This window comes from Spongiactinospora sp. 9N601, assembly GCF_044326295.1.
In the GTDB taxonomy this organism is placed as follows: domain Bacteria; phylum Actinomycetota; class Actinomycetes; order Streptosporangiales; family Streptosporangiaceae; genus Spongiactinospora; species Spongiactinospora gelatinilytica.
This window is the reverse complement of sequence record NZ_JBIRBB010000006.1, coordinates 53969-279669: the sequence shown is the minus strand read 5'-3', so window position 1 is coordinate 279669 and position 225701 is coordinate 53969. Positions and strand designations below refer to the sequence as shown.

Below are 225701 nucleotides of genomic sequence, written 5' to 3'. Positions count from 1 at the left end.
ACATCAACTTCCGTGCCTCGGTGCTGCTCGGGGCGGTCGGCGCGGGCGGGATCGGGATGGACCTGCGCACCGCGTTCGGGTTCACCGACTACCGGGAGGCGCTCGGCATCTCGTGCGTGGTGGTGGCGGTGGTGTTCCTGGTCGAGGCGGTCTCGCTGGGGCTGCGCTCGCTGCTGATCGGCGGCGGCCGGGCGAGCGGGCTGCCCCCGGTGCGCGGCACCCGGGTGCCGTGGACGGCCGGCCGTACCGTCACGCACGTCGCGGTCTGGGGCGGCCTGCTCGTCGCGGCGGTGGCCTGCTGGCGCTCGGGGGCGACGCCGGACGCGGCCCCGGCGACCGCCGCGGGCTCGCTGCGGGCGCTCACCGAGTTCTTCCCGCCGGACTTCGCGCCGGTGCTGGACATCCTCGGCCCCGGCCTGGCCGAGGTCTGCGCGATCGCGATGGCCGCCACGTTCCTGGGCGTGCTCGGCGGGCTGGTGCTGGGCCTGCTGGCCGCGCGTACCGTGGCGCCGCATCCGGCGGTGCGCGCGGCGGCCCGGGCCGCGCTGGCCTTCCTGCGCTCGATCCCGGACCTGCTGCTGGTGCTGCTGTTCGTGGCCGCCTTTGGGATCGCCGAGGGCGCGGTGGCGGGCACCTGCGCGCTCTCGCTGTTCACCGCCTCTTTCGTGGGCAAGCTGGTCGCCGACACCGCCGAGGAGATCCGCCCCGGTCCCAAGGAGGCGATCCTCTCGACCGGGGCGGGCCGGGTGCAGGAGCTTCTGTACACGGTGCTGGGCCAGCTCACCCCGCGCCTCACCGGCCACTCCCTGTACGCCCTGGACGTCAACCTGCGCTCCTTCCTGGTGCTCGGCATCGTGGGCGCGGGCGAGATCGGCTTCGCGCTCAGCCGGCACATCCGCTCGCTGGACTACGACGTGGTGACCGCGATCGTGCTGCCGATCTTCGCGATCGTGCTGGTCGTGGAGCTGGTGTCGGCGTCGCTGCGAGGGGCGTTGCGGTGACGGTGACCGCCCGGCAGGTGCCGATTCACCCGCCGGGCCCCTCCGGTTCACCATCGGCGGCCAACCTGCTTGTCATGACAAGCTCCCACCGCTATTTGGAGATGGCAGAAGAGCTGGAGTCAGAACTGCAGCACGTGCCCGTGGGCTCACGGGTGCCGAGCGAGCACGCCCTGGCCAGCCGGTTCGGCGTCAGCCGGCCCACCGCCCGGGCGGCGCTGCAGGAGCTGGAACGCCGCCTGCTGGTCCACCGGGTGCAAGGCCGTGGAACGTTCCGAAGGGGCCGGCTGGACTATGTCATCAGCCCCGCGTGGCCGCCCTCGTTCAGCGAGACACTGCGCCGCGCGGGCGGCGTGCCGGGGGTGCGGCTGATCTCGGTCGCCGTACGGCGGGCCGTGGAGCAGGAGTGCCGCCAGCTCGCCCTGCCCGCCGCCAGCGCCGTGTGGTCGGTGGAGCGCGTCTTCACCGTGAACGGGGAGGTGGCGGCGTACGCGACCAGCGTGCTCCCGCACCGCGCGCTGCCCGGCCTGGACGCCGCGCTGACCGGCGAGGCGTCCCTGGCCACCGCGCTGCGCAGGCGCTACGGCATCGCCGTGCAGCGGCTGCGCTACCGGATCAGCCTGGCCAGCCCGCCGCAGGTGATCGCCGACCACCTCACCGTGGACCGGACGCCGACCTGGCTGGCCGAGAGCGTCAACCGCACCTCGCACGGAACGCCCATCGAGAGCGCCCGCACGTACATGCGCGCGGACGTGCTCAACATCAGCTTCGAGATGGAGGAACGAACACCGTGACCGCGAAGCTCACGACCGAGCACCGCGCCGAACTGCTGTCCGCGGCCACCCGCGACGAACTCGTCGCGCTGGCCGAACGCCTGCTCGCCCAGGGCGCGCTCGGCGAACCGGCCGTCCTGGTCCCGCCGGAGGTGGGGATGGTGATGCTCCAGGTGCGCGAACCCATCGCCGAGGAGCGCTTCTACCTCGGGGAGGTGCTCGTGACCCGCTGCGGAGCGGAGGTCGCGGGCGTCGCCGGCTGGTCGATGCGCGGCGACGACGACCGCATCGCCGCGCTGGCCGCCGCCCTGCTGGACGCGGTCTGCGCCGCCGGGCTGCCGGAGTCCGCCGAGGTGGAGGAACTGTGCGCGGCCGTCGAGCGGCGCAGGCGGCGCGAGATCGACGAGGAATGGGCGCGGATCGCCCCGACCTTGGTGACCTTCGAGGAACTGCCATGACCGCGAGCACGAGCCTGGCGGATGTGCGAGGGGTGCGGCGCGACCCGCGCGCCTCCCAGCGCGACTTCCGGGTGCTGCTGGACGTGCTGTCCCGGCCGGGGCGGATCGGCCACCTGGCGGTGACCCCGGGGACGCCCGCCGCGACCATTCCGGTGGCCGGGCTGGCGGACGTGGAGGTCCCGCTGGCCGTACTGGCCGACGGCGGGCGGCGGGAATGGGCGCGGGCCCTGCGCGTGGCGACCGGCGCGCCCGCCGCCGACCCGGACGCGGCCCGCCTGGTGCTGGCGCTGCGCCCGCTCACGCCCGCCGAGATCGGCGCGCTGCCGCGCGGCGACGCGCTGCACCCCGAGCTGGGCGCGCGCCTGGTACAGGCGGTGGACGCGCTGCTCCCCGGCGCGCAGGCCGCGCCGGGCGACACGGCGCTGACGCTCACCGGGCCCGGGATCGACGGGCGGGCCGTCCTCGCGGTGCGGGGATTCGGCGCGGACGCCGCCAGGGCGCTGGCCGCGGCCAACGCCGGCTTCCCCGCCGGGATCGACACCTTCCTGGTCGCGCCGGACGGCGCGGTGGCCGGCCTGCCGCGCAGCACGCGGATCACGCTCGAAGGAGAGGACTGATGGGATTTTCCAACGCGCGCGGCGGCACCGAGGCGATCCTCGCGGCCGAGCGGCTGGTACGGCGCAGCGGCGAGGAGGCCGGCAGCGACCGGATCGGCCTCGCCCAGCTCATCGAGCGGATGGGCCTCGCCGTGGACCGGGTGATGGGCGAGGGCGGGCTGTGGTCGCCGGAGCTGGCCGCGCGGGCACTGCGCCAGGCCGAGGGCGACGTGATGGAGGCCGCCCAGTTGCTGCGCGCCCACCGTTCCTCGATCCCCCGCCTGGCCTACTCCGAGGTGGCCTCCACCGACGAGCTGCGGGTGATCCGGCGCATCTCCTCGGCCTTCCGCAACCCGCCGGGCCGCCAGCTCCTCGGCCGTACCACCGACTACGTGGGCCGGCTGCTGGACCTGATGCCCGAGGACGCCGACGCGGCCGAGGACGCGCCGCACGACCACGCCCATGAGCACGGGCACGGACACGGCCACGACGAGCCGGTCACCACCGAGGACCAGGACCTCCGGCATCCGCCGCGGCTGATCGGCCTGCTGCGCGAGATGGACATGGTCGTGGAACGGCGGCCCGGCGCGGATGCCGGGGACCCGGAGCCGTTCGACATCACCCGGGTCCCGGTGCGGCCGGGTGCGCCGCGCTCGGCCGTACTGGCCGCGCTGGCGCGCGCCGAGACCGGCGCGCTGGTGAACCTCTGGTACGCCTACACCTTCAGCACCGTCAAGCACGGCCACGAGATCCCCGGCGAGGTACGGCACGGCTGGCTGCCGGTCAAGGTGGCCCACCCCGTCACCGGCCGCCCGGTCACGGTCACCGAGATCCGGGTCACCGAGGTCGAGACCATCGACGACCTGGACCGGCCCGAGGAGGACCGCAGCAGGCTGGACCTCGGCTACGGGCTGTGCTTCGGCCACAACGAGCGCAAGGCCATCGCCATGGCCGGGCTGGACCTGCTGGTCCACCGCGACGGCGGCCGTACCGAGCTGGAGCAGCGGGTGCTGATCACCCTCGACGGGATCGAGGCGTGCGGCTTCCTTGAGCACCTCAAGCTCCCCCACTACGTCGACTTCCGCTCGCTCCTGGACCGCAAGCGCGCGGTCAGGGGCTCGTCCGCCGATGGAGGCGCCCGATGACCACCACCCTGCGCCCGGGTACGGCCCTGCGCGGCCTGGCCGGGGACGCGGAGACCACCGGGATCTTCGACGAGCTGTCCCGGCGCGAGGTGCGCAGAGCCGTCCTCACGGCCGTGGCCGTACCGGGCTACCAGGTGCCGTTCGGCTCCAGGGAGATGCCGGTCGCCCGCGGCTGGGGCTCGGGCGGGCTGCAGGTGACGCTGGCCCTGGTCGGCCCCGAGGACCGGCTCAAGGTCATCGACCAGGGCGAGGACGCCGGGGTCAACGCCGCCAACCTGCGCAGGCTGGTGTGCGGGCAGGCCGGCTGCGACGAGGTCACCGACACCCGTGAGGCCACCCTCGTGCAGTCGCGGCACCGCATCCCCGAGACGCCGATGACCGAGGAGCAGGTGCTGGTCCTGCAGGTGCCGGTGCCCGAGCCGCTGCGCGGCGTGGTGTCGGACATGCGCGAGCAGCGGCGGATGCACGCCGAGGCCGACTACGCCAAGATGTGGGTCAGCCTGTACGAGGACATCGTGCGCAACGGCGTGGTCACCCGTTCGGCGGGCTACCCGTGCCTGGTGAACGGCCGCTACGTGATCTCCCCCACCCCGATCCCGCGCTTCGACGTGCCCAAGCTGGACCACTCGGCGCACCTGACCCTGTTCGGCGCGGGACGCGAGAAGCGCATCTACGCCGTACCGCCGCACACCCTGGTCGAACCGCTGACCTTCGAGGACGTGCCGTTCGAGGTCGAGCACACGCCGGGGGCGGCCTGCCGCCACTGCGGCTCGGCCGGCACCTACCTGGTGGAGGAGCCCACCCGGGACGGAACGGTCCACTGGGTGTGCAGCGACACCGACCACTGCGCCCGCAACCGCATGGAGGAGGACCGATGAGCGCCCTGAAGGTCGAGGGGCTCGGCAAGATCTACGGAGATCCGGGCCCGGCGTCGCTGGCCGGCACCGGCCCCGAGCACGGCACCGCCCTTTCGCCCGCCACCGGCGCGATGATCGCCTGCTGGGACGTGTCCTTCGAGGTCGAGCCGGGCGAGGCGCTCGGCCTGGTGGGCGAGAGCGGTTCGGGCAAGTCCACCGTGCTGCGCTGCATCGCCGGGGACGAGCGGGCCACCGCGGGCGACGTGCGGATCGCCGGGATGCCGGATGCGAACCTGCTCGACCTGGACGACTCCGCCCGCCGGGCACTGCGGGTGGACCGGATCTCCGTGGTGTACCAGGACCCGGCCGCCGGGCTGGACCTGCGGGTCAGCGCGGGCGGCAACATCGCCGACCGGCTCACCGCGGCGGGCTGGCGGCACTTCGGGAACATCAGCGCCAGGGCCGCGGAGCTGCTGGAGCGCACCGAGGTACCGCTGTCCCGGATGAACCACGTGGTGGACACCTTCTCCGGCGGCATGCGCCAGCGGGTGCAGATCGCCAAGGCGCTGGCCAACCGGCCCGCGATCCTGCTCCTGGACGAGCCCACCACCGGCCTGGACGCGTCGGTCGCGGCCGGGGTCTTGGACCTGCTGCGCGGCCTGCTGGAGGAACTGGGCGTGGCCGCCGTGGTCGTGTCGCACGACTTCGCCGTCATCGAGGCGCTGACCCGCAGGGTCGTGGTCATGCAGCACGGCCGGATCGTGGAGGCCGGGCTCACCGACCAGTTGCTCGAAGATCCGCAGGACGCCTACAGCCAGCGGCTCGTCTCGGCCGCGAGGGGATGAGGCCCATGCTCTCCATCAGGAACCTCACCAAATCGTTCACCCTGCACACCGTGGACGGCCGCGTGGTCCCCGCCCTGGCGGGCGTGGACCTGGACGTCTGCGCGGGCGAGCACGTGGCGCTGGCCGGGACCTCCGGCGCGGGCAAGTCCTCGCTGCTGCGCTGCGTGTACCGCACCTACGTGCCGGGCTCCGGCGAGATCCGGTTCACCACGGCCACCGGCGCGGTGGTCGACCTGGTGGCGCTGTCCGACCCGGAGGTCGCCGACCTGCGCGGCCGGGAGATCGGCTACGTCTCGCAGTTCCTGCGCGGAGAACCCCGCCGGGGCGTGCTCGACCTGGTGGCCCGCGCCGGAGTACGGCGGGGCATGGACGCCGCGACCGCCCGCGACGCCGCCGCGGTGGCGCTGCGCGGGCTCGGCATCGAAGAACGCCTGTGGGCCATGCACACCACCGTGCTGTCCGGCGGGCAGAAGCAGCGGGTCAACCTGGCCGCCGGGACCATCTCCCCGCCCCGGCTGCTGCTGCTCGACGAGCCGGTCTCCGCGCTGGACCCGGTCAACCGGGAGGCGGTGCTCGGCATGATCGCCGGCCTGGGCGGCGGCGGCACGGCCGTGCTGTCGGTGTTCCACGACCTTGAGGCGATCGAACGGCTGGCCACCCGCGTGGTGGTCCTTGAGGGCGGGCGGATCGCCCGCCAGGGCGATCCTTCGCAAACCCTTCGCCACGGCACCCTGGAGGTGGCCAGATGATCAATATCTTCGCGCACGCGACAGCCGTACTACCGGACCGGGTGATCGAGGACGCGCTGGTCGCGGCCGAGGACGGGGTGATCACCGAGGTGACCGCCGCGCGTCCCGGCGCGGTCCCCGCCGAGGCGGTGGACCTGCGCGGCGCGCTGCTGCTGCCCGGCCTGGTGGACACCCACAGCGACGGCCTGGAAAAGGAGCTGAACCCGCGCCCCAACGCCGAGTTCGACGTGGACTTCGCGGTGGCGAGCTTCGAGGGCCGCGTGCGGGCCGCCGGGGTCACCACGATCTTCCACGGCATCGGCTACCAGACCGCCCCGCGCAAGGGCCGCAACCTGGACCAGGCCGTGGCGATCACCGAGGCCGTCGCGCGGCGGGCGGGCGGCGACCCGATGGTGGACCACCGGTACCTGTTCCGCCTCGACGCCCGCGACCCGGCCGCGCTGGCCGCGCTGGAGCCACGGCTGGCCGCCCTGGACACCGATGTGCCGCCGCTGGTGTCCTACGAGGACCACACTCCCGGCCAGGGGCAGTACCGGGACGCCGTCTACTACCGCAAGTGGCTGGAGGGCAGCCAGGGGATCTCCGCCGAGCAGGCCCAGACGATGATGGACGCCCTGGTGGCCGAACGGGACACCCGCGCCTGGCACCGCCCGGTCGCGCTGAACTGGCTGAGCGAGCAGGCCAGGACGGGCCGGGCCCGGGTGCTCGCGCACGACCCGGTGACCGCCGAGGAGGTCGCGCTCGCGCACGAGAGGGGGGTGCGGGTGGCGGAGTTCCCGACGACCGTCGGGGCCGCCCGCGCGGCGCGCGAACTGGGCCTGGACATCGTCGCGGGCGCGCCCAACGTACTGCGCGGAGGCTCGCACTCGGGCAACGTGGCCGCCAGGGAGCTGATCGCGGCCGGGCTGGCCGACGCGCTGTCCAGCGACTACCTGCCGGCCGCGATGCTGGCTGCGGCGATGCGGCTGGCCGCGGACGGCCTGGTCCCGCTGCACCGGGCGGTCGCCCTGGTCACCTCCGGCCCGGCCAGGGTGGCGGGGCTGACCGACCGGGGTCGCCTGGTGCCCGGCGCGCGCGCCGACCTGGTCGCGGTCACGGTCACCGGCGGCTGGCCGACGGTACGGCTGTCGCACTGCGCCGCCGACCGCATCCCCGAGGCCAGGCCCCTGGAGCTGTCGTGGTGACGCCGGAGGCGCATCCGGTGCTGCGCACGGCGGCCGAGGCGGCCCTGACCGCCTACCACGACGCCCGCGCCGCGTACGACAGGGCGGCCCTGGCCGAGTACGTGGCCGACGGCGCGGACGGCACCCCCACCATGCGGATCGACGTGCTGGTGGAGTCGGCCATCCTGGCGGCGATCGAGGGCACCGCCGCCAACGCGCTGAGCGAGGAGACCGGGTTCGTCGATCGGGGTTCGCCGGTCACGCTGGTGATGGACCCGCTGGACGGCTCGGCCAACGCCGCGGCGGGCGTCCCGCTGACCGCGTTCGCCGGGGCCATCGCGGTGGACGGCGAGTTCACCGAGGGCCTGGTCGTCTGGCTGGACACCGGGCGATCCTGGTGGGCGGCGCGGGGGCGGCCCACCGGGCTGCGCACCTCGGGCCGTACCGCGCTGGACGGCGCCGCCGTCTCACTGCTGCGGCCCAGGTTCGACGTCCCCGGCGCGGCCGGGGCGTGGCGCGCGGTCGCCGAGCGGGCCGGGCGGGTCCGCATCCTGTCCACCTCGTGCCTGGAGGCGGCCCTGGTCGCCGAGGGCTCCACCGACGCCTTCGCCGACGCCGCCAGCGACACCCATCGCCTGGTGGACATCGCCGCCTCGGTCGTGCTGGCCGAGGCGGCGGGCGGCGCGGTACGGGACGTTCGGGGGCGGCCGATCGAGTGCGACACCGACCTCACCCGCAGGTGGAGCGGCATCGTGGCGGCCACCCCCGCCCTGGCGGATGAGATCGCCGAGACGCTGCGCGCGGCGGCCGGGGAGCCGGTCACGCCGTGGCGCTGAGCGGCCGGGCGATCGCCTCCAGGCCCTTGCCCTCGGCCCTGACCCCGAGGAACAGCTCGACCACCCCCGCGAGGATCATCAGCACCGCGCCGATCGCGAAGGCCAGCGCGGTGTCGCCGGGCACGCCGCTCTCCACCAGCCCGGCGAAGATCAGCGGGCCGGAGATGCCGCCGACCGCGGTGCCGATCGCGTAGAAGAACGCGATGGCCATCGCCCGGGTCTCCATCGGGAACACCTCGCTGACGGTGAGGTACGCCGAACTCGCGCCCGCCGAGGCCACGAAGAGCACCAGGCACCAGCAGGCGGTGAGGGTCACCGCGGTGAGCGCGCCCTGGGCGAACAGCCAGGCGGTGATGAGCAGCAGCACTCCGGAGCCGATGTAGGTGGCGGAGATCATCTGGACCCTGCCGACGCTGTCGAACAGGTGGCCGAGCAGCAGCGGGCCGAGGAAGTTGCCGATGGCGATCACCGCGAAGTAGTAGCCGGTGTGCGTCTCGATCTGGAAGAAGGTGGCCAGGATGTTGGCGTAGCCGAAGGTGATCGCGTTGTAGAGGAACGCCTGGCCGATGAACAGCGACAAGCCGAGGACGGTGCGCCTGGGGTAGGCCCGGATCAGGGTGTGGGCGACGGTGCCGAAGCCGGTGGATCTGCGCTGGCGGATGGTGATCGCCTCGTCCGGTTCGGCCAGGCGCGCGCCCGTCTCCCGCTCGACCTCCCGCTCGATGCCGCCGACCAGGCGTTCGGCCTCCTCGCCCCGGCCGTGGATGAACAGCCAGCGCGGGCTTTCCGGCACGTGCCGCCGTACCAGCAGGATGGCCAGGCCGAGCACCACGCCCATGCCGAAGGCGACCCGCCAGCCGATGTTCACCGGCAGGTCGTTGAGCAGCGGCACGGTGAGCAGCGCGCCGCCCGCCGCGCCCAACCAGTAGCTGCCGTTGATGATGATGTCGATCTTGCCGCGGTGCCGGCTCGGGATCAGCTCGTCGATGGCCGAGTTGATCGCCGCGTACTCCCCGCCGATGCCGAACCCCGTCATGAACCTGAACAGGAAGAACCACCACACCTGGAAGGAGAAGGCGGTGAGCGCGGTGGCGGCCAGGTAGACCAGCAGGGTGATCATGAACAGCTTCTTGCGGCCGAACCGGTCGGTCAGCCAGCCGAAGAACAGCGCCCCCGTGCACGCGCCCGCCACGTACAGCGCCCCGGCCACGCCGGCGACCTGCGTCTGGGTGATGTCCAGGCCGCTGCCCGGCCTGGCCAGCTGGGCGGTCAGGTTGCCGACGATGGTGACTTCCAGGCCGTCCAGGATCCACACGGTGCCAAGGCCGACCACGATCATCCAGTGCCAGCGCGACCAGGGCAGCCGGTCGAGCCGGGCCGGCACCTTCGTGGTCACGGTGCCGAGTCGCACGATGCTCATACCGGTCACCTGTTACCCGGATCCCCCAACGAAAATCTCCCTGCCCGGAACGGAGTCGCCCCGGATCGCGGGCCCGAGCGGCACGGCGTAGCCTGCCCTGGTGCACCCGGCGACAAGGGACTGGCCGCGGACCGCCGCCGAGGCCGAGGCGATCCAGCGGCGGCTTGCGCCGCTGACCGACCTGACCGGCCCCGGGCCCGCCGTGGTACGGCACGTCGCGGGGCTGGACGTCGGCTACCCCACCGCGGGCGACGAGGTGACCGGGGCGGTGGCCGTGCTGGACGCGGGCACGCTCACGGTGGTGGACCAGGCCGTGGTCCGCGAACCGGCCCGCTTTCCCTACGTGCCCGGCCTGTTCGCGTTCCGGGAGCTGCCGCCCCTGCTGGCCGCCCTGGACCGGCTCACGATCACGCCGGACCTGCTCGTCTGCGACGGATACGGCCTCGCCCACCCGCGCCGCTTCGGCCTGGCCTGTCATCTGGGCGTGCTGACCGGCCTGCCGGTCATCGGCGTCGCCAAGACGCCCTTCGCCGGACGGCACGACCCACCGGCCCCCGAGCGGGGCTCCTGGACGCCGATCGTGCTGGACGGCGAGGTGGTCGGGCGGGCCCTGCGGACCCGCGACGGCGTCAAGCCGGTCTACGTGTCGCAGGGCCATCGCGTCGGCCTGGACGAGGCCTGCGGGCACGTACTGCGGCTGGCCCCGGCCTACCGCATCCCCGAGCCGATCCGCCGGGCCGACCGGCTCTCCCGGGGGCGCTGAGTCATCCCGGGGCGCCGGTAAGGACTGCGCGCGCCTCCATCAGCGCGAAACCGAGCAGGTTACGCCCGGCCCACTCCTGCGGCCGCTCGGCACGGACATCGCTCGCGGTCATCCCGATGCCCCAGATCCGGTCGGTGGGGCTGGCCTCGACCAGCACCCGCTCGCCGGTGCCGAGCAGATAGGCGCGCAGATCGGGGTGCGCGCCGAACTTGGCCACGTTGCCCCGTACGGCGATGCCGAAGCGGTGCGCGGCCCAGGTCTCCTCGTCGAAGCCGCGCACCCGGCGGCCGATCAGCTTGACGTCTCGCGGATGCCCGGCCGCGACGATCTCGGCGGCGGCCTCCTCGTCGCCGAACAACCGTGCCTTGGCCGCCATCAGGTAGTGCTCGGCCGTGGCGTAGCCGACGCCGTCCACCTCGAAGCGGGCGGCCCACCACTGCGACAGGCAGCCGGGGCCGGTCCCGCCGCCGCGCGGCGGCCGGTGTCCCCAGAAGAACAGGTACCTGACCCTGCCGCCCGCCCGCACGGCCTGGACCAGGCCGGCTACGTCTCGGGCGCGCGCGGATTCGATCATGGGCACGACCTCCGTCAGCCGCCGGCGAGCAGCGTCTCGCAAAGGCGCGGGACGGCGCCGCCGATCGGCGTGCCGATCACCTGCTCGGCCAGGTGATCATAAGGGGTCGGCTCGGCGTTGACGATGATCACCCGGGCGCCGGACTCGGCGGCCACCCGGACCAGCGAGGCCGCCGGCTGGACCTGGAGCGAGGTGCCGATGGCCAGGAAGATCTCACAGCTCTGGGCGGCCTCGGCCGCCGCGCTCAGCACGGCCGCGTCGAGCGCCTCGCCGAACATCACGGTGGCGGTCTTGAGCACGCCGCCGCAGGCGTGGCAGGCCGGGTCGGGGTCGCCGGCGAGCACCCGGTCGATCGCCTCGCGGGTGGTGCCGGTCCGCCCGCAGGAGGTGCACACGGCGCGGAACATGTTGCCGTGCAGCTCCAGGACGCGCTCGGCGGGGGAACCGGCCCGCTGGTGCAGCCCGTCGACGTTCTGGGTGATGATCCAGGCGTCGGGGAGGGCGGCGAGGGCGCGGTGCGCGGCGTTGGGCTCGGCCGTCCAGGCCGGGCTGTCCCCGCGGAACAGCCACGAGCGGCGGCGGATGTCCGGGTCGGACATGTAGATGGAGTAGGTGACGAGCTTTTCGTAATCGGGATCCTTGTTCCACAGCCCGGCGGGACCCCGGTAGTCGGGGATGCCGGAGTCGGTGGACATGCCTGCGCCGGTGAGCGCCGTTACCTTGGGCATGGCGCCGATCGTAGGGCCAGGCGGCGACAATGGCATCTCATGGACACCAGGCAGGCCGCCCTGCGGTTCACCGGCACGTGGCGGCGCGGATGGGCGGAGCACGACGTCGAGGCGATCATCGCGCTGTACGCGCAGGACGCGGTGCACCGCAGCATGCCGTTCCGCCCCGAGCATCGGGGCAGGGCCGCGATCGAGGAGTACATCCGGTGGTCGTTCGCGGATGAGACGCCGGTGAGCGTGGAGTTCGGGACACCACTGGTGGACGGCGACACCGCCGTCGCGGAGTTCAAGGTGCGCTCACTGGACGACGGCGAGCCCGTCACGCTGGCCGGGTGCGTGTTCGCCCGGTTCGGCGCGGACGGCCTCGCCGTGGAGACCCGCGACTACTGGCACACCACGCAGGGGCACCGGTGAGGCGGCGGTGGATCAGGATGGCACCCGCGTGGTGTAGACGGGCGGGGCGGCGTTCTGCCGCTGCGGGTGCGGCTGTGGCGCCGGCTGGTGCTGGGCCGCTCCCGCGATCTGCTGCCGCACGGGCGGCGGCGGCGCCGGCTCGGCGCATCCGCCATCGCAGTAACCGTTGGAGACGATCAGCCGTCCCCTTGCCGCAGTGTAGGCGTCCGGGCCGGATGCGGGTAGCACCCCCGTGCACACAGGGCACTGAATCAAGTCCATCCCCACGTGTCCTTCCTTTCCCGCGCTGTAGGCCGAGGGCCAGCGTAAGGCGACACGTTCCAGCCGATTGGGCATTTCAACAATGTGTCAAGTTCGCAGTCATTCGTCGTCATCCGCCGTCTACCACACTAGATGCACCGCTTCGGGGTGACGTACGTCATGAACCGGCCGGTAACTTACCGGCTCGGCGAGCCGTAGTCCGGGCAGTTCCGAAGTGAGCGTCTCCAGCGTGATCCGCAGTTGCATGCGCGCGAGTCCTGCGCCGACGCAGAAATGGACGCCACGGCCGAAGGCGAGGTGCCGGTTGCGCCGCCGCTCGATGTCGAACTCCGCGGCGTGCTGGAATCTGCCGGGATCGCGGTTGGCGGCGTTGTAGCGGAGCAGCACCCGCGATCCGGCGGGCAGGGTCACGCCGCCGAGTTCGGTGGGCGCGGTCACCTCGCGGTAGAGGCCGCTGGCGGGCGTGCCGTACCGGAGGATCTCCTCCACCGCGCCGGGGATCAGGGCGGGGTCGGCGCACAGCCGTTCCCACTGCTCACGGTGGCCGAGCAGCAGTGCCATCGCCATGCCGCCGAGCGGCACGGTCGTGATGTGCCCGGCGATCACGAGCTGGAACAGGTTGGCCACGACCTGCGCCTCGTCCTCATAGGACAGCGGCCCCTCACCGGGGACGCTGGCCGCGACCACCTCACTGATCGCGTCCTCACCCGGCTTGGCCCTGCGCTCGCGGACCAGGGAGCCGATCAGTTCCTGCAACCGTACGAACCCGCGGGCCCCGGTCAGTTCCTCTTCCTCGGTGAGACGGGCCGAGCGCAGGATGATGAAGGCGTCCAGCCACTCGTAGGCCAGGCGCGCCTGGTCGGCGGAAAGACCGCACAGCCGGCCGATCGTCCGGCAGGGCAGCGGCACGGCGTACTGCGTCATGAACTCCACGCGCCCGGCCCCCGCGAACGAGGCGACCAGGTCGGCCGCCTGCTCACGGACGAACGGCTCCAGCGCGGCCACCCGGTCCGGCTTCAGCACATCGGCGATCGGCGCACGCAGCCTGGCGTGCGTCTCGCCATCGGACTGGATCAGGTCCGGCTGCGGCGGATAGCCCTTGCCCAGCTCGGCCAGCGTCGCCTCGCGCAGCGGGAACGCGTCGGTGAACGGGGCGGAGGAGGAGTAAAGGACGGGGTCGCGCAGCACGGTCACCACGTCGTCGTAGCGCGTGACCACCCACGCCCCCATGACCGGCGAATAGAACACCGGCTCCTCTTGCCGTGCCCGGTCGTACACCGGATAGGGATCGCGCAGATGCGCGCCGAGCGGGTCGTAAGTCTCCCCGACCGTCATGATCCTCCCTCGGGTAAGCGCCGGGGTTGAGTATCACACGCTAAGACCGTTTCGCCCAGATCCGTCTCACTCCTTGATCCTTTTCCTCCCACCGGCAACCCCACCCCCGCCCCCACCAGGCACGCGCAGCCGCACACCCGAAGTACGTCGGCCCTCGGCCACTCGGACGCTTCCCGCGTGCCGCATGTCCCGGTCACGACCGGAGTACGGCAAGCCCCCCGCCCGCCGCCCATGATCATGCCCGCGGCCCTGGCGGCCGGCTCCCGCAGGCGAGTGTCCATACCCGCCGTCGCAGCACCGGCCACACCGCCCACGCACCCGAAGTACCCGGCCCTCGCTGTCGCTCGGACGCTTTTCCTGGGTCGGGCTTCGCCCGACGTCCGGGTTGCTCGTGTGCCGTGTGTCCCGGCCTCGGCTCGTGGGCGCGAAGACCCCACGCATCGGCGTGCGGATACGCTTCAGGACACGGCCCCTGCGCCAATGCCACAGTCCACGGAGACCCACGCGAAGTCGGCGGACACCTTTCGCGGCATGGACCACCCGGACACCCGCACATTCCACGGACTTCACTAGAAGACCCCCCGCACAACCGGCGATCGTGTCGGTGAAACTTTCCGCGGCCGGAGTGGCCGACCTGCGCGATGTCCGATTTGAACGTTCCCATTCACACCGCTCGGCGGGACACCGTCCGACCGGCGGCGGGCGCCGGGGGTGGGCGGTGTTCCCGGCGTGGGCTGAGGGTGGGTTCCGTGGGGTGGGTTTCGGTCCATCCGCATCCGTGGCGGGTTTGCCGACGGGTGGTGTGGCCCGGGAGGATGGGCTACGGGTCGCAGGCAAGCGAGCGCCCGGACCGCCGATGACGCCGGTACGCCCGGTCGGCGGCGACACGCCCCAGCAGTAAGGAGTCCACTCCTCCGGTGGCGGCGACGTGCCATGCCGTGCCCATCGGGGGTCCGAGGAGATGAGCCCACCGTGCCGAAGGAAGATCGGTTGGCGACGACCTTCGTCGCCCTGGCCGACACTCTCACCGCGGACTTCGATGTCGGCGGATATCTGCAGATGCTGACCGAGAGGTGCGCGGAGGTCCTGGACGTGGAGCAGGCCGGGCTGATCGCCGCGGCCCCGCCCGGCGGCCTTGAGGTGGTGGCCGCCTCCTCCGAGCGGGTGCGCCTGCTGGAGGTGCTGCAACTGGAGAGCGGCGAGGGTCCTTGTCTGGACGCCTACGACGGCGGGCGGCGGATCGCGTGCGCCGACCTGAGCCAGGCCCGCGAGCGCTGGCCGAGGTTCGCCCCGGCCGCGCTGGCGGCGGGCTTCTGCTCCGTGCTGGCGATCCCCATGCGGCGCGGTGACCAGGTGCTCGGCGCGGTCGGCCTGTTCGCCCGCCGTACTGGCGAGCCGTCCGAGCCGCAGGCACTGCTCGGCCAGGCCCTGGTGGACGTCGCCACCATCGGGCTGCTCAACCAGCGGACCATCGCGGAGCGAGAGGTGCTGGTCGGGCAGTTGCAGACGGCACTGACCAGCCGCATCCTCATCGAGCAGGCCAAGGGCGTGATCGCGGAACGCTCGGGGACCGGCATGGAGGAGGCCTTCCGCATCCTGCGCGGCTACGCCCGCTCCCGCCGCCGGAAACTCGCCGAGGTGGCCCAGGACGTCATCGACCGCTCCCCCTGCGTCACCGACCTGTTCCCCGACCCCACCTGACCGCCTTCACCGTCAGCGCCGCCACGAGCCGCGATTCCGGCAACGGCGGGCGTCCGGGGAGAAGCATCGGCACAGGAGGACGCCCTGGAGCGGACCGGCCGCCGGGCGCGACCCCGCCGACCCGCCGACCAGAGGCGACCGGTCCATCCAGCGGCCCCGGCCGACCACGCCGCTCACCGATCCGATCCGTGTCGGCAGGGTCCGATCCGGCAAGAACCGGGCGGCCTGCTCATCGGCCACGATCGGCCGATCCACACCGGCCGAGGCCGTCATGGGGGGTAAGAGCCCGGGTGGATGTCGGGGAAGACGGTGTCGAGGCCGACGACCTTCAGGGTGGAGCGTAGGCGGGGGCGGATGCCGACGACATGGAGGGCGACGCTCGACCGCTCGGCCATGGAGCGGGCCGCGACCAGAATGGAGATGCCGCGTGCGTCCATGAAGGTGGTGGCGCTCAGGTCGAGCACCACGGCCGCGCCCGGGGCGGCGAAGACCTCCTCCAGGCAGGCGCGCACGATCGACTCCGCCCCCATGTCGAGCTCACCGGCGACCGATATGACCGCGCAGCCGTCCGTCCACGAGGTGTCAACGGCAAACCCCATCACGGCCACCCGGGATCCCATCATTTCCAGACTTCAGGAGGGCGCCGCAGTGGTCTGGGCGGCCGAGTCGGCTACTAGCCGTAGCCACTCGGTAGCGTACAGGATAATACGGTGGTTCCGCACGGTGATTCCGGGCGGTACGGGGATCGCCGCCGGCACCGCGCGGCACCCTGCGGGCGTCTTCCGTGGCGGGCACGTTACGGTCTTCGGGAGATCGTGGCGGGGCGGGGGCCGCTGGCCACCTTTCGCACATGGAGGTGCGTTGTATGGACCTCGGGCTGACCGGCCGGGTCGCGCTGGTCTGCGCGTCCACGGGAGGGCTGGGCGAGGCCACCGCCCGCGCGCTGGCCGCGGAGGGCGCCCGCGTCGTCGTGTCCGGCCGGCGCGGCGAGCGCGCCCGTGAGATCGCCGCCGAGTTGCCCGGGGCGATCGGCGTGCAGGCCGACCTGCTGGCCGAGGACGGCCCCGAACGGCTGCACGCGGCGGCCACCGAGGCGTTCGGCCCGGTCGAGGTCCTCGTCCTGAACGGCCCCGGCCCCAAGCCGGGCGGCGCCGCCGGGATGTCCTCGAACGACGTACGCCAGGCCGTGGACGCGCTGGTGCTGCCCCAGCAGCGGCTCGTCTCGCTCGCCCTGCCCGGGATGCGCGCCCGCGGCTGGGGACGCGTCCTGGCCATCGGCTCGACCGGCGTCGCCGCCCCGCTGGCCAACCTCGCCCTGTCCAACCTCGGACGGGCCGCCCTCGCCGCCTACCTCAAGACGCTGGCCGCCGAGGTGGCCGCGGACGGCGTCACGGTCAACCTGCTGCTGCCCGGCCGGATCTCCACCGACCGGGTGGCCGAGCTGGACGCGGCGGCGGCCGGCCGTACCGGGATGACGCCGGAGGAGATCGAGACCCGGGCCCGGCAGGGCATCCCCATCGGCCGGTACGGCAGACCGGAGGAATTCGGCGTGGTCGCCGCGTTCCTGTGCGGCGTCCCGGCCTCCTACGTCACCGGCACCGCCCTGCGCTGCGACGGCGGGTTGGTCCGCACGCTCTGACGGGCACTACTACGCGCGGATCGTCTAGAGTTGCGGCCACGTAGAGCACAGGGACGGCTTCAGATGACCAGCACCGCATACGAGCGCGCACAGCGGATCGGCCAGAACGCGGTCAGAACCGCTATCTTGGACCAGGCGATCACGTTGCTGACCCGCGAGGGGCACGCGGCGCTCACCGTACGGCGGATCGCGACCGAGGCCGGCTGCTCCACCAAAGTGATCTACACCCTGTTCGGCGGCAAGGACGGGCTCGCCGAGGCGCTGTGGCGGGAGGGGTTCGCCCGGTTCCGGCGGGCGCTGGAAGACGTGCGGCCCGGCCCCGGCCCGACCGCCCACCTGCTGGCCCTGGCCGCGGCCTACCGGGCGTACGCGCTCGCGGAGCCGTACTACTACCGGATCATGTTCGAGAAGGTGATCCCGGAGTTCTCCCCCAGCGCGGACGACGGGCGCGAGGCCAGGCAGGCGTTCCGCCTGCTGAAGTCCGCGTGCGAGGCGGCCGTGGCCGCGGGCGAGCTGGCCGGCGACCCCCAGGAGATCGCCGACCAGATGTGGATGGCCATGCACGGCGCGGTCAGCCTGGAGGTGTCCGGTTTCTTCGAGCGGGACCATGCCGACACGCTGTTCCCCGCGCTGTGCGCCGCGATCCTGCGGTCGTTCACCGCGCCGCCGGGGGCCGCCGGCTAGCGCCGGGGCCCCTCGGCGTCGGCGGTCAGGTCGCGGTGCAGCTGACAGCGGACGGCAGGCCGTTGGAGCCGGACCACGTGGCGTTGAAGCCCACGGTGATCGTGCCGTCGGGGGCGAGCGCGCCGTTCCAGGGTTCGTTCCGGATCGTCACATCCGCGCCGGACTGGGTGTGCCGGCCGTTCCATGCCTGGTTGATCCGCTGGCCGTTGGGGAAGGCGAAGCCGACCGTCCACGATGACGTCCGCTGGCCGATGTTACGCACGACCACCTCCCCCTGGAAGGCGCCGCCCCACTCGCTCACCACCCGGTAGGTGGCCGAGCAGGCGAGGCCGCCCGTGGGCGTCACGGTGGGCGTCACGGTGGGGGTGACGGTCGGAGTCACCGTCGGAGTCACCGTCGGGGTGACCGTGGGTGTCACGGTCGGGGTCACCGTGGGGGTCACGGTCGGGGTGGGGCCGCCCTGCGGGGGCACGCGGATGATCCGGTCGTCGTCGGCCGACGGCGTGCCTCTGCCGTCGCGGTTGTTGTTGGCCACCCACAGCCAGCCGTCCGGCCCGACGGCGACGGTGCGCAGCCGGCCGTACGTCCGCTGGAACTCCGCGACCGGCGTGCCCGCGCTTCCGTCGGCGTTCACCGGCACCGTCCACAGCCGGGTGCCGCGCGTCGCCGCCACGAACAACGTGTCGTTGGCGTACGCGATGCCGCTCGGCGACGCCTCCGACGTCCGCCAGGTGACGATCGGGTTGCGGTAGGAGGGGTTGCTGCAGGTGCCCTCGCAGGTGGGCCAGCCGTAGTTGCCGCCCGCCACGATCAGGTTGACCTCGTCGTAGGCGTTGTTGCCGAACTCGCTGGCGAACAGCCGGCCGCGGTGGTCCCAGGTCAGGCCCTGCACGTTGCGGTGGCCATAGCTGTAGACCAGGGAGTTGAACGGGTTGCCCGGCGGCACGCCGCCCGTGGCGGTCATCCGCAGGATCTTGCCGGCCGGGGTGCCGAGGTCCTGTGCGTTGGCCATGACGCCCGCGTCGCCGGTGGCGACATAGAGCAGGCCGTCGGGCCCGAAGGCGATCCTGCCGCCGTCGTGGTAGGTGTTCCTCGGCACTCCGGACAGCAGTACCTCCTGCGTCTGCGGCGCGCTGAGCTTGAACCGGACGAGCCGGTTGTCAGAGGTGGTGGTGAAGTAGGCGTAGACCCACTGGTCCTGCGCGTACGTCGGGGACACGGCGAGCCCGAGCAGGCCGCTCTCCCCTCGCGCCGACACACCGGGCACGGTGGCCACCGGGACCGGCGTGGCCCCCGGGCGCACCTGCATGATCCTGGCGGTGTTGCGTTCGGCGACCAGGGCGCTGCCGTCGGGCAGGAACGCGAGCCCCCAGGGGACCTGCAGGCCGGTGACCGACACCTGGGCGCGTCCGAAATCGAAGCCCCCGATGACCTGGGCACCGGCGGCGGCCGACGGGTTGAGTACGGCGATCACCGCCGCCATCGCCACCGCGCATGCGGTGGCCACGAGGACGGGAACCGAGCGTCTGGGCATGGCGCACTCCTGTGCGGGAGGAATCGCTCCGGCGCCCCGAAACGTACGCCCGTGTCCACAACCGGTCAACATAACGTGCAAACCACACATCCGTATGACCCCTCTCCGGATCGGGAGAAGGGAACGGTATGGCCTCCCCAGAGATCGGACGGGGCCGGCGGTCAGCCGACGATCTCGTCGTCCGCGTGCGCCCCGAACTGCGCGGAGCGGACCTCCGCGACCCGCTCGTAACGGCGGATCCGGTCCTCCCAGTCCGCCTCGACGCCGAACGCCACCTTGGCGAACCCCACCGCCTTGATCGCCTCGGGCAGCGCGGGGTCGCCGGGCGCGTACAGCCCGCCCGGGACGGCGATCATGTTCGGTGGCACGAAGAACTCGTCCGCCAGCACCGTGGTGGCGTGGACGGACGCGCCGATCGCGACGACCGCACCCGCCCCGACCACCGCCTCCTGCAACACGGTCGCCCCGGTCGCCAGATAGGCGCACCGGCCAACACGGCAGCCCAGCAGTGTGGCGTGCGGCCCGGCGAACACGTGGTCGCCGAGTGACACGTCGCCGCGCAGCACCGCGTTCTCGCAGATGATCGAGCACTCGCCGACCTCGATCACGCCGTCCTCGGCGTCGAGTACCGCGCCGTACATCACCCGCGCCCGCGGGCCGACGCGCACCCGCCCGGCCAGGGTCGCGTTGGGCGCGACGTACGCGGACGGATCGACGACCGGCTCGTGACCGCGGTGACGGATCAGCATGCCCCCATCATCGCCCGGCACCGGACGCCCACCGGGAAGCGCCGGGCGCGAGGCCCGAAAACCGCGACCACGAGGACTCGCGAGAAGTGATCGACACGTCGCCGTCCGCTCGCCAGACTTGACCCCAGATGTCCCCGAGGAGCGGAGGACGAGCACGTGCACATCTGGCTCAGGCTCGGCGCGCGCCTGCCCTGGGGCGACGGGGCCCGCCGCCGTCTCGCCGCACTCGCCGAGCGGGGCGACCGGGCCGCGCTGACGGCCATGATCGGGCTCGCCCGGCGCGGGCACGCCCGCGAGTGGCTGGCCGACCGGTGGGTGGCGACGCGCGACGAGCGGTTGCGCGCCGCCGTACTGGAGACCGGGGCGGTCGCCTCGCACGGCCGGGCCCGCCAGATCACCCTGGCCCTGCACGGGCGGCTCGCCGCGCAGGCCGGCTACCAGGCCGCGCTCAATGTGGCGGCCTGCGCGGAGGACGCGGACGAGACGGTACGCGGCAACGCCCACGCGATCTGCGCCACCGCCACCGGGCCCCTGCTGGACCTGCTCTGGCGGGCCGCCGCCACGGGCCGTCCCATGCTGGGCGAGGCGCTGCTCGCCAATCCGGCGAAGTTGTCCGGCGACGCGCTGATGTGGGCCTGGCGGGCGTGGCTGGACCAGCCCGCGCAGCGGCTCTGGGACCGGCTGGCAGGGCAGGGCGAGCCCGCCCCCGCCGGGCCGTGGCCCACCGATCCGCACGGCCGGGAGCGCGCACGGGTCCACGCGCACAGCATGGTGGCACTCGGGCTGGCCGCCGATGACCGGCTCTGTTCCGCGGCGGTGTCACCCGACGTCCCGGAGCAGGTACGGCTGCGCGCCGAGCAGATCTGCATGGAGCGCGGGCTGGTACCGGACCAGCCGGTGGAACGGGCGCTGTTCCACCTGCTCACCGGCGCGACCGAACGGTACCGCGCGCTCGACCCCGACGGCTCGCTGCTGGCCGCCGGGCGGGCGCGGCTGCGCGGCGGCCTGCGGGACCGGCTTTCGCGGCTGATGACGCGGGCGGGCGACGAGAGCCCGGCGCACATCGTGACGGACGGCGAGCCGAAGCCCGGCGACCGGCGCGAGGCCGAGCGGCTGGCCCGCGGGCTGCTGGATTCGGAGGCGTGGGCGGAACTGTGGCGGCTCTTTCCCACGCTGCCCTTCGAGGACGGGCTGGCCGCGATCCGGCGGATCCGGGGGTGGCGTCCGCCGGACGCCAGGGAGGCCGGGCTGTTCGACCTGCTGACCCGGCCGTTGCCGGCCCCCGCGCCGCTGGTCATCGGCGTCGGCCAGGCCGCGGTCCAGGTGGCGTTCACCGCGGGCGGGGCCCGGCTGTACATCGCCGACGCCGCCAAGGACGTGCGGGCGGGCATCAACGCCGAGATCTACTCCATGTGGCGGCGCGAGCGGGTCCGTTCGGCGGTGTGGCACGGAGCACGGCGGCCGGGCCGGATCATCGCGATGGCCGCCAGCGGCGCCGGATTCGCCGCGCTCAGCTCGCGGGGCCACCTGTTGTTCGGGCACAAGGGGCTGCGCGAGGTCGCGCTGGGGCCGCTCACCGGCGACCGCGGGTTCGCCGCGCTGGCCGCGCACCGGCGTACCGGGCGGCTGGCCGTACTCGGACGGCGCCTGACGGTCCTCGACCGCGACGCGGGCCGGGTCGTCGCGGCCGGGGAGCAGGACCTCGGAGGAAACGAGGCCACCAAGGTCGCGTTCCTGCACGCCCAGCGCATGGTGCTGGCCAAGCGGGACGGCATCGCGGCCATGAACACGGGCGACCCGCGCGCGCACGACGTGTGGGCGCCGTTCATCGCGCCGGACGGGCCGCCCCTGACCGGGCTGGCGGCCTACGACGGCGGGACCAGGCTCGCCATGATCATCGACGGGGCCGTCGTGTTCGCCGCGCTCGACTTCGTCACCGGCAACTGCACGGAGATCGACGAGCCGCGCTTCCGCCGGCCCGGCGAGCGGGTCACGGATCTGTGGAGCTCTCCCGGCGGCGAGTACCTGGCGGTCCGCGCGGGAGCGGCGCTGGAGGTCCACGGCCCCTTCATCGACGGCGGCGAGGCGCTGCTGAAGCGTCCGCTGGCCGAGTTGTCCCGCGTCCACCTGGCCGAGGCGGCCAGGCTGCGCGCCCGCTTCGGCGACGACTCCCTGACCGGCCGCCGGTACGGCCTGCTGCACGCCTGCCTGGCCCACAAGTACGACGCTTGAACCCCTGACCTCCCGGCCCGTCAGCGGGCGCTACGGGGTTCGAGCACGCTGCCGATCGCGCTGGTGAACGCCTGCCAGGCGGAGCGTTCGCCGGCCAGCGCCTTGCGTCCCGCGCCGGTCAGCCGGTAGGTCCTGCGCTTGCGCCCGCCGACCGTCGCCCACTCGCCCGCCAGGTATCCCGCGCGCTCAAGCCGGCGCAGGGCCGGGTAGAGCGTCCCGGTCGGCACCGACAACGCCCCGCCACTGCGCTCCTGCAGGGCCTCGATGATGGCGTAACCGTGTAGCGGCTCGTGTTCCAGCACGGACAGCAGGAGGGCGTCCATGTGCCCGCGCAGCGCGTCGGTGTTCACGCCGTAACTCTATCCCGATTCGTCATGTAGCCAGTCTACATGTAGGCTCTCTATATGTAGACAGACACAACGACGGAGTTGGCAGCGATGGACGTGCTCGACCTCGCCCGGACTCAGTTCGCCGTGACGGGAAGCCTGCACTTCCTGTTCGTCGTGCTCACCCTGGGCCTGGCCCCCCTCGTGGCGATCATGCAGACCCGGCATGCCCTGTCCGGCAAGCCGGTGTTCGAGCGGATGACGCGTTTCTGGGGCCAGATTTACGTGATCAACTATGCGCTCGGCGTGTTCACCGGGCTCGTGATGGAGTTTCAGTTCGGGCTGAGCTGGAGCGGGCTGTCCCACTACGCGGGCGACGTGTTCGGCGCGCCGCTGGCCATCGAGACACTGGTGGCGTTCTTCCTGGAGTCCACCTTCCTGGCCCTGTGGATCTTCGGCTGGCACCGGCTGCCCCGCTGGCTGCACCTCGCCTGCATCTGGCTGGTCACCCTGACCGCCTACGCCTCGGCGTTCTGGATCATGGTCGCCAACGCGTTCCTGCAGAACCCGGCGGGCTCGCAGGTGCGCGGCGACCGGCTGGCGCTGACCGATCCGGGCGCGCTGCTGTCCAACCCCTCGTTCGTTTACGCCTTCCCGCACGTGATCGGGGCGGGCCTGCTCGCCGGCGGGCTGGTGGTGGCCGGGGCCAGCGCGTTCCAGCTCAGCCGCCGCCACCCGGAGGCGGAGTTCTTCACCCGCTCGATGCGCCTGGGCACGGTGGTGGCCTCCATCGGCGTCTTCCTGGCGGTCGGCTCCGGGTTCGCGCAGTTCGGCCCGATCGGCGGCCTCCAGCCGGGCAAGTTCGACTCCAACCCGCTCAGCGGCCTGTCCCTGGGGTTGATGATCATGCTGGGCGAGCTGCTCATGTTGCTGTTCATGTTCCTGCTGCTCCCGCTGATCTGGTGGCTGCCGAAGTGGCGCTGGACGCACCCGATCGTGATCCTGGCCACCCCGGTGCCGTTCGTGGCCGCGATCCTCGGCTGGCTGGCCCGCGAGGTCGGCCGCCAGCCCTGGATGATCAACGGCAGGCTGACCGTGGCGGACGCCATGTCCCCCGGCCTGACCCCCGGCATGGTCGGCGCGTCGTTCGCCGCCTTCGCGGGGCTGCTCGGGCTGCTCGCGGTCGTCGACTACGTGCTGATCGCGCGTACCGTGCTGCGCGGCCCCGCCGCCACCTTCCTCGGCGCGCCGGAGGAATCGCACGCATCCGACCGTCCCTCCCCCGCGCTGACCTACTAGGAGGCAGGCATGGAGATCGTCTGGTTCGGCGCGCTGGCACTGCTGCTCGCCGGATATTTCGCCCTTGAGGGCTTCGACATCGGCGTCGGCATGTTGCTGCCCGTGCTCGGCCGCGACCAGGCCGCGCGCGACCGGCTGGTCGGGGCCATCGCCCCCTTCGTACTCGCGAACGAGGTCTGGCTGGTGGCCGGGGTGGGCGTGCTGTTCGGCGCGTTCCCCACGCTGGAGGGCGACGTCTTGTTCGCGCTCTACCCGCTGGTGGTGGCGCTGCTGGTGTCGTGGATCGTGCGCGACGCCGGGCTTTGGTTCCGCCGCCGCGTGGACGGTCCGCGCTGGCGGGCGTTCTGGGACGGCGCGCTCTGCGCGGGATCATGGGGGCTCGCGCTCACCTGGGGCTTCGCCCTGGCGCGGGTGGCGACCGGGCTCGACGGCCTGCCCGCGCTGCTGCTCGGCGTGGTGCTCGCCGCCGTGGTGGCCGCCGTGTTCGCCTTCCACGGCCGCACGTTCGCCGCGTGGCGGCTGGCCGGCGAGGGCCGCCCGCGCGGCGGGCGCGCGCTGCTCGGCTCGGCCCTGCTCGCCGCCTCCCCCGCGCTCGCCGGGCTGGCGCTGACCGCCTCCACTGTGGTCGGCCACGCCGCCCCGGCAGGGACACTGAACATGCTCGGACTTATGGTGGTTCCGTTCGCGCCGCTCATGGTGGGGGCGCAGATATGGGTATGGCGGACGTTCGGACCGCGCAGGCCGGCGGGCTCGCGCGTGCCGTCGTTCTTCTAGCCCACAGATCATCCGAAACGGGGTTCCAGCGGGGCTGGAAGGATCGATCGTAAAAGATCGTAAAAGGGAGTCATGCACAAGGACCTCCTGCGACTGGCCCGCACGGAACGGGCCGTCGGCCGGCACCTGGCGGTGTGCCTGGCCGCCGCGGTGCTGGCCGGGCTGCTGGTGATCGCCCAGGCCGAACTGCTCGCGGGGGTCCTGTCCGGGCGGTTCGCGATCATCGCGCTGTGGGGCCTGGTCGCGGTGGTCGCGGTGCGCGCGCTGCTCGGGTGGGTCCAGGGTCTCGCGGCCGGCCGTACGGCGGGCGCGGTCAAGTCCACGATCCGCCACCGGCTGCTGGCCCGGCTCCAGGAACTCGGGCCGGCGAGGATCACCGCGCACCGATCCGGTGAGCTGGTCACGCTGACCGGCAGGGGCCTGGACGCGCTCGACCCCTACCTGACCGGATACCTGCCGGCCGTCGCGGTCGCCGGATTCGTACCGATCGCCGTGCTCGTCCGGCTGTTCGCCGCGGACTGGGCCAGCGCGGTCATCGTCCTGGTCACCCTCCCGCTCATCCCGATCTTCGGCGCGCTGGTCGGCCGGCACACCAAGGCGGTCACCGAACGCCAGTGGCGGGCGCTCGCCCGGCTCGGCGGGCACTTCCTGGACGTGGTGCGCGGCCTGCCCACGCTGCGGGCGTTCGGCAGGGCCCGGCACCAGGCGAACGTGATCCGGGAGGTGGCCGGCGCGCATCGCGCGGCCACCATGCGCACGCTGCGGGTGGCGTTCCTGTCGTCGCTGGTCCTGGAGCTTGCCGCCTCGCTGTCGCTGGCACTGGTGGCGGTCCCGATCGGGCTGCGGCTGCTGTCCGGCTCGATGGACCTGCACGTCGCGCTGCTGGTACTGCTGCTCGCCCCGGAGGCGTACCTGCCGCTGCGGGCGATGGGCACCAAGTTCCACGCCTCGATGGAGGGCGTGGCCGCCGCCGACCAGGCGTTCGCCGTACTGGACACCGACGCGGTCGACGGACCCGGCCCCGCGGGCGACGCGCGGACCGGCCCGGACGTCCCCGAGATCCGCCTGGAGAACGTGACCGTCCGCTACCCGGGCCGCGACGACGCCGCCCTGGACGACGTCTCCCTGGCGATCGCGCCCGGCGAACGGGTGGCCGTGATCGGGGAGAGCGGCGCGGGCAAGAGCACGCTGCTGCATCTGCTGCTGGGGTTCGTGACCCCGGAGCGCGGCAGGGTCACCGTCGGCGGGGTGGACCTGAACCGGCTCGACCTGGACGCCTGGCGCGCCCGGCTGGCCTTCGTGCCGCAGCGCGCCCACCTGTTCGCCGCGTCGGTGACCGACAACATCCTGCTCGCCGACGCCGGCCAGACTCCGGCGGTGGACGTGCGCGCCGCGGCGGCGGCGGCGCGGGCCGCCGAGTTCGTCGAGGCGCTGCCCCAGGGGTACGACACCGTGCTCGGCGAGCGCGGCGCGGACCTGTCGGCGGGCCAGCGCCAGCGCATCGCCCTGGCCCGCGCCTTCTGCCGCCCCGGCGCCGCCGTCCTCCTCCTGGACGAGCCCACCGCCCGGCTCGACGGGCGCAGCGAGGCCGCGATCGTGTCCGCGACCCGGGCCCTGGCCGACGGCCGCACCGCCGTCATCGTGGCCCACCGGCCCGCCATGATCGACCTGGCCGACCGGGTGATCCGCATCACCGACGGCCGCGTGGTCTCCGACGAACCCGCCCGCCCCGCCGCCATCGGAGACATCCCATGACCGGCCTCCACCCCAGAGCAGCCGACCCGAACCACCCGCCCCGCACCACCGCCAGGCGCGCCACCCGGACGACCGAAGCGGACACACGCGTCCGCCCGGTTCGGGTCGCTCGGGTGCCGCGCCCGATGTGGGCCGTCACTGCCGGAGCGGGGTTGTGAGCGGGCGCGGGGGCGGGGTGATCGGGTGGGGCGGCCGGCGGCGGTTGGTGGTCGCCGCCGCTGCCGGGGCCGCGGCGGACCTGGCCGGGCTCGGCCTGATCGCGTCGGCGGCGTGGCTGATCACCAGGGCCGCGCAGCAGCCCTCGCTGGCCGCGCTGAGCGTGGCGATCGTGGCCGTCCGGGCGTTCGCCACCACCCGTGGCGTCTTCCGGTACGCCGAGCGCCTGTCCGGGCATGACGTCGCGCTGCGGGCCCAGGCCACGACCAGGGAACGGCTGTACGACGCGCTGGTCCCGGCCCGCCCGCTCGCGCACGGCGGCGCGGACCTGCTCAGCCGCATGGTGGACGACACCGACGCGGTCCAGGACCTGCTGGTGCGCTGCCTGCTCCCGGCGATCGCCGCGCTGATCACCGGCGCGGCGGCCGTCGTGCTGGCGGGGTTCCTGCTGCCCGCGGCGGCCCTGATCCTGCTCGCCGGGCTGCTCGTCGCCGGGGTACTGCTGCCCGCCGGTACGGCGGGCGCGGCCCGGCGCTGGTCGGCCACGATCGCTCCGGCCCGCGCCGAGCTGGCCGCCCGGGTGGCCGACCTGGTCCACGGCGCCGCCGACCTCGCCGCCTACGGCGCGAACGGCAGGGCCCTGGCCGCCACGGACGCCGCCGACGGCCGGCTGGCCGCCCTGGAGCGGCGGCAGTCCAGGACGAACGCCGCGGCGCTGGCCGCGGGCGTGCTGACCCAGGGCCTCACCGTGGCGGGCGTGGTGCTCGCCGCGCAGGCCGCGGGCGCCGGGCAGGTGGCCACCGCGGTGCTCGCGCTCAGCGCGCTGGTCGCCTTCGAGCCGGTGCTGCCGCTCGCGGCGGCCGGGGAACGGCTGGCCGGGATCACCGCCGCGCTGCGCCGGCTGCGCGAGGTGCGGGCCACCCCGCCCGCCGTGGCCGAGCCCGCCGCGCCTGCCGAGCCGCCCGCCGGTCCGCTCACCGTCGAGGTACGCGACCTGGTGGTACGGCACGGCGAGGGCCGCGCCCCCGCGCTCGATGGTGTCGGCCTCACCCTCACCCCGGGCAAGCGGACCGCCCTGGTCGGCCCGAGCGGCGCGGGCAAGAGCACACTGCTGGCCGTGCTGATGCGCCTTGTGGACCCGGAGTCCGGTGGCATCCGGCTCACCGGCCCGGGCGGTTCGGCCGATATCCGCGACCTGACCCCCGAGGCGGTACGCGAGCGGATCACCGGCCTGACCCAGGACCCCTACATCTTCCAGGCGACGCTGCGCGACAACCTCCGGCTGGCCGGGCCGGACGCGGACGACGAGGAACTGCGCTCGGCCGTACGCCGGGCGAGGCTGGACCGCTGGGTCGAGCGGACCGGCTGGGACGCCCAGCTCGGCGAGGACGCCCGCACCGTCTCCGGCGGCCAGCTCCAGCGCCTGGCGCTGGCCCGCGCCCTGCTGTACGACCCGGAGATCCTGCTGCTCGACGAGCCCGCCGAAGCCCTGGACGAGACGACCGCCGACGCGCTGATGAGCGACCTGCTGGACGCCACGCACGGCCGTACCACCCTGATCGTCACCCACCGGCTGCGCGGCCTGGACCGGGTGGACGAGATCGTCGTCCTTGAGGAGGGCCGCGTCACCCAGCTCGGAACCCACGCCGAACTCCTCGCCGTCCCCGGCTACTACCGCGACCTCTGGCAGTCCGAGGCCCTCACCTCCCGCCCCTGACCAGCACGCCCCCACGACCCACCCCCGGCGACCGCCCGGCCCCCGATCACCACCGCCCCGTCATGGCACACCGCGTCCGGCCGCTTGCCGCGATGGCGCGTACGCGGGCCGGGCCGTAGTCGCCAGGCCGGGGACCGGCCCGCGGGCACCGCCACCTCGTCGTCCTGCGCGTCCTGGACCTCCTGTACAGCGGGGTCCCGCCCGCCGGCCGCACCTGGCTCGTGGCCCGGGGCGGCGGGCCGCGGGCCTTCGTATGACGGCGGCGCCCCCGGCCTGTGGGCCGGGGGCGCGTTCTTTCGGCGAATGGGGATCCGCGTCTACTCGGTCTTCTCCGCGAGGGTGACCTTGGTGGTGTGGGTCTGGCCGTCGCGGACGTAGGTGATGGTGATCTGCTGGCCGGGGCCGAATCCGCGGATCATGCCGACCAGGGTGTCGGAGGCGTCGATCGGCCGGTCGTCGATCTTGGTGATCAGGTCGCCCTGCCGCAGGCCCGCCTTGGCGGCGGCGCTGCCCTCGGCGACCGAGCCGACCAGTGCCCCTGCCGTGCCGCCCGTGGAGTCCTGGACGGTCACGCCGAGCTGGGCGTGCCGTACGTCGCCGTTCTTGATGAGCTGGTCGGCGACCTTCTTGGCGGTGTTGATCGGGATCGCGAAGCCCACGCCGATGTTGCCCTCGCTGCCCGCCGTGGCGATCGCCGTGTTGATGCCCACGACCTGCCCGCTCGCGTTGACCAGCGCGCCGCCGGAGTTGCCGTGGTTGATCGCGGCGTCGGTCTGGATCGCGCCGCCGATGGTCGTCGGCTCGCTCGGCTGCTCCTGGCGCCGCTCGCGTCCCCAGCCGGGCGGGAACTGCTGACCGGGCGGCTCCTCGCCGCCGACGTTGACCGTGCGGTTCAGCGCGCTGACGATGCCCGCCGTCACCGAGCCCGCCAGGCCCAGCGGGCTGCCGATGGCCAGTACCGAGTCACCGACCTTGAGCCGGTCGCTGTCGCCCAGCGACGCCGCGGTCAGCCCGGACACGCCGCTCGCCTGGAGCACGGCGAGGTCGGTGGCCGGGTCGGTGCCCTTGACCGTCGCCTTGGCGGTCCGGCCGTCGTTGAACCTGACGGTGAGCTCGGCGCCGCCACCGGCCAGCGCGGCGACGTGGTTGTTGGTGAGGATCAGGCCGTCCGCGCTGAGGACCACGCCGGAGCCGCCGCCGTTCCCGGCCTGGATGGACACCACCGAGGGCTGTACGGCCTGCGCCACGCCGGCCACGGTCCCCGCGCCGGAGTCGGCGACCGGGCTGAGCACCGGGCTGCTCACCACGGTGCGATCGCCGCCGAAGGCGGTGGCCGCGAAGGCCCCCGTGACCCCGCCCCCGAGGGCCACCGCCGCCAGTGCCAGGCCCGCCAGTGCCTTCTGCCGCCCGGAGAAGCCGCCCTTGGCCTTGCCCGGCACCACCGTCGTCTCCTGTTCGGGGCCGGGGCCCGGGGTGCCTGCGGAACCACCCGGCCCGGACGGCGACGCGAACACCGCCGTGTCCCCTCCGGGGGCGGCCTCGCCCGGCTCCTGCGGCGGTCGCGCGGGGGTCGCCCTGCCGGGGAACCCACCGGCGCGCGGCGGGACCTTCCCGAACTGGGTCCAGCCGTCCGGCCGCTCCTGCCCCTGCTCGTTCGGTTCGTTCGTGCTCATCAGGTTTCCCCCACTGTCGTGGCGACCGCCCTATGGGGCCGACCGGTACGTCTCAACAGTGACAAATCACCTGTAAAACCGCGCTAAGCTGCGGAAAGACAAGATCGAATCGCCCTGACACCCGCCTTATCTCCCATGCTCACGCCCCCTGCTCCGCCCGCCCGTACGCAGGCGGAAAGTTTTCGCGGGCGCCGAACACGGCCGCGCGGGCGGGAGGTCATCGTGTGGTGATGCGGGCCAGGGTGGCGCCGATGACCCGGATCAGGTCGCCGGGGTCGAGTTCGAGTTCCAGTCCGTGCCGGCCGCTGGAGACGTAGACGGCCCCGGGGCCGCCGACCGTCTCGTCGGCCACCACCGCCAGGTACGGCAGGGCCAGCGGGCTCACCACCTCGCTCGCCGTCGCCCAGCTCAGCCGGCTCACCTCGGCGGGCCCGGCCAGCCGCGCCGCGGCCCCGCCCGCCGCGCCGGCGAGCGCGGGCAGGTCGATGTCCAGCGAGGCCGGGGCGAGGGCCGCGACCGGCCGGTCGTCCACGCGGGCGATCACCGCCTTGAGCACCCGGGCGGCGGGCACTCCGAGTTCGGCCGCCAGATGCCGCCGGGATTTGGCCCTGCCCGGATCGTGCGTATATTGACGCGACTTAAATGGGACGCGGGATTTCCGCAGCAGTTTCATCGCCGGTGTCTCGCGAAGGGCCGCCCCAGCGCCGCGGACCGGCCCACGGCGTGCCCGAAATTCGGCATATCTCCGATTCACCACATATAAGTGATCCACTAACGCCGCCGCGAGAATGATCGCGTCTTCGGCGTCCCGCCTGGTCACCGGGGCCCCGCTGATGTGGGCGGCGGCGTTGCCGACCTCCCGCAGGTCCTCCGCCCACGCCGCCAGCCGTCCCTCCACCAGCCCCCGGGCGCGCAGTTCGCGCAGCCCCTGGTACAGGGTGCGCCCGCCCGCCCCGTGATCCGCGCACACCCCTTCGAGCAGCCGGCGCACGTTCACCAACGTCATCGTGTACGCCCCGGCGCTCAGGCAGGACTCGGCCTCGGCGAGTTCCCGGGCCAGCGCGGGCGGTACGGCGGCGCGCGCCCGGCCCGCCGCGACGGGCCACAGGACGCGCGCCCGGCGCGGCGGCAGCCCGTCCGGATCACGGTCCGGATCGACCTCGGCGGCCTCGGCCGCCAGGAAGAGCACCTGGCCGCACATCTGGCACACAGCCGTCGCGTACGGCGCCAGTTCCGGCGGCAGGAATGACCGATGCGGCCCATCGGGCTCACGCGCGAGAGAGCGATTCGCACACCCGGGGCAATCGATGCTGTATTTCGCCGCCCAGCGCCTCACAAAGGGACGATAAAGGATCACCAAATTGCCTACAAGAGCGTAATATCCAAACCTGGGTGGGAGGGGCGCATGAAGACGTGGCCGTTCGCGGGGCGTGACAAAGAACTCGAAACACTGATCCGTTTCGCCCGTGATCGGGCCGCGCGCGGCGTCGTGATCGTGGGCGCGGCCGGGGTGGGCAAGTCCCGGCTGGCCGCCGAGGTGCTACGCGGGCTGGCCGACGACCGCCACACCGTGCTGCGCATTCGCGCCACCAAGGCGACCAGCGGCATCCCCAACGGCGCGCTGGCCGATCTGCTGCCCGCGCGGGCGCCCGAGGGCAACACGCTGCGGTGGGCGGCCGAGGAGATCATCGCGCGAGCCGGCGGACGGCTGCCGGTGCTCGGCGTGGACGACGCGCACCTGCTGGACGGGCACTCGGCGGGAGTGATCCACTCACTGGTCGCCACCGGGCGCGCCCGGGTCGTCGCCACCCTGCGCAGCGGCGAGCCCGCCCCCGACACGGTGACCGCGCTGTGGCGCGACCACCTGGCCAGGCGGGCGGACATCGGGCCGCTGGGCGACGGCGACATCCGCCGGCTGCTGACCGCCGCGCTCGGCGGCCCGCCGGACGAGGCGACCGTGGTCCATCTGTGCCGGGTGACCGAGGGGAACGCGCTGTTCCTGCACGAGATCGTCGACTCGGCGCTGGCCGCGGGAACGCTCCAGCGGCTGCGCGGCATGTGGCACCTCGCCCGGGCTCCGCTGGCCGACGCGGCGCCCGGGGACACGCCGCTCGCCCCCCGGCTGGACGAACTCATCCGCGACCGCATCGGCACGCTGTCGGCCCCGCTCGCGGCGGTGCTGGAGTTCACCGCGTTCGCCGAGCCGATCGGGGCGCGCACGCTGAGCACGCTGGTCTCGGAGGAGGCCGTGCTGCTCGCCGAGGAACGCGGGCTGATCAGGGTGGCCATGGAGGACAGGCGGGAGGTCGCGCGGCTCGGCCATCCGCTCTACGGCGAGGTGGCCCGCGAGCGCTGCCCCGGGCTGCGCCGCCGGCGCCGCTACGCCGACCTGGTCCAGGTCGTGGCGGCCACCGGCATGCGGCGCAGAGAAGACGTGCTGCGCGGCACGGTATGGCGGCTGGAGAGCGGCCTGGGTGCCGACCCCGAGCCGCTGGTCGCCGCCTGCCGGCTGGCCTGGGCCGCGCACGACTATCCGCTCGCGGTCCGGCTGGCCGAGGCCGCGCTGTCGGCGGGCGGCGGCGTCGAGGCCGCCATCCTGCTGGCCAACCTGCTCGACCACGCCCAGCTTCCCGACCGCGCCCGCGCGGTGCTGGACGCGACGCCGGAGCCCGCCGACGAGTCCACCCGCGTCGAGCTGGCCCTGGCCAGGGCCAGCAATCTCGCGTGGGGGACGGACCGGCTGCCCGAGGCGATGGCGCTGCTGGCGCGTACCGAAGGCACCGTCACCGACCCCGCCAGGCGCGATGCGATCACCGTGCGCCGGGTCGGCCTGGCCGCCTCCGCCGCCGACCCGCGCTCCGCGCTGGCCTGGAGCGCTCCCTTACTGGAACGCCCGCTCAGCGCACCGGTGCGCGCGCAGGCGCTCAACGCCCACGCGCTCGCGCTGTGTTACGCGGGCCGTACGGCGGAGGCGCTGGCGGCCGTGTCCGAGGCCCTGGCCGGCATGGCGGGCTGGCGGGACACCATCCCCGCGCTGGTCTCCCCCCTGCACTCCACCTGGGCGCTGTGCGGGCTGTTCAGCGGTGACCTCGCGGTCGTGGGCGAGGCCACCGCCTCCATGACCGCGGCGGTGTCCGGGCAGCGCGGCTGGTCGCGGGGCGAGGGCAGCCTGGCCCTGTCCCGCGGGCACGCCGCCATCCTGCGCGGCGACCTCGACACCGCGCTCGCCGTACTCCACGCGCCGGCGCACCACGAGACCGCGGTCACCGTCGGCGGGTGCCTGGGCGCCTACGCGCTGGCGCAGGCGTTGTGCGGGGACGGCAGGGCGGCGCAGGAGACGCTGGAGGCGGCGCTGGCCCGCAACCGCACCACCTGGACCGCCTTCGGCCGGTGGGTGGCGCTCACCCGCGTCTGGATCGCCGCCGCGCTGGGCGAGACCAGCAGGGCGATCGACCTCGCGCTGGGCGCGGCGGCCGACTGCCGCGCCGCCGGGCTGCCCGGCTTCGAGCACATCGCGCTGCACGACGCGGTGCGCCTGGGCCGCGCCGCGCCGGTGCGGGCGCGGCTGGCCGAGCTGGCCGTGGTCCAGGACGGCGAGCGGGTACGACTGGCCGCCCGGCACGCCGCCGCGCTCGCCGACGGCGACGGCGGGGCACTGCTCGCGACGGCCACCGGGTTCGAGCGGCTCGGCCTGATGCTGCACGCGGCCGAGGCCGCCGCGCAGGCGACGGGCGCGCTGCGCCGGGCCGGCGACGAGCGGGGCGCCCGCAGGGCCGCCGCCGAGGCGTGGTCTTTGGCCGCGTCCTGCCCGCGGGCGGGCACTCCGGCGCTGCGCTGCCTGGCCGCGCCCGACCTGACCGTGCGCGAGCTGGAGGTCGCCCAGCTCGGCGCGGCCGGGCGCAGCCACCGGGAGGTCGCGGAACGCCTGCACATCTCCCTGCGTACCGCCCAGAACCACCGCAACCAGGCCTACCAGAAGCTCGGCGTGAACAGCGCCGCGGAGCTGGCCGGGATCTTCGCCAGGTTCAACGGCGGGGCGCACACCGGCATGGCACGCGCCGAGGCCGCCGCCCCCGGCCTCAGGGAGCGGCGGCCTCGGCGTCGTCTGGCGGACCGGGCCTCAGATGGCCCCTGACGGCCCCGGTCCGCGCGGCGGATGTCAGGACGCGCTGTAGATCTCGTGCCAGCCGCCGGAGCCGCCCTTGGGCGAGTGCCCGTTGCCGCGGCTCACCTTGACCGAGATGCGCTCGGCGTTCTTGCCATCGAAGCTGTGGCGCTCGGGGTACCTGCCGCAGTTGTCGAAGGACCGGTGGTACGACGAGCCGTCGAAGGTCTCGACCTTGAAGGTCTCCCATGCGCAGCGGTACCGGCGGTCGCCCCACCGCTTGTGGTTGCTGAGCTTGCTGTCCACGGTGAAGTGGTTGCCGCGCACCCACTTGGAGTGCTTGGTCCACCAGACCTTCTTGACCGGCTTGCACTTCTTGGTGCCCTTGTGCCACCAGCAGTGTTTGACCCACTTGGTGTGCTTCTTCTTGTAGTAGATCTTGTGGTTCCTGCGCTCGACGCCGACCTCGCCGCTCGCCTTGGCCTTGTGGTCGGAGGAGTAGTACGGGCCCCACTGGGTCGTTCCGGTGGCGGCGGTGCCGGCAGTGGCGCCGGCGGCGGGAACGACGGTCGCGTTGGCGGCGACCGGGGCGGCCACCGCAATCGCCGTCGCGGCGCCTATGCCGATGAGGATTCGGCTGACGAATCGCACGTTCGGTCCTCTCGGGAGATAAGGGTGTCTGACCGACCAAGACTCCCAGCCCGAGATTGACAAACACTTACAAAGCACTTGAAAGCCCGACAAATCCGGACTATTCGCAAGATCGTTATCTCCCACACGACTCCAGGGGGCCCAAAACAGGAATTTATTCCCACCACAGGAGTAACATAAATCACAATTCTCGAATACCGCCGCACGCCAAAGGGCCGGACACCCGCGCCGGCGTCCGGCCCTTGCTGCACGGCCCCTGGCGGGCCGTGCCCGGCGAGCGACCCGCCCTCAGGCGGCGGCCGGTTGGGTGACGTGGGCCGGGGAGAGGGCGATGTCGAGCACCTCGCGTACGTCGCTCACCGCGTGGACGGTCAGCTCCGCGCGCACCTCCTCCGGCACGTCGTCGAGGTCGGGCTCGTTGCGCGCCGGGATGAGCACCGTGGTGATGCCCGCCCGGTGGGCCGCGAGCAGCTTCTGCTTGACCCCGCCGATCGGCAGAACCCGGCCGGTGAGGGAGACCTCACCGGTCATCGCCACGTCGCCGCGCACGGGCCGGCCGGACAGCAGCGACGCCAGCGCGGTGGTCATGGTGACCCCGGCCGACGGGCCGTCCTTGGGGATCGCGCCCGCGGGGACGTGCACGTGCACCGAGCGGTCCTTCAGCGACCCGACCGGCAGCTCCAGCTCCACGCCGCGCGAGCGCAGGTAGGACAGCGCGATCTGCGCCGACTCCTTCATCACGTCGCCGAGCTGGCCGGTCAGCGTGACCCCGGTCGAGCCGGTCTCCGGGTCGGCGAGGGACGCCTCGACGTACAGCACGTCGCCGCCCGCGCCGGTCACCGCCAGACCGGTGGCCACGCCCGGCACCGAGGTGCGCTGGCGGGCCTCCGGCAGTGAGGACTCCGGCACGTGCCTGGGCCTGCCGAGGTATTCCACCAGGTCATCGGCCCCGGCCCGGATCGGCAGCTCGGCCTTGCCGAGGGCCAGCGACGCGGTGATCTTGCGCAGGATCCGGGCGATCGACCGTTCGAGCGACCGGACGCCGGCCTCCCTGGTGTACTCGGCGGCCAGCCTGCGCAGCGCCCCCTCCTCCAGGGTCACCTCGTCCGCGCCGAGCCCGGCCTTCTCCAGCTGGCGGGGCAGCAGGTGGTCGCGGGCGATGGCCACCTTCTCGTCCTCGGTGTAGCCGTCGAGGGTGACCACCTCCATGCGGTCCAGCAGCGGGCCGGGGATGGCCTCCAGGACGTTGGCGGTGGCCAGGAACAGCACGTCGGACAGGTCGAGCTCGACCTCCAGGTAGTGGTCGCGGAAGGTGTGGTTCTGGGCGGGGTCCAGCACCTCCAGCAGCGCGGCGGTCGGGTCGCCCCGGTAGTCGGCGCCCAGCTTGTCCACCTCGTCCAGCAGCACGACGGGGTTCATGCTGCCCGCCTCGCGGATCGCGCGGACCACGCGGCCGGGCAGCGCCCCCACGTACGTCCTGCGGTGCCCGCGGATCTCCGCCTCGTCGCGGACGCCGCCCAGGGCCACCCGGACGAACTTACGGCCCATCGCCCGTGCGACGGACTCACCGAGGGAGGTCTTGCCGACCCCGGGAGGACCGGCCAGCGCCAGCACGGCGCCGCTGCGCCTGCCGCCGATCACGCCGAGGCCCTGGTCGTGGCGGCGCTTGCGGACCGCCAGGTACTCGATGATGCGGTCCTTGACGTCGGTGAGCCCGGTGTGGTCGGCGTCCAGCACCTCGCGCGCCGCGGAGATGTCGTAGGAGTCTTCGGTGCGGACGTTCCACGGGATGTCCAGGACCGTGTCCAGCCAGGTGCGGATCCAGCCGGTCTCCGGCGACTGGTCGGAGGTCCGCTCCAGCTTGTCGACCTCCTTGAGCGCGGCCTCGCGCACCTTCTCCGGCAGGTCGGCGGCCTCGATCTTGGCGCGGTAGTCGTCCTCCTCGTCGGCCGGGTCGCCGTTGAGGTCGGCCAGTTCCTTGCGGACGGCGGCGAGCTGCTGGCGCAGCAGGAACTCCCGCTGCTGCTTCTCCATGCCCTCCTGGACGTCCTTGCGGATGGTCTCGGCGACGTCCAGTTCGGCCAGGTGCTCGCGGGCCAGCTCGACCAGCCGGGCCAGGCGCTCGGCCGGGTCGGGCTCGCCCAGCAGCTCGATCTTGTGCTGGGTGCTCAGCCAGGGGGCGTAGCCGGAGCTGTCGGCCAGGACGGCCGGGTCGTCTATCTGGTTGATGGCGTCGACGACCTGCCAGCCGCCGCGCTTCTGCATGATCGTGGTGGCCAGCGCCTTGTACTCGGCGGCCAGCTCGTTCGCGCGCTCCCCGGCGGGGACGGCCTCCATCGCGGTGGCCTGCACCCAAAGGGCCGCGCCCGGCCCGGTGGTGCCGGTGCCGACTCGCACCCGGTCCAGGCCGCGCACCACGGCGGCGGGCTCGCCGCCCGGCAGCCGGCCGACCTGCTCGACCAGTGCGACCACGCCCACCGGGCCGTACTTCCCGTCCACCCGCGGGACCAGCAGCACGTGTGCGTCCTTGCGGTCCGAGGTGCCCGCCCTGGCCGCGTCGATCGCGGCGCGAACCTCGGGGTCCGACAGGTCCAGCGGGACGACCATGCCGGGCAGCACGACCGCGTCGTCCAGCGGGAGGACCGGAAGGATCAAGCTCTCACTCATGCGATCTCCAAAGGTTGAGTTATACCGACTCAAGTATTGAGAGCCCCGGATTGTTCCCGAGCTTGAGCCTGTTCGCTCACAGCGATCGTAAGTATGTAAGCAGTACGGGAGTGTGACATCGGATCACCCCCTGGTATGACGCCCTTCCCGTCCGGCCCGGTCTAGTGTGGGCGGGTGCTCAGGCGGCTCCGATCGACCAAGGACCGGCTTCCCGCGCTGGCGGCCCCCATCCTGGCGGCCTTGGTCACCGGCGTCGCCGGCCCGGCGCCTCCCGACACCCCCCGCCTGGACCGCCTCGTGCTGCGGATACCCAAGCCCCTCAGGCGGTTCGTGCCGCACGATGTGGCGAAGGTCGCGCTCGTCGCCGAGCAGGCGTTCGTCCTGGTGCTGTTCTGGTTCGCCCAGGACCAGGTCCAGACCGTCAACCGGTTCTTCATCAGCGACCCGGACGCCGACCGGCCCTATCTCGACCCTCTCGCCACCCTCTTCATCGCGGCGGTCTGGTCGCTGCCGCTCGCGCTGCGCCGCACCCGGCCCCTGGCGGCCTGGCGGGTGATGGTGGTCATGCTGCCCTTCGCCTCCCTCCTGGTCAGGCCGATCCTCGGCAACCCGCCGTACTCGATGGCCACCGCCATCACCTATCTGGCGTGCGTGTACACGGCGGCGGCACGTACCGACCGGGAGACCTCCATCGGCATCGGCGTGGTGTCGGCCATCGTCGCCTGGGGCATGGACCCCGGCTCGTTGATGCTCGTGGTACCTCTGGTCGCGATGGCCGCCACGCTCGGCAACAGCGCGCGGGTGCGGCGCAGCACGGCCTCACGCCTCGCCGTGCAGGAGCGGCGGGCCGACCGGGCCGACGCGGCCCGCGCGGTGCTGGCCGAGCGGTCCCGGATCGCGCGCGAACTGCACGACGTGGTGGCCCACCACATGTCGGTGATCGCCATCCAGGCCGAGGCGGTGCCGATGCAGGCGGCGGGCGACGCGCGGCGGCTGGAGGAGGGGCTGGCGCAGATCCGCGGGCTGTCCCTCACCGCCCTGGCCGAGATGCGCCGCGTCCTCGGCGTGCTGCGCGACGAGGACGGCAGGATCGACACGGCCCCGCAGCCGGGCCTGGACCGGCTGGAGGAGCTGATCACCACCGCCCGGGGAACGGGTCTCACCGTCTCGCTGTCGCTGGACGTCCCGGACGGGGACGTCCCCGCGGCGGTCGGCGTGTCGGCCTACCGGATCGTGCAGGAATCGCTGAGCAACGGCATGCGGCACGCCCCCGGCAGCGCGATGGTCGTGGACGTCCACCGCGCCGGGCGGGATCTGCGCCTGCGGGTGGTGAACGGTCCCGGGGTCAAGGACGCGGCTCCCCCCTCCCCCGACGGGCACGGGCTGATCGGCATGCGCGAACGCGCGACAATGCTGGGGGGCACGTTCGAGGCCGGTCCCATCACCGGTGGCGGATTCGCGGTGACGGTCACGCTGCCCATCGAGAAGGAGCATTGGCCATCCGCGTCCTGATCGCCGACGACCAGGGCATGGTGCGCACCGGGTTCACCGTCTTCCTCAGCGCGCAGCCGGACATCGAGGTGGTCGGCGAGGCGGCGGACGGCGCGCAGGCGGTCGCCCGCGCGGTGGAACTGCGCCCTGACGTGATCTTGATGGACGTCCGCATGCCGGGCATGGACGGGCTGGAGGCGACCCGCCGGATCGGCGCCGTCCCCGGCCTGCCGTCCAGGGTGCTGATCCTGACCACCTTCGACCTCGACGACTACGTGTACGCGGCGCTGCGCGCGGGCGCCAGCGGTTTCCTGCTGAAGGACGCCTCCGCCCAGCAGCTCGCCGAGGCGGTGCGCGTCGTCGCCGAGGGCGAGGCGCTGCTCGCGCCCACCGTGACCAGGCGGCTGATCGCGGAGTTCGCCCGGCTCGGCGGCCCGAGGGCGCCCGCCGTCAAGCGCCTCGCCGACCTGACCGAGCGGGAGACCGAGGTGTTGTCCCTGGTCGCCCAGGGCCTTTCCAACCAGGAGATCGCCGCCGAGCTGGTGGTCTCGGAGCAGACCGTGAAAACGCACGTCGGGCGGGTGCTCGCCAAGCTGTCGCTGCGCGACCGGGCCCAGGCCATCGTGCACGCCTACGAGACTGGGCTGGTGCGGCCCGGGGGTGACGGCGTCACCCGCGGGGGGTAGCGCGAGGTCCACCCCGTCGCGGGACGCGGATTACCCCGGCCCGTCCATAGCTTCCTGTCCTGATCATTCCCCAGGGAACAGGACAGGAGGCGCCGATGCTCCGGCGCGAACATGTCGTGCTGGCCGTCGCCGCGACCGCGGGGGCGGCGCTCGCCGGCCCCGTGTCCGCGCCCACGGCGGTGGCCCGGCCCGCCGTGCTCACCAAGGCGTACGGCGAGGCCCCCGGTACCGCGCGGAACGTGGCGGTGATCGTCCCGGGCGCGGACACCACCGCCCGCACCTTCGACGGCGGCAGGCGGGCGGTGTACAGCACGCCGGGGGGCGCGGCGCGGGCGCTGCTGGCCGAGGCGCGCACCCTCGCCCCGGAGGGCGGGCTGGCGGCGATCGCCTGGCTGGGCTACGCCTCCCCGCGGACCGTCAGCCTGGACGTGCTCACCGACACCGCGGCGAAGGCGGGCGTGGCGGCGCTGCGGCGCACGGTCGGCGAGGTGCGCGCCGCCAACCCGGCGGCCCGGATCGTGCTGCTGTGCCACAGCTACGGCTCGGTGCTGTGCGCGAAGGCCGTGCCCGGCCTGGGGGTGAGCGACCTGGTGGTGTACGGCAGCCCCGGGCTCGGCGCGGACTCGGCCGCCGATCTCGCGCTCGGCGGCACGCGCCTGTGGGCGGGGCTGGGCGGCGCGGACTGGATGCGCAACGTGCCCAAGTGCCGGCTCGGGCCGCTCGGCTTCGGCCCGGACCCGGCCGCGCCCGGCTTCGGCGCCACGGTGTTCGCGACCGGCCGGGCCACGCACAGCGAATACTTCAAGCCCGGCGGGGTCTCGCTGCGCAACCTGACGCTGATCGCGCTCGGGCGGACCGGCGAGGTGACCCATGCCTGACCGGATCGCCGGCTTCGCGGAAAAGATCGCCGCCGCCACCCCGGACACCCGCGACCGCGGCGTGGACGCGCTGCGCGCGCTCGCCATCGCGGGCGTGGTGCTCGGCCACTGGCTGGTCACCGCCTGGGCCACGGACCAGGCGGGCGCTCTGCGGATCGCCTCCCCGCTGACCGCCATGCCCGCGCTGGCCCCGATGTCGTGGGTGTTGCAGACGCTCGCGGTGTTCTTCTTCGTCGGCGGGTACTCGGCCGCGCGCGGCCTGCGGTCGGCCCGCGAGGGGTACCTGCCGTGGGCGCGCCGCCGCCTGGCCCGGCTGCTCGCGCCGGTGCTGCCGCTCGCGGTGTTCTGGGCGGTACTCGCCCTCGCGCTCACCTCGGCGGGGATCTCCCGGGGGACGCTGCGGTCCTTCGCGGTCTCGGCGCTGGGCCCGCTGTGGTTCCTCGCCGTGTTCACCGTGCTCACCCTGGCCACGCCGCTGCTCGCCCGGGTCCGGCCGGTCGCCGCGGCCGGGGGGATGGCCGGCGTGGTCGTGGCGGTGGACGTGGTCCGGTTCGGACTGGCGGGTCCCGCGTGGGCGGGGTGGGCGAACCTGGCCGCCGGATGGCTGGTGCCGTACCTGCTCGGGATGGCCTGGGCCGGGGGCGGGCTGGCCCGGCGCGGTACGGCGGTGGCCATGCTCACGGCCGGTGCGGCGGGCACGGCCCTGCTGATCGCCGCCTTCGGCTACCCCGCGAGCATGGTGGGCGTGACCGGGGCGGCGATCTCCAACCTGGGCCCGCCCTCGCTGGCCGGGGTGTGCTTCGGGATCGCCCAGACCGGGGCGGCACTGCTCGCCCACGGGCCGCTGACCCGGCTGGCGCGCCGGCCGCGCGTGTGGGCGGCGGTCGCGGTGGCGAACCTGTCGGCGATGCCGGTCTTCCTGTGGCATCAGACGGTGCTGGTCGTGGCCGCGGTGACGCTGCTGCCGTTCGGGCGGGCGGCCGGGCTGCTGGACGCGCCGGTCTCGGCGCAGTGGCTGCTGTGGCGCGCGGCGTGGCTGCCGTTGTTCGCCGCGGCGCTGGCGGCGGCCGTGCTGGCGCTGCGCGGACGGCGATTTTCATGACGTCGTGTCGTTTTCGTGTTGACGTGACGTCGCAATCATTGTGACACTGTGTCGGGAAAGGACCCGCACGATCGAGGAGCCACCCTGATGTCGTTCTATGCGGAGTTGCGCGAGGCCACGTGGGGCGAGCACGACGCGGTCGCGGGCCTGCCCTACATCAACGCCCTGCTCGACGGGCGGCTGCCCCGCGAGGCGTACGCGGCGATGGTCGCCCAGCACTACTTCGTCTACCAGGCCCTGGAGGGCGTCTCACAGGCGCTCGCCGACGACCCGATCGCGGCCCGCTTCGTCTTTCCCGAGCTGTACCGCCTCCAGGCCCTGACCCGTGACCTCACCGCGCTGCACGGCCCGGGCTGGCGCGACCTGATCGAGCCGGTCCCGGCCACCCGCGAGCTGGCCGGGCGGATCGAGCGGACCGCCGCCTGGCCGGGCGGCTACATCGCCCACCACTACACCCGCTACCTCGGCGACCTGTCGGGGGGGCAGGTCGTCAGGAGCAGGCTGCAGCGGATCTACGGCATCGAGCGCGGCGGCGGCGCCGACTTCTACATCTTCGACGAAATCCCCAGCCGCCCCCGGTTCAAGCAGGAGTACCGCCGCCGCCTGGACGCCCTGCCCATCGACGCCGGGGAGCGGGCGCGGATCATCGAGGAGACCCTGCTGGCCTACCGGCTCAACGGCGAACTGCTGGCAGGTCTCGGCCACCTCGCGCCCGCGGCCTGAGGCGTACCGACCGGCGCTGTGCGACGATTGTCAGATGCCCCGGATCTCGGCCGCCACGATCGGAGAACACCGCGCCCAGACGCGTGATCGCATCCTCGCGGCCGTCTCCCGGCTGACCAGGTCGCAGGGCATCGACGAGATCTCGATGACCGACGTCGCGGCCGAGGCCGGCATCACCCGCACCGCCCTGTACAACTACTTCCCCGACAAGGCGGCCCTGCTGCTGGCCTTCACCGAGCGGGTCACCGGCTACTTCATCGAGAGTTACGAGCGGGAGCTGCCGGCCGGGGCCTCGCCCGCCGAGCGGCTGCGCGCCTTCGTCCGGCTGCAACTCGACGGGCTGCTCGCCCACCCCCACCCCGGCCCCGCCGACCTGTCCGCGGCCCTGGGGCCCGACGCCTACCAGCGGCTGGCCGACCACGTGGCGCCGATGCAGGACATCCTGGTCGGCATCATCGAGAGCGGCACCGCCTCCGGCCACTTCCGCACCGGCCCCGCGCGGCAGACCGCCCGCATGATCCTCGCGCTGATCGGGGCCGAGCGGCTGCCGCTGCTCAGCGGCGAGGTGACCGTCGAGCAGGCCGAGGAGACGATCAGCGGGTTCGTGCTGCGGGCGCTCGCCACGCCCTGAGCCTCACCCGCCCGCCGCGCAGGTCACGGTGTGCGGCCAGCAGTACGCCCAGCGGCACCACCGTGGCCACCAGCCAGCGCTGGTGCACCGCGTCCCAGCTCGCCGCGCCGGGCAGCGGCCATGGCCACAGGTCGCCGGAGAGGAACAGCGAGGCGACGCCCAGCGCGCCGATCGTCGCCGCTCCCGCCAGCGCGGGGGGCCGGCCCCCGGCGTGCCGTACCGCGACCGCCGCCCCGGCAAGGCCGCACAGGGCGCACATCACCGCCTCGGCCGCCAGCCCGGCGACCGGGAGTGACGCGCCGTCCGCCAGCCGTACCGATGCCACCGCCACGACCACGCCCCAGCCGGCGGCCAGCACCGTGAGGATCAGCAGCGTGCGCAGCCACTGCCGCGCCCAGCGGGCCACCGGCACCGCGCCGGTGCTCGGCGTCATGGCGTCCACCAGCGCGAACCCGCCGGTGGAGGCGATCAGCAGCATGGCCGGGCGCAGTACGAGCACGGCGGTCGCCGGATCGAGGTCCCTGCCGGGATCGACCAGCGCGACGAGGGTCACCCCCAGCGGCACGGCCAGCGCGGGGGGCAGCCAGTCGATCGCGCGCACGAGCGGTCTCACCGCCTGGAACACGGTGCTCAGCCGCACGGCCGTCCCTCCGCTCGCGCGATGGGGAATTCCGCGCGCAGGCCGAGCACCGGCAGCGCCTCCTCCAGCGTCGTCCGAGGGTCCGTGAGCCTGTCCCATTCGGCCCAGATGCGCTGTTTGGCGTCCGGCACGGCGAGCAGCCGCCGGGCGTAGGACGACTCCGCCTCGCCGTAACGCACCCCGCCGAGCTGTGAGGCCGCGATCACGAGGCCCTCGCCGAGCGGGACGCGGACCTCCCCGGCGGGCAGCAACGGCTCCCGCTGACCGGCGAGCCACAGCGCCACGACGGTCCGGGCCTGGCCGTGGGCGGCGCACTCCCGGCCGGCCTCGGCGGCCCACCGTTCTCCCGGTGTCCCTTCGCGCAGCCCGGTGACGGTCGCCGCGATGAGCCCGGCCAGGTACGGCCGCGGCGTCTCGGCCGCGCCCGGGCGCGGCAGCATGCCCCAGACGCGCGCGGTGGGCCTCGCGTCGTCTCGGGTGTCCGGGCGGGCCGGCGTCTCCTGGCGGATCAGCGGGATCGCGTTCTTGGCCTGCGGCGGTACGGCCGCGGCGACCGGCTGGGCCACCTTCCGCCATTCCGGAATCCACGCCTGGTAGTCCGGGAAGGCGCACACGGTCACCGCGCCGCCCTCGCGGCACACCTGGGCGGCGTGGTCGTAACCGGGCGGGGCGGGCAGGTCCGGCGGGTACGTCTCCCACGGCGACGGAGGGGCGTCCCGCAGTACCACGCCCCCGGCGGCCACCGCGACCGCCAGCGCCGCCGTCCCGGCGACCACGGGGACCGGCCGCACCCCGTGCCGCAGCACGCCGAGGACGCCGATCACCACGACCACGGCGGCCAGGTAGACCGCGTGCGCCTGCGACGGGCGCTGCCCCCACTCCGGGCCGGGGACCGCGACCATCGGCGCGAGCCACCCGCCCTTCCAGAGGGCGATGTTGAAAAAGGACAGATAGCCCAGAACGGCGAGCGCCAGCGGTCCGGCGATCAGCGAGGGCACCCAGCGCCCGACCGCCACGCCCGCCACCGCGAACAGCGCGGTCGCGGCGATCCCGCCGAGCACCTCGTACACGTCGAACCGGCCCGCGACGGGCCGCGCGAGGATCGCCCTGGCCAGCAGATGGACCCCGAGGGTGAGCCCGGTGACCGCCGCGCCGGTCCCGGCGGCGGCGACGGTCACCGCCAGCGTCCGCTGCCGCGCCGTGCCGGGCAGCGCGCCCAGCGACTCCGGCAGCCCGCGCCTGCGGTCCCGCGTCGCGGCCAGGTTGGCCAGGATCAGCGTCGTGGCCGCGATGAGCAGGGCGGCGTAGGCGCTGTCGATCGTCTCCACCGACATGTCCGCCAGCCAGTTCCAGGTATTGAACGTGCGAAGGCCCAGTACGGCCAGCGCCGCCGCCCACAGCACCGGGCTGCGCAGCAGCCGCAGGGCCTCGAAGCGGAGCAGCGCCGCGAAGACCCCACCGGCCCGTACCGGCCCGCCCACGGCGGCGGGCACGCCCGCCTGTGCCACGGTCATCACGCCACCACTCCTGCACGTGCCCGGAGCACCGGCCTGGGCATCGCCCTCATGCGGCCACCTCCGCGGGTTCGCCGAGGAGCAGGAGGTACCCGTCCTCCACGGTGGGATCGGCGGGGACCGCGCCGGGCGGCGGATCGCCCAGTGAGCGGTAGCGGCCGTCGGCGGTGCGCCAGAACAGCCTGCTGCCGCCGCCGGGCGGCGTCTGCGACAGCCAGACCTGGCCCTTCGCCGCCGCGGCGATGTCCTGCGGGGCGCCCTGGAAGATCACCCGGCCGCGGTGCTGCACCACGACCAGTTCGCACAGCGCGGCGACGTCCTCGGTCTGGTGGGTGGACAGCAGCACCGTCCGGCCCTCCCCCAGCCGGGACACCAGGGCGCGAAAACGCATCCGCTGCTCGGGGTCGAGCCCGACCGTGGGCTCGTCCAGGATCAGTACGTCCGGGTCGCCGAGCAGCGCCTGGGCGAAGGCCAGGCGCTGGCGCATCCCGCCGGACAGCTTGCGGACCTTGACCTGGGAGCGGTCGCCGAGGTCCACCTCGGCCAGGACCCGCCGCACCTCCCGGTGACGGACCCTCCTGTCGGTGATCTCCTTCAGGATCGCCACGTAGTCCACCAGCTCGAAGGCGGTGAAGTGCGGGTAGTAGCCGGGGTCCTGCGGCAGGTACCCCAGGTGGCGGCGTATCTCGGTGCGCTGCACACGGTCGGCGGGGTCGTTGCCGAGCACCCGGATCTCGCCGCCGTCCGGGGCCAGGGTGGTCGCCAGGCAGCGCAGCAGGGTCGTCTTGCCCGCCCCGTTCGGACCGAGCAGGCCGGTGACACCCGGCCCGATGGCCAGGTCGATGCCCTCCAGCACCTTGCTCCTGCCGTACTCCTTGGTCAGAGCGCGTACGCTCACTGTCGCACCCAACTGATCTCTCCCGAACTCAGGCGGCGGTGCCGCGCGTAGCCGAATGCGAAAAGGACCGCGGCGATGCCGTACAGGGCCTGCGCCGCGGGGGTGAAGGGGAGGAAGCGGTCGCCGCCCGCGACCACCATCGGGACCACCGCGCCGAGCCAGAGCGCGCCGGGCAGCCCGGCGGCCAGTGCCGTCGGCAACCTGGCCGACAGCAGCAGGGTGGCGGCGCTCAGCGCCAGCGCGGGCAACAGCCAGGCGGTGGCCTGGCCGGGAGTGCCGGGGAGCAGCGGCGTCGCCGCGCCGGTCATCGCGACCGCGGTGACCAGCACCGCGCCCGCCCGGATGAACAGCAGCCTCGGGCCCGCCATCGGGGTGGCCGCCTGAAGCTCGTGGACCGGGTCGACGTGCCTGCCGTACGCCAGGGCGATCCCGGCGACCGGGACGACGGGGGCCGCCACCAGGAACACCAGCAGCACCGCAGGACCGGCGGGCTCGACCCTGCCCGCGGCGACGCCGAGCGCCAGCACGATCGCCACCGCGGTCAGCCACGCTCTGGACAGCGCCGGTGTGGCGGTGAGCAGCCTGGCCAGGTGCTCGGGTACGCCCACCGCGCCCAGCAGCCGCTCGGCCGCGCGCGGCCGGGGCCGGTCCACCTCGTCCAGCAGCCGGTCCCAGCCACCGGCCAGCCACTCCTCGTCGTACGGGACGCCCGCGCGGCAGTGGGCGCACCCGCCCATGTGGGCCTCCACCGACATCACCAGCGCCGGGTCCAGGCGGCCCGCGGCGTAGCGCTCCATCAGGTCCGGCGGTACGTGCCAGTCCGCGCCTGTCATGCGAGTTCCTCCCTCAGCCGGGCCTTGGCCCGCCGGACGCGGGTCTTGACGGTTCCCTCGGGCACCCCGAGCAGGCCGGCCGCCTCCCTGGTGGTGAGCCCGTCCAGCACGGTGGCCTGCAAGGCCGCCCGCAGTTCGGGCGACAGGCGGGCGATGGCGGCGCCGAGGTCCCCGTGCTCGATACCGAGCAGCACCACCTCCTCTGCGGAAGCGGCGGCCCGGTGGCCCTCGCCCGGTTCCTGGCCCGAGCCGATCCAGCGGTGCCCGCGCCCGCGCAGCACCGAGATCAGCCTGCGGATCGCGATGGTCCAGATCCACGCCGCCGCGTCGCCGCCCTCCCCGGCCGGGCGGTACCTGCCCGCAGCGCCCCGCCAGATGGCGACGAAGGTGTCCTGAAGGGCGTCGTCGACCACATCGGCGTCGGCGCAGCGGCGGGACAGGCGTACCCGGAGCCAGGGCGCGTGCCTGCGGTGCAGCACGCGCAGCGCCTCCATCTGCCCGGCGGCCACGGCCGCCAGCAGGTCGCCGTCGTCGCTGCCGGGGCCCACCGGGGGCGGCTCCCGCCGCCTGCGGAACATTCTCTGCACGTTCCGGTTATCGCACGGCGAGGCCGTCACGGTTTTCGGGAGGCGCGCGGAGGGCACAGGTTTCGGACGGACCCCCGTCTGGAATGCAGACGTGCCCCAAGAGCGATGATGGCGGTATGAGCGAGCGAGAGACGGGCGACGGACACCTTCGCCTGGGCACGGCCGCGGGCCGCTGGGTGCTGTTCACCACGGTCCTGGCCTCGGGGATGGCGCTGCTCGACGGCACGGTGGTCAACGTGGCGCTGCCCGCGCTCGGGCGGGCCCTCGGGGCCGACATGGCGGGCCTGCAGTGGACGGTCAACGCCTACACCCTCACCCTCGCCGGTCTCATCCTGCTCGGCGGCTCGCTCGGCGACCGGTACGGCAGGCGCAAGATCTTCCTCATCGGCGTCGTCTGGTTCGCGCTGGCCTCGGCCGCGTGCGGGATCGCCCCGAACATCGAGGTCCTGGTGCTCGCGCGGGCCCTGCAGGGCGTCGGCGGCGCGCTGCTCACGCCGGGGTCGCTGGCGATCATCCAGGCGTCCTTCGCCAGGGGCGACCGGCCGCGCGCGGTGGGCGCGTGGTCCGGGCTCGGCGGCGTGGCGGCGGCGGTGGGGCCGTTGCTCGGCGGCTGGCTGGTGGAGACGGCGGGCTGGCGCTGGGTGTTCCTGATCAACCTGCCGGTGGCGGCGGCCGTGCTCGTGGTGGCGGTACGGCATGTGCCCGAGACCCGCGACACCTCCGCCGACGGCCGCTTCGACGTGCTGGGCGCGGCGCTCGCCGCGCTGGCCCTGGCCGGGGTGACCTATGGGCTGATCGAGCCGGACACGGGCAGGCTCTCGCTGGTGGCCGGCGTGGCGCTGGGCGCGGCGTTCGTCTGGCTGGAGATCCGCCGCTCGCCGCGCGCGCTGGTGCCGGTGGGGATCTTCGCCTCCCGGGTGTTCACCTCGATCAACCTGGTGACGCTGGTGATGTACGCGGCGCTCAGCGTGGTGATGTTCCTGCTGGTGGTGCAGCTCCAGGTGTCCGCGGGGTTCTCCCCGATCGCCGCGGGCACCTCCATGTTGCCGCTGACCGTGCTGATGCTGCTGCTGTCCGCGCCCGCGGGCGAGCTGGCCAAGCGGATCGGGCCGCGCGCGCCGATGACCGCGGGCATCCTGGCCTGCGCCGGGGCGCTGGCGATGATGAGCACCATCGGGCCGGGGACGTCGTACTGGCGGGACGTGCTGCCCGCCGTCACGCTGTTCGGCCTCGGGCTGTCGGCCACGGTCGCGCCGCTGACCGCGACGGTGCTGGCCTCGGCCGAGGAGCGGTACGCGGGAGTGGCCAGCGGGATCAACAACGCGGTGGCGCGGACCGGCGGGCTGCTGGCCGTGGCCGCCCTCCCGCCCCTGGCCGGGCTCACCGGGGCCGCCTACACCGACCCCGCCCGGTTCACCGCGGGGTTCCACACGACCATGCTGGTCTCCGCCGGGCTGATGGCCGCCGCGGGCCTGATCACCTTCGTGGCGATCCGCGGCAACGTACTGGCCGATCCGGCGGCGCCCGAGCCCGAGCGGCACACGCACTGCGCGATCGACGCGCCGCCGCTGGAGGAGGAGTGCGAGTCGCGCCCAGCGGCTAGAAGGCGAACCCCTGGGACCTGACGCTGTTGTCGAAGTTGGACAGCAGCAGCTCGGGCTCGCCGGCCGCGCGCAGGCCGGGCAGGCGGGTCAGCAGCTCGCGGAACATCGTCCTGATCTCCTGCCTGGCCAGGTTGGCGCCCAGGCAGAAGTGCGGGCCGGGGCCGCCGAAGCCGACGTGCGGATTGGGCTTGCGGGTGATGTCGAACCGGTCGGGGTCGGGAAAGACGGTCTCGTCGCGGTTGGCCGAACCGTAGAAGAGCACGACCTTGTCGCCCGGCTTCAGGTGCAGGCCGCGCAGGTCGTAGTCCTGGGTCACGGTACGCCGGAACTGCATGATCGGGGACACGTGGCGGACCATCTCCTCGATGGCCCCGCCGATGCGGGCGTCGAAGTCGGCGGCCAGCAGCTCGCGCTGCTCAGGGTGGTCGGTGAGCAGCTTGATGCCGTGCGCCATGGTGTTGCGCGCGGTCTCGTTGCCCGCCACCAGCAGCAGCGCGAAGAAGGACCCCAGCTCCCGCCAGGTCAGCCGCTCGCCGTCGACGTTGGCCGTGACCAGGGCGGAGACCAGGTCGCCCGCGGGCGCGGCGGCGCGCTCCCGGCCCAGCCTGATCACCAGCCGTTGCAGCGCGAGCAGGGCGAACATGTTGCGCCCGGCCATCCGGGCCGAGCGCAGCAGGCTGGGGCGCACGCCGGTGTAGGCGGTGGAGACGTCCACGTGGTCGTGGACCTTGGCCCGCATGTCGCCGGGGATGCCCATCATGTCGCAGATGACGTGGATCGGGAGCCTGGCGGCGACCTGGGCGACGAAGTCACGCGGGCCCTCGGCGATGACGTCGTCCACGATGCGCGCGGCGGCCCGGTCGATGTCGCCTTGCAGGCCGGCGAGCATCTTCGGGCTGAACGCCCGTGAGACGATCCGCCGCAGCCGGGCGTGCCGGGGGTCGTCCATGTTCACCATGGACTCGCCGAAGACGTGTTTGACCCAGCCGGGCGGCTCGGGGTTGGTGACGGCGGGCTCGCTGGAGAACACCTTCGCGTTGCGCGACGCCTCGACCACGTCGCCGTGCCTGACCAGCGCGTAGAACCCCGCGCCGGAACGCAGCAGCGGCACCCGGCGCTCGGCGAAGAACACGGGGTGGTCCAGTTGCCGCAGCCGGGCGAACGCCTCGTGCCGGGCGGCGGGCGGCCTGCGCCAGAAGGCCAGATCGGCCAGATCGGCCGAGGGGGCAACCGCTGTCGTCATTGTCATATCCTGACACGTCAGCTCCGTGCCATGACACGACCCCGGACCGTCACGGGGATTTCATATGGCCGTGGGCCGGGTGTCCGGTTTCCCGGAAACCATCGTGGCATGAGCCTCCCGAGAGCCGCAGCGGCGGACGCAGGAGTACGGGCGGCCTCGCCCGCCCCACCGAAACGCCCCGGACGGCGGCGTCCCCTGGGCCGAGCGGCCCGGCCCGCGGCGAAGGCGACGATGACCGCCCTGCTGGCCTTCGCGGCGGCGGCCACCCTCGGCATCTCCCCCGCCACCTCGCATACGGCCGCCGCGGCGGCGTGCCGGCCGGGTGTGGGGCCGGGGGCGTCCGACTTCGATGGGGATGGGCGGGCCGACCTGGCAGTGGCCGCGCCGTACGCGGCGGCCGGCGGGAAGGCGCGGGCGGGTTCGGTACGGGTGCTGTACGGCATGCGCAGGCCCGCGGACCTCACCCAGGGCCCCGGCGAGGCCGAACTCGGCGACGCGTTCGGCTCGGCGCTCACCACCGGCGACTTCGACGGCGACTCCTGCACCGATCTGGCGGTGGGGGCGTCGGAGGAGTTCGCGGGCACCCGTCGTCCCGGCGCGGACGGCAACGGCGTCGTGCGGATCTACCACGGCTCCCCCGGCGGCCTGCGCCCCGGCGCGGAGATCGACATCACCGACCTGGGCGGCAGGCGCGGCAGCGACCGGTTCGGCGCCGCCCTGGCCGCGGGCGACCTGGACGGCGACGGCGACGACGAACTCGTCATCGGCGCGCCCGGGCACGGCACCGGCGGCGCGGCCGGGATCTACGGGATGAAGGGCCGCCGGCCGTACCTGTTCACCCAGAAGACCCGCTGGGTCGGCCAGCGGGCGCTGCCCACCGACCAGTTCGGCGCGGCCGTGGCCACCGGCGACTTCGACGGCGACGGCAAGGCCGAGGCGGTGGTCGGCGCGCCGGGCGACACCGTGCGCAAGGACGGCCAGGGCTCGGTCACCGTGGTCGACCCGCGGCGGCGGCGCGCCACCCTGCTCACCCAGAGCAGCCCCGGCATCGTCGGCGCGGCCGAGAAGTGGGACGGCTTCGGCGCCGCGCTCGCCGCCGCCGACTTCGACGCCGACGGCCGCGACGACCTCGCGATCGGGGTGCCCGGCGAGGGTCTGACCGGCAACCAGCGGGCGATGGACTACGGCGACGGGACCGTGCACACGGTCTACGGCTCGCCCTCCGGCCTGCGCACCGCGCGCTCGGAGTCGTGGTCGCAGAACACCCTCACGGGCAAGCCCCGCTACTACGACCGGTTCGGCGCGGCGCTCGCCGCCGCCGACCTCAACGGCGACGGAGACGCCGAGCTGGCGATCGGCGTCCCGGGCGAGAACGCCGTCCAGGTCCTGGCCGGCACCCGCTCCGGCGGCCTGACCAAGATCGGCAACGTGCTGATCCCCGGCCCCAAGGGCGGTTTCGGATCGGCGCTGGCCACCGTCCCGACCGGCGCACGGGTACGCGCGGCGTCCGCCCGGCACGTGCCGTACGACCTCGTGGTGGCCTCCCCGGGCACCGGGCGGCTCACCTTGGTCCGCGGCGGCCTCAAGTCGTCCGCGAGCGGGGCGGTCACCGGGGTGCGCCCCGGCCGGACCGGACGGCTGCCCGCCAGCGCCTCCCGCGACCTGTACGGCTACACGATGGCCGCGGGAGCGCAGCGCGGTCGCTAGGCTGAAGGCATGATGTCGGGATCGAAGCAGCGGATCGTCATTCTGGTGCTGATCGTCGCGCTGGTCGCGACGAGCGGCCTCAGCGTGGTCCTGTCCTGGCTGTCCGGCTGACCCCTGCCGCTCCCGCCAGGGCCGGGCCCCCGGCCTGGCCCGCGGGCACGGTCACGGTGTGCGTGGTCTTCGCCGGGGCGCCGCGCCGGGAGACGTACTCCAGGGTCCGGAAGTCCGCGCGCAGTTCGTCGGCCGCCAGGCGGCAGACGATGTAGCCGCGCCGCTGGTCCAGGTAGGAGATGTGCGGGTTCTCCGCCACGATCTCCTCCACCCGCGCCTGGTCGCGGTATCCGTCGCCGTCGCTGGTGACGCTGGAGGTGACCAGTTCCACGCCGACCTTGGGCGAGTCCGGGTCGTCGAGGTCGATCCGCAGGTCGGCGGCGTGGTGCATGTGGGCGTCGCCGGTGAGCACGACCGGGTTGCCCGCGCCGGAGTCGCGCAGCGCGGTGAGCAGCCGGGTGCGCTCGGCGGCGTAGCCGTCCCAGGAGTCCATGCTGACCTCGCGGCCGGGTCCCTGCCGCCAGTCGCGCTGCGCCATCAGGATCTGCTGGCCGATCAGGTTCCACCGGGCCGGGGAGCGGTGCAGGCCGTCCAGCAGCCAGTCCCGCTGGTCGGCGCCGAGCAGGGTACGACCGGCGTCCAGCCGTTCGTCGCAGCCGGACCGCAGGCCGTCGGCGCACGCCTGGTCGTCGCGGAACTGCCGGGTGTCCAGCAGGTGGAAACGGGCCGCGCGGCCCCAGTCCACCCGGCGGTGCACGCGGATCGACGCCCCGCCGGTGACGCTGGTACGTCGCAGCGGCATGTTCTCGTAGTACGCGCGGAACGCGGCGGCCTTGCGCCGGGCGAACACCGGATCGGCGGTGCTCGACACCTCGGCCGCCCAGTTGTTCTCAAGTTCGTGGTCGTCGAAGGCGACCAGCCAGGGCGCCACGGCGTGCGCCCGCTGCAGGTCGGGGTCGCTCTTGTACTGCGCGTGCCGCATCCGGTAGTCGGCCAGGGTGCGGCAGGTGCCCTCGGTGTGCCGGCGGACCCTGCCCTCGATCGCCTTGTAGCCGTCCGGCGCGTACTCGTACATGTAGTCGCCGAGGTGGACCACCAGGTCGGGGTCCTGCTCGGCGAGGCGGCGGTAGGCGGTGTAGTAGCCGTGCTCGTAGTGCGCGCACGCGGCCACCGCGAAGGTGAACGCCGTGGTCTCCCCCGCCGGGGAGGTCCTGGTACGGCCGGCCGGCGACGTGTGGCGGCCGGCCTTGAACCGGTAGAAGTACTCCCGGCCGGGCTCCAGCCCGGACAGTTCGACGTGGACGCTGTGCCCCCGGTCTGCGGCGGCGGTCTCGGCCCCCGAGCGCACCACCTTGGAAAACCGCTCGTCGGTGGCGACCTGCCAGGCCACCTCGACGTCACGGCCCGGCATCCCGCCGAGGCCGCCGCCGCCCAGCGGATCGAGGGCGAGCCGGGTCCACAGCACGAACCCGTCCTTGGCGGGGTCGCCGGAGGCGACGCCGAGTGTGAAGGGGTCGCCGGCAAGGGCGCGTGAGCGGGCCGCCGCGGGCGTGGCCACCGCGGCGGGGACCACCAGGCCGCCCGTCATGGCGGCGGTCGCGGTCATGAACACTCTGCGTGATGGGTTCGGCTCCACGCTCCCAGTGCAGAAGATCCGATTAGCCCCGTTGTGACCTGCGCTGCACACCAAAGTGAACAACCGTTGCACAAGCAAGCGGATTACCCAGGTGGCTGAACGCCGCGCCAACACCAGGCGGCGATCCGGCCGCTATCGGGCGACCTCCGGCTCATCGTCCTCGTCCTCGTCGCTGGGGTCGCGGTAGATGGACGCCAAGATCTCAGCGGCCTTCTCCGCGGCCTCGTGCGCGCCGATCGAACGGAATCCCGCGATGGCCTCCTTACAGCGTTCCCGGGCCAGGCCCGGCACGCCCAGCCAGTCCAGCGCCTCGGCCTCCGCACAGCCGATCCGGCAGGTCTCCCATACGACGTCGGGGTCGGCGGGGGGCAGGCCGGCCAGCGCGTCGCGGGCCGCGGCGAAGATCTCCATCGCCTCCTCCTCGCGGTCGAGCTTGTAGACGGCCGTTCCGTGGTGGCGCAGCAGCCGGGCGGTGCGCAGCGGGTCGCCGTCGTCGAGGCCGGCCGCCCTGGCGTAGGTGCCGGCCGCCTCCTCGTGCCTGGACAGCCGCATCAGCAGGTCACCGGCCGCCTCGGCGGCGGACGCCGCCTCCGCCCGGCGGCCGGTGGCCAGCAGCCCGGCCTCGACCTCCCGGTAGTCGGCCAGCACCGCCTCCAGGTCGCCCGGCTCGGCGAGGTCGCGCTGCGCGTCGGCGCGGACCCACCGGGCGGCGAGCCGTTCGTCGGCGAGCTGCTCCGGCAGCATGGCCAGCGCCTCCTCGGCGGCCTCGGCCGCGTCCAGCGGGCGGCCGGTGGCCAGATAGGCGCGGCACAGATCGACCCGCACCATCGCGGCCTGCTCGTTCGCGCCGACGGAGGTGAGCGAGGCCACGGCCTCGATCAGGTCGTCGGCGGCCTCGGCGGCACGGCCCAGCGCCAGCACCGCCTCCCCCCTGCCCGCGTACGCGAACGCGCGCAGCGCGGTATCGGCCCGGGGCGCGACCGCCAGCGCCTCCCCGTACGCCTGAACCACCTCGCCCAACGCCTCGTCTTCCCCTGTCTGTCCAAGGGCCCCGGCCTGGTCGCGCAGGAGGCGGGCGTGCAGGAGGCAGGCGGTGGCCAGGCGGATGCCGCCGGTGGCGCGCAGGGCGTTTCGGGCGCGGGCGGCGGTCGCCGTGGCGGTGTCCAGAGCGGTGGGGTCATCGGCCAGGATCTCGGCCAGCCGCAGCAACGGCCGGCCGGGGTCTTCGGACCGCTCGGCGGTGCTCTCCAGCAGCCGCACGGCGTCGTCCGGGCGGCCCGCCTCGTGGTAGGTCTGCGCCAGGCGGACGGCCGCCGCCGTGCGCTGCGCCGCGGTGCCGTGGGCGTCCAGGTACGCGGCGGACTCCTCGGCCGCGGCCACCCAGTCGCCCTCGTCGCCCAGCGTCGCCCGCAGCAGGGCCAGGCGGCTCAGCGCCGCCTGGCGGCGAAGCTCGTCACCGGCGCGGGCGTACCCCAGCACGGCCCGCTCCCACTCGGCGATCGTCTCCCGGGGCCGGTCCTTCCCCGCCGCGAAGCCGCGCCCCTCGTCCCGGCGCGCTCGCTGGACCTCCGAGAGCCCCGCGCCGCCCGCCTCGCCGTACAGCTCGTCGAATCGCGCCCAGGTGGCCAGCGCGGCGCGGAAGTCGGCGTGATCCCAGGAGCGTTCGGCCAGGTCGAGCAGGGTGTCCGGGGTGGTCTCCGCAGGCTCGGGGAACTTGGGCCGCACCGGCGCGGGGGCCGGGACGCGCCGCGCGTGCGGGGTGAGCGGCAGGTGCTCCACCAGCGGCTCGGCCGCCATGGTCTCCTCCACCCGCCGGGACTGCTCGTCCGTGCCGTTGCGCGCGTCGAACCTCGCGGCCAGCTCACGGGCGGTGGCCTCCATCCGCGGGCGCAGCGCGCTCGCGGTGGTCTCCTCGCCCGGCCGCCGGATCACCGTGTCGCCGTGCCCGATCTCCTCCAGCCTGCGCAGCAGCAGCCCCGCCGCCGAGGCGAACCGCATCGCCGCGCGCGGGCTGGCGGCCCGGTCCAGCAGCGGCGACTCGCGCTGCAGGATCTCCAGGCCGCGCGCCTCGTTGCCGGTCAGCGCGCAGAACTCGATGTGGTCGCCGAAGTCGTCCACGTAGTTGGCGTCGCCGGCCACGATCCGGTAGGCCCGCCGGTGCGCGCCCGCCGCCTCCCGCAACCGCCCGGTGCGCAGGTACGGCACCAGCAGCCTGGCCAAGATGCCCTGCGGCTGCACGTGGCAGGTCAGCTCGCCCGCGACGACGGGCGCGGCCAGCTCGACCGCCTCCTCGTCGCGTCCCAGCCACGCCAGGTGCCACACCTTGCCGCTCGGGTCGCACCCCTCGCAGTCGGACAGGGAGTCGCGCGGTGTCGTCCGCCACCGGTGGAACCACTCGTCGGCCGCCTCCTTGTCGCCCAGGTGCTGGGCCAGGTAGCAGCGCTGGGCGTACACGGCGTGCAGCCCGGCCCCCGCCTTCTGGTACCTGCTCTCCATCTCGGTGAGCGCGTCCTGGGCGCGCCGCAGCGGCACCTCCGGGAAGCGGATCATGGAACTGGTGATCCACTTGAACTGCCAGAGCAGGTAGTGGGTCTCCCACTCGCCGAACCTGCCGGGCTCGGCGTCGTACTCGGCCAGGCAGCGGGTGAAGGTCGCGAAGGACTTGGCGGGCTCGGCCCCGTGCTGGTAGGCGGACGTGAGGTCCAGCCGTACCTGAAGGGCGAGGTCGCGGTCGCGCAGCGCCTCGGCCAGCCCGAGCGCCCGCTCCAGCACCGCGGTCTTGGCCTGCCCGTACGGCGTGCCCGCGGCGCGCTGGATCAGTTCGTGAACCTCGTCGGCTCCGCCTGCCATCCTTGCCCCCTCTACTCCTTGCCCAGGACGGCCCAGTCGAGCAGGCCGAGGAACGATCGGTTGAGCGCGGCGGTGTCGGCCGCGCGCAGCGGGTGGTGGCCGTGCAGCAGCGCCATGCCGTACAGGGCCTCCACCGCGGTCCCGGCCAGCGCCGGGTCGGGCAGCGCGACGATCCGCCTGACCAGCGGGTTGCGGTGGTTGAGCACGAGGCGTGGGCGGTCCGTGGCGACCACGTTCTCGATCGCGCCGAGCACGTCCGCCCACAGCGCGTCGCTGTTCTCGCGGGCCTCGCGCAGCTCGGCCTGGTGCTGCGCGGCGCGGCTGGTGAGGTAGAGCGCGGGCAGCGAGGCCGGATCGAAGTCGCGCAGCACGACCTCGCAGCCGAGCCCGTCGAGCGCGTCCGCCGCCGCCATCAGGAACGGCCGGGCGGCCAGCTCGGCCTCGGGGTCGACCGGCGAGAGCCGGGTGGCCAGCTCGGCCGGGTCCAGCCGGTCCAGGCGGGCCTCGGGGTCGATCCGGGGCAGCCGCTCAAGGATGTCGGCGTCGTAGACGTATCCGGCGTTGATGAGCCCGATCCCCTGCGCGCCCGCCACGCCGGAGAGCTGCCGGAACTCGTCCACGCCCGAGGTGTAGCGCCCGTTCGGGTGGCGCAGCCGGAACTGGGCGAGCGTCATCGGGCCGTCGCTGGTCTCGAACTCCAGCCAGCGGTCCACGAGACGCAGCATGTCGTCGTCGTGCAGCGCCAGCGCCTTGACGCCCAGGTGGTGCAGGCGCAGGAAACCGCGCAGCCGCGCGGGGTCGGTCTCGGCCAGCGTGACCAGCCACTCGCGCAGCCGCGTACCGAGCACCGTGCGGGTGTGCTCCAGCAGGTCGTCCTCGTACAGCGCCTCGCGGCTGGCGGTGGGGCGGAGTTCGCCCGCGTCGACCACGCACCGGGCGAAGAACGCCCACTCGGGCAGCAGGCCCTCGGCGCTCTCGGCCAGCAGCATGCGCTTGAGGTAGACCCGGTGGGCGGCGCGGACGGTCGGGTTGGCCGGGCTGGGCAGGACGAACGCCACGCCGGTGAGCCCGGCCTCCGGCACGGAGAGGTCCACCACGTCGAAGGCGGTGAAGCCGAACAGCTCCCTGCCATGCTCGATGAGCGCGGCCCGCCGGGCGTCGGGGGTGGGGTGGGCGGCCTGCCAGGGCGGGCCGTCGCCGCTGATCCGGTGGCCGTTGACGCGGACCTCGACGGGCAGCAGCGAGCCGTACAGGGCGGCCAGCTCGGTGACGGTGCGCTCCGACACCCACTCGCCGGCGTCCGCGCGCGGCCTGAGGGTGACGGTGGTGCCGGGCTCGGCGCGCTCGGCGGCGGCCCGCTCGACCCGGTAGCGGCCGTCGGCGAGGCCGGTCCAGCGCACGGTGGGAGCGCCGGTGACCGAGCGGGTCTCGACCTCGATCTCGTCGGCGACCAGGAAGCCGGAAAGCAGCCCGATCCCGAACTGACCGAGGAACTCGTGCCGGGCGAAGCCCAGCTCGTCGCGCTTGGAGGAGCGGCCGATGGTGGCCAGGAGGGTGTGGACCTCCTGCTCGGTGAGCCCGATCCCGGTGTCGTGGATCTTGAGCAGGGCACCGCCGTCCTCCACGGTCAGCTCGACGCGGGCGGGGGCGACAGGGTCATCGACCCGCCGGGCGGTGATGGCGTCGACGGCGTTCTGGAGCAGCTCGCGGACGTAGACGCGCGGGCTTGAGTAGAGGTGCCTGCTGAGCAGGTCCACAACTCCACGCAGGTCTACCTGAAAGGCGCTTTCCACCCGATTCCCCCCGTTCAACGACGACGGGGAATCACCCTAGCGGCCAGGACCGACAGGGGCCGATCGGTTTAGAGGTACGGAGTCAAGAACGGGTTCAAAGCACCGGATCCGAGGTACCGCCGGACGCTGTGAAAGTCGATCCAGTCCAGGTTGACGAGCCCGTCGTGGTCGACTCCGTTGAAGCAGCCGCGCAGCGTGGGCGGGATGGCCGCGATGTCGTCCTTGTCGGCGATGTTCACCCACCGTTTCACGCCTTCCGGGCGAATGCCCCACCCTCCTGCGGGGGCCGGCATCAGCCGCTCGAAGACGACGTTGCGCATGCCGAGCGGGCTGCCGAGCGTGATCAGCAGGTCCACGTTCAGCTCGGGGTAGGCGTGCAGGGTCTCGTACGCCACGACGCTGCCGAGCGAGTGCGCGATGACCACCTGGGGGTTGTGCCTGCGGATGGCCTCGGCGACCGCCTCGCGGCACCGGACGCGGGCCGGGCTCCCGGTGCTCTCCAGGTAGGCCGCGACCTCGGGGCAGAACATGGTGGCGAACGACACCGCCCGCTCCTCCAGGCGTTCGAGCAGCCATTCGGTCGCCCGTCGCAGCGCCCCGGTGAGCGACTCCCCCGCGGCCTCCTTGATCCCTTCGAGCTGCGTCGCCCAGTGGAAGAAGACCCTTTGGGCCTCGGCGTCCATGGCCTGCTCCACCCGGCCGCCGCGCGCCGGAACGGCTCCGGGGCGGCCCGGTTCGCCGAGATGGTGGGCGTAGTAGGCCACGGCGGTGACGTAGTCCTCGCCGGAGCCGGCGGGGTGGCCGTTCGGGCTGTTCAGGCCGTTCAGGCCGGTGAGGCCGGTGAGGCCGCCGTGCAGATATCGGTTCCATTTCCCGCGAAGCGCCTCGGCCGCCGCCGAGGCCGACATTCCGGCTTCCTCGTAGTAGTGGTACTTCCCGATTCCATGCACGCCGACGATCGCCGTCACAACGCTTCCTCCGTGGAATCCCCGTCCCGGCCGGAAGCCGCGGGCGATCCGGCCGGGAAAGGCGGGAAGGCAGCGGCCGACGGGCCAGCGGATACGATGCACGACCCGCGTCCGCTCCCACAAGTGACGGAACTTAACCATTTGATCACCGTATGGGGGCGATGGGTAAACTGTATGCCGACAAACCGCCCGAAAGCCCAGAAAGGAGGGCGGATCATGCCCGGCCCGCTCGTCGTACGCGCCTCGGTCGTCATTCCCGAGGCCGAGCTGCGCTGGCGCTTCTCCCGCTCCTCCGGGCCAGGAGGGCAGGGCGTCAACACCACCGACAGCCGGGTCGAGCTCGGCTTCGACCTCGCCGCCACCACCGCGATCCCGCCGGAGCCGAAGGCCCGCGCGCTGGACCGCCTGGCGCCGCGGCTGTCCGGCGGGGTGCTCACGATCGCGGCCTCCGAGCACCGCTCCCAGCTCCGCAACCGGGAGGCCGCGGCGGCCCGGCTCGCCCAGGTGCTCCGCGAGGCGATGGCCCCGCCACCGGCCCGCCGCCGCCCCACCAAGCCCGGCCGCGCCTCGATCGAACGCCGGCTCACCACCAAGAAACACCGCGCCGACCTCAAACGCCTCCGCCAGTCCCCCCACTGACCCGACGCCCCACCACGACGGCACGACATCCGGCGGCAGGGGCTTCCCCGGCCGGCGGGAGGGCGGCATTCGGCGGCGGGGCCGAAGCTCCGCTGGCCGGGTGGGCGGGACGGTGTACGAGGGCGGGGGCTAGTTCGGGCGGGCGGGGGGCAGCATGTCGTCCAGGGGGAGGCCGGGGACGCGGTCGGCCAGGTGGCTTGCTGGGACGCCTGCCCAGCGCAGTAGGGTCGCGGTGGCTTCGGCGCGGTCCGGCTCGGCCAGGCCGGCGATGTTGGCCCCGTGGTTGGCGCCCGGCGCGACGTACAGCGCCGAGTCCCGTCCGCTGGGCCTGAAGCGCTCCGCGCCCCACGGGTCGTTCTCACCGTAGATGAACATCATCCGCTCCGAGCGGGTGCGCACCCAGTGGTCCACGTCGAGCATGGGCCACGGGTCGTGCCGGGAGCGCAGCTCGGCGGGGAGCACCGAGTTGGGCTGGTTGAGGTTCTTGTACCGCAGCAGCCCGCGCAGGTGCCGGTAGCTCATGGTGGCCCAGCCGAGCTGGCCGGCCGCCTGGTAGTAGTACGGCGTGTAGTACTCCTGGCCCTGGTCGGTGTAGAAGCCGAAGGACGCCACCGCGTCGATCCAGGCGTACAGCTCCTCGTCCGTGGCGGTCGCGGCGGGCACGGTGGCGCAGGCCGCGGTGGTGCGGTACTGCCAGAACGCCCACGCCGTGTCCAGGACGGTCATCTCGAAGGCCCGGTCGGCGGTGCCCAGGGTCTTGGCGAAGGTGTACCCCTTGCGCGCGGCCTCGGCCTCCAGCAGCGCCACCATCCGGTCCCGGCGCGAGAGGGCCTGCCGCTGGACCTCTTCCAGCGCCTTGCGGCAGGACGGCTCGCCCACCGTCTCGAAGAACCGGTCATAGGCGCGGTCGGCCGGATTGACGTGGTCGTTGGGCGCCACGTAGGCGACCACGGCGTCGATGTCGCGGGGATAGAACCGGCGGTGATAGACCGATGTCATGCCCCCCTTGCTGGCGCCCGTCTGGATCCACTTGCCGGAGTAGATCGGGTTGAGCGCCTGGACGATGCGGTGCTCGTCGGTGGCCGCCTGCCAGATCGTGAGGTTCCGCCAGTCGGCGGGTTCAGGGCGGGACGGGGTGAAGAAGCGGTGTTCGAGGGAGACCTGGTTGCCGCCGGTCAGCGCGGTGGGCTCGGTACGGCTGGCCCCGGGGTAGGGCGGCAGGCCGTAGCCGCCGGTGAACAGGACGGTCGGGGCGTCCTCGGCGCGGTGGAGGAGGGTGAGCCGCTGCTGGAAGGTGGCGCCGCGCGGCTTCCTGTGGTCGGCCGGCTGGGTGAAGCTGAGGATGAAGTACCGGTGACCGGGCACCGGCCGGCCTTCCGAGACCACCGTCAGCCCGGGGACGGCCTTGAGCCTTTCCAGGATGTCATCGCCGGTACCGGACGCCGACGCGGGCGCCGCCTGGACGGTGAACGCGACGGGCAGCACCATGGATAAGGCCGCGAGCATGGCCAAGAGCCGATTTCGCACGTTATGCGCCTCTCGACGGGGAGCTGTGGGGCCTCGACGCTATACCGCGATCACAAATCCGTTAATACCTGCTTCTCCCATAACGTGATGGCATATCACCGGGGCAGGTGGCTACCTTGGGCAGAGGGACCGGGCCACATGCGGGTGTGCGTCCGCCCTTGACGAAGGAGGCGCGCGGGTGAGCCCGAACACCGCGAGGATGGGGTTCGTCGGCGTGGACACGGCGAACTCCTCCATCCGCAGGGTCTTCCCCCTGTGGGCGCGTGAGCTGGCGCTGCCCACCGACGAGCTGGTGGGCCATGACCTGCCGCTGGACGCGCCCGACTCCGCTTACCGCGAGCTGGCGGCGGGCATGCGCGCCGACCCCGGATATCGCGGTGCGCTGATCACCACCCACAAGATCCGGATGTGGGAGGCGGCCGGCGACATGTTCGCCGAGCTGGACGAGTTCGCGCGGCTGTGCGGGGAGATCTCCTCGGTGAGCAAGCGCGGTGACCTGCTGATCGGCCATGCCAAGGACCCGCTCACGGCGGGCCTGGCGATGGTGGAGTTCCTGCCGCGCGGGCATTTCGCCCGTACCGGGGCCGAGGTGGTCTGCCTCGGTGCGGGCGGGGCGGGCAGCGCGATCACCTGGTGGCTGGCCCACCACGACGACCCCCCGCGCCGCATCGTGTGCGTGGACACCGACCCGGCGCGGATCGAGCGGCTGCGCGGCGTACACGCCAGGGGCGGCCTGCCGGCCGGGATGTTCGGCTACGAGGTGGCGGACGCGGCGGCCCTGGTCCGGCAGGCCCCGCCCGGCAGCCTGGTGATCAACGCCACCGGCATGGGCAAGGACCGCCCCGGCTCCCCGCTGCCCGCTGGTACGCCGTTCCCCGAGCACGCCCTGGTCTGGGAGCTGAACTACCGCGGCTCGCTGGAATTCCTCGCCCAGGCCCGCGCACAGCGCGAGGAGCGCGGCCTGACCGTGGAGGACGGCTGGTCCTACTTCATCCACGGGTGGAGTCAGGCGATCGCCGCGATCTTCGACCTGACGCTCACACCGGACCTGGTACACGAACTGGCCGAGATCGCCGAAGTGGTCCGCTGAAGCCCGTCACCCCACAAGGGGTACCGGACGATGCGCTCGTGGCCTACGTGCGACCGTTCAGCGGGTTTTGGGGCATACCGGAATGGCCCATGCCGGGAACTGGCCGGATGCGGACTTGATCTGAAGTCCGCTGGACGGGGCCGCCCCGGCCGTCGTGAGCGCATCGCGCCGGGTGGCGGCGGGGCACAGCGACGCAGCAAGGTGGGTGGCGGCGGGCCCCGCCCGTGCCACCGATGGCCCTGTACCGAGGGCGGAGATCCCCTGGTGATCGCGCCCTCGCGGCCCGCCCGCGGGCCGGAACGGCGATCCGGAAACCGGGATCACTATGCCCCAAAAGCAGATATAGGCCACTATCCCGTGTTATTACCGTCTTTATCACCAATACGCAAAAGATGGGGTAGCCCGGCAATGGCGATCTTTGATAGAAGTTTTCCCGCGCCGGCAATCGAATTCGCTGCCGTAGGCCCCTGTCAAATCGGTTATCCGTTAAGGGCGAATAGTGACTGCACTGATTCGGCCCCTTTCTCTCGGGGGACACCGGAGTTCGCTGCGGCGATCGCCGCACGTTCCGCGCGCCCCCGTGCGGGAGGCCGCGCGTGCTCGCTGACGACTTCTTCTTCATCGCCTGGGACACCACCAGGTCGGGCAGGGCGCGGCTGAACCAGCAGGCCACCGCGCTCGGCCTGGCCGGGGCACTGATCGGCGAACTCGTGCTGCAGAACCGGCTCGCCGTACGCGGCCCGCAGCTCCGGCCCACCGCCCGGCACCAGGCCGCCGACCTGCTCTCCGACCGCGTCCTGGCCGAGATCAGGAACGCGCCCCAGCACACGGACGTGCGGACCTGGCTGGCCTACCTGGCCAAGGACGCCATCACCTCGGTGGCCGAACGCCTCATCCGCGCCGGCCTGGTGGAACACGAACCGCCCAAGCTGCTGCGGCGCAGGCACAGCCGCTACTACTCGCGCGACTTCGGCAAGGCCACATGGCCGTCGATCCGGTTGCAGACGGCACTGGTGAAGGGACGGCAGATGACGCCGGCCGACATGGCCATGGCGGCGCTCGTCGACGCGTGCGGGCTGCTGGACCCCGTGGTCCCCGACCCTGCCGAACGGCCCACGGCCCGCCGCTACCTGGCCGCCGTGCTGGCCGCGATGCCGCCGCCGCTGACCGATCTGACCAGGCACGTACAGGCGGCGGTGGGCGACGCCGTGCTCGCCTACCGGACGTAGGGCGCACCTCCCCCTTCCGGTCGTCTCCTCCCCCTCCCGGAGACACGTATCCAGAGAGGAACGCGATGCTCATCGATCATCCCGGCTCCGGCACGGACACCATCGCCGGAGCCTTGGCCGCCGACCGCCTCGGGGCGCCGTCGGTCGTCTATTTCGTACTGTCGGCGGCGGCCCCCCTCACCGTCGTGGCAGGCGTGGTGACCACCGCGTACGCGGTGACCGGCATCACCGGCCTGCCGATCGCCTTCCTGGTGGTCGGCGCGGTGCTGGCGCTGTTCTCCGTCGGCTATGTGGCGATGGCCCGGCACATAGCCAACGCCGGGGCCTTCTACGCGTACGTCACCAACGGCCTGGGCCGCCCGGCGGGCGTGGGGGCCGCCTGGATCGCCCTGATCGCCTACAACGCACTGCAGGTCGGCCTGTACGGCGCGCTCGGCGCGACGGCGGCCCCGCTGATCGTGCAGTGGGCCGGAGTGGAGATCCCCTGGTGGCTGATCGCCCTGGCCGCCTGGCTGCTGGTGGCCGTGCTCGGCGTGATGCGCGTCGATGTGAACGGCAGGCTGCTGGCGGTGCTGCTGACCGCCGAGGTGGCGGTCATCCTGCTGTTCGACGTGGCCGACCTGCTCAATCCCGCGGCGGCCGGTGCGGCCTCCGCGCTGTCGCCCGCCGCGCTGTTCGCCCCCGGCGTGGGCGCGCTGCTGGTGATCGCCACCACCGGGTTCGTGGGGTTCGAGTCGTCCGTGGTCTTCTCCGAGGAGAGCCGCGACCCGCGCAGGACCGTGCCGATCGCGACCTACGCCTCCGTGGCCATCATCGCGGTCCTGTACGCGCTCTCGTCTTGGGCGATGACCGTGGCCACCGGCCCGGAAGGCATCGTGGCGGCCGCCCGCCGCGACGGCCCCGAAACGATCTTCCTACTGGCCACGGCGCACCTCGGCGACACCGTGGTGACGATCGCCAGGGTCCTCTTCCTGACCAGCCTGGTCGCCGCGATGATCTCCTTCCACAACACCACCGCGCGCTACTTCTTCGCGCTCGGCCGGGAGCGGGTGCTGCCCGCCGCGTTCGGGCGTACCGGACGGCGCACGGGAGCCCCCAAGATCGGGTCGCTGGCGCAGAGCACGCTCGGCCTCATCGCGATCGTCGTCTACGCGATGGCGGGCCTGGACCCGCTGGTGCACCTGTTCTTCTACACCGGCACCTTCGGCGGGTTCGGCGTACTGCTGCTGATCGCCGCCACCTCGGTCTCGGTGGTCGCGTTCTTCGCCAGGAATCCCACGGGCGAGAGCGTCTGGCGCCGCGTCGCCGCCCCGGTCCTCGCCACCGCCGCGCTCATCACGATGGTGTCGCTGGCGCTGGCGAACTTCGCCACGCTGCTCGGGGCCGAAGAGGACAGTCCGCTGCGGTGGGCGCTGCCGGCGATCTACGTGGTGGCCGCCGTCCTGGGCGTGGCCTGGGCGCTCGTCCTGCGGGCGGTCCAGCCGGGCGTCTACGCGCGCGTCGGCATGGGGGCCAAGGCCGTCACCGGAGGCGCCCCGTGACCGCCGTCGTACGACTCGCCACGGCCGCCGGGGCCGGCCCGGTCACCGAACTGATCGCCACCGCCTTCGCCCGGCTGGCCGCCGTCTCCTACCTGGTGCCCGCCGTCGCCGAGCGGCACCGGGTGATGGCGGACAACTTCCGGATCTTCGTTGACCACGCGGTGGAGCACGGGCGGATCGAGGTCGTCGGGGAGGACGCGGCCCCGGTGGCCGCCGCGGTCTGGTTCCCGCGTACCGTGCCGCTGCCCGAGCCGCCCGACTACGACCGCCGCCTGGTCGCCGCCTGCGGGGAGTGGACCGAGCGGTTCCGGGTGCTGGACACGCTGTTCGAGAAGCATCATCCGGCCGAGCCGCACCACCACCTGGCGTTCCTGGCCGTGCACCCGTCCCGGCAGAACGAGGGGCTCGGCAGCACACTGCTGCGGCACCACCACGCGGAACTCGGTCCGGACGTGCCGGCGTACCTGGAGGCGAGCAGCGCGCGCAGCCGCGCCCTGTACGCCCGGCACGGGTATCAGTCCCGCGACCCGTTCCACCTCCCGGACGGCACGCCGTTCTGGCCGATGTGGCGGCCGGCGGGCTCCCCCGTCTGACGCGCCGGGCGGCGCCGCCTTCCGCTATGGCCCTGCGGAGTGGGCGGCGCCGCCGGCGTGGCGTCCGCTACGCGCCGATGGAGTGGGAGACCACGCGGGTTCCCGGCTCGCAGAGCAGCAGGTTGCGGGTACCGGTGAACTCCCTGGTGATGTCCTCGGTCGTCCTGCTGTCGGGATGGGTCTTGCAGCGGATCCAGTGGACGTACGTGCCGTGCTCGCGGCACTCGACGAACGAGCCGCGGCCGTCCCTGACGGTCTGCAGCCGGCACTCGATCGGCGACTGCGCCCAGGACTCCGCCGACGACGCGGCGGCGGCCGGGCCGCCGGCGAGCAGCCCGGCGGCGACGAGCGCCGGGGCGGCGAGCGTGATGATCACGCGTTTCACCATGTGATCCTCCAGATTCGAGGTGCTGTGGGACAGAAACCGCCGCGACCGAGGGTGATCATGGCCGCGGCATGTACTCATGGTGGAGACGCCCGCCCCGCCCCGGCCGTCACGGCAGGCCAACGCAAGCCAAAGTCCTCCCAAATCTCGGCCACGGTGACCGGCGAACACCCGCGAACACCCCAAGTCCCCGGCAGATCCCGACAAAGCGGCTCTCCCACCGGATAACCCGACTTTCCCGGGTGATTCCCCCGGCGACCGGCCCGGCCGTTCACATCAGGTTCACAGCGGTCCCGCTAGCTTCCCCGCATGCGAAGGACACTGGCGGGCCTGGCGGCCCTGGCCCTCATCAGCGGCACGGGGGCGTGCGCAGGCGACCCCGGCGACCCGGCCGCCGGCCCCGGCACAAAGGAGCGGAGCGGCACAAGCGACGGGGGCGGCGCGACGGGTGGCCCCGGAGTCAAGGCCGGGGCGGGCGGGTGTGACGCGCGGACGGGCAGGGCGTTCGGGGCGTGGGCCGAGGCGGGGTTCAGCGGGTCGATCGCGGTCCTCACCGACGGGAAGCCCACCTGCCTGGCCGCCTACGGCCCGGCCGACGACCGGGGCAGGCCGAACACGCCCGGCACGGTGTTCGACATCGGCTCGATCACCAAGGCGTTCACCGCCGCGGCCGTGTTCCGCCTGATCGACAAGGGCAGGCTGGCGCTGGACGACCGGGCCGGCGACCTCCTGCCCGCGCTGCGCGGGCCGGTCGCCGCCGCCACGGTCCGGCAGCTCCTGCTGCACGAGAGCGGCCTGACCGGCACGCACGCCGCCGATGACGCAGTGGTCGGCAAGGCCGCCGCCATCGCCGCCATCGGCGACCTGGACGTCGCCTTCCGGCCGGGCACCGGCCACCAGTACTCCAACGCCGGATACACGCTGCTCGCCCTGATCGTGGACGAGGTGTCGGGCACGGGCTTCCGGGACCACCTGGCCGCCGAAGTCCTGCGGCTGCCCGGAGGCAAGGCCGTGGGCGGGTTCTGGAACGGCGAACCCGCCGCACCGGGGCCGCGCGCGCTCGGCGTCTTCGACAACGGCGCGACCGGCGACCCCGGCGGACCGGCAAAAGGCCCGCACTGGGCCATGGACGGCAACGGCGGCCTCGCCATGACCGCCGGGGACCTGGCGCAATGGACGCACACGCTGTTCACCGGCGGCCTGGTGACGCCGGCGTCGGCCAAGGCCATCGCCGCCCCCGGGCACGACCTGGGCGGGGGAAGGTCCGAGACGCCCGGCTGGGTGGCCGCGTCGGCGGAGGTCTTCGGCGAGCCGTTCCTGGCCGCGGCGGGCGGCGGCGGGGAGAGCGCCCACAACGCGATGGTCGCCTGGGTCCCCGGCCGGCGCATGGCCGTCGCCGTCCTGTCCAACAGGCCCGAGGTGACCGCGGAGGACCTGCTCACCACGGTGGGCCCGGCGCTGCTCACCGGACGCCCGCTGCCCGTGCCGAAGACCGCCGCCCGCCCGGCGAAGGGCGAGCAGGCCGCTATCGTCGGGACGTACCGGCTGCCCACGGGAGGGTCGTTCCAGGTGAGCGCGAACGCGCGCGGGCCCGCCGTGGCCGCCGTAGGGGCCGACGCGGTCGCGGCCCTGTTCCCGCCCGGCCCCGAGCCGGGCGCGGACGCCCTGCGCGCCCACGAACGGGCGGTGCTCGGCCTGCTCGCCGGGCGGACCAAGGAGGGGCGCAAGGAGCGTGCGGCGCTGCGCGGCACGCTCGGGCCGATCGGCGGCATCGTCCCGGCGGGCACCCTGCGCACCGGCGGCGAGCTGCGGACCTACGTCCGCATCACGGCGGGCGGGCGCCAGGTGACCGGCTGGTGGTCGGTCGGCGAGCGTGGCGGTGTATCGGCGGCCGAGGTCCCCTCCCGTCCACCGGTGCTGCGCCTCGTGCCCGCCGGGGACGGCTACCGCCCCGACGACCCGGCCGGCAACGGCCCCGAGGTGACCGTCAGGTTCGGTGGGGACCGCATGACCATCGCCCGCGGGCCGGGCGGCACATCCGTCGCGGAAAGGAGCGGCTGACCCGCCCCCATGCGCATTCTGCTGATCGAGGACGATCCCGACCTCGCCGGGATCGTCGCCCTCGGGCTCCGCAACGAGTCCTACGCGGTCGACCTGGCCGCGACGTACGCCGCCGCCGAGGAGTCGCTGCGGGCCACCGCCTACGACGTGGCCTGCCTCGATCTGACCCTGCCTGACGGCGACGGGCTGGACCTGCTGCGCCGGCTGGGGACCGACCCCGGCCTGCGCCGCCCGAGACGGACGCTGGCGCTCACCGCCCGCGACGCGGTGTCCGACCGGGTCGCGGGGCTCGACGCGGGCGCCGACGACTATCTGGTCAAGCCGTTCCACTTCGCCGAGCTGCTGGCCCGGCTGCGGGCGCTGGGCCGCCGGGCCGAGGAGCGGGGCGCGGTACTTCGGGCCGGCGGCCTGACGCTCGACCTCGCCGCGCACCGGGCCTGGCGGGGGGAGGCCGAGCTGGGGCTGACCTCCCGGGAGTTCTCGCTGCTGCGCTACTTCATGCACCACCCCGGCGAGGTGCTGTCCGCCGAGGAGCTGCTCGAACACGTCTGGGACGCCAACGCCGACCCCTTCACCGCGTCGGTGCGCGTGATCCTCAGCCGGCTGCGCAGGAAGCTGGGCGAGCCGCCGCTGATCCACACCGTCACCGGGGCCGGTTACCGGCTCCAGGGGCCCGTGCCGTGATCCGCCCGCTGCGCTCGCTGCGGGCCCGCCTGGCCGTCCTCGGGTTCCTGGCGATCTACCTGCCGCTGCTGCTGCTGTCCGGCGTGGTACTGGTGACCGAGACCGAGACGGCGACCGAGATCGTGAACGGCGCGGAACAGGTCGCCGACGTCACCTCGCACACCACCGTCTCGGTCACCTGGACGCTGGTCGCGCTCGGGCCCGCCGCCGCGGCGGCGGCCTGGTGGTGGGCGGGCCGGGCGGTGCGGCCGATCGAGCGGGTGCGGGCCGTCGCGGACGAGATCGGCGCGACCGACCTGAGCCGGCGCATCGGGTTGTCCCGCGGGCCGGTGGAGGTCACCGCCCTGGCGGCGAGCTTCGACGCCATGCTCGACCGGCTGGAACGCGCCGCGGCCACCCAGCGCCGGCTGATCGAGGAGACCAGCCACGAGCTGCGGATACCGCTGTCGGTGCTGCTCGCGAACGCGGACGTGCTGCTGGCCCATCCCGCGCCGACCCTGCGGGTCTACCGGGAGGGGCTGGAGCGTTCAAGGGCGGCGGCGGTACGGCTGCGGACGGTCATCGACGACCTGCTGGCCGAGGCCCGTGGCCGGGCCCGCGTGCTGGACCGGCGGCCGGCCGACCTGATGGCGCTCGTGCGGGACGTCGTGGCGGGCGCGGCCCCGCTGGCCGCCGGCAAGGACATCGACGTGTCCGTCGCCGGGCCGGACGAGGTGGAATGCGCCGTGGACGGGCCGACCGTGGGCCGGGCCGTCGCCAACCTGGTGGACAACGCCATCAGGTACGGCCCACCCGGCTCATCGGTGGAGATCGAGGTGGGGGCCTCGGGCCGGGAGGCCGTGGTGACCGTGACCGACCACGGCGCGGGCGTCCCCGCCGGCGAGCGGGAACGGATCTTCCAGCGGTTCTGGCGGGGCCGGCGCGACGTCCCCGGCACCGGTCTCGGCCTGCCGATCGCCAGACAGGTCGCGCGGGCCCACGGGGGCGACCTCACGGTCTGCTCTCCGGGGCCCGCGGGCGACGGCTGCGTGTTCCGGCTGACCCTGCGCCGGTGACGCGGGGGGGGGCGTCAGGCGGCCGGACGGCCGAGCGAGCGCAGCCGGTCCGGGGTCAGCGCGGAGACGTTCTGGTCGATGGGCGTGTCGGAGTACTGGTGGATGGCCCATGACTTCCAGTCGGCGGGCGTGGTGACCGCACCCTTGTCCTTGCCGTAGTGGGCCACCCACAGCGGGTACTCCGCGAGCCCGGCGCCGTAGGTGTCGGCGAAGTTCCAGCCGCTGTAGAACAGCGGGGCCGTGCCGGTCTTGGACTTCACGTGCGACAGCCAGGTCTTGGCCCAGGCGTTGACCTCGGCGGCGGACCTGCCGTCGGTGGTCTCCAGGTCCAGCACCAGCAGGTCGCCCTTGGCGGGCTGGGCGTTCACCACGGACAGGAAGTGCTCGGCCTCGGCCACCGGGTCGTTGCCGGGGTGGCCGTAGTGGTAGGCGCCGCGCACGATGCCCTTGGCGTCGAGCTGCTGCCAGTGCCGGGCGAAGGACCGGTCGGTGAAGGTCAGCCCCTCGGTCGCCTTGACGATGCCGAAGCCGGCCGGGCTGGCCGCCCAGTCGTGGTCGGCCTGGTAGCCGGAGACGTCCTGGCCGTAGGTCAGGGCGGCGGTGCGGCTCTGGGCGCTGTGCGCGGCCCTACCGTGGTCGGCGTGGGCGGGCGCGGCGGCGACGGTGAAGCCCGTCACGGCGGTGGCCGCGGCGAGCAGGCCGGCGACGGTGGTGGTGCGGATGTCACGCAGGAGACGTTCGGTCAAGATGCGGGGCATACTGCTACTCCAAGGGGAACGGGGGCGCGGGCGGCCGAGAGGGCTTACGCGCGCGGAGCCGTGACCCCCGGCCTGGGAGAGGTAGGCCGGTCGTCAGGAGGTGAAGGACTCACGCGCGCGGTGCCCGCGGGGTGCGTTCGGCCGGACTGGAGGAAGTGGCGCGGCCACGTCGGCGTGGCGGCGATCTCACCTCGGCGGAACGGAGGTGCTCCGGCCGTCGGGGAACGGGGCGGAAACGGATCTTTCATTTCGCTTCCCCGTCAACGCCTAAAAAGCTAGGCGGCGCTTTGAGACCGTGCAAGTGCCCGCCACGGCCCCTTAACGCATTCCCCTACCGGCACGGGGTTTCGCACGCCGAGATTTTACTTTCCGGCGAGCCGAACCACGTGGTCAGCGCGTGCCGCAGGGTGGCCGCCGGCCTGGGGTCGCGTCTGGTGGACACCCACGCGGTGTGGCCGTCCGGCCGGACCAGCAGTCCGGCGAGGCCGGGATCGTCCTCGCAGCGGGCGCTGAGCACGTCCACCCGGCCGCGCAGGCCCGCCGCCTCGGCGGCGAACGCCCCTCCCGCGCAGTCCACCAGGACGCCACGCCCCGCGCGCAGCAGCGCGGCCAGGCCGGTGGCCGCCCCGTCCGGCCCGGTCAGCTTCAGGTCGGGGGCCAGGCGGCCCAGCCACGGGTGGTCCTCGCCTTCGGGGTCTGCGGCTCGGCCGGGGGCGGGCGGCATGGCGTACCGGGTGCCGATGCCGGTCACGGCCTCGGCCAGGTAGCGGTTGACCGGCGCGAGCGCGGTCAGCTCCGTGACCAGTTCGCGCAGCGGGGCCAGCCGTTCCTCATCGCCGCCGAGCAGCGCCTGCGCCTGGGTGTACCGGAGCACCGCGGCCCCGGATGCGTGCCGTTCGGTGTGGTAGGAGGCGAGCAGCCCGGCGGGGGCGTGACCCTGGACGGTGGCGGCGAGCTTCCAGCCGAGGTTCACCGCGTCCGCCAGGGCGACGTTCACGCCGAGCGCGCCCGCGGGCGGGTGGATGTGCGCGGCGTCGCCGGCCAGTACCACCCGGCCTGCCACGAACCGGTCGGCCAGCCGGGCCGCGTCGCCGAACCTGCTCAGCCAGCGCGGCGGGCCGAGCGGGACGTGCCGGCCGAGCGTCTGGTCCAGGGCGGCCTGGAAGTACTCCGCCGTCACCGGCTCGTCGCGCTCCTCCGGCGGGGCGGGGTCCTTGACGACGATCCGGACGTACCCCGGCCTCGGGATGACCAGGACCGCGCCGCCGGGGCCCGTGGTGACCCCGAGGGAAAGGTCGCCCTCGACCATGGGTTCGGCGTCGGCGAGGATCGTGTACCGGGTCGCGGGCGTGCCGGGGAAGCCGATCCCGGCGAGCTTGCGCACGGCGCTGCGCGAGCCGTCGCAGCCGGCGACGTATCCGGCCCTGATCTTCCGCTCCCCCTCCGGGGTCCGCGCGGTCACCGTGACGCCGCCGGCGTCCTGCTCCAGCCCGGTGACCTCGTGTCCCCGCATGATCCGCACGCCCAGCTCCGCGGCCCATTCCGCCAGCAGCTCCTCCACCCGGGCCTGGGCGATGCCCAGCACATGGCGGTGCCCCGCGGCCATCGCGGTCAGGTCGAGCAGCAGCCTCGGGTCGGCGAACATCATGTGCGGCACGGTCGGCCCCTCGGCCAGGAACCGGCCGGCGATCCCGCGCCGGTCCAGCACCTCAAGGCTGTAGGGGTTGAGGTTGAAGCCCCTGCTGTGACCGGGGTGGCGGGGGTGCCGTTCCAGCACGGTCACCGGCACGCCGGCCAGTGCCAGTTCGGCGGCCGTCATCAGCCCGGCGGGCCCCGCGCCCACCACGAGCACCGGCGAGTCAGCCACGGACCTCACCGGCCTCGGCCGCCACAGCCTGCGGCCATTCCAGCGCGCCGGTCTCGATCTCGGTGATGATCTCCTCGACCCAGCCGAGTTCGGCCTCGTACATGCGCACCGCGTACTCGACCTCGATCACGAACAGCCGGGGGGCCAGGCCGCCGTCCACGACCCTGGCGTGGTCCCGCCGGGCGTCGTCGATCAGCGTGCGCAGCGCGGCCGACCGCGCGCGCAGGGCCGCCGCCGCGCCCTTCTTGCCGAGCGCGCCGAGGTAGGTCACGGCGGACAGGAACTTGGGGTACTCCGCCGCGGGGGTGCGCAGCAGTTCGTCCAGCCAGCGCAGGAACTCCTGGCGGCCGAGCGGCGTGTGCGCGTAGACCGTGCGCTCGGGCCGGTTGCCGCTGCGGGTGATCTCCACCGCGCTGATCCAGCCGGCCCGCAGCAGCGCGTTGACCGTGTCGTACAACGAGCCCGTGGTCAGTTTGAAGGCGTTGTCCAGGCCGCGCTCGCGGAAGGCCGCCGCCATCGCGTGCGGGTGCATGGGGCTCTCCTGGAGCAGCCCGAGCACCGCCAGGCCCAGCAGGTTCGACACCTTTCTTCGCGTGCTCATCAAATCCTCGCTTCCGATCGCTCGGATCCGAGTATATGGGCCTACGGATACCCGGCCGAGCCACCGGGGCATGATCAGGTGGTGGCGGCGCGGGTCTCGCTCGGGGTCTGGCCGAACTGCGCGCGGAACACCCGGGCGAAGTGGGCCTGGCTGGAAAAGCCCCAGCGGTAGGCGATGTCGGCGATCGTCAGGTCCCGGCAGGCGGGGTCGGCGAGCTGGTGGCGGGCCTTGAGCAGCCGCCGTTGCAGGATGTACCGCGAAGGGGTGGTCTTCGCGCACTCGAAGACCCGGCTGAGGTGGCGGGCCGAGATGCCCATCACCGAGGCGACCTGCCCGGCCGTCAGGCACGGGTCGTGCAGGTGGCGCTCGATGTAGTCCTCGGCGATGATCAACTGGCTGAGCAGCCCGGTCGCGCCCGCCCCGCCGCCCGCCCGGTCCAGGGCGAGCAGCCGGATCAGATCCAAGATCGCGTCCGCGCCGCCCTGGCGGGTGTCGCCGGAACCGGGGACCGGGGTGTGGCGCTGCGGGGCCAGCAGGCCGTCCAGCAGCGCCCGCAGCGCGGACAGCAGCGTGCCCTCACGGGCCGAGCCCCTCCCGAAGTGCATCGGCGCGGGCACGCTGCCGGCCAGGCAGGTCCGGGCGAACAGCTCGCGCGGGATGTCCACCAGGATCTGGCGCATGTTGGAGGAGAACCCGAACAGGTACGGCTGGCGGGTGTCGTAGAGCACCAGCTCGCCCGCGTTGACCGCCAGGCAGCCGCGTTCGTGCAGGAACACCGCCTCCCCCTTGACCAGCAGGGTGGCGAAGACCGAGTCCTTGGGCGCGGTCTTGGCGACCTTGGGGGTGCGCTCGACCACGTGGGCGTTGCCGGCGATCTCCGCCAGCCGTACGCCGTCCACCTGGAAGTTGGTCTGCCTGGCCAGCAGGCCGTGCTCGGAGTACGACGTGCAGGAGAGGCCGACCAGAGCCTTTCGGTTGTACTCCTCCCAAAATCCGATGCGCTCGTCCGGATCGACCGCCTCGGTGGTGGCGCGCGAGATCACGGCGACTGCCATCTCGGTCTCCTCCCTCGTCACAGGGCGGGGCATATGAGAGCGCAACATAACCCTTAAACAGCCAGATATCCACCATCAACCGGTATAACCGCGCCATTGATATAGGAAGCGGCCGGCGAACAGAGAAAGGCGATCACCGCCGCGATCTCCTCCGGCCGGCCGTACCTGTCGGCGGGAATCCGGGCCCGCACCGCGGCGGACGCCACCGGGTCGTCCATCAGGCCCCTGGCCAGCGGAGTGACCACGAACCCCGGGGCCACCGCGTTGACCCGGATGCCTTCCGGCGCGTACTCCGCGGCGAGCGAACGGGTGAGCTGTGACACCCCTCCCTTGCTGGCGCTGTAGGCGGGCCGGTCCCGGCTGCCGGTGAAGGCGAACATCGAGGAGACGTTCACGATCGCGCCGCCGCGCCGGGCGAGGCCGCCGCGCGCCGCCTGGCAGGCGACCAGCACGGCGGTGAGGTTCACCTCGATCACCCGCTGCCAGCGCTCGATGTCGTACTCCTGGCGGTCCAGGCTGATCCCCGCGCAGTTGACCAGGTGGTCCACGCCGGGCCCGGCGGCCTCCTCGGCCAGCAGCCGGGCCAGCGCCTCCCGGTCGGTGACGTCCTGCTCCACCACGCGCACCCGTTCGTGCGCGGGCGGGCCGCTCTCATCGCGCGCGGGCAGGCCGATGGCCAGGACCCGCGCGCCCAGGCCGGCCAGCAGGGTGGCCGTGGCCGCCCCGATGCCGGAGGTGCCGCCGGTGACGACGGCGTTCCGGCCGGTGAGCAGGTCCGGGCGGAAGACAGCGGTCACCGCGGCGCTCCCCGGCCCGAGCCCGGCCGTACCAGGATCTTGATCTCGTCGCCGCCGCCGTCCAGCAGCGCCTCGAAACCGCGCTCGACCACGTCGGCCAGCGGGATCGTGGCGGTGACCACCGCGGCGAGGTCCACGCCCTCCTCGGCGACCAGCCGGATCAGCTCGGGGTAGCAGTCCCGGTAGCCGACCGTGGTGATGATCGACTGCTCGTTGTTGACCAGCGCGAACGCGTCCAGGGTCACGGTCTCGGCGAGACCGACGAAGATCACCCGGCCGCCCCGCCTGGTCGCCGCCAGGCAGGTACGCAGGGTCTCCTCCTTGCCCACCACCTCGAAGGTCACATCGGCGCCCTCGCCGGTCGCGCCCGCCGCGACGCGCAGCGCCGCCGCGCCGGCCTCGCGCACGTCCACGATCTCGGTCGCGCCCAGCTTGCGGGCCAGCCGCAGCCGCGACGGGCGCACGTCCGCGGCCACGATCCGGCGCGCGACGCCGTACCGCGCCGCCAGCAGCACGATGAGCAGGCCGATCGGCCCCAGGCCGAGGACCGTCACGGTCTCGCCCTGGCGGATGCCGGCCCGGCGCAGCGCGTGCAGCGCCACCGCGGCGGGCTCGAACACCGCGGCCTGCTCCAGCGGCACGGTCTCGGGCAGCTTGTGCAGCATGTACGCGGGCAGCGTGGCCCATTCGGCCAGCCCGCCGTGCCCCATCAGCCCGGCGAACCCGAAGTGCCTGCACAGGTTGTACTCCCCCGCCGCGCAGCGCGGGCACATCCCGCACCGGTAGTGCGGCTCGACAGCGACCCGGTCGCCCGGCGACAGCCCCGGCACGGCCCGCCCCACGGCGGTCACCACGCCGCAGAACTCGTGGCCGAGGATCAGCGGCGCGGCCACCCCCGACTCCGGGTGCGGGGTGCCGACCGGGATGGCGTGCGGCCCGTCGGCGTACTCGTGCAGGTCACTGCCGCAGATCCCGCAGTAGGCCACCGCGATGGTGACCTCGCCGGGGCCGGGTGCGGGCACCTCGACGTCGAGGACCCGCACATCCCTGGCGCCGTGCCACACGGCCGCCCTCACATCGCCTCCTTGGCCACGGCCGCGGGCGCGCCGCGACGGCGGAGTACGGCGGGCGCGGTCTCGCGCAGCCCGAACGACAGCACGATCACCAGCGCCGCGCCGCCGGCCGCGATGAACATCGCGGTGGACAGCCCCCACTGGTCGGAGGCCCACCCGGCGATCACCGGCGCGAGGAACCCGCCGGCCAGCTCGCCCACGCCCATGATCAGGCCGAGCGCGGTGGCCAGCGCGCCGCGCGGCACCGTCTCGGCCGGGATGGTGGCCATGAACAGGGTGAAGCAGCCGAGCCCGGTGTAGGTGAGGATCATGAGCGCGCCGAGCAGTACCGGATCGTCCACGAACACCAGCGCGAACGGCGAGATCAGGGCCAGCACGCTGAACAGGATCAGCGCCGGCTTGCGGCCGATCCGGTCGGAGATGCCCGGGGTGAGGAACCCCCACAGCACCCACGCCACCCCGAGACAGGTCATGACACCGCTCATCGTGCCCGGGTCGTATCCCTTGACCGTCGTCAGGAAGGTCGGCGTGAAGGTGATCAGGATGATGAACCAGGTGAGGTAGCAGCAGGCGATCATCATGCACAGCACGATGTTGCGCAGCTTCAGGACCTCGCGCAGCGGCGGCTTGGGCAGCGCGGGCTCGTCCACCGCCGCGGTGTTCAGCCGGGACACCGGCGGGCGCTCGTGGACGGACTTGGCGATCCACACGGCGATCAGCAGCCCAGGGATGATCGTGACGAAGAACGCCGCCCGCCAGCCGATGGTCTCGGCCAGCCAGACCACCACGAGCGGGGCCAGAATGCCGCCCAGCAGGCCCGCGGACGAGCCCTGGACCAGGCCCATGTTCAGTCCGCGGCGGCTCTCCCTGGACGCCTCGGCCATCAGCGACTGCGCCATCGGCAGCACCGCGCCCTCCGCCACGCCCATCAGGGCGCGGGCGGCGAGCAGCCCGGCGAACGCGCCCATCAGCCCGGAGGCCGAGGAGAACAGCGAGAAGCACAGGACCGCGGCGATCAGGATGGGCTTGCGGCGGCCGAGGCGGTCGGAGAGCCGGCCCGCGATCATCCCGGCCAGCGCCCAGGTGAGGGCGAGCACGCCCGACAGGGTGCCGAGCTGGGCGTTGGTCAGGCCGATCTCGGCGTCGATGTAGGGGGCGAGGAAGGCGAGGGCCTGGCGGTCGAAGAAGACGAATCCGAAGGCCAGGAACAGGATGAGCAGCAGCCGGTTCTCATACCGGTCGGCCTGCCGGCCCGCGGCGTGGCCCGCGTCGTGAGTGGTCATGGCGCGGTCAGCGGAACAGGGAGTTGACGTAGGCGGAGCCGATGCCGACCTTGTCGTAGTGCTCGCGGCACATGGCGATGTAGTCGTGCACGTCGAAGTGGCCCTGCGGGTTGCCGTCCTCGTCCAGCCAGATGAGCGGGCCCTTGACGATGAAGAAGGTCTTCATCGGCTCGCCGCTGTCGTAGGCGACCAGGGTGTGCCCCTCGCCGGGGGCCTCGTAGATGAAGTCGCCGGCCGTGGCCGTCCAGGGCCGCTCCAGGTATCCCCACTTGCCGGAGATGGTGTAGGCGAACACCTCGTGCGGGTGGTAGTGACGGTTGACCAGCCCGGCTTCCTTGGCGCGCAGGATGTCGGCCCAGCTGTTGTCCTTGACGTTGATCCACAGCGGGCGGGATCCGACCGTGTCGGTGAACGGCACGTAGTAACGGTCGTCGTCCGTGGCCACCTGGGAGAGGTAGACCTCGGGCAGCGCGTCGGGCTTCTGGGAGTTCTGGATGGGCTTCAGGTCTTTCCAGAACTCGTTCGTAGCGTTTTCGGGCATTGTTAACGGTTCCTTTCACCGGTCGATGCCCGAGAGTGAACCCCGTCACGCCCACCCGTGTCTTTCCTCAGCCGGACACGGGGCTTGCCGGTTCAGGACCCCTGCGCGCTACCTCACGGCAGCCGGCCGACGTGCGCGAGCGCCTGCTTGAGCAGTACGCCCTGCCCGCCGGTCATCTCCTGCTGCACCACCGGGGATGCCGCCTCCTCCGGGGTGAACCAGATGAGGTCGAGCGCGTCCTGGCGGGGGCGGCAGTCGCCCGCGACGGGAACGATGTAGGCCAGGGACACGGCGTGCTGGCGGGGGTCGTGGTACGGAGAGACCCCCGCCGTCGGGAAGTACTCGGCGATGGTGAACGGCTGCGGCGAGGGCGGCACCTGAGGCAGCGCCACCGGGCCGAGATCCTTCTCCAGGTGGCGCATGAGCGCGTCGCGCACCCGCTCGTGCAGCAGCACCCGCCCGGACACCAGGGCACGGCTGACCGTCCCGTCCGATCCGATGCGCAGCAGCAGGCCGACGCGGGTCACCACACCGCAGTCGTCGAGCCGCACGGGGACGGCGTCGACGTAGAGGATCGGCATCCGCCCGCGGATCGACTCCAGTTCGCCGGGAGCGAGCCAGCCGGGCACGGTTTCGGTCATTTCGGTCACCAGGCAATCGTACTTGCCCGGCCGCTCCCGCACCGGTCACCGGCGAGACCCGCGTGCCGGTGTTGCGGGGACGCCTCAGGCGGGGACGCCGGAGATGTCCCGGTCGAAGTGCCTGTGGGCGGCGATGGCCGCGATGAACTCCTGCTCGAACGCTCCGCCGGTCGTGTCCGGCCCCACCACCCCCGGGCCGGGGGGCAGCGCCGCCGCCTCCAGCAGGGCGCGCCCGCCGGGAAGCGCGGCGACGGCCTTGCCGTGCTTGAACGCCTCGCGCACGAAGTGCACCGCGTACGCGTTCGCGGCCAGTCCCCCGCCGTCGGCGAGCAGCACCGCGTCGTACAGCACCGAAGAGGCCGTGGTGAGCTGCCGGTCCGCGGTCAGCCCGGCCACCGTCCCCTCGTGCGGGGCCAGGATCTCGCAGATCGCGCCCTGGCCGGTGAGCGCGCCGCGGACCGGTTCCACCTCGCTCGCGGCGGTGTCGCCGGAGACCAGGACGGCGATCTTGCGGGTGGCGATCGAGTCGCGCGGCGCGTTCGCCTGGCTCAGCGCGGGCGACATCTTGCCGTGGTTGGCGGTGCCGCCCGGTGGCACCTCCAGCCCCAGCCCCGCAGCGACGTCCCTGGCCAGCACCTGGTCGATGTGGATCAGGTGGGCGAGGACCTTCTCCTTGATGTACCGCCGCTCCACGTGGCCCAGCTCGAACAGGAAGGCCGCCACGATGTGCTGCTTCTCCCAGTGCGACATGCTGTTCCAGAACAGCGTGGCCTGGCTGTAGTGGTCCTCGAAGCTGGGGCTGCGCTTGCGGATCTTGTTGCCGTCCACCCGCTCCTGGTAGTGCCGGAAGACCCCGTCCCACTCCCCGCTCTTGGCCGCGGTGATCGGGCAGCCGCCGCTGATCGAGTTGACCGAGTAGCTGGTCCGGCTCTGGTGGATCATGTGCTGGTGGTAGCCGTCCCGCTGGTCGTTGTGCACCGGCGCGATCGGGCGGTTGACCGGGATCTGCGGGAAGTTCGGCCCGGCCAGCCGGATGAGCTGGGTGTCCAGGTAGGAGAAGTTGCGGCCCTGGAGCAGGGGGTCGTTGGTGAAGTCGATGCCGGGCACGATGTTGGCGGTGTGGAAGGCGACCTGCTCGGTCTCGGCGAAGAAGTTCTCGGGGTTGCGGTCGAGGACCATCTTGCCGACCGGCCGTACCGGGACCTCCTCCTCAGGAATGATCTTGGTGGCGTCGAGCAGGTCGAAGTCGAACTTGTGCTCGTCGGCCTCCGGCACGAGCTGCACGCCGAGCTCGTACTCCGGGTACGCGCCGCGCTCGATCGCCTCCCACAGGTCACGCCGGTTGAAGTCGGGGTCGTTGCCCTGGACGCGCAGCACCTCGTCCCACACCAGCGAGTGGGTACCGAGCACCGGCTTCCAGTGGAACTTCACGAACGTGCCCCGCCCCTCGGCGTTGACCAGCCGGAAGGTGTGCACGCCGAAGCCCTGCATCATGCGGAAGCTGCGCGGGATCGCCCGGTCCGACATCAGCCACATGATCATGTGCAGGCTCTCCGGCTGGAGTTGCACGAAGTCCCAGAACGTGTCGTGCGCCGACTGGGCCTGCGGGATCTCGTTGTGCGGCTCCGGCTTGACCGCGTGGACGAAGTCGGGGAACTTGATCCCGTCCTGGATGAAGAACACCGGCATGTTGTTGCCGACCAGGTCGTAGTTGCCCTGGTGGGTGTAGAACTTGGTGGCGAAGCCGCGCACGTCCCGCACGGTGTCCGCCGAGCCGCGCGAGCCCGCGACCGTGGAGAACCGCACGAAGGTGGGCGTGACCAGCGACGGGTCGCACAGGAACTGCGCCACCGTGTACTCCGCCAGCGAGTCGTCGTACGCCCGGAACTTGCCGTAGGCGCCCGCGCCGCGGGCGTGGACCACGCGCTCGGGGATCCGCTCGTGGTCGAACCTGGTGACCTTCTCCCGGAAGTGGAAGTCCTCCAGCAGGGTCGGCCCGCGCTCGCCCGCCGACAGGGAATTGTCGGTGTCATCGATCCGGACGCCCTGGTCCGTGGTCATTCGCGTGTCGTGGGAGTCGATTCGGTAATCGTCCAGTTGCCGCTGCTTGTCGTCACTTTCACCGGCCACAGGGTCCCCCCAGAGGATTGAGTGGAATTCATCCGTTTCGGGGGCCACCGCGGTCCATACCCACCACCACTGGAACGGGAAGCGCAAGTGCAGGTCAGCGGTATGGCGATCATCCGCGGCGGCCATGTCCGGGCCCGGCCGCCCGCCCGCCACGCCGGCCGCGCGGCACCCGGGAGATCAGGTCCGCCGCCCCCTCTGCCCACATCGGTCGCGATGAAAACAGGTTTTTTGTGGTCAGACCACTTATTAAGCTCTAGTGGTGCACAAACTCCCCCGTCCTGATCGGGCCACCGTGCGCGCCCGCATGGGCGTCTTCGGCTACTTCTTCCTACTCGGTATCACCGTGGGCATGTGGTCGGCCGGACTGCCCGCGCTCAACGAGCGACTCGACCTCGGCCCCGCCCGGCTGGGCACCGTGCTGCTGCTGGTCGCCGCGGGCGCGCTGGCCGCCATGCTGCTCGCCGGGCCGCTGGTGGACAGGTACTCCAGCAGGAGGGTGGCCTGGTTCACCGGGCCGCTGTCCGCCGTCCTGGTGATCGGCCCGGCCCTGGCCCCCGGCTTCCTGTGGCTCGCGGTGCTCGCGGTGGTCTTCGGCATCGGCCTCGGTACCGCGGAGGTGGCGATCAACTCCCACTCGGTGGAGGTCGAGCGGCGGTACGGGCGGCCGATCGTCTCGGCGTTCCACGGCGTGTGGAGCCTCGGCGGCGCGGCGGGCGGGGCGATGACGGCGGCCGGGCTGCAGGCGGGCCTCGACGGGCAGGTCCTGCTCATCGCGGCGGCCGTCGTGGTCCCGTTCGCCTACCTGCCGTGCGCCCGGCTGCTCGGCCCGGCGGTCGAACCCCCGCGCGCGGCCCAGGCGACGCTGCTCTCCGGTACGACCCGGTGGGGGATCGTCGCCGTGCTCGGCGTGGTGGCGTTCGCCGGGCACCTGTCGGAGGGCGCGGCGATGGACTGGGCGGCCCTGCACGCCCGCTGGGTGCTCGACGCCGATCCGGCGCTCGCGCCGCTGGCGTACACGATCTTCTCGGTGGCGATGACCACCGTGCGGCTGCTCGGCGACCCGCTGCGCGCCAGGCTCGGCGCGGCGCGCACGATCCGGCTGGCCGGCATCCTCGCCGCCTGCGGTTATGCGCTCGTGCTGGCCGCGGGCGCGGTCCCGGCGGGACTGTCGGTGGCATGCGCGTGGACCGGCTGGGGGCTGGCCGGCGTCGGGCTGGCCACGGTGATCCCGGTGATCTTCAGCGCGGTCGGCGCCTCCGGCGACTCGGTGGGCCGCGCCCTGGCCCTGGTCACCGCCTTCGGCTACACGGGCCTGCTGGCCGGGCCCGCCGCGCTGGGCTTCGTCGCGGAGTCCTTCTCACTGCCCGCCGCCCTGGTGATCCCCGCGGTGTTCGCCATCGTCGTCGCCGTGGCGGGCGGCCCCGGCATCCGCGCCATCCTGCCCACCGCCCACCCGGCCAAGGACGCCGTCCCGGCGCCCGCCGCCGACCACTGACCCCGGCGCGGCGGGTTCCGTCGCGGGGAAGGGCCGTGGGAACGTGGAACTCCCCCCTGTGAGGCGATGGTGGGGGGAGCACATGGGCCGCGTTCCGTGGCGCCGGGTCGTCGTCAGGGACGCGGCGGAGCGGCACCTGGTGGTGCGCCTTTCGATGGTGGTGGCCGGGCTGACGCTGAACGGCGTCGCGATCACCATGCTGATCCGGGCCGAGCTGGGTCTCGGCCCGTGGGACGTACTGCACCAGGGGCTGGCCGCCCGGACCGGCCTCGGCTTCGGCCTGGTCGTCATCCTGGTGGGGATCGCCGCGCTACTGCCCTGGTGGCCGCTGCGCGAGCGGCCGGGCGTGGGCACGGTGCTCAACGTGTTCGTCGCCGGGATCGTCATCGACCGGCTGCTGACCGTCACCGGGCCCGCCACGCAGTGGTGGTCGCGCGGCGCGCTGATGACCGGCGGGGTCGCCCTGTTCGCGCTCGGCCAGGGCATGTACCTCGCGCCCCGGCTGGGGGCCGGGCCGCGTGAGGGCCTGATGACCGGCGTCAACCGCAGGTTCGGCATCTCCATCCGCCTGACCAGGTTCCTGATCGAGGTCACGATCCTCGCCCTCGGGATCGCCCTCGGCGGCTCCGCCGGGCTCGGCACGATCGTGTTCACCCTGGCCATCGGCCCGCTGGTGCAGGCCGGGATGCGGCTTTGCGGATATCGGGACCGGGCCGCCCCCGAGGCCGCCGGGGCCTAGAGGTCGATGCCCGCGGCGAACTCGGTGCGGGCGATCGTCCTGGCCACCACGCGTCCGCGCCGCCACACGATACGGTCGGCGGGCGCGCGGGCCAGGGCGTCGCCGAGCGAGCCCGCGCGTACCGCGACCAGGTCGGCCACCGCGCCCGGTTCGGGACCGGCGGGCGGCAGCCCGAGCAGCGCGCGGGCGTTCGGGCCGACCATGGCGGCGGCCTCCGGCACCTCCTGGTGTCCCGCGGTGACCAGCAGCGAGGCGGTCTCCAGCGGATCGCAGCGGCCGGTCGGGTTGAACGGGTCCTGGACGTTGTCCGCGCCCGCGGCGACGGTGACGCCGTGCTCGCGCAGCGCGCCGATCGCGGTCAGCCCGCGCCGGCCGTCCTTTCGGCCCTGGAGGTAGAGGTTGGTCGCGGGCAGGGTGACCACGCCGACGCCGGCCGCGCCGGTCTGGGCGGCCACGTCCAGCGCCGCCGGCCCGGGCAGCGCGCCCAGCGCCACGCAGTGCGCCGCGGTGACCGGGAAGGGGTGGGCGGCGGCCAGCCGGGCGACGTCCGGCAGGGTCAGCCCTGTGGTGCCGGTGGTCTCGTCCACGTGCAGGTCGAGCCCGCATCCCAGCTCGGCGGCGACCTCGAAGCAGGTCTCCAGCGCGGCGCGCGGGTCGGCCTCGCTGAACGGGTTGCCGCCGATCAGGTCGGCGCCCTCGGCCACGGCCGCGCACAGCAGTTCGCGGTGCGCGGACGGCCCGCCCGGCGGTACGGCGGCGTGCGCCACGATCTGCAGGTCGATGACGGCGGCGACCTCCTCGCGCAGCGCGGCCATCGCCCGCACCGCGCTCACCCCGGAAAGCGGCCCGCAGCCCGTCTGGCAGCGCACGGCGGTGGTCCCCGCGGCCAGGAACAGCCGCAGCGCCGACCGCGCCCGGTCGCGGATGCCGGCGGGGTCGGGCGCGGCGGCCACGCCCGCGTAGCCCAGCATCGCCCCGGCGAGGTCGCCCGTGGCGTTGGCCGCCCGGTCCGCGGTGAACGCCTTGTCCAGGTGGACGTGCGGTTCGGCGAACGCGCCGAGCAGCAGCCATCCGTCAAGGTCGCCGGCCGCCTCCCCCGGGCGCGGGGTGAGCCGGCCGACCTCTTCGACCAGGCCGTCCGCCAGCCGTACGTCCGCGGTCTCCCCGCCGGGCAGCAGCGCGCCGCGCAGCAGCGTCACCCCTTCACCCCGCCGCCCGCGATCTGGGTGAGGTAGCGCTGCAGGAACGCGAAGATCAGCACCACCGGCAGCGTCATCAGCACGCCGCCGGCCAGGAGCTGGCCCCAGTCGGTGGTGTACTGACCGACCAGGGAGTCCAGGCCGACCGACAGCGTGCGCTTCTCGTCGCTGTTGACGAACGTGTTGGCGTACAGGAACTCGTCCCAGGCCAGGATGATGCTGAACGCGCCGGCCGCGGTGACCCCGGGCAGCGCGGGCGGCAGCAGTACCCGCCACAGCGCCCGGAAGTGCCCGCACCCGTCGATGAGCGCGGCCTCCTCGATCTCCTTGGGGACGGTGACGAAGTAGTTGCGCATCATCCAGATGCAGAACGGCAGCGCGAAGGTGACGTAGACCAGGATCAGCCCGCTGCGCGCGTCCAGCATGCCCAGGTTGCGCAGGATCTTGTACAGCGGGATCGCCATCAGCACCGCGGGGAACATCTGCATGGCCACCACCGCGAGCAGCAGCAGCCTGCGCCCGGTGAAGGGGAAGCGGGCCAGCGCGTACCCCGCCAGGATCGCCACGATCAGCGCGAGCACCGTGGTGAGCAGCGCGACCACGGCGCTGTTGACGAAGTAGAGCGGGAAGTTCCCGGTGGCGAACAGGCTTTCGTAGTTGCCGGTGTAAAGCGACTGCGGCAGGAACCCGTTGACGACCCCGTTCAGCTCCTGCGGCTGTTTGAAGCTGGACAGGACCATGAACACGAACGGCCCCGCGAACAGCACCACGGCCACCAGCGCGCCGGCGTACACCAGCGGCCTGCCCAAGGCCCTCATCGCTTCCGCCCCTCGACCAGATAGAAGTAGACAGTGCTCAGCAGGAACAGGAAGGCGAACAGGATCATCGCCACCGCTGCCGCCCGCCCGAAGTCGAACTGCGTGAACGCGTACTGGTAGGCGAGCGTGGTCAGGGTCTCGGTGGCCCCGGCCGGTCCGCCCCTGGTGAACATCCAGATGCCGTTGAAGTTGTTGACCGAGTAGCCCACGGTCAGCAGGCCGGCCAGCGCGATCGACGTGCGGATGCCCGGGATGATGACGTACCGCAGCCGCTGCGGGGCGCCCGCGCCGTCCAGCATCGCCGCCTCGTGCAGCTCCTTGGGGATGGTCTGCAGCCCGGCCAGGAGGATGACCGCCACGAGCGGCGTCCATTTCCAGGTGCTGAGCAGGATGAGCACCGGCATCGCGGTGGACTCGTCCGCCAGCCACTGCGGCGACTGGTCGACCAGGCCGAGGTTCAGCAGGAGCTGGTTCAGCGGCCCGGACGTCGGGTCGAGCAGGAACCGCCAGACCAGCGCCACCACCACGGACGGAACGATCCACGGGATGATCACCACGCTGCGGAAGAACGCCCGCCCGGCCAGTTTCTGGTGCATGAGCATGGCGAGCGCGAACCCGAGCACCAACTGGAGCACCAGGTTGGCCACACCCCAGAGCACCGTGTGCCAGGCCGCGGTCAGCAGCACCGGGTCGGTCAGCACGGCCACGTAGTTGGACAGCCCGGTGAACCGGTCGGCGCCCGGCTGGGTCAGGATGCTGTGGTTGAAGCTGGTCCACAGCCCGTCGAGCACCGGGTAGCCGAGTACGCCGCCCAGCAGGAGCACGGCGGGGGCCAGGTAGGCCCACGGCCGCCGGCCCCGCCGCCGCCGCGGGGCGGACGGGACGCGGGAGGCCGGGGCCGCCGCCGACTCCTTGAGGTGAGTCGTTGCCATCAAGGGCCTCTATCCCCGCGACAGTGCCTGGGTGGCGGCCGTCGCGGCTTCGTTGAGCGCCTGTTGCGGTGACTTCTTCTTCTGGATGACCGAGTCCCAGGCGTTGGCCATCACCTGCCACTCGATGTCGCCCCACGCGGTCACCGCCGGGCGCGGCCGGGCCGAGGCGGCCTGCTGGATGAAGATCTGATGGGCCTCGTCCAGACCGGCCATCGAGCCGTTGCCGACGTCGGTGCGCGCCGGGATCCGCTGGTAGCCGTCCCGCAGCACCTTCTCCTGGCCGGCCGAGGTCAGCCAGGACACGAACCCCCAGGCCGCGTCCACGTTCTTGCAGGCGCTGGTGATGCCGATCGCGTTGCCGCCGAGGACGGTGGCGCTCTCCTTGCCCTTGGGCAGCGAGGCCACGCCGTACTCCAGGCCGGGGTTGCCCTTGGCGATGGGCGCGAGCCCCCAGTCGCCGATGGCCAGCATCGCCACCTTCTCGGTGAGGAAGGGCTGGATGTACTGGTCCCAGGCCTGGGTGACGCCGAGGAAGGTCGGTGGGACCACGCCGTGGGTCAGGTGCAGGCCGGCGTAGAAGTTCCACGCCTCAAGCCCCTCGGGGCCGTTGAAGAGCGCCTTGGTCCCGGCGTCGTCCAGGATGCGCCCGCCGTTCTGCCACAGCCACGGCCAGAACAGGAACGATCCATAACCCTGCGCGCCCAGCATGTACCCGTGCCGCCCGCCGCCGGTCAGCTCCTTGGCCGAGGCCAGCAGCTCGTCCCAGGTGCCGGGCGGGCTTTGGATGCCGGCCTGCTGGAACAGCTTCTTGTTCCACAGCAGCGCCACGTTGGAGGTGTCGTACGGCACGGCGTAGACCGCGTCCTTGAAGCTGGCCGCGGCCACGTTGCCCGCGAAGAACTCCCCCTGGGCCGCCTTGAACCGGGCGGTCACGTCCACCAGCATCTTGGAGGCCGCGAACTGCGGGATCGAGGAGACGTCGGCCACGACGATGTCGGGACCGCCACCGCCGGCCAGCGCCGTGGTGATCTTCTTGGCCAGGTCGTTGGCCGGAAAGCCCTCGACGTTGATGGTGAGCCCCTGCTTGCCGCCGTACTCCTGCGCGGCGGTCCGCAGCGCCGCCTTGGCGTCGCCCGCGAACGCGGTGGAGGCCCACAGCGTCAGCGTGCCCTTCGCGCCGCCGCCGGAACCGCCGCCGTCGCCGCCGTCGCCACACGCGGCCAGCATGGCCGTGGCGGCGATGCCGCCGGTGGCGCGGAGCAGCCCGCGGCGGCTCATCCGCATGTTGGGGGTTTGACTCATGGCTGTCGCCTTTCCTGTTAAGGCATTTCCTGTGGGGCCGCCGGGCCCCACTGCCAGTCGGCCGCGTGCTCGCGGCCGGTCCGGCCGGCCAGATCGCGCGTGACCCGCCACGCGCGGTCGGCCAGCTCGGTTTCGCCGGCTCTGGTGAGCCGGCCGTCCCTCACCACGAACTCGCCGTCCACCAGCACGTCGGACACGTGCTGCCCGTGGGCGCGGTGGACGCATGACTGCACCGGGTCGGCCAGCGGGCGCATGGACGTCCCCGGGCGCAGCGTGATCAGGTCGGCGCGCTCACCCGCGCGCAGCCGCCCGGCGTCCGGCTCGCCGATGGCGGCCGTGCCCTCGCCGGTCGCCATCCGCAGCGCCGCGTCCGAACCGAGCACGCCGGGCCGGCCCGCGGCCTGTCCCTGCGCGTAGACGGCCTGGCGCATCTCGGTGAACAGGTCGTCCATGCCGTCGATGCCCAGCCCGACGCGTACGCCCGCCTCCCGCAGCGCGACCACGGGGGCGAACCCCTTGGCCAGGCGCAGGTGGTTGGACGGGCAGTAGGCGACCGCCACCTCGTTGTCGGCGAGCAGCCCGATCTCACGCTCCGACAGGTGGACGCAGTGCACCAGGACGGTGCCCGGGCGCAGGAACCCCGCCTGGTGCAGCAGTTCCACCGGCCGCACCCCGTGCTCGGCCAGGCACTTGTCCACCTCCTCGCGCGTCTCGGCGATGTGGGTGTAAAGGCGCAGGCCGGTGCGCTCGGCCGCGCGGGCGGCGGCCCGGTAGCCGTCGGCCGAGGTCTGGCGCAGCGAGACCGGCGCCAGGTACAGGCGGCCGGCGGGTACCTCGTCGTCGGCCGCGGCCACGGCCAGCCGGATCTGCTCCTCGTAGTCCTCGGTCAGCCCGTACGCCAGGTGCGCGCGCAGCCCGACGTCGGCGTGCCCGGCCGCGACGGCGGCGAGCATGCCGGGGCGGTGCAGCGGGTAGACGTGGTCCACCGCCGTGGTCACGCCGGACAGCACCATCCGGGCCGCCGCGAGCGCGGTGAGCGCCCGGTAGTCCTCCGGGGTCGCCGCGGCTCCGGCCAGCTTCCCCGCCTCGATCATCTGCGCCAGGCCGCTGGTGTCGGCGCGCCGGGTCATCGGCAGCAGCGAACGCAGGTGGTCGTGCGTGTTGACCAGGCCGGGCAGTACCAGCAGCCCGGTGGCGTCCAGGGTCTCGGCGCCGGGGAGCGGCGGGCCGTCGATCAGCCGTCCGTCCCTGACCAGCAGGTCGGCCGGGGCGGGGTCGGCGTAGCCGGTGACCGGCGTGCCGCCGCGAATCAGCAGGTCGCTCACCACCGGCCCTCCCGGGCGGCGGTCAGCAGCCCGTCCCTGCCGGCGCCGGCGAGGTCCAGGTCGGCCAGGGTGCGCCCGCCGGCCTGGAAGTCGGTGCCGGCGGCGACCGAGGCCAGGTGGATGAGGCTGTCGATGGTGGGGGTGGGGATGTCCAGTTCGTCGCCGATGGAGGCCATCAGGACCAGGGCGTACGGCACGTCCTCGGTCAGGTACCGGCTCTTGAGCGCGTCGGGGCCGCACGGGAAGGTGCTGGCGGCGAAGCTGGAGGACTGCAGGGTGGCGTGCAGCGTCGGTTCCCGGCGCGGCGCGAACCCCTGGGCGACCAGGTAGTCGGCGTAGCCGTCGGTGTTGGTCAGGCCGAGCGCGCCGCGCAGGGCGAGCAGTTCGGCGTCGATCCGCTCGATCATGCGCGAGACGGCGGGGCTGGCCCCCTCGCCCCACAGCAGGAACGACCCGGTCCGGCCCTCGATCGCGCCGAGGTTGCAGATGATCGGCGGGACGTGGTCGATCGCGTTGAAGTTGAGCAGCGTGGTCTCCCACACGTTCTGCGCGGGGCTCATCCACGGCCAGACCTGGCAGGCGATGGCGACCAGCGGGTTGTTCTCGGCCGGGAGGCCGGCGACCAGGGTGCCGCCGGACTTGCGGGAGGCGGTGATCAGGCCGGGGCCGCGGACCCGCGCGCCGTAGGGCAGGCTGTTGGTCTCGGCGATGTGCACCGCGGGCCGCCGTCCGGTGCGGCGCAGCGTCGCGGCCAGCGTCAGCGCGCCGCCGCCCTCGCCGACCCACAGCACCGACTGCCCGTCCTTCAGCTCGGCGGCCAGCAGGTCGGCCCACGCCTGGTGGCCGAAGGCGGGCACCGAGACGACGATCAACTCCTGGCCGTCGATGGCGGCGGCCGGGTCGGTGCTGGTGGCGGCGACCGGCGCGGCGGTCTCACCGTGCCAGGGGCAGCGCAGCCGGATCTCGCCCGCGGCGCCGACGGCGTTCACCCCGTCGGCGAAGCGCGGCAGGTCGGCCAGGGTGACCTTGAGCCCGGCCAGGGACAGTTCCACCGAACACGACAGCGCGCCCGCACCGGATCCCAGGACGACGACGGACTCGGGAAGGCTCATTCTCACAACACCGCTTTCGCTAGTTCGGTCAGATGTCCGGTGGAGGCGTCCAGATCGCCCCCGCCGACGGAAAGGATCACCTCGTCGACCCCGGCGGCGGCGAACTCCGCGAGCCGGTCCCTGAGGAGTTCTGGCGGCCCGGCGATGCCGAAGGCGTCCACCATCTGGTCGGTGACCAGCCGCCCGGCGGCGGCCCGGTCGCCCGAGCGCAGCGCCGCGCGCAGCGCGCCGATCTCGGCGGGGTCCAGGCCGTACACCTCGATCAGCTCGTCGGCGTAGGAGCCGCCGGCCATCGCCATGCAGCGCGGGCGCAGCGCGTCCAGGGCGCGCGCCCGGTCGCGGTCCACCTCGACGTCGAGCATCAGCACGACGGCGGCGCCGGGGCCGCCCAGCTTCTCCTTGACGTAGTCGATGTGCCGCGCGGACAGCCCGTGCGTGATCACGCCGTCGCCGATCTCCCCGGCCAGGGCGAGCATCTTGGGGCCGCGCCCGGCCAGGAAGACCGGGGTGGGGACGGGGGTGAACCGCAGTTCGCCGCGGGTGGTGAACGTGTCGCCGGTGACGTCGGCGCGGCCGGTGTACAGCTCGCGCACGATCCGCACCGCCTCGGCGGTCAGGCCGAGCGGGCGGCGCGGCGGGATGCCGAGTTCGGCGGCGAACTCGTACCCGCCCGCGCCGATGCCGAGCACGAACCGGCCGTCGCTGATCTCGTTGATCGTGGCGGCGGCGCTGGCCAGCAGCGCCGGGTGCCGCAGCAGCGGGCTGACCACGGCGGTGCCGAGCGTGACCCGCTCGGTGGCCGCCGCCATCAGCGCCAGCGCCCCCGTCGCGTCGCGGTGAAAGTAGTGGTCGGCCACCCAGACCCCGTCGAAGCCGAGATCCTCGGCCCGGCGGGCCAGCTCGGCCGCCTCGGTGATCGGGCGATCCAGCCGTACGGTGGCTGTGGTCTTCACGTGTTCCTCCTTGCGGGCGCTTCGGTGAGCGCCGGTGTGAGCGCTTCGGTGAGCGCTCCGGCCAGCGCGGCCCGCCGGTATCCGGCGGAGGCGCGCAGGTCGCTGATCGGGCTGATGTCGTGGCCGAGGGCCGCGACCGCCGCGGCCACCACGTCGGGCGTGGCGGCACGGCCTTCCAGCGCGGCCTCCGCGCCGGGGCAGCGGACGACCACGGGGGCCACCGCGCCGGCGGCCAGCCGTACGCCGGTCAGCGCGCCGCCGGGGCCGCGGTCCCAGGTCCAGGCCAGGCTGACGACGGAGATGGCGAGCGCCCGCCGCCCGGCGATCTTCCGGAAGCCCGCGCGGGCGGGCTGCGGCGGCACGTCGATGGTCTCGATCCACTCGCCGGGGGCCAGCCGGGTACGGCCGGGTCCGGTCGCGAACTCCGTCACCGGGATCTCCCTGCGGCCCGCGGGCCCGCGCAGCCGCAGTACCGCCTCGGCCGCCACCAGCGGCGGCACGCCGTCGGCGGCCGGGGAGGCGTTGGCCAGGTTGCCGCCGAGCGTGGCGCGGTTGCGGATCTGGCCGGAGGCGAAGCAGGCGATGGCCGCGCGCAGGCCGGGCAGTTCCCCGCCCAGTTCCCGGTCGATGACCGAGAGGGGGGCGAGCGCGGACAGCCGGACCCGGCCGTCCGGGAGGCGCCGCACCGGGGCAGGGGCATCGCGCAGCCGGGAGACGTCGGCCAGGGGGCCGCTCCGGTGCCCGGCGCGCCGCCGTACCAGCAGGTCGGTGCCTCCGGCGAGCAGCGCGCGCGCCGGATCGAGCCGGTCCACCTCGGCTGCGGTACGCGGGTGCGGGCTCATCGGGCCGCCTCGCGCACCGCGCGCACGATCGCGCCGTAGCCGGTGCAGCGGCACAGGTTGCCCTCCAGCCCGGCGCGGATCTGCTCGTCGGTGGGGTCGGGGTTCTCGGCCAGCAGGGCGGATGCCGAGACGACCATGCCGGCGATGCAGAACCCGCACTGCACGGCCTGGCCGGTGACGAACGCCTCCTGAAGGGCGGTGCGCCGCAGCCCCTCCACGGTGGTGACGTCGGCGTCCTCGGCCTGGCAGACCAGCACCAGGCAGGAGCAGACCGGCACGCCGTCCATGAGCACCGTGCAACTGCCGCACTCCCCCATCCCGCAGCCCTCTTTCGCCCCGATCAGGCCGAGGTCGTCGCGCAGGTAGTCGAGCAGCCTGGCGTCGGGGTCGGGGGGCGTGACGGGCACGCCGTTGACCTTCATCTGAGTCCCTCCAGCAGGCGTTCCGGGGTGATGGGCAGGCGGGCGGGGCGTACGCCGACCGCGTCGGCGACCGCCGCGGCGACCGCGGGGCCGGTCGGCACGATGACCACCTCGGACATGCCCTTGGCGCCCATCGGGCCGGTGGGCTCGTCGCCCTCCACCAGGAGGGTGCGGATCTCGGGGACGTCCCTGGCCGTGGGGATGAGGTAGTTCTCCAGGCTGGTGGTCAGCGGGCGACCGCCGTCGAGCCGGTGCTCCTCCATCAGCGCGAGGCCGAGCCCCTGCGCGACGCCGCCCTCGGCCTGGCCGATGACCGCGCCGGGGTTGATCGCCCGGCCGCAGTCGACGGCGCACACGACGCCCGCGACGCGGATCTCGCCGGTCAGCTCGTGCACCTCCAGGCGGACGACCTGGGCCGAGCAGCCGTAGACCAGGTGGGGGGCGTGGTCGCCGAGCCGTTCCGGGGGGATCAGGCCGGGGTCGGCCACGTCGGGCAGGTGGAAGGTGGCCTCGAACTCGGCCCGGCCGAGTTCGACCAGCCGGGCGGGGCCGCCGGCCTCGGCCAGGGCCGCCTTGTAGCGCTCGCAGACCGCGGCCACCGCGGACCCGCCCGCGTACATGCTGCGGGAGGCGGCCGTCGCGCCGGACTCCGGCACGAGCTGGCTGTCCCCGACCGTGACGGTGATCCGGGCGGGGTCCATACCGAGCACGTCGGCGGCGATCTGCCGGTAGGCCACGTCGATGGCCTGGCCGGTGTGGTTCGGTCCGGCCCAGATCCGGACGTGCCCGTTGATGTCGCAGATCAGCCGGGCGCGGGCGGCGTCGCCCCGCCCGCTGCCCAGTCCGACGCCCTTGACCGCCATGGCGATCCCGGTGCCGCGCCGCCATAGGCCCCGGGCCGCGCGCTGCCATTCCCGGCGGGAGACCCACCAGTCGTCGGCCGCCGCGGCGGCCAGCGTCTCGGCCGCGCGCAGTCCCGGGGTGACGGCGTGCCCGTACAGGCCGTGCCGGTCGCCGCCGCGCAGCAGGTTGCGCATGCGCAGTTCCACCGGGTCCATGCCGAGCCGGGCGGCGGCCTCGTCGATCGCGGTCTCCAGCGCGAACGCGACCTGCGGCACGCCGTACCCGCGAAAGGCCCCGGCGTTGGCGTTGTTGGTGTAGACGACCCGGCCGTCGAAGCGGGCGACCGGCATCCGGTAGGGCCCGACCGACATCTCGGCGGAGGTCTTGAGCACGTTGGGGCCGGAGGTGACGTACGGGCCGGTGTCGGCGAGCGCGGTCATGTCGCTCGCGGCGAGGTCGCCGTCCCTGGTGAACCCGACGCGCACCGTGGTGTGGAACGGGTGCCGCTTGGGCCCCGCCGCCATCACCTCCTCGCGGGTCATCCGCATGTGCACGGGCGCGCCCGCGGCCTTGGCGAGCACGGCCAGAAAGACCGGCATCGGATCGTCGTTGCGGGCGCCGAAGGCCCCGCCGACCGGCCCGGCGACCAGCCGCACGTCATCGATTTCGACGTTCAGCGCCCGCGCCACCTTGCGGCGGTGCAGGCCGGGGTTCTGCGAACCGCACCAGATCGTCACCTGGCCCGCCTCCCACAGGGCGACGCCGCCCGGTGGCTCGATCGCCACGTGTTCCTGCGCCCCGGTGCCGACCGTGCGCTCGACCACGACGTCGGCCGCCGCCAGGGCGGCCTCCACGTCGCCGGAGGCGAAGCCGATCCGCCCGGCCAGGTTGCCGCCCTCGTGCAGTTTCGGGACCTCCGGCGACAGGGCGGTACGAGGGTCGGCCACGACCGTCAGCGGCTCCACGGTGACCACGACGGCCTCGGCCGCGCGCCTGGCGGTGCCCTCGTCCACGGCGGCGATCAGGGCGATGGCCTCGCCGACCTGGCGTACCCGCTGGTCGGCGAGCACCGGGCCGTCCACGTCGGCCGGGCCGAGCCGGTTGCACGGCACGTCCGCGCCGGTGAGCACGGCCCGCACGCCCGGCATGGCGGCGGCCTTCGTGGTGTCGATCGCGACGATCCGGCCGTGCGGGATCGCCGAGCGGGTCACCGCGCCGTGCAGCATTCCGGGAAACCGCAGGTCGGTGACGTATTCAAGGGTGCCGACGACGATTTCGCGCGCCTGCTCGGCGGGCACGGAACGGCCTACCTGAGCCTGTTCCGGGTTACGGACGGGGTTTCGTACACGATACGGTGCAGCCTCATCGGAGTTACGTTCATTTATCTGACAAATCTGCGGGATTGCACGATGAGAATCACCGACGTCCGCTGCGTCGAGTACACCGGCTCGCTGCGCCTGCCCGGCCCGCTCTGGGACGAGCGGCTGCGGCGCCCCACCGACATCTACCCCGAGCGCGCCGCCGACGGGCCGCTCCAGCCGCCGCTCCGCGACGACGGCGGCGTCGAGGTCCGCTCGATCTTCCTGCACGTCGACACCGACGAGGGGATCACCGGTACCACCGCCGTGCTGTCCGAGCAGCAGGCGCACACCGTCTTGACCGTGCTGCGCCCGCAGTTGCTCGGTGCCGACCCGCTGGCCGCCGAGCGGATCTGGGACCTCGGGTACCGCTCGATGATCCACGGCCGGGCGGGGACGGGCATGCTCGCCCTCTCGGCGGTGGACTGCGCGCTGTGGGACGTCCGCGGGCAGTACTTCGGCGTTCCCGCGCACGTGCTGCTCGGCGGCCCCACTCGCCAGGAGGCGCCCGCGTACGTCTCCACGCTGGGCGACTCGCTGGCCGTCGAGGACGTCGCCCGGCGTACCCGTGAGCTGGTCGCGGCGGGGTTCGGCGGAATCAAGTGGTTCCCCCGCTGGGGTCCGGGAGACGGACACCGGGGGGTCGCGCGGGTGGTCGAGCTGGTCGCCACGGTACGGGAGGCCGGAGGTCCGGACCTGGACATCATGCTGGACGCCTGGAGCTCCTGGGACATCCCGTTCACCGTGGACGTCGCCCGCGAGTGCGCGCCGCTGCGGCTGCGCTGGATCGAGGAGCCGCTGCCCGCCGACGACACCGCGGGGTACGCCGCACTCCGCCGCGACCTCGGCGGCCTGGTCCGGATCAGCGGCGGCGAGCACGAGTACACCCGCTGGGGCATCGCCCGCCTGCTCCGCGAGGACCTGCTGGACCTCTACCAGGCCGACCCGCACTGGGGCGGCGGCATCAGCGAGATGGTCAAGATCTCCGCGCTCGTCTCGGCGGCCGGACGGCAGTTCATCCCGCACGGGCAGTCCCTGCAGTGCAACGCCGCCCTCACCTTCGCCGCGAGCCCGGCGGTGATCCCCGAGATGGAGTACCTGGCCCGGCTCGGCCCGCTCTACCAGCACTTCCTCACCGATCCGATCGCCCCCGTCAACGGCCGTGTCGCCGCGCCCGGGACGCCCGGGCTGGGCATGCGCCTGGCCGAGGACCGCGTGCTCGACGCACGCCCGCTCTGACCTTCGCCGAGGAGAAACATGATCATCACCTGCCTGTCGGACTACGACGAGGAGCTGGTCCGCCGGCTCGCGGGCAGCGGCGACGCCGAGATCCGGATCGCGCCTCGCACCGGTGGCCAGGCCGACGTGGCCGGGCTGGTCGCCGACGCGGACATCGTGATCGCCGACGCGGCCCGCCACTACGTGCTGGACGCCGCGGCCATCGACGCCATGCGGCGCTGCCGGTTCATCCAGCAGCCCGCGGTCGGCTACGACACCGTGGACGTCGCCAGGGCCGCCGAGCGGGGCATCCCGGTGGCCAACGCCCCCGGCTACAACGCCGCCGCCGTCGCGGACTGGACGATCATGGCGATGCTCGTCGTGCTGCGCGGCGGCCTGGCCGCCGACGCGTCCCTGCGCGGCGCCGGCTGGGCCGCCCGCCCGCTCGGCGAGGAGCTGGGGGCGCGGACCGTCGGCCTGGTCGGCATGGGCGCGGTGGCCGGGGCCGTCGCGGCGCGGCTGCGCGGGTTCGGCGCGGCCGTGGTCTTCACCGCGCGCACCCCGCGCGAGGTCGAGGGGGCGCGGCAGGTGGACTTCGGCGACCTGCTCGCCACCGCGGACGTCATCAGCCTGCACCTGCCGATCACCGCGCAGACCCGCGGCCTGATCGGCCGCGCCGAGCTGGCCGCGATGCGCGAGGGCGCGATCCTGGTCAACTCCGCGCGCGGCGGGCTGATCGACCACGACGCGCTGGCCGAGGGACTGCGCGCGGGCCGGCCGGCGGCCGCCGCGCTGGACGTCTTCGACCCCGAGCCGCTGCCCGATGACTCCCCGCTGCGCGGGCTGGGCAACGTCTACCTCTCCCCGCACATCGCCGCGGGCACCTGGCAGGCCAGGTCCCGGGTGCGCGCCATGGTCGGGGAGAACCTGCGCAGGGTCATCGCAGGCGAGCGGCCGTTGCACGTCGTGAACGCTCATGACCAGGCCATCCAGTCCAGCGCCGCGGCGGCCGTCCAGGACTGAGCCCGGCTGCCGAGCGCCTGCCCGGACAGCGGGTCGTAGTACTCGGCGAAGCTGAGGTCGCCGAGCTGGCGCAGGGCCTCCTCGCGGAGCCGCCCGGCCAGCTCGGCGTCACCGTGCCGCCGGGCCGCCCAGCTGAACAGCCAGGTCATCACCGGCCACTGCGGGCCGCGCCAGTACCGCCTGCGGTCGAACTGCGCCGCCGCCGGCGACGTGCTCGGCGGTACGGCGTGCCGCAGCGCCCGGTGGCCGCACCAGTCGGGCCCGAGCAGGAGTTCCCGCTGGCGGGCCAGGACGTCCGCCTCCGCGCCGCTGATCAGCGGCGCGAATCCGCTCAGCGCGGCGGAGTGCAGCAGGCGGCCGGACCGCAGGTCGCGGTCGGTGGCCAGCCCGGTCTCCGGGTCCACGGCCGCGGCGACCCCGGCGCGGAACCGGGCGGCCACCTCGCTCATCTCGGCGGCGTCGGCGCGGCGGCCGAACTCCTCGGCCAGCTCGCCGATGATCTCGGCGGCCAGCGCGAGCAGCGCGGAGAAGAAGACGTCGGCGACGTGGAAATCGATCGTCTTCCTGATCGCCTCCTCGTCGTAGCGGACGGCCACCATCTGGTCCACGAGCCAGATGTAGCGGCGGTACTCCTCGTCGGTGGGGCGCTGCCGTACCTCGCCCACATGCCGGGTGTCGGTACGCGTGAACGGCTCCATCTCGCCCGGCGTCACCCGGGAGTAGGGGAAGTCCCAGCGCGGCGAGTTGTCCATGCCGGACTCCCAGCTGTGGTGGATCTCCACCAGCCCGTGGCCCTCGGGGTCCCGGCTCGCGGCCAGCCAGCGGTGCCAGGCCAGCCAGCCGGGCAGGGTGCCGGCCACGAAGTCCTCCGCCGTGCGCCGGTCGGACCCGCCGCGCCTGCGTCCTTCCTGGAGGATGCACGCCAGCGCCAGGCTATGTACGGGCGGCTGACAAATTCCCGATGTCCGTAATGCCGGCGGCTCGATCGCCAGCTCGCTCCGCCAGCGCTCCGGGCCGGGGAAGTAGGCCGAGGGGCGATCGAACACGATGTGCGGGATCATCCCGCTCGGCCACTGCGCGGCCAGCAGCGACGTCATCTCCGCGACGGCCCGCGGCACCGAGACCCGGGAGATCCCGACCGCGACGAACGCGGTGTCCCAGCTCCACTGATGCGGATAGAGGTCGGGGGAGGCGACGGTGAGATGGCCGAGATCGTTGCCGCGCAGCACGGCCGCGGCGGCGTCCGCCAGAGCGGCCGTCATGGTCTGCCGTCGGTGTCGCGCGGACCAGGCGTGGGGAAAGTTACGGCGGGGGCGGGCAAGAAATCTCCCTTTTGATGCCAAGATTCTGTATGGTCGTCGAACATAATGAGGTCGATCTCGCCGGTCAAGAGCATGGCCGCACCACATGAAGGAGAATGTGGGTCCGTGACGGTCTTTCGGCACCCCGACCCCCCGGCCGCTCCACCAGGACCGGCCGCGAGCGGACCGGCCTCCCCCGGTCACCTGCTCGAACTCATCCGCACCCGCCCGGGGTGGACCCGCCAGCAGTTGCTCAGCGCCACCGGCATGTCCCGGACCACCCTGTTCGAGCGGCTGGACCAGCTCTTCCGGGCGGGCCTGGTGTACGAGTCCGGCGCCACCGGGTCGTCGGTGGGCCGCCCGGCCCAGCGGCTCAGGTTCGACGACCGCAACCGGGTCGCGCTCGTCCTGGACCTCGGCCAGGCGCACGGGCGCATCGCGATCGCCGACCTGTTCGGCCGTACGCTGCGGATGGAGACGCTGCACCTGGACATCTCCCGGCCGCCCGGCGAACTGCTGCCCAAACTCCTGGACCGCGCCGACAAGCTGCTGCGCGTGGACGAGGAGGCGCAGGTCGTCGGGATCGGCATGGGCATCCCCGGCCCGGTGGACGTGAGCACCGGGCGGCTCGGCGCCAGCACCACCATGCCGGGCTGGGAGGGCTACGCGATCGAGGAGACGGTCCGCGCCCGCTGGGACGTGCCCCTGCTGATCGAGAACGACGCCCGTGCCTTCGCCCTCGGCGAGGCGTCGGCGAGCGGCGAGCGGGGGGTGCTGCTCGCCGTGAAGTACGCCACCGGGATCGGCGCCGGGATAGTCGTGGACGACCGGGTGATCGGCGGCGCGGACGGCGCGGCGGGCGACATCGGGCACATCAGGGTCACCGACGACGGCCCGCGCTGCCGCTGCGGGCGGCGCGGCTGCCTGGCCGCCTGGGCCTCCGGCAGGGCGCTGCTCGACCAGCTCGCCGTCCACGGCGTGCACACGCTGGAGGACATCGTGCTGAGCGCGAACGCCCAGCACCCCGACGTGATCGCCGCCCTGCGGGAGGGCGCGCGGCGGCTGGGCCGGGTGCTGGCGACGCTGGCCGCCACGCTCAACCCGAGCACGCTGGTGCTCGGCGGCATCATCGGGCAGTTGCCGATCGTCGCCGACGAGGTCGGCCGCCGGGTCAGGGCCGACGCGATGGAACGGGCCACCCGGCGGTTACGCGTCGTCCCCGCCAGGAACGGCGACGAGAGCGCCACGCTCGGGCTCACCCTGATGGTCGCCAAGCACGTCTTCTCCCCCGAGGCCATCGACACCATGCTGGGGGTCTGAGCTCAGCGCGATGCGGCGGCCAGGCCTGCCCCCAGGCGCGCGGCCAGGCCGGTGTTCCTGCGCCCGCCGAGCCGCCGCGCCGCCGACTCCAGGGCCTCCCGGCCGCCGACCAGCACCACCCAGGACCGCGCCCTGGTCACCAGCGTGTAGAGCAGCCTGCGGCGCAGCATCGCCGAACCGGCCTCGCCCACGATCGGGGCCACCACGAAGGGGTACTCGCCGCCCTGGGAACGGTGCACGGTGATCGCGTAGGCGTGGGTGAGGTCGTCCAGCTCGCCGAAGGCGTACTCGACGTCCCGCCCGTCGTCGGTACGGATCTTCACCACGCGCTCGGGGACGTCGACCTCGGTGACCGTGGCGGTCTCGCCGTTGAAGACGCCCTTGTCGTAGTTGTTGCGGATCGGCATGACGCGGTCGCCCGCCCGGAACACCGCGGGCCCGGCCCAGTGCTCCGGCACGCCGTCCCGCGCCGGGTTGAGCCGTTCCTGCAGCCTGCGGCCGATCTCGACGCTGCCCGCCGCGCCCTTGCGGGTCGGGCACAGCACCTGGACCTGCCCCGGATCGACGCCCTGCTTGCGGGGGATCGCCTCGGTGGCCAGGTGGACCACCCGCCGGGCGACCGCGTCGGGGTCGTCCAGCTCCTCGAACCAGAACCCGCCGCCGCCCGGCGGCCTCGGCAGCTCCCCCGCCCGGATCAGGTGGGCGGCCGAGATGATGCCGCTGCCGCTCGCCTGGCGGAAGACGTGCGTCAGCCGGACGCGCGGGACCTCCGGCACCCGCAGCACGTCGTCCAGCACGTTGCCGGGGCCGATGCTGGGAAGCTGGTCGGCGTCGCCGACCAGCAGCAGGTGGCTGCCCGCCGGGACCGCCGAGGTCAGCCGGGTGGCCAGGTGCAGGTCCAGCATCGACGCCTCGTCCACCACGACCAGGTCGGCCCGGGCGGGCGAGTCCTGGAACAGGGTGCCCTCCTCCGGTTCGCCGCGGCGGGCGAGCATCCGGTGCACGGTCATCGCGGGCAGCCCGGTGGCCTCCGACAGGCGTTTGGCCGCCATGCCGGTCGGCGCGGTCAGGGTCACCGTACCGCCCATCGCCCGCACGGTCGCCGCGATCACCCGCACCGTGTGGCTCTTGCCGCAGCCCGGCCCGCCGGTGAGCACGGAGACCGTGCTGGTCAGCGCCAGGTTGACGGCCGCGCGCTGGTCGTCGTGCAGGGTCTCGTCCTCCGCGTAGGGGCGCATGGGCAGGGTGGAGCGGGCCCGGCACAGCCGGGCGAGCTGCGCGGCCAGTGCGCTCTCCCTGGCGTGCTGCTCCTTGATGTAGACCACGGCCTGCCCGGGGACGACGGGCGAGGGCTCCACGACGATCCGCTTCTCCGCGGTCAGCGCGTCGATCGCCGCGCGGACCAGGTCCTCGTCCTGTTCGACGAGCCGGGCGGCGGCGGCCAGCAGGACGGGCATCGGCATGAAACAGTGCCCGTCACGGGCCGCCGCGGCCTCCAGCCGGTCCAGCACCCCGGCCCGGATCCGGCGGCCGTCGCGCTCGGACACCCCCGAGCGCAGCGCGATCCGGTCGGCGGTGTGGAAGGCGATCCCCCTGACCTGGCCGATCAGCCGGTAGGGGTCGCCGGTGAGGATCTGCGCCGACTCCTCGCCGTAGACCTGGTAGATCTTGGCCGCGAGCAGCGGGCTGATGCCGAGCCCCTGCAGGACGACCATCAGCGCGGCGATGGCCTTCTGCTCCGCCCAGGCGGCCACGATCTGCGCCTGCCGGGTCGCGCCGATGTTGATCACCTCGCGCAGCCGGGCCGGCTCAGTGTCGATGATCTTCAGGGTGTGCTCGCCGAAGTGGCTGACGATGGCGTGCGCCAGCCTCGGGCCGATCCCGCGGACCAGGCCGGAGCCGAGGTACAGCGTGATGGCCCGGACGGTGGAGGGCACCACCCGCTCGCACTCCTTGACCACGAGCCGGTCGCCGTGCCGCTGGTGGCGCTCCCACTCGCCCGCCAGCCGCAACGTCTCCCCGGGCTGCACTCCGGCCAGCGGCCGGCCGGAGGCCACGAACCCGGGCCGGTCGTCGGCGGTCATCCGCGCGACCGTGTATTCGTCGTCGGCCACGAACACCAGCCGCTCGACCGTCGCCTGCACAGCCGTCAGCACGGCCCACCCCGGTTTCCCGACATCACGCGTCACTCCACCGCCGGACAATACCCAAGCCGCCCGACACTCCGATTCGGCGCTCGTAGACCACGTAAGGGCTATAGGCTAGGTTTAGCAGTTACCGGATCGAGGAAAGGAGTGGCGTGCGGATCTCCATCCGCGACTATGCGGCTGCCGCCGCGGTGGCGACCGAGCTGGTCAACGGGTCGCCGTCGGTGCGGGGCGCGGCCGGTGACGCGCTGCCCGACCCGGGGGCGCTGGCGGAGTTCCTGGCCGGGCACGACGTACCGCTCGACGCCCCGGGGGCGCGCAATCCCACCGCGACGGACCTGCACCAGGTGCGCCTGCTGCGCCGCGACGTGCGCGCCGTCCTCGCGGCGGCGACCGAGGACGACGCGGTGGCGGCGGCGGGCGTGCTGGCCGGCTGGGCCGGGCTGGCCCCGGTGCTGGGACGCGACACGGATGGCGGGTGGCGGTGGGAGGTGCCGACCCGGGCGGGCGCCCCGCTGGTGGCCGAGCTGGCCGCGTTCGTCGGCATCGGGCTGCTGGGCGTCATGCGGGCACTGGGGCACGACCGTTTCCGCGCCTGCGCCGCCCCGGGCTGCCGGGGCGTGTTCGCCGACACCAGCAGGGCCGGCCGCCGCCGCTACTGCACCCCCGACGCCTGCGGCAACCGGGTCAACGTGGCCAACCACCGCGCCAGACGTACCACCGAGATCAAGGAAGGCTCCCCCCGATGAACACCCCAATGAAATCCTCACCGAACGACCCGCCCAGCGGGCCGCCACAGCCAGGCGCAACCAGACCGCCGAACGACTCCCGGACTCAAAACTCACCCCAAATGAACACCCCACCGAACCCCACGAACGCCTCCCCGAACCACTCACCGAGCGGGCCGCCGCTGCCGGGCGCGATCAGGCTGCCGGACGGCTCCTGGGTTCGGGGTCGTGGCCTGCGCCGGCCAACGCCGGGCGGCCCCGCGCCCGATGCCGGTCTCTATCTCGGCTCACGCCGGCTCCGCCGCCGCCACGACGACGCGCTGCGCTGGCCGCACGAGTGGCTCGACTGGCCCGACTTCCTGCTCCCCCGCGACCCTGCCGAGGCCGTCCGGCACATCCGCGCACTGCACGCCCAGGCACGCGCGGGCGCGGCGGTCGAGGTGGCCTGCGGCGGCGGAGTCGGCCGTACCGGAACCGTCATCGCCTGCCTGGCCGTCCTGTCCGGCCTGAATCCCACCGACGCCGTCACCTGGACCCGCGAACACCACCACCCTCGCGCCATCGAAACACCATGGCAACGCCGCTGGGTACACCGCTTCCCCCACCGGCACGCCATGCCGTGACACGGCATTCGGCCCCACGGCCACCCATGCGATCGAGACACCATGACGTCCCGCAGCCCAGCCGAGGTACCGCGCCGCGACACGAGCAACGCCCCGACGACCGTGCACGATCGCGCCGCCGCACCAACAACACGCCACGACCATCACCCACGCGACCACCGGCGCAGTCGAGACACCATGCCGCCGCAGCCCAGCCGAGGTGCCGCCCCGCGACACGAGCAACGCCCCCACGGCCGTCCACGATCGCGCCGCCACACCAACCACACGCCACGACATGCCACGGCATTCGCCCCACGGCCACCCGCGCAGTCGAGACGCCATCCCGGCGCCGCAGCCCAGCCGAGGTACCGCCCCGCGACGCGAGCAACGCCCGACGACCGTCCACGATCGCGCCGCCGCACCAACAACACGCCACGACATGCCACGACCATCACCCACGCGACCACCGGCGCAGTCGAGACACCATGCCGCCGCCGCAGCCCAGCCGAGGTACCGCCCCGCGACGCGGGTAACGCCCCGGCGGCCGTCACGATCAAGACACTGCGACAGCACGGCTCTCCGGTGCCGGCCCCGCGCGGTCAAGGCCCCGTGACAGCGCCGCTCCCCGGGGCTGGTCCCGACCGGCACGTTGGGATGTTGCGGTGTCGGTCGGGGCCGTGGGGTGTCAGCCGCCGCGGGAACCTGCGGTGATGGGTACGGCGCGCATGTGGACGTTTCTGACGAACAGGGTTTCCACCGCGGCGAGCGCCCAGCGCATCCGCTGGACCGCGGTGTCCGGATAATCGCCATAGACCGCGGCGACCTCTCCGGCGCATCCCCTGGTGCCCCCGTGCGCGCGCACCGCCGTACGGATGGCCTGGGTCGCCTCCTCCGCGCTGGGCAGGCCGGACGCGGAGAGCGGGCTGACGAACAGAGCCTCGGCCCGCGCGGCGTGGAGCAGGTCGGTTACATGAGACATGGCCGGCACTTCCCTTCCTCTCTCGGTCGCGCCGCGAAGTGCGCGCACTTTTACAGAGCCAGGACAGGTGAGTCCTGATACAGAGAAAAGGGACCGGGTCCCAGCCGATGTACGGCGGGGATCAGGTCGCCGGGCAGAGTTCCGCCGCGAGCGCGCCGAGGGTCGGGCCGAGGGGGGCGTCGAGGGTGACCATGGCCTGGGCGTCGCCGCGCGTGGGACCTTGGTTGACGATCGCGATGGGGATGGCGAGCTCGGCGGCGTGCCGGACGAATCGGTACCCGGACATCACGGTCAGGGACGACCCGAGGACCAGGAGCAGGGCAGCGCGCTCGGTCATCGCGTAGCACTCCTGCACGCGTACGCGCGGCACGTTCTCGCCGAAGAAGATGACGTCGGGTTTGAGCACGCCGCCGCAGCCGCCGCAGTCCACGATCGTGAACGACTCGATCAGGTCGTCATCGAGGTCGGCGTCGCCGTCGGGGTTGATCTCGCCCGCCGCGGTGTCCCAGCCGGGGTTGGCGGCGGCGAGCCGCCGGTGCAGCACATGCCGCGGACTGCGCTCGCCGCAGGACAGGCAGCGGACGCGGTCCAGGCCGCCGTGCAGCTCGACGACGTCGCTCGCGCCCGCGGCCTGGTGCAGGCCGTCCACGTTCTGGGTGATGATCCCGGCCACCAGCCCGCGGCGTTGCAGCTCGGCGACCGCCCGGTGACCGGTGTTGGGCAGGGCCCCGGTGATGTGCCGCCAGCCCAGGTGGCTGCGCGCCCAGTACCGCCTGCGGGCCGCCGCGCTGCCCACGAACGTCTGATAGGTCATCGGCCGAGCCTGCCGCTTCCGGCCGCTTTCACCGCGATAGTCGGGTATGCCGGACTCGGTGGACAGCCCGGCTCCACTCAGGACCACGACCCCGCCGTCGGCCACCAGGTCCGTCAGGAGCCCGAACGTCGAGCCTGTTTCCGCCGCCGTCTGAATCACACCTCCATGGTGCCCGATCGCCGGGCGGGCGAACTGTCGGGGATCTCTGCTGAAATGGTCGCGGAGATCATCCGCAGGAAGGGAGCACCACATGGACCGCCCAGGCTGGAAGCCGTTCTTACGGCGCTGGAGCGAGGAGTGGCTGTCGTCGCGCGAGCCCGGGCCGCCGCGTCCGTTCGAGGAGCCGATCACCGCCCCCCGGCTCGGCTACCCGCCCGCCACCGAGGATGAGGTGGCCGCGGCGGAGGTGCGGCTGGGCTGCTCGCTGCCGCCATCCTTACGGGAGTTCCTGCTGGTCAGCAACGGATGGCAGGACCTGGGCGACTATGTCCGCAGCCTGCGCGCCGCCGATGAGCTGGGCTGGGTGCGCGACCTCGAACCCTACTGGATCGAGGCTTACGAGGACGAAGTGGCGGACGAAGAGGAGGAGGACGGCCATGTGCCCGACAGCCGGTTGATCGAGCGGTCGCTGCTGGTCTCCCTGGAGGCCGACTCGGCCATCGTCTTCCTCGACCCGATGGACGTGGACGAGCGAGGGGAATGGGCCGCTTACCGGCTGGCGTCGTGGTCCGGAAGCGGCCCCGAGCGGCACGGCTCGTTCGCCGAGCTGATGTACGACCTGTACGCGCGCTTCCACGCCCTGCGCCGCCCGCCGGGCGCCACGGCCGACGAGTGGGACGCCAGAACGGAGAGAGCCCGGCTGGCCGCCCTGGCGGGCGAGGTCGAAGGGCCGCTCGCCGAGCTGGCCGAAGCCGCGAGGTTCGGCCGCGACCGGGCGCGCCTGCTGCGGTTCCAGATGCTCGTCATGCTCCGCCGGCCGGACGCGCCCATGGAGATTCAGGTCCCGCTGTCGCACGCCGGCGCGCCCACCTGGTCCCTGGACGCCACCTTGCTGATGGCCGAGATCCTGCCGGTGCTGCACGCCGCGGACGAGCGCACCCCGATGGGCACGCTGTCCATGCTGTCGTTTCTCACCGACTACGGTTCGGACCAGGTCAGGCGGCTGATCATGGACTATCGTGCGCGGGCCGCCGAGCCCGGCTTCCGGCCGCGCCTCGGCCCGCCACACTTCGAGTCGGCAGTGCGCGCCGCCGTCACCGCCCCGGACCCATGGCCGGCCCTGCACGAAGCCCTTGAGTCGTGGCGCCCGCTGAACGATGACCACATCGCCCCGATCAGCCTGCTGGCCGACCCTCAGATCGCCCCATTGATCACCCCGGACCTCGGCCGGCGGATCCTCGCCACCCCACGTGGAAAGGACAGAAAGCCGACTTCCGATTAAACGGGGGTGGACGTCCGCGGAGTCGCCGTCTCCACCGCGATCACGTCTTGCACCAGCTCCACCGCGAGCCGGGCGTTCTCGTCCGTGCTCAGCGTGGAGCCCGAGGTGAAGAGGCCGTTGATGATCAGCAGGATGCGGTCGGCGAGGCGCTGCGGATCGGCCGCCGTGGTGCGCCGGGCCAGCGTGCAGATCTGCTCGCGTACCGCGCTGAAGTGCTCCAGCGCCGTACGGTGCACCGGATGCCCCTCCTCGGGGAACTCCGCGTAGGTGTTGCGGATCGGACAACCGCGAGGGCCGGGAACGCTCCTGCCGACCACCCGGACCAGCTCGACCAGTTGTTCCTCCGGCCGCTCGCCCACCTCGACCGCGGCGGCGAAGCTCCGCTCCCAACTGCCCTCGCACCGGTGCAGGTAGGCGGTCACCAGCTCATCCTTGCTGCCGAACTCCCGGTAGAGCAGTTGCTTTCCGCAACCGGCCGCGTCGATGATGCGCTGCATCCCGACGGCGTGTACGCCATAACGGTCGAACAAGTCGGTCGCGGCGTCGAGAATGCGCTCACGCACGCTGGCGGACGGTTGCCGTGCCATAAAGCGATAATAGCAGACCAATCAGTCCGGGCAGCTGCGGAGGGCCGGACGAGGCCGCCTGGCCAGGCACGCCGGAATCCCGTGGCCGCCCGTAGTTTAGCCGCCGCCGCATGGCCCGCGGCCGGACACCGGCCTAGCATCGATTCCGAATATCGCCCCGCGAGATCCACCAGGCGGCGGCCGGCGAACCGGCGAGTGGACGGAGTACCCGGAATGGCCCAGCAAGAGCGGACTTTCTCCCAGGCGGATTATGATTTCGACGCGCTGTACGCCGGGCGCGCGACATTCGAGGGCTCTGAACCGGGCGCGGGGTTCATTCCCTGGGACATCGGCGAACCCCAGCCCGTGATCGTGGAGCTGGCCCGGGCGGGCGGATTCCGGGGCAAGGTGCTCGACGCGGGCTGCGGCCTGGGCGAGAACGCGATCATGCTCGCGTCCGCCGGCCTGGAGGTGACCGGTGTGGACGGCTCGCCGAGCGCGATCGAGCAGGCCCGCCGGCGGGCCGCCGAGCACGGCGTCCGGGCGCTGTTCAAGGTGGCCGACGCGACGGAGCTGCGCGACATCGGGACCGGTTTCGAAACGGCGCTCGACAGCGGCCTCTACCACTGCCTGAACGGCGAGCAGCGCTCGGCGTACGCCGCCGCCCTGCACCGGGTGTGCCGGCCGGACGCCACGCTGCACCTGTTCTGCTTCGCCGAGTCCGTCCCCGCTGGGACGCCGATCGCCCAGGAGGTCCTGGTCAGCGCGGACGACCTGCACGCCCACCTGGACCGGCACTGGCGGATCGAGGAGATCACCGAGACCGCGTTCGCCACCGGGTTCACCCGCGAACTGCTCGCCGAGATGTGGAAGGCGGGCGCGCCGGACGTCGTGGCCGCGCCGGACCCGGACGGCCTGCGGGTGGACGAGCGCGGGCGGGTGCTGACGCCGATGTCGCACGTGCGCGCGCGGCGCAGGTGACCCACGGTCACAGGGCCCCGGCCTCGTACGCGGTGTAGACGGTGGGATAGATCGGCCGGAAACCCAGCTCGCGGCGGATCTTCGAGGTGTCGACGATGCCTTCCCAGGGATCGGCGGGCCCCTGGTCCACCGTCAGGTCGGCGGCCGTTTCGCCGTTGAGCTCCCGGAGTTCCAGGTGGGTGACGGGCGCGTCGTCGGCCACGTTGTACGTCCGCCCGTCCACCCCCTCGGCCCGCACGGCCCGTAGGAGAGCCTGACCGACGTCGGCGTGGTGGACCAGGTGCAGCCGCTTGTGCGCCGGCCAGTCCCGGGCCCAGGCCAGCGATTCGGCCAGGTGCGGATCGCCCTCGCCGTACACGAACGCCAGTCGCACGATGCGCACCGGCAGCCCCTCCGTCCGATGGAGCCGCAGCAGCGCCTCCTCCGCGGCCACCTTGCTCGTCGTGTAGGCCCAGGCGGGCGGCGCCGGTTCGTCGGCCTCCCGGGCGGGCCGGCCGCGGCCGGGACCGTACACGAGGGTGGTGCCGGCGCTGACGAAACGCGACACGCCCGCGCGAAGGGCGGCCTCGGCCAGCTCGATGGTCGCGGTGCGGTTGACCGCGACCGCCTCCTCGTCACCGACCTCGCGGAACGCCGCGCCGAGATGGACGACCGCGGCCACCCCCTTGAGCGCGCCGGCCAGCGCGCCGCCGTCGCGCAGGTCGCCGATGACGACCTCGGCGCCGAGCCGGGCGAGCGGCTCGGCGCGCACCGGGTCGCGGGCCAGGACGCGGACCGGCTCGGCCCGCCGGAGCAGGCGGGGAACGAACCGGCTGCCGACACGACCGGTCGCGCCGGTCACCAGGATGGTCATGGGGAACTCCTGAAACGGGGCCACTTTTCAATGGGCCGGCCATCCGGTCCGCCGCGGTCGGAAAATGCTTCAGAGCGCTACCAGGGCCAGTGCCAGCCGTCGTTGTCGGGAACCACCCAATAATGGTCGAGCACGACCTTCGCAAAGTACCAGCGATCGCCTCTGCGGACGTACTCGTCGGAAAACTGGCCGATACTGCTGAACGCCATGCTGTCCTTGTTGAACCTGATCTGCTCTTCAAAGAAGCACACGCCTGTGGCGGTCTCCCCGTCAAGCACGCGAACCTGGTGCCCGTGGACGAAGTTCTTCAGCGCGATGGCGGTGGCGTTGCGCATGTCCCGGATCTGCTCCAGCAGCCGGCCATAGTAGTCCCTGACCTCCTTGCTTCCGTGGGCCTGGCCGTATTCGCCATAGTCGAGGTGCGCCTCGTCGGTGAACAGCGCGGCAAGGGCGTCCCATTCTTTGTTGTTGAGACAGCGATGGAACTCAGCTCGCAGGCTGGTGAGATCGCGGACGGCCTCCAGTTCCGCAACGCGTTTCGTGAGCTGCTTCAGTGTGCCGGCCGTATCCACATCGTCTAACATCCTGCTACCTTTCGGATCAATGCCGCCCGGCGATGGACGGACGCGATCGCGGCGCGCGCGTGGCGCGGCGGGTGACATGCCAACGGTCGCAAGCGGGTGTGGTGGCCGCAAGGGTTCCCGCCCTGTTCTGTGGTACAGCCGAAGGGCCGGCCGCCGCCCTCGCGGTCAGGTGCCGACGGCGCGGGCGGCGGTCTCCAGGGCAGATTCCCGTGCATTTCGGATGCCAGGCCCGAAACCTCGGACCGATCCGTCCCAAGCGGCCACTTCGCCTTGACACGCCTTCGCAACCGTACGGATAATTCGACTGCGGACCGATCGGTCCAGGGCCGTACGAGCCAGCCGAGATGCCAGCGGAAGTCGCTGCGGCGGTCCGCGCCGCCCATCCCTTCTCTCGTTCCCGGCCGACCAGGAGTGCCGTGTGACTACAGAAACGACATCCGCCCAGCCCGATTCCGAAGTGGTGTATCCACGCCGCTGGGCCGCGCTGGTCGTCCTCCTTGTGGCCTTCATGCTGGATTTGCTGAGCGTCACCATCGTCAATGTCGGCCTGTCCGCGATCCAGCGCGATCTCGGCGCCAGTCCGACCGATTTGGAGTGGATATCCGCCGCCTACCTGCTCTCCTTCGCCGTCGCATTGATCACCGCCGCCAGGCTGGGTGACCTGCGCGGCCGGAAGCTGGTTTTCATACTCGGAATCGTCGCCTTCGCGGTGGTCAGCGTATGGTGCGGAATCGCGCGCAGCCCGGGCGAGCTGATCGCCGCGCGGGTGCTTCAGGGATTGGCCGCCGCCGCGATCGCCCCTCAGGTGATGAGCATTCTCTACACGATTTTCACCGGCCGGGAGCGCGCCACGGTTTTCGGGACCTTCGGTCTGGTCTCCGGGGTCACGCAGGCCGGTGGGCTGATCCTCGGCGGGGTACTGATCACCGCGGACGTCGCCGGGCTCGGCTGGCGCATGATCTTCCTGGTCACCGTGCCGGTGGCGGTCGTGCTGATCCCCCTTGCGATCTGGCTGGTCCCGGAGAGCCGCGCGGCCGGCGGCGCCCGGCCCAGATGGGGCGCCACGGGCGTGCTCGTCGTCGGGCTCGTCGCGATCGTGTTCCCGCTGCTGGAAGGCCGTACCTACGGCTGGCCCGCGTGGATCTGGCTGCTGCTCGCCGCCGGTGTCCTGGCGGTGGTGGGGCTGGCGATCGTCGAGCAGCGCGATCCGCGGCGGCGGGCGGGCGCGCTGCTGCCCGTGGCCCTGTTCCGCAACCGGACCGGCGCCGGCGGGCTGCTCGTGCTGCTGCTGTCGTTCTCGGGTTTCAGCGGCATCATGATGATCATCCCGCTGTGGTTGCAGGACGGGCAGCGCTACTCGGCGCTGAGCGCGGGCCTGGTCTCGATCGCGTTCGCCGCAGGCGGGCTGGTCATGGCGATGCCGACCGGGCGGCTCACGGTACGGTTCGGGCGGTTCATCGTGCTCGCCGGGTGCCTGCTGTCGGTGGTGGGCGGGCTCATGCTGCTCGTCGCCGTGCAGGCCGGCTCGCCGGTCAACGCCTGGTCGCTGGTGCCGGGCCTGTTCGCGCTCGGCGTCGGGATGACCCTGGTCATGCCGCCGCTGACCACCCTGTTCCTGTCGGCCGTGCCGCCCGAGTACGCCGGATCGGCCTCGGGTGTCTGGACCACCGGCCAGCAGTTCGGCAGCGCGCTCGGCGTCGCGGCGTTCAGCACGCTGTTCTTCACCGTCCTTGAGGGTGCCCGGGACTACCAGGGGGCGTTCACCACGAGCATGATCGCGGTGATGGCGGCCCTGGTGGTCAGCGCGGGACTGTGCTTCACCCTCGCGCCGAACAGGCGGCACGCCCAGTAGCCGCTTCCCCGTGATCCGGCGCGAGGACGGGTGCCTGGCTCAGGTCGTATCCGAGTTCGACCGGGCCAGGCATTCGTCCGCGAACGCGAGCACGCCGAGGTGGTAGTCGCGGGCGGCGTAGCCGAGGCTGATGTTGTGCCCGGCGCCGGCCAGGTGCTCGGTACGCACGACGGGAGCGGCCAGCCAGGCCGTCATGGCCTCGACGGTCGCCGGGTCGCAGCGCCACCAGCGTTCGTGCTCGGCGAAGGTGAACCGCACCGGAACCCGGACCTCACGGGCCACCTCCGGATACCGGCGCGGCCACTCCGGTATCTCCGCCGCCTCCCGGGGCGGGACCGGCGCGGCGAGCCGCAGCGCGTGCTGGAAGGTCCCCGGCGGGTACAGGCGCAGCGGACCCCAGCTCAGGGACCGGGTGCGCCGCCCGTTCACCTCGCCGCGCAGCTCACGGTCCACGGCCCAGCGGTCACTGATCCCGGAGACGTCCACGCCCAGCAGCGCCGCCTCGCCGCTCCAGCCCGCCGCGACCGCGAGCGCGACCTTGCCGCCCAGGGAGTGACCGACGATGACGAAACCCGCTCCGATGGGGTCGCGGCCGTGGTAACCGGTGAGGGCCTGCCGGACGTGGCTCGCCTGTTCGGCCAGTTCCAGCCCGTCGGGCACGGTGGCCGCGGAAAGGCCGTATCCCGGCCGGTCCAGCGCGAGCGCGGCGTAACCGCGCGACGCCGCGAGGGTGAGCAGCGAGGCGGCCGGGTCGGCGGCGCCGTGGAAGTACCCCGCGCGCATACCGGCGCCGTGCAGGGCGACGATCACGGCCCTCGGCGGGCCGGGCGGCAGCGCCAGCAGCCCGGAGAGCCGCAGCCCGGCCGCGTCCACCTCCACGGGACGGACCTGCGCGCCGGATGGGACGCCCCGCGCCTGCGGGGACGAAGAAGACAGCGTCATGACGTCCTAGTCGTTGATCCGGCAGATGACGGCGCCGGCGGAGACGGCCACGCCGACCGCGGCGGACAGGCCGCTGACGGTGCCGGAGCGGTGCGCGTTGATGGGCTGTTCCATCTTCATCGCCTCCAGGACCACGACGGGCTGCCCGGCCTGCACCGGTTCTCCGTCCGCCACGGCGACCTTGACGATCGTGCCCTGCATGGGGGCGAGCAGAGCGTCGCCGGACAGCGCCGACCGGGCCCTCTTCACCGCCCTGGGCCTGCCGCGCACACCATCGTCGCCGATGGACGTGGCGGGCTCGCCGCCCAGCGCGGGCAGCGAGATCTCCACCCGTCTGCCGCCGACCTCGACGACCACGATCTCGCGTTCGGCCGGCTGCTCCCGGCCGAAGGCGTCCGGCTCCTCGTAGGGGGCGATCCGGTTGTCGAACTCCGTCTCGATCCAGCGGGTGTGCACGCTGAACGGCGTGACGTCGTCGGCGGGCACGAAGGCGGAGTCCTCCAGCACCGCCCGGTGGAAGGGCAGCACCGTGGGCATCCCGCCCACCTCGAACTCCGCCAGCGCGCGGCGGGCCCGGTCGATGGCCTGGCGGCGGGTCGCCCCGGTCACGACCAGCTTGGCGATCATCGAGTCGAACGCCTGCGGAATGGTCTGGCCCTGCGCGCATCCGGCGTCCACGCGCACCCCCGGCCCGGAGGGGGGCTGCCAGCGGGTGAGGGTGCCGACCTGGGGCAGGAAGTCCCGCCCCGGGTCCTCGGCGTTGATCCGGAATTCGAGCGAGTGCCCGCGCGGCACCGGGTCCCCGTAGCCCAGGGCCTGTCCGTCGGCGATGCGGAACTGCTCGCGGACCAGGTCGATCCCGGTCACCTCCTCGGTGACCGGATGCTCGACCTGCAACCGCGTGTTGACCTCCAAGAACGAGATCGTGCCGTCCCGGCCGACCAGGAACTCGCACGTCCCCGCCCCGACGTACCCGGCCTCGGCCAAGATCGCCTTGGAGGAGGAGTGGAGCAGCTCCAGTTGAGGCTCGGTCAGGTACGGGGCGGGGGCCTCCTCGATCAGCTTCTGGTGCCTGCGCTGGAGGGAGCAGTCGCGGGTGGACACCACCACGACGTTGCCGTGGGCGTCGGCCAGGCACTGCGTCTCCACGTGCCGGGGCCGGTCCAGGTACCGCTCGACGAAGCACTCGCCCCGCCCGAAGGAGGCGACCGCCTCGCGCACCGCCGACTCGAACAGATCGGGCACCTCCGCGAAGGTCCGGGCGACCTTCAGCCCGCGACCGCCGCCGCCGAACGCCGCCTTGATCGCGATCGGCAGGCCGTGCTCGCGGGCGAAGGCCACCACTTCGTCGGCCGAGGTGACCGGGTCGGCGGTCCCGGCCACCAGGGGCGCGCCGACCTTCTGCGCGATGTGCCGGGCGGCCACCTTGTCGCCCAGCGCGGTGATCGCCCGGGGTGGCGGGCCGATCCAGGTCAGCCCCGCCTCGATCACCGCCGCGGCGAACTCGGCGTTCTCGGCCAGGAACCCGTATCCGGGGTGCACCGCGTCGGCGCCCGCCTGCCGGGCCACGTCGAGCAGCTTGCCGATGGCCAGGTACGACTCGGCGGCCGTCTGCCCGCCCAGCGCGTACGCCTCGTCGGCCAGCCGGGCGTGCGGCGCGTCGAGGTCCGGCTCGGCGTACACCGCCACGCTGGCCAGTCCGGCGTCACGACACGCGCGGGCGATTCGGACCGCGATCTCCCCGCGGTTGGCGATCAGGACCTTGCGCACGTGAAACCGCCCTCCCTGCGTTTCGGTGAAGTGGTGGCCGGAACCGGCGAAGCGGTGGCCGGAAGTGCTGCCTCAGCGCCGCGCGAGGAGATCCTCGGTGATGCGATGCAGGCGCGTCGCGGCGGCGGGGTCGAACGACCAGCCCTCCAGGCCGATGAACCGGTCCTCCCACAGGGCGGTGAGCGGTTCGGCCGGCGGGTCGTCGATGACGGCCACGATCGGGATGATGGACTCCTCCGCCGACTTCGTGGCGCCCTTCTTCATCTCCTCGACCTGTGCCGCCGTCTCGGGGTCGAACTCGCCCGCGAGGCCGGTGCGCGTGCCGCCGGGGAACTGCAGAACGTAACGAATCCCCCGGTCACCGTGCGCGGCGGCCCAGGCGACACCGAGGAGATCGTTGAGCTTGCCGCCCTGGAACATCGCCTCCCAGCCGTCGTAGCCCCGCGTCAGTTCGAGGTCGTCCCAGTGGACGCGGCCGGCCGATATGCCGGGGCCGGCGACATTGACGACCGCCGACGTCCCGGCCTTCTGCATCGGTCCCACCAGGCCGTGGCTGAGCAGGAACCGGCTCAGGTAGTACAGTGCGAACTGGTGCTCGAAGCCCTCGGCGGTGACCCGGCGGTAGGAGCGGAAGAACCGTGCGCACAGGACCAGGGCGTCCACGGTCGGGAATATTTCGCCGACCTCGCGAAGAACCCGCTCGTTCTCGCTGACCAGGCTGAGATCGGCCGCTATGAAGAAAACCCGCTTACCGGCCTCCTTCTTCTCCGACTCTTCGATGAAGCGGGCGCCCTTCGCCGGGTCCGGGGCGACGATGAGGACGTTGTCCCCGCGATCGCGACAGGCACGGGCCAGGGCCAGCCCGATACCGGACGTCCCGCCCGTTATGACAATGTTCTTCACGGAAATCCCTTCGGCCGCCAAGACGGGGGTCCAGCCCCCGCCGGCGTTCTGCCGCTAGTGGGTAAAAGTGGTGGTCACAGCAATTCTCGCAGAGCTTTCAGGGCCGCCGCAAGGGATACGGACCGTTCGGTCCGTGACCTGTGGCGGAGCCGTAGGGACGCTGGGCTCAGGGACCGCATAGGGTTCAAGAATGGAATGCCGGAGCCGATCAAATAGGGGGCCGATGGTGGAGCGACATAATTCGATCACGTTAGTCGGCGAGACGGGCCGGAGCATGGGGGCCGGGCCGGCGCAAGAGCCCGGCGGGCCGGGTTGTCATCCGGCCGTCGACAACCGGCAAAGCGGAGATGACACGGCGGGCACGGCGGAGACCGGCGGTTCCGCCCGCCCCGCCGAGCAGCCGCCCGGCGGGGCCGATCGGGGCGCTCGGCACCATGGACGCAACGGCGCACCAGGCCGCCTACGGCCGCGAACCCTTTGGTCAGAGGCGGCCCGCCGGGAACCTCGGCCGAATTCGAGGCCCCTGGCGAGGACCGGATCGCGGTCCAGGCGAGCGGCCGGAACAGGGGCGCCGGTCCGCGACGCCGACGCGGCCGGCCCATGTTCCATCGCGCCGGTCACGTTCGTCCGGGGAAACCTGCCGGGAAGGTGACCGGAAAGGCGGCGGACACCCACGTCTCGACGCACCGGGCCCGCGCGTGCGCGATGGCGAGAAGGCGGCCGGACATGAGCCGCCCCGATGCCGTCGCGAAGCCCCCACGGTGGATCCGGCGCTCCGATCGAGCAGCCCTCCGCACCGCCGTCAAGTGACGAACATCACTTATTCTGGCCGTGTGCGGGCCGCCCTTACGGCCCTTGATTATCTCGGCACAGTAGATAGACTACTAATTTAGTAGGGATCTCGTCGCAGGCTTCCTCAGGCCGGCCCCCGGCTCATTCGGAGTGCGGGACGGCGACGTACGGGGGTTAGGAATTCCGGCTGGTGGGCGGCGCTCACTTCATCGCCTCTTCAAGTGGGCGGCCCGCGTCCTGTCATCTAACTTGTTGATCATGGACCACGCCAGGAGATGAATCCCTCTATCGCGTGTGAGCCTTTTCAATAATCAGACGCGCCCACCCGCCCTGGACCGTCCTGGGCCCCCGTCTCCAAATGGTCGCATCGCGTTGAGCTAGTTGATGGGGACACTAAAACATGATCGGAAGGAACCAAGGAACAACAGCCGCAATCGTGAAACACGAGGACGGGCGCGGGAAACGGCAGTTCTCCGGCTCTGGGCTCCACGGGAACGTCGGCTACGCAGGTGGCGTGGCCGGTCGCGGTGAGTTGGTGACCGGCTACACGCCGGGGGTCGCCTTCCCGAATGGCGGCTCGATCTGCCGGACGATGTGCGAGGCGGCGCGGCGCGTCGAGATAGCCGCTCTCGGCCGGCGCATGCGCGGCGCCGTACTCGACGAGGTGGAGACCGCCTGGAACGCGCGCGAGCCGCACCGGGCGGCGGAGGCCATGTGGCTCACCTTGCTGGCCCTCTTCTACACCGGTGACCTCGACTCGGTGACCGACTACTGTGAAGAGCTGTCCCGCGATCAGGAGTGGACGCGCTCACCGCTGCGCCGGGGGTTGCTGCTCATGATGCGGGCCCGCGTCGGCCTGGAGACCCGGGCGATGGGCCTGGCCGCGGAGATGTTCAGGTCGCTGCTCGCCGAGATGGGCGCGGGGCCGCTCCGGACCCTGGCGGTGGCCTGGCTGACCGAGGCGCTGGTGTGCGTCGGGGAGTTCGACCAGGCGCACGAGGTGCTGTTCGCCAACGGGCTCACGGGCCGGCTGAACAGCGGGCCGGCCGAGCGCGCGCACATCCTGGCCGCCCGGGGCAACCTGCGCCTGGCCACGGGCCAGTTCCAGCTCGGCGTCGATGACTTCATGGAGTGCGGCCGGCTGCTGAAGTCGCTCAACGTCGCCAACCCCGCGGTGATCCCGTGGCGGTCCAGGGCCGCGCTGGGGGCGCTGGCGGTACACCACCGCGACCTGGCACGCGTCCTGGCCGAAGAGGAACTCGCCGCGGCCCGGCGGTGGGGTTCCCCGCGCTCCATCGGCGTCGCGCTGCACGCCCTCGCCCTGGCGCGCCGGGACGAGGCGTCCACGGCCATGCTGGAGGAGGCCGTGGAGCTGTTGTACCTGGCCCAGGCGGGGGCCGCGCTGATCCAGGCGCTCTACGACCTTGGCGCGCTGCGGATCCAGCAGGGCAACGTGACCGGCGGCCGGACCGGCCTGACCGCCGCAGCCGCGGTCGCGCGCGGCTCCGGCAACGCGTACTGGGTGGCCCGGACCGACGCGGCGCTGGCCAGGTCCGGTGACGGCCACGCCTCCCAGGCCCTCACCCCCCAGGAGGCGAGGGTCGCCAACCTGGCCCGTGCCGGGTACAGCAACCGCAAGATCGCCGAGACGCTGTTCCTGGCCGTCCGCACGGTCGAGTTCCATCTGTCCAGCGTCTACCGCAAACTCGGCATTTCCGGACGGGCCGAACTCTCCATGGCACTGAGCCTCACCGTCTCCTAAGCCGGCACCATCTTAATATCGATCCGAAAAGGCTCCACCCGCCCATTGCCGCGGGTGGAGCCTTCGGCTGCCCGCAGGTGAATGCTTGCGGCCCTACCGTAGTTTGTCCCACGGCCTCTTGTGGCCTCTGCGGGCGCATGTCAGAGTCAAAGCGTTGATTCGGGAACTCACCGATAAATCCCTTTGTCGCGGTAATAGAGGTTTCCCATGCTCCAGCAGAACACGACCAAGCGGCTCGGCTATTGGCTGCTGCACCTGCACCGGCTCTTCGACGCCGCCACCGGCTCCGCGCTCGCGGGCGAGCGGCTGAGCCGCAGGCAGTGGCAGGTCCTGCACGCACTCGGCATCGGCGTGGACACGGTCGCCGCAGTGGACGACGCTTTCGACCCCTTCCTGGCCGCCGATGGTGAAAAGTCGTACCGGCCGATCGTCGACGAATTCGTCACGCGCGGATGGGTCGCCGTCGCCGGTGAGACGTACACGCTCACCGAGGCCGGCGTGGCGGCGCACGAACGGGCCGAGGCGATCGTGAACGCACACGCCGCCGAATCGCTCGCCGGAATCAGCGAAAGCGAATTCCTGGCCGCCAACGACGTACTGGAACGGATCGCCCGCAACATCGAGGGCGAGTAACTCCGCGCCGTACCCGTGACAGTTTCCACGAAACGCTCAGCCGCCGTCCCTGGAGGTTCGCATGGACGCTTCCGTAATCGTCGTCGGCGCCGGACCGGCCGGGCTGATGCTGGCCGGAGAGCTCCGCCTGGCCGGTATCGACGTCATCGTGCTGGACCGGCTGGGCGAGCGCTCCGGGCAGTCCCGCGCCATCGGGTTCACCATCCGCACCATGGAGGTGTTCGACCAGCGGGGGCTGCTGCCACGGTTCAGGGACCTTCAGACCAGCCACGCCGGGCACTTCGGCGGTCTCCCCCTGGACCTCGGGCTGCTCGGCTCGGCGCACGGCGCGGCCCGCAACGTGCCGCAGAACACCACCGAGGAGGTGCTGGAGGGCTGGGCCCTCCAGTTGGGCGCCGACATCCGGCGCGGCCGGGAGTGCACCGGCTTCGTGGAGGACCGGGCCGGGGTGACCGTCACCCTGCGCGACGGCGGGGCCCTGCGCAGCCGGTACCTGGTCGGCTGTGACGGCGGGCAGAGCACGGTGCGCAGGGTGGGCGGATTCGACTTTCCCGGGACGTCCGCCACCACCGAACTCTTCCTCGCCGACATCCGCGGCCTTGAGCTGGAGCCGCGCACGGCCGGGGCGCAGACCTCGACCGGCATGGCGATGGTGGCCCGGCTGCCCGGCGGTGTACACCGGATCATCGTCGGCGAGCGGGGGACCCCGCCGCGGACGCGGACCGGCCCGCCGGAGTTCACCGAGGTGGCCGACGTCTGGAAACGGGTGGCGGGGTCGGACATCTCCACGGCGGAGCCGGTGTGGGTCAGCGCGTTCAGCGACGCCGCCCGCCAGGTCACCGAATACCGGCGGGGGCGGGTACTGCTGGCCGGAGACGCGGCCCACGTCCACCTGCCGGCCGGCGGGCAGGGCATGAACACCGGCATTCAGGACTCGGTGAACCTGGGCTGGAAGCTGGCCTCCGTGGTACGGGGGCGGGCCCCCGAGTCGCTGCTGGACAGCTACCACACCGAGCGGCACGCGGTCGGCCGCGCGCTTTTGGCCAACACCCGCGCGCAGGGCGCGCTGTTGCTCGGCGGCGACGAAGCAGCGCCGCTCCGCGACGTCCTGGGCGAACTGATCGGCGGCGCCGAGGCCCAGCGCCTGCTCGCCGCCCGCGTCAGCGGCCTGGACATCACCTACGACGTGGGCCGCGGCAGGCACCCCCTGCTGGGCGCGCGCATGCCGCACCTGGGCCTGGAGCACGCCGGCCGCGGCACCGCGGGCGGCGAGCTGCTGCGCACCGGACGGGGCGTGCTGCTCGACCTGACCGGCAACCGGGTCCTGCGCCGGCGTGCCCGCCCGTGGGCCGACCGGGTCGACATCGTGACGGCCACGCCGCACGCGGACGACGCGGAGGGCCCGCTGGCCGGCACCACCGCGCTGCTGCTGCGGCCCGACGGCCATGTCGCCTGGGCCGCCCCTGGAACCGATGACGATCTGCGCACCGCTCTGGGCCGCTGGTTCGGGCCGAGCCGATAACGATCGAGAAGAGGAACGATGCACAGCACACTGATAGTCGCGAAGATGGCCGCCTCCTCCGCGGACAAGGTGTCCGAGCTCTTCGCCGACTTCGACCGGACCGACATGCCGGACCGGATGGGGACCCGGCGGCGGCAGTTGTTCGAGTTCAACGGCCTGTACTTCCACCTCCAGGACTTCGACGAGGACAATGGCGGCGCGCTGATCGAAGAGGCGAAGACCGACCCGCGGTTCGTCCGGATCAGCGAGGACCTCAAGCCCTACATCGCCGCCTACGACCCTGCGACCTGGCGCTCCCCCAAAGACGCCATGGCCCGCCGGTTCTACGCCTGGAGCGCGGGATGAGCGGCTCGCTCCCCCGCCGTCCGGTGATCACCGGGGTCGGGGTGACCGCGCCGGGCGGCCAGGGGGTCAAGGAGTTCTGGAAGCTGCTCACGGACGGGCGTACCGCCACGCGCCGGATCTCCTTCTTCGACCCGTCGCCCTTTCGCTCACAGGTCGCGGCCGAGGCCGACTTCGACGCCGGGCTGTCCGGGCTGACCCCGCAGGAGATCCGGCGGATGGACCGCGCGGCGCAGTTCGCCGTGGTCACCGCACGCGAGGCGGTGGCCGACAGCGGGCTCGACTTCGCGGGGCTGCCGCCCCACCGCATGGGCGTGACCGTGGGCAGCGCGGTGGGCGCGACCATGGGGCTGGACCAGGAGTACCGGACCGTCAGCGACGGCGGCCGGCTGGAACTGGTCGACCACACCTACGCGGTGCCGCACCTCTACAACTACATGGTGCCCAGCTCGTTCGCGACCGAGGTCGCCTGGGCCGTGGGCGCGGAGGGGCCCACCACGGTGATCTCCACCGGCTGCACCTCCGGGCTGGACGCGATCGGCTACGCAGCCGACCTCATCCGGGAGGGCTCGGCCGACGTACTGGTGGCCGGGGCGACCGACGCGCCCATCTCTCCCATCACACTGGCCTGCTTCGATGCGATCAAGGCGACGACCCCGCGCAACGATGACCCCGAGCACGCCTCCCGCCCGTTCGACGCCAGCCGCAACGGGTTCGTGCTGGGCGAGGGGGCGGCCATGTTCGTGCTGGAGGACCTGGCGAGCGCCCAGGCGCGCGGAGCGAGGATCTACGCCGAGGTGGCCGGGTTCGCCACACGGTCCAACGCCTTCCACATGACCGGCCTCCGGCCGGACGGCAGGGAAATGGCCGAGGCCATCCGCGTCGCGCTGGAGGCGGCCCGGCTCGCGCCCGAGGACATCGACTACATCAACGCGCACGGCTCGGGCACCAAGCAGAACGACCGGCACGAGACCGCCGCGTTCAAGCGCAGCCTCGGCGAGCACGCCTACCGCACGCCGGTCAGCTCCATCAAGTCGATGGTCGGGCATTCGCTGGGCGCCATCGGGTCGATCGAGATCGCCGCCTCCATCCTGGCGATGACGCACAACGTGGTGCCGCCGACGGCCAATCTGCACCGGCCGGACCCCGAGTGCGACCTGGACTACGTGCCGCTGACCGCCAGGGAGCTGCCGGTGGACGCGGTGTTGTCGGTCGGCAGCGGGTTCGGCGGGTTCCAGAGCGCGATCGTGCTGGCGCCACCCGGGCGGAGCGGCACATGACCACCGCGACCTGGGTCACCGGGCTCGGCGTGGCGGCTCCCACCGGGCTGTCGGTGGCCGAGTACTGGGCGGCCACGCTGGCCGGGCGCGGCGCCATCGGGCCGGTGACCCGTTTCGACGCCTCCTCCTACCCGGCCCGGCTGGCGGGTGAGATCACCGGTTTCGTCGCCGAGGACCACCTTCCCAGCAGGCTGCTGCCGCAGACCGACCGGATGACGCGGCTCGCGCTGGCCACCGCCGACCGGGCGTTCGCCGACGCGGGCGTGAATCCGGCGGACCTGCCGGAGTTCGACGTCGGGGTGATCACGGCGAGCCACTCCGGCGGGTTCGAGTTCGGGCAGAACGAGCTGCGCGCGCTGTGGAGCAAGGGCGGCCAGTACGTCAGCGCCTACCAGTCGTTCGCCTGGTTCTACGCGGTCAACAGCGGCCAGATCTCCATCCGCCACGGGCTGCGCGGACCGAGCAGCGTCGTGGTCAGCGACCAGGCGGGCGGCCTCGACGCGGTCGCGCAGGCGCGCCGGCAGATCCGCAAGGGGACCGCCATGGTGATCAGCGGCGCGGTCGACGCCTCGATCTGCCCGTGGGGGTGGGTCGCCCAGCTCACCAGCGGCCGGCTCAGCACCAGGGACGACGCCGAGCGGGCGTACCTGCCGTTCGACGACGACGCGACCGGGCACGTCCCCGGCGAGGGCGGCGCGCTACTGGTACTGGAGGACGCCGGGCATGCCCGCGCGCGCGGCGCGCGGGTCTACGGCGAGATCGCCGGGTACGCGGCCACCACCGATCCCCGGCGGGACAGCGGCCGGGAACCGACGTTGCAGGCCGCCATCGAGGGGGCGCTCGCCGACTCCGGGGTGGAGCCCGCGGACATCGGGGCGGTCTTCGCCGACGCCGCCGCCATCCCGGAACTCGACCGGGTCGAGGCGGAGGCCATCGCCAAGGTGTTCGGGCCGTCCGCCGTACCGGTGACCGCCCCGAAGACGATGACCGGCCGCCTGTACTCCGGGGCGGCCCCGCTGGACCTCGCCGCCGCGTGCCTGGCCATGCGCGACGGGGTCATCCCCCCGACGGTCAACACCCGGCCCTCCCCCGCCTACGACCTCGACCTGGTCACCGGCGCCCCGCGGGCGGCGGCGCTGCGCCACGTCCTGGTCATCGCGCGCGGCCACGGCGGGCTCAACTCCGCCATGGTCGTGCGGGCCGTCGATCCCTCCGCCGCGGCGGACCACTGACGAGACGAAAGGACCGCACATGCCCGGAAACCAGTTCACGCTGGACGATCTCAAGACCGTCCTGCGCCAGGCGGCCGGCACGGACGAGGGCGTCGACCTCGACGGGGACATCATCGACACCTCGTTCGACGACCTCGGGTACGAGTCCCTGGCGCTGCTGGAGACCGCCAGCCGCATCGAACGCCACCACGGAATCAGCCTGGACGAGGACGCGCTCGGGGAGGCCCAGACCCCCCGCGAGCTGATCGACCTCGTCAACACCCACCTGCCCGCCGCGTGAACGCACCCGCCGAGGAGCCTTGATGTCCGTCAACACCGCAACCACCACGCAATCCGCCGGCCGGGTCGCCCTGGTCACCGGCGGCACCAGCGGAATCGGCCTGGCCAGTGCCCGGCTGCTCGCGAGCCAGGGCCACCGGGTGTTCATCTGCGCGCGCGGCGAGGAAGCGCTCGCCGACTCCGTCAAGGCCCTCCAGAACGAGGGGTTCGACGTGGACGGCACCGTGGCCGACGTGCGGTCCAAGGAGGACGTGGCCCGCCTCGTGCAGGCCGCGGTGACCCGGTTCGACACCATCGACGTGCTGGTCAACAACGCCGGCCGCAGCGGCGGCGGAGTGACCGCCGACATCGGCGACCCCCTGTGGGACGACGTCATCGCCACCAACCTGACCAGCGTGTTCGTGGTGACCCGCGAGGTGCTGAACGCCGGTGGGATGCGGCGGAAGTCCCGTGGCCGGATCATCAACATCGCCTCCACGGCGGGCAAGCAGGGCGTGGTGCTGGGGGCGCCGTACTCGGCCTCCAAGCACGGCGTCGTCGGGTTCACCAAGGCGCTGGGCAACGAGCTGGCGCCGACCGGGATCACGGTCAACGCGGTCTGCCCGGGTTACGTCGAGACCCCGATGGCGCAGCGGGTCCGGCAGGGCTACGCCGACGCGTACTCCACCACCGAAGAGGCGATCCTGGAGCGCTTCCAGGCCAAGATCCCGCTCGGCCGCTACTCCACCCCTCAGGAGGTGGCGGGCCTGGTCGGCTACCTCGCCTCCGACACCGCGGCCTCCATCACCGCGCAGGCGCTCAACGTCTGCGGCGGGCTGGGCAACTTCTGAGAGGAGCACGACAGTGTCGCAACAGCCGGGACGAGAGGTCGAGCACGAGGTCACGGTGCGGGCGAGCGCCGAGGAGGTCTACCGCCTGCTCGCCGAAGTCGAGAACTGGCCGCGCCTGTTCCCGCCCTCGGTCCATGTGGAGTACCTGGAGCGCGGCGAACGCGAGGAGCGCATCCGGATCTGGGCCACCGCCAACGGGGAGGCCAAGAGCTGGACCTCGCGCCGCAGGCTCTTCCCGCAGGACAAGCGCATCGACTTCTGGCAGGAGGTCTCCTCGCCCCCCGTGGCGGAGATGACCGGTGCCTGGCTCATCGAGCCGGCGGGCCCGCAGGAGACCAGGCTGCGCCTGCTGCACCGGTACCGGGCCATCGACGACGACCCCGAGGGGCTGGCCTGGATCGACCAGGCCGTCGACCGCAACAGCAGCGAGGAACTTCCCGCGGTCAAGGCCGCGCTGGAGGAGGCGGCCGGGGAAGACCCGCTCACGCTGTCCTTCGTCGACTCCGTCGAGGTCTCCGGCTCGGCCAAGGACCTCTACGACTTCGTCAACGAGGCCGGCCGGTGGCGGGAGCGGCTGCCGCACGTCGCCACCGTGCGGCTCACCGAGGACACCCCGGGACTCCAGGTGCTGCGGATGGACACCCTCACCAAGGACGGCTCCTCGCACACCACCGAGTCGGTCCGGGTGTGCTTCCCCCACCACCGCATCGTCTACAAGCAGACCACGCTGCCGGCCCTGATGAGGCTGCACACGGGCTACTGGGAGTTCGAGGAGACGGGCGACGGCGCCGCCAGGGCCAGTTCCCAGCACACCGTCGTGATCGACCCGAAGCGGATCACCGATGTCCTCGGCGCGGACGCCGGTGTCGCGGAAGCCCGCTCGTTCATCCGCGAGGCGCTCGGCGGCAACAGCCGGGCGACGCTGGGGCTCGCCAAGGATTACGCGGAAGCCCGGCGCTGAGTCATGGCGGACACGGCTACCCCGGCCGCCCGGAGGTCCGGCGCGCTCGATGCCGACGTGCTCGTCATCGGCGCCGGACCCGTCGGGCTGCTGCTCGCGGGCGATCTGGCGGAGCAGGGGGTGCGCACCACGCTGGTGGAGCAGCTCACCGAGCCCATGACCGAGTCCAGGGCGTCCACCCTGCACACCCGCACCATGGAACTGCTCGCCGAACGGGGCGTCCTCGCCCGGCTCGGCGAACTGCCCGGAGGCGGTCCCGGGCACTTCGGCGGCATCCGGCTCGACCTGACCGAGGCCGACCCCGGCCACCCGTACGCCGGGCAGTGGAAATGCCCCCAGACCCGGCTGGAGGCGGTGCTCCAGGAGCGGGCGATGGAGGCGGGGACCGCCCTGCTGCGCGGATGGCGGCTGGCCGGCCTGCGCGACCACGGCGATCACGTCTCGGCCGAGATCCGCTCGGCCGACGGGACCGGACGCGCTCTGACCGCCTGCTACCTGGTGGGCTGTGACGGCGAACGGTCCGCGGTCCGGGGGCTGGCGGGCTTCCAGTTCGCCGGTACCGACGCCGGACGCGAGATGCTGCGCGCCGACGTCGCGGGCATCGAGGTCCCGGACCGGCGCTTCGAACGGCTGCCGAAGGGGCTGGCCACCGCGCACCGCTGGCCCGACGGCAGCACCCGGGTCATGGTCCACGTGTACGGGGCCCGGCCCCGGGCGCGCCTCGCGCCTCCGGCGTTCGAGGAGGTCGCGGCGGCCTGGGCCGAGGTGACCGGAGAGCGGATCGAAGGTGGCACGCCGCTGTGGCTCAACGCGTTCGACGACGCCAGCAGGCAGGTGACGCAGTACCGCAGGGGCCGGGTCCTGCTCGCGGGCGATGCCGCCCACGTACAGATGCCGGTCGGCGGCCAGGCGCTCAACCTGGGGCTTCAGGACGCGGCCGACCTCAGCGGGCCGCTGGCCGGCCGGGTGGCCGGCCGGGTCGGTGAGGACGCCCTCGACGGCTACCACGAACGGCGGCACGCCGTCGGGGTCCGCACGCTCACCAACATCCGGGTCCAGTCGCTGCTGCTGCTTGGAGGAAAGGACGTGGAACCGCTTCGGGAGGTCTTCACCGGGCTGCTGGAATCCGGCCCGGTCCGGCGGGCCGTGGCCCGCGTGATCAGCCAGGTCGGCGAGCCCGCCGCCTGGGCCATCGGCCGCCGGACGGGTGCTCCGCAGCCCCCGGCCCCGGTCCCGCCGGTACGCGAGCGAACCGCATCACAAGGGAGGAAGGGCAGGATGGAACGGCTGGAGAACAAGACCGCGCTGGTCACCGGGTCGAGCCGGGGCATCGGCCGGGCCGTCGCGCGACGGCTGGCCGAGGAGGGCGCCCTGGTCGCCGTGCACTACGCCACCCAGCGGGACGCGGCGGAGGAGACCGTCCGCCTGATCGAGCAGGACGGCGGGCGGGCCTTCAGCGTGCGGGCCGAACTCGGCGTGCCCGGCGACGTCCACGAGCTGTTCCTCGGGCTGGAGCAGGAGCTGAAGGCCCGCACCGGTGAGGTCGTGCTGAACATCCTGGTCAACAACGCGGCCATCACCACGCCCGCGGGCCAGATGCCGGAGGACGTCACCCCCGAGGACCTCGACCGGCTCTACGCCGTCAACGTCAAGGCCCCGTTCTTCATCGTGCAGCGTGCCCTGCCGCTGCTGCCCGACGGCGGGCGGATCATCAACGTCTCGTCGGGGCTGACCCGGCTGGCCAACCCCGAACAGGTGGCGTACTCGATGACCAAGGGCGCCATCGAGCAGATCACCCTGCACTTCGCCCGCCATCTCGCCCCGCGCGGCATCACGGTCAACACCGTGGCGCCCGGCATCACCGACAACGGCAGCGCGATCTTCGACGTCCCCGAGGCGGTGCAGCAGATGGCCCAGCTGTCGGCGTTCAAGCGGGTCGGCCAGGCGGAGGACGTCGCCGACGTGATCCGCTTCCTGGCCACGGACGAGGCCAGGTGGGTCACCGGGACGTTCGTCGACGCCAGCGGCGGCACGCTGCTCGGCTGAAACCAATCGGCATCTTCGGGAGTAACGGGGTCCATGACCACGGCACAGGAAACGATGACCGCACCGGCAGCGGAGCCGGAACCGGCCGGCCTCGCCGGCCGGATCGAGGAGTTACGGGAGCTGAAGCGGCAAATCCAACAGGGGCCCGACGCCGCGGCGACCGAACGCCAGCACGCCAAGGGCAAGCTGACCGCCTACGAACGCATTGACCTGCTGCTCGACCCGGGCACCTTCACCGAGGTGGAATCGCTGCGCCGGCATCGGGCGACGGGGTTCGGGCTGGAGGCCAGACGCCCGCACAGCGACGGCGTGGTCACCGGCTGGGGCCAGGTGAACGGCAGGACCGTGTTCGTCTACGCCCATGACTTCCGTGTCTTCGGCGGCGCGCTCGGGGAGGCGCACGCCGGGAAGATCCACAAGATCATGGACATGGCGCTAGCGGCGGGCGCCCCCCTGGTCTCGCTGAACGACGGCGCGGGCGCGCGCATCCAGGAGGGCGTCTCCGCCCTCGCCGGGTACGGCGGCATCTTCCAGCGCAACACGCGGGCGTCCGGTGTCATCCCGCAGATCAGCGTGATGCTCGGCCCGTGCGCGGGCGGCGCCGCCTACTCCCCCGCGCTCACCGACTTCGTCTTCGCGGTCCGCGGCACTTCGCAGATGTTCATCACCGGCCCGGACGTGGTCGCGGCGGTGACCGGGGAGGAGGTGACGCACGAGGGCCTGGGCGGGGCCGACGTGCACGGCGGGGTCTCCGGCACCGCGCACTTCGTCTACGACGACGAGGAGACCTGCCTGGCGGAGGTTCGGTACCTGCTGTCCATGCTGCCGGCCAACAACCGCGAGCTGCCGCCGGTCGTGCCCGCCGCCGACCCGCCGGACCGGCGGCTGGACGGCGTCCGCGACCTGGTGCCGCTGGACGGCAACCGCTCCTACGACGTGCGCGAGGTCATCGCGGAGATCGTCGATGACGGGGAGCTGCTGGAGGTGCACGCCGACTGGGCGCGCAACCTGGTGTGCGCGTTCGCCCGGCTGGACGGGCACGTGGTCGGCGTGGTGGCGAGCCAGCCGGCGATGCTGGCCGGCGTCCTGGACATCGAGGCCAGCGAGAAGGGGGCGCGGTTCGTCCAGTTCTGCGATGCCTTCACCATCCCGCTGCTGACCCTCGTGGACGTGCCCGGGTTCCTGCCGGGGGTGCGGCAGGAGCACGACGGCATCATCAGGCGCGGCGCGAAGCTGCTGTACGCCTACTGCAACGCCACGGTTCCGCGGGTGTCGGTGGTGTTGCGCAAGGCGTACGGCGGGGCGTACATCGTGATGGACTCGCGGTCGATCGGCGCGGACCTGGCGCTGGTGTGGCCGGGCAACGAGATCGCGGTGATGGGCGCCGACGCCGCCGCCGACGTGATCTTCCGCAGGGAGATCGCGGCGGCCGAAGACCCGGCCGCCACCCGCGCGCGGAAGATCGAGGAGTACCGCGAGCGGCTGGTCCACCCCTACTACGCGGCGGAGCACGGACTGGTGGACGACGTGATCGACCCGGCGGAGACCCGTGCCGTGCTGGTCCGGGCGTTCGCCATGCTCCGGCACAAGGACGCCGCCCTCCCGCACCGCAAGCACGGCAATCCGCCGCAATGAGACCGCCACCAATGCGAGGGGAGCGATCAGAGCGATGAGGGAGCACACGGACATACCGCTGCTGCGCGTGGAGCGGGGCGCGCTGGACCCGGTGGAACTCGCCGTGGTCACCGCGGTCCTGCTGCGCCGGCGGAACGCGGCGCGGCGACGACCGGGGCCGTGGCGATCGGCCGCCCCGGCGCCATGGCGGCGTCCCGAACCGATCCCCGCCTACCGAGGGCCGCGGAGCTGGCAGGCCCAGGCCGCCTGAACACGGGCCCGCCCCCCACGAACGGAGACTGATCATGGAAGTCGGACTGCTCTTCGACATGCGCAACCCGGAGCCCTGGCAACGTCCCTGGGCCTACCACTACGCGCGCTCCCTGGAGCTGTGCGAAGAGGCCGACCGGCGCGGGGTGGGCGGCCTCTGGTTCACCGAGCACCACCTGTTCGAGGACGGCTACCTGCCGCAGCCGCTGACCATGGCCGCCGCCGCGGCGGCGCGCACCGCCAAGGCCCGGATCGGCACCGCGGTGATGCTGCCGAACCTGCGCCATCCGGCGCAGATCGCCGAGGAGGCCGCCGTCGTGGACCTCATCAGCGGCGGCCGGCTGGAACTCGGCTTCGGCGCGGGTTACGGGGCCCTGGAGTACGCGCTCTTCGACGCCGACCACGGACGGCGGTTCCGCAACGTCGAACGGAACATCGGCGAGGTCCTGCGGCTGTGGCGGGAGGCGGGGGTCACCCCGCCGCCGCTGCAGCAGCCGCCGCCCGTGTGGGGCGGGTTCTACGGGCCGCGCGGCGCGGGCATCGCGGGCCGCCTCGGCCTGGGCCTGCTGCACATCTCCCCCGAGATGTTCGAGCACTACCGCGCCGGCCTGATCGAGGGCGGGCACGATCCGGCCACGGCGCGGGTGTCGGACCTGCTGCCGGTGATCCTCTCCGACGACCCCGAGGCCGCCTGGCCCCGCGTCGCCCCCCACCTGGCCCATCAGAAGAACACCTATCGGCGGACCTGGGCGGCGGGCACCGACCGGCCGCAGCCGCCGACGCTGCGCGCCGAGGACTTCCCCGACCGGCCGGCCGACGGATCGTGGGCCATGCTGGAGATCCTCACCCCGGAGGACGCGGCGGCGCGCATCCACCAGAAGATCCGCGGGCTGCCCGTGCGGCACCTCATCTTCTGGGCGAGCGTCGCGGGCATGCCCGACGACCTGGTGGCCAGGAACATCGAGCTGATCTGCGAGCGGCTTCCGGATCTGCTGGAGAAGGCGGCCACGGGTGGATAGCGCCGGGAGCGCGACGGTCCGGCGTGGCGGCCGGCCGCTGTTGTTCGTCCTTTCCGGGAACATGCTGCTCGACGCGATCGAGGTCTCGCTGGTGCTGGTGGCGTTGCCGGCCATCGGCGCAGATCTCGGGCTGGGCCCGTGGGGGGTGCAGTGGCTGATGAGCGGGTTCGCCCTCGGGTTCGCGGTGAGCCTCACGCTCGGGCCACGGCTGGTCGCCCTGTGGGGACTGCGCAGGGTCTATCTCATCGCGATGCTGGTGTTCGCCGCCGCCTCCCTCGTCGGCGGGCTGAGCACGAACATGGCGGTCCTCGTGGGCTCCCGGGTGGTCAAGGGGGCCTGCGCGGCGCTGACCGCGCCCGCCGGGCTGGCGCTGATCGGTGAGACGTTCCCGTCCGGTCCGCGGCAGCGCAGGGCGGTGTCGGTCTACTCGATGTTCGGGGCGTCCGGTTTCAGCCTGGGGCTGGTGCTGTCCGGCCTTCTGGTCGCCGACACCTGGCGCTGGACGTTCCTGTTCCCGGTTCCGGTGGCGCTGGCGCTGCTGGTGGCGGGGCGGCGCCTCATACCGGACGTCGAAGGCGCGCCACCCCCGAAGTCCGGCCTCGCACTGCTGCGCAACGGGCCCTTGATGCGCGCGGTGGCGGGCGCGGGCATCCTGAACGGCGTCTACATCGGCCTGCTGCTGGTGGTGACGTTCACGCTGAGCGGGGGTATGGGATGGCGGGCGTGGCAGGTCGCGCTCGCCCTGCTGCCCGCCTGCCTGCCGCTGGTGCTCTCCCTTCCGTTCGCGGGGCGGCTCGTCCAGCGGTTCGGCACGTCGCGGCCGATCGCGCTCGGGGCGCTGCTCGCGTTCGCGGCCGGGCCGCTCGCGCTGGCGCGTTCCGGCGGCGGCTCCTACGCCGGCGACGTGCTGCCGTCGCTGCTCCTGGTCGGGGCGTCGTTCGTCGTGGCGTTCGCCGCCTTGAACATGCGGGCGACGCAGAGCGTCGCCGCCGACCTGCGGCGCGCGGCGGTGCCCGTCTACCAGACGGGGGTCCAGATCGGCAGTGTCGTGATGCTGCCGCTGGTCGCCGCCCTGCTGGACGCCCCGGGCGGTGCGCGGCCGGCGTTGCTGGCCGTCTCGGTGCTCGGCGCCATCGGGGTCGCGGTCGCGGCGACCGGCCTGCGCACCCGCTCCGGCGAAGCGGGTGCGTGAGGACGGCCGGGCCGGGGTCAGCCGCGCCCGAGTACGGCGAGCGCGGCGAGCAGCGTGCGATCGTCGGTGGCGAGGGCCTGTACGCCCCGCCACCGCCCGTCGCCCCCCGCGCGGACGAGGTCGCCGGGGTCCCTGACGTACGCGATCAGCGGCCGGCCGCCGTACGCGTCGGCCCCGATCTCGCCTGCCACTTCCAGGGGCACCGTGACGGAGTCGAAGGCGGACGGGACGTCGGCCGGCACGCCGTCGGGGACGAACAGGGACAGCAGCGGACGGCCCCGGGTCGGTACCGGCAGCGGGCCGGCCACGTCGTAGATGCCGTGGTGGTCGCTGGCGTGGACGCGTTCCAGGTCGATGTACGCGGCCGGATCGGCGATGATCGCGTCATAGGGATAGCCGTCCCACAGTTTCCGCGACACCACCCCCGTCTCCACGGTCGCCTCCGGGCCGATGTCGACGGGTTTGGCCAGGTCCCTGACGTCCCAGGCCAGCGCGCCGGGCCGCCCGCCGGCCACGGTGAGGTCCCGCGAGCCCAGCACGAGCCCGCTGCCCGCGGGCAGGATGGTCTGGAGGCTGGCCACGGCCCGGGCGAGGTTCCAGGGGTGCTCGCGGTGATTCGCCGCGGCGATCAGCAGCCGGGTGCCCGGAATCCGCCGCGCCAGGACGGCGGCCAGCGAGGCCGGGTCCAGATGGTGCTCCTCCGGCGAGCGCGGGTCGAGTCGTTCCAGGCCCAGGACCACCGCGTCGAGCCCGGCGCGGTCGAGGAGATCGGCCAGGCTGGCCTCGGTGAGCAGGCGCCGGGCCAGCCGGTCCGACACCGCGATGGACCGCCATCCGGCGCTCATGCCGCCACCTCGCCGACCTGACCGCTCGCCGCCCGCAGGTGCCCCGCCAGCGTCGATGACGCGTACTCGCGCTTGTAGATGCCACGCTCCTGGAGCAGCGGGACCACCTCATCGACCAGGATCGGCAGCGTCTCGGTGACGAGATCGGGCGCGATCACGAAGCCGTCGGCGGCGTACGAGCGGAACCAGTGCTCCATCCGGTCCGCCAGTTGCTCCGGCGCCCCGACGAAGGTGCCGTGGCCGCCGCTCAGGTACCGGGTGCGCCGCAGGTGCTCGGAAAGCGGGAGCCGCGGGGTCTCGGCCAGCACCGCGAGCGTGGAGGCCCGCAGGTGGTCCCGGCCGGCCTCCGCCGCGGCGATGGCCGCCTCCAGCACCGCCGGCGAGATCGGCCTTTCCTGGTCCAGATCGGCCACCGGCACGCCGATCAGGCCGCCGAACCAGACCTCGTGCTGGGTGCGGGTGATCGGATCCTCGGTGAACAGCTCGTCCACCCGGGCCCGCGCCTCCGCGCTGGTGCTCCCGAGCACGATCCGCACGCCGGGGAGGTAGGCGAGGTCGGCGGGGCGGCGGCCGGCGTCCCGCGCGTCGGACTTCACCATCCGGTACCTCGCCTGGGCCTCCTCGATCGTGAGCGCCGAGTCGAAGACCGCGCTCGCCAGGCGCCCGGCCAGCCCCCGCCCCTCGCTCGACGAGCTGGCGCGGATGATGGGCGGCCGTCCCTGCGGGGAGCGGGGCAGCGGCAGACGTCCGGAGACGGTGAAGTGGCCGCTGTGGTGCGCCACCTCCGGGCCGTCGCCGGCCGAGTCCCAGAGCCGGACGACGACCTCCGCGAAGTCCTCGGCGCGCCGGTAGCGCAGCCCGCGCTCGGGGTGCCGGGCGAGGCCGAAGTTGGCCGCCGCGTCCTCGGCGAAGGTCGTGACGAGGTTCCACGAGACCCGGCCCGCCGACAGATGGTCCAGGGACAGCAGCCGCTCGGCGAGCCGGTAGGGGTCGTTGTAGGTGGTCGAGGCGGTGACGATGACGCCGATCCGCTCGGTGTCGGGCACCACCGAGGCCCATTGGACGAACCGGTCCAGCCCGTCGAGGTCGATCCGGTTGAATCCGAGGAACTGCGCGGAGTCCCCGGAGAAGACCGCGTCGAACAGACCTCGTTCGGCGAGCCTGGCGGTGCGCGACCAGTACTCGGCGGTGAAGATCTCCCTGCCGGTCAGCCCCGGCGACAGCCACGCCCGTGGTGAGACGCCGTAGCTGCGCAGGTTGTAGGCGAGGAACAGTCGCCTGCCATCGTCGGTCATCTGCTTCCCTTCGTTGCGCGCACGACGCCGGCCGTTCCGCTCACCGCGCCGGCGTGAGGCCGAGGTGGTCCCGGAGCGTGCCGCCGGTGTACTCCCGGCGGAACAGTCCGCGGTCTTGCAGGATCGGCACCACCTCGTCAGCGAGGGCCCGCGCCCCGGCGAGCCCCTGGGCGGGCGAGATGGCGAATCCGTCGGCCGCCCCGGCCTCGGCCCACCGCTCAATGTGGCCGGCGACCTGTTCGGGGGTGCCGAAGACCCGGCCGTGGCCGTGCGCCGTGCCCAGGGCCTGGAGCAGCCGGCGCAGGGTGGCGCCCTCCTCCCTGGCCAGGTCGAGGAAGATCTGCGCGCGACCCGGCTGGCGGGTCAGCGCGGCGGCCTGCGGCAGCCGCTCTTCCGGTACCCGCTCGTCCAGTTCGAGATCGGACAGATCGACTCCGCCGAGCAGGCTCTCCAGGCTCCGGCGGGTCCGCTCGTAGTCGATCTGGCCGAGGAAGCGCTCGTGGAGTTCGCGGGCCTCGGCCTCGGTCGCGCCGATCGTGACCACGAGTCCCGGCAGGATGCTGACACGGGTCTCGTCCCGCCCCTGCCGCCGGACGCGCGCCTTCACATCGGTGTAGAACGCCTGCGCCTTGGCGATGTCGTGTTGCGCGGTGAACACGACCTCGGCGTGCCTGGCGGCGAAGTTCCGGCCGGTCTCGGAGTCGCCGGCCTGGACCAGCACGGGCCGGCCCTGCGGCGGGCGGGCGATGTTGAGCGGGCCCGCGACGCGGAAGTGCTTGCCCTGGTGGTCGATCCGGTTGATCTTGTCAGGGTCGAAGAAGACCCCGTTCTCGCGGTCGATGAGCACCGCGTCGGGCTCCCAGCTCGCCCACAGCTTGGAGACGACCTCGATGAACTCGTCGGCGCGCTCGTACCGCGCATCGTGCCCGGGGATCTCGTCGTACCCGAACTGCTCCTCGCCCGCCACGGACGTGACGATGTTCCAGCCGACGCGCCCGTTGCTGAGATGGTCCAGCGTGGCCAGGGTCCTGGCGAGGTTGTAGGGCTCGGAGAAGGTGGTGGAGGCCGTCCCGATCAGGCCGATCTTCTCGGTCCGCGCCGCCAGCGCGGCCAGCAGCGTCAGGATTTCCAGGGAGCCGGCGAACGCCTGGTCCGGGGCGGGCAACGGCAGGCCGAGCCCGTCGCCGCGGATCAGCGCGTCGAACTTCGCCCGCTCGCCGATCTCGGCCACCTCGACGTAGGGCGCGAGGGTGTTCAGCTCCTCGGCCCTGCTGGCCGGGTCGCGCCAGGCGGCGGCGTCCAGGAAGGTGAGCCAAAGTCCCAGGTGAACGTGTCGGTCGTGTCTCTTGCTCATGGTTCTCCCGTGGTGAGTCGGGGCCCTAGGCGTCGAGCCAGGCGTCGTAGACGACGAGGTTGGAAAGGCCGTCCAGGCGCAGGCCGCGCACCTGCGGCGCCGCCGCCACGAAGCCGGAAGCGTGCTCGACCAGGGGGATGCAGATCGCGTCCTCGATGAGGATCTTCTGTGCCTCGGCGAGAAGTTCGTCGCGTTCGGCCGCGTCCACCTCGACGGCCTGGCGCTGAAGGACCTCTTCGAGCCGTTGCCCGTGCGGGCTCACCTCGGAGCTTTTCTCATACAGCCACGGTTGCGCCTTGGTCCCGGCGTTCTGGTACATCTTGCGCAGGACGTCCGCTTCGGCGCTCCGGTTGCCCGAGAACCAGAGGTCGGCGCCGGACTGCCACCAGGTCGGGCCGATCCCGGTCTCGGGCTTGATCGTGATCTCGATGCCGACCGCCCTGGCCTGGTCCTTGATCAGCACCATCGCGTCCTGGATCGTCTTGTCCTCCGCCGCGCCGGTGATCACCAGATGCAGCCGCCGGCCGTCCTTCAGCCGGACGCCGTCGGCGCCGGCCGCCCAGCCCGCGTCGTCGAGGATCTTCCGCGCGCCGGCCGGATCGTGTTGCAGCAGCGCGCTGAAGTCCTGGTAGCCGTTCAGCGTCCGGGTGATCACGCTGGTCGCCGGGGGCGCGACCTTACCGGTGACGGACGCGGAGAGCTCCTGGCGGTCGATGGCCTTGAGCAGCGCCCGCCGTACGGCGATGTCCCGGGCCAGGGGCTTGGTGAAGTTCGGCTGGAGGGAGTACGGGATGCCGACCGTGGCGTTCCAGTAGAGCTTGTTGCCCTGCTGTTCCAGCAGCGCCGAGCCTTCCACCGTCGGCGTCTCGGCGATCTGGGCCTCACCGCTGGCCAGCGCGCCTTCGCGTACGCCTGGTTCTGCGACGAGCCGGACGTCGATCGTCTCGAAGGCGGCCCTGCCCCGGTGCTCGGCGAGCGCCGAATTCCAGGTGTAGTCCTGCCGGCGCTTGAGGACCAGGCGCTCGTCGGGCACGTACTTCTCGACCACGAACGGCCCGCTGGCCACGAAGTCGGTTCTGCGCTTCTCCAGCGGGATCGCGAACGACTTGGGCGAGAGCATGGCCAGTTGGCTGGTGGCGGCCGTGGTGAGGAACGAGGGGTTCGGCTTGGCGAACCGCACCACGACGGTGTACTCGTCCACGACCTTGGTCTCGACGTAGTGCTCGAACTGGCCCCGCACGTACCAGCCGCCCCCGGCGGCGAGGTCCTTTCGCACCCCGTCGAAGTTGGCCTTGACCGCCGCGGCGTTGACCCGCACGCCGTCCGAGAAGGAGGCGTCGGTCCGCAGGTGGAAGGTGAACTCCGTCTGGTCGGAGTTGTGCTTCCACTTGCGGGCGAGCCAGGGATAGAACTTCCCGGTGGCGGGGTCCTTGTCCAGGAGCGAGTCGCTCAGCGCCCGGTTGAGCCAGCCGTAGGACTGGCGGGGGTCGAAGGCCGGGTTCGGCGCCGCGTAGAAGACCAGTGTGCCGCCCTCCTTCCGCTGCCCGGGCGACGCGTTCGGATCGGCATCCGCCGCCGTGCAGCCGCTGAGGGCGAGGGCGGCCAGGAGGGCGCCGCTTAACAGCCGTGTACTACCTCGTGTGGGAAGTGCCATGTGTCGCGTTCTCTTTCCGGTGTGCCGAAGGCTCACCTGACACGGTCCGGCGTGGACCGGGGTATCGCGTCGATCAGTCGCCGGGTGTAGTCCTGCCGCGGGCTCGTGAAGATCTGCTCGACGGGCGCCTCCTCGACGAGCGCGCCGCCGTCCAGCACGCCGACCCGGTCCGCGAGCCGGCGGATGACACCGAGGTCGTGCGAGATGAACAGGTAGGTGAGGCCGAACTCGTGCTGGAGGTTCACCAGCAGTTGGAGGACCTGAGCCTGCACGGACACGTCGAGCGCCGAGGTCGGTTCGTCCAGCACGATCAGCTCCGGCCGCAGTGCGACCGCGCGTGCCAGCGCCACCCGCTGGCGCTGGCCGCCGGACAGTTCGCCCGGCTTGCGGCGCAGGAAGCCGGCGTCCAGCCCGACGGCGGCCAGGGCTTCCGCCGCGCGGTCGAGGCGCTCGCTCCTGGCTCCCACCTTGAATCCGTGCAGCGGCTCGGTGACGGTGGCGGCCACGTCGAGCCTCGGGTCGAGGGAGGAGTAGGGGTTCTGGAAGACGTACTGGACGGCCCGGTTCAACCGGCGGCGCTCGGCCCGGCTCGCGGGCAGGACGTCGCGGCCCCGGTAGGCGATCACGCCCCCGTCGGGCCGGTCGATCCCGGCGACGATCCGGGCGATCGTGGACTTGCCCGAGCCCGATTCCCCGACCAGGCCGTACGTGGTCCCCTCGGCGATCGCGAAGCTGACATCGCGGACCGCGTGCTGCACGGTCCGTCCCGATCGCGCGCCGTGGCTCACGTAGCTCTTGTCCAGTCCCCGCACCGAGACCAGGTACTCCGCGCCCGGCCGATCCCGCGCCGGGCGCGGGGAGGTCGCGGCCGGCCGGTCGGCGACGCGCCCGGGCACCGCCTCGGACAGCCGTCTCGTGTAGGGGTGTGTGGGAGCGGTGAGCACTTCGGCGGTCGGGCCGCGTTCGACCGCGCGCCCGTCCTGGAGCACCACGACGGAGTCGGTGCGCTGACCGGCCACCGCCAGGTCATGGGTGATGAGGATGACCGACAGCCCCCGGGTGCTCGCGAGGTCGTCGAGCAGGTCGAGGATCGGTTTCTGCACCGTGACGTCCAGCCCCGAGGTGGGCTCGTCGGCGATGATCAGCTCCGGTTCGCCGCCGAGCGCGATGGCGATCAGGACCCGCTGCCGCTGGCCGCCGCTGAGCTGGTGCGGGAACGCGTCGTAGACGCGGTCGGCGTCCGGCAGGCCGGCCTGGCCGAGCAGTTCGATCGACCGGGGGCGCGGCTCGCGCCGGACGGCCGGGCGACCGTGCAGCCGCACGGTCTCGTCGATCTGGTACCCGATCCGCTTGACCGGGTCGAGCGCGATGTTCGGGTCCTGGGGAATGAGCGCGATGGCCCCGCCTCGGATGCGGTTCCACACCCGCTCACTGCGGATGGCGGTCAGGTCCAGGTCGCCGAAGCGGGCCGTCCCCGGGCCGATCACCGCGTTGCCGGGCAGCAGGCCGAGCAGGGTGGCGGCGATCGTCGACTTCCCCGCGCCGGACTCGCCGATCACCGCGACCCGCTCGCCACGGCGCACCTGGAACGACACCCCCCGCACCGCCTGGATCAGATCCCGTGAGCGTGCGTAGGAGACGTGCAGGTCATCGACGTCGAGAACGATGTCGCCCGCTGCGCTATGCGTGGCCATGGCCGCGAACCCCCTCCACGAACCTGCCGACCCGGTTCGCCGAGACCACCACCAGCACGATCGCCAGACCCGGCAAGGTGGTCAGCCACCAGGCGTAGGCGAGGTAGGTCCGGCCGTCCGCGACGAGCGCCCCCCACTCCGGCGTCGGTGGCGGGGCGCCGAAACCGAGAAAGCTCAGGGCCGATATCGACAGCAGCGCCGTACCGAACTCCAGCGCGGCCAGCGCGATCACCGGCCCGATGGCGTGCGGCAGGACGTGCCGGCGCAGCACGGCGGGCCAGCGCACGCCGCAGTGCACGGCGGCCGTGACGAAGTCGGATCGCCGCACGCGCAGCACTTCGGCGCGCAGCACCCGGGTGAACGTCGCGATCGAGCCGACGCCGACCGCGACCGCGATGTTGGTGGTGCCGAAACCGAGGCTGGTGACCAGCATCAACGCGATCAGCAGCCCGGGAACGGCGAGGAAGATGTCGATCAGCCGGCCGACGATCTGGTCGACGACGCCGCCCAGGTAGCCGGCGAGCAGCCCGATGACCGCGCTGACGGCGAAGCCGATGGCGAGCGCCAGGGTCGCCGCGAGGAGCGTCGTCCGGCTCCCGTACACGAACCGCGCCAGCAGGTCCCGCCCGAGGTTGTCGGTGCCGAACGGATGCTCCGGCGAGGGCGCCGCGAGCCGGTCGGCCAGGTCCCTGACGTAGGGGTCGTGCGGTGTGAACGCCGCGGGCAGGAAGGCCGCCAGGAACACCGCGGCGAGTACGACCACCGCCAGCAGCAGGCTCGGCTGTGACAGTTGTGCGAGCAGGCCCCGGGCCCGGGCGCGGCGCAGCCACGTGGTGGCGGCCGTGCGGCGGGACGGCAGGTCGGAGGTGCGAGGTTCGCCGGGTGCCTCGGCGATGGATCTTTGTGACATGGTCAGCCGATCGAGATCCGCGGATCGATCTTGGGATAGATCAGATCGACCAGGAGGTTGGCCACCGCGTAGAGCACGGCGGAGAAGACGACGACGCCCTGCACCACGGGGATGTCCTGGAGGGACACCGAACTCTGCATCAGCCGGCCGAGCCCCTGGCGGGAGAAGACGGTCTCGACCACGACCGCGCCGGCCAGGATGCCCCCGATCGACAGCCCGAGCAGGGTGGTCGCGGGGATGACCGCGTTGCGGAAGGCGTGCGCGAGCAGGATCCGCCGGTGCGGCACTCCCTTGGCGCGCAGGTGGTCGGCGTAGGGCGAGCGCAGGTTGACGGCCAGGCTCTTGGCGGTGACCTGGGCGATCCCCGCAGCCGCGGGGATCGCGAGCGTGATCGCCGGGAGAACGAGGTGGGCGACGCTGCCGGTCCCGGCCGCGGGCAGGATGCGCAGCCAGAAGGCGAGGAACTGCACCAGCAGCAGGCCGACGAAGAAGGCGGGCAGGGACGCGAACAGCGGGGGCAGCGAGAACAGCAGGTTGCGCAGGAAGGCGGCCCGGACGGCGTTGGCGGCCAGCGCGATGCCGACGCCGAGCAGCGTGCCGAGCACCAGCCCGGCCAGCCCGAGCTGGAGCGTGCTCGGCAGGGCCTGGCCGATCACCTCGATGACCGGCCGCCCGGTGGCGGTCGAGGTCCCGAAGTCGCCCCTGACCGCCCGGAACAGCAGGGTCAGGTACTGCTCCAGCGGGGGACGGTCGAGTCCGTAGCGGTGCTCCAGCGCGGCGACGGCCGCGCGGTCCGCGGCCGAATCACCGCCGCTGATGCTGCGGAGCATGACCTCGGCCGCGTTGCTCGGCATGAGGTAGAGCAGCAGCCAGGTGATCGTGTACGCGGCCCACACCACGAACACCGCGTACTGGACACGACGGACGACGTAGCGGGCCCGCCCGCCCGCATGGCGTGGGCCGAGCCGACCGCGGGGATGGGCCCGCGTTCCGGTGTCCGGCATCGCCTCGCCCCTCTCGTCCACTCGAAATTCCGGGATAGCTGACAGGTTTAGTAGGAAATATGGACGGCAGAGTGCCCAGGCGCGCCGACCGGCTGGACCGATCGGTCCTAGGCGTTAATGGTGACCACCCGGCACAGGCTTGTCAAGGCGGAGACGACCTTCGGACCGATCGGCCGCCCAGGCGCCGCGACCGGCGACTCAGATCAGGCCGAAGTCCCCTCATCGCCCCGCTGGAAGTGCTTCGTCATCACGTGCAGCTGGTGGTCCAGGACGCCGAAGCCGCTGTCCACCCGGATCACCTGGCCCACCGTCACGCCGAAACCGTCGTCGGCCACCGCCGCCACGCTCCTGGCGGCGTCCTCGGCGTCCATCACCCGGCCGAGGACCGAACGCTCCTCCGTCAGCTTCCGCAGATCGCCGTTGAGCACGCCCGCGGTCGCGTCGGTCCGCACGGTCCCGAACGCGACCGTGTTGACCACGATCCCGTGCTGCGCGGCCTGCGCGGCCACATGGCGGCTGTAGGTGTTCAGCGCCGCCTTGGCGATCGAGTGCGCCGCGACGCTGCCGACGAAGTCGGCGGCCGTGCTCGAAATGTAGACGATCCGGCCGGCCCGCCGCCGCTGCATCGCGGGGAGCACGTACCTGGTGAGGAAGAAGGCTCCGGCCAGTTCCCCGGTGACCTTCCCGATGAACGCCTCCCAGGGCACCGAAAGCAGCGGCTCGAACGGCGGGTTGACGGTGTTGGCGTTGCAGATGAGCACATCGATGTGGCCGTGGTCGGCGTGTATCCGCCGGACCATCTCAGCGGACTGGCCGGCGTCGCACACGTCGGCCTGTAGCGCCTCCGCCGACCCACCGGCGGTTTCGATCTCACCGACCACCCGGTGCGCCGCCGCCGCGTCCCGCCGATAGTTCACGACCACGTGATAACCGCGCCGCGCCATTTCCCGCGCGGTCGCCGCGCCGATGCCCCGGCTCGCTCCACTGATCAACGCCACCTGCCGAAGTGCTTCCATATGTCCTCCCGGTTGCCGTCCGCGCGACCCGCAGAAAACCTGTTCTGTCAAGCTAGGGCCGGAAGGCCGCCGCTGTCCCTGTGGCTCTCCCACAGGTCCCGCGGCGAACCCTTGCCGCGGCGCCGCACCGGTTGCAAAGTGGATATTGCCATTCACCGGCACAATGCCCGCCCCATTCAATTCACCCGGCCCCGGCACCACCGCGGCCGGTTTCCCGCGCGCCCGCACGCGGAATTCGCACGCGAATTACGGAAGCGAATGAACAAGGCCCCGCCGAGGAGATCGAGATGACCGAGCAATCAGTTGTGGACACCGGCACCGGTTACGGCCGCAAGGCGCCGTCGTACGATGCGCGGCTGACCGAGACCGGCCCTGGCACCCCGATGGGCGAGGCGCTGCGGCGGTACTGGCAGCCGATCGCCACGTCGGCGGCCCTCACCTCCGACGTACCGCACCGGACGCGGATCCTGGGCGAGGACCTGATCGTCTTCCGTGACGGCCGGGGCCGCCCCGGCGTGGTGTTCGAGCGCTGCGCCCACCGAGGCGCCAGCCTGTACTACGGCCGGGTCGAGGAGGACGGCATCCGGTGCTGCTACCACGGCTGGAAGTTCGACGTGCAGGGGCACTGCCTGGAGCAGGCCGGCGAACCCGGCAGGGGCCGCCGGCTCGGCGCGGCGCGCCAGCCGTGGTACCCGGTCGAGGAGCGGTACGGCCTGGTGTTCGTCTACATGGGACCGCCGGAGCGAAAGCCGGTCCTTCCCCGTTACGACATTCTGGAACCGCAGGAGGAGGGCGAGAAGTACTACGCCGAGTGGCCGGTCCCCGGCATGAACGTCACCGGCCTGGTACAGGACTTCAACTGGCTCCAGATATACGAGAACGCGATCGACCCGGCGCACATCAACTGGCTGCACTCCCAGCACAGCGGCTTCCAGTTCCTCGGAACCGGGACCACCGGCTTCCCTGAGGACTTCTACGATCCCTACACCGTGGCCGACCGGCTCACCTACGAGCGGACCGATTACGGGGCCAAATATCGCATTCGTTTCCTGGACAAAGAGGAGAACGGTGTCCGGCCCGAACGCGAATGGGGGGCGGAACTGCATCTGCCGAACATCCTCGTGCTGTCGGACTTCGTGAAACTCGTCCCCGACGCACCGGGCGACATGCTGATCTGGGTCGTCCCGGTCGACGACACCCACCACCGGTCGTTCTTCTCGCTGCGCACCACCGACCCCGAGCGTTTCGACCGGTTCTTCTACGGCGTGAAGCAGAACGGCAAGGACGCCTGGGAACTGACCGAGGAAGAACACCAGCGATTCCCCGGAGACGCCGAGGCGCAGGAGTCGCAGGGCCCGATCACGCTGCATTCGGAGGAGACCCTGGCCACCACCGACCGCGGGGTCGTGATGCTGCGCAGGCTGCTGAAGACCATGGTCGCCGACGTGGAGGCGGGCCGCGACCCGCAGGGCGTGAGCCTGACCGAGGTACCGCCGCGGCGCACCCGGTCCGGCATGGAGACGCTGTCCGTGCCCACAGCCGTGCCCACTGCCGTGCCCGCCGCCGGAGCCTGAGGGGACATGGCCGTGACGTGGACGGAGGCGGCGGTCGTCTCCCGCTCCGCAGCGACCCCGGACATCGCGGTGATCGACCTCGCGCCGGTGGCCGGGGCCGCGTTCCCGGCCTACACGGCGGGGGCGCACATCGACGTGCTGATCGGCTCGGGACTGGTCCGCCAGTACTCGCTGTGCGGGCCGCCCGAGCAGGGGGCGTACCGGGTGGCGGTGCTGAACGAGCCCGCCTCGCGCGGTGGATCACGGGCGATGCACGCGCTCAAGGTGGGCGACCGGCTGCGGATCTCGGCGCCGCGCAACCGCTTCCCCCTCGTCACGGCACGCCGGCACCTGCTGTTCGCCGGCGGGATCGGGATCACCCCCCTGCTGGCGATGGTGCGGCAACTCGAACACGAGCGCGCCGAGTACAGGCTGCACTACTGCGCCCGCAGCCGTGCCCGCGCCGCATTCGTGCGGGAGCTGGCGGGCGACCCCCGGGTCGCCTTCCACTTCGACGACGAGGACCCCGGCCAACTGCTCGACCTCGCCCGCGACCTCGGCGACCCGCGACCGGACACGGCGGTCTACATCTGCGGCCCGGACGGGTTCATGGACCACCTGCTGCGCGCGGCCGAAACGCTGGGCTGGCCACAGCAGGCCTTGCACAAGGAACGGTTCGGCGACCCCCCGGCCCTCGCCGGACCGGCCGGTAACGGCACGGGCGCCTTCACCGTGCGCCTGGCCTCCACGGGCGCCGAGTACCTCGTCCCCGAGGACCGCAGCGTGCTCGACGTACTGCTGGAGAACGGCGTCGATGCGCCCTTCTCCTGTCAGCAGGGCATCTGCGGGACGTGCGTCGTTCGCGTCCTGGCGGGCGACCCCGACCACCGCGACGACGTGCTCACCGACGACGAACGCGCCGAAGGGCTGTTCACCATCTGCTCCTCCCGCGCCTTCTCCCCCGTCCTGGAACTCGACCTGACCTAGAACGACGCGCAGCGACGCTCCCAGCGCCTGTTCCGGTGGACGGTGCGCCCCTGTTCGTCGTCGTCGCACCGGATGTCCACCACCCTGACGCGCGTCCGCTTCGACACAGGGACGGTGGTTCGCCCGCAGCCGGGTCTTCTCACGAACACAGACCTCGATGAACCCTCATCATCCACCTCCTCCGCCGGTGGCACGGCGGCCACCGGAGCAGGGGTGGGGGTGGAAGCCGTGGTCGTACACCCGGCGGCCAGTGACGCGCTCACGGCCAGGAGGACTGACCGTGCTCGCTTCGGTGACACGTTCCTCACTCCGAAGTCGGAGAGCATCACCCGATCAACGGCGCGGCCATGCCCCCGGAAAACCGAAAGCCCCAGAGCTTGATCTTCCTCTGGGGCTTGGACCTGGGTGGGCGATACTGGGATCGAACCAGTGACCTCTTCGGTGTGAACGAAGCGCTCTCCCGCTGAGCTAATCGCCCAGGTGGTGCGGCTCCCTCGCGGGGCCGACGGGAAAACCATACCGCACTTGCGGGGTGGCCGCGAAGCCGTTCCCGCCCGGGGCACGGTGATCGGGTGGAGGCGGGTTGCCGGGAAGGTCGCGGATCGGGCGCGTGGGGAGGGGTGGTTGGCATAGCATCGTGCTGACCTACAGTGACACGATACGAACGAAGCGGGGGGCTTTCGTCAGAGAGGTCCCGCGGGAGGGGCCTGAGGGCCGGAGCGACACGCAAAACCCTCGTAAACATGGGCCTGTTGGCGATGTTTGACCAGGTAGGGACCTAAATGTCGGGCTGTGATGTGCGTTACAGAAGGGCCCGGAGGCGGAATCTTTTCAACAGGTTTCTTCGTTCCGCGTCATAGCTCACGACGAAGCCCGTCAGAGCAGTGAAAGCCCCGATGAGGGGACCCGACGACGTAAAGGTTTGGCTGACGATGAACAGCACCACCGTCTCCGCCGAGCTGGGCCTTCGGCTAGTGGTCCCCGACCGTACCACCGTCCCCCTGCTCGCTGGACTCAGCTACACGGCCGAAGACCCGTATGCGATCCGGATGGCCTTCCATGTGGGGAACGACGAGCCGGTCGAGTGGATCTTCGCCCGCGAGTTGCTGACCGTGGGCATCGTGCGGCGCGTCGGAGACGGCGACGTCCAGGTGTGGCCCGCGCGCTCCGACGGCGAGCGCACCCTGCACATCAGCCTGACCTCCCCCTTCGGTCAGGCGCTCTTCGAAGTGCCGCTCGCGCCCCTGACCGAGTTCCTGCACCGGACCTACGAGCTGGTCCCCGCCGGCCGTGAGACCGACTTCATGAACCTCGACGCGGAGCTGAGCAACATGCTGTGGAGCTCCTGACGAACGCCTGATCCTCATGGCGTCGCCGGGCCGAGCAGGCGGCGCATCCGGCTGATCTCGATAGTCTGGCCGGAGATGACATCGCGGGCCATCAGGCGCATGCGCCGGTCGGTCCCGCCGTCGAGCTGTGCGCGTGCCATGGTCAGCGCGCCCTGGTGATGGGTGATCATCAGCCGCAGGAAGAGCCGGTCGAAGGCGGTCCCCCTGGCCGCGCGCAGCCGGTTCATCTGCTCCAGCGTCGCCATGCCGTACATCCCGCCGCGGGTGTGCCCATGCCCCGCGGGCACGGCCCGCCTCTCCCCCCGCAGCCACCCCGCGAGCGCCCGGATCTCCGGCCCCTGGGCGACGGTCACGCGTTCGGCGAGCGCGAGCAGCCTGCGGTCGGCCGAGCGCGCGGGGGCGAGCGCGGCCATCTCCAGGGCCTGGCGGTGGTGCGGGATCATCGACTCGGCGAACGTGATGTCGGCGGCGGAGGTCCGCGCGCCGGAATCGCCCAGGTGCTCCCCCGGCGTCGCCGTACGGCCGCTTCCGCCCGGCTCGCCCGGGACGATGACCGGCGCACCCGAGCCCGCGGTCAGCGGCGCGCCACGCTCCTCCGCCGGCCGGCCCGAGCATCCGGCGAGGACCGATATCAGTACAAGGGCGGCCGAAACCCGCTGAGTTCCCCATCTCGCCGACATAGCTTCCATACTGGGGCACGTTCATCGGCACTTCGGATGGGGAGACTGTGATCACTGCGCGATCGGCGGGCCGGGCGGCCGCGGCGATGACCGCACTGCTGGTGATGGCGGGCTGCACGGCGGATCCAGGACCGGCGGCGAAGCCCGGCTCAGCCCGGCCATCGGCCACAGACCAGGGCGGGACCCGCGCGCTCGCCGTGGGCGAGGTGCGGACCAGCGCCAACGTCAAGCTGTTGACGAACGTCCCGCCGGCCAAGCCGTTCGACGGCGAGGAGTCCTGGGGGACCGACCTGGCGTTCCAGGGCGACCATGTGTTCGTCGGCAACTACGAGGGCTTCACGATCTACGACATCCGCGACCCGGCCAAGCCCGTCACGGTGAGCCAGGTCGTCTGCCCGGGCGGGCAGAACGACATCTCGGTCAGCGGCGACCTGCTCTTCCTGTCGATCGACGAGCCGCGCTCGGACGAGTCCTGTGCCAGCGAGGAGGCCCCCGGCCAGCCGGACGAGGGCTGGGAGGGCGTCCGGATCTTCGACATCAAGGACCGGGCAAAGCCCCGGTACGTCTCCTCCGTCGCCACCGCCTGCGGCTCGCACACGCACACCACGATCCCGTCCGACGACGGCAAGACCGTCTACCTCTATGTGTCCTCGCCGGGGCCGATCCCCGACTCCAAGAGCTGCGCGCCGCCGCACGAGACGATCTCGATCGTGGAGGTGCCGGTGGCCGAGCCGACGTCCGCGAAGGTCGTCGCCGAGCCCATGGTCTTCGAGAAAGGTCACAAGCGCGACGAGATGGTCGCCGGCGGCTGCCACGACATCACCGCCTACCCGGAGAAGGACCTGGCCGCCGCGGCCTGCTTCGGCGACGGCGTACTGCTGGACATCGCCGACCCGGTGCGGCCCAAGGTGCTACAGCAGGTCAGCGACGAGAAGAACTTCTCCCTCTGGCACTCGGCGACCTTCAGCGACGACGCCTCCAAGATCGTGTTCACCGACGAGCTGGGCGGCGGCGGCACCGCCACCTGCGACGGCGCCACCCCGGTCACCAAGGGCGGCAACGCGATCTACGACCTCAAGGACGGCAAGCTGACCCTGCGCTCCTACTTCAAGATGCCGCGCGAGCAGGCGAAGGGCGAGAACTGCGTCGCGCACAACGCCTCACTGATCCCGGTCGAGGGCAAGGACATCATGGTCCAGGCGTGGTACCAGGGCGGGGTGTCGATCTGGGACTTCACCGACTCCGGCAAGCCGAAGGAGATCGGCTTCTTCGAGCGCGGCCCGCTGAAGGAGGGCGACTCCTTCGGCGGGTCGTGGTCGGCGTACTACTACAACGGCCACATCTACTCCAGCGACATCACGCACGGGCTCGACGTCATCGACATCGACGATCCGCTGACCGATCCGGCCAAGCGGGTGCGGATGGAGGAGTTCAACGTGCAGACGCAGCGGTCGTACGGGAAATGATCACGGGTCCAGGTCGGCCGCGGAGCGCTCGGCGAAGACCTCCATCACCTTGGTGGTGACCGGCCCGGGAACGGCGGGCAGGGCCACCCCGTCCACCAGGCGGATCGGCTGGACGTCGCGCGTGGTGGAGGTCAGGAACGCCTCCTCGGCCTCGGCGAGCGCCGGCAGCGGCACGTCCTCCTCCTCCCCGCCGAACCAGGCGAGGACCAGGGCGCGGGTCACCCCGGCCAGGCAGCCCGACTCCAGGGTCGGGGTGATCAGCCGCCCGCCGGTCACGACGAACACGTTGCTGCCGGTGCCCTCGCAGAGGTCGCCGGCGAGGTTGCCGAAGATCGCCTCGCCGCCGCCGCGCTCCTTGGCGTACGCCAGTGCCTTGGCATTGTCGCCGTAGGAGGTGGACTTCACGCCGGTCAGCGCGCCGCGCTCGTTACGCGGCCAGGGCACCACGGTGACGTCGGCGGTGGCGGGAAAGGCGCGCTGCTCCGCGACGATCACCACGGTGGCCGGGCCGTCGTCACCGCGGTCGGAGCCGAGCGGGCCGTTGCCGCTGGTGTGGGTGATGCGGATGCGGGCCAGCGGCCAGCCCGCGGCGGTACCGGCCAGGCAGGCGCGCACGCCCTCGGCGACGGCGGCGGTGTCCGGCTCGGGGATGCCCAGGCGGCGCGCGGACAGGGCGAGCCGGTCGAGGTGCCGGGTGAGCGCGAACGGCCGGCCGTACACGCTCTTGACGGTCTCGAACACGCCGTCGCCGACCATCAGCCCGTGGTCGAAGACCGAGATCGTGGCCCGCGCCGGGTCCAGCAGCTCGCCGTTGACCCATACGGGTGTCGTCATGTGACGCCTCCAGTTTCGCGGTACGACGCCAGGGCGATCAGCCTGGACGCCTTCAACTCGGTCTCCCGCCATTCTCCCCGAGGGTCAGAGCCCCAGGTGATTCCGGCTCCGGTGCCGAACCGGATCTGGTCGTCCTCGAACCAGAAGGTGCGGATGCCGACGGCCAGCACCGCCTTCCGCCGGCCGGCGTCGACCCATCCCACGGCGCCGCAGTACGGACCGCGGGGCTCGGGTTCCAGTTCGTTGATGATGCGCAGCGCGGACGACTTGGGCGCGCCGGTCACCGAGCCCGGCGGGAAGGTCGCCGCGAACAGTTCGGACCAGCCCTGCCCGGGGGCGAGCCGGGCGCGGACCGTGGAGACCAGGTGGACCAGCCCGGGGTACTCCTCCACCCGGCACAGGTCCGGCACGGTGACCGAACCCACCTCGGCCACCTGCCCGAGGTCGTTGCGCACCAGATCGACGATCATCACGTTCTCCGCGCGGTCCTTGTCCAGCAGGCCCTCGGGGGTGCGGGCGGTCCCCTTGATCGGGCCGGACTCGATCAGGTCGCCGTCCCGCGACAGGTACAGCTCGGGCGAGGCCGAGACCACGGTCAGGCCGCGCAGCGCGATGGTGGCGGCGTGCGCGGCCGGGTTGCCCTCCGCCAGGCGTACGGCCAGCGCGAGCGGATCGCGCCCGGCGCGGGGCAGCGGCGCGGACAGCACCCGGCACAGGTTGGCCTGGTAGACCTCGCCCTGCTCGATGTAGGCGCGGATCTTCCCCACCCCGGCCTCGTAGGCCGCCTGGTCGAGCGAACTGCGCCATGCGCCGGGCTCGGGACCCCGCCAGGGCTCGCGCCCGGCGGCCAGGCGGGGGGCCGGCGGGGCGGGCCGTACGTCGTCGAACCGGGCGCAGGTGACCTTGCCCTCGTAGGTGACCACGACGGCCCACCAGCCGGCGCCGTCCAGCGCGGACAGGTCGGTGGTGACGTCACGCAGCCGCGTCGCGACAAGTCCGCCTATGTGGGCAAAGGAACCATCCACCAGGCAATTGTCCCGCCAACCCGACATGTCGCGCCGCACCCGCTCCTAGTTGAGCGGCCCGGTGACGGACTCGGCCGCGGCGACCAGGGTGCGGTCGGCGACCAGCCGTACCGTCGACTCGATCTCCGGCGCCAGGAACCGGTCCGGGCCGGGCCCGGCCACCTCCTGGCGCAGCGCCGCGACGACCGCGCCGGTCGCCGGGGCGGGCGTGGCCGGGCTCCGCAGGTCGATGCCGCGGGCGGCGGTGAGGATCTCCACGGCGAGCACGCGGGTCAGGCCGTCCACCGCCCGGCGCAGCTTGCGCGCGGCCGACCAGCCCATGGACACGTGGTCCTCCTGCATGGCCGAGCTGGGGATGGAGTCCACGCTGGCCGGCACGGCCAGCCGCTTCAGCTCCGAGACGACCGCCGCCTGGGTGTACTGGGCGATCATGTGGCCGGAGTCGACGCCCGGATCGTCGGCAAGGAAGGCGGGCAGGCCGTGGTTCCTGGCCACGTCGAGGAACCGGTCGGTGCGCCGCTCGGACATCGAGGCGACGTCGGCCACCGGGATGGCCAGGAAGTCCAGCACGTAGGCGACGGGCGCGCCGTGGAAGTTGCCGTTGGACTCCACCCGCCCGTCGTCCAGCACCACCGGGTTGTCGATGGCGGAGGCCAGCTCGCGGGAGGCCACGGTGGCGGCGTAGGCGAGGGTGTCGCGCGCGGCGCCGGCCACCTGCGGGGCGCAGCGCAGCGAGTAGGCGTCCTGGACCCGCGTACACGAGCCGTCGCGGTGCCCCGCCATGATCCCGGAACCGGCGAGCAGCGCCCGCAGGTTGGCGGCGCTGGCCGCCTGGCCGGGGTGCGGCCGCAGTTCCTGAAGGTCGGCGGCGAAGACGTAGTCGGTGCCGAGCAGCGCCTCAACGCTCATCGCGGCGGCGATGTCGGCGGTGGTGAGCAGCATCGACAGGTCGGCGAGCGCGAGCACCAGCATGCCGAGCATGCCGTCGGTGCCGTTGACCAGCGCCAGGCCCTCCTTGGCCGCGGGTTCGACCGGCTCGATGCCGGCCTGCTTCAGGGCCTCGGCGGCGGGCACCGTACGGCCCGCGGCGTCGATGACCGGCCCCTCCCCCATCATCGCCAGCGCGACGTGCGAGAGCGGCGCGAGGTCCCCAGAGCACCCCAGGCTGCCGTATTCGTGGACGATCGGGGTGATGCCCGCGTTGAGCATCCCGGCGAGGGTCTTGGCGGTGGTGGGCCGCACGCCGGTGTGCCCGGTGGCGAGCGTGCTCAGCCGCAGCAGCATCATCGCCCGGACGACCTCGGTCTCCACCGCGGGCCCCGATCCGGCGGCGTGCGAGCGGATCAGCGACCGCTGCAGTTTGGCCCGCAGTTCGGGGGCGATGTGCCGGTTGGCCAGCGCGCCGAATCCGGTGGACACGCCGTACGCGGGGACGGCGCCTTCGGCCAGTTCCTCCACGCGCGAACGGGCGGCGGCCATGGCCGCCACGGCGTCGTCGGTCAGATGTACGGCGGCGCCGCGCCGCGCCACCGCCACCACGTCGGCCGGATCCAGCGCGCCTGGCCCGATCTCGACGACCTCGTTGTCACGCATAGGGAGTCACTCTTTCGCATCGAACGCCGCGTAACCTGCGTATCGCATGTTAGCCCCTTACAGCAGCGTTTCCAGACCCACCCTGCCCTTATCGGTGATCCGCAGCGCCCTCCTCACCTGCCCGCGCTCGAACCACCCACGCTCGATGAGCCGCCCGGTCAGCGCGGCGCCCAGCGCCCCGCCGAGATGCGGCCGCCGTTCGGTCCAGTCCAGGCAGGACGGCGCGAACTTGCGACGGGCCCGCCGTACCTCCGGCACGTCTACCCCGAGCCGCAGGAACATCGCCTCTCCCGCCTGCGGCACGTCGTAACGCCCGCCCCGGTCCAGCAGGCATCCGGCGGCCACCAGCCGGTCCAGCAGGTCCACCCCGGCCCGCCCGGCCAGGTGGTCGTAGCAGGTGCGCGCGTCGCGCAGCAGCCGCGCCTGCCGCGCCCCCTTCAGCGACCGTACGGCCGGCCGCGGGCTGATCCTGGCCAGCACCTCGAGCGCCGCCGCCACGTCCGGCCCGGCCAGCCGGTAGTACCGGTGCCGACCCTGGCTCACCACGGTCACCAGCCCGCCGTCCAGCAGCCGCCCCAGATGCGCGCTCCCGGTCGGCGGGCTCACCCCCGCCGCCCTGGCCAGCTCCCCGGCGGCGAGCGCCCGCCCGTCCAGCAACGTGGTCAGCATCGCCGCCCGGGTCGCGTCCGCCATCAACCCGGCGACCTTGGTGATGTCCGCGTCCTTCGCGAACGGTTCAGCGTCCATACCGCACAACGTAACGCCGGCATGGTTGCGCCGGTATCGAAGTGTCGCCGCCGGTTTGGGGACTCGCCCGCGATTCGCTAGAGTTCATGCCGTGGCACCGCCCCGGGCCCCGGCCCGGCGACGCACCCACGCGGACGTGGCTCAGCTGGTAGAGCATCACCTTGCCAAGGTGAGGGTCGCGGGTTCGAATCCCGTCGTCCGCTCGGACAGGGCCCTGCCCGGTGGAGTGGCCGAGAGGCGAGGCAGCGGCCTGCAAAGCCGCGTACACGGGTTCAAATCCCGTCTCCACCTCCGATGACATCCGGGGCGATTAGCTCAGTGGGAGAGCGCTACCTTGACACGGTAGAGGCCACTGGTTCAATCCCAGTATCGCCCACCACCATTTCCCAGGCCTTTGGCTTGTGAGCCGCTCCGGCTTTCTTGGAGACCCTGAAGCCAGCATGATCGTGCTGGGGCGGCCTGGACGGCACCGTCCGGGTGTGGGACCTGGCCGCCGGGCAGGCCCTCGCGGGCACGAGGGCGTGGTGTGGACCGTCGCCTGCGGCGAGGTGAACGGCATGCCGATCGTGGTCTCCGGCGACGAGGACCGCACAGTCCGCGCCCGGGACCTGAGCACCATGCGGCGGCTCCGAGACGCCGTTCACCGGGCACACCGGCCGGGTGTGGCCGGTGGCGGTGGGACGCCGGAGCAGCACCCCGATCGCGGTCAGCGGCAGCCGCGACGAGACGGTCCGCGTATGGAACCTCGCCCCGCACTTCTCTCCGGGAAACCTAAAAGCGGCCCTTATTATTCACCGGTAGAGCTTTTTCGCGTCTGACCGGCGGTTTACCATGAGCGCGACGATCTACTCGGATCCGCCCCAGGACGAAGGGCCGGTGTATGTTTGCCACATTCGTCACATTGCCTGCACGAGCCGTCACGGTGATTCGAAGACTCGTCGAACGCGGAGACGACGCGCCGCTCCATGAAACCGAAATCCACCGCAAAATCGCGGCCATCGGATCGGCTTTGCCCCCGCAACTCCTTGAGGCGCTCCTGACGTTCCGCGATGGCGCGGCGGGCGACGCCCTGTGCATCAGGGGCCTGCCGACCGGCGCCATGGCCGACGTGCCCACGCCGGACGACCCGATCAACGCACCTCGTACACTGCTCGGATTGCCGCAGGTCGGCCTGGGCATCCTCGGTGTGCTCGGGCTGCCCTTCGCCTACGCCTCCCAGCAGAGCGGACGCCTGGTGAACAACATCGCGCCGATGGCGTCCCGCGCCGACACCCCGCACCTGGGCATCGGCTCGGGAAAGCCCTTCGACTTACACACGGAAGACGCCTTCATGCGGCATCCTCCGAGTTACCTCCAGTTGGCCTGCGTACGCAACCCGACGAAAACGCCCACCAGTCTGTCCGGATTCCATGAAACCGATGTCGGTGACTGGCTCGCGCCGCTGTGGCAACCGCAGTACATGGTGAAGACGAATCTCGCGCAAAAACTCTGGGGCGACCACCGGTTGTCGGCCGGTCCGGTCGTCTGGGGCGGCGGACAGCGGCCGTACCTCCGTTACAACTCCGTCAACACGGTCGCCGTGCCGGACGCCCCGCAAGAGGCCGCCCACGCCCTTGACCGCCTGCGGCGGCGACTCGACGACAACATGGAGGACGTGGTTCTGGAGCCCGGTGACGTCCTGATCGTCAACAATTATCGGCTGTGCCACGCCCGGCGGGCGTTCACCGCGAAGTTCGACGGGACCGACCGCTGGCTGATGCGCGCGGTCGCCTACCGCGACCCGAGCGTCGTCGCCTCTTTTATCGAGGACGCGCCTTTCCCCACCCTCAGCCCTACCGCCACCTGAACGATGACCACAGATCAGGTGGTCCTCGTACTGGTGGCCGCCTTCGCGGCGGGCTGGGTCGAAGCGGTGGCCGGTGGCGGCGGGCTCATCCAGGTGCCCATCCTCATGATCGCCGGACTGCCGCCCGCCGTGGCGCTGGCGACCAACAAGGTCGGCTCGCTCGCCGCCACGGCCATGGCCACGATCACCTACCTGCGCGGCCTCACACTCGATCTGCGGATCGCGCTCCCCGCCGCCGCCCTGGCCCTGGTACTCGCCGGGCTCGGGGCCGCGACCACCTCGGCCCTGTCGCCCGGCCATATCCGGCCGGCGATCATGGTAATTCTGGTGGCGATGGGGCTGTTCGTCGCCTTTCAGCCGAGTTTCGGCACCCGCCGCGCCGGTGGCCCGCGCACCCGCCGTCGTACGCTCACCGCGATCCTGCTCGCCGGGGTGCCCATCGCCTTCTACGATGGCCTCTTCGGTCCGGGCTCGGGCATGTTCTTGGTGTTCGCGTTCACTGCGCTGTTGCGGACGGATCTGGTGGCGGGCTCGGCCATGGCCAAGATCGTGAACACCGCGAACAACACGGGGGCGTTGCTGGTGTTCACCTTCTACGGCAACGTCCTCTGGTCACTGGGAGCGGCCATGGCCGTCTGCAACGCGGCCGGCTCCTATCTGGGGGCGCGGATGGCGCTGCGACAGGGGGTGGCGTTCGTCCGGATCGCCCTGCTGTGCGTTGTGGTGGGACTGGTCGCCCGGCTCGCCCTCCAGTAGGCCGTCAACCATTCTCGCAATCCGCGACCATCAGGCGGGATCACCAGGCATCCGGACGCCTGCCACGCCCGTCGCCGAAGTCGTCCTGACGACGGCCGTTCTCGCCGAAGATGTCCTGACGGCGGTCGTTGTAGTCGTCACGGCGGTCGGTGTTCTGGTCGTCGAGGTTCTCCTCATCCTGCGGGGCCGTTCCGGGCGGCGACTCTGGCCGCAGCCGCCGCAGCGGGCGGTGTCCACCGGACCCGTCCGTAGTGCCGGTCTTGCCCGCCGATCCCGCCCGCCCCGCGCATGGTGCCCTCAGTGAACACGCCTGACCGCGCCTCGGCCGCCGCGTCGGCGACGCCCTGGTCGATGGCCTGGCGGCACTCGGGACGGTAGGAGGTGGCCGTGCCGTCCCGCCCGGTGATGATCGCCGTCGGCGCGCAGTACCGGGCGCGCGCCGCGATGCCCGCGTACGCGGTGGCGACCGCGAGGGCGCGGCCACGGACCGCGTCGACGGCCGCTGCGAGGTCCCTGCCCGTCAGGCCGGTCACTCCGTCGACATGTCGCAGCCACCACGGCGCGCCGGGGCCGAGTATCCAGCCGATCGCAACCACGAGCACCACGGCAAGGGTGACAACGATCGGGAGAGGCTTCATAACCGTCCTCAGGGGAATCTCCAGGGGTTCCACTCCTCACTTTGGCGGCTGTCAGTCGATTAGGCCCAGGATCCCCGGCATTTCCCAGGCGGTCAGCTACCGGTCGTCGTCGGGTCCCCATCGGCACAGTCGTTGATCAGCTCGACGGGGGGGGCGCTTGTCATCGCCGGAGAGCTGTCCAGCACGAGGATCGCCGGCTGGAGTAGCGGCATGAGGTCCTCGGGCGCGATGGCGTCGTCGTCGTGGTTGTCCAGCCCTGTGACGATCTCCATGAGCGCTTTCCTCAGCGTGCGCTCCAGCCCAGTGCTGAGCCGCCACCGGGCCCACCGCTCGGCCAGATCCTTCAGCCAGGGCGAGGATGGCCGGATGGGCTGGCGGACGCGGGCCCGGGGCCGGATGATCGTGTTGCTGATGGGCCGGGCGGGGTTGCGCCGTGGCGAGGTGTTCGGGCTACGGCGTAGTGATGTGCACCTGCTCCTCAACTCGCGTCCGCTGGGCTGCGACGTGGGTCCAGACGAGGCCGGAAACAAGCGCCCGTGGATGAGAACGAAGACCGTCGCGGGAGAACCCTTCAGGTCAGCAGGGTGACGCGGACGCGTCGCAGATACCAGGCGGACCAGGCGGCGACCAGGCCCAGGGCGAGTACTTTGATGCTCATGTGGAGTCCCACTGCGACGTCCATCGGATTGAGATAGACCGTGACCGTGCTCACCGCCGCCTCCGCCGACAGAACCAGACCCCACACGAGGGTCAGGACGCGGGTTGCGGCGCGCAGCCGCGGCGTTGCCGCCCACAGGGTTCGCCACGCAGCGCGGCGGTCCGGATCGCCGGCGGCCAGCAGCGCCCCGACGGCGTGGAAGGCCGCCGGTCTGCGCCGGGTCAGGGTGATCAGGCAGGCCACACCGCCCAGCACCATCGGGATCGACTCCTTGACCACGACGAACCGCGGGTCGTCGGTTACCCACGCCCCGAGCAGGCCCACCAGGAACATCACCAAGATGACGACTGCGACCGAGCTGAGACAGCGGTGGAGTACGACGCCGGCCAGTGCGCGCACCACGGCCACGCCCGCGCCGGCCAGGATCGCGGTCAGGTCGTCCGCCCCCAGCAGACGGAGGGTGTAATAGACCGCAGTAGGCAGGAGCCCGTCGAGGAGGATCTTCGGCACCGCCGCGTGCAGCAACACCTTCGCGGGGGGTAATCGCAGGACGGCGAGGTTGTCGGCGTCCTGCGTGTTCGCGCGGGCCGTCACGGTCACCGCCGGCAGGTGGCCAGGTCGTGGCCCAGGCCGCGGGCGGCAGGGGACATGCGGTCACCGACACGGTGGTCGGCCACGTACTCGACGTGAAGACGCACCAGCATGGCAAGGACGGAGCGCTCATCGCCGTCAAGGCCGTCGCCGACGGCCTGCTCAACCTGGGCGACGGCCTCGTCACCCATGACGCGGATCAGCCCGGCACGCTCCACGCCCTGCCTGCCCGCGACCTGGGCCAGGCTGAAGCCCCGGTCGCGGGCCGTGCGCAACTTTGCGATCTCGACACCCAGCCGGCCGGCAGCCTTGTGGGCCACGGCCTCAACGGTGGCGGGCCCGGGCCCGACCTCGGTGATCGCGTGGGTCTTCCCGGGCGCGCCGGTGGGCGCCCAGCCGGAAACCGAACGGCCGACCAGCCGACGGACACGGCCTTCCAAGAGGACCGCCAAGGCCGCCCGCTCCGGTTCGGTGATCCGCCCGACGGCGGCCACACGGCGCAGCGGTTCCGCGATGGCGGGCGCGAGGTGGCGTACCAGGTCGTCGCGGTCGACGCCGCGCTCGCCACCGAACGCCTTCTTGACGATCTCGCCGCCTTGGGCGCCGGCCAGGCCGCCCATCTGGGACCACATTTCCCTGCGTCGTACCTCGTGGGCGACGCTGAGCAGGCGGGTGACCACGCCGGAGACCTTGTCCGGCATGACGCCCTGAAGCAGTCGCCGACCGGCGTCGCCGGGCATCTCCTCGCCCTGAGTCGGCCCACGGTCCTCCGCCGGCGTGCGTAGTGCCGTCACCTGCTCTTTCGCCAGATCTTTCGGCAGAGTTCCTGCCTCGATGAGCTGAGTGATCACATGAGTGGTCGCCATCTTGCCCTTCTTGGATTCGTGAGCCACCTGCGGGAGGGGTTGCGGTGGGCCGTGGCCGCGCTGCGCGACAAGCGTGCGGCACCCCCGGGCTTGTCCGACCAGGCTCAGGCGGCGAAGCGGGCGAGGTAGCCGTCGAGTGCGCGATCGTCGGCGGTGTGCGCGCGATAGCCCACGTAACCGTCGGGGCGGACCAGGTAGAGGCTGCCCGCAGGGGCGGCCCATGTGGCGTGCAGGGTCCCGTCGGGGTCGTGCAGGACCTTCGGCGACGTCTGACACCGCCAGTGCTCTCCGGGTCACCAGGAAGGCCGCGACGCCACGCCGTCGCGCGCAGTGCGCCGATTCCGCCAGGCCCTCCACTTCACCGTCCCCGGCGAACAGCAACAGCACGGCACGCGTGCCGTGCAACAGCTCATGGACGCCGCGTCGGCGATTCGCCGGGCCGAACCGCACCTCCGGCGCCCGGTCGCCCGCCTGCGGGCCGGAACGCCCCTGCCAGTTCTCGTCCGACAGCGGGCCGTTGCGGTAGTTCGTGCTGAGCTGGGAGCCGCGCAGGCTCCTCCGGCGCTGCAACGGCCGCACATTCAGCAGCACTCGGCTGGCGGTGTCGCGTACCAGCCGCCCGGTACGGCCGCGCGACTGCACGGCCCGGATGGAGCGATGGGTCCTGTCGAGCGTGGCCAGGGCGACGGCGCGGCGCTCGGTCGCATAGGTGTCGAGCAGCTCCGGCCGGGACTGGCCGTGCACCACCTGAGCGAGTTTCCATCCGAGGTTGTAGGAATCCTGCATGCCGATGTTCATGCCCTGAGCCCCGCTCGGACTGTGCACGTGCGCCGCGTCACCGGCCAGCAGGGCCCGTCCCGAGCGGAAGCTCGCCGCCAGGCGCCGGTGGATGCGGAAGGCGGCCATCCAGTGTGACGTACGCAGTCGGACCGTCACGCCGCGCCCGTGCATCAGCCGCTCGAACCGGGCGAGAGTGAGTTCCTCCTGATCCCCGGGTGGCAGCTCGCCGACGATCCGCCAGCGGTCCTCGCCCGGTACGGGCATGCATCGCAGGCTGCCGCTCCGTCCGGAGATGACGTGCGCCTCGGCGTGGTCGTAGGCCCACTCGACCTCGACGTCGGCGGATACCAAGGCGTCGGGGTAGTCGAAGCCGTCAAAGGGGATGCCGGCCGCCTTGCGCACCGTGCTGCCGATGCCGTCGCACCCGACCGCCCAGCCGTAGCGGCAGGTCTCGATCGTGCCCTTTTCGAGGTGTTCCAGTTCGGCGGTGACTCCGTCCGCGTCCTGGGTGAAGCCGTTGAGGCGGACCCGGCGCTCGACCAGTACGCCGTGCTCGGCGGCGCTGTCCTCCAGCAACTGCTCGGTCATGGGCTGTGGAAGCGTGAGCGTGAACGGGAACGACGAGGGCACGACGCTCATGTCGACTCGCCCCAGCCAGCGCGGCGGCCGTCCCGGCGCGGGTTCACGGGCGGCGTAACTGTTCAGCCGTGCCACCTGATGCCCCAGGTCGAGCGCCTGCTCGGCGACGCCGAGGTCGGCCATCACCTCCAGTGACCGGGGGTGGATGTTGATGGCCCGCGGTGCCGTCGTCCGCACGTCGGCTTCTTCCACGATCCGGCAGGCCACACCGCGGCGGGCGAGGTCGGCGGCCAGCAGCAGCCCGGTCGGGCCCGCCCCGACGATCAGTACGCTGGTGTCATCGTTCATCGATGGGAACCCTCCTCGGCCTCGCTCAGCCACGGCCGAGCACCATGCCGCCATTGACCTGTAAAATCTGGCCGGTCACGTAGCCCGCCTGCGGTGATGCGAGGTAGCGGACGGCGCCGGCCATCTCCTCGTGCGTACCGAACCGGCCCATCGGCACCAACTGCCGCGCCTGCTCGGCGTTCCGGACGAACCGGGGGGAGGCCGCGTCGAGTGCCATGCCAGGGGCCACCACATTGACGGTGATGCCGTCCGCGGCCAGCTCGGGGACCAGCCCGTACGCCCAGGCGTGCAACGCCGCCTTGGCCGCCCCGTACGCGCCGCGGCCGAGAAGCGCGGCGTTCGAGCCGATCGCGATCACCCGCCCGCCCGGACGACGCAGGTGCCCGCGCAGTGCGCGGGTCAACAGGACCGTCGGCAGCACGTTGACGTTGTAGTGCTCACGCCATGCTCCGGCGATCTTCGTCAGGTCCGCGTCGTCCGACGCTCCGCCGTGCAGGCGCCCGCCGGCGTTGTTGACCAGGACGTCCACCGGTCCCTCGATCGTGGCCGCGACCCGCGCCACGTCATCCGGTTGCGTGAGGTCGGCTCGTCGCACGGTCACCCGCTCGCCGCCCGCCGCCTCATTGATCTCCTCCGCGCTCTGTTTCAGGACGTCGCCGCGGCGGCCAAGGATCACCACCTGGTCGCCGTCCTCGGCCAGGGCGCGGGCGATCGCCTTCCCGATCCCGCTGCCGCCTCCGGACACCACTGCCAGCCGTGCCATAGTGCTCTCCTCTCGTCCGACGTGCCTTAGAGTACTGCAAAGTACTCTAAGGCGATCATAAAGAGCTCATGCGCACCGCGAGCTTTGGCCGTCAGGACCGGACGAGCGGGAGCACGACCTCGTCCACGATCCACACGATGACGTCGTCGGGAACCGGGGCGCCATGGACGAGGAAGTGGTGGCGAAGCATGATCTGCCCCACTTTAGCCATCATGGGCTCGGACGCGCCTGGCCTGGCCTGGCCGCGTTCCTCTGCCCGATGCAGCACGGCCACCATGTCCATCGAGGGAACGTCGATGATGCGGGTCAGCGTGAACTCGGTCGGCGCCAGGTCCCGCAGGCTCTCCCCGAGCAGCCCGCGCGCCGCCTCCCCCAGCGGTCCTGCCAGCCGGACCGAGGCGCGTCGCAGCACCGCCAGCAGGTCCTCGCGCAGATCGCCGGTGTCAGGCGGGGGCTCGTGAGTGCCGGCGTAGCGGTGCGTCAGCGCCTCCATGACCAACTCCGCCACGCTGTTCCATCGGCGGTGCACCGAGGACTTGCTCGTCCCCGCCCGGCGGACCACCGACTCCATGGTGAGTCGCGCGTAGCCGACGTCCTCCAGTTCGGCCAGGGTCGCCTCGAAGATGGCGCGATGCAGCGCCTCCCCGCGTCGTCGCGGACCCTTTCGGTGGTCGGCCGCGGGTCCCGTCTGCGGTTCGCCGACCATTCTCCCGCCTTTCCCCGCCGGTACTCAGCCGAGGGTACGCGAGATGCGGTCCCAGACTGCTCGCGGCCGTGTCTGTCGTACTCGCAGATGAGCTGGAGACCCACGCCAGGACACATGTGGAGAGGACGGGCAGCACGAGGAGCAGGCGGAGCGCGCTGGAGATGACGGATCTTGCCCGATCGAGAGCCCGAGGCTTCCGGGAGCGCATAGGCGGCGACGATCGGCCCGTCGCCTATGAGGTCCTCGATGAACCGCCTGCGGCGATCGCCATGGCCAGGCCAACGCCCCCTGGCTCCTTACCGGTCCTGCGCCGCTGCCCGCCGCCGGGCCGGTCCGGGCCGTCTGAGGTCCCGGTGCCGGACTCGATGGTGTACATCGCCGTGATGCGTTCAACCAGATGGAGGATCCTCGCGTGTCAGCGCGACCTCGATCTCGGCCAGGTTCCGGCGTTCCCGCCAGGTCAGGGGGCATACCCGTTCACCCCTGTCTCGTCAGGCCGAGCGCCTGGCCGGCAGACAGCACGGTTGCCTCGTCGGCGGCGACGGCCAGCCAGGAGGTGCCGTCCTTGTCCGCGCACAGCAGGGACGCATCATCGACCTCGGCCAGCCAGCTCGGTGCCGGCTTCAGGTCCCGGGCGCCTGCCGCGCGGGGGAAGGGACGGGTTGAGGTGATCAGCAGCATGCGGCGGCCGTCAGGGGTTGCGTAGGCGTAGACGGTCGCCGGGATCTCATCCAACCTCTCCTGGGCCGTGCCCTGCCAGGTGTAGGCGCCGATGCGCATCGATGGCGGGCCCGGCTCCTGATGAACGGTCAGCGCATCGGCGCGCTGCAGTTCGGCGGCGGCCAGGAGCGGGGCCGGTTGTGTCATCAGCCTCAGCGCCATCGTCAGCGCGACGGCGATCAGCATCGCCACCGCTCCGGCGAGCAGCAGGTACGGCCAGCGCCGCCGCTCCGGCTCCGTGGCCAGGTCCGCGGTCAGGTCTGCTGTGGCGCGGATGCGCTCGCGCATCGACGGCGGGGCCACCACCCGCAAAGACTCGGCCAGTATCCGCCCCTGCCGCGCGGTGGTGGCCTCGGCCCAGCAGTCGCGGCAGTCCAGCATGTGCCGCTCGAACCAAAGGCGGCGCAGCGCGCCGAGTTCACCCGCCAGGTAGGCGGCGGCGTCGCGCTCAGGATCGTGGCGCACCGGAGTTCACCTCCACGGCGGCTTGGGCCAGCTTCTTACGCCCCCGGTGGACCCGCGCCAGGACGGTGCCGCGCGGCGCGTCGGTGATCGCCCCGGCCTCGGTGGCGGTGAACCCGCACAGATCCATCAAGATCACTGCGATCCGCTGCTCGGCGGGCAGGCGGTGCAACGCCGCCTCGATCACCGTCCGGTCGATCGCCTCGCCTGCCACATCGGCCCGCCCAGGCGGGTCGAAGCCCTTCGGCATCGCCACCTCGGCGTGGGTCGCGCTGCGGCGCAGCCGGTCGCGGCCCAGATTCAAGCAGATGGTGGCCAGCCACGGGGCGGCCCGGTGCGGGCGGCGGCCGTCGATCCAGGCCGCCCACGCCCGAGCATAGGTTTCCTGCACCAGGTCCTCGGCATCGGCATGCGTCGGCGTCAGCCTGCGGGCCAGGTTGAAGACCACATCCGCCGCGGGCATGGTCGCCTGCAGGAACCGCTCGTGCCCTCCGCTCATGTCACCGGACCCGATGCCATCGGACTCACCTCAGCGGACCAGGGCGCGCTCGCCCGGGCCGATGGCCAGGAAGCCCTCTCCGCGGCGCACTCCGGATCCATAGAAGAAGAACGCCAGCACGGTGCCGAACACCATGTGGGCGAACAGTTCGAACGGCTGGTTGGCGTCGCCGAAGACCGGGAACAGCAGCGGGGAGAGCACCAGGAAGTTGACCACGTACAGCAGCACGCCGTACACGGTGCCGGCCAGCGCGGCGGTGCCGTTGGTGCGCAGCGCCGGCGCGATCAGCGCGAAGCCGATACCGAAGGCCGCCGACAGCACCAGGTGCACGGCCAGCCCGGCCCAGACGCTGGTCTGACCGGCCATGATGGCCTGTTTGCCGCCCTGCACGATGCTGGCCATCATGTGCAGCGGCATGTCGGCCTTGCCCGGCGGCTGGGTCGAGGCGAACCACATGGTCACCCCGGCGAAGATCATGCCGGAGACCACGCCGCCGATGGCGCCGCGGATCAGCCGGCTGGAAAGAGGTTCAGCAGCCATGACGCCGGCTCCTTTGCGACCTCGTCTGTTGTCCTGCTACCCCTAGGGACGGATGACAGGCGACGCTGATTGCACCCGGCTCCGGACCGGATCGCAAAGTTGGCCCACAGCCCGGGCGGCTTCCTGAGAATCCCGCCCGGGCCGCCGGGAGTCGTGCGGCGTGAACTTCAGCGGCTGGTTGCTGATGTCGGTGCGGCCCGTTCGAGCAAGAGCCTCGTCGAGCAAGGCCCGGATGCCGGAGATGGGAATCGGCCGGTTCTCTCTGCCCCGACCTGTCGCTGGAACAGCAGGGGCATGGTGGATTCCAAGCCCCGCTCGTGAACATCGTGTGCCGCTCCGCCTTCACTCGGCCCCGGCCGCCCCGCATCCTCGCCGCCGCGATCTGCGGGGCGGCCTCCGTCCGGGGCTGCTGCTGGATGTCGGTGTTCCGCTCGGTGGCGGTCGCGTTGAGCGTCGCCGCCGACTCCGCCCGCTGTGGTGCGGCGGACTGGTCCACCAGGTCTGGGCGGATCTCCGGGGCGTCGGTACGTTGGGGTCTTCGGCAGGTGGAGGCGGAATGGCGGACAGCGGGGCGGGATGGGCTCTTGGTCTAGCGCCACGGTCGGTGTGGCAGCCCTGGCGGCTGCGCGAGGTAACGGTCGCCCCGGACGGGATCGCCATCGGCCGGCCGTGGTGGCGTGGGCGTTCGATCCGGTGGGCCGGAGTCATCGAGTGCCACCTGGCCACCAGGACAAAAATCCGGCGGTCGCCATCGGGGCGGATCAGGTTGCGAAACGTGTACGTGCTGACGATCCGCCGCCGCTTCGGACTCCGCACGCGGCTGCGGATGGCCACCCCGGCCACGGTCACCGACCACGGTGCCCTGCATGGGGGGTACCCCTGCGCGTTCAGCGGGCATCACGCCAGGCCGATGAGCCGCCTGGCCAGGTCGTCGAAGTCGGCGTCGTGGACCACCATGTCCGGGCCCGGCTCGGATATTCGCACCGGCAACGGCTCCTCCGCGGACGCCGGCGCCCGCAGACCGTCGAGGACCAAGCGCTCGTCCTTGAGCAGCATCATCTCGTCGAAGCGCGGGAAACCGCCCGGTCCGGCCGGTTCCCGGTCATCACGGTCGAGGCGCGGGCGGCGGTGTCCCTTGCCGGCATGAATTCGCTTGCGTCCGCTGCCCCATACTCCAGGCCGACCCCCGGCAAGGACCCGCTGCCTCCCGAAGCGCGGGCGCGCCTGCTCGCGCGTGACCCGATTTTCGTGGCGAGCCATTGGGTATTGGCCGGTGCCGCGGTGGTCGGTGTCATCGTCGCGCTGCTCACCCTCTGACCCTGGAGGGCGGGCGTACCGCGCCGCCTGCTGCTGGTGATCTCTTGGTCGCTGGGGGCTTTCATGATCGCCCGATCGGTGGGAGTTCTGGGGTTCGGTTTCTTCGGCGACGCGGCGGTGCTGACCGGGCTGCGCCCCCCGCCCGCCGAGCACGCGGGGCTGGCTCGTGACCTGGCGTGGTGGGACCTGCTGCTGTGGTCGCCGTTCTTCCTGCTCTGGGGCACGTGCTGGGCAGTGGGTGGATGGCGCCTCAGCAGGACCTGATCCCGAGGAGATCTGGGGATCTTCTGTGGATCGGCGCGGAGACCGCGACTCATCCGGACCCTCGTACGGCTCCTCTCAGTCCGGCGGAGTCGGTGATCATGCATGATGGCGCGATGATGAGGATCGAGACGCCGTGGGGGCCATGGGAAGCCGCGCCGCTTGACGAGGTCGTCGCGCTGATGCGCGGGCTGGCGGCGCCGTGGTGGGTGGCCGGTGGGTACGCGATCGAGCTGGCCGTGGGCCGTCCGTATCGCGACCATGCGGACGTGGACGTCGCGCTGCTGCGCCGGGACCAGCTCGCGGTGCGGCGGCTGCTGCACGACTGGGACGTCCACGCCGCGGTCGTGCCCCGGACGCTGCGGCCATGGGCGCCGGAGGAGGTGCTGCCCGAGTCGGCGCACGACATCTGGGTACGCGAGCATCCGGAAGGACCATGGCGGTTCCAGCTCATGCTGGACGAAGCCGATGGGGAGGAGTGGGTCTACCGGCGTGACCCTCGGATCCGCCGCCCGCTGGCCGGGCTGACCGTCGAGGAGGACGGTTTCCAGCGGCTTGCCCCGGAGGTGCAACTGCTCTACAAGGCCAAGGGCAGGCGGCCGAAGGACGAGACCGACTTCGAGAAGGTGCTCCCGCTGCTGGGCGACGGGCAGCGGCGCTGGCTGGACGAGGCTCTGGAAACGGAGCACACCACACATTCCTGGCGCGAGCTCCTGCGCCGTGATCCATGAGCTGGACGCTGCGCCGCCATGCCGCCGCAGTCGCCGTCGCCCCGTTTCGACCATGCGTCTCCCGAACAGAGGCGGGTCTCCGCACATTGACGGCGCCGGCGAGGGCCCGGAGGCGACAGTTCATGAACTACATCCCGCGGTCCTCGCGCTCGCCGCCCCCGAGGGGGAGCCCGAGGGTGAGTACGCCGTGACCCGCCATCCTGGCCGGGCGGCGCATCGTCCCGGCCGTCCGTATCGGCCGGCAGGAGGTCACGCGTCGTCCGGCAGCGGTTCGCCGGTCTCCAGCAGCGTCTTCAGGCTCGCCACCACGTTCGGCCAGCCGTGGCTGACCATCTCGGCCAGGGCCGATCCGGGCTCGAAGCCGTCGTGTACGACGGTGAGCTTCACGACCTGGGCGCCCTCCTCGATCGTGAAGGTGACCTTCGAGCGGGGCTCTCCGGACAGCCGGGCGAGCGTTTCCTCGTCCCAGCCGAAGCGCTTGGCGAGCTCTGGGGTGATGGCGTGCCAGGTGTAGGAGAGCCGGCTGTACGGTTCGGCCTCCAGCACGACCTGCTCCGGGTCGCTGATCAGGACGCCGTGGTTGTCCCAGGTCATCGGCGAGCCGACGGACCAGTCCGTACTGAACTCCGTGGCCCAATAGCGGCGGGTGAAGGCGGGCTCGGTCAGCGCCTGCCAGAGCTTCTGCGGGGTGGTGCGGATGTAGGTGGTGTAGACGAAGGTCGGCGCGTCCATCGGGGTCTCCTCCAAGGCGAGTTTCAGGTCCGCCAGGGCTTGGACCCTGGCCTGGTCGTATCGGCTGATCCACCGGTGGGCGATCTCGTGCACGGGCGCGGCGTTGAGGTAGTGCAGCTTCTCCCGGCCCCGCCGCACGGTGGCGACGAGCCCGGCCTCCTCCAGCACCGCGAGGTGCTTGCTGACGGACTGCCTGGCCATGTCGAGTCCGGCGCACAGCTCGCGCAGCGTCTGCCCGTTGCGGACGTTGAGCGAGTCGAGCAGCGCGCGCCGGCTCGGATCGGCCAGTGCCTTGAACACCTCGTCCATGCCCGCCCTCGCACCCAGGTCGCCGTTCATCGATATGCAGCCATCCGGCTGCCTTTAATTTAGGCAGCCGGATGGCTGCCTGTCAAGGCGCACGGCCGCCAGAGATCACCCTGAGGTTTTCCCCAGGGTGAGTGTGCAGCGAACCACATGGTCCTGCGCCGGGGCGCCTTCTAGCGTTCTTTCATGCTTCGGATCACCGCCGCGGTGCTCTTGGTCGTGCTCTCGGGGGTCCCGGCACCGGCTCCCGCCATGACCCCGCAGACCATCGATCGATATGTTGCGGAATACCGGAAGAACGCGCGCTTGCCGGGCATCGCGATAGCGGTCACGCAGGGCGAGCGGGTCGTACACGTGGCGGGCTACGGCCACGACGCGTCCGGCTCTCCCATCACAGGGCGGACACCCATGCGGATCGCCTCCATGTCGAAGTCCTTCACGGCGCTGGCGGTCATGCAGTTGGTGGAGAAGCGGCGGGTAAGGCTCGATCGGCCGATCGTCGACTACCTGCCGGAGCTCGCTCTGGGCGACCCGCGGGCCGAGCGCATCACCGTGCGTCAGGTACTGAACCAGACATCCGGGCTGTCCAAGGTCTCCTTTCCCACGGCGGACCTGGCGGGCATCGGATCCCTGCGCGAGGCGGTGGCGCGTTTGCGCGGAGCGAAGCTGGCCGGCGAGCCCGGCGCCGCGCATCGCTATCACAATGCCAACTACTGGATCGCCGGAAGGCTCGTCGAGGTGGTCAGCGGGCAGCCGTTCGCCACGTACCTCCAGCGGCATGTCTTCCAGCCGCTCGGCATGCGATCGACGACGAGCGTCGACAACTCCAGTGACCATGTGCCGGGGCTGGCCGACGGGTTCACCTTCGCCTACGGGTTCGCCCTGGCGAACCGGGAGTTGCCCGACAGGTTCGTCGGAGGCTCGGGCGGGGTGGTGACGACGGCGGAGGATCTGGCCCGGTGGCTCAGCCTGCACGCCGGCGCGCGGGGGAATCGCACCGTGACAGGGGCGAGCCTGCGCGAGATGCACACGCCGTCTGATCCACGCGGAATGTACGGATTCGGCTGGTACCGCGAGTCCCCCCAGCGCATAGCGCACAGCGGAGCGCTGTTCACCTACACGTCGTTCCAGTTGATCATGCCCGGAGCGAAGTACGGGATCGCCGTTCTCTGCAACAGCCGCGCCTCCGTGGTCGACGATCCGGCCGCCATCGCAGAAGGGCTCGCCGAGCTGGCGACGGGGCGTTCGCCCGCTTCAGCCGCTCCCCTGGCATTGAGGGCCGACCTTGTCGTCGGGGCGCTCACGCTCCTGGTGCTGGCGCTCGGAGCGGCGATGCTGATGCGGGCACGGCGATGGGCGGACCGACGCGCCGGCCGCCCCGTCTGGAGCACCGCTCTGCGGCTGCTCCCCTACCTGCTGGCGGTGGCACTGGTGGTGTGCTTTCCGGTGATCATGCTCGCGCTCGGAGTCGATCTCAACTGGCGGCAGCTTGTCTACGTGTGGCCCGCACTCCTGGTATTGCTGGCGGCATCCGCCCTGATGGCCGCCGCTGTCATCGCCATGCGCCTCGTATCCATGAGACGCCGCCTGCGATCGCGCATAGGCTCTTCCGGGTGATGGCGCCACTGCTTCCCCACGCCAGGCGCACCGCGACCGGCCTGCTGCTCGGCGGGATGACCGCGATCGTCGCGGTGTTCCTCCTCCTCGCGGTGGCACCTGCCGCCTTGGCCGCCGCCACCCGGCGACGCCCCCTGACGGGCCGGATCGCGAACCTGGCCAGGACGCTCACGGACCTGGAGCAGCGTCGCCTCGCGCGCTTCCTCGGCGGCGGCGTGCGTACCGCCTACGGCCCCGGCCAGGCGGTCGGCTACCTGGCGCTGCGTGCGCCGCTGGGATTCCTGGCGCTCATTCTCTTCCTGCTCCTGGGCTACGGCCTGACCGCCACCGTCGCCATCCCGGCAGGGTGGATCACCGGTGACATCGTCGCCGGCTTCAGGCCGACGCCGTACCTCATCGGCTACCTGGTCATCGCCGGGAGCGTACTGCTGTTCCTGGACCTCCAGGGGCTCGCCGCCGTCGCCGCGTTCGAGCGCAAGCTGGCGCTGCGCTGCCTCGGCCCCACCCGCCAGGAGTACGAACTCCGCATCGCCCGGCTGTCCGAGAGCAGAGCCGACATCCTCACGACCGTCCATGAGGAGCGACGCCGGATAGAAAGGGATCTGCACGACGGCGTCCAGCAGCAACTGGTCGCGCTGGGCACGCTCATCGGGCGCGCCCGGCGCGCCACGGACGGCCAGGGGGTCCATGATCTGCTGGCCGAGGCGCACCAGCAGTCGCAAAAGGCCCTGGTCGAGCTCCGCGACGTGGCCTGGCGCATCTATCCCACGGCCCTGGACGACGGCGGCCTGCCGACCGCCGTCGAGGCGGTGGCGGCACGATCGCCCATCCCGGCGGAGGTGGAGTGCACCGTCCCCGGCGGGCCACCGCTCGCCACTGATGTGGTGGCGTACTTCGTCATATCCGAGGCCGTCACCAACGCCATCAAGCACTCCGGCGCCCACCGCATGCGCATCACCGTCCACGAACACACCGGCGACGGACGCGAGGTCACGACCGTGCGCATCGCCGACGACGGCGTAGGCGGCGCGGATCCGGCGGGCACCGGCCTGACGGGCCTGCGCCGCCGCGTCGAGGCCCTGGACGGCGAGCTCGCCATCGACAGCCCGCCCGGCGGTCCGACGATCGTCCACGCGACCCTCCCGCATCTCACCTACCGCCCCCGCGGTACGGTTCGTCGGCCTGCTGCGCTCGGGGACAGCGGCACACATCGCGCTGTGTGAGACGCGCCGGACTGGCGCGGTAGGGACCGCCTGCCTGCCCGGCCTCGTCGGCCGCACCGCGGCCCGCCTCGCCAATGAGGCTCCGGCCATGAGTCGCGGTCAGCAGACGCCGACACAGGCCCTTTCGCCGAGGTCTTTCCCGTCGAAGGCGAGCGCGAGCCTGCCGTGGACCACCCCCTTGCCGGCGTCGGCAGAGGTCACACTGCCTTTCACGGACGCCTTCCTGCCGTCTTCTGTCCGACCGGAGCAATCGACCTCGTGGTCACCCCCGGACGACGGCTTCGCCGCGCAGTCGAGTACATCTTCGAGCTTGACGCCCGCAGCCTCCTCGATGGCGACCTGCCCCAGGACGCTCAACGCCCCCTCTACCGCTCCTTGCCGCGCGCCATCCTGCGCGGCCTCCTGGATACCGGAACAGCCGGTGAGAGCCAGTGAAACGCCCAGACCGATAAGAACTATTCGCATGCCCACGTTCCCTGATTTTGATGGATCAGTTCCTCGACACGGTAACGGCAGAGATCACCGGTGCGTGGGCGGCGGAATCGATGGTCGTCTTCGCTCAGTGCGTACCCGCGCGGTGATGTGTCCCGTCGCGCCCTCGCCGGACGCGACGACCGACACCACCGTCCCGCCGATCAGAGCGCCCGCGGCGGCCACCACGTGCTCCATACGCCGAACGAGTTTCACGAACGGTCTCCGCGCGGCGCGTCCGGAGTGTTTCCGGGGCCCTGGAAGTCCATCGGTAGCGCCTCTGTACTCGACGGCCACACGCTGCTGAGATCCGCGTGCTGATGCACGGCGGATACGCGGACGTTTGGGAGGATGTCAATGCACGCCTGGCAGACCAGGACAAGCTTCACCTGCCCGATAGTGAGCGACATTGCCTGGCAATGTACGACCGCACCGCACGCGGGCGGACAGGAGCCCGGCGGAGAGAATGCTCTGAGGGCCGAACCCGCGCCCAGGCCGGCGGCAGGAGCCCGCCGCCATCGGCAAACAGTGGCCGCCTGACCGGGCCCGCGCGCCCTGCCGGGAAATATTGGCAGCGGCCCCCCGTCGCCGCGAGGGCAACGCGCCAGCGCGTCAGGCGTCGATCCCTGAAAGCTGGCCAAGGAGTCTGCTCGACCGGGCACGCTCCTCCGCCGTACGCGCTCGTCAAGCAAGGCCGGATCGAGGTCTGGGGACCGCCTGGACCACCGCACAAGTACATCTGGAGCGAGCCGGCCGCCGGCACCGGGAACGGTGGTGAAGGTCAGCCCTCGCTCGCGGGCTCGCCCGGTGGACGCCAGCCGCGGATGAGGATCTCGAAGATCGTTTCGATGGCGGCGCGGCTGTCGCGGTGGCCTCGGGCGAGTGCGAGAGTAGGGACCTCCAGGACATATCTAGCCAGGACGGTGCAGGCGAGGTCGTCGTGGCCGACGCCGAGGTCGTCGGCGATGGCGGCGGCGAGGGCGTCGGTGTGCCGGGTCCACATGCGTTCGGCGTAGGCGCGAAGTTCCGGTGTGGAGTCCACCAGGCGGCTGAACCCGGCCCACTGCGGGTGCGTCTCGATCGGCGGCCAGTTGTCCAGGACGTGCTGGAGCAGCGCCTCGGGAATGCTCTGGCCCGTGGGCCGCTGCCGGACCGCGGCGACCAGCGCGGCCTCCCGGCCCTCGTCCTCGTCGAAGACGAGGGCCTCCTTGCCCGTGAAGTGCTTGAACACCGTGGTGGTCGACACATCGGCCGCGTCGGCGATGTCGCGGATGCTCACCTGGTCATAGCCGCGCGCGAGGAAGAGCTCCAGGGCGGCGTCGGCGATCGCCTGACGGGTGGCCGCCTTCTTGCGTTCGCGGCGGCCGGTGGTTGGCGCGGTCATGGGTTGAGCATATCCGATCGTTGCACCATGCCGACAGTAGAACCAGTTACTAAGTTGACTCGTTTCACTTTTTTATCTAGTGTGCCGATTGGAAGCCGCAAGCCCCGCCCTCGCTTCATCGGACCCGAGAGGAACCCGTCATGACCTCCCCCGCACCCGCCCGCGCCCGCATCAGCGTCATCGGCGCCGGGCCCGGCGGTCTGACCTGCGCCCGCATCCTGCAACGGCACGGCCTGACGCCCACCGTCTACGACCGCGACAGCGGCCCTGACGCCCGCGACCAGGGCGGCACCCTCGACCTGCACGCCGGCAACGGCCAGATCGCGCTGCGCGAGGCCGGGCTGCTGGAGGAGTTCTTCGCCCTGGCCCGCCCCGAGGGGCAGGAGATGCGCCAGATGAGCAGCACCGGTGAGATCCTCTTCCATCACGTCCCCGAGGACGGCGAGCGGTTCAAGCCGGAGATCGACCGCGGCGCCCTGCGGGATCTGCTGCTGGGTTCGCTGCGACCGGGCACCGTGCAATGGGGCCGCGCCCTCACCTCGATCAGCGGGCCGGCCGGCGGGCCGCGCCTGCTGCACTTCGCCGACGGCACGACCGTCGAGACCGACCTGGTCATCGGTGCCGACGGCGCCTTCTCCCGGGTCCGCCCGGCCGTCTCGCCCGCCGTCCCGCAGTACAGCGGGGTGAGCTTCCTGGAGGCGTGGTTCTCCGGCGTCCAGGCCCGGCACCGCGAGATCGACGAGCTGGTCGGCCAGGGCGGGGCCGCCGCGGCCGATGGCGAGCGCGGTATGTTCGCCCAGCGCAACGGCGGTGACCGCATCCGCGTCTACATCATCCGGCGGGTCCCGGCCGACTGGATCGAGCGGTGCGGCCTGACCATCGGCGACACCGGCGCCATCCGCGCCCGGCTCCTTTCTGAGTACGCCGGCTGGTCGCCGCTGCTGCGCCGGCTGATCAGCGACAACGACGGCCACTACGTCGACCGCCCGATATACGCCCTGCCCGTCCCGCACACCTGGGAGCGCGACCCGGCCGTCACGCTGCTCGGCGACGCCGCCCACCTGATGCCCCCGCTCGGCGTCGGCGTCAACCTCGCCATGCTGGACGCCGGTGAGCTCGCCCTCGCCCTGGCCCGTTCGGCCACCGTCGCCGACGCCGTACGCGACTACGAGGAGACGATGCTGCCCCGCTCGACCGAGACGGCCAAGCTCCTGGAGGGCGGCGCCGAGCAACTGCTGAGCGACGAGCTACCCCACTTCGCCCAGGACGACGACACCCGCCATGAAGACCATTCGCCGATCGGTTCGTACCGGAAAGATCCTGTTCGCCCGTAGGCCGTGATCCGAACACCTCTCGTTCCCCGTGCCCCAAGAGATTGGCTCGGGCGCCTTTCGCGCCCACACCGAGCAGCACGGGCCATCGCCCAAAGGGAGCACAGCACATGGGTCACGGTCACCCTCACCCGCACCATCACGACCTGGACCAGGGCACAGCGGACGCAGACGTCCCTCCGGTGCTCGACCTGTCGGTCCCGGACGCCGAGTTGTCCCCCGCCGATGCCTCCCGCCGCGGCTTCCTGCGCCGCGCCGGGCTGCTCGGCGCCGGTGCCGCCGCCGCGACGAGCGTGCTGGCCGCCCCGGACGCGGCGCACGCCCACGGCCACCACGGCGGCAGAGGCGGATACCGGTGGCTCGCCGGCGACCACCACATCCACACCCAGTACAGCTCCGACGGCCAGTACCGGGTCATCGACCAGGCCAGGCACGCGCACGCCTACGGCCTGGACTGGATGGTCATCACCGACCACGGCGGGGCCGCGCACGCGAGGATCGGCGTGGAGAAGGTCAACCCCGACATCCGCGCCGCCCGCGACGAGCTCAGGGGTCTGCTGATCTACCAGGGCCTGGAGTGGAACATCCCGGCCGCCGAGCACGCGACCGTCTTCGTCCACCCTGGGCGCAACGAGGTGGCGGTGCTCAAGGAGTTCGAGAACGCCTACGACGGCTCGGTCAAGGGGGCGGGCGACTCGACCCCGGCGAACGAGGCGCTGGCCATCGCGGGGATCAAATTCCTCGGCGAGCAGGTGCGCAGACGCCGTGTCGAAGGCGCGCTCTTCCTGGCCAACCACCCCGCGCGGCGCGGGATCGACTCGCCGCACGAGATCCGCGCCTGGCGCGACGCCGACCCCTCGGTGGCGATCGGCATGGAGGGCGCGCCCGGGCACCAGGCCGCCGGGCTGCCCCGGCCGACCGGCGGGCGGGCCCGCGGCTACTACGACAACAACCCCTCCCCCGGCTCCTTCGCCGGCTACCCGCTGGAGAGCTACCGCACCTGGGGCGGCTTCGACTGGATGACCGCGACCGTCGGCGGGCTCTGGGACAGCCTGCTCGCCGAGGGCAAGCCGTGGTGGATCAGCGCCAACTCCGACTCGCACGTCAACCACCTGGACACCTCCCGGCGCGGTCCCGGCACCGACTTCGAGCGCGACGGCAGGCACGCCGACCCGGTGTACGGGCCGGTGCTCACCGACGCCGGTGACTACTGGCCGGGCCAGTACAGCCGCACGCACGTCGGCGCGACGTCGTTCGATCACCGCGCGGTGATGGACGGCCTGCGCGCGGGGCGGGTCTGGGTCGACCACGGCGGCCTGATCGGCGGCCTGGACGTCCGCGCCCGGCACGAGGGCGACCGGCGCGGGCACTCGGGCACGCCGCTGGGCGGCGTCATGCGGGTACGGCGCGGCGCGAAGGTGGAGGTGACCATCGACATCGACCTGGCCACCACGCCCAACTGGTCGCAGTTCGTCCCGAGGCTCGCCCGGGTCGATGTGATCGCCGGCCAGGTGACCGGACCGGTCGCCGACCGCGACACGTTCACCGCCCCGACCGCGCGGGTGGTCAAGTCCTTCGAGGTCGGCGAGGCCACCGGCCGGGTGTCGTTCACCTACTCCTTCGGGCGGGCGGGCGAGCCGTTCTACTTCCGGATCCGTGGTACGGACGGCAAGCGCGGCGCGCCGGGCCTGATGGGCGCGGCGGTCGACCCGGCCGGGCCCGCGCTGGACGTGGCGGGCGCCGCCGACCCGTGGGAGGACCTGTGGTTCTACGCCAACCCGATCTGGGTCCTGCCGAGTTGATCGGGCTCAGCCTCGGGCACCGTACCGACCGGGACGCCGAGCACTGGCTGCGCCACGCGGTGCGCCCGCTCGGCCTCCCGGGCCTGGTCGCCTGCACGCACCTGGTGCGGCGGCCGTTCCCGCACGTGGCGGTGAGCCTGGCCACGGGCGGCGAGCCGCCGACCGGCCTGCCGGTCACCGCGCCGGAGCTGCGGGAGGCGGCCGGGCACGCCGCCGCCGAGCACGCCGCCCGCCGGTCCGGCAGGGCGGTGATCTATCCCGGCGTGGAGAGGCTGACCGGCACGCTGACGGTCGGCGAGGTGATCGCGCTGAGCGCCATCGAGCGGGTGACCGGGCTCGGCGGCCCGCCGCCGGAGCCTGAGACGGGGCTCGAAACCCGTGACCACGTCCGCCCGCAGTGGATGGACGGCCTGCTGACGCTGGTCACGGTGCCGGTGGCGGGCGGCCGGGTGGCCCCCTTCGAGGTACCGGACCCGACGCCCTGCTGCGCGGACCACTGACCCTCCGGAGCTTCGGCCGCGCACACGCAAACAGTGCGGAAACACACCGGGCGGTTCGATGGGTGATCGCGGGCCGGGACGGGCTGCACCGTTCCGGCCCCGTGGTCCCTTTCGCCCATCGGCTCTCGGAAAGGCATCCGCATGACTTCAGCAGAGGCTCATCCTTCACGGCGGGTCGCGCTCGGCCTGCTGGGCGCGGTTCCGCTGACCGCGGGCGGCGTGACGGCGTTCGCGGAACCGGCCGCCGCCGCCGAGGAGTTCGCGGGCAACGGCCGCATCCCTGGGGACGTGCGCCCGGGCGGGGCCTACGACAGGTTTCTCAAGAAGCTGGCCGACGAGGACGGGTTCTCCGGCACGGTGCTGATCAAGCACCATGACCGCACGGTGCTGTCCAGGTCGTACGGCATGGCCGACAAAGGGCGCGCGATCCCGAACCGGGCCGGCACCATATTCAACCTGGCGTCGGCCTCGAAGCCCTTCACCGCGCTGTCCATCCTGCAACTGGTCCAGGCGAACAGGCTCAAGCTCACCGACAAGATCGGCGACCACCTCGACGGTTTTCCGGCCGAGACGGCCCGGCATGTGATGATCCACCACCTGCTCACCCACACCTCCGGCCTGGAGAGCGATGTGCACCTGCCGGACCGGATCACCAACAGCGTGCAGGAGGAAAGGGCGCTGCGCGAGATGGTCCACCGGGCCGCCAAACCGGTGTTCACGCCTGGTGGCGACCACGCCTACAGCAGCGTCGGCATGTCCATCCTCGGGGAGATCGTCGAGAAGGTGGGCGGCGGCGGGTCCTTTCACGAGTACGTCGCCGAGAACGTCTTCCGGCGCGCGGGGATGACCGACTCGGCGTACTACACCCGCCCGGACTGGCTGAGCAACGAGCGGATCGCGCATCCCTACATGTGGCAGGAGGACGGGACCCGGGTGGACGCCGTCCGCAACCTGGACAAGGGCGCGGTGCTCAACGGGGGGAAGGGCACCAACGCGGCACGGGCCTGGATCGGCTCGGGCGGTGGCGGCGGCTTCTCCACGGCCCCGGACCTGGCCGCCTTCGCACGGGCGCTGCTGAGCGGCAGGCTGCTCGACCCCGCGCTGACCGAACTCTTCCTGAGCCCGAAGTACCCCACCACCCCGCCGGGCGGGGGTGAGCGGCCGGGGCAGGGGTTCTCGGCGTACGGGGTGGTGATGAGCCTGATCGGCGGCCGGTTCCTGGCCGGGCACGGCGGCGGCATCGGCGGCGGGAACACCAACTGGACGATCTACCGCGACCGCGGCTGGATGGGGATCATCCTCTGCAACTACGACCTCGACATCCAATCGATCATCGCCCAGGAACGCACCGCCATCCTCGGCCTCTGACCCCCAGGCCAAGGCGGGTGGGTCAGCCGCCGGCGGCGGGGAAGAAGGGGGCCCAGCGCTCGTAGGCGGCCTGGAAGGTCACGCCGGCCGCCGCGGCCACGTCGGCCCAGGAGGCGCCGCAGCCGAGGGCCGTACGGACCGCGCGGGTCAGCCGCCGGTCGGCCACCGCGGCGGCGGCCGCGGTGCGGGCGACCTCGTCCAGCGCGTCGGCCGGATCGGCGTGCGCCCGCCACTCCTCCTCGATCTCCTCGGTGATCTCGGCAGGCGCGGTGCCGTACCGGTCGGCGTCGGGGACGTGTACCCGGTAGGCGTCCGGGTCGGCCTGTTCCGGCCAGGACACCCGCACCCACAGCGGCCCGCGCCAGCCGCACTCGCAAAGCCCGCGCCACCCGATCACCTCACGCCCGTCGCGGATCTCCGGCTCGCCCGCGCGCTGGCCGCCCAGCGGCCGCTGCGGCGCGAACCGTCGCACCATCGCACCGACCGAGGTGCCGTCACCGCCCGAGCCGACCGAGAACCAGCCTCCGGGGAACTGCGCGGCGGCCCACCCTTCGTGGACGCCGTCACCGCTGGTCCAGCCCATCTCGCCCCCCAAGCCCTTCGCACGTGCCGTACGATCCGCCTCAGCTCGCCGGTCTGCCTCCCGGCGGGCGGGACGCGCACCGGCCGGAGGGGATCGGCATCCGGGCGTGATGAGCCGGGAACGTCCAAGCGCACGGGACCGACCGGTCCGTCACCGTCATGACACAAGTCTTTCGCGAATTTCGCGTGGGATGCGGATTGTCGCGACATTCATAAAAAGCCGTCGCCCGCTCGCAGCCAAGGGCCGAGCACCGGGGCGGCCTCGGCTCGCCCGGCCGCGTCGATCACCCGCAGCGGGCCTTCCCGCCGCAGCAGCCGTGCGGGCTTGAGCGCGTGGTCGCCTGGACCGGCGTTGGTACGGGTCCCGCCCGGCGGCGGCCGGGGCGAGGAGACGCCGCCCGCGCCGGCCTCGGCGATGGCCGCGTAGTTCTCCCCCGGCAGGCTGTCCGGCCACCAGGTGGGCGGGCACATCGACCCGGCGCGCGTGCTCGCCTACCTGCCCGGCTGGGAGGGCCAGTACTACCACGCCCACCCGTCCTACCGCCCCGGCCCCGACCTCGGCGGCGAAGCCGGTTTCGCCGCCCTGGCCCGCACCGCACGCGAACTCGGCACCCGGCTGATGCCGATGTTCCGCGCCAACGGCGTCAACGGCGCCCAGTACCCCGCCTGGCCGGACGCCGTCATCCGCAACGACACCGACCGCTACGCCGACCTGCTGAACCGCCCCGACTGGAACGGCGACCGGTTCGGCGAGGGCGACCAGGTATTGCTCAGCCCCGGCGGCCCGGCTTCCGTCGCCACCTGGTGGAGGCCGTGAGCGGCATCGTCACCGGCTTCGGCGTGGACGCCGTGTTCTTCGACACGGCGGGCTTCTGGTCCGGCGACCCGCGCCACCCCGGGCGCTGCGCGCCGAACCGCTCGGGCGCCATCCCGATCTGCTGCCGGCGGCCGAAGGGTGGTGGGACGCCATGCTCGCGCTGTTCCCGCTCAGCCGGCAGTGGCTCGGCTTCGGCCGGGACGTCCGCGCGCCCGGCGTGCTCACCCGGTACGGCCGGACCACGGGCCACCTGGCCGAGGGCACCCCCGGGCCGGGCAGCACCGGAGTCCACGAGGAGGGCTTTCGCGCCCGCCCGGCCGCTCGCGGGGCACCTGCCCGTGGTCGGGATCGTCGGCGACACCCTCGCCGACCATGGCGAGGAGGGCGTCCGGATCTGCCGCTGGGCCGCGGCGCGCGCCGCCTCCGCGCGGCGGGAGGTGGAGCCCCGCTGATCGCCGCGCGGAAGGCGCGCCAGGGTCAGAACTGGTCGTCGTCCACGTCGTGGCGGCGCGGGGTGCGGTCGATCGTCCGCTGCTCCTCCTCCCAGGGCAGCCGGTCGACCACGCTGATCCCCGGGCGGCCCGCCTCGACCTGGAACCGCGCGGCCGTGACCATCGTGGTCTCGCCCGGCTGCCAGACCGTGCTGACGACCTGGAGGGAGGCCAGCAGCCTGGCGGGGGTCACGTCGCACACGACGTAGCCGCGCCGGTTGCCGATGTACTTCCAGTGCGGGCTCTCCGCCATGATCGGATCGTAGACGCGGTGGAAGGCGACGGGGTCGGAGTCGCCGCCGGAGCTGATCGAGGTGCCGGTGATCTCCGCGCCCACCACCGGGGAGGCCGGGTCGTCGAAGTCCGGCTTCAGGTCGCACACCCAGGTGGCGTGCCGGTCGCCGGTGAGCACCACCGGGTTGGCCGTACGGCCGGAGCCGAAGAAGTCGAGCAGGCGGCGGCGCTGCGCCCGGTAGCCGTCCCAGTTGTCGAAGTCGAACACCTGCTGTGGCCCGGCCATCCGGTCGTTGGAGGCCCACATCACCTGGTTGGCCAGCAGGTTCCACCGGGTGTCGGCCTCGGACATGCCCCTGACCAGCCATTCTTCCTGCTCAGGGCCGGTCATCGTGCGGGCGGGGTCCTCGGCCTCGGCCAGGGTGGCGGGCTGGTCGCTGCGGTACTGGCGGGTGTCGAGCACGTGCAGCGTGGCGAGCCGGCCGAAGCCCAGCCTGCGGTGCAGCCGCAGGTCGATGCCGCGCGGGCGGGCGGACCTGCGCAGCGGCAGGTGCTCGTAGTACGCCTGGAAGGCGGCGGCCCGGCGGGCCAGGAAGGCGTCCGGCGGCTGCTGGGCGGGGTCCTGCGGGATCTCGTCGGCCCAGTTGTTGTCGACCTCGTGGTCGTCCCAGGTCGCGATCCAGGGGAACGCGGCGTGCGCGGCCTGGAGTTCGGGGTCGGTCTTGTACTGCGCGTGCCGGTTGCGGTAGTCGGCCAGGGTGTACGGCTCGTCGTCGCCCTCGTGGGTGCGCACGGTCGTGGTCCGCGGGACCGACTCGTAGATGTAGTCGCCGAGGAAGGCGACGAACGCCAGGTCCTCCTGGGCCAGGTGGTGGTAGGCGGTGAAGTAGCCGTCCTGCCAGTTCTGGCAACTGGCGAAGGCGAAGCGCAGGTGCCGGTTGGCCTGGCCGGGGCGCGGGGCGGTACGGCTGCGGCCGACCGGCGAGACCTCCTCACCGGCCCGGAAGCGGTAGAAGTACTCGCGGTCCGGCCGCAGGCCGCCGATCTCGGCGTGTACGGCGTGCCCGTGCTCGGGCCGGGCGAGTTCCACGCCCTGGGCACGGATCTGCCGGAACCGCTCGTCCTCGGCGACCTGCCAGCGCACCGGCACCGGGCGGTCGGGCATGCCGCCGCCGTCCAGGGGGCGCGGGGCCAGCCGCGTCCACAGTACGAAACCGCCGGGCAGCGGGTCGCCGGAGGCGACTCCGAGGGTGAACAGGCCGCGCGGCAGCGGGCCGCCGCCGTACGCCCGGACCGCGGCGGCGGCGCCGTCCGGGCCGGTCAGCGCGGGCCCGAACAGCAGGTGGCCCGCGGTCAGGACGGTGGCGGCCCCACCAGTGGCGAGAAAGCGACGGCGAGCATGATGATCGGACATACTGCCTCCCCTGTGGGCTCCACAGAGGATCTCCACGCCGCGGTGAACACTCGGCGTCGCGCCACGCGGCGGAAAGGCGACGAGGGCGCGAACATTGATCGCCCCTTTCTCAGCCCGCCTGGACCGGCCGCCCTTCGGCGATGGCGCGGAGCGCGGCCAGGTGGCGGGCGTAGGCGTCCCGCCCGGTCTTGGACAGCGCCAGCCAGGTGCGCGGGCGCTTGCCGACGTAGCCCTTGGTCACCTTGACGTACTCCACCTTCTCCAAGATCGCGACCTGCTTGGAAAGGGCCGAGTCGGTGATCTCGACGGTGTCGCGGACGAAGCCGAACTCCGCCTTGTCCGCCGCGGCGAGCACGGCCATGATGGACATCCGCACCGGTGAGTGGATCACCTCGTCCAGCTCGTGCCGGGGATGGCTCACAGGCGCCTGCCCTCGGCGCAGGCGCCGGCGAACAGCGGCAGGGCCACGACCAGACCGGCTGCGACCACGATCGCCGGATCACGGACGCCCGCCCCGGTGATCAGCACGATGTAGCCCGTGTGCAGCACCGCCCAGGCCGCCACCGTGGTGAGGTAGCGGCGGGCGAAGCCACGCGCCACCACGCGCTGACGGACCGCGAAGACGCTGACCCAGGCGACGAAGCCCAGCATGACCGCCATCGGGAAGGCCAGGCTCCAGGGCCGTTCGGACATCAGCGCGAACGCGGGCTCCACCACGACGGTGACCACGCCCCAGACGGTCAGCAGGGTGATCGGCCAGCGCGACCCGGCCAGCACCTCCCGGCCGCGGCGTTCGACCTCCAGCAGCGCGGTCCGCGCGTCGTCCGGCTCCATGTCCGCTCCCTTCGATGCCGTGTTCATAGAATGGCAAGTACTTTCCCAACTGGCAAGTAGATGACAAGGGAGAAACCCGGGAGGTCTTCGGCCGGGTGTTAGATCCAGCCCTCTTCCCAGGCCAGGTGCGCGGCGGCGTGCCGGGAGGCGACGCCCAGTTTGGACATCGCCGCCGACAGGTAGTTGCGGACCGTGCCGGGCGCGAGGTGGACCTGCGCGGCGATCTCGTTGATCGACGCGCCCGTGCGGGAGGCGCGCAGCACCTCAAGCTCGCGCTCGCTGAGCGGGCACTCGCCCTCCGAGAGGGCGGAGGCGGCGATGTCGGCGTCGATGTAGCGCCGCCCGGCGGCGACGTCGCGGATGATCTCGGCCAGCTTGGCGGCGGGGGTGGTCTTGGGCACGAAACCACGTACACCAGCCGAAAGCGCCCGGCGCAGTACGCCGGGCCGGGCGTGCCGGGTGATCAGGATGATGGGGACGTCCAGCTCGGCGCGGATCTCCTCGGCCGCGCGCAGGCCGTCGGCCGGGGGCATCTCCAGGTCCAGCACGGCGATGTCCGGGATGTGCTCGCGGGCCAGCCGTACCGCGTCGGTGGAGGTGGCCGCCTCGGCGACGACGGTCAGGTCGTCCTCCAGCTCCAGCAGCGCGGCCAGCGCGCCGCGCAGGAGGTCTTCGTCATCGGCGATCAAGAGCCTGATCATCGGCTCGCCACCCCGGCCTCCACCACCGGCAACGAGGCCACCACCTCGAACCGATCACCATCGCACTCCCAGCTCAACGCGCCTCCCGCGGCCTCCAGCCGCTCCGCCAGAGCGACCAGCCCACTCCCCGGCCCCGAAGCCGCCAGGGCGGCAGCGCCGGTACCCGGACGCGGGCCTTGTGGGGTGGTGGCGCCGTCGTTGGTCACGCGAAGTCGGGCGATGCCATCGGTGACGCGGTAGTCGACCTCGGCGTGCCGGGCCCGGCTGTGCCGCAGGACGTTGGTGGTCGCCTCGCGCATCACCAGGCCGAGCAGGTGCCTGCCGGGCTCGGGGAGCGCGGTGGAGCCGGGGCCCGGCGGGCGCTCCACGCGGGCGTCGATCTCGGCCGCGGCCAGTACCTTCGCCGCGTTGGCGATCTCCGCCTCCAGCGTCGTACGACGGTAGCCCTGTACCACGGCACGCGTGTCGTCCAGCGCCTCGGCGGACAACCGGCGCACCTCCCTCATCTCGGCGGCGGCCCGCGCCGGGTCGGACTCCACGAGCCGGGCCGCCAGTTCGCTCTTCAGCGCGATCACCTGCAGATGGTGTCCCTGGATGTCGTGCAGGTCGGCGGCGAAACGCAGCCGCTCGTCCTTGACCGCAAGTTCCGCGGCCAGGTGCCGCGCGTGGTTCAGCCGCTCGGCGATGTCCCAGGCCGACAGCATGCCGAGCGTCGTCCAGGCGGTGAAGGCCACCAGGCCGGCGGAGAACGCCGCCCCGGACCGCCACCCGTCGGCGGAGGCCAGGCCGCCCACCCCGCCCAGCGCCGCCGCGGCCACGACGGCGGCGGCGATCAGCGCCCACCTGCGCGGCGGCGGCACGAACATGGCGATGATCGAGATCATCAGCGCGGGCGCGAGCGGCCACAGCCGGTGGTCGCCCAGGGCCAGCGGGATCGCCGCGAGCGCGGCGGCGGCCAGGCTCCCGGCGATCAGCCAGGCGAGCGGCGGGCGTACCGCCCGGCCCTCCGGGGCGTGCCCGTCCCCGCCCCGGGGCAGCCGCAGGTGCAGCAGCACCCCGGCCGCCGTCACCATGACGGCCAGCGCCACGACGGCGACGGCCTTGCCCCACGGCGGGAGGGCGGGATCGGCGATCCAGCCCCTGCCGAAGAGCACCAGAAAGAGGGTGACGGTCCCGGTCAGGCTCCACCACGTGTAGCGGCGGAAGACCCCAAGGCCCGTGCCGCGCTCGATCGGCCCCTCACGCACGCCGTCCATTGTCGCAGCGAAACGCGGGCCCGCGCGCTCATGGATCATCGACCCCCGGCGGCCGATACTCGGATCATGGAAGGCAGCGACCTCATGAGCGTCCACATCGTGCTGTTCGACGGCGTGGAAGAACTGGACTTCAGCGCCCCCCTACAGGTGCTGGGCATCGCCCGCAAGATCGGGACGCCGCTGGAGATCACGCTGGTGCGGGTGGACGGGCCGGGCACCGTGACCGCCGGTTGCGGAACGAAGGTCGAGGTCTCCTCCGGGTGGGCGCCGCACACGGCCGACCTGCTCATCGTGCCCGGCGGTGGGGCCACCAACCCCAACCGGCCCGGCGTCGCGGTCGAGATCGAGCGCGGCGTGATCCCGGCCGCGCTGCGCGCCGCCGAGCGCCGTGGGCTGACGATGGCGTCGGTGTGCACCGGGGCCCTGCTGCTGGGCGCGGCCGGGCTGGTGCGCGGCCGTCCCTGCACCACCCACCGCCTCAGCCAGGCCCGGCTCGCCGAGCAGGGCGGCGAGGTACTGGCGGGCCCGGGGCACGGCGCGCCGGGGCCGCGCGTGGTGGACGATGGCGACCTGATCACCTCCGCCGGGGTCACCAGCGGGCTGGAGCTGGGGCTGTGGCTGCTGCAACGCCACTACGGGACGGCGATCTCCTAGCGGGTGGAGATGGTGCTGGAGTACGAGCGGCGCGGGCTGGTCCACCAGGCCCGGGCCTGATCTCCACCGCGCGAGCGGGTGACGCGCGTGGCCCGGCGTCTGAAGGAGGCCGGGGACGATGCTGGTCAGACGCCCGGATGTGCGTCACAACGCCGGCCCGTCGCCGCGCCGCGCGCCGGGGTCACCCGGCGTGCTGCTCGGACCAGGGCTGCCGGGGACGGCCGCGCAGCCGGTCGATGACCGGTCCCGCGTGGACCGCGTACTCGCCCAGCAGCTCGGCGTGGGCCTCTTCGAGGCCGAGGATGACCGCGCCGAGCACCGTGGCCAGCGCGCCGACGACGCTGCCGGACACCGCCACGAACTCGTGCAGCGGCCGGGCCGCCGCCTGGATCGCGGTCACCACCTCGGGCGCGTCGCCGATCTCACCGCCGATCACTACGAGGTCGGGATCGACCACGGCCGCGAGCGCGACGCACGCCCTGGCGACATCGCGCACGTACTCGTCGAGGACGGCCTTGGCCTCGGCCGAGCCGTCCGCGACGTCGGCCAGGATCGCCCTGACCACCTCGCCGACCGTGGCGCCAGCGACCGGCGCGGCGCGCGAGCGGTAGGAGTCGACCAGGCGGGAGGCCGCCAGCCGTTCCTCCATCGCGTGCCGGGAGACCTGCCCCGCGCCCTCCGCCCACGGGAACGGCAGCCGCGACAGCTCGCCCGCGGCCCCGTGCGCGCCCCGGACCAGGCGGCCCTCGGTGATGATCCCCGCGCCGACGCCGACGCCCAGTTGCAGGTAGGCCAGGCTGGGCACCTCGGCCCCTGCGCCGATGCGCATCTCGGCCACCGCCGAGCAGTTGACGTTGTTCTCCAGGCGTACCGGGCCGTCGTAGTGCCCGGCGAGCGTGCCCATCAGGGCGGCGAGCGCGCCCTGCTCGCGCCCGGCGTCGGCGGGCGACACCTGCCGGCGGCCCGCGTCGATGATCTGCGGGACGGCGATCGTCACCGACCGCAGCCGGCCGCGGCGGTCGGGCCGCTCGCACCACTCGGCCAGCAGCCCGGCCGCCCGCTCCACGGTGGCCTGGGACAGTTCGCGCCGCCGGGCCGCGCCCGCCGGGCCCGGCTCGGCGACGGACACGTGCGTGCTCTCCGCCCCCGCGAGGTCCACGGCCATCAGATCGACGTGCGAGCTGCCGAGGTCGATGCCGAGCACCCAGCCGACCTCGCCGGCCGCCTCGAACAGCACGGCCGGCTTGCCGGTGACCGGGACGTGCCTGCCGTTGCGGCGGACGTATCCGGCCTTCTCCAGGGAGCCGACGGCGTCGTTGACGCTCGGCTTGGACAGACCCGTCGCGGTGAGCAGCCGGGGCCGGGTGGTGGACCCGTGCCCGAGCGTGTGGCTCAGGACGTGCCGCTGAGTCGGGGGCAGCTCCACGGAACGCACCTCGTCATCCAACCAGATTCGCGCCGGCCTCGGTCAGCGCGCGGACGGCGGCGACGGAACTCGCCCTGGACGCGCCGAATGTCCGGATCACCCCGGCCGCGCCCGGGTATTCGGTCCCGGGATATCCCATATCAACGACGACCAGGCGCGGCGCGCGCAGCCGCGCGAACACCTCCGCGCTGGCGGGATGCCTCGGCAGGTCGCGCACCACCGCCACCACGACGTCGGAGGGCGCGACGTCCGGCAGATCCGGGTCCTCGTTGATCGGCGGGCTCAGCACCAGGTCGCGGAACTCCACGCCGGCCGCCCGAAGTTCCGGGCCGATGCCCCACGGCACCGGCCCGGCCGCGATGGACGTCCGGTCGTCGAACGTCACGACGTGCACGCCCGAGCCGGCGATCGACACCTCGCCCTCGGTCACGGTCGCGCCCCACGCCGCCGCCGCGCCGATCGCGCGCTCGGCGGCGGTGTCGGACGTTCCGGGTACGCCCGGCGTGCCGGGATAGGCGCGGGCCATGGCCTCGACGCGTCGGCCGGCCTCGTGCAGCCGGTCGATCGCGAGCGCGCCGGACCCGGCGGCGGCGACGATCGCGTCCACCACCGCCGTGGTCGCCTCCTCGTACTGCTCGGCGCCCAGGCACAGCAGGTCCACCCCGGCGCGCAGCGCGCCCACCGCGGCGGCCGGCAGCGAGCCGGTGTGGTTCAGCACGCCGTGCATCTCCAGCGCGTCGGAGATGAGGACGCCGTCGTAGCCGATCTCATCGCGCAGCAACCGGCCGATCACCGTCTCACTCAGTGTCGTGGGCGCCTCGGTGTCCAGGCACTCGACGATGACGTGGGCGGTCATCATGCTCGCCGTGCCCGCCTCGGCGGCCCGGACGAAGGTCCGCAGGTGCTCGGACTCGAACTCGGCCCGGCTCGCGGGGACCCGGCCGAGCGCGAGGTGGGAGTCCAGCAGCGACCCGCCGAGCCCCGGGTAGTGCTTCACGCACGCCGCGACGCCCGCCTCCTGCAGGCCCTGGACCCAGGCGGCGGCGTGCTCGGCGTTGTCGCGCGGGCCGCGGCCGAAGGAGCGGGTGGTGAGCGGGCTGAGCGGATCGGTGACGTAGTCGCCGATCGGCGCGAGGTTGTAGTTGATGCCGAGGTCGCGCAGTTCGGCGCCGATGCCGCGGCCCACCGCGCGGGTGGCGGCCAGGTCGCCGTACTCGCTCAGCACCCGGTTGCCGGGATACGGGCTGCCCCGGTCGTGGTGGATCCGGGTGACGTCGCCGCCCTCCTCGTCGATCGCCACGATGGCGTCCGGGCGGACGTCCCTGATCTGCCGTACCAGGGCGGCCACCTGCTCCGGCGAGACGATGTTGCGGCCGAACAGGACGACCCCGGCCAGCCCTTCGCGCAGCCGGTCCAGCAGCCACGCCGGTGCGGTGGTGCCGGTGAAGGCGGGCAGCACGGTGCCGAGCGCGAGCCGGCGCAGGTCGGATGTCATACGGGTTGCTCCTCGTCGTTTCGCAGTGCCAGCCTGGCGAGCCGGACGGCCCCGTGGACCGGCTCGGTGTCGAGGACCGACAGTGGCAGGGACACGTCCAGATCGGCCAGCCCGGCGGCGAACGCGGCCCGGAAGGCGGGTTGCCTGACCATGACCGCGCCGGCCCCCACGACGGCGTCGGCCCGCACCCCGAGGCGCAGCGCCGTCGCGACGTTGCCGGCCAGCTTCCTGGCGTTGCCGGCGATGGCCTGCCGGGCGGATGCGGATCCGGCCTCCGCGCACGCGAAGACGCCGGCCGCGAGGTCGCCCAGTTCCTCCTTGGACCGCTTCAGCGCGGCGGGCAGCCGGCGGGCGTCGGTGAGGGCGAACGCCCCGGCCACGAAGGGGCGCAGCACCGGATCGTCCTCGCCGCGGTCCAGGTGGGCGGTGTAGCGCCGCAGCGCGTCGATCACGATGCGCGGCGCGCTGCCGTGGTCGCCGAGGAGCCAGCCCCAGCCGTCGGTGAGCACCGTGCGGCCGTCCGCGGTACGGCCCCCGACCGCGGCGCCGGTCCCGGCGATCACCGAGAGCGCGTGGTCGTGCCCGCCGGCCAGGCCCACGAGCAGGACGTCGTTGCAGACCTCGACCTGCACGCCACGGCCGAGTTCGGCGGCCACGGCGCCGGTGAGTTCCCTGGTCAGGGCGTCGGAGTCGCAGCCTCGCGCGCCCACGCCGACGGCGGCCGGCATCTGCGGGGCGACCTCGCGCAGGACGTCGCCGATCAGGCGGGCCCGGCCGGTCGCGGGCAGGTCGTTCCAGCCCGGATTGGGGCGGGTCTCGGCGGCGATGGGTTCGCCGGTGGCCGCGTCCTCCACACGGACCCGCAGGTAGGAGCCTCCGATGTCGAAGCCCGCGACACCGCGGCGCGGCCGGTCGAGGGTGTTCACGCGGCGGTCTCGACCTTCGTGTCGATGCGGGTGAAGATCGGGTCCTCTGGGCGGCGGCCGATGGCCGCGCACGCCTCCTGCACGACCATCTGGCAGATGACGCTTGCGGCGATGGACAGCTCGGCGTCGGTCATGCCGGGCAGGGCGATCTGGTGCAGCGGGCCGGCCCCGCCGTACTCGATCGGGCCGGTCCCGATGAGGTGGACCGTGGCCCCGTGGTCGGCGAGCTGCCGGGCGAGCAGCGCCTCGGCCCCCCGGTTCACGATCAGGTGGACGCTGCCCGGCTTGGCGCTGTCCATGAACCCGTGCAGGTAGGAGCGGGTGTCGTAGCTCGCGGCGGGGACCGCGGCACCCTCGCGGAACAGCAGCGCCGCCCCCTCGGCCGCGGCCAGGCCCGCCCCCGAGGAGACCACGTCGATGTGCCCCGCGCCCAGCAGGTCCGCCGCGATCCGGCTCGCGGCGGCGCGCCGTTCCCGCATCACCCAGGCCACCCGTTCGCCGAACGCGCGCCAGCGCGCCTCGTTCACACCGCCGGTGAGATGTTCGGCGAGCAGCGCCATGGCCAGCGCGGTCGCGGTGTAGCCGACGGTCGAGACCCGCGAGTCGGCCACGCCGCCCAGCCACAGGAGCCGCGGCGTCAGGTCCGAGACCGGCGAGGGCACCCGGTTGACCACGCTCATCCGCGCGTCCGCGGGCACCGCCGACAGCGCGCGGACGATCTCGACGCTGCGCCCGGACTGGGAGATCCCCAGGTACATCGTCCCCGGCCGGACCTGGGCGGCGGTGAAGTCGGCCCCGGTCAGCAGCTCGCACGGTACGCCGCCCGCGGTGAGCCCGGCCACCAGCACGTGGGCGGCGGCGCGGCTGGCGCCGATGCCGAAGGCGACCACGCGGTCCACCTCACTCTCGCGGTGCCGGTCGAGCCGGCCCGGGAGGGTCGTGGCGAGGTCCGCCAACGCCTCGGGCTGGCTGTGAAACGCCTGGTCGAAGGTGTTCCACGGAGAAACTGGTGGATTGCCGGTTGCTGTAGCCATATTAGTAAGGTAACTTACCTTACTCAGGATCGTCAAAGAGCCGCTGATCCTGTGGAGGTGCACCCCAATGAACGATCGTTTCCCGCCGTCTCACCCGGGCCGCCGTTCGGTCCTGGCCATGCTGGCCCTGACTCCCGTCGCGGGAGCGCTGGCCGGCTGCGCCACGGGCGGAAGCCGGCAGTCCCCCGCCGCCGCCCCGACCGGAAGTGCCCAGGCCGGCAATCCGTTCGGGGTGGCCTCGGACGCGCCCCTGGAGGTCGTCGTCTTCGACGGCGGCTACGGGCAGAAGTACATCAAGGTCCCCCTCGACCTGTACCGGAAGAAGCACGCCGCTGCCAAGATCACCCAGTCGGCGACCCAGCAGATCCAGCAGTCCCTGCAGCCCCGCTTCGTCGCGGGCAACCCGCCGGACGTGGTCAACAACTCCGGGTCCAACGCCATCGACTACGGCGCCCTGGTCGGCGACAAGGCACTGCTGTCCCTGACGCCGCTGCTGACGGCCCCCTCCTGGAGCGACCCGGCGGTCACCGTGGGCGACACGCTGCGGCCCGGCGTGGTCCAGGTCGGCACGCACGACGGGCAGTTCGTCGTACTGAACTACTCCTACGGCGCGTACGGCGCGTGGTACAGCGCCTCGCTGTTCGAGGAGAAGGGCTGGACCTACCCGCAGACCTGGGACGACTACCTCGGGCTCTGCGACAAGATGGCCACCGCGGGCATCGCCCCCTGGACCTACCCCGGCCAGTTCCCCTACTACATGTTCTGGTGGCTGGCCTCGCTGATCTACAAGGCCGCCGGGCCCGAGGTCATCGACAAGATCAACAACCTGGCGGCGGACGCCTGGACCGACGACCGGGCCGTCGCCGCGCTGCGCGCCTTCGAGGCGATCCCCGCCAACGGCTGGGTGCTGAAGGGCAGCTCGGGGCTGAACCACACCGACGCCCAGATGCAGTTCCTGAACGGCAAGGCCGGGTTCGTGCCGGGCGGTTCCTGGCTGGAGAACGAGATGGGCGACAGCGTCCCCAAGGGCTTCGACATGGCGATCTGCCGGGCACCCTCGATCGGTAAGGACGACGTCAAGCCGTTCGGCTCGCTGTGCGCCAAGGCGGGCGAGCCGTACGTCATCCCGCGCAGCGCCGCCAACACCGCGGGCGGCCTGGAGTTCCTGCGCGCGATGCTCTCCACCGAGGGCGCGGAGAACTTCATCGCCAAGGCGGGCACGCTTTCCTCCAACCGCGACGCCAAGCCGCCCAAGGACGCCAAGCACGGCCTGACGTCGATCGACGCCGCCCTGAAGGAGGCCGGCGACAACGTCTTCGGGATCACGGTCGACACCCGTGACAGCCGGCTGTGGAAGGACATCGCCAACCTGATGGGCCGGTTCATGAACGGCGACATCAAGGCCGACCAGCTCGCCAAGCAGGCCCAGAGCCTCACCGACAAGGCGCGCGGCTAGCGCCGGGACGAGCAACTTCATGCGCAAGACGCACCAACGCCGGGTCATCATCGGCTTTCTCGCCGCGCCGGTCCTGTTGTACACGGTGTTCGTGGCCTCGCCGTACGTTCAGGCGTTCTACATCGCCCTGACCGACTGGCGGGGCCTGTCGGCCGAGATCGGGCTCATCGGCCTGGGCAACTTCACCGAACTGTTCGGCGACCCGGTGTTCTGGCAGGCGCTTCGCAACAACCTGCTGCTGCTGGTGACGTTGCCCATCGTCACCATCGGGGTGGGGTTGTTCCTGGCCTTCATGCTCAACGCGGCGGGCGGGCCCCGGAGTGGGGAGATCCGGGGCGTGCGGGGCGCGAAGTTCTACCGGGTCGTGTACTTCTTCCCTTACGTCCTGTCGATCGCGATCATCGGCGTGCTGTGGAAGAACATCTACAACCCGATCAACGGCCTGCTCAACGGCGCGCTGCGGGCCGTCGGGCTGGAGGAGGTCCAGCCGTCCTGGCTCGGTGACGAACGGCTGGCGTTCTGGGCCGTGCTCGCGGTGCTGGTCTGGAACGGCATCGGCTTCTACGTCGTGCTGTTCACCGCGGGCATCAAGGCGATCCCCGCCTCGCTGCTGGAGGCCGCGGTGCTCGACGGCGCCTCCAGGGCCCAGGTCTTCTTCCGCATCACGATCCCGCTGATCTGGGAGAACATCCGGACGGCCGCGGTCTACCTGGGCATCGCCGCGCTGGACGCGTTCGCCGTCGTCCAGATCATGACCGGCGGCGGGCCGAACGACTCGACCCAGGTCGGCTCGTTCTACCTCTACCAGAACGCGTTCTCCTACGGCCGGTTCGGCTACGCCTCGGCGATGGGCGTCGTGCTCTTCGTCGTCACCCTGGCCCTGTCGGCGTTCACGCTGCGGGCGACCCGCAAAGAGAGGATCGAGTTCTGATGGCCACCGCCACGCGGGCCCGGGTGAGCAGGCGGCGGGACGCCACCGGCCGGGGGAGGCCGCGTTCCGGCCGGGGCGCGGGGCCGACGATCGCGGTCGCCCAGGCGTTCCTGGTCCTGTGGGCCGTCATCTCGATCCTGCCGCTGCTGTGGGCCGTGGTCAGCTCGCTGAAGTCCGACCCGGAGATCGTGGCCGACCCGTGGTCGCTGCCGGGTTCGCTGCGCTGGGAGAACTTCGCCCGGGCCTGGGAGACGGCGTCGATCGGGACGTACTTCGGCAACACCGTCCTGGTCGTCGGGGGCGGCGTCGTGCTGACCCTGCTGCTGTCGGCGATGGCCGCGTACGTGCTGGCCCGTTTCGAGTTCCGGCTCAGAAGCGCGCTCTATTACTTCTTCATCGCCGGCATGACGTTCCCGGTCTTCATGGCGCTGGTCCCGCTGTTCTTCGTGGTGCAGAACCTGGGGCTCGGCAACTCGCTGACCGGCCTGGTGCTGGTCTACACCGCGTACTCGCTGCCGTTCTCGGTGTTCTTCCTGGTGGCCTTCTTCCGCACGCTGCCCGAGGAGATCGCCGAGGCGGCCAAGCTGGACGGCTGCGGTGAGGCCGCGATCTTCTTCAAGATCATGCTGCCGATGGCCAAGCCGGGGCTGATCAGCGTCGGGATCTTCAACTTCATCGGCCAGTGGAACCAGTACCTGATCCCGCTCGTACTGGTCAACGACGACAGCAAGTTCGTACTGGCCCAGGGCCTGGCCAACCTCGCCGTCGAGCAGGGCTACGCGGGCGACCGGTCGGGGCTGTTCGCCGGGCTCACCATCGCCATGGCCCCGATTCTGATCGTCTACGCGCTGTTGCAGGGCAGGGTGCAGGCGGGCATGACGGCGGGCGCGCTCAAGTGAGGCCGGGCCGCCCGCCGATCATGTCGCGGGCGGCCCGGGTATGTTCTAGATCTCGGCTCTAGATGAGGCCGAGGGCGAGCATCGCGTCGGCGACCCGGCGGAAGCCGTCGATGTTGGCGCCCGCCACGTAGTTGCCCGGCATGCCGTACTCGTCGGCGGTCTGCAGGCAGCGGTCGTGGATGTCGCTCATGATCTCCTGGAGCCGGAGCTCGGAGAACTCGAAGGTCCATGAGTCGCGGCTGGCGTTCTGCTGCATCTCCAGGGCGCTGGTCGCCACGCCGCCGGCGTTGGCCGCCTTGCCCGGCCCGAACGCGACGCCCGCGTCCAGGAACACCTTGATGCCCTCGGGCGTGGTCGGCATGTTGGCGCCCTCGCCGACCGCGACCAGGCCGCCGGCCACCAGGGCCGCGGCGTCCTTGCCGGTGATCTCGTTCTGGGTGGCGGACGGCATCGCCACCTCGCACGGGACCTCCCAGACGTTGCGCTCGGGCACGAACGTGGCGCCCTCGCCGCGCCGCGCCGCGTAGACGTCCAGCCGGGCGCGCTCGACCTCCTTGATCTGCTTGAGGAGTTCGAGGTCGATGCCCTTCTCGTCCAGGATGTAGCCGGAGGAGTCGGAGCAGGCCACCACCAGGCCGCCGAGCTGGGTCACCTTCTCGATGCTATAGACGGCCACGTTGCCCGAGCCGGAGACCACGACCCGCCTGCCGTCGAACGACGTGCCGCGCGACTTCAGCATCTCCTCGACGAAGAAGGCGCACCCGTAGCCGGTGGCCTCCTTGCGTACCTGCGCCCCGCCGTACGCCAGGCCCTTGCCGGTGATCACGCCGGACTCGTAGCGGTTGGTGATCCGCTTGTACTGGCCGAACAGGTAACCGACCTCCCGCCCGCCGACGCCGATGTCGCCGGCAGGCACGTCGGTGTACTCACCGATGTGCCGGTAGAGCTCGGTCATGAAGCTCTGGCAGAAACGCATCACCTCGCGGTCGGAGCGACCCTTGGGGTCGAAGTCCGAACCGCCCTTGCCGCCGCCGATCGGCAGCCCCGTCAGGCCGTTCTTGAAAATCTGCTCGAAGCCGAGGAACTTGACGATGCCCAGATAGACCGAGGGGTGGAAGCGCAGGCCGCCCTTGTAGGGGCCGAGCGCGCTGTTGAACTCGACCCGGAAGCCACGGTTGATCTGCACCTCGCCGCGGTCGTCCAGCCACGGCACACGGAAGATGATCTGCCGTTCGGGCTCGCAGATGCGCTCGATTATCTTCGATTCAGCGTATTCGGGGTGCTTTCCGAGAACCGGGCCGATACTTTCGAGCACCTCGCGTACCGCTTGGTGAAACTCGATCTCACCGGGGTTGCGGCGAAGGACATTGTCGTAGATCGACGACAGTTTCTCATGCAACACGTGTTCTCCCAGCTCAGTCATATGCGCCCCCCACTTTACGGGCCGCCCGGCAGTGGGCCGGCCCCGGCCTTCGGCGTGCCGCCGGGCGAATACGACGGTTGGCATTCGCGCTGGCGGGGCGGCCCCGCCGTACGGCAGGATCGCCTGCGTGAACGAGAGCGGTGCGGAGCATGAGGAACGACTGCTCGCCGGTGCGCGGCGGGGCGATGAGGCGGCGTTCGAGGAACTGGTGCGGCGGCACCGCGGAGGGCTTTACACCCACTGCTACCGGATGCTCGGCTCGCCGCACGACGCCGAGGACGCCCTGCGGGAATCGCTGGTGGCCGCCTGGCGCGGCCTGGCCGGCTTCCAGGGCGACGGCCCGGTGCGCGCCTGGCTGTTCCGGTCGGCGACCAACGCCTGCCTGCGCGCCTCGGCGCGGCGTCCGCGGCGGATGCTCTCCGAGGAGTACGGCCCGGCCCGCGAGGACGTCCACGACCTCGGAGAACCCGTGCCCGGCCCGGTCTGGATCGAGCCACTGCCCGCCCGGTCGCAACAAGATGCGCCCGACCCGGCGGCGCACCTGCGCCGCGAGAGCATCGAACTGGCCTTCGTGGCCGCGTTGCAGCAACTGCCCGGCACCCAGCGCGCGACGCTCATCCTGAGCGACGTACTCGGATTCGGCGCGGCCGAGGTCGCCGGGATGCTGGACACCACCCCCGCCTCGGTGGGCGGCGCGCTACAACGGGCACGAGCGGTGGTGGACCAGCGGACCCCGGACCCCAGCCAGCGCTCCGAACTGTCCGCCCTGGGCGGCGACGGCCGCCGAGCCCTGGTGTCGGCGTTCGTCTCGGCCTGGGAGCACGCCGACGTCCCGGCACTGCTCGCCCTGCTCACCGAGGACGCCAGGATCACCATGCCGCCACTGCCCGCATGGTTCGAGGGCCACACGGACGTGGGCCGCTTCCTGTCCGAACGCGTCTTCGCCACCCCATGGCGGCTGCTCCCCGTCACCGCCAACGGCCAACCGGCCTTCGCCTGCTACCGCCACGACGGACGCCACTTCCCCCTCTGCGCGGTGAGCGTACTCAACCTGCGCGGCGGCCGAATCTCCTGGATCGCCGGCTTCACCGACCCACACATCGCACAGGCTTTCGGCGCACCCACGCAAGTCTCCTAGCGAAGAATGCCGGACACCTTGGTAAGTGTCCGGCCCCCTTCCGGGTGTTGCAGGGGACGATGCGAAGTCCGCACGCCGCGCCCGCCTGATCACAGCCCAGCCCGGCGCGGCGCTAAGGAAACCGAGACCAGAACCCACGGGACACGGGGAACATCAACGTCGGGCGAAGCCCGACACGAGAAAGCGTCCGAGCGTAGCGAGGGCCATGCCTTGGGGGGGCCGGGGGACGGCGATGCTGGGCACGGGGAGCAGGGCGACACAAGGAAAACGCCAGGCCCAAGGACGCCAGCCAGCGCGGGAGCGGCGGCGGTGGGAGGGCCTGCCGTAAAGGTACCGAGACCGGAACGCATGGCACACGAGGAACATCAACGTCGGGCGAAGCCCGACACGAGAAAGCGTCCGAGCGTAGCGAGGGCCGAGCGCTTCAGGGCCTGCGCGGAGCGCCTGATGTGCCGGGTGGGCCGAGCGGGTGCGTGTCTCCGTACCCGTGTCACCTGATGGGCACGATGCCGGCCTCGGCCATTTCCTCTGCCTTCTCGGCGGTCTCCTCGGGTGTGGGGGCGTCGTCCTGGGTCAGGTGCAGCCGCCAGTAGCCGCAGAAGGCCACGGCACTCTTGGCCAGGCCGCGCTCCTCCACCAGGTGCCTGCGTACCGCGCGTACGGCCGACGCCTCCCCCGCCACCCACGCGAACACCGGGCCGGGCGGCAGTTCGGCCGCGCGCACCGCCTCGGGCAGCAGCGCGGCCCGGCCGGGCGGGGTGGCGCCACGGTGCAGCCAGCGCACCTCGAACTCGGCCGCGCTCTGCAGTTTCTGCTCCTCCTGCGGTCCGGCGACCTCGGCGAGCACCAGGGCGCGCTCGCCCGGCTCCATCGCCTCCAGCAGGGCGCCGATGGCGGGCAGCGCGGTCTCATCGCCCACCAGCAGTTTCCACGCGCCCTCGATCGGGGCGCGGAACTGGCTGGGCGACGGACCGAGCATGGCGATGACGTCGCCCGGCCGGGCCCGTACGGCCCATTGGGTGGCGGGTCCCGCGCTGTCGTCCTCGCCGTGCATCGCAAAATCGATCTCGACCTGCCCGAGTTCGGGCAGGTGGCGGCGGATCGAGTAGGTGCGCATCCAGGGCCGCACAGGCTCGGGGATGGACATGTACCGCCGGTACCAGCGGGCGACGTCGCCGTCCTGCTCCGGCGCGGGCACCTCGGGGACGCCCCCGTCGCGCGCGAAGAACAGCTTCACCTGCTGGTCGGGGGCCACGTGCGGGAGCGCCGCCAGGCCGTCGCCGTCGAAGGTGATCCTGCGCATGTGCGGGGTGACGTCATGGACGTCGGTCACGCGCAGGCCGGTGAAGGTCATCGAGCGCTTCATACTGTCGTTGCTCCTAAAGATCGTTTCCGGAAGAGCCGCCGTACGGCGGCTCCGGTGCGGGCGTGCCGGCCGTCGCATGTCATGCGCCGGGCATAGGCAAGCGGGCCGCCGCCGACCACGACGGTCCGGCCGGTAGCCGGTGCGGGATTCGTGACCGGGGCAGGCGCGGGGCGTCCGTGACCGCTTGCCGCATCTCGCCTCCTCATTAGGTAAGGCACACCTTAGTTAATAGCAAACCGGATTCGCAATTCTCTCGCCCCGAGGGATTACGCTCGGACCGTGCTGTCAGAAGCGTCGCGGCGCGCCGGTCACCGCCCCGGCCCCAAGCCCCGGCTCAGCCGCGCGAAGATCGTTCAGGCGGCTGTGGACCTCGGGATCGAACAGGTCTCCATCGCGGCGGTCGCCGCCGCGCTCGGGGCCGCGCCCCCCAGCCTGTACCGCTACATCGACAGCCTCGACGACCTGGTGACCGCCGCCGTCGAGACGGTGTTCGCGGCCACTCCCACGCCCTCGCCCGAGCGGGGCTGGCGGGCGTACCTGGAGGCGGAGGCGGCGACCCGGCTGGACCTGCTCACCCGCTACGCCGGTCTGGTTCCCGAGGGTTCGTCCGGGCTGGCGGGGATCGCGAGCCGCCGCTTCGAGCAACTGGTGCAGGGCCTGATGGGGCTCGGCTTCCCGGTGGCGGAGGCGGTGCTCGCGGTGGACGCGGTGGTCGACCTGGTCCACGACGGCGCGGCCCAGATGGCCCGGCTACGCGACCCGGCCGAGCCGAGCCGGCTGTCGGCGGCGATGACCGCCTCGCTGGAGCTGTACTCCCCCGGCGTCCGGGCCGCCGTCGTGGAGATCGCCGAGGCGCCCAGGGAGCACCTGCGGCGCAAGCTCGGCATCGTGCTCGACGGAGTGGCCGCCAGGCAGGCCGGGTGGTCCGGTGAGCCGACGTCCGAGTCGAGGCACCGGTGAGCCGGCATCCGGGGCAAAGTGAGGCGACGGCCGGGTCAGGGCAGTGGTGAGGCGACGCGCGGGCCAAGGCAGTACTGACCCACCACCCGGGGCAAGGCGGCAGTGAGACGGTGTCCGGGCCAAGGCGGCGGTGAGGCGGCGGTCGGGTCAGGGCAGTGGTGAGGCGGGGCGTGGTTTCTCGGCTGGGGTGGTGTCCTGGCCTCGTGCGAGGTGCTGCTGGAGTTCGATGTGCCGGAACTGGTAGTACGGGCCCTCGGTGCGCAGCAGGCCCAGGCGGTGGGCGTCGTCCAGGAAGCCCATCGCCCGCAGCGGCAGCCGCCCCCTGGAGGCCAGGCGCGGGATCGTCAGCTTGTAGGCCAGCCACGCGTGGTGGCTGCCCAGCAAGAGCCCGAACAGCAGGCCGAGCAGCAGCCCGCCCACGATCGCCACACTCGGGCTGAGCTGGGCCTTCAGCGCGATGGCCCCGCCCATCATCCCGACCACGAGCCCGCTGACGATGCGGATCACCGTCAGGTTCCGGTCGGCCCGCCAGGTCGAGCGCGGGGATCTCGCGGTGGCCTCGGTGGTGGGGTGCTCGACCCAGCGGATCAGGCTGAGCACCACGACGAACCCGATGCCGGACAGCAGCCCGATCTGCCAGGCCGCGCTCAAGCCGACGTCCGGGCCGCCCACGGAGCGGCCCATCAGCCAGCCGACCAGGGCGCCCAGGGCACCGACGAACAGCCCGTCGCGCAGCACCCGCAGCAGGTCCGACAGCCTGCCGCGGACCTGGAAGTCGGCGTGTCCCGGCGACTCGGTGAACCAGGACCCGGTGACGAGCATGACCACGCCCGCGACCGGCATGCCGATCAGCGCCCCGACGAGCGCCGATCCGGTCAGCGCCGTGAACACCACCCCGACCACCGCGCCACTGGCCAGGCCGGCTCCGATCCGCACGCCGCGGCTCGGCGTGTGCCGGGCCAGGTGCCACCAGGCGACGTCCCGTGAGTCCTCCTTGCCGATGGTGAGCTGGCGGGACAGGTACGTCAGCCAGCGGCCGACCTGGTCGGCCCGCCACGCGTGCTGCGGCCGGAACGGCTGCGATGGGCCGTCGGCGGGCGGGCGCGCGCTCACCAGGGCGGGGATGAGCTGGTCGCACAGGTGGTCGTGCAGGTCGGCCGCACTGCCGCGGCCGAGTGCCAGCAGCGGGGCGGGGTCCACCCGGGGCGCGATGTAGGTGGCGCGGACCAGCCAGAGCCCCAGGGACGTGGAGGTGACCTCCGACAGGGCCGGTACGGCGCCCGCGCGCAGCTCGTCCAGGACCCGCGGCCAGGACGGGGGCGGCACGGGGGGCAGGCACGCCCGCAGGTACTCGGCCGCCGCGGCGGCGGTCATGGCCTGCGGTTCGATGACCGCCGCCGCGGTCAGGACGTCGCCGATCTCGTGCACGGACTCGGCGAACTGCTCCGTCCGGCAGGTGAGGATGAGCTGGTCGTTCTCGCACATCGAGCGGTTGAGCGCGGCCAGCATGGCGGCGCGGGCATGGTCGGGCAGCTCGTCCAGCCCGTCGATGACGGGCAGCACCTCACCGCGGGCCACGAGCGTCTCGGGGATGGCGGGGCCGAGGCCCTCCGCGCGCAGCGCGGGGTAGTCCATCGCCAGGCTCTCGGCCAGCCAGTCCTGGATCCGCGGGTGCAGCCGGTCGTCCCAGCGGGCGGCCGACAGCAGTACCGGCACGTGCTCGTCGGGCTCCCGGGTGCGCAGCAGTTCGAGGACCAGTTGCACGGCCAGGGTCGTCTTGCCGGTGCCCGGGCCGCCCAGGATGACGAGCCTGCGGCTGCGCAGCGCGCGGAAGTTGCGGGCCATGTCCTCGATGTGGACGCCCAGACCGGGGAAGGCCACCGTGCCCCTGGCGATGATCTCGGGGTGGTCGGCCAGTTCGCGGTGTTCGGTGGAACGCCAGGGCAGCGGCATGGGCTCGGGGTCGCACAGCGAGCGCAGCACCGTCTCGTCGCGCCACTGCTGGGCCACCAGGCCGGCCAGGATGTCCTTGGCGGTGCCGATGTCGGCGGAGGTGGGCGCGGGCGGCGGCGTGGCGCGCCTGCGCCACCAGGTCAGGAACTGCATGAGGCTGTTGCCCAGCGTCACCACGCTGATCGTGGCCGCCATGAGCGAGGCCGTGCCGACCGAAACGGCCACGCCTCCGTGCAGGTGCGGGGCCAGGGTGAGAAAGGCGACCGACAGCGCCAAGAGCAGAACGCCGATGGCCACGGACGCCCTGGCCCTGCGATTGTGCCGCCAGTACCGGCCAGCCATGAACCCATTATGCTCACGTTTCCGCCGGGCCCAGGATCATCGATTCTCTGCGCATGGTCGAGAATGCGGAAAAAGTGGTTCGCCGGTTCAGGGGGCGGTCAACGCGATGGAATCGGGCGGGAAACCTGGGGTGTTCAGGAAACGTCCGGAGTTTTCCGCGACGGACACGGCGGCCCGTCCCCGGGGACCGGGCACCACCAGGTTGCCGTCGGTGACCAGCATGAACCGCTCCAGCCCCGGCACGATCACATGGACGGCGGTGACGCCGCACGCCGGCGCGCGGACCGTGCGCCGGTAGGCCGGGCGGCCCCGGGCGGCCAGCGTCGCGACCACCGTGCGGATCTGGGCCCGGATCGGCGGGGGCGGCCCGGCCGCCTGTGGGAAGGGCACCGGGCGTGCCGCGCGCAGCGGGCCGGTGAGGTCGAACCGGCCGCAGGCGCGCAGCGCCGGATACGCCGCCAGTCCGGCCAGATCGGTACGCGGCGGGGTGGCGGGGCGCGACCAGGTCTCGCCCAGGGTGGTCTGGACGAGTTCGGTGAGCGCGCGCCAGGCCGCGTGGCCCGGGCTGAGCGAGGTCCCGCTGCCGCGCCGGTGCGGACGGCGGCCGGTCGGGACGGTGTAGGCCAGCATCGTCGGCACCGCGACGTCGCTGGTGATGTCCAGCAGGTACACCGGTGATCCGGTGAGGTCCTCCGCCGTCGCGTGCGCCCGCGCCAGGCCGTACGGAAGCGTCGCCGGGTCGATGAGCCTGAGCGCGGGGCCCGCCTGGCAGAGGAAGGCCCGCACCAGGAGCAGGGACAGCGCGTCGCGCTCGATCACCTCGTTGAGCGCGTGCAGCAGCGCCTCGGCCGCGTTCACCCCGGCGGCCGAGCCGCTGTTGCAGGCGTAGCGCATCAGGTGGGTGTAGTCGCAGTCGTCGCCGGCCAGGTCGCGCAGCCCGGCCGCGCCGGTCTCGGTGTACCAGGGGGCGGACAGGAACAACGGCACCGGCAGCGCCGCTCCCCCGCCGAAGGCGCGGTAGCGCAGGCAGGCCATGCGGCTGCCGGGCATGCGGGCCAGCAGCGGCGCGCAGGACTCCGCGCGCAGCGGCCCGGCGGCGGCGCGAGCGGGCGCGACCGGCGTCAGTGCGGCGGGGTCGAACCCGGCCGGGCCGGTCAGGTAGTGCTCGACCGCCTCGAAGCTCGCGCCCACCCGGGCCTGCTCCGGGTGTCCCTTTCCCATTCCGGACGCGACCGGCGGGCCGTCCGCGGTACGGGCGAGCAGCCCGCACCACCACGCGGTGGGATCGCGGCCCTCGCCCACGTCCACCAGTTCGGCCCGCAGGCCCAGCGCGGCCGAGGCCGCCGCGACTCTGCGGGCGGCCTCGGCCGGCGGCACGGCCCGCTCGTGCGCGCCGGTGAGAACGGCGTCCTCCCAGGCGGTACGGCGGGCCGCGGAATCCAGGTCGCGTCTAGCGCGCGGCATCGCGGCTCGTCGCGGCCGGCTCGGTTTCCCGCTCCGGCGCCGCGAGCAGATCGGCCAGTATGTCGATCTCGGCCTGGGTCAGGTGCTGAGTCCGCCGGTCCAGAGACTCGGCCGGGATGTAATCGACTACTTTTCCCATGAGACCCTCCCCCTGTATTTCGCCTACCATTCTATCCCTCTATTACGAGTTAACAGGATTTAGCGAGGAATTTGCTGGACGCTGGGCGTGCGAGGAAACCTGGGCGGGTATTAGGGGAGGCGACGGATACTCGAAGCGGCGGACCGTCATGGATATTTCACCAGAAGTCCGGGAAAACAGGGTGGGGCACAGCAGGGCGGCCGCCGAGCGGTACCGTCGCAGTGATCCCGAACGCCACGAGGCGCGCCGGCGGCGGGAGCGCGGCGAGACCTTCCCCGACTCCCCCGACATGCTCGCCGCCCGCGCCACCCGCCTCATCCAGCGCAACAGCGTGCCGGTCGAGGCGGCACTGGATGCCACCAGGGGCGACAGCCTGGACCGGCCCAGAATGCACGAGCGCATCGTCGGGGTGGCCAAGGATCTGCAGGCGTGGAGCTTCCTGCCGCGCGGCGTGCGGGCCGCGCGGACCGTCGCGCGGATCTCGGCTTGCGAGTCCGGCCGCGAACTCCCGATCGGCACCGGCTTCCTGGTGTCACCGCGGCTGCTGCTGACCAACCACCACGTGTTCCCCGACGCCGCGGCGGCGCGGCAGGCGATCGCGGAGTTCGACGCGCAGGTCACCATCGACAACGTGCCGGGTGTGTCGACACGGTTCGCCCTCGACCCCGGCGCGTTCTTCATCGCCCACCCCGACCTCGACTTCGCGCTGGTCCTGGTGGCCCCGGGCGCCGACGGCCGCCCGGCGGGCGAGACCTTCGGCTGGAACAGGCTCAGCGTCCAGACCGGCAAGCTGGTCATCGGAGAGCCGGTCAACATCATCGGACATCCCAACGGCCGGCTGAAGGAGATCTCCATCCGGGAGAACCGGCTTGAGGTACGGCTGGACGCGTTCGTCCAGTACCAGGCCGACACCGAGCCGGGCAGCTCGGGTTCCCCGGTGTTCAACGACCAGTGGGAGGTTACGGCGCTGCACCACAGCGGCGTGCCGGAGACCGACGACAAGGGGCGGATCCTGCGCCGCGACGGGCGCGTCTGGGAGGAGGGGGACGGCGACGACGCCGTCCACTGGATCTCCAACGAGGGCGTCCGGATCAGCGCCATCCTCAAACACCTCGCCGCTCTGCCCCTGGACGACGCCACCCGGGCCTTCCTCGCCGAAATGGGCCCGGAGTCCGGCCTCCAGCACACCACCGCCGCCCCGCCCGTCAAGGTGAGCAGCGCACCGAGGGCGCAACAAAGCGGGATCGGGCCGGCCGTGGGGCGCAGTGGGTCGGGTGAGGGGCGGCGGCTGGTGTTCCTGCATGGCCGGGATCAGCCGGGGCAGGACCCCGCGCGGCTTCGCCGGTACTGGGCCGCCGGGCTGAACGGCGGGCTCACCCGGGCGGGCCTGGCTCCCGTCGCCCCGGAAGACGTCTGGTTCCCCTACTACGCGCCGCGGCTCGCCGAGGCCATGCGCGCCCAGGAGTCCCGCCCGCACCCGGTATGGGAGGTCTCCGGCGATGCCGTCGCGGCCGGGGCGCCGGGTTCCGCCGCCGCGCGGCGGCTGTACGGGGAGCTGATCGTCGAGGCGTCGGCCAGGGCCGGGATGCCCCCGGAAGGGCCCGCCACGGCGGAAGGGCTCGCCGACGCCGTGCACCAGGGGTTGAGCTGGCTGGCCGGCACCACCGGCCTGGACCGGCTGGTGATCGCCGGGATCTTCGGGGACGTGGCCGCCTACCTCGACGACCAGCGGATCCGCGAGGCCGTCCTGGACTGCGTGCTCCAGGCGATGCCGCAGGACGGCCGGCTGGTCCTGGTCAGCCACAGCCTCGGCACGGTGGTCGCGATGGACCTGCTCACCCGCCTCGGCCCGCGCGCCGACGTCGAACTCCTGGTCACGGCGGGCAGCCCGCTCGGCATGGACGCCGTCAACCGGCGGCTGCTCGCCGGCGGCCCGAGGCGTCCGGAGCGGGTGGCCCGCTGGGTCAACACCTGGTGCCCGCTCGATCCGGTCGCCATCGCCTGCCCGCTGCGCGGCCACTGGCCAGGCGAGCCGGCCGAGATCCCGGTCGCCAACCCGGCGAGCCGGGCCCACGACATCGAGGAGTACCTGGCCCACCCCGAGGTCGCCCAGGTGATCGGGACCTCGCTCGCCTCCCCGGCCCCCACCTGAAGCCGAGGGCTACGAGGTGGCCGCCTTCTTCGCGATGGCGTGCAGCATGAGGCGGCGGATCGCGCCGCTGAAGGGGCGGATCAGCCGCCAGTACGCCAGCATCCTGCGCCGGGCGGTGGCGTCGTCGGCCGAAATCCAGGTCTCGGTGCGCAGCAGGGTGCCCTCCCCGGCGGGAATCACCTCGAACACCGACGCCGACTTGGCGAAGCCCGGCAGTGTGTAGTCCCGGAACCGCTCCGGCGGGCACGATCGCCGGTGGTTCTCCGAGCGCAGCCGCCAGAACTGGCTGATCGAGCCGAGCACGACGTACCGCTGTGGCTCGTCGGCCAGTTGGAACCAGCCCCGCCGGATCATGGTGTTGATCATGCTCGGCGCCTCGTTGGCGAAGGCGGCGGCGCCTTTCGCCGGTAACGACCGGATGCCCATGAGCATCCCTACCAGCGGAAGATCCCCCGGAGACAGGGTGTTCAGCGCCCGCCAGACCGACTCCGGCGATTGCCTGATGTGCAGCTCATGGCGCTCACCGGCCAGTGGCCGGGGTATGAAGCTCTCCAGGACCTTCGGCATCTCTGCATCCCTCTTCCAATTGCTTAGTTACGGGCCAAGTGGGCGAGCTTGTCCGGGTTGGCCATGCCGTAGATGTCGCGCACCCTTCCGGACGGGTCGGTGTCGATGGTGACCACCACGATGGGCCTGCCGCCGTCGATCACCAGCGCGGTCGGGCTCCCGCCCGGACGCGCCCAGCGCACCTCGTACCCGGCGAACCGAGGGCCGACCGCGGCGAGCAGCCGGGCCACCTTGGGCGCGCCCAGTACCGGCCGCAGCGCGGCGCGGGCCCGGCCGCCGCCGTCGTTCCACAGGGTCACCTCGGGCGCCAGCACGCCGAGCAGGCCGGACATGCTGCCCCCGACGGCCGCGTCCACGAACCGCTCGGCCGCCACCTGGGCGTCCTGCTGATCGGCGCTGAAACGCGGCCGCCGCGCGTGGACGTGCCCCCGCGCCCGGTGCACCAACTGGCGGATGGCGGCGGGCGTCCTGTCCAGGATCCCCGCGATCTCGTCGTACTCGTAGGCGAACGCCTCCCTGAGCACGAACGCCGCCCGCTCCAGCGGCGACAGCGTCTCCAGCACGACGAGCAGGCCGAGCGCGAGGCCGCCACGGCGTTCCAGCCGCTCGGCCGCGTCCTCCTCGGTCCACAGCGGTTCCGGCAGCCACGGGCCGATGTAGTCCTCCCGGAGCCTGCGTACCTTGCGCAGGTGCTCCACCGCGCGGTGCACCGCGATCCGCATCAGGTAGGCCCGCGGATGCTCGATCTTGGCGTGGTCCACCTTCTCCCAGCGCAACCAGGTGTCCTGGACGACGTCCTCGGCGTCGGCCACGCTGCCGAGGATGTCGTAGGCCGCGGCGAACAGCAGGTTGCGATTGGCCGCGAAGACGGCCACGGCCGGCGGCTGGTTCGCGATGTCGCCGCCCACCACGTGTCCCCTCCCCGGTTCCCGGCCGCCGCGCTCTTCCGCGGCTCCTCCGGCGGGCCGTTCGGTCATCGCGTCGTACGAGGTCATGCTGCGTTCACTTCCGTCCCCCTGCCTTCCGCTCACGCGGGCGTTCGCTCATGAGACAGAAAGGCGGCCCACGGTGTGACATCCGGGGCCCGATCTCCCGGCCGAATCCGGTGCCGCGGCCCGCGTGTCACAGCGGGCGGCGGGAGGGCGTCTGATCGTGGCGCGGCCCGGTACTCCGCCGGGGACGCAGGAGGGAGCAGGTGGAATGGCCTTGACATGGGCGAACGCCCGGCGCGGGAACCGTCTGCGCGCCGTGGGTGCGGCGGTGCTGGCGGCCGGGCTGCTGGTGACGGCGGGGTGCGGGCGAAGTGCCGCGCCCGAGACCGCGGGCAGTTCGCAGCACGCGGCTCAGCGGCATCTGTTCGTCGTGGTGGGCGGTGACAAGGTGACCGGGCCCGACCTGGTCGAGGCGCGCACCGGCGAGACCGTCCAGATCGTGGTGACCTCGGACGTCGCCGACGAACTGCACGTACACGGCTACGACCGCACGGCCGAACTGGTCGCCGGACGCCCCTCGACGCTGACCCTCACGGCCGGCATCCCCGGCGTCTTCGAGGTCGAGGTCCACGAGAACGGGCTGCTGCTGACCCGGCTGCGGGTGCGGCAATGACCGCGCGGCCCGGCCTCCGGAGAACCGGAAGCCGGGCCGCGCGGGATTCCCGCACCGGCTCACATCCGGACGCCGGTCCGGTGCGCCGCGGAGGGGGTGGTGGCGCGGGTTTCCGCGCGAGCCTCGGCCTTGGCCCGCTCCCGCGCCGCGCCGACCTGCCTGCGGTGGACCACCAGCCCGGCCAGTGAGAGCAGGGACACGAGCCCGAGCTGCCACCAGGTCTGCGGGCTGCCACCGAGTTCGAGGTCGGTGGCGTGGTTCACCGCGTGCAGGCTGTTGGTGACGAAGAACCCGACCAGCACGATCGAGAGCACGTCCCGCCACACCAGCGCGCACAGCAGCATCAGGCCGATGCCGATTTGGAACACCCCGGCGTCATGCAGGAAATGGACATGATTGGGGAACTGGGCGAACTCCGCGAAACTCGCCGGGTCGATGCGCATCCACACACCGAAGACCAGCATCATCATGGCACTGACCACCGTGGCCAGCCCGATGAAGAACTTTGCGGGACCGTTGTGGCCCTTCAGCATTCCTGTTCTCCCTTCCGCCGCGCGGCGCGCCGCCGCCACCGCCGCGTTCGCGCGACCATCGATCTCTTCGCCCGATAGGACGACCAGGCGGGGGCAGCCTGTGACATCGTGCGGGCGGCCGGACCACCTCGATAGGGCCATAAAACGCAGGATTCCGGTCAAGATCCGGCGGCCTCTGGTACGAGGGCTCAGGATGAGGGCATGGCAACCGAGAAGACGATCGCGTTCGTGCTCTACCCCGGCTGCACCATTCTCGACGTGGTCGGCCCGCTCCAGGTGCTCTCCGCGCTCTCCGCGCTCCGCCCGGACTACCGGACGGTCGTGGTGGCCGAACGGCTGGAGGTCCTGGAGACCGACACCCCGCTCCACGTGCGGGCGAGCCACACCTTCGCCGACGTGCCCGCCCCCGACGTGGTGGTGGTGCCCGGCGGCGGCGGGCCCACGCTGCGCGCCCTGACCGACGAGACGCTGCTCTCCTACCTGCGCGGGGCCGCGCCCGAGGCGCGTCCCGCGGCCTCGGTGTGCACCGGCGCGCTCATCCTGGGGGCGGCGGGGCTGCTTGCGGGACGGCGGGCCACCACGCACTGGGCGATGCTCGACGCGCTGCCGGAGTTCGGCGCGACCCCGGTCCGCGAGCGCTGGGTCGCGGACGGCCCGGTCCTGACGGCGGCCGGTGTGGCGGCCGGGATCGACATGGCGCTGCACCTGACCCAGGAACTGGCCGGCGAGGAGGTGGCCAGGTCCGTGCAGTTCTTCATCGAGTACGACCCGGCGCCGCCGCTCGGCGGGCTGGACTGGGACAGGGCCCCGAAGGCGCTGGGCGCCGTGGCCGGGGAAAGGTGGGTCCGCGACGGCCTGGGCGACCATCCGCTCGCCGGCCGCCTCGCGGCCCGGCTCAAGTCCGGCGGGTGACGGGCGGGGGGCGTACCGCTCCTCAGCCCGCGGACATCAGCGTGATGCCGATGCCGGTGTAGACCACCATGAGCGTGAGCATCGGGTACTGCCCGGTGCGCAGGTCGCCGGGGCGGACCACGGCGAGCGCCCGGTCGTGGGCGGACACTACCCCGGCGATGTGGCCGAGAACGATCGCGGTGATCTGGACGACGACGATCAGCGACGGCGCCAGCACCGTGTAGTCGACCCCGGCGCCGCCGACGCCGAGCAGGTCCCAGCCGCGGCCGAACGGATCGGTGGCCAGCAGCCAGCCGCGCTGGCCCTCGAAGACGGCGAAGGAGAAGTAGTGCGCCACGCCGTACCCGACCATGAGCGGCACCAGTGAGTGGGTGAACTGGTGGTCCGGAGCGGTCGCCGACGGCCGCAGATAGGGGCGGGTCATCCGCAGGGCGTCCCGGTAGGCCAGGAAGTTGAGCGCGATGACCAGCCCGAGCGCGGCGGTGCCGAGCAGCGTGGCGGCCGGGCGGCCGACCGCGCGGGTGAGGTCGATCCACAGTGACAGCCTGCTGAGGCCGTCGTACATGGTCCCGCCGAGCACCACGAGCGCGAGCGCGGTGTGCCCCGCGTCGGCGCGGCCGGCCCGCAGCCCGGCCGCCGGGGTGCGCAGCACCAGCCGCCCGCCGGGGTCCCGGCCGAGCGGGGCGAGGGTCGCGAGCAGGCCGGAGTACACCTCGAAGGTGTCCGCGCGGTCGAACCACCGCGGGCCGTACACCGCCCCGCCCACCGTGTGCGCCACCGCGTAGACGGTCACGAACAGCGCCACCGCGCGCGGGGAGCCGGGGTGCGGGGAGGCCAGTTCCAGCCACAGGAAGGCGACCATGCCGGCCGGCGCGGGCAGGTGACCGAGCCGCGCCGGCGGCCCCTGCCGGCGCAGGGCCTTCGGCAGGCACCGGCGCGCGCGGGCGGACAGTGAGCGCAGCGGGTTGACCAGCCGCCAGATCGGCCCGAACAGCAGTGAGGCCGGTATCAGACCGACCCAGAACCACACGTAGAACCACGCGGGCGCCGGATTGGCCGCCGGGTCGTCCACGCCCAGCCACGCCGTGGCCAGCAGCAGGCCGAATCCGGCGAGCCCGCAGGCCCGCAGCGCCAGGCGAATCCCACGCGCGTCCACCGCCTTCCGCACGACGCCCGGCAGCGACACCCCCGCCGACGCCGACCGCGGCCGGGGCCGCAGCACCGACACCGCGAAGAACGCGATCAGCACCGCCCCCGCCCCCGTATAGAGCGCCAGCCACATCGGTATCGGCAGATCCGCCCGCCCGCCGATGCCATGAGCAAGGATCAACGCCACACCCCTCCCCCGTCGTCCGTCACCCACCAGACGCCCCCGCCCTCCGCTCTGTGACACCTCACCGGCGGATGAAGGTACGCGGACACCACCAGAAAGCCGATCGGGCAGGAAACCGTCCGATCGGACCGGCGTGGAGCGAACGGGGGGCCGCGTCAAGCGGCCCGTGCGCACAGACGCCCATTGGGGCGGTGGGAGGGGGCTACTCGGACACGGCCAAGGGTGGATCGGGCCGGTGCGGGGCGAACCGGGGCTGCGTCAGGCGTCCTGTGCGGACAGGCGGCCGGTGGAACCGGCCCGCTCCGCAGGTGTCTCTGATGCGCGTCGGGTGAGCACGAGGGGGGCGTCCTCGGTGATGGCCACCGTGTGCTCGGAGTGGGCCGTGCGCGAGCCGTCCGCCGAGCGGATGGTCCAGCCGTCGGCGTCGTAGATGATCTGGTCGGTCGTACGGGCGAACCAAGGTTCGAGCGCGAGGGCCAGCCCTGGCCGGAGCGTGAGGCCGCGCCCCGCCCGGCCCTTGTTGGAGACGTGCGGGCCCTCGTGCATGGTGCGGCCGATGCCGTGGCCGCCGAACTCGGTGTTGACCGGGTAGCCGTAGTCGCGCGCCACCGCCCAGATGGCCGCAGAGATGTCGCCGACGCGGTTGCCCGGACGGGCCATCTCGATCGCCGCCTCCAACGCCTCCTCGGTGGCGCGGATGATCCGCAGGTCCTCCTCGGCGGCGGTCCCCACGATGATCGTGCGCGCCGAGTCGGCCACCCAGCCGTCGATGCCGACCGCGATGTCCGCGCTGAGCACGTCGCCGTCGCGCAGCGTGTAGTCGTGGGGCAGGCCGTGCAGGACGGCATCGTTGACCGACAGGCAGATGACATTGCGGAACGGGCCGCGCCCGAAGGACGGCGCATAATCCCAGTAGCACGACTCCGCCCCGCGCTGCTCGATCATGCCGCGCACATGGTGTTCCAGGTCGAGGAGATTGACGCCAACATCGGCGAGCCGGCCCACCTCGGACAGCACCTCGGCGACGAAACGCCCGGCCACATGCATGCGCTGGATCTCCGCAGGCGTCTTGAACTCGATCACGAGTACCTCACTCAACAGGTGTCGGTATTACTATACCGGCACCCTAACACTTGCCGGTATAGTAATACCAGCCCTATCCTGGGGGCATGGTCCGTCAACCGCTCACCCCCGAGCAGATCGAAGCCGGCAGGCGTCTCGGCGCCCTGCTACGCCACGCGCGAGGGGAACGCGACCTGACCGAGATCGCGCACGCGGCCGGCATCTCACCGGAAACCCTGCGCAAGATCGAGACCGGACGCCTGCCGTCCCCGGGATTCGGCACGATCGTCTCCCTCGGCGAGGCCCTCAACGTGCCGGTGGAAGAACTGGCGGCCACCTGGCGCGGCAGCCACCTCCCACTGGAAGCCGTCTCCTAGTACTCCAGTGACACTTGGCGATCTTGCGCCGTTCAGGCCACATGGCAACGGCCACCGCGTGATCATTCGGAGTTTGTGAGGACAACGAAAGATCGGGCGGTGGCCGCGAGCCACAGCGTAGACCCAGACGCCTGGATGGTCATCTTCAACGACTTGATGGCCCGGATCGCCGGCCGGTTCGGCCGCATCGAGCCCCGCCGCGCCACCGGCGCTTACGTACGCGGACTGCTGGCCGACATCGACCGCAAGAACTGCTGGAACCTGGCCGAACACGCCGGACTGGCCGGACCACAGACGCTGCAACGGCTACTGCGCACCGCCCGCTGGGACGCCGACGCCGTCCGCGATGACGTACGCGATTTCATCGTCGACCGGCTCGGCCCCGGCGGCGTACTGATCGTGGACGAGACCGGGTTCGTCAAGAAGGGCACCACTTCGGCCCGGGGTGCAGCGGCAATACAGCGGCACCGCAGGCCGGATCGAAAACTGCCAGATCGGCGTGTTCCTCGCCTATGCCACCCCGGCCGGGCGAGCACTGCTGGACCGTCGCCTCTACCTGCCCGAGCACACCTGGCCGGCCGACCCCGGCCGCTGCCATACCGCCGGCGTCCCGGACCAGACGCAGTTCGCCACCAAGCCCGCCCTGGCCACCGCGATGCTCCTGGCCGCGATCGATGCCGGGGTACCGGCGAACTGGGTGAGCGGGGATGAGGTCTACGGCCAAGACCCGCGCCTGCGCGCCGCCCTGGAGGAGCGCGGGATCGGCTATGTGCTGGCCATCGCCGGTAACCGGCGGGTCGATCTGGAGGGCATCGAAGTGAACGCGGCCGAAGTCGCAACCCGGGTGGCCGATCGGCACTGGCACCGCTACCGCGCCGGCCAGGGCGCCAAGGGCCCGCGCTGGTACGCCTGGGCCTGGGCGCGGATCGACGAAAGCGAAGCCGGCGGGTATCGGCGGCTACTGATCAGGCGCAACCTGAGCACCGGAGAGTTGGCGTTCTACCGCTGCCATGCGTCCACCAGGCAGCCGCTGACGGCCCTGGTCAAGATCGCCGGAATCAGGTGGGCGGTGGAGGAGTCCTTCCAGGCGGCCAAAGGTCAGGCTGGACTGGATCATTACCAGGTCCGCGGCTGGACGGCCTGGCACCGGCACATCACCCTGGCCATGCTCGCCCTGGCCCTGCTGGCGGCCATCGCCGCCGCCCAGCCACCCAGCGACCAGGACCACATCCCGCTGACACTGCCCGAGATCCGCCGCTTGCTCGCCGTCCTCGTGTTGATCCGGCACCGCTCCATCACCGATGTCCTGCGCTGGTCGCACTGGCGCCGACGGCACCAGGCCACCGCACGACGCTGCCACTACCAGCGCAGACCCGAACCATGATCGCGAAATGTCACTGGAGTACTAGCCGTCCTCGACGGCACTATGGACCTCGGGGTGGGCGTCAGCAGGTGATGGTCGCCTCCCGGTCGACCCAGATCTGGTCGACGCCCTTGTTGCCGTACACGGAGGCGAAGAGCGTGCCCTGATAGTGCCCGCTGACGCACGGCACGGTGCTGCTCGCGGAGTGGGACTTGGCGGAACCGGTCCTCTCGCCGAACCATTCGTCGTAAGGCGCGTTGTTGTCCGGCTCCAGCCAGATGACCAGCCATTGCACCTCGGCCGGAGCGGAGTCGGAGCATTTCGCGCCACCGGTGAAGCGCACTTTGCCGTCCACGACCCGAGGAGTGTCGAAGAACACCTCGCAGCCCGGGTAGACCTCCGAAACCCGGGTTTCATTTTCCGGCCCGCCCGTATCGGGCGATAACGGGGTGGCACTCGCCGTACCGACCGCGCTCGACGTGATGGTCAGCAGTCCGGCGGCGATCACCGCGGTCAGCGTGGCGAATTTCCGGGGCCGATTCATGAATCCTCCGATCGAAAGCGGTTTCCGGTACGCATGACCATCTCCGCCCAATGGAAAGAGTCGATATTTCCTATGATTCTGTGCTCATCAAGGATGGCCATTGCGATTTCCCGTCTACATGACACCGCGCCCCCGCAAGGTGATCAACGATGAATCGGCGTACGTCTGACAGGCCGGGCCTGTTGATCCTGTCCAAACCTGTCGATGCGCTGGAATCATGGGGGCCGTGGAGCTTCGCCAGCTTGAGTACGTCATCGCGGTCGCAGAAGAACTGCACTTCGGCAGGGCTGCGGCCCGGATGCACGTCACGCAGCAGTCGGTCAGCGAACAGATCCGCAGACTGGAGCATCAGATCGGCGCCCCGCTGTTCACCCGCACCAGCCGCCGGGTGGCCCTGACCGCGGTGGGGGAGGCGTTCCTGCCCCAGGCCCGCCGAGCGGTGGCGGCGGCCCGGCACGCGCTCGACGCCGGCCGCCGGGCCGTCGCCGCCCCCGCGGGCGAGCTCCGCATCGGTCACGCCGAGGATCTCGGCCCGCGGCTGTTCCAGCTCGCCGTTCCCCTGTTACGCGCCCGCCTGCCCGAAGTACGGCTGGCACCGTCTCCGATGACCACCTTCGACCAGCTCAACGCGCTCGAAGAGGGCCGCCTGGACATCGGCTTCGGCTGGAACTCCGAGGCGCGGCCCGGCCTTGCGTCCCTGCTGGTGGTCCGCGAGCCGTTCGTCGTCGCCGTGGCCACCGGTCATCCGCTCGCCGCCGAGGACGCCGTCGATCCCGCCCGGCTCTCCCATCAGCCGATCATCGTGAACGAGCGGGAACTCAACCCCTGGCTGCACGACCACATCGTCGGCCACCTGCGAGCCCACGGCGCCGTGGTGACGATCCACCGGGAGATCTCCAGCCTGGACCGGCTGCTGCCACTGGTGCTCACGGGCGCGGCCATCGGGATCACGGTCGCCGCCTCCGCCGCGGCCCGGCCGTTCGCCGGCGTGGTCTACCGGCCCTTCACCGACCCGTGCCCGCTCGCCGACCAGCGCATCGCCTGGCGGCGGGACACCACCACACCCGCCGTGCCGGCGTTCGTCGAGATCGTCCACGAGCTTCGGGACGCGGGGGCGTTCGTGCCGGGCGTACCGGGCCTGCCGGCCCACGGGACGGACGTGCCCGCTCGCCACGAACACACCCCGGGGCGGTGAGGACGTCGGCCGCAGGACCGCGGTGGCCGTCTGTGCGGGACCCGGTCACCGAGCGGCCGGCCGCCCGCCGCCCGCGCGGTCGAGCGCGGCGGTGTAGGCGGCCTGCATCTGCGCGGCGATGGCGGGCCCGGCGGGGGCCGGCCGCCGGCGGCTCCCGGGGCCGAGGTGGGCTTCGCGGAGTTCGTCCATGAACGCCGCCACGGCCGCCGGGCCGCCGGTGGCGAGCACCTCTCCACGGGCGGCGTACTCATCGCCGACCGGGAGGTAGCGGGTCCCCCAGGCGCCGAGCTGGACGAAGACGGGCACCAGCTGGATCGCCTGCTCGGTCAGGCTGTAGACGACCTTCTGCCGGTGCGAGGGGTCCTCGGCCTTGGTCAGCAGCCCGTGCTCGACGAGCTGGGCGAGCCGGTCGGCGAGGATGTTCGACGAGATCCGCTCGGGACCGTTGAGCAGTTCACGAAAGTGCCGTGCGCCGGTAAAGATCATGTCGCGGAGGACCAGCAGGGTCCAGCGGTCCCCGAAGATCTCCAGCGACAGGTTGATCGGGCATGTCGACCGCATGTCCTTGCGCACTGCACTCATCTCCGAACCGGTTGCGTTTCGCAATATTGTCTCCTACGGTGAGAGCGGTTGCAAAACGAGAGCAGTTCGAGGAGGCACAGATGTCACTGGACAATCTGCCCGAGGTGGTGTCGCGCGAGGAATGGCTCGCCGCGCGCAAGGAGCTGCTGGTCAAGGAGAAGGAGCTCACCCGGGCCCATGACCGGGTGAACGCCGAGCGCCGCCGGTTGCCCATGGTGCGCATCGACAAGCCGTACACGTTCGAGGGCCCGAACGGGAGCGTGAGCCTGCTCGACCTGTTCGAGGGGCGGCCCCAGTTGGTCGTCCACCACTTCATGTGGATCAACGACGTCGACGCCGAGGGAAACGAGCACCCCCGCGACACCGGCTGCCCCAGTTGTTCCTCCGCCGCCGACCGCATCGGCGACCCGAGGCAACTGCACGTCCGCAACACCACGCTCGCCGCGGTGACCCGGGCCCCGTACGAGAAGATCGCCGCGTTCCGCGAGCGGATGGGCTGGACGTTCCCCTGGTACTCCTCATACGGCAGCGACTTCAACTACGACTTCCACGCGACCGTGGACGACCGGGTCGCTCCGGTGCAGATCTACTTCCGGGACGAGGCCGAGCTGGCCGAGGCCGGCATGCCGTGGTCGCCGGACCTGCGCGGCGACTGGCCGGGCATCAGCGCGTTCCTCCAGGTCGACGGCGTCGTGTACCACACCTACTCCACGTTCGGCCGCGGGATCGAGGAGTTCCACAACGGCTACCCCTACCTCGACCTCACCGTGCTCGGCCGTCAGGAGGCGTGGGAGGAGCCGAAGGGGCGCGCGACCCCGCTCGGCCGGGAGGTCGGCGGCCCCGGCCTGCGCCTGCCCGACGAGTACGACGAGTCCTAGATCATGGGTGCGCCACCGAAGGCACTGCGGCCGAGCAGGGCGAACCTCGTCCTGACCACGCTGTTCCTGGGGGCGGCTTCACCACCTCCGCCGCGATCATCACCGGCCTGGTCATCGCCGTGATCGCCATCCCGGTGGCCCGGGCCACCGGCTTCCTGAAGCCGCCGGTGGTCAAGGACACCACGGCATCGCGGGAGGCGGCCCGCGTCCGACGGTACCGACCGGCGGGCTCCCGCCTACCGCGTCTCGCGCAGCCAGGTCTCGAAGCCCACCAGGCCGGGGAACCGTTCGCGCAGGGCCGGAAGGTCGGCCTGGTACCCCTCGTTCTCAAACCAGCCGAACATGGTGGCGGCCTCCTCCGCCCCGGCGCGCCGCTCGGCTCGCTCCTGTTGCAGGTCGTACGCCGGCACGCCACGCTCGCGCACGAGCTCCTCGCCCGGATCGGGGTCACGCCACCACAGGAACCGGTGCTGCTGTACCTGGAGGATCACCGCCCGGTGCAGCAGTCGGAGCTGGTCCGCTTTCTCGGCCGGGACCGCTCGACGGTCTCGGTGACCCTCGGCACGATGGAACGGGCCGGCCTGATCGCCCGCTCACCGTCCGAGCCCACCGCCGGGCCATGCTCGTACGGCTCACCGCCACCGGCCGGGACCTGTGCCCGCGCATCCGCCAGGTCTGGGCCGAGCTGGAGGACCGCGCCTTCGGCGGGTTGACCACCGAGCAGCGGGCGGAGCTGGCCGCCGCCCTCGCCACCGTACGCGACGCGCTGGACAGGAAGTGATCACGGGCCGGCGGGGTGCGCCGGCCCGAGGTCGGAGCTACCCGGCGTGGGCGGCCAGGCCCTCGTGGAGGTTGCGGTAGGCCGGGGTCCAGGCGAGGTCGCGGGTGGCCTTGGCGTGGGAGATGCGCATCTTCGTGTCGATCAGGAGGCAGCCGAGGTACGGCACGGCCAGGCGGATCATCCACTGCGGGGTCACCACCGGGCGCGGAGTGCCGTGTACGCGGGCGACCGTGGTCAGGAAGTCGCGCCAGCTCATCGGTTCGTCGTCCACGATGTTGTACGCCTCGCCGGCCTTGCCCCGTTCCATCGCGGCGACCGCGGCCGAAGCGGCGTCGTCCACGTGGATGAAGGAGGTGACCCCCGTCCTGCCCCGTGGCAGCACCGGCGCGTGCTTGCGCATCATGTCGGCGAACATGTCGCTGAACGCGTTCTTACCGTAGAACATCCCGTACCGCAGCGCGATGCCCTCGATGCCGTCCGCCGCGAACACCTGCCGCTCGGTCGCCACGCTGGAGTCGGTGACCAGGTCGGCCACCGTGCCGACGTGCCTGCCGAACTCGTCGTCCTCGGTGAGCAGCCGCTCGCCGTGGTCGCAGTAGCCGTACCCGGTGATCAGCGACTGGGTGACGAACCGCCGCGCGCCGACCACGCGGGCCGCGTGCAGGAGGTTCTCCGTCCCCTTGCCGCGCAGGGCGATGGTCAGGTCATCGGGCCGCAGCTTGCGCGGGGCGCCGCGCAGCGCCGTGGCCTGGTGCATGACCACGTCGGCGCCCTGGCCGTCGACCGCGCGGAGCAGCGCTTCGCGATCCAGTACGTCGGCGATGACGGGAATCGCCCCGTAATTGGTGATGAGCTGCCGTTTGGCCGGATCGCGGATGATCGCGATCACCTTGTGCCCCGCGTCGGCCAGCGCGGACAGCAGCGGAACCCCGACCGCGCCGGTGGCTCCTGCCAGCAGAACCCTCATCGCGCCCGCCTCCCCAGCGAAAGGGTGACGCCGGGCGGATCGGGCGCCTTTGAGGCCACGACCACGTTCGCGATGGCCCGTGCCATGACGACCTCCATGTCTGACTTACCGGATTTGATGGCACCCCTTACGACAAGTCGACAGGGCCTCACTGTGACATGGCGGGCGAAACCGATTTCCAGGGCCGTCCGGCCGGGGACACCACAGTGACCGAGATCACCTTGTGAATCGTCACAGCGGCCCGGCGGAGGTCATCTCCATGGCCGTATCGCCGGCCGTCCCGAACCGCGGCGGCGGCCCCGAGATCTTCCAAGGAGCGCCGATGACCACCACCACCCCGCTGCTGTTCGTCCACGGCTTCTGGCACGGCTCCTGGTGCTGGAGCGAGGTGCTCGCCCACGTCGCCGACTCCGGCCGGCAGGCCCTGGCCGTGGACCTGGCCGGGCACGGACTGCGCGCCCGGCGTCCGGAGTCGGTCACCGGACGGCCGTTCTCTCCCGAGCGCCTGGCCACCGAGAAGTCACCGGTGGCGGACGTCGATCTCGACCAGGCCGGTGACCTGCTGGTGTCCCAGATCAGGCGGCTGGGGCGGGGCGGGCCGGTCACGGTCGTGGCGCACAGCATGGGCGGGTCCGTCCTGACGCGCGCCGCCGAGCAGGCCCCCGAACTGATCGCGCACGCGGTGTACCTGGCGGCGTTCATGCCCGCCTCCGGCGTCTCGGCCATGGAGTGCGCCACGATGCCGGAGAACGCGGGCGAACTGATCGGCCCGTCGGTGCGGGCCGACCCGGGGGCGGTGGGCGCGCTGCGACTCGACACCGTCTCGGCCGAGCCCGCCTACCGCGCCCAACTCCGCCAGGCGTTCTACGGCGACCTCGACCCGGCCGACGCCGACGCCGCGCTCGGGCTGCTGACGCCGGACGCACCCCTCGGGATCGCGCTGGGCACCACCACGCTGACCAGCGACGGCTGGGGCTCGGTCCCCCGGACGTACGTGGGGTGCGCGCAGGACATGACGATCCGGCCGCCGCTCCAGCGGAAGTTCATCGACGACGCCGACGCCGCCTTCCCCGGCAACCCGACGTTGACCGTCGCACTGGACACCGCCCACTCACCGTTCCTGTCGATGCCGGACCGGGTCGCCGAGATCGTCGGCGGGCTAGGCTGACGCGGCGCGCCGCCGTACCGGTCAGTTCCGCTTGGACCTGCTGTCCTCCCCCCAGAGGAACCAGCAGTAGACCCCGAAGACCACGGCGGCCAGCGCCACGAGCACGATCTTCCAGGCCCCCGGAACGACGACCATCAGCACCACGACGGCCAGCACACCAAGGCCGATCTTCTTCAGGAGCGACATCGACACCCTTCCACGCACGGTGATCGAAATTGTCCACTTCGCCCTCCGGCGAAGTCCAGCCATCGGCCACCAGAAATTTGGGACCGTTCCGGTTGTCCCAGAATCGGGGTATTTCCTCGTCAACTACTCGGCCGAGGAGTAACATCCCGTCGGCGGCGTAGGGCGGGGGCCGATCGCCCTACGCCGCCTTGGTCGCCCGCCGCCCAGGGGTATATGCCCGAAGTGACCTCATCAACATGGGATCGCACGCAACTCGCCGTCGCCGAGTACACCAGCCTGCGTGCGGAGATCGTCCAGCTCACCGGGTTACAGACCCAGCTCATCGGCGGAACGGTGGTGGCGTTCGGCGTCATACTCTCCGTCGGCTTCGAGGCCGGCAACACGGCCGTCGTCCTCGTCTACCCGCTGCTGTCCCTGGTGCTCGGGATCGCGTGGCTCTACAAGGCGCATCTGATCACCAGGATCGCGGCCTACCTGCGCGAGAGGGTGGAGGGCCGGGTCGGTCCCGGTGATCTCGGCTGGGAGCACTTCGTGCGGACCCACCCGCTGCCGCATCGGCTGCTGGCGTACTGGGGGCTGCGGTCGGTGTTCCCGGTGACCTCGGTGCTCGCCATGGTGGCGAGCCATGTGGTGGGCTCGCCGCGTTCGGCGCTGCTGGCGCTCTACGCGGCGTCCTGCCTGGTCACCGCCGGCACATTCGTGATCTTCGCTGTGTGGCGGGAACCGGCCCCGGAGCTTGCCGGGGCCGGGCCGGGCCGGGCCGGGCGGGTCAGAAGGGGTAGGCCGGGGGTTCGCCGCGCATGGTGATCCAGCGGGTCTCGGTGAACGCCTCGATGTTGGCCTGGGCGCCGCCGAAGCGGGAGCCGGTGCCGGAGGCGAGGACGCCGCCGAACGGGGCGTTGGCCTCGTCGTTCACCGTCTGGTCGTTGATGTGGACGATGCCGGTCGGGATGCGTTCGGCGGCGGCGAGGCCGCGCATCACGTCGCGGGTCACGATGCCCAGGGCCAGTCCGTATTCGCTCGCGGACGCCAGCCGTACCGCCTCCTCGGTCGAGGTGACGCGGGTGACGGGCGCGACCGGGCCGAACACCTCGTCGGCGAACGCGGGCGCGGTCAGCGGGACGTCGGCCAGCACGGTGGGCCGGTAGAACAGCTCCTGGTAGGCCCCGCCGCCGGCGAGCCGGGCGCCCTGCTCGACGCTGGCGGTGACCAGGCGGTGGATCTTGTCGCGCTGTCCCGCGTCGATGACGGGGCCGAGCGCGACCTCGCCGGCCGCCGGGTCGCCGACCGTGAGCGCGGCGGCCTTGTCCGCGAGGCGTTCGACGAACGCGTCGTACAGCCCGTCGGCGACCAGGTGACGGCCCGTGGTCATGCAGATCTGCCCCTGGTGGAAGAACGAGCCCCAGGCGGCCAGGGTGGCGGCCTGGTCCACGTCCGCGTCGTCGAGGATCAGCAGCGCGGAGTTGCCGCCGAGTTCGAGGTGCGCGCGCTTGAGGTGCCGGCCGGCGAGCTCGCCGATCCGGCGGCCGACGGCGGTGGAGCCGGTGAAGGAGATGACCCGTACGCTCGGATGGGTGATCAGGGCCTCCCCGACCTCCGGGCCGCCGGGCAGCATCTGGAGCACGCCCGGGGGCAGGCCGGCCTCCTCGAACACGCGGGCCATCAGGGTTCCGCCGGTCACCGCGGTACGCGGGTCGGGCTTGAGGATGACCGCGTTGCCGAGCGCGAGCGCCGGGGCCACCGAGCGGATGCCGAGGATGATGGGCACGTTGAAGGGTGAGATCACCACGACCACCCCGGCCGGCATCCGCCGGGCCATGGACAGGCGGGGCTGCTCCGAGGGCAGGATCTCACCGATCGCCCGCCCGGGCAGCCCGGCGGCCTCGTAGCACTCCTCCGCCGCCACGTGCAGCGAGAATTCGGCCATGCCGGGGACCGCGCCGACCTCGCGGATGTTCCAGCCGCGGATCTCCTCGGCGTGCCGCTGCCACAGGTCTCCGGCCCTGCGCAGGACGGCGGCGCGGGCCGTGTGCGGCATCGCCGCCCACTCGCGCTGGGCCTCGGCCGCGGCGGTGGCGGCCTCGGCGACGTCCTCGGCCCCGGCCATTCCCATCCGGCCGAGTTCGGCCCCGGTGGCGGGCTCGATGACGGGATAGTCGCCGCCGCGCCCGGCCGTCCACTCGCCCTTCTTGAAGATGTTCCCCTGCCAGTCGACGCCGTCGAGCAGTGTCACTGAGCTCCCTCTCCCTTGTCTCATGTCGCTCGTGTCTCAATGGTCCATGCGGAGGATCGGTTTGATCACTTCGCCGCGGCGGCTCGCCGCGAGCGCCTCGCCGATCTCCCCCAGCTCATAGAAGCGGGCCAGCCGGTCGAACGGGAAGCGGCCCTGCCGGTGCAGCTCGATCAGCGCGCCGATCAGGGGCTGCGCGCGGCCACTGCCGCCGAGCGTGCCGACGATCCGCTTGCCCCACAGGGTGGACAGGTGGTCCAGGCCGAACTCCGCCCCGGCCGGGGCGCCGCCGATCAGCACGCAGGTGCCGAGCATCCCGACGCTGTCGGCCGCCTGCCGGACGACCGAGATCACGCCGGTGCATTCCAGGGCGTGGTCGGTGGGCCCGTCGCACAGGCGGCGCACCTCGGCGACGGGGTCGGCCGCGCGGGCGTCCACGGTGTGCGTGGCCCCCAGTTCGGCGGCCAGCGCCAGCCGGGCGGGGTGCCGGTCCACCGCGATGATCGTGGTGGCCGGGGTGAGCCGGGCGGCCATCACCGCGGCCAGGCCGACCGCGCCGACGCCGTACACGACCAGGCTCGCGCCGGGGGCGGGGCGCAGGGTGTTCAGCACGGCCCCGGCGCCGGTGGAGAACCCGCAGGCCAGCGGCCCCAGCAGGGCCAGCGGCGCGTCCTTGGGCACGACGACCAGGGCCTCGGCCCAGGTGAGCGAGTAGGTCGCGAACGAGGACTGGCCGAAGAAGTGGCTGTGCACCGGGGTCCCGCCGGGGCGGCGCAGCGCCGGCCGCCCGGCGTGCGGGCCGAGCAGCCGCCCGCCCCCGCACAGCGCCTCGCCGAGCCGGGCGCAGTACCGCGGCTCGCCGTCCCGGCAGTTGCGGCATGTGCCGCAGGAGGGCCAGCCGATGACCACGTGGTCGCCCGGCCGTACCGCGGTGACGCCGTCGCCCACCGCGACGACCACCCCCGCGCCTTCGTGCCCGAGCACGCCGGGGAACGGCATCGGCAGGTCACCGTGCCGGGTGATCTCGTCGGTGTGGCAGATCCCGGAGGCGACGATCCGTACCAGCGCCTCCCCCGGCCCTGGTTCGTCGAGTTCCAGTTCCTCGACGCGGAACGGCGCGCCGAGCTCTTCCACGACGGCGGCGGACACCTTCATCGGGGGCTCCTCCCGGCTGCGAAGGGGGACGGCAGTGGCGGAGTCAGGCTCTCCACCAGGCGGGCCACGCGCAGTACGGCCTCGTCGCGCATCGCCGCGCCGATGATCTGCAGGCCGACCGGCAGGCCGTCGGCGAGCGCCACCGGCACGGAGATCGCCGGGAGCCCGGCGACGTTGCAGGGCGAGGTGAGCCGGGTCAGCATCGGCTCGATGGGCCATTCGCGCCCCTCGATCGTGACGGTCATCGCGCCGATGGGCGGGGCGAGGATCGGTACCGTGGCGCTGACCAGCACGTCGTGGGCGGCCAGCGCGTCGCGCAGGGCGGCGGTGGAGCGGCGCAGCGCCGCCTCGTGCCGCTCGGTCTCCGCGGCCGAGGGCGGGACCTTGCGCATCAGCTCGGCGATGTCCGGCCCGAACAGCGCGGGGTCGCGCTCGAACGCCTCCCTGTGGAACGCGCCCGCCTCGCGGACGATCCGCTCCAGCGCCGCGTACGGCATGAGCGGCTGGTCGGGGACGACGACGTCCGTCACCCGCACGCCGTGCCCGTCCAGCAGGGCGCGGACGTCCGCGAGCACGGCCCGCACCTCGGGCGCGAGCACCGCGTCGTACCAGCCGCCCAGCCAGCCCACCCGCGGCTCGTCGGGGTGGTCCCGCGGCAGCGGGCCGGCCAGGGCGGCGGTCAGCGCGGCGGCGTCGTCCACCGTGCGCGCCAGCACCCCGAGGTGGTCCAGCGAAGGGGCCAGCGGCAGCACGCCGTCCAGCGGAATCCGGCCGCGGGTCGGCTTGAAGCCGACGCAGCCGCTCAGCGCGGCCGGGATGCGCACGCTGCCGGCCGTGTCGGAGCCGAGCGCCCCCAGCGAACTGCCCGCCGCCACGGAGGCCGCCGACCCGCCGGAGGACCCGCCGGGGATGCGGCCCCGCCGGTAGGGGTTGTGCGTGGGGCCGAAGAACGGGCTGTCGGTGCGCCCGCCCCAGGCCAGTTCGTGGGTGGTGTGCTTGCCGAGGAGCACCGCGCCGGCGCGGCGCAGGCCGCGTACCGCGCTCGCGTCCCGCTGCGGCACGTGGTCGCCGAATCTGGGCGAACCGTAGCGGGTGGGGACGCCCGCCGTGTCGATCAGGTCCTTGATGCCGATGGGCAGGCCGTGCAGCGGGCCCCGCCGTACGCCGCGGGCCGCCTCCGCGCTCAGCGCGGCCGCCTCGGCGCGGGCCCGCTCGGCGGTCACCGTGGCGTAGGCGTGCAGGTCCGGCTCGGTGGCCTCGATCCGGCTCAGCAGGTGCTCGGTCAGCTCCGCGGGCGTGATCTCGCCGCGGGCGATGGCGGCGATCGCCGCCGTGGCCGTCTCAGCGGGAAGCGGCATCGCCGCCCCCCTCCCTGACGTGGTAGCCGACCGGGAACAGGCTCAGCCCGGTCCGGTCGCGTACCAGGCCCCACAGCCCGCCGGGCAGCCAGAGCGCCGCCGCGACGCCGACCGCGCCGAGCAGCACCAGGTACCACGAGCCGTAGTCGGAGAGCACCTGCTGCAACGCGAAGAACACCAGCGCCCCGAGCAGCGGGCCCTCGATGTAGCCGATCCCGCCGATCACCACGATGAAGATCATGTACGCGGACCACTGCACGCTGAAGATGGCGTCGGGATTGACGCTGAGCGAGCTGATCGTGATCACGCCGCCGGCCGCGCCGCAGCCCGCCGCCGAGATGAGGTAGACCAGCCGCTTGGCCCGCGTCACGTCGATCCCGGCCGAGCTGGCCGCGGTCTCCTCGTCCCGCACGGCCATCAGCGACAGGCCGGCCCGGCCGCGCAGCAGCAGGTAGCACCCGCCGATGGTGGCCAGTGCGAGGGCGAGCGCGATCCAGTACGTGAGCGCGCCACGGAGGGTCTGGTCGATGCCGGACATTCCGGATAGGCCCTTCCCACTGCCGCCGCCCACGCCGTCGATCCGCACCACCAGCAGCCGGTACACCTCGGCGATCACCCAGGTCCCGACCGCGAAGTAGTCGCCGCGCAGCCGGAACGCCAGCCAGGAGGTGGGCACCGCGAACAACGCGCAGGTGAGCGCGCCGAGCGGGACCGCCAGGTACGGCTGCACGCCCTGGTCGGCCAGTGCGATGACGCTGTAGGCGCCGATGCCGATGTAGGCCTGCTGCCCCACCGACACCAGCCCGCCGAACCCGGCCAGCAGGTTCCACATGCTCGCCAGCGCGATCAGCACGAACAGGTTGACCAGCGTGTCGGTGACCGTGCTGAACACCAGGAACGGCAGCGCCGCCAAGACCACCGCGCTCAGCGCCATGGCCGCGGCCGACACCTTGGAGGACCTGGCCGCGCGGCTCACCCGGACCTGCGCCGCCCGCGCGATCAGCGTCTGTGACAGTGTCATGCGGCCCTTCCCGCGAGCAGGCCCTGCGGCCGGAAGGCCAGCACGGCGAGGAAGATGAGATGCCCGGCCAGCAGGGTCAGCGCCGGGTCGACCTGCGCGCTCAGCGACTGGGCGACGCCCAGGACCATCCCGCCGAGCAGCGTTCCCCACAGGGAGCCGAGCCCGCCGATGACGACGGCCTCGAAGGCGAAGATCAGCCGGGAGGGTCCGATGGACGGGTCGAACGACGAGCGCATCGCGAACATCAGCCCGGCCAGCGCGACGGTGGCGAACGCGATGGCGGTGGCGATGCCGTACACGTGCCTGCTGTCGGCGCCCATCAGGCTCGCGGTCTCCCGGTCGTCGGCGGAGGCGCGCAGCATCCGGCCGAGCCCGGTGCGCGACAGGAACATCTGGATGCCCGCCAGGGCGGCGCAGGCCAGCAGGAACGTCGTCAGCGACAGGTAACCGACCGAGGTGGAGTCGGTGAGGTGGAAGGAGGCGGTGGCGAAGGAGCCGCCGTCGAGCGTGCGGGTGTCCGCCGAGAAGACCTCAAGCAGGAGGTTCTGCAGCACGATGGACAGGCCGAAGGTGACCAGCAGGGTGGCCAGCGGGCCCGCGCCCAGGCTGCGTTGCAGCAGTACCCGCTGGGTCAGGTAGCCGAGCAGGGCGAACAGCGGCACGGTCACCACCACCACGACCCACAGCGGCAGGCCGGTCCCGCTGACCATCGCGAGCGCCAGGAACGAGGCGACCACCGCGAGGTCGCCGTGCGCGAGGTTGACGATCCGCATGACGCCGAACATCAGCGACAGGCCGGTCGCGAACAGCGCGTACAGGCCGCCGAGCAGCAGCCCCTGGACGACGGCGTTGAGCCAGCCCATGTCAGTCGCCTCCCTTTCCCGGGGTCCCCCCGGCGTACGCCGTCCCGATGCCGAAGTAGGCGTGCTCGACCTGCTCGGGGGTCAGCTCCCTGGGCCGCCCGCGCAGCACGGACCGGCCTTCCAGCAGGCAGTGCAGCCGGTCGGCGACGCGCATGGCCTGCGAGACGTCCTGCTCGACGAGCAGCGCGGTGGTACCGGCTGTGACGATGTCCGGCAGCACCTCGTAGATGCGGCGGACCACCACCGGCGCGAGCCCGAGTGACAACTCGTCGATGAGCAGCAGCGCGGGGTTGGACAGCAACGCCCTGCCGATCGCCACCGCCTGCTGCTCGCCGCCGGAGAGCTGGGCGGCGTTCTGCGCGCGCCGGTCGGCCATCCAGGGGAACAGCTCGTACACGCGGGCGAGGTTCCAGGCGCCGGGGCGCCTGCGGTACGCGCCGGCCAGCAGGTTCTCCTCCACCGTCAGGGACCGGAACAGCCGCCGCCCCTCCGGCACCAGCGCGATGCCCGCCGGCACCCGTTTGTGGGCGGGCATCCTGGTGATGTCGGTGCCGTCGAAGGTGATGGACCCGGACGCGGGCGGGTTGAGCCCGGCCACGGCCCGCAGCAGGGTGGACTTGCCCGCGCCGTTGGCGCCGATGATCGCCAGTACCTCGCCGCGCTCCACCTCCAGGCTGAGCCCGTCCACCGCGCGCAGTTGCCCGTGGTACACGGTGAGGTCGCGGATCGACAGCAGCGTCATGCCCCCTCCTCCGGCGCGCTCGTCCCGGAACCGGTCTCGGGACCGGCCCCGAGGTACAGTTCGCGCACCTTGCGGTCGGCGAGCACGTGCATCGGCTCGCCGTCGGCGACCACGTCGCCGCCGGCCAGGCAGATCATCCGCTCGACGGTGCTGACCAGCGCGTGGACGACGTGCTCGATCCACACCACGCCCAGCCCTTCGGCGTGCAGCCGCCCGACGACCTCGACGAGTTCGTGCACCTCGGGCTCGGTCAGCCCGCCGGCGACCTCGTCCAGCAGGAGCAGCCGGGGGCCGGTGCCGAGCGCGCGGGCCATCTCCAGGCGTTTGCGCTGCAACAGCGTGAGCCGGCCCGCCGGGGTGTTGGCGAGGGCGGCCAGGCCGGTGCGCTCAAGTACGTCCATCGCGTGCGCCCACGCCTGCCGGCCTTTGAGGCCCGCCCCCTGGTGGCCGCAGACCAGCACGTTCTCGAAGACGGTCAGGTGCGAGAAGGGCCGCGGCACCTGGTAGGTGCGCCCGATCCCGGCCCTCGTGCGGGCGTGCGGCGGGGCGCCGGTGATCTCCCGCCCGGCGAACCACACCGTCCCCCGGTCCGGCCGGAGGTCACCGGAGATCATCCCGAACAGGCTGGACTTGCCCGCCCCGTTCGGGCCCACGATCCCCAGCGCCTCCCCGGCCCGCACCGACAGGGAGAGGTCGCCGGCGACGGTCACCTTGCCGAAGCTCTTGGTGATGCCGGTAAGGCGCAGCAGTGGCTCGGTCATCGGGCGTTGGTGGGCAGCAGGTCGCCGCCGACCGGGACGGCCTTGTTGGCGGAGTTGTCCACGATCACCACGTCCCACGGGAACCGCTCGCCCTTGCGCCACTGGCCGCCGACCGGGTGCTGGAGCGCGATGCCGGGCTGCGGGCCCGCGGTGAAGTCGAGGTCGCCGCTCATGCACCTGATCTTCATGCCGCGCAGCTTGGCGGCCACCTCGTCGCGGTCCTTGGGGTCGCTCGCCTCCTTGAACGCCTGGATGGCGATCTCGAACAGCGAGTACACCGATCCGAGGGCCTGGGTCCACTGCTTGCCGGTCTCGGCGGCGAAGTCGTCGGCGAGCTGCTTGGCGGACTTGCCGTCCAGGACGGACTTGTAGGGGTGGGCCGGGCTCCACCAGAAGTCGGTGGCGATGTTGGCGGCGAGCCCGCCCAGCGCCTCGGCCTCGGAGGGGAACAGCATGACCTTGGCGACGGTGGCCAGCTTGGGCTTGAAACCCTGCTGGCGGGCCTGCTTCCAGAAGGTCTGGAAGTCCGGCGGGATCGGGGTGCAGGTGAACAGGTCGGCGCCGGACTCCTTGAAGGTGGCGATCTGCGCGGTGAAGTCGGTGGCGCCGTTCTGGTAGGCGCCGCCGTCCACCGGGGTGTAGCCGGACTTCTTCATCATCGGCCCGAGCCCCTGCCTGAAGGCGTTGGCGTCGGTGTCGTTGGGCCACAGCGCGGCCACGTTCTTGGAGGAGACGTCGGCGCGGTCCCACATCGGGAAGAAGCAGTCGGCGAACTCCTGCATGCCGAAGAAGAACAGCGTCGTGTACTTGAAGCCCTCGCCCGGCTTGCCACCCCGGCCGTGGAACCACGCCTCCCACGGGGCGATCGTGGTGACGTTCGGGATGCCGTTGGCCTCGCACTGGTCGGCCACCGGGTTGGTGGTGTCGGGCGTGGAGGACCCGACGATGAGGTCCACCTTGTCGCTGTTGATCAGTTGCCGGGTGACCTCGGTGGCGCGGTTGGGGTTGGACTGGGTGTCCTTGACGACGATCTCGATCCGCCGCTTGACGCCGCCCGCCGTGAAGCCGCCGCGCACCGCCTGCTGGATCTGCTTGACCACGAAGTTGTCCGCGGTGGCGAATCCGGCCAGCGGCCCGGTCTGGGGGCTGACGTAGCCGATCTTGAGCACGTCCGACGACGAGCCGCCGGTGCCCTTCAGGCCGCCGCAGGCGCTCACCAGGGAGGCGCCGCCGAGGGCGGCCGCCGCGCCGAGGAAGGAACGGCGGCCCAGGCCGCCCGTGGGAATGTCGCGCACGGCAAACTCCTTAGTCGACGGTGTTGGCGGGCATCGCTCGTCCCCGGGACACCGCGGTCGCTCTTCGAGGGCACAACTCGCTCGTCCACCCCCAGGGAAGACCGGATCTCGGGTGGCGGGAAGTTGCCCTGACCGTATGGTCCGGCCAGCGCCAGAGCAACGGTGGGTTTCGGTGAGTGAAACGCGATTTGTGCTATTGGAACGACTGCTGGCCGCGCGGGCGGTAGCCGAGTCGCTTGGAGATCTCGGCGGCCGTGCGCCGCAACGGTGGCTCCAGCCGGGCGGCCAGCGCCTCCATGGTGGCCGGCGCGCTGGTCAGGTGGACCGCGACGTTGACCGCGGCGACGACCTCGCCCACGCGGTCGCGGACCGGCGCGGCGAACGAGCGCAGGCCCGGGGCCAGCTCCTCGTCGTTGACCGCCACGGCGCTCTGGCGCACCTTGGCCAGGGCCGCGAGCAACTGCTCCCGGTTGGTGATCGTCTTGGGGCCGCGCCGGGCCAGGTCGGTGCGGTCCAGGATCTGCCGGAGCGCCGCCGGGTTCTTGTGCGCCAGCAAGACCTTGCCCATCGAGGTGCAGTAGGCGGGCAGCCGGGAGCCGACGTGCAGGTTGAGGTCCATGGCCAGGGCGTTTCGCCGGCTGCTGCGCCTGCGGTCGACGTAGACGACGTCGGGGCCGTCGCACAGCGCCATGCTCACAGTGAAGCCGGTCTCATCGGCCAGGGCCTGGAGCACCGGGCCGGCGACCCGGGTCAGCTCCATGGAGTCGATCGCCGCGAAGCCGAGGTCGACCACCCGAGGGCCGAGGAAGTACTTCCTGGTCTCCGGGTCCTGGCGGATGTACTCCAGCTTGGTCAGCGTGGCGACGTAGCGGTAGGTGGTGCTCTTGTTGAGCCCGACCGCCCGCGCGAGGTCGGCGATCCCGAGCACGGAGCGGTCGCCGCCGAAGGCCGACAGGATGCGCAGGCCGCGCTCCAGGGACACCGAGAAGGCGCTGGAGTCGCCCTTGGCACGGCCGCGGGGACGGGGAGGCTCGTCGTCGCTCACATCGTCAGGATACGGTCTGTTGGTTTCAGATATTCAAACGCTTTTGACTGCCGTGCCGATCGCGTGAACGCTGCTGGCCGACACAGCCGTACGAGACGACGACCCGAGCGAGGAGACCCGACCCGATGGCCGAGGCGGAGCCCACCTGGGGCGGCGGGGTCAAGCCGCGCGCCGGACACTTCATCGGCGGCGAATGGACGCCCGCCGGTTCCGGCCGCCGCTATGCGAACCGCTCGCCGTGGTCCGGCGCGGTGCTGGGCGAGGTCGCCGCGGGCGACGGAGACGACGCGAACCTGGCCGTCGCCGCGGCGCACCAGGCGTTTCGCGACTGGTCGCGGGCGCTGCCCGCGGCGCGCCAGCGGGTCTTCCTGCGCGCGGCCGACCTGCTGGAGTCGCGCCAGGCCGAAGTGCTCGCCGACCTGGCCGCCGAGACCGGCTGCGGCCGGCACTTCGCCGCCGTCCAGACCGACTTCGCGGTCCGGCTGCTGCGCCAGGCCGCGCAGCTCACGTACCGGCCGATCGGCGAGGTGCTGCCCTCCGACATCGCGGGCACCCAGGCCATGGCGGTGCGGCGGCCCGTCGGCGTGGTGGCCGCGATCGTGCCGTGGAACGCCTCGCTCGTCCTTTCCGGGCGGGCGATCGTCGGGCCGCTCGCCCTCGGCAACACCGTGGTGCTCAAGCCCTCGGAGGAGTCGCCCTACACCGGAGGCGGGCTGTGGGCGCGGATACTGACGGAGGCCGGGCTGCCCGCGGGGGTGCTCAACGTCGTCACGCACGCTCCCGGCGAGGCGAGCCGCATCGCCGACACCCTGCTGGCGAGTCCCCTGGTCAAGCGGATCAACTTCACCGGCTCGACGCCGACCGGAAGGCGGCTGGCCGAGAAGGCCGGCAGGCACCTCAAACGGCTGGTGCTCCAGCTCAGCGGGCAGAACCCGCTGATCGTCACCGCGGACGCCGATCTCGGCTACGCCGTGGACGCCGCCGTGTACGGGGCGTTCGTCCACCAGGGGCAGGTGTGCATGTGCGCGCGGCGGATCTACGTCGAGCGCCCGCTCGCCGCCGAGTTCATCGAAAGGTTCGGGGCGAGGGCGGCGGCGCTGCCCGCCGGAGACCCCGCGGACCCGAAGACTGTCGTCGGGCCGGTGATCAACGAATGGGCGCTCGCCCTGCTCGACCGGCGGGTCAGGGAG

At 72.4% G+C, this 225701-nt stretch carries 210 protein-coding genes, 4 tRNA genes and 2 pseudogenes (2 of these 216 running past the window's edge); 99 read left to right on the top strand and 117 right to left on the bottom strand.

All coding sequences use genetic code 11. The features are described 5' to 3' along the window. The 10 genes from phnE to ACH34R_RS16230 form a co-directional block, all read left to right on the top strand. Positions 1–1001: the 3' portion of a phosphonate ABC transporter, permease protein PhnE gene (phnE, locus tag ACH34R_RS16275; RefSeq protein ID WP_397562254.1), read on the top strand. The gene continues 652 nt to the left of window position 1, outside the view; only the last 1001 of its 1653 coding nucleotides appear in the window; the start codon falls outside the window, past its left edge; the stop codon is at positions 999–1001. Between the two features lie 74 nt (positions 1002–1075). Further along, entirely contained in the window at positions 1076–1792 is a 717-nt protein-coding gene (locus tag ACH34R_RS16270; RefSeq protein ID WP_397562253.1) for a GntR family transcriptional regulator, read from the top strand. Further along, complete coding sequence (locus ACH34R_RS16265; protein WP_111166502.1) at positions 1789–2229, top strand: phosphonate C-P lyase system protein PhnG; 441 nt, start codon at positions 1789–1791, stop codon at positions 2227–2229. Before ACH34R_RS16270 ends, ACH34R_RS16265 begins: the two co-directional genes overlap by 4 nt. Next, positions 2226–2846: a phosphonate C-P lyase system protein PhnH gene (gene phnH / locus ACH34R_RS16260; protein WP_397562252.1), complete on the top strand. Its 621-nt coding sequence runs from the start codon at positions 2226–2228 to the stop codon at positions 2844–2846. Before ACH34R_RS16265 ends, phnH begins: the two co-directional genes overlap by 4 nt. Further along, positions 2846–3970, top strand: a complete 1125-nt coding sequence (locus tag ACH34R_RS16255) for a carbon-phosphorus lyase complex subunit PhnI (protein WP_397562251.1) — start codon at positions 2846–2848, stop codon at positions 3968–3970. Before phnH ends, ACH34R_RS16255 begins: the two co-directional genes overlap by 1 nt. Further along, complete coding sequence (locus ACH34R_RS16250; protein WP_397562250.1) at positions 3967–4848, top strand: alpha-D-ribose 1-methylphosphonate 5-phosphate C-P-lyase PhnJ; 882 nt, start codon at positions 3967–3969, stop codon at positions 4846–4848. The genes ACH34R_RS16255 and ACH34R_RS16250 overlap by 4 nt, the downstream gene beginning before the upstream one ends. Beyond that, positions 4845–5672, top strand: coding sequence for an ATP-binding cassette domain-containing protein (locus ACH34R_RS16245; protein WP_397562249.1), 828 nt, complete (start codon positions 4845–4847; stop codon positions 5670–5672). Before ACH34R_RS16250 ends, ACH34R_RS16245 begins: the two co-directional genes overlap by 4 nt. 5 nt (positions 5673–5677) lie before the next feature. After that, complete coding sequence (locus ACH34R_RS16240; protein WP_397562248.1) at positions 5678–6421, top strand: ATP-binding cassette domain-containing protein; 744 nt, start codon at positions 5678–5680, stop codon at positions 6419–6421. Next, positions 6418–7605: an alpha-D-ribose 1-methylphosphonate 5-triphosphate diphosphatase gene (locus ACH34R_RS16235; RefSeq protein WP_397562247.1), complete on the top strand. Its 1188-nt coding sequence runs from the start codon at positions 6418–6420 to the stop codon at positions 7603–7605. Before ACH34R_RS16240 ends, ACH34R_RS16235 begins: the two co-directional genes overlap by 4 nt. Next, complete coding sequence (locus ACH34R_RS16230; protein WP_397562246.1) at positions 7599–8420, top strand: inositol monophosphatase family protein; 822 nt, start codon at positions 7599–7601, stop codon at positions 8418–8420. Before ACH34R_RS16235 ends, ACH34R_RS16230 begins: the two co-directional genes overlap by 7 nt. On the opposite strand, the gene ACH34R_RS16225 is transcribed toward ACH34R_RS16230, so the two are convergent. Continuing rightward, positions 8404–9840 carry an MFS transporter gene (locus ACH34R_RS16225; RefSeq protein WP_397562245.1) on the bottom strand — a complete coding sequence of 479 codons (1437 nt, stop codon included), beginning with the start codon at positions 9838–9840 and terminating at the stop codon, positions 8404–8406. The two genes, ACH34R_RS16230 and ACH34R_RS16225, sit on opposite strands and share 17 nt — an antisense overlap. 100 nt (positions 9841–9940) lie before the next feature. Here ACH34R_RS16225 and nfi point away from each other — a divergent pair, with 100 nt between their 5' ends. Beyond that, a complete protein-coding gene (gene nfi / locus ACH34R_RS16220; protein ID WP_397562244.1) occupies positions 9941–10603 on the top strand; it encodes a deoxyribonuclease V in 663 nt (220 codons plus the stop codon). A gap of 1 nt (position 10604) precedes the next feature. Here nfi and ACH34R_RS16215 read toward each other — a convergent pair whose 3' ends face one another. Both ACH34R_RS16215 and ACH34R_RS16210 read right to left on the bottom strand, forming a co-directional pair. Then, a complete protein-coding gene (locus ACH34R_RS16215; protein ID WP_397562243.1) occupies positions 10605–11177 on the bottom strand; it encodes an NADAR family protein in 573 nt (190 codons plus the stop codon). A gap of 14 nt (positions 11178–11191) precedes the next feature. After that, entirely contained in the window at positions 11192–11905 is a 714-nt protein-coding gene (locus tag ACH34R_RS16210) for an SIR2 family NAD-dependent protein deacylase (RefSeq protein WP_397562242.1), read from the bottom strand. A gap of 39 nt (positions 11906–11944) precedes the next feature. Here ACH34R_RS16210 and ACH34R_RS16205 point away from each other — a divergent pair, with 39 nt between their 5' ends. Further along, a complete protein-coding gene (locus ACH34R_RS16205) occupies positions 11945–12319 on the top strand; it encodes a nuclear transport factor 2 family protein (protein ID WP_397562241.1) in 375 nt (124 codons plus the stop codon). Between the two features lie 381 nt (positions 12320–12700). Here the strand turns inward: ACH34R_RS16205 and ACH34R_RS16200 are convergent, their stop codons facing one another. Next, positions 12701–13915, bottom strand: a complete 1215-nt coding sequence (locus ACH34R_RS16200) for a cytochrome P450 (RefSeq protein ID WP_397562240.1) — start codon at positions 13913–13915, stop codon at positions 12701–12703. A gap of 990 nt (positions 13916–14905) precedes the next feature. Between ACH34R_RS16200 and ACH34R_RS16195 the strand changes: the two genes are divergently transcribed. Then, positions 14906–15616: an ANTAR domain-containing protein gene (locus ACH34R_RS16195; RefSeq protein WP_397562239.1), complete on the top strand. Its 711-nt coding sequence runs from the start codon at positions 14906–14908 to the stop codon at positions 15614–15616. 269 nt (positions 15617–15885) lie between these two features. Here ACH34R_RS16195 and ACH34R_RS16190 read toward each other — a convergent pair whose 3' ends face one another. After that, entirely contained in the window at positions 15886–16215 is a 330-nt protein-coding gene (locus ACH34R_RS16190; RefSeq protein ID WP_397562238.1) for an STAS domain-containing protein, read from the bottom strand. Positions 16216–16466: 251 nt separating this feature from the next. On the opposite strand from ACH34R_RS16190, the gene ACH34R_RS16185 reads away from it, so the two are divergent. Together ACH34R_RS16185 and ACH34R_RS16180 are read left to right on the top strand one after the other, a co-directional pair. Next, positions 16467–17255, top strand: coding sequence for an SDR family oxidoreductase (locus ACH34R_RS16185; RefSeq protein WP_397562237.1), 789 nt, complete (start codon positions 16467–16469; stop codon positions 17253–17255). A 63-nt stretch (positions 17256–17318) separates the two neighbouring features. Further along, positions 17319–17939, top strand: a complete 621-nt coding sequence (locus ACH34R_RS16180) for a TetR/AcrR family transcriptional regulator (RefSeq protein WP_397562236.1) — start codon at positions 17319–17321, stop codon at positions 17937–17939. A gap of 25 nt (positions 17940–17964) precedes the next feature. On the opposite strand, the gene ACH34R_RS16175 is transcribed toward ACH34R_RS16180, so the two are convergent. Further along, positions 17965–19473: a PQQ-dependent sugar dehydrogenase gene (locus tag ACH34R_RS16175; RefSeq protein WP_397562235.1), complete on the bottom strand. Its 1509-nt coding sequence runs from the start codon at positions 19471–19473 to the stop codon at positions 17965–17967. Between the two features lie 161 nt (positions 19474–19634). Beyond that, positions 19635–20222: a gamma carbonic anhydrase family protein gene (locus ACH34R_RS16170; protein WP_397562234.1), complete on the bottom strand. Its 588-nt coding sequence runs from the start codon at positions 20220–20222 to the stop codon at positions 19635–19637. Between the two features lie 156 nt (positions 20223–20378). On the opposite strand from ACH34R_RS16170, the gene ACH34R_RS16165 reads away from it, so the two are divergent. Next, the gene (locus tag ACH34R_RS16165; protein ID WP_397562233.1) at positions 20379–22454 is read left to right on the top strand and encodes a hypothetical protein; all 2076 of its coding nucleotides are present in this window, start codon (positions 20379–20381) and stop codon (positions 22452–22454) included. Between the two features lie 20 nt (positions 22455–22474). Here the strand turns inward: ACH34R_RS16165 and ACH34R_RS16160 are convergent, their stop codons facing one another. Next, positions 22475–22804: a PadR family transcriptional regulator gene (locus ACH34R_RS16160; RefSeq protein ID WP_111166515.1), complete on the bottom strand. Its 330-nt coding sequence runs from the start codon at positions 22802–22804 to the stop codon at positions 22475–22477. Positions 22805–22891: 87 nt separating this feature from the next. Here ACH34R_RS16160 and ACH34R_RS16155 point away from each other — a divergent pair, with 87 nt between their 5' ends. From ACH34R_RS16155 to cydC, 4 genes are all read left to right on the top strand, one after another. Beyond that, a complete protein-coding gene (locus ACH34R_RS16155) occupies positions 22892–24079 on the top strand; it encodes a cytochrome ubiquinol oxidase subunit I (RefSeq protein ID WP_397562232.1) in 1188 nt (395 codons plus the stop codon). Between the two features lie 9 nt (positions 24080–24088). Then, the gene (locus ACH34R_RS16150; protein ID WP_111166517.1) at positions 24089–24853 is read left to right on the top strand and encodes a cytochrome d ubiquinol oxidase subunit II; all 765 of its coding nucleotides are present in this window, start codon (positions 24089–24091) and stop codon (positions 24851–24853) included. A gap of 72 nt (positions 24854–24925) precedes the next feature. Next, positions 24926–26608, top strand: coding sequence for a thiol reductant ABC exporter subunit CydD (cydD, locus tag ACH34R_RS16145; RefSeq protein WP_397562231.1), 1683 nt, complete (start codon positions 24926–24928; stop codon positions 26606–26608). Positions 26609–26762: 154 nt separating this feature from the next. Beyond that, on the top strand, positions 26763–28481 hold the full coding sequence (gene cydC, locus ACH34R_RS16140) for a thiol reductant ABC exporter subunit CydC (protein WP_397562230.1): 1719 nt from the start codon (positions 26763–26765) through the stop codon (positions 28479–28481). 317 nt (positions 28482–28798) lie between these two features. On the opposite strand, the gene ACH34R_RS16135 is transcribed toward cydC, so the two are convergent. Both ACH34R_RS16135 and ACH34R_RS16130 read right to left on the bottom strand, forming a co-directional pair. Beyond that, positions 28799–30154, bottom strand: coding sequence for a S1C family serine protease (locus tag ACH34R_RS16135; RefSeq protein ID WP_397562229.1), 1356 nt, complete (start codon positions 30152–30154; stop codon positions 28799–28801). A 217-nt stretch (positions 30155–30371) separates the two neighbouring features. Beyond that, the gene (locus tag ACH34R_RS16130) at positions 30372–31343 is read right to left on the bottom strand and encodes a DUF4145 domain-containing protein (protein ID WP_397562228.1); all 972 of its coding nucleotides are present in this window, start codon (positions 31341–31343) and stop codon (positions 30372–30374) included. A 216-nt stretch (positions 31344–31559) separates the two neighbouring features. Between ACH34R_RS16130 and ACH34R_RS16125 the strand changes: the two genes are divergently transcribed. Further along, a complete protein-coding gene (locus ACH34R_RS16125; protein ID WP_397562227.1) occupies positions 31560–34289 on the top strand; it encodes a LuxR C-terminal-related transcriptional regulator in 2730 nt (909 codons plus the stop codon). A 24-nt stretch (positions 34290–34313) separates the two neighbouring features. Here the strand turns inward: ACH34R_RS16125 and ACH34R_RS16120 are convergent, their stop codons facing one another. Both ACH34R_RS16120 and lon read right to left on the bottom strand, forming a co-directional pair. Beyond that, positions 34314–34910 (bottom strand): hypothetical protein, encoded by a 597-nt coding sequence (locus ACH34R_RS16120; protein ID WP_397562226.1) that lies wholly within the window; start codon positions 34908–34910, stop codon positions 34314–34316. 288 nt (positions 34911–35198) lie between these two features. Next, positions 35199–37577, bottom strand: coding sequence for an endopeptidase La (lon, locus tag ACH34R_RS16115; protein ID WP_397562225.1), 2379 nt, complete (start codon positions 37575–37577; stop codon positions 35199–35201). Positions 37578–37751: 174 nt separating this feature from the next. On the opposite strand from lon, the gene ACH34R_RS16110 reads away from it, so the two are divergent. The 6 genes from ACH34R_RS16110 to ACH34R_RS16085 all read left to right on the top strand — a co-directional run bounded on the left by ACH34R_RS16110 (position 37752) and on the right by ACH34R_RS16085 (position 43088). Next, entirely contained in the window at positions 37752–39089 is a 1338-nt protein-coding gene (locus ACH34R_RS16110; RefSeq protein WP_397562224.1) for a sensor histidine kinase, read from the top strand. Beyond that, entirely contained in the window at positions 39071–39754 is a 684-nt protein-coding gene (locus ACH34R_RS16105) for a response regulator (RefSeq protein WP_397562223.1), read from the top strand. The genes ACH34R_RS16110 and ACH34R_RS16105 overlap by 19 nt, the downstream gene beginning before the upstream one ends. A 95-nt stretch (positions 39755–39849) precedes the next feature. Then, the gene (locus tag ACH34R_RS16100) at positions 39850–40632 is read left to right on the top strand and encodes an alpha/beta hydrolase (RefSeq protein WP_397562222.1); all 783 of its coding nucleotides are present in this window, start codon (positions 39850–39852) and stop codon (positions 40630–40632) included. Then, a complete protein-coding gene (locus tag ACH34R_RS16095) occupies positions 40625–41734 on the top strand; it encodes an acyltransferase (protein ID WP_397562221.1) in 1110 nt (369 codons plus the stop codon). The genes ACH34R_RS16100 and ACH34R_RS16095 overlap by 8 nt, the downstream gene beginning before the upstream one ends. Positions 41735–41821: 87 nt before the next feature. Continuing rightward, the gene (locus ACH34R_RS16090; protein WP_397562220.1) at positions 41822–42457 is read left to right on the top strand and encodes a heme oxygenase (biliverdin-producing); all 636 of its coding nucleotides are present in this window, start codon (positions 41822–41824) and stop codon (positions 42455–42457) included. 34 nt (positions 42458–42491) lie between these two features. After that, positions 42492–43088, top strand: a complete 597-nt coding sequence (locus tag ACH34R_RS16085) for a TetR/AcrR family transcriptional regulator (protein WP_397562219.1) — start codon at positions 42492–42494, stop codon at positions 43086–43088. On the opposite strand, the gene ACH34R_RS16080 is transcribed toward ACH34R_RS16085, so the two are convergent. From ACH34R_RS16080 to ACH34R_RS16060, 5 genes are read right to left on the bottom strand one after another with little or no spacing between them, the layout of a single operon-like run. Continuing rightward, positions 43051–43728, bottom strand: a complete 678-nt coding sequence (locus tag ACH34R_RS16080; protein ID WP_397562218.1) for a hypothetical protein — start codon at positions 43726–43728, stop codon at positions 43051–43053. The two genes, ACH34R_RS16085 and ACH34R_RS16080, sit on opposite strands and share 38 nt — an antisense overlap. Continuing rightward, positions 43719–45242 carry a hypothetical protein gene (locus ACH34R_RS16075; protein ID WP_397562217.1) on the bottom strand — a complete coding sequence of 508 codons (1524 nt, stop codon included), beginning with the start codon at positions 45240–45242 and terminating at the stop codon, positions 43719–43721. Before ACH34R_RS16075 ends, ACH34R_RS16080 begins: the two co-directional genes overlap by 10 nt. Before the next feature lie 49 nt (positions 45243–45291). Next, positions 45292–46140: an ATP-binding cassette domain-containing protein gene (locus ACH34R_RS16070; protein ID WP_397562216.1), complete on the bottom strand. Its 849-nt coding sequence runs from the start codon at positions 46138–46140 to the stop codon at positions 45292–45294. Further along, the gene (locus ACH34R_RS16065; protein ID WP_397562215.1) at positions 46137–46973 is read right to left on the bottom strand and encodes a zf-HC2 domain-containing protein; all 837 of its coding nucleotides are present in this window, start codon (positions 46971–46973) and stop codon (positions 46137–46139) included. Before ACH34R_RS16065 ends, ACH34R_RS16070 begins: the two co-directional genes overlap by 4 nt. After that, a complete protein-coding gene (locus ACH34R_RS16060) occupies positions 46970–47551 on the bottom strand; it encodes an RNA polymerase sigma factor (RefSeq protein WP_397562455.1) in 582 nt (193 codons plus the stop codon). Before ACH34R_RS16060 ends, ACH34R_RS16065 begins: the two co-directional genes overlap by 4 nt. 125 nt (positions 47552–47676) lie before the next feature. On the opposite strand from ACH34R_RS16060, the gene ACH34R_RS16055 reads away from it, so the two are divergent. Beyond that, entirely contained in the window at positions 47677–49185 is a 1509-nt protein-coding gene (locus ACH34R_RS16055; protein ID WP_397562214.1) for an MFS transporter, read from the top strand. Here the strand turns inward: ACH34R_RS16055 and ACH34R_RS16050 are convergent. Then, the gene (locus tag ACH34R_RS16050; RefSeq protein ID WP_397562213.1) at positions 49160–50413 is read right to left on the bottom strand and encodes a cytochrome P450; all 1254 of its coding nucleotides are present in this window, start codon (positions 50411–50413) and stop codon (positions 49160–49162) included. The genes ACH34R_RS16055 and ACH34R_RS16050 overlap by 26 nt on opposite strands. A 102-nt stretch (positions 50414–50515) precedes the next feature. Between ACH34R_RS16050 and ACH34R_RS16045 the strand changes: the two genes are divergently transcribed. Further along, positions 50516–52114, top strand: coding sequence for an FG-GAP repeat protein (locus ACH34R_RS16045; RefSeq protein WP_397562212.1), 1599 nt, complete (start codon positions 50516–50518; stop codon positions 52112–52114). 79 nt (positions 52115–52193) lie between these two features. On the opposite strand, the gene ACH34R_RS16040 is transcribed toward ACH34R_RS16045, so the two are convergent. From ACH34R_RS16040 to ACH34R_RS16025, 4 genes are all read right to left on the bottom strand, one after another. Then, positions 52194–53771, bottom strand: coding sequence for an alkaline phosphatase D family protein (locus ACH34R_RS16040; RefSeq protein WP_397562211.1), 1578 nt, complete (start codon positions 53769–53771; stop codon positions 52194–52196). Positions 53772–53933: 162 nt separating this feature from the next. Further along, positions 53934–56651 (bottom strand): hypothetical protein, encoded by a 2718-nt coding sequence (locus tag ACH34R_RS16035; RefSeq protein ID WP_397562210.1) that lies wholly within the window; start codon positions 56649–56651, stop codon positions 53934–53936. An 11-nt stretch (positions 56652–56662) separates the two neighbouring features. Continuing rightward, complete coding sequence (locus ACH34R_RS16030) at positions 56663–58444, bottom strand: HSP90 family protein (RefSeq protein WP_397562209.1); 1782 nt, start codon at positions 58442–58444, stop codon at positions 56663–56665. Positions 58445–58512: 68 nt separating this feature from the next. After that, positions 58513–59412, bottom strand: coding sequence for a hypothetical protein (locus ACH34R_RS16025; protein WP_397562208.1), 900 nt, complete (start codon positions 59410–59412; stop codon positions 58513–58515). Between the two features lie 216 nt (positions 59413–59628). On the opposite strand from ACH34R_RS16025, the gene arfB reads away from it, so the two are divergent. Continuing rightward, the gene (arfB, locus tag ACH34R_RS16020; RefSeq protein ID WP_397562207.1) at positions 59629–60051 is read left to right on the top strand and encodes an alternative ribosome rescue aminoacyl-tRNA hydrolase ArfB; all 423 of its coding nucleotides are present in this window, start codon (positions 59629–59631) and stop codon (positions 60049–60051) included. 129 nt (positions 60052–60180) lie between these two features. Here the strand turns inward: arfB and ACH34R_RS16015 are convergent, their stop codons facing one another. Further along, on the bottom strand, positions 60181–61557 hold the full coding sequence (locus tag ACH34R_RS16015; RefSeq protein WP_397562206.1) for a S28 family serine protease: 1377 nt from the start codon (positions 61555–61557) through the stop codon (positions 60181–60183). Positions 61558–61756: 199 nt separating this feature from the next. On the opposite strand from ACH34R_RS16015, the gene ACH34R_RS16010 reads away from it, so the two are divergent. The 4 genes from ACH34R_RS16010 (at position 61757) to ACH34R_RS15995 (ending at position 66031) form a co-directional block, all read left to right on the top strand. Continuing rightward, positions 61757–62668, top strand: coding sequence for a shikimate dehydrogenase family protein (locus tag ACH34R_RS16010; RefSeq protein WP_397562205.1), 912 nt, complete (start codon positions 61757–61759; stop codon positions 62666–62668). Between the two features lie 596 nt (positions 62669–63264). Next, positions 63265–63897 (top strand): GPP34 family phosphoprotein, encoded by a 633-nt coding sequence (locus ACH34R_RS16005; RefSeq protein WP_397562204.1) that lies wholly within the window; start codon positions 63265–63267, stop codon positions 63895–63897. Between the two features lie 65 nt (positions 63898–63962). After that, a complete protein-coding gene (locus ACH34R_RS16000; protein ID WP_397562203.1) occupies positions 63963–65438 on the top strand; it encodes an APC family permease in 1476 nt (491 codons plus the stop codon). Next, entirely contained in the window at positions 65435–66031 is a 597-nt protein-coding gene (locus ACH34R_RS15995) for a GNAT family N-acetyltransferase (protein ID WP_397562202.1), read from the top strand. Before ACH34R_RS16000 ends, ACH34R_RS15995 begins: the two co-directional genes overlap by 4 nt. Positions 66032–66098: 67 nt before the next feature. Here the strand turns inward: ACH34R_RS15995 and ACH34R_RS15990 are convergent, their stop codons facing one another. Then, a complete protein-coding gene (locus ACH34R_RS15990) occupies positions 66099–66419 on the bottom strand; it encodes a hypothetical protein (RefSeq protein WP_397562201.1) in 321 nt (106 codons plus the stop codon). A 306-nt stretch (positions 66420–66725) separates the two neighbouring features. Here ACH34R_RS15990 and ACH34R_RS15985 point away from each other — a divergent pair, with 306 nt between their 5' ends. From ACH34R_RS15985 to ACH34R_RS15975, 3 genes are read left to right on the top strand one after another with little or no spacing between them, the layout of a single operon-like run. After that, positions 66726–68477, top strand: a complete 1752-nt coding sequence (locus ACH34R_RS15985) for a serine hydrolase domain-containing protein (protein WP_397562200.1) — start codon at positions 66726–66728, stop codon at positions 68475–68477. Positions 68478–68486: 9 nt separating this feature from the next. Next, the gene (locus ACH34R_RS15980) at positions 68487–69161 is read left to right on the top strand and encodes a response regulator transcription factor (protein WP_397562199.1); all 675 of its coding nucleotides are present in this window, start codon (positions 68487–68489) and stop codon (positions 69159–69161) included. Beyond that, positions 69158–70216 (top strand): ATP-binding protein, encoded by a 1059-nt coding sequence (locus ACH34R_RS15975; RefSeq protein ID WP_397562198.1) that lies wholly within the window; start codon positions 69158–69160, stop codon positions 70214–70216. Before ACH34R_RS15980 ends, ACH34R_RS15975 begins: the two co-directional genes overlap by 4 nt. 14 nt (positions 70217–70230) lie before the next feature. On the opposite strand, the gene ACH34R_RS15970 is transcribed toward ACH34R_RS15975, so the two are convergent. From ACH34R_RS15970 to ACH34R_RS15925, 10 genes are all read right to left on the bottom strand, one after another. After that, a complete protein-coding gene (locus tag ACH34R_RS15970; RefSeq protein ID WP_397562197.1) occupies positions 70231–70962 on the bottom strand; it encodes a glycoside hydrolase family 25 protein in 732 nt (243 codons plus the stop codon). 343 nt (positions 70963–71305) lie between these two features. After that, on the bottom strand, positions 71306–72841 hold the full coding sequence (locus ACH34R_RS15965) for an FAD-dependent oxidoreductase (protein ID WP_397562196.1): 1536 nt from the start codon (positions 72839–72841) through the stop codon (positions 71306–71308). Beyond that, on the bottom strand, positions 72834–73442 hold the full coding sequence (locus ACH34R_RS15960; RefSeq protein WP_397562195.1) for a PadR family transcriptional regulator: 609 nt from the start codon (positions 73440–73442) through the stop codon (positions 72834–72836). Before ACH34R_RS15960 ends, ACH34R_RS15965 begins: the two co-directional genes overlap by 8 nt. Before the next feature lie 74 nt (positions 73443–73516). Continuing rightward, on the bottom strand, positions 73517–74497 hold the full coding sequence (locus tag ACH34R_RS15955; protein ID WP_397562194.1) for a helix-turn-helix domain-containing protein: 981 nt from the start codon (positions 74495–74497) through the stop codon (positions 73517–73519). A gap of 53 nt (positions 74498–74550) precedes the next feature. Beyond that, positions 74551–75294, bottom strand: coding sequence for an SDR family NAD(P)-dependent oxidoreductase (locus tag ACH34R_RS15950; protein WP_397562193.1), 744 nt, complete (start codon positions 75292–75294; stop codon positions 74551–74553). Continuing rightward, entirely contained in the window at positions 75291–76370 is a 1080-nt protein-coding gene (locus ACH34R_RS15945; protein ID WP_397562192.1) for a 2,3-butanediol dehydrogenase, read from the bottom strand. The genes ACH34R_RS15950 and ACH34R_RS15945 overlap by 4 nt, the downstream gene beginning before the upstream one ends. Further along, a complete protein-coding gene (locus tag ACH34R_RS15940; RefSeq protein WP_397562191.1) occupies positions 76367–77650 on the bottom strand; it encodes an MFS transporter in 1284 nt (427 codons plus the stop codon). Before ACH34R_RS15940 ends, ACH34R_RS15945 begins: the two co-directional genes overlap by 4 nt. A 7-nt stretch (positions 77651–77657) precedes the next feature. Then, complete coding sequence (locus ACH34R_RS15935; protein WP_111170166.1) at positions 77658–78191, bottom strand: 2,4'-dihydroxyacetophenone dioxygenase family protein; 534 nt, start codon at positions 78189–78191, stop codon at positions 77658–77660. A 113-nt stretch (positions 78192–78304) separates the two neighbouring features. Beyond that, on the bottom strand, positions 78305–78832 hold the full coding sequence (locus tag ACH34R_RS15930) for an NUDIX hydrolase family protein (protein WP_111170174.1): 528 nt from the start codon (positions 78830–78832) through the stop codon (positions 78305–78307). Between the two features lie 84 nt (positions 78833–78916). Next, on the bottom strand, positions 78917–80962 hold the full coding sequence (locus ACH34R_RS15925; RefSeq protein ID WP_397562190.1) for a catalase: 2046 nt from the start codon (positions 80960–80962) through the stop codon (positions 78917–78919). Between the two features lie 259 nt (positions 80963–81221). Between ACH34R_RS15925 and ACH34R_RS15920 the strand changes: the two genes are divergently transcribed. After that, on the top strand, positions 81222–82457 hold the full coding sequence (locus ACH34R_RS15920) for an MFS transporter (RefSeq protein ID WP_397562189.1): 1236 nt from the start codon (positions 81222–81224) through the stop codon (positions 82455–82457). A gap of 82 nt (positions 82458–82539) precedes the next feature. After that, positions 82540–83196, top strand: a complete 657-nt coding sequence (locus tag ACH34R_RS15915) for a YitT family protein (RefSeq protein ID WP_397562188.1) — start codon at positions 82540–82542, stop codon at positions 83194–83196. Here ACH34R_RS15915 and ACH34R_RS15910 read toward each other — a convergent pair. Genes ACH34R_RS15910 through ACH34R_RS15865 form a run of 10 tightly spaced genes read right to left on the bottom strand, consistent with a single transcriptional unit; the run spans position 83193 to position 94242 of the window. Beyond that, positions 83193–84395 carry an amidohydrolase family protein gene (locus tag ACH34R_RS15910; RefSeq protein ID WP_397562187.1) on the bottom strand — a complete coding sequence of 401 codons (1203 nt, stop codon included), beginning with the start codon at positions 84393–84395 and terminating at the stop codon, positions 83193–83195. The two genes, ACH34R_RS15915 and ACH34R_RS15910, sit on opposite strands and share 4 nt — an antisense overlap. After that, entirely contained in the window at positions 84392–85213 is an 822-nt protein-coding gene (locus ACH34R_RS15905) for a carbohydrate ABC transporter permease (RefSeq protein ID WP_397562186.1), read from the bottom strand. Before ACH34R_RS15905 ends, ACH34R_RS15910 begins: the two co-directional genes overlap by 4 nt. After that, positions 85210–86145: a carbohydrate ABC transporter permease gene (locus ACH34R_RS15900; protein ID WP_397562185.1), complete on the bottom strand. Its 936-nt coding sequence runs from the start codon at positions 86143–86145 to the stop codon at positions 85210–85212. The genes ACH34R_RS15905 and ACH34R_RS15900 overlap by 4 nt, the downstream gene beginning before the upstream one ends. Before the next feature lie 9 nt (positions 86146–86154). Next, complete coding sequence (locus ACH34R_RS15895) at positions 86155–87447, bottom strand: ABC transporter substrate-binding protein (protein ID WP_397562184.1); 1293 nt, start codon at positions 87445–87447, stop codon at positions 86155–86157. A gap of 17 nt (positions 87448–87464) precedes the next feature. Further along, entirely contained in the window at positions 87465–88772 is a 1308-nt protein-coding gene (locus tag ACH34R_RS15890) for an amidohydrolase family protein (RefSeq protein ID WP_397562183.1), read from the bottom strand. Continuing rightward, positions 88769–89884, bottom strand: a complete 1116-nt coding sequence (locus tag ACH34R_RS15885) for an NAD/NADP octopine/nopaline dehydrogenase family protein (RefSeq protein ID WP_397562182.1) — start codon at positions 89882–89884, stop codon at positions 88769–88771. The genes ACH34R_RS15890 and ACH34R_RS15885 overlap by 4 nt, the downstream gene beginning before the upstream one ends. Before the next feature lie 2 nt (positions 89885–89886). Next, complete coding sequence (locus ACH34R_RS15880) at positions 89887–90837, bottom strand: LLM class flavin-dependent oxidoreductase (RefSeq protein WP_397562181.1); 951 nt, start codon at positions 90835–90837, stop codon at positions 89887–89889. Next, positions 90834–91679 (bottom strand): FAD binding domain-containing protein, encoded by an 846-nt coding sequence (locus ACH34R_RS15875; protein ID WP_397562180.1) that lies wholly within the window; start codon positions 91677–91679, stop codon positions 90834–90836. Before ACH34R_RS15875 ends, ACH34R_RS15880 begins: the two co-directional genes overlap by 4 nt. Beyond that, complete coding sequence (locus ACH34R_RS15870) at positions 91676–92101, bottom strand: (2Fe-2S)-binding protein (RefSeq protein WP_397562179.1); 426 nt, start codon at positions 92099–92101, stop codon at positions 91676–91678. The genes ACH34R_RS15875 and ACH34R_RS15870 overlap by 4 nt, the downstream gene beginning before the upstream one ends. Then, positions 92098–94242 (bottom strand): xanthine dehydrogenase family protein molybdopterin-binding subunit, encoded by a 2145-nt coding sequence (locus tag ACH34R_RS15865; RefSeq protein ID WP_397562178.1) that lies wholly within the window; start codon positions 94240–94242, stop codon positions 92098–92100. Before ACH34R_RS15865 ends, ACH34R_RS15870 begins: the two co-directional genes overlap by 4 nt. A 111-nt stretch (positions 94243–94353) precedes the next feature. On the opposite strand from ACH34R_RS15865, the gene ACH34R_RS15860 reads away from it, so the two are divergent. Continuing rightward, entirely contained in the window at positions 94354–95541 is a 1188-nt protein-coding gene (locus ACH34R_RS15860) for an enolase C-terminal domain-like protein (RefSeq protein WP_397562177.1), read from the top strand. A gap of 18 nt (positions 95542–95559) precedes the next feature. Continuing rightward, on the top strand, positions 95560–96543 hold the full coding sequence (locus ACH34R_RS15855; RefSeq protein WP_397562176.1) for an NAD(P)-dependent oxidoreductase: 984 nt from the start codon (positions 95560–95562) through the stop codon (positions 96541–96543). Here ACH34R_RS15855 and ACH34R_RS15850 read toward each other — a convergent pair. Then, a complete protein-coding gene (locus ACH34R_RS15850; protein ID WP_397562175.1) occupies positions 96495–97805 on the bottom strand; it encodes an MGH1-like glycoside hydrolase domain-containing protein in 1311 nt (436 codons plus the stop codon). The genes ACH34R_RS15855 and ACH34R_RS15850 overlap by 49 nt on opposite strands. Positions 97806–97970: 165 nt before the next feature. On the opposite strand from ACH34R_RS15850, the gene ACH34R_RS15845 reads away from it, so the two are divergent. Further along, positions 97971–99164: an ROK family protein gene (locus ACH34R_RS15845; RefSeq protein WP_397562174.1), complete on the top strand. Its 1194-nt coding sequence runs from the start codon at positions 97971–97973 to the stop codon at positions 99162–99164. 2 nt (positions 99165–99166) lie between these two features. On the opposite strand, the gene ACH34R_RS15840 is transcribed toward ACH34R_RS15845, so the two are convergent. After that, positions 99167–101320 (bottom strand): ATP-dependent RecD-like DNA helicase, encoded by a 2154-nt coding sequence (locus ACH34R_RS15840; protein ID WP_397562173.1) that lies wholly within the window; start codon positions 101318–101320, stop codon positions 99167–99169. Positions 101321–101463: 143 nt separating this feature from the next. On the opposite strand from ACH34R_RS15840, the gene ACH34R_RS15835 reads away from it, so the two are divergent. After that, positions 101464–102060 (top strand): CGNR zinc finger domain-containing protein, encoded by a 597-nt coding sequence (locus ACH34R_RS15835; protein ID WP_397562172.1) that lies wholly within the window; start codon positions 101464–101466, stop codon positions 102058–102060. A gap of 101 nt (positions 102061–102161) precedes the next feature. Further along, on the top strand, positions 102162–102662 hold the full coding sequence (locus ACH34R_RS15830; protein ID WP_397562171.1) for a protein-tyrosine phosphatase family protein: 501 nt from the start codon (positions 102162–102164) through the stop codon (positions 102660–102662). 664 nt (positions 102663–103326) lie between these two features. Here the strand turns inward: ACH34R_RS15830 and ACH34R_RS15825 are convergent. Together ACH34R_RS15825 and ACH34R_RS15820 are read right to left on the bottom strand one after the other, a co-directional pair. Further along, positions 103327–103620, bottom strand: coding sequence for a hypothetical protein (locus ACH34R_RS15825; RefSeq protein ID WP_397562170.1), 294 nt, complete (start codon positions 103618–103620; stop codon positions 103327–103329). A 121-nt stretch (positions 103621–103741) separates the two neighbouring features. Then, positions 103742–104593: an NAD-dependent protein deacetylase gene (locus tag ACH34R_RS15820; protein WP_397562169.1), complete on the bottom strand. Its 852-nt coding sequence runs from the start codon at positions 104591–104593 to the stop codon at positions 103742–103744. Between the two features lie 91 nt (positions 104594–104684). On the opposite strand from ACH34R_RS15820, the gene ACH34R_RS15815 reads away from it, so the two are divergent. Further along, a complete protein-coding gene (locus tag ACH34R_RS15815) occupies positions 104685–105875 on the top strand; it encodes an SMI1/KNR4 family protein (protein WP_397562168.1) in 1191 nt (396 codons plus the stop codon). Here the strand turns inward: ACH34R_RS15815 and ACH34R_RS15810 are convergent. Next, a complete protein-coding gene (locus ACH34R_RS15810; protein ID WP_397562167.1) occupies positions 105872–106462 on the bottom strand; it encodes a TetR/AcrR family transcriptional regulator in 591 nt (196 codons plus the stop codon). The two genes, ACH34R_RS15815 and ACH34R_RS15810, sit on opposite strands and share 4 nt — an antisense overlap. A gap of 213 nt (positions 106463–106675) precedes the next feature. On the opposite strand from ACH34R_RS15810, the gene ACH34R_RS15805 reads away from it, so the two are divergent. Beyond that, complete coding sequence (locus ACH34R_RS15805; RefSeq protein WP_397562166.1) at positions 106676–107422, top strand: class I SAM-dependent methyltransferase; 747 nt, start codon at positions 106676–106678, stop codon at positions 107420–107422. A 7-nt stretch (positions 107423–107429) separates the two neighbouring features. On the opposite strand, the gene ACH34R_RS15800 is transcribed toward ACH34R_RS15805, so the two are convergent. Beyond that, entirely contained in the window at positions 107430–108275 is an 846-nt protein-coding gene (locus ACH34R_RS15800) for an NAD-dependent epimerase/dehydratase family protein (protein WP_397562165.1), read from the bottom strand. Positions 108276–108352: 77 nt separating this feature from the next. Beyond that, a complete protein-coding gene (locus tag ACH34R_RS15795) occupies positions 108353–108859 on the bottom strand; it encodes a nuclear transport factor 2 family protein (protein ID WP_397562164.1) in 507 nt (168 codons plus the stop codon). Between the two features lie 418 nt (positions 108860–109277). Here ACH34R_RS15795 and ACH34R_RS15790 point away from each other — a divergent pair, with 418 nt between their 5' ends. Beyond that, positions 109278–110711 carry an MFS transporter gene (locus ACH34R_RS15790; protein WP_397562163.1) on the top strand — a complete coding sequence of 478 codons (1434 nt, stop codon included), beginning with the start codon at positions 109278–109280 and terminating at the stop codon, positions 110709–110711. Between the two features lie 39 nt (positions 110712–110750). Here ACH34R_RS15790 and ACH34R_RS15785 read toward each other — a convergent pair whose 3' ends face one another. From ACH34R_RS15785 to ACH34R_RS15775, 3 genes are all read right to left on the bottom strand, one after another. Continuing rightward, positions 110751–111653, bottom strand: a complete 903-nt coding sequence (locus ACH34R_RS15785) for an alpha/beta hydrolase (protein ID WP_397562162.1) — start codon at positions 111651–111653, stop codon at positions 110751–110753. Positions 111654–111659: 6 nt separating this feature from the next. Then, complete coding sequence (locus ACH34R_RS15780) at positions 111660–113423, bottom strand: acetyl/propionyl/methylcrotonyl-CoA carboxylase subunit alpha (protein WP_397562161.1); 1764 nt, start codon at positions 113421–113423, stop codon at positions 111660–111662. A 72-nt stretch (positions 113424–113495) separates the two neighbouring features. Then, the gene (locus tag ACH34R_RS15775) at positions 113496–114326 is read right to left on the bottom strand and encodes an SDR family NAD(P)-dependent oxidoreductase (protein WP_397562160.1); all 831 of its coding nucleotides are present in this window, start codon (positions 114324–114326) and stop codon (positions 113496–113498) included. A 1228-nt stretch (positions 114327–115554) separates the two neighbouring features. On the opposite strand from ACH34R_RS15775, the gene ACH34R_RS15770 reads away from it, so the two are divergent. The 14 genes from ACH34R_RS15770 (at position 115555) to ACH34R_RS15705 (ending at position 130100) form a co-directional block, all read left to right on the top strand. After that, the gene (locus tag ACH34R_RS15770) at positions 115555–116880 is read left to right on the top strand and encodes a response regulator transcription factor (RefSeq protein ID WP_397562159.1); all 1326 of its coding nucleotides are present in this window, start codon (positions 115555–115557) and stop codon (positions 116878–116880) included. 207 nt (positions 116881–117087) lie between these two features. After that, positions 117088–117513, top strand: coding sequence for a MarR family winged helix-turn-helix transcriptional regulator (locus ACH34R_RS15765; protein WP_397562158.1), 426 nt, complete (start codon positions 117088–117090; stop codon positions 117511–117513). Between the two features lie 61 nt (positions 117514–117574). Further along, positions 117575–119035: an FAD-dependent monooxygenase gene (locus ACH34R_RS15760; RefSeq protein WP_397562157.1), complete on the top strand. Its 1461-nt coding sequence runs from the start codon at positions 117575–117577 to the stop codon at positions 119033–119035. An 18-nt stretch (positions 119036–119053) separates the two neighbouring features. Further along, on the top strand, positions 119054–119380 hold the full coding sequence (locus tag ACH34R_RS15755; RefSeq protein ID WP_397562156.1) for a TcmI family type II polyketide cyclase: 327 nt from the start codon (positions 119054–119056) through the stop codon (positions 119378–119380). Next, complete coding sequence (locus ACH34R_RS15750) at positions 119377–120657, top strand: beta-ketoacyl-[acyl-carrier-protein] synthase family protein (RefSeq protein ID WP_397562155.1); 1281 nt, start codon at positions 119377–119379, stop codon at positions 120655–120657. Before ACH34R_RS15755 ends, ACH34R_RS15750 begins: the two co-directional genes overlap by 4 nt. Continuing rightward, complete coding sequence (locus ACH34R_RS15745; RefSeq protein WP_397562154.1) at positions 120654–121889, top strand: ketosynthase chain-length factor; 1236 nt, start codon at positions 120654–120656, stop codon at positions 121887–121889. Before ACH34R_RS15750 ends, ACH34R_RS15745 begins: the two co-directional genes overlap by 4 nt. Positions 121890–121908: 19 nt before the next feature. Continuing rightward, positions 121909–122169 (top strand): acyl carrier protein, encoded by a 261-nt coding sequence (locus tag ACH34R_RS15740; protein WP_111165173.1) that lies wholly within the window; start codon positions 121909–121911, stop codon positions 122167–122169. Between the two features lie 22 nt (positions 122170–122191). Beyond that, on the top strand, positions 122192–122998 hold the full coding sequence (locus ACH34R_RS15735) for an SDR family NAD(P)-dependent oxidoreductase (RefSeq protein ID WP_397562153.1): 807 nt from the start codon (positions 122192–122194) through the stop codon (positions 122996–122998). A gap of 13 nt (positions 122999–123011) precedes the next feature. Then, positions 123012–123959, top strand: a complete 948-nt coding sequence (locus ACH34R_RS15730) for an aromatase/cyclase (RefSeq protein ID WP_397562152.1) — start codon at positions 123012–123014, stop codon at positions 123957–123959. Between the two features lie 3 nt (positions 123960–123962). Further along, positions 123963–126005 carry an SDR family oxidoreductase gene (locus tag ACH34R_RS15725; RefSeq protein WP_397562151.1) on the top strand — a complete coding sequence of 681 codons (2043 nt, stop codon included), beginning with the start codon at positions 123963–123965 and terminating at the stop codon, positions 126003–126005. 54 nt (positions 126006–126059) lie between these two features. Then, positions 126060–127640, top strand: a complete 1581-nt coding sequence (locus ACH34R_RS15720) for an acyl-CoA carboxylase subunit beta (protein ID WP_397562150.1) — start codon at positions 126060–126062, stop codon at positions 127638–127640. Between the two features lie 34 nt (positions 127641–127674). After that, positions 127675–127890 (top strand): acyl-CoA carboxylase subunit epsilon, encoded by a 216-nt coding sequence (locus ACH34R_RS15715; RefSeq protein ID WP_397562149.1) that lies wholly within the window; start codon positions 127675–127677, stop codon positions 127888–127890. A gap of 34 nt (positions 127891–127924) precedes the next feature. Further along, positions 127925–128908, top strand: a complete 984-nt coding sequence (locus ACH34R_RS15710; RefSeq protein WP_397562148.1) for an LLM class flavin-dependent oxidoreductase — start codon at positions 127925–127927, stop codon at positions 128906–128908. Beyond that, entirely contained in the window at positions 128901–130100 is a 1200-nt protein-coding gene (locus ACH34R_RS15705) for an MFS transporter (protein WP_397562147.1), read from the top strand. Before ACH34R_RS15710 ends, ACH34R_RS15705 begins: the two co-directional genes overlap by 8 nt. Before the next feature lie 17 nt (positions 130101–130117). Here ACH34R_RS15705 and ACH34R_RS15700 read toward each other — a convergent pair whose 3' ends face one another. The 8 genes from ACH34R_RS15700 to ACH34R_RS15665 form a co-directional block, all read right to left on the bottom strand. Continuing rightward, entirely contained in the window at positions 130118–130945 is an 828-nt protein-coding gene (locus ACH34R_RS15700) for a hypothetical protein (RefSeq protein WP_397562146.1), read from the bottom strand. Next, the gene (locus ACH34R_RS15695; RefSeq protein WP_397562145.1) at positions 130942–132240 is read right to left on the bottom strand and encodes an NtaA/DmoA family FMN-dependent monooxygenase; all 1299 of its coding nucleotides are present in this window, start codon (positions 132238–132240) and stop codon (positions 130942–130944) included. The genes ACH34R_RS15700 and ACH34R_RS15695 overlap by 4 nt, the downstream gene beginning before the upstream one ends. Positions 132241–132280: 40 nt before the next feature. Further along, entirely contained in the window at positions 132281–133594 is a 1314-nt protein-coding gene (locus ACH34R_RS15690) for an NtaA/DmoA family FMN-dependent monooxygenase (RefSeq protein ID WP_397562144.1), read from the bottom strand. Positions 133595–133619: 25 nt separating this feature from the next. Then, positions 133620–135248, bottom strand: coding sequence for an ABC transporter substrate-binding protein (locus tag ACH34R_RS15685; protein WP_397562143.1), 1629 nt, complete (start codon positions 135246–135248; stop codon positions 133620–133622). A gap of 32 nt (positions 135249–135280) precedes the next feature. Next, positions 135281–136942 carry a dipeptide ABC transporter ATP-binding protein gene (locus ACH34R_RS15680; RefSeq protein ID WP_397562142.1) on the bottom strand — a complete coding sequence of 554 codons (1662 nt, stop codon included), beginning with the start codon at positions 136940–136942 and terminating at the stop codon, positions 135281–135283. Continuing rightward, the gene (locus ACH34R_RS15675) at positions 136929–137852 is read right to left on the bottom strand and encodes an ABC transporter permease (protein ID WP_397562141.1); all 924 of its coding nucleotides are present in this window, start codon (positions 137850–137852) and stop codon (positions 136929–136931) included. The genes ACH34R_RS15680 and ACH34R_RS15675 overlap by 14 nt, the downstream gene beginning before the upstream one ends. Before the next feature lie 2 nt (positions 137853–137854). Continuing rightward, complete coding sequence (locus ACH34R_RS15670; protein WP_397562140.1) at positions 137855–138856, bottom strand: ABC transporter permease; 1002 nt, start codon at positions 138854–138856, stop codon at positions 137855–137857. Positions 138857–139059: 203 nt separating this feature from the next. Next, positions 139060–139872: an SDR family oxidoreductase gene (locus ACH34R_RS15665; RefSeq protein WP_397562139.1), complete on the bottom strand. Its 813-nt coding sequence runs from the start codon at positions 139870–139872 to the stop codon at positions 139060–139062. A 287-nt stretch (positions 139873–140159) separates the two neighbouring features. On the opposite strand from ACH34R_RS15665, the gene ACH34R_RS15660 reads away from it, so the two are divergent. Further along, on the top strand, positions 140160–141446 hold the full coding sequence (locus ACH34R_RS15660) for a Rieske 2Fe-2S domain-containing protein (RefSeq protein ID WP_397562138.1): 1287 nt from the start codon (positions 140160–140162) through the stop codon (positions 141444–141446). Positions 141447–141458: 12 nt separating this feature from the next. Next, complete coding sequence (locus ACH34R_RS15655) at positions 141459–142412, top strand: PDR/VanB family oxidoreductase (RefSeq protein ID WP_397562137.1); 954 nt, start codon at positions 141459–141461, stop codon at positions 142410–142412. Positions 142413–142818: 406 nt separating this feature from the next. On the opposite strand, the gene ACH34R_RS15650 is transcribed toward ACH34R_RS15655, so the two are convergent. Beyond that, positions 142819–142890: transfer RNA gene (locus tag ACH34R_RS15650), tRNA-Val, on the bottom strand. Positions 142891–143344: 454 nt separating this feature from the next. Between ACH34R_RS15650 and ACH34R_RS15645 the strand changes: the two genes are divergently transcribed. Further along, the gene (locus ACH34R_RS15645; protein WP_111165163.1) at positions 143345–143761 is read left to right on the top strand and encodes an SsgA family sporulation/cell division regulator; all 417 of its coding nucleotides are present in this window, start codon (positions 143345–143347) and stop codon (positions 143759–143761) included. A gap of 14 nt (positions 143762–143775) precedes the next feature. Here ACH34R_RS15645 and ACH34R_RS15640 read toward each other — a convergent pair whose 3' ends face one another. Beyond that, positions 143776–144441, bottom strand: a complete 666-nt coding sequence (locus tag ACH34R_RS15640) for a DUF305 domain-containing protein (protein ID WP_397562136.1) — start codon at positions 144439–144441, stop codon at positions 143776–143778. 47 nt (positions 144442–144488) lie between these two features. Between ACH34R_RS15640 and ACH34R_RS15635 the strand changes: the two genes are divergently transcribed. After that, a complete protein-coding gene (locus tag ACH34R_RS15635; RefSeq protein WP_397562135.1) occupies positions 144489–145907 on the top strand; it encodes an LVIVD repeat-containing protein in 1419 nt (472 codons plus the stop codon). Here the strand turns inward: ACH34R_RS15635 and ACH34R_RS15630 are convergent, their stop codons facing one another. From ACH34R_RS15630 to ACH34R_RS15615, 4 genes are read right to left on the bottom strand one after another with little or no spacing between them, the layout of a single operon-like run. Continuing rightward, positions 145908–146741: an aminotransferase class IV gene (locus tag ACH34R_RS15630; protein WP_397562134.1), complete on the bottom strand. Its 834-nt coding sequence runs from the start codon at positions 146739–146741 to the stop codon at positions 145908–145910. Continuing rightward, on the bottom strand, positions 146738–147766 hold the full coding sequence (locus ACH34R_RS15625; RefSeq protein WP_397562133.1) for a chorismate-binding protein: 1029 nt from the start codon (positions 147764–147766) through the stop codon (positions 146738–146740). Before ACH34R_RS15625 ends, ACH34R_RS15630 begins: the two co-directional genes overlap by 4 nt. Before the next feature lie 45 nt (positions 147767–147811). Further along, positions 147812–149359, bottom strand: a complete 1548-nt coding sequence (gene hutH / locus ACH34R_RS15620; protein ID WP_397562132.1) for a histidine ammonia-lyase — start codon at positions 149357–149359, stop codon at positions 147812–147814. Between the two features lie 57 nt (positions 149360–149416). Next, positions 149417–150106, bottom strand: a complete 690-nt coding sequence (locus ACH34R_RS15615; protein ID WP_397562131.1) for an ArsR/SmtB family transcription factor — start codon at positions 150104–150106, stop codon at positions 149417–149419. Positions 150107–150236: 130 nt separating this feature from the next. On the opposite strand from ACH34R_RS15615, the gene ACH34R_RS15610 reads away from it, so the two are divergent. The 5 genes from ACH34R_RS15610 to ACH34R_RS15590 all read left to right on the top strand — a co-directional run bounded on the left by ACH34R_RS15610 (position 150237) and on the right by ACH34R_RS15590 (position 152708). Then, positions 150237–150309: transfer RNA gene (locus ACH34R_RS15610), tRNA-Gly, on the top strand. A 17-nt stretch (positions 150310–150326) separates the two neighbouring features. Then, a tRNA-Cys gene (locus ACH34R_RS15605) sits at positions 150327–150397 on the top strand. A 13-nt stretch (positions 150398–150410) separates the two neighbouring features. After that, positions 150411–150485 (top strand) — tRNA-Val (locus ACH34R_RS15600). Between the two features lie 501 nt (positions 150486–150986). Next, positions 150987–151952, top strand: a complete 966-nt coding sequence (locus ACH34R_RS15595; protein ID WP_397562130.1) for a TauD/TfdA family dioxygenase — start codon at positions 150987–150989, stop codon at positions 151950–151952. 3 nt (positions 151953–151955) lie between these two features. Beyond that, the gene (locus tag ACH34R_RS15590; protein WP_397562129.1) at positions 151956–152708 is read left to right on the top strand and encodes a TSUP family transporter; all 753 of its coding nucleotides are present in this window, start codon (positions 151956–151958) and stop codon (positions 152706–152708) included. Positions 152709–152881: 173 nt separating this feature from the next. On the opposite strand, the gene ACH34R_RS15585 is transcribed toward ACH34R_RS15590, so the two are convergent. The 10 genes from ACH34R_RS15585 to ACH34R_RS15540 form a co-directional block, all read right to left on the bottom strand. Then, positions 152882–153310, bottom strand: a complete 429-nt coding sequence (locus ACH34R_RS15585) for a hypothetical protein (RefSeq protein ID WP_397562128.1) — start codon at positions 153308–153310, stop codon at positions 152882–152884. Positions 153311–153438: 128 nt separating this feature from the next. Continuing rightward, positions 153439–153618: a hypothetical protein gene (locus ACH34R_RS15580; RefSeq protein ID WP_397562127.1), complete on the bottom strand. Its 180-nt coding sequence runs from the start codon at positions 153616–153618 to the stop codon at positions 153439–153441. 299 nt (positions 153619–153917) lie between these two features. Further along, complete coding sequence (locus tag ACH34R_RS15575) at positions 153918–154604, bottom strand: VC0807 family protein (protein WP_397562126.1); 687 nt, start codon at positions 154602–154604, stop codon at positions 153918–153920. After that, positions 154601–157168 carry an FAD-dependent monooxygenase gene (locus ACH34R_RS15570; protein ID WP_397562125.1) on the bottom strand — a complete coding sequence of 856 codons (2568 nt, stop codon included), beginning with the start codon at positions 157166–157168 and terminating at the stop codon, positions 154601–154603. Before ACH34R_RS15570 ends, ACH34R_RS15575 begins: the two co-directional genes overlap by 4 nt. Positions 157169–157193: 25 nt before the next feature. After that, on the bottom strand, positions 157194–157931 hold the full coding sequence (locus tag ACH34R_RS15565; protein WP_397562124.1) for an SDR family NAD(P)-dependent oxidoreductase: 738 nt from the start codon (positions 157929–157931) through the stop codon (positions 157194–157196). A gap of 91 nt (positions 157932–158022) precedes the next feature. Beyond that, positions 158023–158637 carry a TetR/AcrR family transcriptional regulator gene (locus ACH34R_RS15560; RefSeq protein ID WP_397562123.1) on the bottom strand — a complete coding sequence of 205 codons (615 nt, stop codon included), beginning with the start codon at positions 158635–158637 and terminating at the stop codon, positions 158023–158025. Positions 158638–159114: 477 nt separating this feature from the next. Beyond that, positions 159115–159822, bottom strand: a complete 708-nt coding sequence (locus ACH34R_RS15555) for a hypothetical protein (protein WP_397562122.1) — start codon at positions 159820–159822, stop codon at positions 159115–159117. Beyond that, a complete protein-coding gene (locus ACH34R_RS15550) occupies positions 159806–160318 on the bottom strand; it encodes an RNA polymerase sigma factor (protein WP_397562121.1) in 513 nt (170 codons plus the stop codon). Before ACH34R_RS15550 ends, ACH34R_RS15555 begins: the two co-directional genes overlap by 17 nt. 30 nt (positions 160319–160348) lie before the next feature. After that, complete coding sequence (locus ACH34R_RS15545; protein ID WP_397562120.1) at positions 160349–160858, bottom strand: hypothetical protein; 510 nt, start codon at positions 160856–160858, stop codon at positions 160349–160351. Positions 160859–161755: 897 nt separating this feature from the next. After that, positions 161756–161917: a hypothetical protein gene (locus ACH34R_RS15540; RefSeq protein ID WP_397562119.1), complete on the bottom strand. Its 162-nt coding sequence runs from the start codon at positions 161915–161917 to the stop codon at positions 161756–161758. 84 nt (positions 161918–162001) lie between these two features. Here ACH34R_RS15540 and ACH34R_RS15535 point away from each other — a divergent pair, with 84 nt between their 5' ends. From ACH34R_RS15535 to ACH34R_RS15525, 3 genes are all read left to right on the top strand, one after another. Continuing rightward, complete coding sequence (locus tag ACH34R_RS15535) at positions 162002–162175, top strand: hypothetical protein (protein WP_397562118.1); 174 nt, start codon at positions 162002–162004, stop codon at positions 162173–162175. Between the two features lie 63 nt (positions 162176–162238). Beyond that, complete coding sequence (locus ACH34R_RS15530) at positions 162239–162439, top strand: hypothetical protein (protein ID WP_397562117.1); 201 nt, start codon at positions 162239–162241, stop codon at positions 162437–162439. A 113-nt stretch (positions 162440–162552) separates the two neighbouring features. Then, positions 162553–163167, top strand: a complete 615-nt coding sequence (locus tag ACH34R_RS15525; RefSeq protein ID WP_397562116.1) for a nucleotidyltransferase domain-containing protein — start codon at positions 162553–162555, stop codon at positions 163165–163167. A gap of 249 nt (positions 163168–163416) precedes the next feature. Here the strand turns inward: ACH34R_RS15525 and ACH34R_RS15520 are convergent, their stop codons facing one another. Further along, the gene (locus ACH34R_RS15520) at positions 163417–164238 is read right to left on the bottom strand and encodes an ArsR/SmtB family transcription factor (RefSeq protein ID WP_397562115.1); all 822 of its coding nucleotides are present in this window, start codon (positions 164236–164238) and stop codon (positions 163417–163419) included. 153 nt (positions 164239–164391) lie between these two features. On the opposite strand from ACH34R_RS15520, the gene ACH34R_RS15515 reads away from it, so the two are divergent. Both ACH34R_RS15515 and ACH34R_RS15510 read left to right on the top strand, forming a co-directional pair. Beyond that, a complete protein-coding gene (locus ACH34R_RS15515; RefSeq protein ID WP_397562114.1) occupies positions 164392–165822 on the top strand; it encodes a serine hydrolase domain-containing protein in 1431 nt (476 codons plus the stop codon). Next, positions 165822–167045, top strand: coding sequence for a sensor histidine kinase (locus ACH34R_RS15510; RefSeq protein ID WP_397562454.1), 1224 nt, complete (start codon positions 165822–165824; stop codon positions 167043–167045). Before ACH34R_RS15515 ends, ACH34R_RS15510 begins: the two co-directional genes overlap by 1 nt. A gap of 99 nt (positions 167046–167144) precedes the next feature. On the opposite strand, the gene ACH34R_RS15505 is transcribed toward ACH34R_RS15510, so the two are convergent. The 3 genes from ACH34R_RS15505 to ACH34R_RS15495 all read right to left on the bottom strand — a co-directional run bounded on the left by ACH34R_RS15505 (position 167145) and on the right by ACH34R_RS15495 (position 168900). Further along, a complete protein-coding gene (locus tag ACH34R_RS15505) occupies positions 167145–167510 on the bottom strand; it encodes a hypothetical protein (RefSeq protein WP_397562113.1) in 366 nt (121 codons plus the stop codon). 54 nt (positions 167511–167564) lie between these two features. Then, positions 167565–167732 (bottom strand): hypothetical protein, encoded by a 168-nt coding sequence (locus tag ACH34R_RS15500; protein ID WP_397562112.1) that lies wholly within the window; start codon positions 167730–167732, stop codon positions 167565–167567. Positions 167733–168297: 565 nt separating this feature from the next. After that, positions 168298–168900, bottom strand: coding sequence for a TetR/AcrR family transcriptional regulator (locus ACH34R_RS15495; protein WP_397562111.1), 603 nt, complete (start codon positions 168898–168900; stop codon positions 168298–168300). Between the two features lie 140 nt (positions 168901–169040). On the opposite strand from ACH34R_RS15495, the gene ACH34R_RS15490 reads away from it, so the two are divergent. From ACH34R_RS15490 to ACH34R_RS15475, 4 genes are all read left to right on the top strand, one after another. Further along, positions 169041–170234 carry an FAD-dependent oxidoreductase gene (locus ACH34R_RS15490; RefSeq protein WP_397562110.1) on the top strand — a complete coding sequence of 398 codons (1194 nt, stop codon included), beginning with the start codon at positions 169041–169043 and terminating at the stop codon, positions 170232–170234. A 107-nt stretch (positions 170235–170341) separates the two neighbouring features. Beyond that, positions 170342–172033 carry a PHP domain-containing protein gene (locus tag ACH34R_RS15485; RefSeq protein ID WP_397562109.1) on the top strand — a complete coding sequence of 564 codons (1692 nt, stop codon included), beginning with the start codon at positions 170342–170344 and terminating at the stop codon, positions 172031–172033. Continuing rightward, positions 172030–172533 (top strand): hypothetical protein, encoded by a 504-nt coding sequence (locus tag ACH34R_RS15480; RefSeq protein WP_397562108.1) that lies wholly within the window; start codon positions 172030–172032, stop codon positions 172531–172533. Before ACH34R_RS15485 ends, ACH34R_RS15480 begins: the two co-directional genes overlap by 4 nt. Before the next feature lie 141 nt (positions 172534–172674). Beyond that, on the top strand, positions 172675–173901 hold the full coding sequence (locus ACH34R_RS15475) for a serine hydrolase domain-containing protein (protein WP_397562107.1): 1227 nt from the start codon (positions 172675–172677) through the stop codon (positions 173899–173901). A gap of 22 nt (positions 173902–173923) precedes the next feature. On the opposite strand, the gene ACH34R_RS15470 is transcribed toward ACH34R_RS15475, so the two are convergent. After that, positions 173924–174484: a hypothetical protein gene (locus tag ACH34R_RS15470; protein ID WP_397562106.1), complete on the bottom strand. Its 561-nt coding sequence runs from the start codon at positions 174482–174484 to the stop codon at positions 173924–173926. A gap of 209 nt (positions 174485–174693) precedes the next feature. Further along, on the bottom strand, positions 174694–174954 hold the full coding sequence (locus ACH34R_RS15465) for a hypothetical protein (RefSeq protein ID WP_397562105.1): 261 nt from the start codon (positions 174952–174954) through the stop codon (positions 174694–174696). Here ACH34R_RS15465 and ACH34R_RS15460 point away from each other — a divergent pair. Both ACH34R_RS15460 and ACH34R_RS15455 read left to right on the top strand, forming a co-directional pair. Next, positions 174941–175300: a hypothetical protein gene (locus ACH34R_RS15460; RefSeq protein WP_397562104.1), complete on the top strand. Its 360-nt coding sequence runs from the start codon at positions 174941–174943 to the stop codon at positions 175298–175300. The two genes, ACH34R_RS15465 and ACH34R_RS15460, sit on opposite strands and share 14 nt — an antisense overlap. Continuing rightward, positions 175297–175752 (top strand): hypothetical protein, encoded by a 456-nt coding sequence (locus ACH34R_RS15455; RefSeq protein ID WP_397562103.1) that lies wholly within the window; start codon positions 175297–175299, stop codon positions 175750–175752. The genes ACH34R_RS15460 and ACH34R_RS15455 overlap by 4 nt, the downstream gene beginning before the upstream one ends. Before the next feature lie 25 nt (positions 175753–175777). On the opposite strand, the gene ACH34R_RS15450 is transcribed toward ACH34R_RS15455, so the two are convergent. The 5 genes from ACH34R_RS15450 to ACH34R_RS15430 form a co-directional block, all read right to left on the bottom strand. Further along, a complete protein-coding gene (locus tag ACH34R_RS15450) occupies positions 175778–177439 on the bottom strand; it encodes an alkaline phosphatase D family protein (RefSeq protein ID WP_397562102.1) in 1662 nt (553 codons plus the stop codon). A gap of 109 nt (positions 177440–177548) precedes the next feature. Further along, a complete protein-coding gene (locus tag ACH34R_RS15445) occupies positions 177549–177860 on the bottom strand; it encodes a winged helix-turn-helix domain-containing protein (RefSeq protein WP_397562101.1) in 312 nt (103 codons plus the stop codon). Further along, the gene (locus tag ACH34R_RS15440; RefSeq protein ID WP_397562100.1) at positions 177857–178273 is read right to left on the bottom strand and encodes a hypothetical protein; all 417 of its coding nucleotides are present in this window, start codon (positions 178271–178273) and stop codon (positions 177857–177859) included. The genes ACH34R_RS15445 and ACH34R_RS15440 overlap by 4 nt, the downstream gene beginning before the upstream one ends. Positions 178274–178371: 98 nt before the next feature. Next, positions 178372–178974 (bottom strand): response regulator, encoded by a 603-nt coding sequence (locus tag ACH34R_RS15435; protein ID WP_397562099.1) that lies wholly within the window; start codon positions 178972–178974, stop codon positions 178372–178374. Further along, entirely contained in the window at positions 178971–180221 is a 1251-nt protein-coding gene (locus ACH34R_RS15430) for a sensor histidine kinase (RefSeq protein ID WP_397562098.1), read from the bottom strand. The genes ACH34R_RS15435 and ACH34R_RS15430 overlap by 4 nt, the downstream gene beginning before the upstream one ends. Positions 180222–180296: 75 nt before the next feature. On the opposite strand from ACH34R_RS15430, the gene ACH34R_RS15425 reads away from it, so the two are divergent. Then, the gene (locus ACH34R_RS15425; protein ID WP_397562097.1) at positions 180297–180884 is read left to right on the top strand and encodes a DJ-1/PfpI family protein; all 588 of its coding nucleotides are present in this window, start codon (positions 180297–180299) and stop codon (positions 180882–180884) included. Positions 180885–181065: 181 nt separating this feature from the next. Here ACH34R_RS15425 and ACH34R_RS15420 read toward each other — a convergent pair whose 3' ends face one another. Genes ACH34R_RS15420 through ACH34R_RS15405 form a run of 4 tightly spaced genes read right to left on the bottom strand, consistent with a single transcriptional unit; the run spans position 181066 to position 185765 of the window. Continuing rightward, positions 181066–182310: an ROK family transcriptional regulator gene (locus tag ACH34R_RS15420; protein WP_397562096.1), complete on the bottom strand. Its 1245-nt coding sequence runs from the start codon at positions 182308–182310 to the stop codon at positions 181066–181068. A gap of 13 nt (positions 182311–182323) precedes the next feature. Next, positions 182324–183805, bottom strand: coding sequence for a glycoside hydrolase family 3 N-terminal domain-containing protein (locus tag ACH34R_RS15415; protein ID WP_397562095.1), 1482 nt, complete (start codon positions 183803–183805; stop codon positions 182324–182326). Continuing rightward, positions 183802–184731 (bottom strand): BadF/BadG/BcrA/BcrD ATPase family protein, encoded by a 930-nt coding sequence (locus ACH34R_RS15410; RefSeq protein ID WP_397562094.1) that lies wholly within the window; start codon positions 184729–184731, stop codon positions 183802–183804. Before ACH34R_RS15410 ends, ACH34R_RS15415 begins: the two co-directional genes overlap by 4 nt. Further along, a complete protein-coding gene (locus ACH34R_RS15405; RefSeq protein ID WP_397562093.1) occupies positions 184728–185765 on the bottom strand; it encodes a hypothetical protein in 1038 nt (345 codons plus the stop codon). Before ACH34R_RS15405 ends, ACH34R_RS15410 begins: the two co-directional genes overlap by 4 nt. 67 nt (positions 185766–185832) lie before the next feature. Between ACH34R_RS15405 and ngcE the strand changes: the two genes are divergently transcribed. From ngcE to ACH34R_RS15390, 3 genes are read left to right on the top strand one after another with little or no spacing between them, the layout of a single operon-like run. Beyond that, entirely contained in the window at positions 185833–187221 is a 1389-nt protein-coding gene (ngcE, locus tag ACH34R_RS15400; RefSeq protein WP_397562092.1) for an N-acetylglucosamine/diacetylchitobiose ABC transporter substrate-binding protein, read from the top strand. Positions 187222–187240: 19 nt separating this feature from the next. Next, positions 187241–188152: a carbohydrate ABC transporter permease gene (locus ACH34R_RS15395; RefSeq protein ID WP_397562091.1), complete on the top strand. Its 912-nt coding sequence runs from the start codon at positions 187241–187243 to the stop codon at positions 188150–188152. Further along, positions 188152–189051, top strand: a complete 900-nt coding sequence (locus ACH34R_RS15390; RefSeq protein WP_397562090.1) for a carbohydrate ABC transporter permease — start codon at positions 188152–188154, stop codon at positions 189049–189051. Before ACH34R_RS15395 ends, ACH34R_RS15390 begins: the two co-directional genes overlap by 1 nt. A 58-nt stretch (positions 189052–189109) precedes the next feature. Here ACH34R_RS15390 and gdhA read toward each other — a convergent pair whose 3' ends face one another. Then, complete coding sequence (gdhA, locus tag ACH34R_RS15385) at positions 189110–190474, bottom strand: NADP-specific glutamate dehydrogenase (protein WP_397562089.1); 1365 nt, start codon at positions 190472–190474, stop codon at positions 189110–189112. Positions 190475–190601: 127 nt separating this feature from the next. On the opposite strand from gdhA, the gene ACH34R_RS15380 reads away from it, so the two are divergent. Then, a complete protein-coding gene (locus tag ACH34R_RS15380) occupies positions 190602–191612 on the top strand; it encodes an RNA polymerase subunit sigma-70 (RefSeq protein ID WP_397562088.1) in 1011 nt (336 codons plus the stop codon). 490 nt (positions 191613–192102) lie between these two features. Here the strand turns inward: ACH34R_RS15380 and ACH34R_RS15375 are convergent, their stop codons facing one another. Beyond that, a complete protein-coding gene (locus tag ACH34R_RS15375; protein ID WP_397562087.1) occupies positions 192103–192978 on the bottom strand; it encodes a siderophore-interacting protein in 876 nt (291 codons plus the stop codon). Positions 192979–193257: 279 nt separating this feature from the next. On the opposite strand from ACH34R_RS15375, the gene ACH34R_RS15370 reads away from it, so the two are divergent. Next, positions 193258–193938, top strand: coding sequence for a hypothetical protein (locus ACH34R_RS15370; protein ID WP_397562086.1), 681 nt, complete (start codon positions 193258–193260; stop codon positions 193936–193938). 147 nt (positions 193939–194085) lie between these two features. On the opposite strand, the gene ACH34R_RS15365 is transcribed toward ACH34R_RS15370, so the two are convergent. The 3 genes from ACH34R_RS15365 to ACH34R_RS15355 form a co-directional block, all read right to left on the bottom strand. Then, entirely contained in the window at positions 194086–196233 is a 2148-nt protein-coding gene (locus tag ACH34R_RS15365) for an NACHT domain-containing protein (protein ID WP_397562085.1), read from the bottom strand. 87 nt (positions 196234–196320) lie between these two features. Next, a complete protein-coding gene (locus ACH34R_RS15360) occupies positions 196321–197697 on the bottom strand; it encodes a YcaO-like family protein (protein ID WP_397562084.1) in 1377 nt (458 codons plus the stop codon). Continuing rightward, on the bottom strand, positions 197684–197836 hold the full coding sequence (locus ACH34R_RS15355; RefSeq protein ID WP_397562083.1) for a hypothetical protein: 153 nt from the start codon (positions 197834–197836) through the stop codon (positions 197684–197686). Before ACH34R_RS15355 ends, ACH34R_RS15360 begins: the two co-directional genes overlap by 14 nt. Before the next feature lie 181 nt (positions 197837–198017). Here ACH34R_RS15355 and ACH34R_RS15350 point away from each other — a divergent pair, with 181 nt between their 5' ends. Then, positions 198018–199988 carry a trypsin-like peptidase domain-containing protein gene (locus ACH34R_RS15350; protein WP_397562082.1) on the top strand — a complete coding sequence of 657 codons (1971 nt, stop codon included), beginning with the start codon at positions 198018–198020 and terminating at the stop codon, positions 199986–199988. Between the two features lie 9 nt (positions 199989–199997). Here the strand turns inward: ACH34R_RS15350 and ACH34R_RS15345 are convergent, their stop codons facing one another. Continuing rightward, the gene (locus tag ACH34R_RS15345; RefSeq protein ID WP_397562081.1) at positions 199998–200555 is read right to left on the bottom strand and encodes a hypothetical protein; all 558 of its coding nucleotides are present in this window, start codon (positions 200553–200555) and stop codon (positions 199998–200000) included. A gap of 23 nt (positions 200556–200578) precedes the next feature. Further along, positions 200579–201550, bottom strand: coding sequence for an RNA polymerase sigma factor SigJ (sigJ, locus tag ACH34R_RS15340; RefSeq protein ID WP_397562080.1), 972 nt, complete (start codon positions 201548–201550; stop codon positions 200579–200581). A gap of 205 nt (positions 201551–201755) precedes the next feature. Here sigJ and ACH34R_RS15335 point away from each other — a divergent pair, with 205 nt between their 5' ends. Beyond that, a complete protein-coding gene (locus ACH34R_RS15335; protein WP_397562079.1) occupies positions 201756–202160 on the top strand; it encodes a hypothetical protein in 405 nt (134 codons plus the stop codon). Between the two features lie 59 nt (positions 202161–202219). Here the strand turns inward: ACH34R_RS15335 and ACH34R_RS15330 are convergent, their stop codons facing one another. Next, the gene (locus ACH34R_RS15330; protein WP_199537259.1) at positions 202220–202693 is read right to left on the bottom strand and encodes a hypothetical protein; all 474 of its coding nucleotides are present in this window, start codon (positions 202691–202693) and stop codon (positions 202220–202222) included. Positions 202694–202894: 201 nt separating this feature from the next. On the opposite strand from ACH34R_RS15330, the gene ACH34R_RS15325 reads away from it, so the two are divergent. Continuing rightward, positions 202895–203605, top strand: a complete 711-nt coding sequence (locus ACH34R_RS15325) for a DJ-1/PfpI family protein (protein WP_397562078.1) — start codon at positions 202895–202897, stop codon at positions 203603–203605. A gap of 22 nt (positions 203606–203627) precedes the next feature. Here the strand turns inward: ACH34R_RS15325 and ACH34R_RS15320 are convergent, their stop codons facing one another. Both ACH34R_RS15320 and map read right to left on the bottom strand, forming a co-directional pair. Then, positions 203628–204935, bottom strand: a complete 1308-nt coding sequence (locus ACH34R_RS15320) for a hypothetical protein (protein WP_397562077.1) — start codon at positions 204933–204935, stop codon at positions 203628–203630. Between the two features lie 261 nt (positions 204936–205196). Then, a complete protein-coding gene (gene map, locus ACH34R_RS15315; protein WP_397562453.1) occupies positions 205197–206021 on the bottom strand; it encodes a type I methionyl aminopeptidase in 825 nt (274 codons plus the stop codon). Positions 206022–206107: 86 nt separating this feature from the next. Between map and ACH34R_RS15310 the strand changes: the two genes are divergently transcribed. Both ACH34R_RS15310 and ACH34R_RS15305 read left to right on the top strand, forming a co-directional pair. Then, on the top strand, positions 206108–206377 hold the full coding sequence (locus ACH34R_RS15310) for a helix-turn-helix domain-containing protein (protein WP_397562076.1): 270 nt from the start codon (positions 206108–206110) through the stop codon (positions 206375–206377). Positions 206378–206533: 156 nt separating this feature from the next. Beyond that, positions 206534–207761, top strand: a pseudogene (locus ACH34R_RS15305) (IS701 family transposase). Between the two features lie 61 nt (positions 207762–207822). On the opposite strand, the gene ACH34R_RS15300 reads toward ACH34R_RS15305, so the two are convergent. Further along, on the bottom strand, positions 207823–208284 hold the full coding sequence (locus tag ACH34R_RS15300; RefSeq protein ID WP_397562075.1) for a hypothetical protein: 462 nt from the start codon (positions 208282–208284) through the stop codon (positions 207823–207825). 226 nt (positions 208285–208510) lie between these two features. On the opposite strand from ACH34R_RS15300, the gene ACH34R_RS15295 reads away from it, so the two are divergent. After that, positions 208511–209479, top strand: a complete 969-nt coding sequence (locus ACH34R_RS15295; RefSeq protein WP_397562074.1) for a LysR family transcriptional regulator — start codon at positions 208511–208513, stop codon at positions 209477–209479. Between the two features lie 45 nt (positions 209480–209524). Here ACH34R_RS15295 and ACH34R_RS15290 read toward each other — a convergent pair whose 3' ends face one another. After that, positions 209525–210040, bottom strand: a complete 516-nt coding sequence (locus tag ACH34R_RS15290; protein WP_397562073.1) for a winged helix-turn-helix transcriptional regulator — start codon at positions 210038–210040, stop codon at positions 209525–209527. 101 nt (positions 210041–210141) lie between these two features. Here ACH34R_RS15290 and ACH34R_RS15285 point away from each other — a divergent pair, with 101 nt between their 5' ends. Further along, a complete protein-coding gene (locus tag ACH34R_RS15285) occupies positions 210142–210939 on the top strand; it encodes a DUF899 domain-containing protein (protein ID WP_397562072.1) in 798 nt (265 codons plus the stop codon). Between the two features lie 236 nt (positions 210940–211175). Here the strand turns inward: ACH34R_RS15285 and ACH34R_RS15280 are convergent, their stop codons facing one another. Further along, positions 211176–211430: a hypothetical protein gene (locus ACH34R_RS15280; protein WP_397562464.1), complete on the bottom strand. Its 255-nt coding sequence runs from the start codon at positions 211428–211430 to the stop codon at positions 211176–211178. Here ACH34R_RS15280 and ACH34R_RS15275 point away from each other — a divergent pair. After that, positions 211407–211484, top strand: a pseudogene (locus ACH34R_RS15275) (hypothetical protein); the annotation flags it as partial. The gene ACH34R_RS15280 and the pseudogene ACH34R_RS15275 sit on opposite strands and share 24 nt — an antisense overlap. A gap of 74 nt (positions 211485–211558) precedes the next feature. Continuing rightward, entirely contained in the window at positions 211559–211720 is a 162-nt protein-coding gene (locus ACH34R_RS15270; protein ID WP_397562463.1) for a hypothetical protein, read from the top strand. A 37-nt stretch (positions 211721–211757) separates the two neighbouring features. Here the strand turns inward: ACH34R_RS15270 and ACH34R_RS15265 are convergent, their stop codons facing one another. Beyond that, on the bottom strand, positions 211758–212687 hold the full coding sequence (locus tag ACH34R_RS15265; RefSeq protein ID WP_397562071.1) for an NAD-dependent epimerase/dehydratase family protein: 930 nt from the start codon (positions 212685–212687) through the stop codon (positions 211758–211760). 322 nt (positions 212688–213009) lie between these two features. Here ACH34R_RS15265 and ACH34R_RS15260 point away from each other — a divergent pair, with 322 nt between their 5' ends. Beyond that, positions 213010–213855: an alpha/beta fold hydrolase gene (locus ACH34R_RS15260; protein WP_397562070.1), complete on the top strand. Its 846-nt coding sequence runs from the start codon at positions 213010–213012 to the stop codon at positions 213853–213855. A gap of 21 nt (positions 213856–213876) precedes the next feature. On the opposite strand, the gene ACH34R_RS15255 is transcribed toward ACH34R_RS15260, so the two are convergent. Next, positions 213877–214041, bottom strand: a complete 165-nt coding sequence (locus tag ACH34R_RS15255; protein ID WP_397562069.1) for a hypothetical protein — start codon at positions 214039–214041, stop codon at positions 213877–213879. Positions 214042–214263: 222 nt separating this feature from the next. Between ACH34R_RS15255 and ACH34R_RS15250 the strand changes: the two genes are divergently transcribed. Next, positions 214264–214848, top strand: coding sequence for a hypothetical protein (locus ACH34R_RS15250; RefSeq protein ID WP_397562068.1), 585 nt, complete (start codon positions 214264–214266; stop codon positions 214846–214848). Here the strand turns inward: ACH34R_RS15250 and ACH34R_RS15245 are convergent. From ACH34R_RS15245 to ACH34R_RS15205, 9 genes are all read right to left on the bottom strand, one after another. Continuing rightward, positions 214811–216274: a benzaldehyde dehydrogenase gene (locus ACH34R_RS15245; protein WP_397562067.1), complete on the bottom strand. Its 1464-nt coding sequence runs from the start codon at positions 216272–216274 to the stop codon at positions 214811–214813. The genes ACH34R_RS15250 and ACH34R_RS15245 overlap by 38 nt on opposite strands. Before the next feature lie 36 nt (positions 216275–216310). After that, positions 216311–217426 (bottom strand): NAD(P)-dependent alcohol dehydrogenase, encoded by a 1116-nt coding sequence (locus ACH34R_RS15240; RefSeq protein WP_397562066.1) that lies wholly within the window; start codon positions 217424–217426, stop codon positions 216311–216313. Next, a complete protein-coding gene (locus ACH34R_RS15235) occupies positions 217423–218784 on the bottom strand; it encodes an amidase (RefSeq protein ID WP_397562065.1) in 1362 nt (453 codons plus the stop codon). The genes ACH34R_RS15240 and ACH34R_RS15235 overlap by 4 nt, the downstream gene beginning before the upstream one ends. Next, positions 218768–219805: a branched-chain amino acid ABC transporter permease gene (locus ACH34R_RS15230; protein WP_397562064.1), complete on the bottom strand. Its 1038-nt coding sequence runs from the start codon at positions 219803–219805 to the stop codon at positions 218768–218770. Before ACH34R_RS15230 ends, ACH34R_RS15235 begins: the two co-directional genes overlap by 17 nt. Continuing rightward, positions 219802–220668, bottom strand: coding sequence for a branched-chain amino acid ABC transporter permease (locus tag ACH34R_RS15225; protein ID WP_397562063.1), 867 nt, complete (start codon positions 220666–220668; stop codon positions 219802–219804). Before ACH34R_RS15225 ends, ACH34R_RS15230 begins: the two co-directional genes overlap by 4 nt. Position 220669: 1 nt before the next feature. Continuing rightward, positions 220670–221410, bottom strand: a complete 741-nt coding sequence (locus ACH34R_RS15220) for an ABC transporter ATP-binding protein (protein ID WP_397562062.1) — start codon at positions 221408–221410, stop codon at positions 220670–220672. After that, on the bottom strand, positions 221407–222171 hold the full coding sequence (locus ACH34R_RS15215) for an ABC transporter ATP-binding protein (protein ID WP_397562061.1): 765 nt from the start codon (positions 222169–222171) through the stop codon (positions 221407–221409). Before ACH34R_RS15215 ends, ACH34R_RS15220 begins: the two co-directional genes overlap by 4 nt. After that, positions 222168–223466 carry an ABC transporter substrate-binding protein gene (locus ACH34R_RS15210; RefSeq protein ID WP_397562060.1) on the bottom strand — a complete coding sequence of 433 codons (1299 nt, stop codon included), beginning with the start codon at positions 223464–223466 and terminating at the stop codon, positions 222168–222170. Before ACH34R_RS15210 ends, ACH34R_RS15215 begins: the two co-directional genes overlap by 4 nt. 193 nt (positions 223467–223659) lie before the next feature. Next, positions 223660–224511: an IclR family transcriptional regulator gene (locus tag ACH34R_RS15205; RefSeq protein WP_397562059.1), complete on the bottom strand. Its 852-nt coding sequence runs from the start codon at positions 224509–224511 to the stop codon at positions 223660–223662. Between the two features lie 125 nt (positions 224512–224636). Here ACH34R_RS15205 and ACH34R_RS15200 point away from each other — a divergent pair, with 125 nt between their 5' ends. Continuing rightward, positions 224637–225701 carry the 5' portion of an aldehyde dehydrogenase family protein gene (locus tag ACH34R_RS15200; RefSeq protein WP_397562058.1) on the top strand. The gene runs 426 nt beyond the window's last position, so 1065 of the gene's 1491 nt are visible here — the first part of the coding sequence; its start codon is at positions 224637–224639; the stop codon falls past the right edge of the window.

Bases quoted from the DNA above. Each gene is read 5' to 3' on its own strand.
- ACH34R_RS16270 (WP_397562253.1), top strand. From the start codon at position 1,076: ATGACAAGCTCCCACCGCTATTTGGAGATGGCAGAAGAGCTGGAGTCA.
- phnH (WP_397562252.1), top strand. From the start codon at position 2,226: ATGACCGCGAGCACGAGCCTGGCGGATGTGCGAGGGGTGCGGCGCGAC.
- ACH34R_RS16255 (WP_397562251.1), top strand. From the start codon at position 2,846: ATGGGATTTTCCAACGCGCGCGGCGGCACCGAGGCGATCCTCGCGGCC.
- ACH34R_RS16250 (WP_397562250.1), top strand. From the start codon at position 3,967: ATGACCACCACCCTGCGCCCGGGTACGGCCCTGCGCGGCCTGGCCGGG.
- ACH34R_RS16245 (WP_397562249.1), top strand. From the start codon at position 4,845: ATGAGCGCCCTGAAGGTCGAGGGGCTCGGCAAGATCTACGGAGATCCG.
- ACH34R_RS16240 (WP_397562248.1), top strand. From the start codon at position 5,678: ATGCTCTCCATCAGGAACCTCACCAAATCGTTCACCCTGCACACCGTG.
- ACH34R_RS16235 (WP_397562247.1), top strand. From the start codon at position 6,418: ATGATCAATATCTTCGCGCACGCGACAGCCGTACTACCGGACCGGGTG.
- ACH34R_RS16225 (WP_397562245.1), bottom strand. From the start codon at position 9,840: ATGAGCATCGTGCGACTCGGCACCGTGACCACGAAGGTGCCGGCCCGG.
- ACH34R_RS16215 (WP_397562243.1), bottom strand. From the start codon at position 11,177: ATGATCGAATCCGCGCGCGCCCGAGACGTAGCCGGCCTGGTCCAGGCC.
- ACH34R_RS16210 (WP_397562242.1), bottom strand. From the start codon at position 11,905: ATGCCCAAGGTAACGGCGCTCACCGGCGCAGGCATGTCCACCGACTCC.
- ACH34R_RS16205 (WP_397562241.1), top strand. From the start codon at position 11,945: ATGGACACCAGGCAGGCCGCCCTGCGGTTCACCGGCACGTGGCGGCGC.
- ACH34R_RS16200 (WP_397562240.1), bottom strand. From the start codon at position 13,915: ATGACGGTCGGGGAGACTTACGACCCGCTCGGCGCGCATCTGCGCGAT.
- ACH34R_RS16190 (WP_397562238.1), bottom strand. From the start codon at position 16,215: ATGGGGTTTGCCGTTGACACCTCGTGGACGGACGGCTGCGCGGTCATA.
- ACH34R_RS16185 (WP_397562237.1), top strand. From the start codon at position 16,467: ATGGAGGTGCGTTGTATGGACCTCGGGCTGACCGGCCGGGTCGCGCTG.
- ACH34R_RS16180 (WP_397562236.1), top strand. From the start codon at position 17,319: ATGACCAGCACCGCATACGAGCGCGCACAGCGGATCGGCCAGAACGCG.
- ACH34R_RS16175 (WP_397562235.1), bottom strand. From the start codon at position 19,473: ATGCCCAGACGCTCGGTTCCCGTCCTCGTGGCCACCGCATGCGCGGTG.
- ACH34R_RS16170 (WP_397562234.1), bottom strand. From the start codon at position 20,222: ATGCTGATCCGTCACCGCGGTCACGAGCCGGTCGTCGATCCGTCCGCG.
- ACH34R_RS16155 (WP_397562232.1), top strand. From the start codon at position 22,892: ATGGACGTGCTCGACCTCGCCCGGACTCAGTTCGCCGTGACGGGAAGC.
- ACH34R_RS16150 (WP_111166517.1), top strand. From the start codon at position 24,089: ATGGAGATCGTCTGGTTCGGCGCGCTGGCACTGCTGCTCGCCGGATAT.
- cydD (WP_397562231.1), top strand. From the start codon at position 24,926: ATGCACAAGGACCTCCTGCGACTGGCCCGCACGGAACGGGCCGTCGGC.
- ACH34R_RS16135 (WP_397562229.1), bottom strand. From the start codon at position 30,154: ATGAGCACGAACGAACCGAACGAGCAGGGGCAGGAGCGGCCGGACGGC.
- ACH34R_RS16125 (WP_397562227.1), top strand. From the start codon at position 31,560: ATGAAGACGTGGCCGTTCGCGGGGCGTGACAAAGAACTCGAAACACTG.
- lon (WP_397562225.1), bottom strand. From the start codon at position 37,577: ATGAGTGAGAGCTTGATCCTTCCGGTCCTCCCGCTGGACGACGCGGTC.
- ACH34R_RS16100 (WP_397562222.1), top strand. From the start codon at position 39,850: ATGCTCCGGCGCGAACATGTCGTGCTGGCCGTCGCCGCGACCGCGGGG.
- ACH34R_RS16095 (WP_397562221.1), top strand. From the start codon at position 40,625: ATGCCTGACCGGATCGCCGGCTTCGCGGAAAAGATCGCCGCCGCCACC.
- ACH34R_RS16090 (WP_397562220.1), top strand. From the start codon at position 41,822: ATGTCGTTCTATGCGGAGTTGCGCGAGGCCACGTGGGGCGAGCACGAC.
- ACH34R_RS16085 (WP_397562219.1), top strand. From the start codon at position 42,492: ATGCCCCGGATCTCGGCCGCCACGATCGGAGAACACCGCGCCCAGACG.
- ACH34R_RS16075 (WP_397562217.1), bottom strand. From the start codon at position 45,242: ATGACCGTGGCACAGGCGGGCGTGCCCGCCGCCGTGGGCGGGCCGGTA.
- ACH34R_RS16065 (WP_397562215.1), bottom strand. From the start codon at position 46,973: ATGACAGGCGCGGACTGGCACGTACCGCCGGACCTGATGGAGCGCTAC.
- ACH34R_RS16060 (WP_397562455.1), bottom strand. From the start codon at position 47,551: ATGTTCCGCAGGCGGCGGGAGCCGCCCCCGGTGGGCCCCGGCAGCGAC.
- ACH34R_RS16055 (WP_397562214.1), top strand. From the start codon at position 47,677: ATGAGCGAGCGAGAGACGGGCGACGGACACCTTCGCCTGGGCACGGCC.
- ACH34R_RS16050 (WP_397562213.1), bottom strand. From the start codon at position 50,413: ATGACAATGACGACAGCGGTTGCCCCCTCGGCCGATCTGGCCGATCTG.
- ACH34R_RS16045 (WP_397562212.1), top strand. From the start codon at position 50,516: ATGAGCCTCCCGAGAGCCGCAGCGGCGGACGCAGGAGTACGGGCGGCC.
- ACH34R_RS16040 (WP_397562211.1), bottom strand. From the start codon at position 53,771: ATGACCGCGACCGCCGCCATGACGGGCGGCCTGGTGGTCCCCGCCGCG.
- ACH34R_RS16035 (WP_397562210.1), bottom strand. From the start codon at position 56,651: ATGGCAGGCGGAGCCGACGAGGTTCACGAACTGATCCAGCGCGCCGCG.
- arfB (WP_397562207.1), top strand. From the start codon at position 59,629: ATGCCCGGCCCGCTCGTCGTACGCGCCTCGGTCGTCATTCCCGAGGCC.
- ACH34R_RS16015 (WP_397562206.1), bottom strand. From the start codon at position 61,557: ATGCTCGCGGCCTTATCCATGGTGCTGCCCGTCGCGTTCACCGTCCAG.
- ACH34R_RS16000 (WP_397562203.1), top strand. From the start codon at position 63,963: ATGCTCATCGATCATCCCGGCTCCGGCACGGACACCATCGCCGGAGCC.
- ACH34R_RS15990 (WP_397562201.1), bottom strand. From the start codon at position 66,419: ATGGTGAAACGCGTGATCATCACGCTCGCCGCCCCGGCGCTCGTCGCC.
- ACH34R_RS15985 (WP_397562200.1), top strand. From the start codon at position 66,726: ATGCGAAGGACACTGGCGGGCCTGGCGGCCCTGGCCCTCATCAGCGGC.
- ACH34R_RS15980 (WP_397562199.1), top strand. From the start codon at position 68,487: ATGCGCATTCTGCTGATCGAGGACGATCCCGACCTCGCCGGGATCGTC.
- ACH34R_RS15960 (WP_397562195.1), bottom strand. From the start codon at position 73,442: ATGAGCACGCGAAGAAAGGTGTCGAACCTGCTGGGCCTGGCGGTGCTC.
- ACH34R_RS15955 (WP_397562194.1), bottom strand. From the start codon at position 74,497: ATGGCAGTCGCCGTGATCTCGCGCGCCACCACCGAGGCGGTCGATCCG.
- ACH34R_RS15940 (WP_397562191.1), bottom strand. From the start codon at position 77,650: ATGACCACTCACGACGCGGGCCACGCCGCGGGCCGGCAGGCCGACCGG.
- ACH34R_RS15935 (WP_111170166.1), bottom strand. From the start codon at position 78,191: ATGCCCGAAAACGCTACGAACGAGTTCTGGAAAGACCTGAAGCCCATC.
- ACH34R_RS15930 (WP_111170174.1), bottom strand. From the start codon at position 78,832: ATGACCGAAACCGTGCCCGGCTGGCTCGCTCCCGGCGAACTGGAGTCG.
- ACH34R_RS15915 (WP_397562188.1), top strand. From the start codon at position 82,540: ATGGGCCGCGTTCCGTGGCGCCGGGTCGTCGTCAGGGACGCGGCGGAG.
- ACH34R_RS15905 (WP_397562186.1), bottom strand. From the start codon at position 85,213: ATGAGGGCCTTGGGCAGGCCGCTGGTGTACGCCGGCGCGCTGGTGGCC.
- ACH34R_RS15900 (WP_397562185.1), bottom strand. From the start codon at position 86,145: ATGGCAACGACTCACCTCAAGGAGTCGGCGGCGGCCCCGGCCTCCCGC.
- ACH34R_RS15895 (WP_397562184.1), bottom strand. From the start codon at position 87,447: ATGAGTCAAACCCCCAACATGCGGATGAGCCGCCGCGGGCTGCTCCGC.
- ACH34R_RS15885 (WP_397562182.1), bottom strand. From the start codon at position 89,884: ATGAGCCTTCCCGAGTCCGTCGTCGTCCTGGGATCCGGTGCGGGCGCG.
- ACH34R_RS15875 (WP_397562180.1), bottom strand. From the start codon at position 91,679: ATGAGCCCGCACCCGCGTACCGCAGCCGAGGTGGACCGGCTCGATCCG.
- ACH34R_RS15870 (WP_397562179.1), bottom strand. From the start codon at position 92,101: ATGAAGGTCAACGGCGTGCCCGTCACGCCCCCCGACCCCGACGCCAGG.
- ACH34R_RS15860 (WP_397562177.1), top strand. From the start codon at position 94,354: ATGAGAATCACCGACGTCCGCTGCGTCGAGTACACCGGCTCGCTGCGC.
- ACH34R_RS15855 (WP_397562176.1), top strand. From the start codon at position 95,560: ATGATCATCACCTGCCTGTCGGACTACGACGAGGAGCTGGTCCGCCGG.
- ACH34R_RS15850 (WP_397562175.1), bottom strand. From the start codon at position 97,805: ATGACGGCCGCTCTGGCGGACGCCGCCGCGGCCGTGCTGCGCGGCAAC.
- ACH34R_RS15830 (WP_397562171.1), top strand. From the start codon at position 102,162: ATGAACACCCCACCGAACCCCACGAACGCCTCCCCGAACCACTCACCG.
- ACH34R_RS15825 (WP_397562170.1), bottom strand. From the start codon at position 103,620: ATGTCTCATGTAACCGACCTGCTCCACGCCGCGCGGGCCGAGGCTCTG.
- ACH34R_RS15815 (WP_397562168.1), top strand. From the start codon at position 104,685: ATGGACCGCCCAGGCTGGAAGCCGTTCTTACGGCGCTGGAGCGAGGAG.
- ACH34R_RS15810 (WP_397562167.1), bottom strand. From the start codon at position 106,462: ATGGCACGGCAACCGTCCGCCAGCGTGCGTGAGCGCATTCTCGACGCC.
- ACH34R_RS15805 (WP_397562166.1), top strand. From the start codon at position 106,676: ATGGCCCAGCAAGAGCGGACTTTCTCCCAGGCGGATTATGATTTCGAC.
- ACH34R_RS15800 (WP_397562165.1), bottom strand. From the start codon at position 108,275: ATGACCATCCTGGTGACCGGCGCGACCGGTCGTGTCGGCAGCCGGTTC.
- ACH34R_RS15795 (WP_397562164.1), bottom strand. From the start codon at position 108,859: ATGTTAGACGATGTGGATACGGCCGGCACACTGAAGCAGCTCACGAAA.
- ACH34R_RS15785 (WP_397562162.1), bottom strand. From the start codon at position 111,653: ATGACGCTGTCTTCTTCGTCCCCGCAGGCGCGGGGCGTCCCATCCGGC.
- ACH34R_RS15765 (WP_397562158.1), top strand. From the start codon at position 117,088: ATGCTCCAGCAGAACACGACCAAGCGGCTCGGCTATTGGCTGCTGCAC.
- ACH34R_RS15760 (WP_397562157.1), top strand. From the start codon at position 117,575: ATGGACGCTTCCGTAATCGTCGTCGGCGCCGGACCGGCCGGGCTGATG.
- ACH34R_RS15755 (WP_397562156.1), top strand. From the start codon at position 119,054: ATGCACAGCACACTGATAGTCGCGAAGATGGCCGCCTCCTCCGCGGAC.
- ACH34R_RS15750 (WP_397562155.1), top strand. From the start codon at position 119,377: ATGAGCGGCTCGCTCCCCCGCCGTCCGGTGATCACCGGGGTCGGGGTG.
- ACH34R_RS15745 (WP_397562154.1), top strand. From the start codon at position 120,654: ATGACCACCGCGACCTGGGTCACCGGGCTCGGCGTGGCGGCTCCCACC.
- ACH34R_RS15740 (WP_111165173.1), top strand. From the start codon at position 121,909: ATGCCCGGAAACCAGTTCACGCTGGACGATCTCAAGACCGTCCTGCGC.
- ACH34R_RS15735 (WP_397562153.1), top strand. From the start codon at position 122,192: ATGTCCGTCAACACCGCAACCACCACGCAATCCGCCGGCCGGGTCGCC.
- ACH34R_RS15725 (WP_397562151.1), top strand. From the start codon at position 123,963: ATGGCGGACACGGCTACCCCGGCCGCCCGGAGGTCCGGCGCGCTCGAT.
- ACH34R_RS15720 (WP_397562150.1), top strand. From the start codon at position 126,060: ATGACCGCACCGGCAGCGGAGCCGGAACCGGCCGGCCTCGCCGGCCGG.
- ACH34R_RS15715 (WP_397562149.1), top strand. From the start codon at position 127,675: ATGAGGGAGCACACGGACATACCGCTGCTGCGCGTGGAGCGGGGCGCG.
- ACH34R_RS15710 (WP_397562148.1), top strand. From the start codon at position 127,925: ATGGAAGTCGGACTGCTCTTCGACATGCGCAACCCGGAGCCCTGGCAA.
- ACH34R_RS15700 (WP_397562146.1), bottom strand. From the start codon at position 130,945: ATGAGCGCCGGATGGCGGTCCATCGCGGTGTCGGACCGGCTGGCCCGG.
- ACH34R_RS15695 (WP_397562145.1), bottom strand. From the start codon at position 132,240: ATGACCGACGATGGCAGGCGACTGTTCCTCGCCTACAACCTGCGCAGC.
- ACH34R_RS15690 (WP_397562144.1), bottom strand. From the start codon at position 133,594: ATGAGCAAGAGACACGACCGACACGTTCACCTGGGACTTTGGCTCACC.
- ACH34R_RS15685 (WP_397562143.1), bottom strand. From the start codon at position 135,248: ATGGCACTTCCCACACGAGGTAGTACACGGCTGTTAAGCGGCGCCCTC.
- ACH34R_RS15680 (WP_397562142.1), bottom strand. From the start codon at position 136,942: ATGGCCACGCATAGCGCAGCGGGCGACATCGTTCTCGACGTCGATGAC.
- ACH34R_RS15675 (WP_397562141.1), bottom strand. From the start codon at position 137,852: ATGTCACAAAGATCCATCGCCGAGGCACCCGGCGAACCTCGCACCTCC.
- ACH34R_RS15670 (WP_397562140.1), bottom strand. From the start codon at position 138,856: ATGCCGGACACCGGAACGCGGGCCCATCCCCGCGGTCGGCTCGGCCCA.
- ACH34R_RS15665 (WP_397562139.1), bottom strand. From the start codon at position 139,872: ATGGAAGCACTTCGGCAGGTGGCGTTGATCAGTGGAGCGAGCCGGGGC.
- ACH34R_RS15660 (WP_397562138.1), top strand. From the start codon at position 140,160: ATGACCGAGCAATCAGTTGTGGACACCGGCACCGGTTACGGCCGCAAG.
- ACH34R_RS15645 (WP_111165163.1), top strand. From the start codon at position 143,345: ATGAACAGCACCACCGTCTCCGCCGAGCTGGGCCTTCGGCTAGTGGTC.
- ACH34R_RS15640 (WP_397562136.1), bottom strand. From the start codon at position 144,441: ATGTCGGCGAGATGGGGAACTCAGCGGGTTTCGGCCGCCCTTGTACTG.
- ACH34R_RS15630 (WP_397562134.1), bottom strand. From the start codon at position 146,741: ATGACGACACCCGTATGGGTCAACGGCGAGCTGCTGGACCCGGCGCGG.
- hutH (WP_397562132.1), bottom strand. From the start codon at position 149,359: ATGCGTGACAACGAGGTCGTCGAGATCGGGCCAGGCGCGCTGGATCCG.
- ACH34R_RS15615 (WP_397562131.1), bottom strand. From the start codon at position 150,106: ATGGACGCTGAACCGTTCGCGAAGGACGCGGACATCACCAAGGTCGCC.
- ACH34R_RS15595 (WP_397562130.1), top strand. From the start codon at position 150,987: ATGTTTGCCACATTCGTCACATTGCCTGCACGAGCCGTCACGGTGATT.
- ACH34R_RS15590 (WP_397562129.1), top strand. From the start codon at position 151,956: ATGACCACAGATCAGGTGGTCCTCGTACTGGTGGCCGCCTTCGCGGCG.
- ACH34R_RS15580 (WP_397562127.1), bottom strand. From the start codon at position 153,618: ATGGAGATCGTCACAGGGCTGGACAACCACGACGACGACGCCATCGCG.
- ACH34R_RS15570 (WP_397562125.1), bottom strand. From the start codon at position 157,168: ATGAACGATGACACCAGCGTACTGATCGTCGGGGCGGGCCCGACCGGG.
- ACH34R_RS15565 (WP_397562124.1), bottom strand. From the start codon at position 157,931: ATGGCACGGCTGGCAGTGGTGTCCGGAGGCGGCAGCGGGATCGGGAAG.
- ACH34R_RS15560 (WP_397562123.1), bottom strand. From the start codon at position 158,637: ATGGTCGGCGAACCGCAGACGGGACCCGCGGCCGACCACCGAAAGGGT.
- ACH34R_RS15550 (WP_397562121.1), bottom strand. From the start codon at position 160,318: ATGAGCGGAGGGCACGAGCGGTTCCTGCAGGCGACCATGCCCGCGGCG.
- ACH34R_RS15545 (WP_397562120.1), bottom strand. From the start codon at position 160,858: ATGGCTGCTGAACCTCTTTCCAGCCGGCTGATCCGCGGCGCCATCGGC.
- ACH34R_RS15540 (WP_397562119.1), bottom strand. From the start codon at position 161,917: ATGATGCTGCTCAAGGACGAGCGCTTGGTCCTCGACGGTCTGCGGGCG.
- ACH34R_RS15535 (WP_397562118.1), top strand. From the start codon at position 162,002: ATGAATTCGCTTGCGTCCGCTGCCCCATACTCCAGGCCGACCCCCGGC.
- ACH34R_RS15530 (WP_397562117.1), top strand. From the start codon at position 162,239: ATGATCGCCCGATCGGTGGGAGTTCTGGGGTTCGGTTTCTTCGGCGAC.
- ACH34R_RS15525 (WP_397562116.1), top strand. From the start codon at position 162,553: ATGATGAGGATCGAGACGCCGTGGGGGCCATGGGAAGCCGCGCCGCTT.
- ACH34R_RS15520 (WP_397562115.1), bottom strand. From the start codon at position 164,238: ATGAACGGCGACCTGGGTGCGAGGGCGGGCATGGACGAGGTGTTCAAG.
- ACH34R_RS15515 (WP_397562114.1), top strand. From the start codon at position 164,392: ATGCTTCGGATCACCGCCGCGGTGCTCTTGGTCGTGCTCTCGGGGGTC.
- ACH34R_RS15510 (WP_397562454.1), top strand. From the start codon at position 165,822: ATGGCGCCACTGCTTCCCCACGCCAGGCGCACCGCGACCGGCCTGCTG.
- ACH34R_RS15505 (WP_397562113.1), bottom strand. From the start codon at position 167,510: ATGCGAATAGTTCTTATCGGTCTGGGCGTTTCACTGGCTCTCACCGGC.
- ACH34R_RS15495 (WP_397562111.1), bottom strand. From the start codon at position 168,900: ATGACCGCGCCAACCACCGGCCGCCGCGAACGCAAGAAGGCGGCCACC.
- ACH34R_RS15490 (WP_397562110.1), top strand. From the start codon at position 169,041: ATGACCTCCCCCGCACCCGCCCGCGCCCGCATCAGCGTCATCGGCGCC.
- ACH34R_RS15485 (WP_397562109.1), top strand. From the start codon at position 170,342: ATGGGTCACGGTCACCCTCACCCGCACCATCACGACCTGGACCAGGGC.
- ACH34R_RS15475 (WP_397562107.1), top strand. From the start codon at position 172,675: ATGACTTCAGCAGAGGCTCATCCTTCACGGCGGGTCGCGCTCGGCCTG.
- ACH34R_RS15470 (WP_397562106.1), bottom strand. From the start codon at position 174,484: ATGGGCTGGACCAGCGGTGACGGCGTCCACGAAGGGTGGGCCGCCGCG.
- ACH34R_RS15465 (WP_397562105.1), bottom strand. From the start codon at position 174,954: ATGTGCCCGCCCACCTGGTGGCCGGACAGCCTGCCGGGGGAGAACTAC.
- ACH34R_RS15450 (WP_397562102.1), bottom strand. From the start codon at position 177,439: ATGTCCGATCATCATGCTCGCCGTCGCTTTCTCGCCACTGGTGGGGCC.
- ACH34R_RS15440 (WP_397562100.1), bottom strand. From the start codon at position 178,273: ATGGAGCCGGACGACGCGCGGACCGCGCTGCTGGAGGTCGAACGCCGC.
- ACH34R_RS15435 (WP_397562099.1), bottom strand. From the start codon at position 178,974: ATGATCAGGCTCTTGATCGCCGATGACGAAGACCTCCTGCGCGGCGCG.
- ACH34R_RS15425 (WP_397562097.1), top strand. From the start codon at position 180,297: ATGGAAGGCAGCGACCTCATGAGCGTCCACATCGTGCTGTTCGACGGC.
- ACH34R_RS15415 (WP_397562095.1), bottom strand. From the start codon at position 183,805: ATGACATCCGACCTGCGCCGGCTCGCGCTCGGCACCGTGCTGCCCGCC.
- ACH34R_RS15405 (WP_397562093.1), bottom strand. From the start codon at position 185,765: ATGGCTACAGCAACCGGCAATCCACCAGTTTCTCCGTGGAACACCTTC.
- ngcE (WP_397562092.1), top strand. From the start codon at position 185,833: ATGAACGATCGTTTCCCGCCGTCTCACCCGGGCCGCCGTTCGGTCCTG.
- ACH34R_RS15395 (WP_397562091.1), top strand. From the start codon at position 187,241: ATGCGCAAGACGCACCAACGCCGGGTCATCATCGGCTTTCTCGCCGCG.
- ACH34R_RS15390 (WP_397562090.1), top strand. From the start codon at position 188,152: ATGGCCACCGCCACGCGGGCCCGGGTGAGCAGGCGGCGGGACGCCACC.
- gdhA (WP_397562089.1), bottom strand. From the start codon at position 190,474: ATGACTGAGCTGGGAGAACACGTGTTGCATGAGAAACTGTCGTCGATC.
- ACH34R_RS15375 (WP_397562087.1), bottom strand. From the start codon at position 192,978: ATGAAGCGCTCGATGACCTTCACCGGCCTGCGCGTGACCGACGTCCAT.
- ACH34R_RS15365 (WP_397562085.1), bottom strand. From the start codon at position 196,233: ATGGCTGGCCGGTACTGGCGGCACAATCGCAGGGCCAGGGCGTCCGTG.
- ACH34R_RS15360 (WP_397562084.1), bottom strand. From the start codon at position 197,697: ATGCCGCGCGCTAGACGCGACCTGGATTCCGCGGCCCGCCGTACCGCC.
- ACH34R_RS15355 (WP_397562083.1), bottom strand. From the start codon at position 197,836: ATGGGAAAAGTAGTCGATTACATCCCGGCCGAGTCTCTGGACCGGCGG.
- ACH34R_RS15345 (WP_397562081.1), bottom strand. From the start codon at position 200,555: ATGCCGAAGGTCCTGGAGAGCTTCATACCCCGGCCACTGGCCGGTGAG.
- sigJ (WP_397562080.1), bottom strand. From the start codon at position 201,550: ATGACCTCGTACGACGCGATGACCGAACGGCCCGCCGGAGGAGCCGCG.
- ACH34R_RS15335 (WP_397562079.1), top strand. From the start codon at position 201,756: ATGGCCTTGACATGGGCGAACGCCCGGCGCGGGAACCGTCTGCGCGCC.
- ACH34R_RS15330 (WP_199537259.1), bottom strand. From the start codon at position 202,693: ATGCTGAAGGGCCACAACGGTCCCGCAAAGTTCTTCATCGGGCTGGCC.
- ACH34R_RS15325 (WP_397562078.1), top strand. From the start codon at position 202,895: ATGGCAACCGAGAAGACGATCGCGTTCGTGCTCTACCCCGGCTGCACC.
- ACH34R_RS15310 (WP_397562076.1), top strand. From the start codon at position 206,108: ATGGTCCGTCAACCGCTCACCCCCGAGCAGATCGAAGCCGGCAGGCGT.
- ACH34R_RS15300 (WP_397562075.1), bottom strand. From the start codon at position 208,284: ATGAATCGGCCCCGGAAATTCGCCACGCTGACCGCGGTGATCGCCGCC.
- ACH34R_RS15290 (WP_397562073.1), bottom strand. From the start codon at position 210,040: ATGCGGTCGACATGCCCGATCAACCTGTCGCTGGAGATCTTCGGGGAC.
- ACH34R_RS15285 (WP_397562072.1), top strand. From the start codon at position 210,142: ATGTCACTGGACAATCTGCCCGAGGTGGTGTCGCGCGAGGAATGGCTC.
- ACH34R_RS15270 (WP_397562463.1), top strand. From the start codon at position 211,559: ATGCTCGTACGGCTCACCGCCACCGGCCGGGACCTGTGCCCGCGCATC.
- ACH34R_RS15265 (WP_397562071.1), bottom strand. From the start codon at position 212,687: ATGAGGGTTCTGCTGGCAGGAGCCACCGGCGCGGTCGGGGTTCCGCTG.
- ACH34R_RS15260 (WP_397562070.1), top strand. From the start codon at position 213,010: ATGACCACCACCACCCCGCTGCTGTTCGTCCACGGCTTCTGGCACGGC.
- ACH34R_RS15255 (WP_397562069.1), bottom strand. From the start codon at position 214,041: ATGTCGCTCCTGAAGAAGATCGGCCTTGGTGTGCTGGCCGTCGTGGTG.
- ACH34R_RS15240 (WP_397562066.1), bottom strand. From the start codon at position 217,426: ATGAAGGTGTCCGCCGCCGTCGTGGAAGAGCTCGGCGCGCCGTTCCGC.
- ACH34R_RS15235 (WP_397562065.1), bottom strand. From the start codon at position 218,784: ATGCCGCTTCCCGCTGAGACGGCCACGGCGGCGATCGCCGCCATCGCC.
- ACH34R_RS15230 (WP_397562064.1), bottom strand. From the start codon at position 219,805: ATGACACTGTCACAGACGCTGATCGCGCGGGCGGCGCAGGTCCGGGTG.
- ACH34R_RS15225 (WP_397562063.1), bottom strand. From the start codon at position 220,668: ATGGGCTGGCTCAACGCCGTCGTCCAGGGGCTGCTGCTCGGCGGCCTG.
- ACH34R_RS15220 (WP_397562062.1), bottom strand. From the start codon at position 221,410: ATGACGCTGCTGTCGATCCGCGACCTCACCGTGTACCACGGGCAACTG.
- ACH34R_RS15215 (WP_397562061.1), bottom strand. From the start codon at position 222,171: ATGACCGAGCCACTGCTGCGCCTTACCGGCATCACCAAGAGCTTCGGC.